Consider the following 230,686-nt stretch of genomic DNA (forward strand, 5'->3'; position numbering starts at 1 on the left):
AAGATCTCCCTCGACTCAATCGGCGAAAACGATCCACCCTCCGGCTCGGATGCTCTGGAGGACGTTTGGAAAACGAATGGGCTGAGCAGTCACGGAATTCAGCGCCACGATTTTGTTGATTCGAAATCCTGTCCGAATGAGATCATTCCTCAGTTCGGACCATCGGTAGAGATGGATTGAAACTCCTGGGATCCCTCGGTAGGTCATCCGACGGTCTCCGGTTCCCGTTCCCAGGATACGGCGTCCCATCTCACGCAGAAGCCAGCCTCGCCCCTGACGATCTCCAAAGTTGAGCCAAAGGTTGTGGGCGTGCAAGACCAGAACCCCTCCTGGACGTAGAACTCTGCGGGCCGAAGCCAGAGCAGTTCGTCTTGCCTGAACTCCATGGATCATTCCGAGAGTGCTATACATGCAGAGTGCCGCATCAAAGGAGGTCTCAGCCAGTCCTTCAAGCCGGCACAGGTTGGCACGAACCCGGTGAATCGAGAGCCCTTCAGCCGCGGCCGATCGTCCAAGGACTTCAAGCATCGACATTGAGAGATCGACCGCAGTGACGTTGAAGTTTCGACGGGCGAAGGCCAGGGAAAGACGCCCTGCCCCACATCCAAGGTCGATCAGACGGCACGGGTCGCGGAAGAACTCGTTGAGGATCGGCTCGTCGACTCGAGTCAATGGATCTTCGGCGAAGTAGTCTGCTTCCTCCCGAGCTAATCGCTCAGAGCTCACGTACTCCCAGAGAGCAGAGTTCACACCGGGAGGAAACCGCCAGGTGGGTGGCCGACTCATCGGTTTCCTCTGTTCACCAGGACGCGCCCGCTTCGCGGACTGAGTTCAAGCCCTCGCAATCGTCCGTGCTCAATGCGCCAGTCACCGGATGCGAGAACATCGTGCAGTTCGACACCATCGAAACACTGATTGGAAAGATCGAGTTCTCGAGAGACACCTACGGCGCCGGTATTCAGGAGGACAATCACCGATTCAGCCTCGAACCTACGTAAATAACCATAGACCGAGCCCTCAGCCAGGATTGTCTCAAACGATCCCCGACGTAATGAGGGATACGAATGCCGAAGGCGAATGTAGGTCTGATAATCATTTCTCAAGTCGTGATCCCAGAGCGAAGCTTCCCAGGGGAAGGCCCCTCGCGATCCAGGCTCGTGCCCGCCAGTCATCCCAATTTCGTCACCGTAATAGACGCAAGGGGCACCAGGATAAGTCATGAGGAACAGCGTTGCGAGCCGAACTGCGGAACGATCTCCCCCAGCCAGAGTCAAGATTCTCGCCGTGTCATGACTCCCAAGCAGGTTAAACAAAGACATTTGAACGTTTTTGTGGTATTTTGATTGAATCTCTGCGATTGCGTCTGCAAATTCCGTTGCATCTGTGGGACGAAGATTATGAAGAGGTTCAGGAGCGAGTTCCGCGCGATCAAGGGATTCGCCAATGAAAAAAGACAAACACGCCTTGGTGAAAAGATAGTTCATTACGCCGTCAAACATGTCTCCCTGAAGCCATCGAGAACCGTCTCCCCAAATTTCGCCCACAATGTAAGCATCGGGATTACCGTCTTTGACCCGATGTCGAAAGGCTTTCCAAAAGTTATCGTCATCGATCTCTTCCGGGACGTCGAGACGCCATCCGTCAATGCCAAAGTCAATCCAATAGCGGGCAACTTGAAGCAAGTAATCACGGACGGCAGGTGTTTCGGTTCGAAATTTTGGCAGATCGGATAATCCCCACCACGCCTTGTAGTTGTTTGGTTTTTCAGGATCATAGGCAAAGAGCGGGAAATTTTCGATGTGAAACCAGTCAATATATGCAGAATCCCGGCCGTTCTCGAGAATGTCATTGAATTGAAAAAATCCCCTGCTGGCATGGTTGAAGACGCCGTCGAGTACTATCCTGATGCCACGATCGTGCGCCCGGTCAAGTAGTTCTCGGAAGGCTGTATTTCCACCTAACATGGGGTCAACAGTAAAGTAATCGTACGTATGGTAACGATGATTCGAGGCTGACTGGAAGATTGGTGTGAAATAGATAGCGTTGATCCCCAGATCAACTAATGTGTCGAGGTTCTCGGCGACTCCGAGAAGATCTCCACCGTGATAGCCATGGGTCGTTGGGGGACTCTCCCAGGGTTTCAGGCCGCTCGGTTTTGGAACCCGATCCGATTTTGCAAAGCGATCGGGGAAGATCTGATAGAAGATGGCATCTCGAACCCAGTCGGGTGTGATTGGCTCAAGTTCTGTCATGGAATTCTTCCTGTTCAACAACGTTCGTCTGAGACCATAGCCGAGACGATTACTCCATGATCAGTTCAATCCTCGTGCATTCGATCGAGCAACAGTCCGACACCAAGGCGATTGGTCATCACGAGAGTTTCGATCAGGATTGCGTTCGTCAATCATGTTCGTCGACGAGTGCCACTGAGCCTGCAATTGACGACGAAGTACAGTCATGTTAGGGTCCGTTTTCCTATCTTCGCGCTGCGTCGGCTTTTGGACCTTCACGGAAGGGGGTTCTTGCATGAATGTTCTCCTTGCGCTCCCACTCCTCCTCGTCGGTGTCGTGAATCCACCGGCTTCCGGGGAGATCCCTGCGGGATTGGTCTCCTTCGATGTTCGCCTGGTCGACTGTGACGCGGTCGGCTGGCGCGAGGAGTACCAGACGAAGCTTCAATTCGGGGGCCATCGCGCAGGATGTTCGGCCTGGGTGACCAAACTCGAAACGCTCTCGGAGATGAGTCGTCAATTCGCCGTTTCGCCACAAGCGAAGGTCGTCATCGCTCCCGAGGTCGTCGCCTTCCTCGGGACTCCTGCCATCATTGGCACAAGCGTGACTCGTCATTTCGTCGTTCATGCGGAACTCACTGAGAGTACTCCCGCGATTCTCGGAGAAGCTGCGGGACCTCGTCCAATTGTTGTTCCGGTCGATGATGGAGCTCACATTCGCCTGGTCGGTCTGCCCCGACCGGTGGGGATGGTATTGCAGGTCGAGGTCATGGATACGCGAATTGCCGCGGTCCATGAAGTTGAAACGTCCGCGTCGATCGGTGAAGGGGATCGGGCGAATGTTCGAGTCCAAATTCCCGAAGTGACGCATCGTGAGATGGGTGGTGAGTGGCTCCTCCCCTCGGCGCATGGGCTCGTGTTGAGCCTTGGAGTGAAGTCCGAACACACGAATGAGGGTCAGCCGCAGATTCGAGAGCGATTGCTCTTGATCTCGATGGAAGCCGCTGATCCCTCACCCGAGGTTCATCTGGCTGATCCTGGGGTTCGTCCGGTAAAGCAAGAACGTATCTCGGTTGCTCCCCCCGCACCGACTCCCGCGTTTACTCAGACCTTTCAGGAACCCCATACCCCGCCCATTGACGCGATCCAGGTGCCCGTCCAACCCGGTCAGATTCCGTCGGCGCTTGCAGCGACTCCCTGGGGATTGCTGCCGATTGTTCCCGTTGAATTTGTCAATCCGAATGCTGTCGAAGTGCTCCGTGCAGGAAATCCTGAGCCGATGCCACTCCCGACGCTACCCAGTCGGACCTTGCCACCTGCGATCGGGACAGATGGTCGATTGGTTGATCCTAGGACCGACAAGGATCGGGAGGCCGAACGGACCGAATTCACTCCGTATGTCGATGGACAGCCGGTTCCTTCTCCTCAAGTCACTCTTCCTCCACCGACTCTCCCAGTTGATGAGAGAGATACGGTTAGGACGGATCTGAAAACGGCAAAGGAAAACCAGCAGACCTCCCAGACACCTTCAATCACTGAGCCCAAACGAGATGTCTCGGCGGTAACGGTTCGGTTCTCACTGAACCTGGCTCGGGGCTTGACGGTCGATGTGGACCTTGAGAAGACTCCCGAGTCCGCTCATCAGACGGCGAATTCTGGAGAACCTCCAGTTCGTCGTTGACTTCAATCGAGGCCGTCATGACGACTTACAGCATCGCGGAATAACCGCCGTCGACGGGAATCGCAATTCCGGTGACGTAATCACTGGCCGGGCTCGCCAACCACACGGCGGTCCCGGCCATGTCGTCAGGGCTTGCCCAGCGTCCTGTCGGAATGCGAGCCAGGACCCGCTCGTGCAATCCCGTGATTTCAACCCGAGCCTTCTTGGTCAATTCCGTGTCAAACCAACCGGGCAGGATTGCATTGCACTGGATGTTCTCCGAGGCCCAGGCCAGTGCCTGGCTCTTGGTGAGTTGGACAATGCCTCCCTTACTGGTCGCATAGGCGGGGGCGAAGCCTGAGCCGAAGATCGAAGTCATGCTTCCGATATTGACGATCTTCCCCCCTCCCGCGGCTTTCATTGCCGGATAGACCGCCTTGGAGAGAAGAAACGCGCTCGTCAGATTGACGTCAATGACCTCTCTCCACTCGTCGAGCGTAAGTTCGTGGGGAGGCTTCCGAATGTTGATCCCGGCATTATTGAACAGAATGTCGATGCGGCCGTACTTCGTGAGCACCTCGCTCGCAATCCTTTCACATTCAGCTTCCTGAGCAACATCGGCAGTGACCGGGAGAATCTGGCCACCCGTTTCCTTGGAGAGCGAATCAGCGGCCGCAGCGGTCTTCTCCATGTTGCGGCCGACCAGGGCGAGTTGAGCACCGGCTTGAGCGAGTCCTCGGGCCATTCCGAGCCCGATGCCGCCATTGCCTCCGGTGACAATCGCCACTTTGCCGGTCAGGTCGAACGGATTGACCGCCATTCATCTTCTCCCGCTTGCGTCGCCCGCGTTGATCTCGAACAATGAAACATTCTGCTTGGCAGGACGTGAGGCCTCACCGCGGCCCCTACCGCGACTCAGCTTAGACAAGCAGGCCCCTGCTCGCAATCCCCCGTCCTTCCTTCGGCCCTCTCCTTCTTGCACAATACCGGAGCCACCCATGCCAGACCCGCGATGGGAAACGCTCGCTGATACCTTGATACGCTACTCAACCCGATTGCAACCGGGCGAATCCCTGCTGGTCGAATGTGTGGATCTCGATGACGACGTCTTGCCCCGCTTGATTGTCCAGAAGGCTGGGCGTCTTGGTGCAATTGCGTTGGTTGACCTGAAACGCTCAAGAATCGTTCGAGAAATGCTCCGGGGTGCCACCGAGCCGCAACTTCAGTGCTGGGCAGCAACCGAGTCTTTTCGCATGGATCGCATGCAAGCTTACATTGGCTTGCGAGGATCCGATAATGTGAGCGAACTCGTCGACGTTCCTCCCGATCGAATGAACCTCTACAACCAGCACTTTATGACGCCCGTGCACTTTGAGCGTCGCATCAAGAACACCCGATGGTGTGTCCTCCGGATGCCAGGCCCCGCAATGGCTCAGCTTGCTGGCATGAGTACCGAAGCATTCGAAGATTTCTATTTTGAAGCCTGTAATGTTGATTATCCCTTGCTGGCAAAAGCACTCAAACCGCTCGTCCAACTAATGGAAGACGCGAGGGAGGTGCGGATCACCGGGCCAGATACCGACCTTCGGTTCTCGATCGAGGGAATTCCTGTCGTACCCTGTGCAGGAGAGATGAATATTCCTGATGGAGAGGTCTTCACCGCTCCGGTGAAGGATTCTGTCGAAGGTTTCATTCGATTCAACGCACCAACCATTTATCAAGGCTCGGCCTTTGACGGGATTCGCCTCGAATTTCGGCAGGGAAGGATTTGCAAGGCGACCTGTGAAGCGGGAGACGAAGAGCGCTTGAACCGCATTCTTCAAGCCGATGACGGGGCGTCGTTTATCGGTGAGTGGTCACTGGGCTGTAATCCGAAGATCCAACGCCCGATGCGGGACATCCTCTTTGATGAAAAGATTGCCGGGAGTTTCCACCTGACGCCAGGGAACGCGTACGACGAGGCTGATAACGGTAACCGCTCGAAAATCCATTGGGATCTCGTGCAGATCCAGACCCCTGAGTTTGGAGGTGGCACCGTGTCGTTCGATGGGAAGCCGATCCGGGTCGACGGACGCTTCGTGGACGATAGCCTTCATGCCCTGGATCCAGACTGACCAATGATTCAGAGATTCCCGCTGATCGCCATCCCCCGAAGTGACCGATGCGCTTCGATGTTCGTCGATTCGAGTCGGACCCGATTCATACGGAATTGGCGAAGGTTCCGCGGACGCTTGACGTTCTGACGCCCTGGCGAATAGTCTGTTGCTCGTGGATTGTCGACTCGGAGAAGAGTTGAGAGATCCGGTCTCTCGAAATACGTTTCTCGATGGCGAAGGACCTGCGCCGGCCATGCTCAAGCGGACCCATTCGTGCGGTGAATTGACGGCCGAACATCTCGGCCAGGAGGTCGTTCTCAACGGCTGGGTGAATGCCTATCGCGACTTCGGTGGGGTGGTGTTCATCGACCTGCGGGATCGTTACGGACTGACTCAGGTCGTCTTCGAACCTGAGACGGGTCAATCGCTCCAAGAGGCTGCCCAGTCGTTGCGTAATGAATGGGTCATCGGTGTTCGAGGAACGGTCCGTCGGCGTTTGCCTGGCAAGGAAAATTCGAAGCTCAAGACCGGCGAGATCGAATTGCAAGCCTCGTCTCTGGAAGTCTTCAACGCAACGCAAACCCCCCCCTTCGAGCTCGGAGGCGAGGCCAACGAAGAACTCCGCCTGAAGTACCGCTTCCTTGACCTACGGCGCCCGGAGATGCACCGCATTGTCGAGATTCGACACCGTCTGGCTCAGACCATGCGACGGGCGATGACCGACATGGGATTCTGGGAAGTGGAAACACCGATGCTCGGTCGAAGTACCCCCGAGGGTGCCCGAGACTTTCTCGTCCCGAGCCGCGTTCACCCTGGTCACTTCTACGCCTTGCCGCAAAGTCCGCAGTTGTACAAGCAATTGCTGATGGTTGCGGGCATGGACAAGTATTTTCAAATCGCTCGGTGCTTTCGGGATGAAGACCTTCGAGCCAACCGACAGCCGGAGTTCAGTCAACTTGACATCGAGATGTCGTTTGTTCAGTTCGAAGACGTGTTGGAATCCATGGAGAGTTTGATCCGCGAGCTTGCCCTCGAATTCACCGGGCAAGCGCTTGCCTCCCCACTGCCCCGACTGGACTACCACGACTCCATGGAGCGGTTCGGAACCGACCGGCCTGACCTTCGGTTCGGCATGGAGATCAACGATCTTGGCGATCTCGCTGCACAAACTGAGTTCAAGGTCTTCCGAGAGACCGTTGAACATGGGCGACGGGTTCGAGGAATCTGTGCTCCTGGTGCGGCCGAATCTCATAGTCGAAAAGATCTTGATGCTCTGACCGCGTTCGCTGGGGAATACGGCGCAAAGGGACTGGTCTGGTTAAAAGTCGAGGCCGAGCAATTTACTGGGCCAACGGCCAAGTTCTTGCCCCCCGAGGTTCAGGCCAGAATGCGAGAGCGTTTCGACGCGAAGCCCGGCGATCTCTTGCTCATCGTCGCCGATACCAAGGAGGTCACCTCGGCAAGCCTGGCGGCGATTCGGCATCGTCTCGGAAGAACTTTGGGGCTTTACGACCCCGGGTCCTTCCACTACTCGTGGGTTGTCCGGTTTCCGCTCTTTTCCTGGGATTCTGAGGATGGTCGCTTCGTGGCCGAGCATCATCCGTTTACGATGCCGTTGCCGGAGGACCTCCACCTTCTCGAATCCGAGCCATTGAAGGTCCGTGCTCAGGCGTACGACCTCGTGATCAACGGTGAAGAAGCGGCTGGAGGCACGATCCGGTGTCACGATCCGGTCATTCAATCGACGATCTTCCGCCACCTGGGCCTTTCTCCCGAGGAGGCTGAGGAGAAGTTCGGGTTCCTCCTGGCAGCACTCCGCTACGGAGCACCTCCGCACGGGGGGATTGCCTTTGGCTTTGATCGGATGGTGATGCTCTACGCGGGGCTCGACAACATCCGTGATGTCATCGCCTTCCCGAAGACGGCGAGAGGGACAGACCTGATGACGGGGGCTCCGGGCTCGGTCGAGGATCAGCAACTCCGTGAATTACATATCCGGACGAGATAAAATGATTCGAGGCTGGGACGTCGAACCATGATCGAGCCCTGGCATGTCGAACGCTCGGTCGTCACCTACCGCGATCGTTGGATCACCCTCAGGAGCGATGATTGTCGGTCACCGTCAGGGTACCCGATCGCCCCGTATCATGTCATTGAGTTGCCGACCTGGTTGAACATTGTCGCCTTGACGCAAGAATGCCAGGTCGTCCTCGTGACCGAGTATCGTCACGGACTGCGCGAGGTCTTGACCAGCTTGCCGAGTGGAACCGTCGACCCCGACGACGCCGACGTGGAGGCCGCCGCCCGTCGGGAATTGCTTGAGGAAACCGGTTACGGGGGCGGAAGGTTCGTCTGCCTCGGTCGCCACCCGGCGAACCCAGCGAATCAAAATAACGAAGTGGTTGGATTCCTGGCGGTCGGAGTCGATCGGCTCTCAGAGCAGAAGCTTGATCCTTCGGAGGAAATTGCGGTTTCTACCGAAGATTTTTCGGAATGGCTCGGGAAGGTCTGCCGGATGGAGGCTCGAATCCAGGTCTCTCACGTCGCGGCAGCGTTGATGGCCGCTCGAGTTGTTGCAGAAGGACACTTTACGGAGCTGAATCAGCTTCAAACACGGCTGATCCGAAAAAGATTGCTCGGTTCCCCTTACGCGTGATCGGCCTCGCAACGCAACGACTCGGGGCCGCTCACGCGGGGGATTCCAAAATGTCACTCCGACATCCGAGCGAAAAGCTTCGACGCTCCGCGCAATTCGGCCGCCCGAATCACTTGCGATCGAGGAATCCTCGACGCTTGAGCCAGGTTTCGCAGAGCCCGGGCCAGACCGAAAAAGCTGGGTCGGGCCCAATCCCTCGATCGGGCAGTCCGCCGCCGAGGCCGAGCCCATGACGGCCCGCCTCGAACAGGTGGAACTCCACGGGAACCCCAGCCTCTCGCAAGGCGAGCACGAACAGCAAACTGTTTTCGGCAGGCACAGGTTCATCCTCATTCGTATGAACGAGGAATGTCGGTGGCGTCTCCGGGGTCACCCTGCGCTCGTTCGAAAGAGATTCGAGGACATCGGTTGGCGGATTCTCGCCAAGCAGATTGCGCCTTGAACCGCCGTGTGCGTAATCGGTGGCCAGTGCGACCACCGGATAGCCAAGGATCATGAGATCCGGCCGGCAACTTTGGCGATCGATCGGATCCTCCGCTTCGGGGTTTCCAAGGTCAAAGTGGGTTCCCAGCGTCGAGGCGAGATGCCCTCCCGCCGAGAAGCCCAACACCCCCACTCGACCGGAATCAATGCCCCAATCATCGGCTCTGGCTCGAACGGTTCGAATGGCGCGTTGAGCGTCGGTTAAGGGGATGGGGTGTCGGTATCGAGGGCCAAGTCGATACTTGAGGATGACACCAGTCACCCCAACTGAGTTGAGCCACTGCGCGACTTGATGGCCCTCGTGGTCGATGGCGAGGGCCCCGTATCCACCTCCCGGACAGATGATCATCGCTGCGCCGGTTGCGATCGAGGGATCGGCCTGATATACGATCATCGTCGGTTGGTCGCTCGGCTCGGAACCGAGCGCACCAGGCGCTCTCTCAGGCCAGAGCAAAATCTCGGTTGGCTCGGCCGCGAGACCTGGGGATGAGGTGATCAGGAGCAAGATTGTGGTGGAGAGGATGCGTTTTCCCATCGATCGGGCCTCAATGGACAGTTTCGGAGCATCAATGCGACGGACGAAGCATCTCGGCCTCAAGTGGTTGGCGTCCAACTCGATCCGAGAGCCATCATCTGAACGGCTCGTCCTCAGGCCGGCAAGCCTCCGCCTCCCGTCGAAATGGCATGGAACCGAAATCGCCTGCCAGATTGGCAGGAGCCCAATCATTGGTGTCATGTTCGTAAAGCAAACTGGAAAAGCGACTTACAAAGAATAATCTCCGTGGTACACGACTTGCCACTTGCCGCGTCGAACACGAAGACCTTCTGTTCGGAAAGTCTGGATCAGAGGTCTTCGGATGATCGCCCCCAACGAACGACAGACGAAGCCCAAGCGACATCGCGTCGGCGCGACCGCGCTGGAGGGAGACGACGACCGTGGCGAAACTGTTGGCTTATGACGAAGAAGCACGCCAGAAACTGGCGAGTGGTGTTACAAAGCTGGCCAAGGCCGTGCGAAGTACACTCGGCCCCCGAGGCCGTAATGCGGTCATCGACAAGGGCTGGGGAAGCCCGACGGTGACCAAGGACGGCGTGACCGTTGCCGAGGAAATCGAGCTGACCGACGCCTATGAGAACATGGGTGCACAGCTCGTCAAGGAAGCCGCCAGCAAGACGTCCGACGCGGCCGGTGATGGAACCACCACCGCAACAGTGCTGGCCGAGGCCATCTTCAAGGAAGGGCTGAAAGCCCTGGCCGCCGGGGCTGACCCGATGGCCCTGAAGCGAGGGATCGATCAGGCCGTCCAGAAGGTTGTCGAAGAGGTCAAGGCTCGCGCCAAGGCCGTCGGCGGCGACAAAAAGCAAATCACTGAGGTTGCCACGATCGCTGCGAACAACGATCGCAGCATCGGCGAGCGATTGGCCGACGCCTTTGAGAAGGTCGGCACCGACGGTGTGATTACTGTCGAGGAGGGCAAGGGTTTCGAGACCGAAGTCGACGTGGTCGAGGGAATGCAGTTCGACCGCGGCTATCTCAGCCCTCACTTCATCACCGACCAGGATCGGATGGAGGTCGTCCTTGAAGACCCTTACATCCTGATCCACGAAGAGAAGATCAGCACGCCCCGAGTGCTCGTGCCCTTGCTGGAGCAGATTGCCCGAGCGAACAAGCCGTTGCTGCTGATTGCCGAGGATGTCGAGAGCGAGGCCTTGGCCACGCTGGTTGTCAATAAACTTCGAGGCATTCTCCAGGTGGCCGCCGTCAAGGCTCCCGGCTATGGGGATCGCCGTAAGGCGATGCTCGAAGACATTGCCACCCTCACTGGCGGCAAGGCGATCTTCAAGGATCTCGGGATCAATCTCGAAAGCGTGCAGTTGACCGATCTCGGTCGGGCTGCCAAGGTGATCCTCAGCGGCGATCACACGACGATCGTCGAAGGCCGCGGCACCGCCGAGGCCATCAAGGGACGCACCGAACTGATCAAGCGCGAAATCAGCACGACCGACTCGGAATACGACCGCGAGAAGCTGCAGGAACGCCTTGCGAAACTCGCTGGTGGCGTGGCCAAGATCAACGTCGGGGCCGCAACCGAGACCGAAATGAAGGAACGCAAGGCCCTCGTTGAGGACGCCTTGCACGCCACCCGCGCTGCCATCGAAGAAGGCGTCGTTCCTGGAGGCGGCACCACCCTGGTCCGCGCCGCCAAGATTCTCGAGGACCTGAAGTCTGGTGGAGACGAGGATCTCGGAATCCAGATCGTCCGCCGAGCCCTGGAGCAGCCTTGCCGATCAATCGCCGAGAACGCAGGTCTCGACGGCTCGGTGGTCGTGAATAAGATCCGACGCTCGAGCGATCCGAACTTTGGATACAACGCCGAGAGTGGTGAATGGGGTGACCTGTTCTCCTTCGGCGTCGTCGATCCGGCCAAGGTCACGCGAACGGCGCTCCAAAATGGCGCCTCGGTCGCTGGGCTCCTGCTCACGACCGAAGCGATCATCATCGAGAAGAAAGAGAAGAAGCCCGCCGGCGGCGACCCCCATCATGATGATCATGGCATGGGCGGCATGGGCGGCATGGGCGGCATGGGCGGCATGGGCATGATGTGAGCCCGACGCACAGCAACTGGGTGGTGACCGATGTCAACGACGTCATCGGTCATCAACCAACCCTCTTGCCTGGATTCTTCGATCAATCGGCTACGGGATCCTTCCCTCACCAACCCTTGAACGACGCACAGGAACCTCACCATGGCGACGACCATTCGCCCCCTTGATGACCGCATTGTGATCAAAGAGATTGAGGCCGAGGAAAAGACCTCCGGCGGAATCGTGCTGCCCGATACGGCTCGGGAAAAGCCGCAGCGAGGGCGGGTCGTGGCGGTTGGCCCCGGCAAGCTCTTGGACAATGGCAATCGAGCCGAGATTGGCCTGAAGGAAGGTGACGAGGTCCTCTTCGGGAAATATGCCGGAACCGAAATCAAGGTCGATGGCGAAGAGATCAAGATCCTTCGCGAGTCCGACGTCCTCGCCAAGATCGTTGGATGAGCCATCTCGCATTCCATGATCTCGTTCGACCCTGAACGAGGTTCGACGCGAGGCAGCTGAAGATCTGCCTCGCGATTGAACTCATCGGGTCTGCAATCGATCCCTCGACAAATCATCTCACACGCAAGACACTTCGAACGACCGAACCAGAACAGGAGCTCTCGCACGTGGCCAAGCAGTTGCTCTTCTCCGATGCGGCACGGCGGAAGATGCTCTCGGGCATCGATACGCTGGCGCACGCTGTCGGCACTACGCTCGGACCGACGGGCCGCAACGTAATCCTTAGCAAGTCCTTCGGCGGACCCGCCGTCACCAAGGACGGTGTGACCGTCGCCAAGGAGATCGAGCTTCCGGACCCCTTCGAGAACATGGGGGCCAAGCTCGTCAACGTCGTTGCCTCAAAGACCTCTGATATCGCTGGCGACGGAACGACAACCGCTACCATCCTTGCCCGAGCCATCTTCCGGGAAGGGCTTCGCACCGTCACCACCGGGGCCAATCCGACTGCCGTTCGACGCGGCATTGAAAAGGCGGTCGACGCCGCAGTTGGCGAGCTGATCGAGAACGTCAGTCGGGAAGTGACCAAGCCGGAAGAGATTGCCCAGGTCGGCACCATCTCGGCGAACAATGATCCGTCGATCGGCTCAATGCTGGCCGAAGCCGTCAGCAAGGTCGGCAACGACGGCGTCATCACCGTCGAGGAAGGGAAGACCTCGTCGACCACACTTGAATTCGTTGAGGGTCTTCAGTTTGACAAGGGTTACCTGAGCCCTTACTTCGTCACCAGCCCAACGACAATGGAGGCCGTCCTCGATGACGCGCTGATCCTCTTGCATGAAAAGAAGATCAGCAGTCTTCGTGAACTGATTCCATTGCTCGAACGCGTGGCTCAGTCTGGTCAGCCGCTCTTGATCATCTCTGAGGACGTTGAGGGAGAGGCGCTGGCGACCCTCGTGGTGAATCGGCTCCGAGGCATCCTCAATATCTGCGCGGTCAAGGCTCCTGGTTTCGGCGATCGTCGCAAGGCGATGCTTCAAGACATGGCCATCCTTACTGGCGGCACTGTCGTCAGTGAAGATCTCGGCCTGAAACTGGAGAACCTGACCCTTCAGCAACTCGGCTCGGCCAAGCAGATCAAGGTGAGCAAAGATAGCACCACGATCATTCAGGGAGCCGGGAAGAAAGAAGATATTCAGAAGCGAATTGATCAACTGCGCAAGCAGATTTCCGAAACCGATTCTGAATACGACCGAGAGAAGTTCCAGGAACGTTTGGCGAAGATCACCGGGGGCGTCGCCGTGATCAGTGTCGGCGCTCCGACCGAAGCCGCCATGAAGGAACTGAAGGCCCGCGTCGAAGATGCCCTTCACGCCACTCGGGCAGCGGCCGAGGAAGGGATTGTTCCCGGTGGTGGGTCGGCGCTCTTGCGTACCGTCCCTGCGGTCAAGGCGCTGCACGCTTCACTCGAAGGTGACGAAAAGGTCGGTGCCGCGATCGTCTTGCGGGCGCTTGAAGAACCGGCCCGTATGATTGCCCAGAACGCCGGGCATGACGGAGCAGTAGTTGCACAGGAAATCTTGGAAAAGGGTGGAAGTGTCGGCTTTAACGCGAACACCGGCGAATTTGTCGACATGTTTGAAGCCGGCATCATCGACCCAACCAAGGTGACGCGAACAGCCCTCCAGAACGCCGCGTCGATCTCTGGGCTGATGCTCACGACCGAGGCAATGATCACCAATCTCAAGGACGAAGACGAAGAGAAGGGCGCCAAGCGTATCGAAGGCTCGATTCGCTGATCCCCTCTCGTTTGACCAATCCCGAAGCGTTTCCTAGAAAATGCACGGTCACGTTCGTTTCTCCGGTCGCCACGGACGACTTTCATTCGTGGCGACCGATTCCCAATTAGCTTCTGGAACAGGTGTTCAAAACCCTTTAGTGGTCTTTGGCAACCTTTGCCGCGAATCGCTCGTCAGTCCTCAATCAATCTCGTGTTCGAACTCCGGAATCATCAAATAAACCGATGTGTTGCGAATAAATGGTTTCGGTTCGATTAATATGTTTTTTTGATGCTGAAGAAAAATCCAGTTCAGTCTTGGATGCTCTTGAGAGAACGTCAGGATTGCCGACCCTCGTTCTCATTGCTCTCGATCTGGTCTGGTGGTAACCGTATCAGCTCTCAATTGATCGGCGACACCAATTGTGTTCTCCCAACGGACTCAAACGCACGCTTTTCCTCCAAATCCCGCCGAGATCGTTGACCCCTCGTGTTGCGGTATTCGTTCTCGTGCCTTGAATGGTAAGATGTTCCATCTCCTCCGTAGAGCTGGTGACAGACTCCGCCGCCAGTGCCACCGATCGAGACACGATGCCGATGGCAACGACCAAGCGTGATTATTACGAGATTCTCGGGCTCCAGCGCGGCGCGACGCCCGACGAAATCAAGGGAGCTTATCGACAGCAGGCCAAGCGGTTCCATCCCGACCGCAACCCTGGCGACCAGGAAGCCGAGCGGAAATTCCGTGAAGCGGCCGAAGCGTACGAGGTCCTCTCCGATCAAAATAAGCGGGCTCGATATGACCGCTATGGTCACGCCGGACTCGAAGGAGCCGGAGTGCACGACTTCCGATCCGCCGAGGAAATCTTCTCCGCATTCGGAGATATCTTCGGTGGCTCCGGTCTCTTCGGTGATTTCTTTGGCCCTCGACGCCGAGGGCCGCGGGCCGGTTCTGACCTGCTCGTTCGGCTCGAAATCGAGCTGGAAGAAGCGGCCCGAGGAGCGACGAGAACAATTGAACTCGACCGACAAGAGTATTGCACCACGTGCAATGGGACCGGAGCTCGTCCTGGGACCGTTGCATCCACGTGCGACTATTGCGGAGGTCGAGGGCAAATCGTCACCGCTCGCGGCTTTTTCCAGATGGCCCAGACCTGTCCCGCCTGTGGAGGAGAAGGGGTTCGAGTCGTAGACCCATGCTCAACTTGTCGGGGATCGGGACGGGAGCTCAAACTTGTCTCGGTTCAGGTTCGCATTCCGGCTGGTGTTGATACCGGAACAATTCTTCAACTCCGGAACCAGGGTGAGCCTGGTGACCCAGGCGCTCCTCGAGGCAATCTTCGCGTCCAGATTCAGGTTCGCCCTCACGCCTTCTTCGTTCGCAAGGGCAATGACCTGATTTGCCAGGTACCCATCAGCTATCCCCAGGCCGCACTCGGTGCTGAAATCGAAGTGCCAACGCTTGACGGCCCCAGCCCACTGACCGTTCCGAGAGGTTCGCAGAGTGGCGATATTCTGAAGCTTCGTGGTCGAGGGATGCCAGACCTCTCTGGCTCTGGTCGAGGGGATGAGATGGTCGAAGTCTTGATCGAAACTCCTCGCCGACTTTCGGCTCGGCAGGAAGAACTTCTCCGCGAACTGGCAGAACTCGATCACCATGACGTCAGCCCGAAGCGCAAGAGTTTCCTCGAAAAACTTCGCGACTTCTTCACCGAACCCGAGGAGGGGGAAACCGAAACTCCCCAATGATTCGAGTCCCGGCGATTTGCTCGATTCTCTGAGCCCCCTCCCGCAACGAACTTGGACCCGACGCCCATGAGCGATTCGAATCCCCAGAACTCCTCCGAAGAGGTTTCGACCGACCCCAAGGCTCGAACCGCTGCCCAAGGGACCGACGCCACAAACGCTGCGATGCGACAGGAACTGGACGAAGTCGTCCGGCAGCGAGACGATTATCTTGAACAACTGCGTCGATCGCAGGCGGACTTCCTCAACTTCCAAAAGCGAAGCCGATCTCAGGCCGAGGCCGATCGCGTATATGCCGCTGCTCCCCTCGCTAATGATCTTCTCGCAGTTATGGATAACTTCGAACGCGCCATCGAAGCAGCCCGACAGTCCGGAGCCGAAGGAATCATTACCGGACTGGACATGGTCCACAAACAACTCCTCGATGCATTGGCGAAGCACGGCGTCGAACCCATCTCAGCGATGGGAGAAGCGTTCGACCCAAACATCCATGAGGCCCTCATGCAGCAACCCTCTGCCGAACATCCTGAAGGGACAGTCGTCGCCGAACTCAGTCGAGGGTATCGCCTGCAGGACCGGGTGTTGCGACCGAGTCGAGTGGCTGTCTCTGTGAAACCATCCTGAGCGGCCTCGGGCTTCAAAATCTCGAATCGATCCAACTCAATTCTCACACTCACCCTCCGGAGACCTCGACCTTCCATGCCGACCTACGACTACATTTGCGATAGTTGCAAGCATGAGTTTGAGGCCTTTGAGTCGATCAAGGCCGACCCTCAAACCATCTGCCCCGCCTGCCAGCAGGAAACCCTCCGCCGCAAGATTGGTGCGGGTGCTGCGATCTTGTTCAAGGGCTCCGGCTTTTACCTGACAGACTACCGGAGTGATTCCTACAAGAAAGCCGCAAAGGCCGATTCAGAATCCTCAAGTTCCACGAGCTCAAGCTCCAAATCAGATTCGAAGCCAGCAGCGTCGAGTGGTTCTACCTCTGACTGATCTGTGACAGACCGACCATGATTCGTGGTAAGTGCCCCTTGTGTGGCCGGGAGTTCGAAGGAACCGACCTCGGCTCCCTCCCACACTTCCCATTTTGTTCAGAACGGTGTCGGATGATTGACCTGGGTCGATGGGTGGAAGGAGCCTATACCATCCCCGGGGCCCCTACCTCAGCGCTCCCTTCTGACGAACTTGATGAAGAAACCGACGAGTAATTCTTCGGAAAACCGACGTTGACTCCATCGCTCGATCGAGTACGATCCCCAATCACAGGCTGGCTGCGTGTTTCAGCAAGAGGATCTCACCGAAATTGCCTGAACCAGCCTGATCGCTGCGTCCTGACCTGATTCGACAGCTCGACGCGAGGCCGCACGGACGGGGCCGCTCACCATTCGACCTCTCCCCCGAACGCCTTGCCCCCCGAGCCCTTCCGCATCGGTTCGGAACCCGTTGCGCGAAGGTCATCGCATGACGTCCACGGATGGGACTCCTCAATGCACCTCCTCGTCACCGGCGGCGCGGGCTATGTCGGTTCGACCCTGGTCCCCGAACTTCTCAATCGCGGCCACCGGGTCCGCGTGCTCGATTCGCTGAAGTTCGGAGGTCATGGGTTACTTCCTTGCTGCCAAAATCGTTTCTTCGAACTCCAAAAAGGGGACGTGTGCGACCCCAAGACCGTTGAAACCGCGCTCGAGGGCGTGGACGCGGTAATCCACCTCGCCGCGATTGTGGGCTATCCGGCTTGTAAGAAAGAGCCGCAACTGGCACAGGCAGTCAACGTCGACTCGACGAAGCTGATTCTGGAGAAGCGAAACAAGGATCAGAAGGTTTTATATGCTTCCACCGGAAGCATTTACGGATCGATCCCCGATTACATCTGCAATGAGAACACGCCACGGGCGCCGATCACCCTCTACGGAGAAACCAAGGCCAAGGCCGAGCAAATGGTGCTCGACGCCGGGAATGGGATTGCCTACCGGTTCGCGACCGCCTTCGGTGTGAGTAACCGAATGCGTCTCGACCTGATGCCGAACGACTTTACCTATCAAGCTGTGAAGAACCGCAACTTGATTGTTTATGAAGGCGGCTTCAAGCGTACGTTCGTGCATGTTCGCGACATGGCCCGTTCGTTCATCTTTGCCCTGGAGCGTTGGGACGAGGTCAAGGATGATGTCTACAATGTTGGCCATGAGAGCATGAACTTCACCAAACAGGATGTTGCCCGCAAAATTTTGGAACATGTCGATTATTACCTCCACTTCGCCGAGGTAGGCACCGACGCCGACCAACGGAACTATGAGGTGAGTTACGAGAAGATTCGGGCCAAGGGCTTTGAGACCACCATCGACCTTGACCGAGGCATCCGAGAACTGGTCCAGGCCGCGAAACTGATCGAGTGGTCGAACCCGTTCAGTAACGTCTGATTCGTCGCAGGCCGGGGGAGACGAAGACCAGTCGGTAGCGTGACTTTCGCGCTACCTTCAGTCTCCCTCAAGTCTGCGATTGAGCGCACCCTGCTTACTCAACGCACTGAGGGGACAGCGAGCGATGAAGGGTTTCTGGTCGGGCAAGCGAGTCACGGTCACCGGCGGAGCCGGGTTTCTTGGAAAGCACATCGTCGCGCGGCTCGAATCGTTCGGGGCCGAGGTCTACGTTCCTCGTAAGAGAGACTATGACCTCACGACCCTCGATGCTTGCCTACGTTGCCTGCTAGAGCATCCCTGCGACACCTTGATTCATGCAGCGGCCTATTACGGTGGCATCGGAATCAATGTGAATGAACCGGGGCAGCTTTATTATCAAAATCTCGTCATGGGTGCGAACCTCATGGAGGCGGCCCGCTTGACGAAGGTCGACAAGGTCGTCAACATCGGCACCGCGTGCAGCTACCCCGGCTATCTGGAAGGGGAACTCAAGGAGCAAGATCTCTGGGCTGGACCCTGTCACGCTAGCGTGGTCAACTACGGCCTGACGAAAAAAATGTTGGCGGTCCAGGGGGTCGCCTACAAGAAGCAATACGGCCTCGACTCGATCCACCTGATCCTGACGAACCTTTATGGGCCGGGCGACTCGTACAATCCAGACCGCTCTCACGTCGTCGCCGCTCTGGTACGGAAGTGGGTTGAGGCCGATTTGAACAAGGCCCACGAAGTTGAGGTCTGGGGCACTGGCAAGCCAATCCGGGAATTCATCTACGTCGAAGATTGTGCCGACGCGATTGTTCTCGCCGCAGAGGTCTACAATGACGAGACCTTGCCCCTGAATATCGGGACCGGCATTGGTACCTCGATCAAGGAACTCGCTGAGACGGTCCACGATCTCTCCGGGTTCAAGGGCACACTTCGGTGGAACGTCGACAAGCCCGACGGCGCAGCCAAAAAGGTCCTCGACGTGACCCGAATGACTCAGGTCCTCGACGGCTGGACGCCGCCGACCGACCTCCGGACTGGACTGGCCAAGACGATCTCCTGGTATCGTGCCAACAAGGATGAGGCCGACGCCAAATGGTGAGCGATATTCCGAAGCCCAGCTCTCCTCCCCGATCTGGCCGTCGCTGGCGAGCCGAACATGATCTTGAGGGAGCGACACGACCTCACACGGGATCGAGAATCGGCCAAGCCCGGCGCAGACCTCGCATCCTCTTTGTCAACCAGTACTACTGGCCCGATCACGCTTCCACCGCCCAGCATTTGACAGACCTGGCCGAGTCCCTCGTTGATCGGGGTTACGAAGTCCATGTCCTGTGTGCTCGGGGCCGATACGAGCCGGGGGTCGAGCCTCCGCCAGGTGAGGAAACTCACAATGGCGTTCAGATTCACCGGGTTCGAGCCACCTCACTCGGTCGGGGAAGCGTTTTCAAACGCATGACCGATTACCTGAGCTTCTATCTTGGGGCGGCCCACAAGGCGTTCACACTGCCGAAATTCGAGGTGGTTGTCACACTCACGACACCACCAATCATCGGCCTCGTAGGGACGATCCTGCGCCGTCTTAAGGGATCGTGTCAGGTGTACTGGAGCATGGACCTTCACCCCGACGCCAGCCTGGCAATCGGGCAAATGTCCAAACGGAATCCCATTGTCGCGGCCCTCACCTGGCTGAGCGACTTTGTCTATCGACAGGCCGACCGCGTGGTCGTGCTCGGACCCTACATGGCCGATCGCATCCGGGACAAGGGAGTCCGCGATGCCCGGATGGTTGAGATCCCGGTCTGGAGCCGCCAGGATGAGATCTTCCCGATCGCTCGTCAGGGTCATCCCATGCGAGCATCGCTCGGGCTTTCTGAGAAATTCGTTGTGATGTACTCCGGCAATCTCGGTCTTGCTCACTCAGCGACCGAGTTCATCGAAGCCGCTCGACGGCTCCGAGATCGGAAAGAGATTGTCTTCTTGTTCGTGGGAGGTGGGCCAAGGCTTCGAGAAGTGAGGGATGCGAAACAGGATGAGGGACTGGAAAACATCCAGCTCCTTGACTATGTTCCTCGCGAACAGTTGCACGAATCGCTCACCGTTGCAGACGCACACCTCGTCTCGATGCGGTCCGAAATGACTGGTATCGTTGTGCCCGGAAAATTGTACGGTGCCATGGCATCGGAGCGTCCGGTACTCTTCGTCGGACCGGATCATAGTGAGACAGCCGACACAATTCGGCAGGCGGGATGTGGGATCACAGTACGTCTGGGCGAGGTCGATTCGCTCGTTGATGCGATCACGTACCTCGCCGATCATCCGTCAGCCGCGACTACGATGGGGCAAAAGGGCAGATCTGCGTTCCTCGCCGAATTCGAGCGCGAAGGATGCTGCGAACAGTGGTCGGCGCTGATGGGGGAACTCGTCGGCGACTTGCGGCCCAGTTCGGTCCCGGATGGTCCAGCAGTGGTCTCGGCCATCCGTTAAGTCGGAAACGTTCATGGGTGTTGAATGATGCATTGAGGGATCGTCGCGTGATCGGGTAATCTTGGTGATTACTCGGGAGGCTGCGTCGATCCCCGCACACATCCCGGGGAATTCTCCCGACGATGGCGACGGGAACGCGGGGCGGCAGCCGTGACGAATGATCCTGACGATCCTCCGTACTATGAAGCCCCATTGACCCACCCAGCGGCGAACCCGCAAACAGAACCGGCGAAGGGAGTTTTCCCGACGACCCGGCGAGGGGCGGTCGCCGGGGCCCTGGTGATGTCGGCGGTGGGAGTGCCAATCGGGGCGATTGTCGCAATCGCCGGTTTGATGCTCAGCGCGATGGCATTCGGTGCGGGGCGAGGTTTCGCCGTTTCGATGTGGACGGTCCGGGGCCTCGGTTTCGCGCTGTCGTTTGCAGTCATCGGTGCCGTGTGGGGCGGGTTGCTGGGCCTGGTCCTTGCCTTGATGCGTAGGGGAAAGCCGCAGGGTTGGTCGTCCCGTTTCGCAAGCCTCCTTGAACGACCGATTGGGAGACGATCGAGCGATCAACCGAACAGGCCATCACGATTCTCTCGCCTGTCGCGGTTCTACTGGCGGGTGCTTCCCTGGGTGATCGGAGTGCCGGGGGTCGTTGCGATCCTCGTCGCATTCGCAGCGGGGTTCCGGATCGGCGCGGGGGTAGATGATCGGTTGGATTCGGCCATCGCCGCCGCCGATCAGAACGATCCATACTGGAGAATCGACGACCTCCTCGCTAACCGCACACCGATTGATCCCGAAGAAAACTCCGCCCTCGTTGTCGAGGATGCACTCGACCTGCTCCCCGATGGCTGGCCCGATCACGAACCACCTGAGATTCCGGGCTGGGTCAATCCTCCTCAGAGTGATCTGATGATCGCCCTCGATCGCCTCTCGGATCTTGACTCGAACGTCCGACTTGACGACTGGACTGAGGCGACACTCCGAGTCGAACGTGAGGAATACGAGGAGGCTCTTGTCCTCGCTCGACGAGTCGCCGATCTTGACCAGGGACGGCACGAGCTACGGATCGGCCCGGCGGTGATCGATACGCTCCTGCCTGAAACACAGGCATCTCGGACCGCTGCTCGATTGTTGAATGTTGATGTCGCAATCCTCGCCCAGGATGGCTTAGTTGACGAGGCCATCGACTCCAGCCGGGCCATCCTCGGCGTCGCCCGGTCAATCGGAGATGAACCGTTCTTGATCTCACAGCTGGTCCGTATCTCCATCGGCAGCGTCGCCATACAGGCTGCCCAGCGGACGCTCGGCCAGGGGGAGGCTTCCGACGAGGCTCTGGAACGACTCCAGGCGGATTCGATAGCCGAGTTCCGGCGCCCTCTCGTACTTCACGGGATGAAGGGGGAGCGAGCCACAATGGTCGAGGTGATTCGCCGGCTCGCCAATGAGGAAATCCCGATCAGATCCCTTAGTGGGACCGGATTCCTTGATTCTGAGGAGACGGTTTCCCCTGTTTCCCCCTGGGGGAAACTCACTTTCGAAAATCAGATGGCCCTTGCGCTGGATTTCATGAACGAAGCCGTGGCGATCGCTGCACTTCCGGCGTACGAGCGAGGCCCACGCTGGTCCGCATGGGAGGTCTGGATCGAGGAGGAGCGAGCGGAATGGCATGCCTACTGGACGAAGACCCTCCCAATCCTGATGACCCCCGCCTGTCAGGCCGGCGACCTTGCCCATCGGCGGTACGAGGCCGTACTTGGGTCGATGGTCGTTCTCCTCGCTGCTGAACGGTACCGCCTTCGTCACGGAGATTGGCCTGCATCGATCGAGGCCATTGACGATGAACTCCTTCCAGGCGTTCCCCTCGACCCTTTTTCGGGTGAGGTCTTCCGTCTCCATCGTCCCGAGGGGCGGTTCGTCGTCGCCTCGATCGGTCCGAACGGCCAGGATGACGGGGGTGAGTACGAGCCGAGGGCGTGGCCTCAGGGAGGGCCGGACGACGTGGGGGCGGTCGCCTGGGACGCGGAACTCCGGGGATCAGCCCCTCTGCCCTTCGACCCAAGGGAGGAGGACGACGACTCAGGGAACCGTTGAGTGTTCGGTCTCCTGGAGAGACGACTCCGAAGCAGAGCGCACATGTCTCTCGGTTTCGACCTCTTCTCAGACTATCGCGGAGGAATCAGGGGCCATTTGCGTCAACGTTGATAACTGGTGTGTGGGTAAAGGACGAATCGCTGAGCGAGGCGGAGGGAAAGATCGTCTCTCCGCTCGATGCGGCTCCAGGGGTCCTTCATTCCGGGAACCGAGTAAGCCACGCCGATAAGCATCAAGGTAACGAAGACCAATTTCCAGGCGTTCCGGCGAAGGCGTTCCAGCCCCGCGGCCGTAAAAAAGAAGACGAGCGGAGTGATCGGCAGGAGGTGCCGGACACCGAACGACTGTCCCGAGTAGTCTGTCCGACGGACGCCGAAGCTGTAATAAGCAAGCAACACAAGGGTGACGACCCCGACGACGACGGCCCCGGAGCGGAGACCTTCCTTGTGAGTGGCGATCGCGATTGCGAAGCCCATCGGGGCGAAGATCAGGACGGGGGTGACGGTCAGCCACCCCTGAGGACCGACGAGCAGCTCGACGAGAAAGAGTGATCGCGGGATCGTCTCACGGTACTGCCCGATCTGAGTCGCCCAGTAGGACCCTTCGTACGCGAGTGCCTCAGGATACATCTCGACCGGAAGCGGTGTTCCCGTCACCAACGATTGCAAGATACTGTGACCAAGCATGGGAACAATGGAGCCGATCACGAACGCAACGCCTGCTCGTTTTGATCGAACCGCCAACCAGAACCAAAGACCGATCCACATGGCTCCACCCGCCGGCAGGTCGATCGTGGCGGCAAGTGCGGCGAGAAACCCAGCAAGGCTCCCTCGTCTCCAATCTGATTGCTCCTCCGAATCTTGAAGCAGGATCAGGGCAAACGCGAAGGTCAACAGTCCCGCGGCAACGCTGTGATTGTTGAACGTCACGCCGTAGGTCAGCAGGAGCGAACCGAATCCGAAACCGATCGTGAGCAAATCAGCGAGGCCCCGGTGAACGTCGATCGTTTGGAACATTCGTCGCAAGGCATACAGGGCCAGTGCCGAGGGAATCGCAACCAGAATCCCCACGAGCGCCCGATTCACCGGCGCAAAGGACTCCACAAAGGCTCTGGGCGAACGCAAGTCAAACATCCGATACCCCGAGGCATACAACGGTCCATAAACGGCCGCTCCCAGTGCCGGAAGTACCGGAGGCTTGTCGGAGTAAAGCCTCTCCCGAAACTTGGCGAGATCGGGGGAACCACTCGGTCCGAGATAGGGAGAGTCATCGACCGAGAGCGTCCCTCGCTCCACAATCGACTCAATCGTCATGTACCGCGACCAGACGTTGCCGCTCATCCTGGGCGGTTCGGCAAGCAGGATCAGGGCTGCCCCAAAGATCACGGCAGGGATCGCCGCGCGAAAATGACCGATCGGCCTGGGCAAGCCAATGGTCCGATTGGCTGCAGAACCTGTGGCCATCGTTGTAGAATCATGAGAAACCATCACGGTCGATCACCGAAGGGATCATGGGGAACCCCCGCCGGAGGGTGGCGAAGGGGGCAATGGATCGTGTTTGGATTCTAACCTCAGGAGGCAGTCGTTGGCCAACTTCGCCACACGATCCGGAACCCCTGGCTGGGCGATTGCAGGGCTCGTTCTCGCGTTGATCTTTGCGGCCTGGTGGCGCGGACATACGTTCGCACCGGCGATGGAAGACTCGCTCGGCCTGGCTCCCTGGCCAGTCGTTGAAGGGGAATCAGAACCGCTCGATTGCGACGAGGCTGCGTATGCCTACATGGCCCGAAGGCTCTTCAAGGGCGACCGACTCTATGCGGACCTGAGCGAAAACAAACCTCCCCTCGGATACTGGATCTATTCCGCGTCGGCGGCAATCGGAGGGGCGAACGAGCTGACCATCCGATTGCTTCCGCTCCCGCTGGTTCTCGTTACGGTCGGTCTGGTCTGGTGGATCGGCTTGCGACTTGGTGGATCAATTGCTGCCGTAATGTCTGCATTCCTCTACGTCTTGCTTAGCACAGACCCCTATGTTTACGGCAATGGAGCACAGCTCGAACAGGCAATCAATTGCTTTGCAGTGGCTGGGTTGGCTGCGGTCCTCAGGGCGGAGCAAGAGCCGCGAAGACGCGGGACGTGGCTGATCGTTGCCGGGGTTTCGGTGGGATTGGCGACCGCGGTCAAACAGGTGGCAGCCCTCCATCTGGTGATTCTTGGAGTGGCCGTGCTGGCATTCCCTCGCCGAGACGACGACGGGGATTCCAGAGTCCTCGATCGGCTGCGATCGCTTGGTGCCCTGATCGTCGGGTTTCTCGGGGTCGCAGTGGTTGTGGTTGCGATCCTCTTTGCTCGAGGTGTTGCGGGAGACGCGTACGATGACATTATCCTGGCCGGGAGAGCCCTGGCGACGGATGTCCCGCCCGAGCTGAACGCCCCATCGCCCCTCATCCGATGGATGACGGGCAATGCCGATCCCAAGGGAGAGTTACCCCCTCCGTTCGGTTCCACGAAGTACCTCGTCTGGTGGGGACAGGGTTCCTGGCCGATCTGGCTAGTCGCGGTTCCGTCGCTCATCGGTCTGGCGATCCGTCGGCCAAGCATTGGCCGATGGGTTCTCGTCGGCTGGACCATTTCGGCGTTGGTTCAGGTCGTGGCCCCACGATTGTACTGGGCTCATTACTACCTGTTGCCGACTCCAGGTCTTGCAATGCTGGTGGGAGTGACGCTTGGGGACCTGGTGACATCAAGTCAGAAAACGTGGCGATCGTGGCTTCTCGTGCTTGGCCTGATCGGGACGATTCTGGTGTTCGGAGCAATTCAGGTTCGAGACTATCTCTTGGTTCCCTCCGAGCAACTGACAATTCGTCACAAAGGAGGAGGCCAGTGGGTCGAACTTCGAAAAATCGGTCGAGACCTTGGCGAACGAACCACCAACTGGGACGATCCGACTCTCCTGGTTTGGGGATGGCAAAGTCCCTTGAATTTTTACTCGAACATGGATGCTCCGTCGCGTCATTTCTTCACGAACAATTTGATGCGAGACTTTGCCGATCGTCCCCATCCGGTCGTTTCGCCAAAAATCGCCGAACTCATGACTGATCTTCAGGAGAACCAGCCCGACCTCGTCCTGGTAGCCTACCCCCCCTTTTCTGCGCTCAGAGAATTCCTTGAGCAAGGATACTTACCAACAAACCTCTACCGGATCCCGATCTCGCCTGATGGCCGGGGACTTTGGGTTCGTAAAGATCGGCTTGCGGAACTCACCCGATCGATGGCAGATCGGAACTGACGGGAGTCACAGCCGGCACAGAATCCTCAATGATCCGAACGTAACGCTCCCGGAGCGTTCCCATGATCTGCTCCCAACTCTGAGATCGCGCATAATCCCGGGCGGTTTCAGAAAGTTGTCGTCGAAGCTGGGCATCCTCTGCGAGCGCAACTAGAGCTTCAGCAAACCTCGATGGCGGGTCATTGGGATTGATCGCCAGACCGGTCCTACCGTGCTGAATGATCTCTGCTGGACCACCGTCTGCAAGGACGACGGCCGGCAGGCCCGAAGCCAACGCTTCAAGTACCACGTTTCCGAATGTTTCGGTGCGGCTGGCGAAGGCGAACACATCGGCTGCGGCGTAGTGGTCAGCCAGGTCTTCGCCCGATCGAAATCCGACGAAGCGCGCCATCGTTCCCAGCCGAGCTTCGATCAATGGTCGGGCAGGTCCATCCCCTACAATCAATAGGCGAATCCGAGCACATTTCTGCGCAGAGCCCGCGAGCGCCTCGGCAAGGTAGTCGATATTTTTCTCAACGGCAACACGCCCGACATAGGAGATTACGACATCCTCAGGGCCAAAACCGAGTGCTTTTCTCACCGCCTCCCGGCCTGGTCGGTCTGGTCGAAACAGCGCCGCATCGACTCCCCTGGGCCAGAGGACGAGGTTCTCAAAGCCCTGACTGTTGAGGTTCGCAATGGTTGATCGTGAAGGAACGTAGGTCTCATGGGTCCGATTGTGGAACCAGCGGAGATAGCGCCAGATCAACCCCCGAGCCCATCCAATGCGATAGTGATCGGAGTACTGATCAAAATTGGTGTGAAAACTAGAGACGACCGGGAGACCTTCCGCTTCGGCGTTTCGAAGGATAGCCAGCCCCAAAGTTGCTTCAGTGGCAATGTGGATCAGGTCAGGTCGAAACCGATGAATCGCCCGACAGACCCCCCGATACGGAGGACGAGGCAGCCGCACATCTGGATAAAACGGAATCCGAAGCGAGGGAACCCGGTGACAGGTCTCCGGCTGGCATGGTGTCCCATAATCCGGGTGGATCAGTTGGACCGCATCACCTGAGTCGTGTAGCACTCGCACAAGTTGGGAAAGTGTCCGAGATACACCGTTGACTTGTGGAAAGTAGGTCTCAGTGACGATCGTGATCCGCATCCCCACGCCTCGCCAAACCCGTCGAGTCGAGCCCGAAACGCCGGTCAACCTCAAGACGGCTTGTTCCTTGTGCTCTTTATCATCGCACGAGGAGAAATGAGAAACCATGTCATCTCTGGGCGTCCCTGGAAATTCTAGGTACGTGGACTGGCACGACCGAATACAAGGAAAACATTGCTTACTTTATAAAGATTATCATTTTTTGATTCTATTGTCGTCGTGCAAGGGCTGGATTTCTCTCGCAGACTGGAATCTGGATCATGGAGTCCCCTGATTTCATGCCGCCGACCGGAAACACTGCTCAGACATCAACCGCTTGCTCGTCGCAAGGCGCCGTGACAGACTGGACTCTCACTTCCCGACCGATTGGCATCTGATCGGGGTCGGGAACCGATCTGATTCTCGATCTCGGAGCAATGATCCGTGAAGCCCAATCCCGTCAAGCGGGCCCTTCGTGAAGGAAAGCCGCAGGTCGGCACCTGGTTATCCCTCGGGAGCACCTTTGCCGCTCGATTTCTCGCCCGCACTGGACTTCCCTGGCTGACCGTTGACCTGGAGCACACGCATACCGACATCCAGACAGCCGCGCTCATGTTTGGTGCCATCGCTGATGCAGGCTGCACCCCACTGGCTCGCGTTTCCTGCTGCCGGCACGACTTGATCAAGTCGGTTCTCGATTGCGGAGCCATGGGCATCGTCGTGCCGATGGTCATGACTCCGGAAGAGGCTCAAGTTGCCGTTTCCGCCTGTAAGTACCCTCCTGTCGGCAATCGGTCGCTCGGTGGATCGTTGCATGCCTTGAACTACGGGACAACGGCTGAGAAATACTACTCAGGAGCCGACGAGGAAATCCTCGTTGTAATCCAAACCGAGCACATCCACGCCGTCGAGCGAGCCGACGAGATTTATGACGTTCCCGGCATCGACGCGATCTTTGTTGGACCAAACGATCTGGCTGCCTCTCTCCGGGAAGCCAAAGGTGTGACACCCACCCCTGAGCGGGTCGAGGAGGTCTTAATCCGGATTCGGGAGGCTGCGGCCCGTCATCGCGTTCCCTGCGGGATCCATGTCAAGGATGCAGACGACGCGCAACGAAGAATCGACGAGGGATGGCAGTTCATCGCTGTTGGGAGCGAACTCGCGATGATGCTCCAATACGCAACCGCACTGGCCGATCGCTTCAATCAGGGAGATGCTGCTCCTGAGCTTGCGAACTACTAATCGCGCGTCGAGCCTGGCCTGCTCCCTTGAACCCCGAGGCAATGGGGACAATACCTCTGGACCGTTCCGAGCCTTTCTCCTCGACGCTCGAACGACAACCACCCCATCCCAGGGGTCGGACCGAAATTGACATGGGAGTTACGTGATGGCGGTCCTCCTGATCGGCACCCTCGACACGAAAGGTCGGGAACTCGAATTTCTCCGTGACCGACTTCGGTCCGAGGGTCTGCGGGTCCTGGTGATCGATGCCGGATCCGGTGATCCCGTGGCAATCGAGGCTGACTACCCACGCGATCGGGTCTTCGAGGCCGCCGGATCGTCACTCGATTCGGTCCATCAGCATCGTGATCGGGGCCGAGCAGTCACGGATGCGGCACGAGGTGTCGCTCGCCTGGTCGAGCAGTTGGTCGTTGAGGACAACGTAGAGGGGATTCTCGCGATCGGGGGTTCGGCGGGAACGACAATTGGCACTTCAGCAATGCGGGCCGCTCCCTTCGGTCTCCCAAAAGTCATGGTCAGCACCTTGGCCAGCGGACAGACCCGGCCGTATGTTGGTGGGAGCGATCTCATGATGCTCCCATCAATCGCAGACCTCGCCGGTCTGAACGGGATCACCCGTCGCGTACTTACTAACGCCGCCGATGCAATGATCGGCATGGTCCAGGGGCAATCGAAACCCGACCTCCACACTAGGGCTTCCGATGGCAAGCTCATCACCGCCACGATGTTTGGTGTGACGACGCCCTGCGTTGATCGGGCTCGCAACCGGCTCGAATCCCAGGGTGCCGAAGTGATCGTCTTTCATGCGACCGGGGTGGGTGGACAGGCCATGGAGCAATTGATCCGGGACGGTCTCGTCGATGGTGTGCTCGACCTCACCACGACCGAACTCGCCGACGAGCTTGTCGGAGGTGTCCTCTCAGCAGGCCCCGATCGCCTCTCAGCCGCAGTCTCCGCGGGCATTCCGCAGGTCGTCAGTGTCGGGGCCCTCGATATGGTCAACTTCGGCCCTCTGGAAACGGTCCCCGAGATTTTCCGGGGCCGGCTTCTCCATCTCCATAATCCAACGGTTACCTTGATGCGGACTCAGGCAGACGAATGTGAAGCCATTGGGCACCGCATGGCTCAGGCCCTCAGAAACGCTCGTGTCGAAACAGTTGTCCTGATCCCGGAACTCGGTGTTTCCGCGCTCGATGCTCCTGGTCAACCCTTTTTTGATCCCGAGGCGGACGCCGCGCTGTTTTCGGCCATCCGAGAAGGACTGAAAGGATCGACGCACACGCGAGTCGAATCGCTTCCCATGCATCTCAATGATCCAGCGTTTGCAGATGTCGCAGTCGAACGACTCCTCGCGGCAAGGAAGGGAATGATCCAGTGACTCGGACGAGTATCTTAGATCAATTCCGACGGAAAATCGCCGAGGGCAAACCCATTATCGGTGGTGGAGCCGGAACCGGCCTGAGTGCCAAGTGCGCCGAGGCGGGGGGAATCGACCTGATCATCATCTACAATTCGGGCCGGTTCCGAATGGCCGGTCGAGGGAGCCTCGCAGGTCTGATGCCCTATGGCGACGCCAACGCGATCGTCATGGAAATGGCTCGCGAGGTCTTACCGGTGGTCAACCACACACCCGTCCTGGCCGGAGTCTGTGGCACTGACCCCTTTCGAGTGATGGATCGATTCCTCGTCGAGGTGCGCGATGCCGGGTTCGCCGGCGTCCAGAATTTCCCGACCGTCGGATTGATTGATGGGCAATTTCGCAGAGGACTTGAAGAAACTGGTATGGGCTACGACAAGGAAGTCGACATGATCGCGCGAGCCCATCGGCTTGGTCTCTTGACCTGCCCCTACGTCCATGATGAACACGAATCCTACGCAATGGCCAGCGCTGGTGCCGATGTCGTGGTCGCTCACGTCGGGCTTACCACCAAGGGAATGATCGGAGCGCAATCCGCCCTTGGGATCGACGAGGCAATCGAACGTGTTCAGGCAATGGCCGACGCCGCTCATTCGGCCCGAGAAGATGTTCTTGTCCTATGCCACGGTGGCCCCATCGCCGAGCCATCCGACGCGGGAGAAGTGCTGGCTCGAACCCGGGGAGTCGTCGGATTTTTTGGGGCAAGCAGTATCGAGCGACTCCCCACCGAGCCGGCCATTACGGGCCAGGTTCAGGCCTTCACATCGTTACGATTGCCCGAATCGTGAATCAGCGATCGCGATCATTTCGAGGAGGTATCGGCCTCGGGATCGACCGACTCGGTGCGACCTCGGACGAGTGTCCGCGTTTGTCCCTCCTGAACCACCTCGCCTCGCTGGTTGACCACTTGACGGTTCCAGGTCACAACACCTCGTCGACCTCGGGCTCGGGGTTCGAGCGCTTCGACCCGGGTGATGACCCGAATGGTGTCGCCGGGAGCGATCGGTTGACGAAATGACCAGGAGAGAATTTCCAGAAACGCGAGCGTCTCGACGCGAGGGGCCGTGGTCCCGAGGCCACTGGCGATTGCCAGACCGAGCAGTCCATGGGCAACCGGTTGCCCAAATGGCCCTTGCCGAGCCGCCTCATGGTCCACATGCAGCGCATTAAAATCACCAGAGAGTCCCGCAAACAGGGAAATCTCCGTCAGTGTAATCGTCCGAGAGACACTCTCCCAAGCCTCTCCGATCACCAAATCCTGGAAGTACAACACCTGGACATTGTAAACCTTCACCGATCTATATTCCTCGCGGTAACCCTCAAGTGAGAAACAGGTTCGGCTTCGTCCCCCGGGTTCAAGGAGATCTCGAGAGCATCGCCTTGAGTCGTCGTCCAAAGACCGATTGAAAGCTCGGATTTGAACCGCTTGCAACGATTCGACTCAAAGAATTCTGTCGATGGTCTCTTTGGCACAAGGATTGTACCGTGGTACGATCCTCTTCTGCAGCCTCGACTCAATTTCGTGACGAGCGACGGCGACCGACGAAGGGAGCTCATCGCATGAAGGTGCTCATCGCCGATGATGATCGGAAGGTGGGGGCTAGCCTCCAACAGATTCTGAGCAGAATGGGATATAGTGTGGCAGCAGTGGCCGAGGATGGCCAGCGCGCAATCGAAATGTGCCGCCGCACACTGCCAGATGTGGCAATCCTCGACATCGAAATGCCCGGTCTCGATGGCCTTTCCGCGGCCCGACAGATCGCCCAGGATCCTGGAACCCCTGTGATTATTTTGACCGCGCACGGTCAGCCCGAACTGGTCGAAGCCGCAATCCAGGAAGGGGCGATCCAGTATCTTCTGAAACCAGTCACTGGTCCAGCACTCAACGCTGCCATTCAGATGGCTGTGGCCAAGGCCAGGGAATTGGATCAATACAAAAAACGGAGCGAGGAACTTGAGGCAACGCTCCGCGATCGAAAAATGATTGAAAAGGCCAAAGGCATTATCATGTCTCGAAAGAATTTGACTGAAGCCGAAGCCTTTCGTTTCCTCCAGCGCGAAAGCCAAGATCGCCGAATCGCGATGGCGAAGCTCGCCGAAACTATTGTTCATGCACACGAGTTGATTTGATTTTTCTGATGATTCTTGTCAATCGTTCCCCAATCGGCTCTCTCCAACCGGTTGACACAATGGCCGGTCGGACTGTAGCCTAAATTTGATTAAGGAGGAAAAATCTCGAATGATGAGTTTGAACTCCTCGTACGATGTCGGCAGTGATTGCTACTCTTGATCCTTTTGCCAGGCACGTGTTTTTTCTCTGAGAGATCGATTCGCCCCTCAGGCAACTGCTATGCATGGATGTGCTGAGTCCGCTCCCACACCGTTCGGGGGAGCCTTTAGGACGGTGCAGGATGTTCCCGAATTACGGGATATTCTTGCGGCGCTCAGCGATCATTTTGAAAAGCCCTTAATTGGCATTCGCGATGCCGTGGAGTCGCTCCTGCTGAACCCGGCCATCCCGCAAGCCGTGCAACCTCACCTAGCAACTGCAGCGACCATGTGTAACGATGTTGCAGTCCTCACACAACGCTATCTCGATTACATCGAGCAGGTTCAGGCATTGCCTTCACCACAATGTCTTGCCGTTCGACCCGATGAGCTACTCGTGGAGATTGACCGACAAGTCATGCCCGAAGCCTTTGGGCGAGGGGTTGCCTGGAACTGTGCGCTTGACGGACCGATTCGTCCGATCTTGACGGATCGAGTCCTCTGCCTTGAGGCCTTGCTGGAGTGGGCGGTGTTGGCGGTCGAATCCGCGAAACCGGGTGATTCGATATCGCTGGTCCTGACGTCCAGCCCGTCAGAGCAAGGTAGAACCAGCCGGCTGTCGATGGTCTCGACTGCGGAAGAATTGATCTCCAACTTCACCAGTCTCCGCGAAGACCCACTGTTCAGTCGTTTTGTTTGCCTCGAGGAAGTGGGAACGGATGCAGGCTCTCGGCTGGCATTAAGCCTCGAACGACTTGAGATGCTTGGGGTTGAGGTTCGATGCTTCGCAGCGGATGGAGAGCTGATTCGCTCTGCCGAGTTCACGTTTCCTGAAGCTCCGCGAAGCGCTCGAGGTGATGCCTTCAGCATGGATTTCAGTGAAACACTCAATGAGTGAGCTGGCCGCGTTATCGTCTCTGCCCACCGTAGGTCATACGAATCAGCGTGCCTTGACCTGGCTTGCTGAGAATCGAGAGAGTCCCTCCATGCCGACGCCAGATACTGTTTGCAAGACAAAGGCCGATCCCCAGTCGACCTGGTTTCGTTGAGAAAAATGGATCGAGTGCTTGTTCCTGGACCATAACATCCATGCCAAGCCCATCGTCCTCGATGATCAAACTCGTCCACTCCAATTCTTCAACCTGCGATCGGATTGAAATTTGTCCACCGTCAGGGCGGAGTGCCTCGATTGCATTGAGAAGCAGATAGCCAAACATCGATCGCAGTTGCGACGGATCACCTTTCAAGGTTGATATTGGCTTACTGTCAACAACCCAGGAAACGTTGGGGTACGCCAACGCCAGTTCGGAAACGACCTCCTGAATGAGACCAAACAGATCAACTGACTGATCGAGCGGTTGTGTCGAGGACCGGGTAAAGTCAATCAGACGACGAGCAACCCCTGAAGCTTTGACCGAAACGTTAACGATCAAGTCCACCGTTTCAGACAGCTCAGGATCCGACTCCGATGGACTCGACAGTTTGAGAATCTCGGCGTTGCTGACAACCGCACTGAATGCGTTGATGAGATGATGGCCCACGCTCGACGCAAGATGCGCGAGTTGCCGTTCCCGATCGGGTCCATAGGTCGTGGGTGTTGGATCTGGCATGAATCGAAGCATAATCGAACGCGAGTTCAGTTGCCAGCGACCGGAGGCTCTGGGTCATTGAACTCGCGGATTAACCGAGCTTCGATCCACGCTGCATAATCGCGAACACCACCACCCCGGCCAAACTCAGTTGCGAGGATCAAAAACTGTCCTCCCGAAACGTCCACATCCACGGCAATAGGGTCAACTCCCGAGGACACGGGAGGCGATGCATATCGCTCTTCCCCATCAACCAGCACCCGAAACACCACATTGCCAAGCGGGCCGGCGAGATCATCCAGTGCAACACAAGCCTGAAAGCGTTGATCCTGAGGCTGCAAACGGTAAGCAACCAAGGAACGACTTTGCGTTCCCAGACCTCGGAGAAATTGACGACCGTTAACGGTAATCGGGTGCCCGAAAACCGTCTTGTTTTTCTGGACAGGACGAGCCGGTCCCACATAAGCAACGGTCACCTCACGGGCCGCCTCAAGTTCCGAAAGATAAACAATCGTCTCGCTCAGAGCGTGTATACTGGCGATCCGATCGACTGGCGATTCAACCTCAACGCCAAAGCGTGTCCGACCTTTCATTCGGCCCTCTCGAACGCTGAGATCGACCAATCGAAGTCGGGTTGCATCGGTGAAGACAAGATCAAATGAGCGTCCCGGAATCTCGGGAATTTGCAGTAAACCCGGATCGAGCCCCACTGCATGCACCATTTCCTTAGGGAGCTTCTGCAGACGATTGGCGTCGAGGTAGGAGACTCCGGACTCGTCGAGCGCCGAAAAGGTCACATCTCGTTCGTCTCCATTGACCAGATAAAGACGGTCAGACTCGCGATCAGCACTTCGAAGGTCGAATAGGGTTCTCTCCTCTGTCTGAGGATTCAGATCGGGCATAATTGAAAAGCCAACGACCACCTCTAGTGGGATGCTCAACGCTCCAAAGATGGAAGACCTGACCGAAATGGTCCGTTCGTTGGCGGCATCGAGTTGCCCCCGAATCTGGTCGCCAAGGGGTAGCACCACGAGCGGAGCGTCTGGGACCTTCTGTGTCACGATCGGGCGATTTCTGAACAACTTGACCAGGTCCTCTCCCCGAAGCACATGATCCATGCCCTGTTCATCAACGAGAGCAATTTCGCCTTCGGGCGACATGGATCGAATTCGACCCGTAATAATCGATCCGTCAATGAAGAGCGCATCGAAGACCGGATCGGACGGGAGCGGATCTGGAGCGTCCTGAGCGGCCGAGCAGAATCCTGCCCCCACCAGCCAGAGCGTCCACACCCATCGCGAAGATCGAGAAGCAATTTTCATGGTTGCAGGAACTTCTCTTGCACTGATCGAGCAACAAAGGCTCGCATCGAGGAGGTCCCCAGGTCGATCCTGGATCAACCCTCGGAAACCGATTATCGCTGAAAGATCGGCAGGCAACTAAAGGGAAGTTGCAGGATGATCAGGGCCATTGCCGTTCCATAAGCCGGTCCAAACCCGTCGGACCAAGAACCATCGGGTTCCTGATCGTTGAGCAGTTCGTCTCGGATGGCGGGATACCACCGATTCCAATCATCACCACCTCGAATCCACATGGCCTGCGCCGCATAATAATGGCCATAAAAGTAATGAGGAAGTCGGCGAAGGAAACGATCATCGGGCCGGTGTTGCTTCAGATATTCGATTCCGTCGTCCACCGCTTGATCGTTATACACGGCAGCACTGTAAAGGGCCACTACCCCTGCAGCCGAGCGCGGGAAGGCACTCGAGCCGCCTCGTAACATGTAGCGGAAGCCCCCGTCAGGGTTCTGAGCCTGATTGACGTATTCGATGCACTCTTCGACCGTCTCCTTCGGCACGAAGAGTCCCGCGTTCCGAGCGGCTCTGAGCGCATTGATCTGACAGATCGTGACAGACAGATCCGCATCGTCCCGGACGGGCTGATAACGCCATCCACCTTCTTCATTTTGTGTGTCGATAATGAGTCGTACAGCTCGCTCTAGGATCGGGCGAAGCTCCGACCGACGGGACATACCATACGCCTCAGCGAGAAACAACGTTGCGAACCCATGCCCATACATCGGGTTGTTGGAAGGGGGAGGACTGGAAACAAAACCCGAGGCATCGGCACACGACATGACATACCCGAGTGCCTCATCGATGTACCTACCGTACGGACCTCGGCCCGGCGACGAGCCATTGCCCATGAAGGCCAGGCCCGCAAGACTTGAAATCGCCGCTCGATACGAACCGCTGCCATACGACCCATCGGGAGCCTGGTTCGCCCCGAGCCACGAAAGTCCATCATCGATGGCCCGGAAAGTCCGATCATCCACCAACTCCGCCGCTCCCTCGGGCACTTCCCCGGTCCGTCCTTCCCGAAATCCCGTATCCTGGCGACCCGAAACAGACGAAAGAGGACCTGCGACCGTTGCTCCGAATCCGGAAAACGCCAGTTGCGTGAACCGACGTCGTGAGAGGCAAGAAGAACGCTTAAACGGGTGTTGCCCCATGGTCGGAACTCCGGAATTATTCGAAAATCAACGGTCCCGTGGCGAAAATTACCGTTCCACGCCCTTCTTGGCCACCGACAGAAAATATCGCTCAATGAGCTCGCGACGTTGATCCAGCGGCATCATGCGGCTGACGTTCCCCATGACCTCTCGGAGCGAATCCTGAAGATGGCCCCACGAATCCTTGGCGTTGACGAGCGCGGGATTCTGTTCGGGAGTTTTGGGGGGAGCGCCGGTTTGTTCGCCGTTGTTCTCGCCGTTCTGATCTTGCCCTTGGTCTTGCGGTTGCTGACCCGCCATCTCGGTCTGCTGTTGTTGCCGTTGCTGTTGTTGTTGCTGCTGTCGGATACGACGGAGGAGTTCGTCGAAGTCGCGGACAATCTGTTCCTGCTGTTCCCGGGTCTGACCCCCGGTATCGAGTTCGGAAAGGCGTTTCTCGACCTCTCGCATCTTCTCCATGGTTTCCGAAAGGGGACCACCTTCTTTGGACGCCTGCTGACGCTGGTCTTCATCCTTTGGCGGATCGATTCGACCGAGGAGTCGTCGAAGATAATCATCGAATGCCTGTTCTTCGCGATCGAGCTCACCTCGGGCCTCATCCCGAAGGCGGTCGGGTCGGTCGGGCATTGCGTCGAGTCCCAGGTCCGACGGAGCCTGGCCGTCGGCGTCGGGTCGATCAGATCGTGGACCGATGAGACCTTCGAGCAGCTTGTCAACATCGGCCTCATCGTCCCCGAGAGGCGTGGGAGTCGATTTCTTGTCCTCGTCACTCGCCCCCTTCACGTCTGACTTGGCCTTTTCAGAGGGTTTCGTGCCTTGCTGAATCTCGTCCAGCAGGCGATCGAGGGCATCATCCTGGGCCGATGCCGTCAGGCCGCCCCCGAGGACCAGGGCCAGCGTCAGAATTAGGAATCGAGTCGCGGGCATGGGTCAATCCTCCAGTCCGTCGGGCCGCCGGGGACGAATAAGGTCACGAAGCAGGTCGGCGATCGTGTGCTGATCTTCTTCCAAACGAACGAACTCCTGTTCCTGAGCCTCCGACAGTGGTTCATCACGTTGCTTGAGTTCGTCCAATTCCAGGGTGCGGAGATTGATGTCTTCCTGCATGGCTTTGAGCATGCGAATCTGAGCCTCCGCAGGAATGCCGTCCCCCTGATTTCCCTGGCCGGGTTGCCCCTGACCGCCGCCTTGTTGCTGCTGTTGGCCGCCCTGCTCTTGATCCTCCTCATTGGGCGGATCAAGCGAGGCAACCAGCCGTTCGAGCCAGCGACTGGCATCTTCCTCGGCTCGTTGCGTCTCAGAACCCGTGTCAATCTCGCCAAGGTTCTCCGCGGCCTCTACCATCCGAGCGATCGCTCGTTCCAGGGAGAGCTTGAAGACCGGGGCACCATCCAGGCGTTCAGCCAGGGAGGCTGTTTCGTCCTTTAAGCCAGCCTGGGCACGACCAAGGTTGCGGACATCGAAGCTGTCGGCCCGGGAGAGTCGTCCGCCGCCCGCCCGTCGACGTGCTTCAAACGCTTCAGTTTCTTCGAGCAATCGCTTCTGACGATCATTGTACGCGCGAAGTTGGTCGCGAATCTTCGCAAATTGCTCCATCAGGAGGCGATCCTGGGCCTCCTGAATTGCCTGATCAGTATCGGCAATCGCCTGTTCGAGGTCTTTGAGCGCGTCTTCCTCATTGCGGATGGCGGCTTCGCCATCACCTTCATCAAGGTTCTGGCCGGCGTTCCCCATGCGAGATGCAGCTCTTGAACCGGCCCGGGCGGCCTGATCGGCTCGAAGTTTCCGAAGCTTTTGCAACTGACGGCGGAGCTCTTGCTCCAGTTGCTCCTGCTCCTTCGCAAGTTCCTGAAGGCGGGCGCGATCCGCCTCACCCCCCTGCTCTCCTCCGGCTTGTTGGCCCCCTTGAGCTTCTTCTCCGCCGGGCTGCTGACCCCCTTGGGGATTGCCCCCCTGCTGGCCTTTTTGCCCCTGAGCTTGGCGGGTCCGTTCGAGGAGATCCTCCTGACGGCGTTGAGCTTGAGCCAGTTCCGATCGGGTTTCTTGAAGTTGTTTGAGCAACCGTTCCAGATCATTTTCACGACGGTTCTTTAGGGCATCGACGAGGTCTTGCATGGCCTCGCGCCCCTTGTCTTGAGCCTGACCTGCTGGCCCCATCTGGTTTCGGCCGATCTGATCAGCCGCCTGGCCGAGTTCGGCCGCAGTGCCTTCGCGTTGAAGCTGTTGAAGGGCCTCCTTCATCGCCTCAGCCGCAAGTGGATCGCTTTCGGCCAATCCCTCGGTCAGCTCATTCATCCGATTGCTGAGATCCTGAAGTTCCCGAGAGACATCGCGTTGACGATCGGACAGATTCTGAAGGTCGGCCTTTTGTTCCGCGTTCAATTGGTCAGGCGTCTTGCCCATCAACGAGGGATCGGTGGCTCGTTGCTCGGTTTCTTTCTTTACGGAATCCTGATCATTAAGGAGCCGCTCGGCCTCGCGAGTCACTCCTCGGAGCGTTTCAAATTCGCTGAGACCCTGAAGCATCCCTTCGAGTTCTTGGGCAATCGCCTGCTGACTTTGCCGAGACTCATCGAGCGATTGGCGTGAATCAGACTCGCCGGGATCGCCTGGGTTGGAGGGTTGCGGCGCTCCCTCCGCGGCGGGAGCAGAAGGTTCGGACGGCTCGATTGGAGCGGTTTCTCCGGCAACCGCGCCATCGGCCTGACCGGCGGGAGCTTGTTCACCTCTCCGAGCATCCGGTTCGGCATCACCGGACTCTGCTCCCGGTTCACCGCCACGTCGCTGGCCTTCGAACTGCGGCTCAAGATCGCGGATTGCCCGAGAGATTCCCTGCTCGGCCGGACGAAGATGCTCGGCTCGAATCCGATCGACAGCCGCTTTCATCTGCTGCATTTGATCGGCGACCTCCGGGTCGGACATCCGGGAGTTTTCCATATCGTCCAGGAAGCGCTGGATGCGGTCACCCAGACCGTTACCCGACTCATCGAGCCGCCCGCCAACCTGTCGCTGCATGACGGACGCTTCTCGGAGCCGATCGCCGGTCTCTTGCTCAATCTGACCGGCAGCATCGAGTTCATTGATTGCCTCGCGGACGGGAGGCATGGCGAGTTTTTGCATCTCAAAGATCCGTTCGATTTCTTCTCGGATCTCTCGCCGACGATCATCCAGTTGTCCTCGATACTCCTCCTCGGAAATCACCCGGATTCGTACCAATCGGCTCCGGGTCAGGTGCGGCCCTTCGTCCTCGGGGCTGCTGTAGAAGTCTCGGGCCTCTCCAGAAACCGAGATGATCGAACCAGGAGTCACGTTCAAGGGCGCAAGCTCAAGTCGATGCTCCACTTCTTGGGAAAGCGAACGGCCTCCGTCGATCGACGCTTCTGCTGTCCAGAGGGGCACAACATGGTCCTCAGCCTCAGCCGATTCAGGCTTGGTGACCGTGTAGAGCAGGCGAACCAGTTGAAGTCCGTAGTCATCCTCTGCCCTGATTCGAAGAGGAACGGTCGCCGTGACCGGAACAGAGACATCAAATTGTGGTTCGACAATCAAGGCAAGCGGTGGTGTATCTGTGATCGTCCGGAGTTCGTAACGCGTCGCCTCGGGGTTGGAGAAGCCGTTCTGATCGCGGAGCGAGAACCAGAAAGATCCAGTTCCTTCTGCATCAATCGAGGCCAGCAATCGAGCGCCATCCTCCTGCATGGAAACCGGGATCTCAGTTGGCTCGTCATGAAGCATCAAGCGAGCGGAGCTTAATGGCTTGTTGGCCCGAGCATTGAACTGAATGACCGAGCCCTCAAGTGCTCGGATCTGGGTTTGGTCGGAGGCAAGCGTTTCCACGGCGGCCTCTCGCTCCGCATCGGTGGCGAATGGCCGGGTGTATGCCGGAGGCACAAGTTGAACCTGAACCTCATCGAGCGAGGGAGGTGGGACCACGGCCACATTCACCCAATCGGTGGTATCGTCTCCCGCAGTGACATAGAACCGAAACGACTGATTGACCGCATCGAGACGACCGTGAAACGTACCTTGCTCATCCGGTCGAAGAGCCGAGTTGATCGTCTCGCCATCTTCGAATCGGTAGATGATCCGCGCCGATCCGGGAGGGCGGCCTCGGAGCGCGCTGTCGAAGAGCTTCAATGGAGGGGCGACATGACTCAATACCTCAAACCATGCCCGAGGAGGCACCACGGGAAGTTCTCGACCGACACCCGCCTGGGCGGTCAGTTCGAACGGCATACCCCGGGCGAGTTTGGTCGGAGTTTCTGCGATTTCCAGTTCGGTTCGCTTGGGCCAGGCAACCTCATCGAGCAAGAAACGTCGGGCAGCAATCGACTGAAATTCTGGTGCGATGAATGTTTCGAGGAGAAGCACAGCCACGGCCCAGCCTGCAAGCGACCCAGCCAACCGCATTGGCCTCGGGTCAAGGATGGCCTGAAAATCAAGACTCTCAATGTCTCCCATCGCCTGAGTGATGGTGAGTTCCCGAAGCGCCTCAGACCCGTAACGACCATCGGCGGCATCAGAAGCGCCTCTGGCCTTGAGAAATTCAATGGTGCTTGAAAGGCGATCGTTGAGATGCGGCCATCGACGTTCAATCAGCAATGCGAGCCGGAGATCATCGAACGGGAACAGCAACGGACGGATGAGTTCTCGCCATGCGACCAGCGCCACGACGACCCCTGCGACGACAAGCGTGACCACCCGAACGTTCCACGTGAGAGGCACAAACCAGTCGATCCAGGTCAGCGTGATGAAGGCCATGACTGCGGCAAAGATCGTCCAGCACAGGCCCCTCAAAATGAGGACCCGTCGGAGGCGACCTCGGAGCCCGGCGATTCGGTGATCGAGCGTTTCCATCATCTCGCCGCTCCTCTCACGTGGAGAACGTTCCGTTCCAGAAGTCCTGAACCGTTTCGTGTGATACTCATATCATTTGTTTACGCTTACGCAAGACCCATTCCGTGGTCAACAGACCCAGAAACAGGGACAGCACACGCCAGTCGTTCCAGAGTGGAATGGGTGGGTCTGTGTCGAGCGGGATCTTGCGTGCCGGTGGAAGGTCATCGAGGAGATTTTCGGCCTCAAGGATTGAACGGTACTCTCCCCCCGAGAGGGACGCGGCCCGAATGAGTTCGGCCTTGTTGAGCTGAACACGATCGCGTTCATCGGCCGGAGGCTCGATTCGGAATTCGGCTGTTGGGATTTCCCCCTCCAGCACTGGCGGAGGGAGCAGTCGAACGCGATAGTCCCCAGGCACCGGATTGGAGAGAATGCCCTCAAACGAGTCGGCCGAGTCCCCCGTCGATCGGAGAACCAGGCGTTCGGGTGGGCGGTCTCCTCGCTCAATCTCGACCGCGACCTCTCCCGATCGAGGGGCAAGGCCGGCGCTCAGGAACCGAGCACGCACGAGAACCGGCTGATCCGATTGATAGATTGATCGATCGGTGGCCAGTTCTGCCGGGCGGTCTCGGCTCAGACGAGAGCGAGCCATGAAGCGGATGGTCTGCACCCAAAATCGTCCGAAGTAGCGGTCTGCGGTTCCGATCCGCCAGCGCCAGGTGTCGTCCAACCCGAAGTATAGTGACTTACCTGCCCCGACAAACTGATAGGCCACCAGCGGCACGGGACCGTCTGCTCCGACCGCCGAGGGATGCTCGGCCAGGACGAAGGCAGCCGGTTGCTTCCGAGGAGACTCCAAGAACCAGTAATGAAGCGGAAGGTTTTCCCAAATTTCCACGCTCACGGCTTCTTCGTCTGCGAGCCGGAAAATGGGACTCGCGCGGCCGTCGGCGGTAAGGTTCATCCGAAACGGTTGAACCGAATCTCCCCCCTGAAAGGGATTTCGAGCTCCTGTCAATTGTACGGGGATCAACGGCTCCAAAGGCGTCCCCTGATACGAAATCGGGTTAAAAAACTCTCCCGATGCGAAAACGAGCCCGCCCCCTTCTTCTGTAACGAAATCCGCGAGCAACTGGAGTTGTGAAGCGCTGAAGTAAAGTGGATCGGCATCCCCTAGAATCACCACGTCGTAGCTAAAGAGGCCATCGTCTCCCTCCGTCGCCGTCGGAAAGTTCGGCAACGCCACAATGTCCTGAGCGCTGTACTCGGGGTCGGCTGTTTGCAGCACCACATGGAGTTCGATCGACTCGGGTCGGCGTTCCAGAAAGGTCTTGAGATATCGATATTCGTATCGTGGCTGTCCATCGACTAGAAGGACCTTGATCTTGTCTTCCCTGACGGCGATCGTGCGTCGAAGGCGATTATTTTCGACCCCGTCTTCTCGAGGCTGTGCCTCGGCAACTACGACATAATCAAACCGTCCGGTTTCCTGTGGCAGATAAACGACCTCGAACGGGACAGCCTGACCATCGGCCGGGGCTTCTACCTGCACTGAGGCCACCTCTCGACCACTGGCAAGAGCATCATCCCCCGAGTCCGGAGGAGTCTCGAACAGCCGAATAGTAATTGGCAAGCCTTCGAATCCTCGGGACGAGAGCTTGGCATCGAACCGGACGGAATCGCCGACAAAGACCACATCATCGACCACGAGATCCGTCACAGCGAGGTCTCGCGGAGGCGTGTCATCCCCCACCCCGATGGTAAAGATGGGAACCCCTTTTCGAGCCGCCAGTGGAGCGACATCCGAAAGCGACTCCCCTCGTGTCGACTGACCATCGGTCAGGACCACGATCGCCGTAGGTGGTGCCCCCCGAAGTTCTGTCAATACCTGGCGAACCCCCGTGCCCAGTAACGATTGCTCGCCGGTCGCCTGGACCCCGTCGACCGCTGCAAGGGCCGCTTTAACATCTTCGGGATGATCAACCTCAGCCAGCTCTCGGGCTGACCCGGCCATCAAATAGAGTCGGACCCGATGCTGATCCTGAAGCGACTCGAGCAGTGCCCCATTCTCCCGGCCGAGCCAGGATCGCACGAGCGAGAATCGGCTGACATCGGCTTGTTCGGTCTCTGCGGCAAGTTGCCCAGCGCGTTCGACGATTTCGGGGTCGGCATACTGGTCTTCACGAGCCATGCTCGCCGAGTCGTCCGCCATGATGACCAGGTAAGGCAGATCCACCCGCTCAACCACCAACACTGCCTCGGCGATCAGAAACATCGTCAGCAGAAGCAAACTGATGCGAAGGCTGGCCAGACCAAGTCGATAGAGGATCGAGCCCCCACGCTCGCTCAGGTAAAGCCGTACGATCAGGAACGTGCCGAGCAGCAGTACCAGGAGCAAAAGGCCCTGCGACCAGGGACGTTCAAAGCGAAGCAATGGCGTCAGTTCCTCTCCGGGAGCGGCCGGAGAGGCACCCATCTGAAGCGCCAGGTTGCGAAGCAGCGATTCCATCGTCCCTTTGCCTTCCTTCGGCACGTTCGGTCACGGTGTGTCCCGTGCGATTCGATCCATTTAACGGCGGCGCCCGAGCCACCAGGCCAGGGTTGATTCTCCCAGGAGCAGCCCGAGAACCGTGATCAAGAGTCCTCGATGCAACTCCCCACGACGGCCAACCGCCGCGGCCTCGGACCGGTCGACCGGCCCACCGTCCCAGCTCGAAAAGGTCCAGCGGGGAAACAGGACCGAGAGGGTCGAGGCATCCACCCGAGACAGGTCACTTTCGACCGGGTCCGGGTTGACTGCGAAGGTCAATTCTTGAGCCACCGGAGGTCCGACCCGAGCCAAGTACACTCCGGATAGGTCTGTTCCTTCGAAAAGGAACCGCGCGCCATCACCCTCATCTGCGAGCCGACCCGGTTCTTCCCGGCCATCGGGACGAAGCACCGAGGCCACCGCGTTGAGCGAATTTGTATCAATTGCCTGATCAAGGCCCTGGCCAACCGCAACGTTACGTTGAGCCATCCGACCCGAGGCCGCGAAGTATGTCATCTGCTCCAGCACTGGCGGATAGCTCGGGTGCAACGGCCAGGTGGTCCAGTCATCGTCAGCCGTGGTGGCAACCTGGACGACGGTCCCGCGATGACGACGCATCGTAAGCATCGCCGGCCGGCCATCCGTAAAATCCATCACCCTGCGGGCTGTTGAGCCCTCGGGCACCAGTAAATCGTGCGATCGCCAGGAACGCACGGCCGTCAGGCCGGAGACCACCTGAGCGGCCGCTCCTTGATAGATCGCGACGATCGGGTGGTCAAAGTCAAGCGGATCGAACTCCGGTGCACCCGCAAGTTGCTCGCTGATCTCATCGCCTGAGGAAACAACGTCCCCAATGCGAGCCGGCAAGAACCCGGGACCTTCGAAGGTTTCCGAGCCCGGAATTCCTGCGAAAAGGTTCGCGTTATACTCGTCCGCCTGGAGCCGATCTCCACCGAAGAGAACCAGGCCGCCTCCTCGACGCAGGAACCGGTCGATCGCTTCAATCTCTCCTCGGCTAAAGCGAGCCACGTTGCAGAGGAAGATCACATCGTAACGCTCCAAGTCGCGGCGGGTCAGTTGCGACTCGGTGACGACCTCGACTCCGATGGGCGAGGGGGTTCGATCGGACCCTTCGGAAGGGCTCAGCGCCTGTGCAAGGTAATCCGTTTCCGACTGGAACGGTTCCGGGTTGTAGTCGCCATTGACGAGCAAGACTTCCAGCGAGTCTCGAACCGGCACGGTCAGTCGCCGAACGTCGTCGACCGCGAGTCGATCTTCGTCGAGCCTGACTTCAACCACATGGTCGCCGGGATCCTCGAATCGATACGAGAAAGCCACGGGAACATCCTGGCCGGGCGGGAGATCAACCCGCCGTTCCGGACCGAGACGGCCATCAATGACCAACTGGGCGCGGACACCCGTTTCAACCTCCGAACCGAAGTTCGCCAGTCGAGCCGTGATGACTACCGGAGGCCCGTCTCGCACGACGATCGGAGCATCGAGCTTCAAGTCGATGACTGCTCGGTTCGATCGGCCAGTGTCTCCCAGGTCAACGACGACACAGTTGGCTCGATCCTCTTCCAATGCGGCCACGTTTCGCTTCAGGGCGTTTTCCCATTCTGGATCGACCTGCCAGGTGGCGGCTTGCAAGTCGCTGAGAAAGAGCACTTCCTTCTGAGGAATATCGGAAGTCGCCAGGACCTCTCGGAGTTTCGTAAATGTGGCGTCGAGATCACCTTTGCCGTGAGTTGGCTGGAGCTGTTTGAGTTCCTCGCGAACCTCCGCATGATTCGGAGAGGGAGCGCCGATGACCACCTTCGGCGGATTCCCGAGCATGAGAACGCTGATGGCGTCACCATTGCGTGCCCCTTGGATGTACGCGTCGGCATACTCCGTGGCTCGGGAGAATCTCGACCGCTCGGCCGAGGTGTGGGTCATGCTCATCGTGCCGTCGAGGACTAGGACACGGTGCGTTCGTTTCCCTGCCAGCAGCGGCACTGCACCAATTGACTCCAGAAACGGCTGGGCCAGCGCCAGAACCACACAGACGACCAGGAGGGTTCGAACGGCAAGTAAGAGCCAGTGTTCCAGACGAATCCGGCGCTGGTTCTTACGGATCGCGGCCAGCAGAAATCGCATGGCCGCCCACGACTCTTCCCGGTATCGCCGACGGTTCAGCAAGTGGAGGAGTAGCGGTACGGCGGCTGCCGCAAGCCCCCAAAGCAAGAAGGGGTTGGCGAACCCAATGGCGAGAAGCGGAAGGCTCGTCACAACGGTCGTCCCGGGTCGAAGTTGGTTCAGCGGAATCGATTACGGATCGGGCAGAAGCATGTGGCTCGAAAGGTTTGAATCAACGCCCTTCACGGTTCATGTCATCCTACGGACCGGGCCAGCCTCCGGACAGGGTAGTCTCGTCGGTCAAACCCGTCGGGGTCCTTTGCGGGTCCGGGCGGATCGAGTGGCCAGATAGCCGGTCAATGCCGTATCGAGTGGCTGATCAGTTCGGAGGGGTACGTAGTCGATATCGGCCAGTCGACACCCTTTACGCACCGCATCGGTAAACGCCGAGAGCTCAGCCAGATAACCGTCTCGCAGGGCTGCGGGATCGGTCAGTAGTTCTTCGGGCACCTCAAGGCCTTTGAACTTCGTTACTTGTCGGAACGGAAACTCAACCTCGGCCGGGTCAAGCACGTGGAAGACGACCACCTCATGACCCCGATGGCGGAAATGCTTCAACCCACCGAGCAGTTCGGGGGCGTCTCCGTCGAGCAGGTCACTGATGAGAACCACGATTCCTCGTCGACCGATCCGCTCGGCCATCTCGTGAAGTACAGGCCCAAGACCGGTCCGTTCCCTGGCCGCCTCGCCGTCCATGACCCGGATCAATTCCTTCAGATGAGACGGCTGCCCCGACGGGCGTACGTAGCGCCGGATGCGGTCATCGAACACAGCCAGACCCACCGAGTCCTGCTGCTGCAAGACCAGGTAGGACAGGGCTGAGGCGATGTACTGCCCATAGCGGAGTTTCGACACATTGCCTTCCGAGGCATACCCCATCGAGGCGCTGGCGTCGATGAGCAGATACGTCAGAAGGTTGGTCTCCTCCTCGTACTGCTTCAGGTAGTACTTGTCGGTCTTCGACCAGACTTTCCAGTCGATGTGGCGCACATCGTCACCGGGAGCGTACTCGCGGTGCTGCGAGAACTCGACCGAGAATCCGTGATAGGGACTCTTGTGCATCCCGGCGACATAGCCTTCGACGATCAGGCGGGCCTGAAGCCCGAGCCCCTCGACGTTAGCTAGCGTCTGCGGATTTAAATAGTTTTGGTACTCGACCACTCTCGGACGCCTCGCTCGGGTCGGCCGAGAGCGACGTGACCAGCCGGGCGATCACGTCGTCCGGTCGGAGTCCTTCCGCCTCGGCATTGAAGTTGGTGACAATGCGGTGCCGCAGCACCGGCCCAGCAACGGCCCGGATGTCCTCGATTGAGACGTAAGGCCGCCCCATCAAGACCGCGCGGGCTTTACCCGCCAAAACGAGATACTGACTGGCCCGAGGGCCCGCTCCCCAGCTCACGAAATCACGGACAAACTGTGGCGAATCGGCCTGGGTCGGACGGGTCAAACGGGCAAGCCTCACCGCGTATCGTCCCACGTGATCGGCCACGGGGACCTTGCGGACAATTTGCTGCATCTCCAGGATGTCGGCTCCCGAAAGCACCTTGTCCACTGACGGGGGCTTGGCTGATGTCGTCACACGGACAACCTCAAGCTCCTCGTCCTCGGTCGGATAATCGACCAAAATGTTGAGCATGAATCGGTCAAGCTGCGCCTCGGGAAGCGGGTAGGTCCCTTCCTGCTCGATTGGGTTTTGCGTGGCCAACACGAAAAACGGATCGGGCAAGCGATGCCGCTCTCCGCCCACGGTCGCTTGACGCTCCTGCATGGCTTCAAGCAAGGCCGCCTGAGTCTTCGGCGGAGTTCGGTTGATCTCGTCCGCCAGAATCAGGTTCGCGAAGATCGGTCCTCGAAGAAATTTGAACTGACGGACACCCGTCGCCTTGTCTTCCTGAATCACCTCGGTCCCGGTAATGTCCGAGGGCATCAGGTCGGGGGTGAACTGAATGCGATTAAAGCTCAGGTTCAGGGCGTCGGCCAGGGTGTGGATCATCAGGGTCTTGGCCAGACCAGGAACCCCAATGAGCAGACAGTGACCCCGGGCGAAGATGGCAATCAAGAGCTCTTCCAGCACATCCTGCTGGCCGACGATGATCTTACCCATCTCCGAGCGGAGCTTTTGGAACGCGTCCGTGAGGCGCTCGACTGCAGCGAGATCCTCGTGCGGCATCGGCTGCGGATTCTCGGAATCAGACACGGGGACCTCCGTCAAGCGGGTCGGGGCAGAACAAGTGAGAAGGTTGCGGGGTTTTCAGGAGCAAGGCCAGCCGACGAACCGAAAGGCCGATCCTAACACAACGCGACCCATCTGGGGGCGAACTTGAAAACAAAGACTGGACTCAAGGTGCAGACAGGTCACGCAAGGTCGCCTGAGGTTCCTGTGGTTTCCATCCCGAAAGTCGTACCATGCCCAAGTCTCCAGCCACACTGATTCCGTCGGAATGGAGTCGAACCGTACGACCCGCTCCGGCTCCATCGACAACCAGCCGCTGAACCCGCTGGCCGGATGCTCGACCCAGGAGGTTGAGCACTACGGGAGTGTTGGAGGTCGTACCCGGCGTGCCGTCGCCGAGACGATAGACAAGCACACAGTCGGCGGTCAATTCAAGGCCCCAAGTCTCGTTCAAGTCACCGGGAAGCGAGACACCCCAGTTGCGTTCGCCATCCCGCAACGACAGCGCAGAAACACTCAGGCCAGGTCCCTTTTGTCCCATCACGTAGACTGCGTCACTCCCAAGGACGATCGACTCGTTCCGACGATCCGATCGAAATCGTCCCAGCTTCGTAGACCAAAGCACTTTGCCGTTCGTCGGATCAAGCCGCTGAAGCGTCTCACCGCGAAGCACGAGCAATCGCTCGAAATCGCCCAGGACCAGGGGATCGCTGGGTGATGGCCGCGGCGAAGAAGGTAAAGGAGACGGCTCCCGGGCCTCCCAGATGGCCTGGCCGCTTTCGAGATCCATCAAGACCACCGAGGACCCATCAGGCACGATCGCCACACGATCCAGGGCCACCGCATGGGGATCACGTCGCCACGGACCGGCCGATTCTTCTTGCGGGAACATTCCGAGCGTCCGGCCGTCCCTCGCATCAAGAACGATCATCGCGTTGGGCATTCGCGACTGGATCACAACTCGTGAAAGCCCCAGGCCAAGGTGTGAATCCATGGAGATTGCCGAGGTGCGATAGGTCCAAAGCGGACGCCCTGCGATCGGGTCGAGGCAAACCAATTCACGGTCGCCTCGGAGAAAATACAGACGATCACCGTGGAGCCGAAACCCTTGGAATCCGGATGAGGACGGAGCTTCCCGACGATTCGCCTCCGCTCGCATTTGAGGCGGGGGAGGACCAAAGGCGAGTTCCCCATCCTGCGAATGAACGTCCCAAAGCGGCTTCCCCGCGATCAGGTCGAAACCAACAATCTGGTCAGAGGTCGCGAGAATCAGGTGTCCCCCGGCAATGCCTGACCACGACGGACGAGCAACCAGTTCCCACTCCCAGACCGACTTCCCTGTCTCAGGATCAATTCCTTGTAACTGACCCTGACCCATCAATACATCCGGCCAATCATCCCCAAAGAGCGGTCGAGTGGTAGGGTCGTCGATCGGCAACGGAGCAAATTCCGAAGGCCAGAAGAACGGATCGAGTGGACCGAGCGGAGGTTCGATCACCTGAGTTCGCATCCTCAGCAGTTCCTCCTTCGACGCCAGTCGATCGTTCACGTACGAATCGATCGAAGAAACCGTGCCCGAGAGCTCGACTTTCAGCGATCCGTAACGCGAATCCGCCAGCAAATATGCCTCCCGAGCCTCGGTGTTCAGATCAATCGCCTCGTAGCAGCGAGCAATCCCAAGGAGACCACGTGCCCGTTGGCTGTCCTCTGAGGCGGAAACAAGAAGCTGATGATAGGCTCGGGCCGCTTCTGACCAGTCCCCGCGCTGTTCGGAGAGTGTTCCAATTGCTTCAAGCGCGTCGGGAACATGCCGGGAGGCCGGATAACGAAGTACGACTTCCTCAAGCTGTCGAAGGTCGTCGTTCGCTCGCCCCTTTCGAAACAACTCGGACGCTTCGGCCTCGAATCGGGCATAACGTTCTGGCCCAGATTCCTGAATGAGCCATCGCAAACGATCGACCAACAGCAGTTCTGCCCGAAGGCTTCGATGTTCATCTGCAGGAAGGTCGATCTGACGAACCTCGGGACGGCTCAATGCGGTTTGCAACACCTCAACCGCGCCGGCCGAATCTCCCATCTCATGCCGGGCATCGGCCAACGCCAGTTCGGCTTCAATCCGAGCCTGATCCCCTGGTGCTGTCGCAATCGCCTGTTCCAACCGCTCGGAAGCCGACCGCGGATCACCCTGACTGAGAGACTCTGTCGCAAGCTTCAGAAAAATCTTGAATCGTTCGGCACGAGTCGCATCGAGGAGCCGACGGCCGTCGATTCGATCTGAGGGACTCGCCAACTCCACCACCCGATCCAGACTATCCAGCGCTTCCTGGTCATGACCGAGTGCCTCTGCGGTGCGAGCCAGGCGATAGTAGAGATCTGGTTTCTTAGGTTCCTCGGCGATTCGTTCCCGATAATATCGGAGCATCCGGGTTGGTTTGCAAAAGACCCTGAGATGATCCCGTTCAGCAATCAGCAGATACCCGTCTCCGGCGACAAGATTGCCTCCCCCACACCCAAATGACTCCCGTAATGCAATCGGCGGCCGATCGGTCGGTCTACCGGTCATCTGATCAAGGATGTAGAGGGTGTCTCGGGTCGGCCAGTAGATTTCGCCCCCCGCCAGCAAACCGCGTCCGTATCCTTGTTCCAGAGTCTGCCCTTCGGGCCATCGCGATCGGATGCTGCCATCTTCAATGTCAATCGTCCAGACATGATTGCCTGTCACGACCAGATTCCCTGACGCGACGCCGAGCAGATGAGTCACACGACCACCCGGATTGCTCTCCCAGACCAGTAGGCCGCTTGAGCGATCAAACGCAAGCACTCGGTCGGTGTCCTCCGGGGCGACGATCACCGTGTTTCCATGCACGATCGCGGGATTATGCGTCACCGGCGTTGCCAGCCCCGTCACGCCGGCCATGCGTCTCGGATACGAGGCGAGCCAGTTGATCCGACCCGATTGGGCGTCGATCGATGCAAGAGCTCCCAGATCGGTCTGATAGTAGATCGTTGAGCCACCGAGCGTCAGAAGCCGATGACCAAGTTCCGGGTTAACAATCATGCCCCGATTCCGAGCCCCAGGAACCCGACTGAAACTGGCCGAGGTTCCTGAGCAAACGTACCGAACCCAACGGGTCTGACCCGAATCGGGATCAAGACAGGCGACCCAGGTGAGCGCCTGGGTTCCTGGCTTCAACAGGGCGACGTAGACCCCGTGTTCATCAACAATGGGGGCACCGCCAAACGCTACCTGACCAGTCAATGCCCCTTGATTCTCCTGGCCGGGACCGGCCATCACCTGATCTGCGGTCTGAATCCAGAGAGGGGAATCGGGTCGGGAACGATCCAGGGCAATGATTGCCGTCGGTGGGGCCGTCGACATGTTTCGCCCCTGAAATGCTGCTCCATAAGGCCCAAGTCTTGCGTAAATCCGACCATCGAAGACTGTCAACGTGTGGCGTTCAATACCAAACGTCGGCTGAGCAGCGGAGGGGGCTGACGGAGGAGGAGCGGCTCGCCAGGACGGAGCGGGCACTGCAATCCCCTCGGGACTCCCTTCCAGGGGGTAACCAAGGACTGAGTGACCGTCCGTAAGAAAGACCTCGTCTCCTTCCAGTACCGGGAAAAAGGACGGAAAATCATCCTCCGGCATGCCGAAATCCTGACCAAAACGTCGAGGACTCGCAGCCAGATTGGCACTGGAGTCGAACGGCGTTCGTAACGGAATCGACCAAACCAGGGCTCCTGGATCGACCGGCTCGGTCAACGCTTTCGACCGTGAGGAAGCACCGGCGAAGGTCGGCCATCGGGAATCGAGCGATGTGGGAAGCCGCAGTTGATCCTGCTCCAGAGCCGAGGTCACGATTTCGGCGTAATTGCCTCGGCGTCCTGCCAGCTCACCGGTCGCATCCGGGTACGATTCCTCAAACGATTGCAGATCTGCGTTGCCCGAACGCTGACCGATCGCTTCGTTGCAGAGAATGAGCTTCGCGGCAACCCTGGCAATGTCGATGTCGGGATCAGGATAAATGGACCCCGTCTGGGCGGCATCACTTGGGGGGATCAGCCGGCGGTAAAGCCCCAACGCCTCATCAAACCGCCCCTCTTGGAACGCCAGATCTGCAAGCAACTCCGTCGCATCGTCACCGAACGAGCTACTGAAGAATGCGTCGACCACGCGTCGCAACGGAATGGGATCGAACTGGTCGCGTCCTTGCTCAAACAGGTGTCGTGCCTGGGCATCAACCCGGTTTCGATACAGTTGCAGCGCTTCGGGCGGAAGCAACGCAATCCGGCGTTGAGCATATTCGCTGACATTGACAAAGACAGCGACCCCCGGCTCTTCCTGATCCGCGCCTCCGTCGAGTGACTCGGCCAGGGTCAGCGCCTCGGGAAACTGCTGAATCGCTCGCTGATAGAGTTCAACCGCCGAGTCCCATTGCTGCTGACGGACGTGGGACGCCGCAGTCTTGAGCAAGGCTTCTGCCGCGCTACTCGTTTCCGGATAAATGGTGGAGGCAAGACGCTGAACTCCCTGAGCAGGGAGAATTCCAATCGAAACGACCGAGAGAATCAGCGTCGCGGGAAATCGAACACGCGAGAGTCGGAAAAGGGCACTGAGGCCTGGCGCATGGGAATACATCGGCGCTCCTTCCGTGATTTGCCGGTCGAGCGTTCCAGCGGTCCCCCCACTAAGGGGTGATCGAAGCGTTCTCCGAGATCTGACCCTGACGCACTCGATCCTGGATGGCTCGAGATCGGAACCGACGTCGCGTGCCTTCTGCTTCAAGTTGCTGACCCTGACCTTGGGTCGTCGCTGACGAGCCTGCATGACTCTGACGAACTTATTGAGGAAGACCCTCCACGCAAGTTACGTGCCTTCTTCCTTCCTTTAGGATATGGGCGTCGGCTAGCAGCCGACAAGCCCACCTTTCCCAATTCTCGCCCTCGAATTTAGCAGGATCGCTGCGCAGATGAGCAATCGAACTCGATTGCCGAAGTCATGAACCGAGCGTCCCGACGTTCCGAAGACAGGAGGTCTAGCCGATCCGACATGGAATCACCTTCCGTCTCAATCGGACCAGACCTCCGATTGCGACCGTCTCACTTAACCTGGCTGGGGGCAATCTTCACCGGACTGAGGGTCGTTTCTTTTCCGGCGGAAATCGTCACTTCCTGGCCTCTGGCTGCGCCTGCGGTCACATAGCCAACCTTCTCGTGCCAGATGACGACGTTCTGCGTCCCCGCGGGGATCCCTTCAATTTCGAAGTTTCCTTGCTCGTCCGTCACAGCAAAAAATGGATGGTCGAACACCATCAAATACCCCTGCATCCAGGGGTGGATATCACACGCAACCGGCATCGGACGCCGTTCCGCATTTAGAGCTCGAGGCAGTTCGCCGTTTGCCGGAAGCATGATATTCAAGTTGTTGTTGAAGCCTGCCAGGCGGACGTTGTGAGCCACGGGATCACTTGATTTGAACAGCATTTGCTGCTTTTCATACATGGCGGCAACATGCGGAACAAAACGACACGACTGCTGGTCGACCACCACCTGAGGTTCAGATTCGAGCAACTGCTTGACCAGTTCCGGATTCGTGCCCTTGGGGCGAGCCAGATACACAAGGCAGTACCGAATTCCCTTGCTGGACGAGTCGACGACCAGGCTATCGTCGGGAATCGGTTCGGCCGCGCACACCTGCGCATCCTTCACGTTTTCCCCCGCCTTGACCTTTGGCTCTAGCTGGGGAATCTGGGGTCCATCCCAGACGACCTGTCCCTTGAGGGTGCCGTATTGGCCCAGGGCGGCCCCGTGAAGTCCAAGCGAAACACAGAGGCCAAGGCCCAGAACAACAAGGCGTCGCGCCGTCAAGAATTCACTTCGCATCAGGAAAGGTCCTCGCGGTAGGAAATCCAGGAGGGAATGGTCTGGCAGGAAACGGACGGCTTCATCCTAGCAGATCATCCGTCCGTGCGCCACCACTGGGGAGGAGAAGGTGCGATCGAAGGTCGACCTCCCGGTCGGAAGAGACGCGTCTCGTCACTCCACGGTTTCAAGTAGTGCGTCGCCTCCTCCAGCGTCTGCAGAAGCCGTCGTGCCCGGTTCGGGAACCACCACCGCACCACCAAGATCCGGCTGAGTCTCCCCACAGCCGACCAGGGGCGTCAGAGCCAGCAACACCACGAACCGCATGGCTCGGGAAAATCCATCGCTTCTCATTTGTCTCATCAACATGCTCCGTAAGGGAACCAGATACCTTGGTGCCACCTGAGCAGATGTCAGGGAAGAGTTTGCCAACCGACCTCGGTTCAGACTCCAGAGGTGCTCTCTCTCCTCCGGGGAGGTTCGGTCACGAATCCTCGTCCCGAGGCCTGACCACTGGGTCAGCAGATGAGTGACCGGATGCTCCTTCCGATGGGATCCGAATGAAACTCTGCGGATTGGTCCACTCACCAAGCTCCTCAAGGAACGTTTGGCTCGGGTCCACAGCGACCTGACCATCCTCGGTCAACACCACTCGAAAACGTGTCATCGCACCATCCCCCTGACCCTCCACCAAAAGCCCCGAGATCGCGTAACGGCTCGCAGTTCGTTCACACTGAAAGGTTTGCATCTCAGGAGACCAGAGTGCGAGACCTCCAGAGCCCGAGCAGGTCCCCTGAAGGGCATAAATCGTGTCGAGTCCATCGTACGCGGTCGACCTGACCACCCAGAATGGCTGGGAAGCTTCGCTCACCTCGACCACCGAATTCAGTTCAAATTCGGTGGGGAGGCCAACCTTGATCATCTCCGAGCCATCACTCAACGCGTTTGAGCCAATTCGAGAAGAGATGAAGGCCCCGATCGTTCCGACCACAAACACCAGGACGGCAACTCCCAGCACCCACCGTGCTCGATTCGACGCCACTAGCCCCCCGAGCAGTTCTCTCCCAACCTGATTGTGTTGCTCGGTTGATCTGCTCTGAGACGAAGCGATCGACGGAGCCCCGTCTGCAGCCCTCTCTGCAGTCGCCGAGGCCCGGTACTCTGACTCGGCTCGATTCGCAACCGACTGCCGGAGTAACTCGGCCAGTTCTCGGGGCTTGGAGACTTCCTCAAGTGGAAGAAGCTCCCGGGCGTTGACCTCTAGATTCCGGTCTGTTGATCTGTCGGCCGTCAAGGATTCCATCTTGGCCTTGGGCAAAGGATTCGCCGGTCCCGACGCTGGCCGTCCTCTGGCTGCGGCCAGTTTCTCCTGAAGGCTCAGAAGTTTGCCTGACGCGACCGGAGGCGACGACTCAGACTCCGAAGCGGGGACAGGGGCCGTTGCCTCTAGAGTACGTTCCGCCTCCCCCGCCCCACTCGATGGATTGGATCCTGCACTCTGTCCGGCCTCTGCCGGGCGATTGCGCGCCGCGGCAAGCTTTTCCTGCAAGGAGAGGCGGCGTGACGCTCCTCGGGAGTCCGGAGAAATCGGAGGCTCAGACCCTTCGGGCGTTGCTGGAGCATTTGGAAAGGGCGAGGCTGGAGCAATTCGGGGCGGCTCCTGATCGATCACGGGCGCGGGTGGTTCGGAGTCCGAATCCTGCTTGGAAGAGCCAGGTCCGGCCGCTCGGACCCTTGCGAGAATTTCCTGGACGTTCGGACGTTTGGACATTCGGAGACGCCCCGTACTTCAAGACATACGCTGCAGGATCGAGGATCAATCGAAGGCACCACGAGTCAAGCGTTCCAGACATCATGGTCTGGTCGTGAGGAACACGTCGCTCGACGTCGTCGTGATTCTGGGCTGTCGGGAGGGAATGACGAGCGGAGCGGATGGTCTCGATGCCCCCTCGGTGATCGAAATCATCGTCTTTGGAGGCAAGGGTATCACTCCTCCGATCACAACGCAATCGAAGCCGACGGGTCCAGATTCGTCTTCTCGGTCGACTCACTCTCTGCCGGACACGCTATCGACCTAGGTAAAGTCAAACAGTTCCAGATCTCTGGAAATTTCGTGAAGTCGGTCAGTCAGATAGCGTCGAATCTGTTCACGTGTTTTGAGCTGTAATACCTGATGAGCAAATCGTTCCGCCTGGGGTGTGGACACTGAGGACAGTAACGCCTTGATCGTTGGAACGAACGCCGGGCTCATACTGAATCTCCTGAGGCCCAGCCCAAGCAGCACGAGGACTGATCGGGGTTGGCCTGCCATTTCACCACAGAGCGTGACAGGCGTTCCGGTACGTCGGCAGGCCTCGAAGATCATGCGAAGCATGCGCAATACGGCGGGACTAAGCGGATCGCAGAGGTGGGCGACCTTCGGATTGTCGCGATCAGCCGCAACGAGATACTGGATCAGGTCATTCGAGCCAATCGAGATGAAATCGGTCTCTTGCAGCAGGGCGTCGATACACATTGCTGCTGCCGGAACTTCGATCATCACCCCGGTCTTCACATCTTCTCCGAAGGGAATGCCAGCCCGTTTCAGATTCCGGCGTGCTTCATCAACCAGGCGGTTGACATGCCGAAGTTCCTCAAGGGTTGTGATCATCGGGAAGAGAATACTGACCTTGCCGTGCAGGGCCGCTCGAAGAATCGCCCTGATCTGAACCTCGAAGAATTTGGGATGTTCAAACGAGAGTCGGATTGATCGCCATCCCATGAACGGATTCGCTTCATGCTGGCGACCGAGATAAGGAACGGTCTTGTCTCCCCCGAGATCTAGTGTTCTGATCGTGGCCGTGCGATCAGGAGCCGCTTCGATCACGCTGCGGTAATTCTCATACTGTTCATCTTCATCCGGCACGTCCGGATGGGTCAGAAAAAGATACTCGGTCCGATATAGTCCGACCCCTGAGGCTCCTACGGCGGAAGCCGTGGTCGCATCGGCAACCGTGTTCACATTGGCCAGCAATTCAATCAGCGTCCCATCAGAAAGGCAGGCCGGCTGATCTCGGTTGATTACGAGCCGATCCTTCAGCTCGAAAAAATCACGCTGCATCTTGCGGTAGGCGGCCAGGGTTTCCGGGTCAGGCCGCAGCACCACGATGCCATCCCGACCATCGACGACAATGGGGTCCCCCGTTTTCGCCTCGGCAATGATCCCGGCCGCACCAGAAACGGCTGGAATCCCCCGGCTTCGAGACAGAATTGCGGCATGGCTCGTGCCACCACCCACTTCGGTCACGATCCCATTGATAGGCATTTCTCCGAGGCTGATCGCCTGGCTCGGCAGAATCTCATGCGTGACCAGGACGATCGGTTCCTCATGCCCGAGCAGGTCAATCGCGGCCGTCGCGCTTGAACTGACGTTCAAGTGCGCTGTGATCCTCGCAAAGACGTCCCGAAGATCCGTCATTCTCTCCTGGAACAGTTCCTGACCGCTCCGGGCGAAGATCGACGCATACTCCTTGAGCACGGACTGCAAGGCCGAGGATGCTGTCAGCTGGGCTCCACAAATCCCTTCATGAACCTTGGCCACCAGTGAGGGATCGCGGACCATCTGGTAGTGCGACCGAAAGATATCGGCCTCGTCGCTTCCGAGCTGCTGGGCAACCTTGGCGACCATGCCTTCCAGCTCTTCCGACGCCCGTTTCAAGGCGTTGTCAAAGCGGGCAAGTTCGTCGGGAATGAAGGATTCGTCAGCCAGTCGCTGCACCTCGGATTGCCCCATCGGGCCTTCCAGGCAGTACGCGACCCCGACCACTACGCCCGGGCTGACTGCAATTCCTTTGTACATCAGATCACCGACAAGCATGCCAGGCAATTCCGATCAGTGGCCTTCCAGTGAGAAAGCTCTCGACCGTCAAGACAACCGATCTACGACGAGCACGTCTGGAATCGCAATGCCTCTATTGTGTCGGAAAAAGGTCGGTGGGGCGAGTCTTACTGCCTCGAATTCTTGATCACACTCGTTTTTGTTGCTTCGGTCGGTTCGAGAGAATCATGGGGGTCTTTCGACTGGGGAGGACGTCCAAAACGGCCAATCACGGCCAGGACCAGTGCGATTCCCGCGTAAGCACTCGCCCAGTGATAGGGAGTCTGCATTCGAGAGGCCTCGTACCGTTCTTGTGACCTCATCGCCTCGATTGCCTGGTTCGGAAGCATGACCTTTTCGGAAACCAGAGGCGAATGGATCACCCCAAACAAGGAGAGGACCCCCGCGATCAGAAACGTCGAGGACGCCGACCGGAGCCGACCGTCAATCAGTCGTGCCAACGCTGTGGCCCACAAGAGGCTGGTTAAGATGAATCCTCCCGCGAGCATGGACACCGTGCCGACCGTTTGCCTGGCAGATTCCTTCAACGCACCGAACCCGACTCCCGCCTCTGCAAGTGCCGGATCGAAGAGCACGTCCTTGAGCAACAGGTTCACCAGATACGCTAGGGCCGGCACCACTGCCAAAGCCAACGCCGGATAATGACGCCTTGGCGTCGCGATGAACGATTGCGCCGTGATCTCCAGTCCGATAAAGATCAGAATCGGGGCCACCACCACTTCCGGAAGAAGCCGGAAAATCCAGACGAAATAGCCGAGCATCCCCGCCGCACCAATGAACAACGCCGTGGCCAGGGTATAGGCCGCCCGGCCTCCCATCGCCTTGTAAGCCGGATGGCCAATGTAGGGCGTCGTCTGGATCACCCCGCCAAACCCCCCAGCCAGCAGAGTCGCAAGCCCTTCGACGAAGATAATCTGCCCGGTCGGATAGTCATCTCCTGCCGCAGCGGCGCTCTCAGTGCAATCAATCCCTCCGACAACCGTGGCCAGCGCGAGGGGCAAGGCAATTGCAAGAAAGCTCATCGCCTCGGCCCAGTTCAACTGGAACCAGGTCCACCAGGCTCCCATCGGAAGCGGCAACCCGGCAGGGATCGCAGGGAAAATCTCGCCCGAACCGCCCACCGGTGTTGGTAGGCCGAGCAGACCTTCAGCCAATCGCATTCCGTAGTAGACGACACAGCCGACCACCACTGCGCCCAGCGCCCCCGGAACGTTCCACGGTAACTGCCATCGAGCCGTCAACGAGACCAGGATCACAGCCAGCGCCACCAATCCCGGAATCGGGTCTCCCAGAATTTTTAACAATGGCAAAAAGCTGATGACCACGAGTGCAATCGCCATCAACGATCCCAGCAGGCCAGCTCTTGGTACGACCCTCCGGATCCAACCACTCATCGGAGCGCAAAGGGTTTTAAAAAGTCCCGAGGCCAGGAGCATGCTGATCCCGATGAACCATGCATGTTCCGCCGCCTGGAAGACCTCCATCCCTCGATCGCGGGCCATAAGAAATGCCGGCCCGACGATCAGGAGACTCGTCCCGAAAATGCTTGGCGTGTCGAGTCCGAGCGGCATTGCTGTGACGTCCGATCGACCCGTTCGACGTGCCAACCGGAAGGCCATCGCGGTGAACACCAGGTCTCCCACCAGCACCCCCAGGGCGGTGCCGGGAATCATCCGGGTCAACACAAATTCAGTCGGGAACCCGAACACCCCCACAAGCAGTGAGGTTGTAATGATCAGCCCACTGACGTTGTCCAGCATCAGGCCGAAGAAGGCGTTGACGTCTCCTCGAGTCGCCCACGCGTAACTTCGGCCTCCTCGACTCGGCGCGGCAGCATCGTCCACAGGGGTCGGTCTCCAATCGGATCAGACGATCGTTGAGTTTTCGCGGACGCATCACTGCCCGTCGGGCATGAATCAAGGCGCCTCTTGCACAGCATCCCCCTCCATGATCCACGCTTCGTTCAACCGGGCATGCACAATCGTCGACCCTTCTGGCCGTCGTCCATGCGTGTAGCTGACGTGGATCGAGCCGTCTTTGGCCTGCAAGACCGTCGGATAGTGAAACGCTTGCATCTGGTCCGGGTCCACGGCGAGATGACGTGTGTAGGACCACGATTTGCCTTCGTCCTCCGACAACGCGATTGCCAGAGAGTGCCTCCCCCTGACCGTGTCGTTATAGACGAGCGCCCATCGTCCGCTTTCGAGTCGGATCGCATCAACACTCGTGCCGGGGTTGGGAATATCCGATCGCTCAACGGGCGACCACGTTTCGCCCTCGTCAACGGATTGGCTCACGCAGACCGACTCACCCGGTCCATTGTTCCTCATAAATGCCACGATTGTCCCATCGTTCCGTCGGACCAGAGCCGGCTGGATGTTGCCGTAGCCGATCATCGGGGTGCTGAATTGCCACGAGGCCCCCTCGTCGTCACTGATCCCAACGATCGAGGCCGAAAACGTATCCGTATACAGCGGCAGCAGCCAACGCCCCGAAGGCAACACCAGCGGCCGAACACGAGGCATCCACCCGAGCCTTTGGTAGAGTTCGTCATTGGCTCGTTGATTCATTTGCGCGACAAGCTCGGGCTTCACCTGAAGCCCCAGCTCATCGACTCGCGCCATCGCGGCCTGATAGGCCTCGCCAAAGCCGGTCGGGGTGACGTGTAGCACACCGCTTCGCGACCACGAAGGCGGTCCTTCTCCTTCACTTCGATCACTCACATGATATTTCAGCAAGGCTCCTTCCCAGTGATGGTCAAGGATCGTCGGGTAGAAGAGCCAGAGAGTGCCATTGGGCGGCACAAACACGATCGGGTTGCAATCCGGGTAATCCGGAGTGTCGGCCATGACGAATCGAGGTGCCCACGACTCGGCTCCGGCAGGCTTCCGGGCACCGAAGATCTGTACGTCGTCGGCGGTTCGCTCTCCCGAACCTCTATACCAGGTCATCAGCAGGCTGCCGTCGGCGCATTCAACGATGCAGGAAGAATGGTTGTGGATCTGCTCCGGAGCAAAAACCTCTTGAGACTCCAGAAACGGTTCCTCAGCAAGAATCGTCGAGGCCATTCCCCCGAACAGTGTCAGCGTCAGCAAGAGTCGTCGATTCATGGCACGTTGCATTTCGCCGTTGGAAGGGTTCGACCGGCGAGCCGTGCCAGAGTTGGCAACGTCACTTTCCGGCCGGTTCGTAGCGCCGATCATTGACGGTTCCGACGTGAATCCGCATCGGATTCGAGACCGCTTCCCCTCGAGCATCGAGGGCCTGGTTGCTCCCGGTCTTTAAGATCAGCTCACCAGAGTCAAATGAGGGGACCTGGCCGACCGTCAAAGCAACCTGATCGCGTGCGGAACCGGGAGCCGCAGCCCCTGTCCATCGAAATGTATTACCCAAGACAGAGCCCGTGAGATAGACCCGACCCCGGTTCGTTTTTTGTTGAGGGCCATGATAAACGGCCATCAATCCACCCAGGGCCGAGTCGGTCACGGTATTCGACTCGACGGTCAGATCAAACTGGGGCGTGTGCGACCACGCATAGTGAAAGGGAGCATTGGTCGCATACGCCGACAGTCGAAACGCATTTCCCCCGCCCAGCAAGGCATTGCCAATCAGCTTCGTTCCATAGTGATTTCCGGTCAAGACGACCGGATGCCCCTCGGAACTCCCTCGACAATCAATCGTGTTGGACTCGATCACCGTCTCGAGGAACCCGAGTGTCACCGAAACGTCGTAATCCCCTAGCGGGAGCGGCCGATCAACGAGCATCACGTTTCGGTCCAGGATCTGCTCGATTACCGCCCATCGTCCGGCGTCCGGTCCCGAGAGCACCGCCACGACCTCACCGACCTCGGGATGTCTCCCCTGCGGCTCTGGAATCGCCACAATCCTGCCGTCGTCCGAGACTCCAGCATGCCGGCCCTCAAAGCGAATCTGGTACGACTCAGTCAGCAAGATCTCCGGGGCGTTGGGATGCGGACGTTCGTCATTGTCCATCGGTCCAACACCGACCACCGTGTTGTGCCGAACTCCGATCTGGTGCCCTCGATCCACGAGCACGACAAACCGATACAGCTTGCCCGAGGATGGTTCCGGACGGACCTCGTTTTCTACAATCTCGATCTCCCGAATCTCCCGACCCGAGAGGAAAGACCCGGCAAACGTCTTTGGTTGCGTTCCCCGGTGCCGGTTCTTCGCCACCCGCCAGGGACCGTTGAAGATCATGATCGGCCCCCCTTTCAGAGTGCAACCTTCGATCACGCCCGAGTCCGTATCAAGGAACCTCAGGCAATTCGGGGCCTCTTCCCAGTCACTTCCAGCGACCGGGGCTTCCAGGTCAAGCTCCCGGATTTCCACATGCACCGGCCCTCCCGGCCGCTTCCCGAGATTGGGAACGCCGATGATCGCCGCTCCCCAGGCTGCCTGACGATGCCAACGGACCGGGCCATCAAACCGCACGCGAAGTCCTGAGATCGTCGTTCGGCCAGGTGCCCGAATCGCAATCGCCTCGGGCCACGGCTCATCACTGGGAGATTGCCGAAATCGCAACTCGGCTCCGGGTTCAGCGATGAACGCAATCGGCTCCAACAAATCGAGAGGTCGGTCCAATTCGTAGATCCCCGCCGAGAGCCGAATCGTCCCTCCTCGTTGTACCAGGGCTGCCAGATCATCTCCCGGTCGTACGCGGGTCTCTTTGACCGAGGGGGGCGCAAACCGCCGAGTCGGATCACACGACTGCCCAGCAAACCGGATCAACGAAGACTGACCGTCCTCATCGATCAGCCTGAGGCTCATTTCAACCCCGTCCAGGTCGCGATAGGGCACAAACGAGAGAAGCATCGAGCCCGGCCGAGAGCCCCTCCGCACGTCCAGCCGTCTGCGGCGATCCCCCACGAAGGGCATCTTCGACGATCCGCCAGCCCCCGACGCCTCGAAGACCCACACTCCCGTAACGCCATCGCTCAGCACGGCCGCCCTCATGGGTCGCGTTGAGGATCGATCAACGGCAATCGTCACAGCTCCCGGACCGAGCGGACCGCGGTCATCCTGCCCAATCCATCGAACGGGGGTCGATTCTGTCGTCATCCTCGGCAACGGAGCCCGTGTCACGGCGCGATCCACGGGAGCGGTTCCCGCCACCAGAACGACCCGATCTCGCGTCCCGTTGTTGTATGAAAGGTCGATCCGAAGTCGTTTCCCTTGCAGATCGGGTGTCGGGCTCAGATACAACGTGCCTCGGGTCCGATCCTCCGACGACCTCATCAACAGCGCGTCGTGCTTCCCCTCCGGATTCGGTCCAAACGCCCACGAGGGGCCGTGTTCGGCCAGGATCGACAGTTCCAGCACCTCAGGGTCCGGCGCAAGTCGGGCCAGTTCGATCTTCGAGTCTTCGAATCCATCAGGTCCGACCGATGGGCCGGGACTCACCCGATCAGTCCCATCGGTTCCCACCCATCGGGCGGCCAGTTGAACCTCGGGCATCCGCGCCAACAGGTTCGCTCGCCCCCCCTGAACGCTCATCGAATACCGCTGGCCTCCTTCAAGCTCGACCTCAATGTCGAACTTGCGTCCGGTTTCCTCCTGGCTCGGCTCGACCGAGATCAAAGCACGCGGCGAACCAGGCTCCCGCTGCAGATCCGCCGACCAGTGTCCTCCGCCTCCGGGATAGCCCCAGATGTCTCGACCATACCCCCGAAGCGTCAGGCTCTTGATCGCCTGAGTGGTGGGAAGGCCGTTGAGTTCGAACACCATGTCCTGAACCCCATTGGGTCCAGGAGTGTTCGAGCGGGAAACACGATCACTTCCCACCTGCCCGAGCCATCGCAACGACGGTTGGGCTTGCTGACCAGACGCTTCTGTCGAAATCATCAGAGCGACGAGGAAGAACCATCCTGGAATTCTTGCGTTCATCGATTGCCTCCTCCCCAATCCTTCGGGCGCAATCTCGAATGCCGACCAGTCTCGGGAGCATCACGAGCGATTGATCGAGGAGCCTACGTCAAGCCTTCCCCTGGCACAAGCGCAAACAATAACGCCGAGTTCGGCATGGTCTTCAGCCAGGCCGCTCGGCGCGTGAAACCTAAACGAGTTGCACCGGTAGGAATCGAACCTACGACCTCCAGGTTATGAGCCTGGCGAGCTAACCGCTGCTCCACGGTGCAAGGATGATCCTATCAGAATCGCTTCGAATTGCAAGGCGCCGACACCGATCCCTGGGAAATCATCCTGGATCCCAGTCAGTCTGCATCCTTCGATCGCGAGGAATCCTGTTTCAGCAGGATCCCAACCACAACGAGTTACCCTGGTTTCTGAAGAAGGACCACGTCCGGGCCACTGATCTCGAGCGTCGCTGACCAGTGTCGGGCCAGCCAGACAAACGTCCGATCGCAAAAAAAGATCACATGCGTGGGATCATCCTTGTAATGCCATGTCAGAAAAGCCTGCAGGTCCCAGACCCTCTTCGTCATGATCCCCAGCCAACCCCCCGGCTTCAGAACACTCCAGATACGTTCGAGGTCCGCGAGCGGAGACTTCAGATGCTCAACGACCTCGCTCGCGGTCACAAAGTCATAGTGCTGCTGCCAAACCCGATTGTCTGGAGCATAAATCGGATCGTAATTCCGGGTCGGAAATCCGGACTCGGTGAACATCACCGCGAGTGTTGGGCCGGGACCACTCCCGAAATCAAGCCCCAAAGACCCAGGTGCGAGCCGATGCAGTAGTGGAACCGATAGCCGGCTCAGGAAGCGCCGGTAACCTGCATCTCCCGGGTCATTCTGATGAAGATCGTAATACGCTTTTTCTTCATCGGCGGAGAGAAACGCCTCGGGTGGGACATGCACCAGTCCGCACAGATCGCATTGAAAATAGTCTCGGACCCGATCCCGATGGAAGAATCCTGATCGTTCCTCACCGCACAGCGGACAAGCTCGATCGTCTTGGGAATGACAAGGGATTCTCGATTGATCGATCATGGATCGATGAGGTGATCGGATACCCTGATTCCATGCTACCTCTACATCGAGGCAAGATTTTCGAGACCAGGGTCCAGATTGAACCTGAAGTAAAAATCGCCAACCCCAAAGGATTGGCGATGGTGAGTGCACAACACGCAAATTCACAAACGAGGTTGAAGTTGCGGCGGTAGGAATCGAACCTACGACCTCCAGGTTATGAGCCTGGCGAGCTAACCGCTGCTCCACGCCGCACTTTGATTGTAACAGAACCGGTTCGGGAGTCAAACCCATCGTATCGAATCGACGCTCGAACCCGGTCTTGCGGCGTTACCGAATGGCCGTATTGGATTGCTCAATGCGGAAGATGTTGGCCCTTAATTGTTCCGACCAATCGGCATGGATCGCGACGATTTCGGAGCATGAGGCGGCTTGACGACGCGTGTTGCAGCCTCCACTCGATCGTCCGCTCGCTGGGCTTCTCGGGTCTCGTATCTCAAGACTAAGGCCGTCCCGAGGTACAATACGACACCAGACCAGAAGAACATTCCGTAGAACAACGCGAGCTTATGTCCGGTTCCGTTGGCAAAGAGGCCTCCCACCTCACTCGACGTCGTGAGCATGAGGAGGGAAGAGAGGGCGAGGCAACCCCCTACGAGAAGTCTCATGCGTCGGGGAAGTGGGTAAGCCCACAGGCGAAAGATCAAATACGTGTAGGGTAACAGTACCGTCACGTAATGATGTTTCCAGCTTCGCTCGGAAACAATTAGCATCGTCAAGACCACCAGACTGAACTCGCCCAGAAATTGGACGTTGTCTCGTCGGGTCGTGTCTGTACGACAAAGCATCGCCAGCAAACCAATCATGCCGATCGAGAGCGCCTTGATGCCGTAGACCACCAGATCCGGATTAAGTGACACGAAGTTCAGGCCCGAATACAGCGGAACGTACCTCCCGTCTCCCGTGGCCTCCTGCTCGGTGAAATACCGCATCAGCACACCAGCCATCGACTGGTTAATTTCGTGGTCACCCACCTCGTGATTAACAACAAAGGGACGTAACATGCGGTGCCACCACATTTGCAGACATTCGCCGTTGAACTCGGGTCCGAGAATCATGCTCGGCACAATCAAGAGGAACAGGCCAAGTCCAAGAAATGTGGCTCCCACCAAACGCCACGATCGTTTGTACAGGAAATAAGGCACGAACAGCGCCGGCGTGACCTTGTAGGCGATCGAAAGGGCCAAGGACAGCCCCGCAAGCACGTCATAACCCTTCCGCCACGCATAAAGCGTTGAAACGATCAGGAAGAGGATCACCAGATTGTTGTTCCCATGATGCAGATCGCTGAGAATCGGCCGGAAACTCAGCAAAATGATCAGGAACAAGGCCCATCCCGGCACTCGTCGCGGGTCATCTTTGGTCCGGGCCAACCTCAAACAAAAGACGACCGAAAGGACCGTCAGCCCTGCCTTGAGGTAATACCAGACCATCGAGGCCGCGAGCGGGTCCATGCTCGTCAGGGGATACAGCGTCAGGGGAAAGATCGGAGGATTTGGGAACATATACTTGTCCCAAATGTTCACTCCGTCTTGTAACTGTTCCACCTGATGCAGCCATCGAATGATGGCGCTCCGCTCCTCGGCCGCTTTCAGAGAATAGATCCCCGAAGCAACCAGAAATGTCACGGCCAGCGCAATCCAGACGACGGACCGAATCTTTCGAGAGGAGTCGGGAAGGGTTACACCCGATGTTGGCTCGGCCGGCACGGCAGACTCCTTCCTTGGAGGGAAGCTCGGGCGTTAAGCGGCCCGATCCGTCGGGCGTCGAACATTCCGGTGGCCCGCGATCAAGGCAGCGCATCCATTTCGATGGTTAGCGCGCCATCAGGTCGAATCACACCGATGAATGGCACGGGATCGCCCGGCTCCTCGACTTCGCGTAGCAACCCCGGAGGATCACTCCGGAGCCCTGGGACGGAGTGATACCGCAGCACGATCATCCCGTCAACGTCAACGGCGACCGGCTCAACCTCGAGCCTTCCGGCCTCGGCCATCACCCGAGCCTCTCCTCGAATGGCGTCTCCCTCAAACCCCCGGACTTTCGCAACCAGCCAGGTTCCCAGATCCGCCACAATCTCGATGAGGTCCGGATTGGAACGGCAGAATTCCTGCGAGGCTGCCGACCAGCACACCATTCCCTTCGGACCATAGAGACGGCTGAATCGTTCGAACTCCTCCCGTCCCCATGTCTCCAGCCCGCACAGTTTGCCCATGCCGAACTGGGTGAAGTTCTCCCGAACCGGCACGTTGAGAAATGGACCACCGATGACCTCAACGCGAGCCAGGGTTGGTAGCAAGCCCCCGTAGCGATGTCCACCGAAGGGATCGGTCAAATCGCCACGTTGTTCTCCCCCTTCTTCGTAGTAGATGCGATCCCCTGGTTCGAAATGCGTTTGCACCTGATCCAGGAGCCAGGTCAGCTCAGGCGTGGGACGACTCGAAAGAAACGGTACTTTTCCCGTCGGTCCAAACCAACGAACACGCGGAAGCTCTCCCGCCTGCCAGACCACTTCCGGAACCGGTTCTCTCCCTGTTCGGTATCCGATCGTTTGGATCATTGAAGGAAGAAAAATCCGAATCGACACCAGGACCATCGCCCCCACGAACCAACGATCGAATCGTAGAGACGTTCGACTCAATTGTCGGCGAAGCGCGGACCATCCCAGACCACTCGCAACCGCAGCGGCCGAGTACACCGCGTAGGTGTTCCGTCCTGGCTGGAGGAAGTTGATCGCGGGAAACCAGCCGGCGAAATATCCCCAGAACAAGCCCGAGGCAAGAAAGAACCCAATCCCCGTCGCCTGCAACGGGCATCGTCTCTTCAGGGCCACCAGGCCCAACATGGCCCCACCCAGGAGGATGATCTGAATCGGAGGCTGAGCAGGCACGTCCAGCCCGAAGACCTGAGCAATCCGACTGAACACCGGCTCCGGATGCGAAAAAAAGTCCGCTCCATCCGGATCCCGAGTCCCCCGCAGAACAATCCCCGGCAACCACCAGAACGCATTGATCGCCAGCACCGCCAGTGGAATCAAGAGCAGTCCCAGATGCCTCCCGATCGGAAATCGTTCTCCCGACCGTCGTTTCAGCAAGATGGCCACGAGATAGGCCGCCAGAATCGCCGGCCCAACCGTCTGCGCTGCCAGCGGGTGCACGAAAATCAGGAGTCCCGATCCGAGGGTCGCAAGCACCCAGCGAACAAATCCTCCCCCTTGAAGAAACCGGACGAGCAGCGCGAGGACCACCAAACCCAGCGGAATCACCAGGAGAAACGCCAGCATGCCGAAGCCGGCATACTCCAGGGGAAAATCAGTCCAAAGGTAGACAAGAAAGGCTAGGGTGCCAGAGAAGACCGCACCAAAATCACCTCCAACGAGGCGAATGGTCGCGGCGATGAGCCAGGGAAGGATTCCCATGATCCCCAGCACCAGCAATTTGTAGGTCCTTGCGGGTCTATCGCGTCCGAAGGCGGCGATGACCACGTCGATCATGGTTCCGGAAGGGTCCGACACAATGCTTTTGGCATACCCGGCCATGAAGTACGGATCGTAGCCGGCCGTCGTTCCGTTCTGAACGAGGAACGACCTGGTCACGAGTGCATTGTGGTAATGCATGGGGTGGTCATGCCACGCCAGAGGCCATCGGCTCGACACCTCTGACCATCCACCCAAACACGCCATACACAACAGCAAATGGGCGGCGAGCATCCCCAGGAACAGGACGAATCGAACAACAAGCCCCCATCGCGTTACCGCTCGGGAGTGATAGGCAGACACGGGATCGGCGTGAGCGGACGACCCGACCAGCGCGTCGTCCTCCGAGCCATCGAGAGCTTCCGGAGGTGATCGATCATCAGCCGGGTGCTCGGCCAGAGGGTATCCATCCATCGCGAGAGTCTTCAGAGGCGATCGATCGTCGAGGGATTGGACGAGCGAGTGAGCGAGTCGTTGTCATCCAATGCGGCCCGCAGGATTCGAACCTGCAACCAAGGGATTCGAGGGCCCCCGCGTTTCCACGGGGCTCGGACTATCTCATCCTCCCTCCAACCGAGTCATGCCGAAGGGAGGCCGGGCGCTCATCGGCGGGGATTATTGTTGGGACTCACCCCGCTAGTCTCTGAACCGTCCTGGCCACCAGTGCCCGACCAGGCTTGGCTGCGGATTACCCTGCCGTCACGAATCATTTCGCGAACTCACGGTTTAGGCTTCCCGCAATTCACCCGGTTCGCAGCCGAAAGTTGCCTTCCGGTGCCACCATTGATTGATGAGTCCCCTGCTCTGCCGTTGAGCTAGGGCCGCGTAAGAACACCCATCATGGCACCGGGCCGGATCACTTTGCAAGGTGATTCGGCCCGAAGCATCTCGGTTCGGTGAGAAACCCATCACTCTCGTGACACGGAGGGGACGACCCAGGGATGAATGACCTGGGTCGAGTGCATGCTCAATCGTGACGCACCGATTACTTGGCGACACCCACCGCAGGCTGCGGCTGAGCTGCATGCGGACGCATCGAACTCGTCTCCTCTGAGGAGACGGTCCCAGTGATAGGGGAAACCGCCGGCTTGACCTTCGCCAGCTTGATCGAGTGAGCCATGCCGAACCACGACATCACCTTGACCGCGATGTAGGTCATATCAATCTCCCACCAGCGAAGACCGTGCCGAGCCGAGGTCTGAAACGCATGGTGGTTGTTGTGCCAGCCTTCGCCGTAGGTCAACAATGCGACCCACCAGAGATTCGTCGACGAATCCCTCGTCTCGTGCGATCGATAGCCCCAGACGTGCGTGGCCGAGTTAACCAGCCAGGTTGTGTGCAGGACCAGAACCGATCGGACGAAGAAGCCCCAGACAAGGTACGGCATCCCACCGACGACGTAAAGCAGCACCGCCAGACCGATCGGGAAAATCAGGTGCCAGCGATCGAGCCAAACGTGAACCGGGTCGCGGATCAGGTCTGGAGCCCATCGGGCGTGATAGGCAGGAGTATGCTCCGACGTAATATCCGGTGTCATCCACCAGAACATGTGGGCCCAGCCGAAGCCCCCATGCAGGGGACTATGCACATCGTGTTCGTCGTCTGAGTGTGCGTGGTGCTTCCGGTGGTCGGCTACCCAGTGAATCGCCCCTCCCTCAGAGGCGGTGCAGCCGATCGCTGTCATCACGTATTCGAGCCATTTCGGACGGACCGCGAAGCTTCGGTGTGTCAGAAGCCGGTGGTACGTCATGCAAATCCCGATGCCACCGGAGAGCCAGTGCAAGAAGATGCAGACCGCAACCGCCTTCCAGCTGAAAAATTGGGGGAAAAACGCCAGCAACGCCCCCACATGCAACCCGGCGATCCAGATCAGGGGGGGCCAGGCGATCTTCGTCGCCCGGGACTTGGGCTGTGCCAAGGTCTCCATCGTCATGAGGTTCCTTTGACTGCCGTTTCGGGGTCGTGGAGGGTCGGCTGCACTCGCTAAGCCGCGATGACTGAGCAACCTGGATCGAGCCCGGGGGCGGGAAACTTACGGAGATTCGGGGAAGGTACCGTCCCAAAGAGAGGACAGCAAGCGCCCAGAGTCTCGCTTCGAAAGAGAAATTTCTGAAGCAAGACCGGGTGAACCGGCCCCATCGCCGGCCAATTCAAGCAATATCCTGTCGAATCCTCAACTCGGAGTATAGAGCAGATTCGAAATCCTGCGCTCTAGAAATTCCTGAACCTCCTTCCCCCAACGCTCTTTGATTCCCCCGAGCCAGGCGCGTACGTCAAGGTTCCGGGACTGAGTCTCTTCCTCGATTCGAAGCCGTTCCTCCGACGAACCGAACAGCAGATCGATCGCGATTGGTGCGTCGATGAACTCGTACGGCTCCGTCCGCCAAGCGAACCGTTCAGGCTCCGCTCGAACAGCGAGAAGCAGCATCAGGACGTACGTGTCCAGCGCCGAAAACACCTCCGGATTCACCACATGGGGCTGGACACCGAAGCAAGTTCTCTCGGAGTGTTTGTGGAAGACCGGCCGGAAGACATTCGGGCGCAACAGGGCACCGGGTTGCGCTCCGAGTTCTTCGACCATCCCATACGAGGATCCCTCAAGCCAGGGGGCTCCCCAGTTCTCAAAGGGTCGAGTCGTGCCCCGCCCTTCCGAAAGATTCGTGCCTTCGATCAGGCAGCCTCCCGGATACACCACCACCGTCTCAAAGGTAGGCATGTTCGGCGAAGGCGGGACCCAGCACAGGCCCGTCTCAGGCCAGAGCATCTCCCGAGTCCACCCTGAACAGGTCAGAATCTCAAGGTCCAGCTCCAGTTGCCGTTCCGACTGAAAAAGACGGGCCAACTCCCCCACCGTCATCCCGTGCCGAATCGGGAGCGGGTAGGCACCGACAAAACTCTCATAGCCCTCCTGGATGGATGGTCCTTCCACCACCACCCCTCCCAACGGGTTCGGTCGATCAAGGACCAGAAAGGAGCATCCCGCGGCAGAGGCCGTCTCCATGGCATAGAACATCGTCGCGGCAAATGTATAGTACCGAGCGCCCACGTCTTGTAGATCGAAGATCAGGCAATCCAATCCCTCAAGATCCTCGACACGAGGTTTGAGTGTGTCTGGAGTGGCTCCGTAGAGACTCACGATCGGCAGCCCGGTCCGGGAATCCGTCCCGGACCCGACCCCCTCCATGTCTTGAACCTCTCCTCGGAGTCCATGCTCCGGTCCGAAGAGGCGGACAAGCTCTAAGCCCGAGGCCCCGTGGAGAAGGTCGATTCCGTGCCGGAGCCGACGATCCACCGTACTTTGATTCGCAATCAGCCCCACCTTCCGACCCTTTAATCGGGCAAAGCCTTCCGAGACCAGGCGGTCGAGACCCGTTGCCACCCGAGGTTCGTTGCCGATCATCGCATTGCCCTCCTCGCCAGGATCACCGCCCCCAGCACCGGCTCCGCCACCATCCCGACCGGCCCAATCCGCGTCCCAAGCATTGCTCTCACCATCGCTTGCAACCGATCGGCGCCCAGTAAAAACCCGCCCGCCATTGCCAGCGGAGGCGGATCAACACCCTCCGCATCGTCCCAGCCAATCCCCGATCGGACCGAGTCGACCATCGAGACCAGTTCCTCAGCCGCTGGTCGGAGAATGAATTCGAGAACGGCTTGATCGGACTCCGAAGCCTCGACAACCCAGCGCGCCAGCCCTGCGATCCGTGCCCGATCCCATTTCGGACCGTAGAGTGCCGTGACGATCTCCCGGGGCGTCGATGCTCCCAGCTCCCGGCAAAGCGACTCGGTCAGTCGATCCTGTTGGGGCTTCTGCGAGCGACCATCAAACCGCCTTGCAACCAGTCGCAGGCCGGCCAGGGCAACGGCGTAAGCACTTCCTTCATCCCCGATCAGCGGTCCCCATCCCCCCGATCGGCTGCTTCGGCCTTCCGGAGTGCGGCCCACCGCAATCGAGCCGGTTCCGGCGATCAGAGCAATTCCAAACCCGTCCTCCGTCCCGGCTGCAAGCACGAGATCGCCGTCGTTGGCAGGCACCAGCCGATTCGCCCAGCCATCCTCAATGCACCAGCTTGCCAGTAAGGCCCGATCGTCCGGGCGATCGAATCCGGCCAGGCCCAGGCATGCGACCTCGATGGGAGCCGCTCCCAAGCCCGCATCGGCTCTCGCCTGGGCAATTGCACCTCCAAGCGCTTCGCGAGCGCGATCCGTCCCGATGGCCTTTGCGTTTGAGGGCCCTGCCGTCCCTCGGCCGAGAATCGCTCCCTCGACTCCTGCCAGCCAGGCGACCGTCGACGTTCCACCTCCATCGACCCCAAGAACCAGAGGAAACGGGCTCATGACGTCTTCCCGTCATGCACGGCCTCGATGGCCCCCCGCACCTGGCCTCCCGCGGCGTCGAGCAACCGCCTGGCGGTCGGGGCATCCACTCCGGAAATGGCCATCACAAGGGCCGACTTGAGATGCCCTCCCGTCTGTTCAAGCAAGGCCGCGGCCTGTTGGTCGTCCACGTCACCGAGTTCCCGAAGGATCCGACGCGTCCGAATCCGCAATTTCTGGTTCGTCGGTTGGAGATCGATCATCCGGTTACCGTACGTCTTGCCGATCAGAACCATCGCCCCGGTCGTGAGCATGTTGAGCACCAACTTCGTTGCGGTCCCCGACTTCAATCGGGTCGATCCGGCAATGATCTCCGGACCCACAATCAACGCAATCTCGACGTCAACCCGATCCCCCAAAACGCTCGGCCGGTTGCAGGCAATTCCGACGGTCGTCGCCCCTCGCTCCTTCGCTCGATCGACCACGCCAATCACATAGGGTGTTCGTCCCGAGGAAGCGATGCCGACCACCACATCCCGCTCCGAGACGCCCAGGGCATCCAGATCCGCCGCCCCTTGCTTCGGATCGTCTTCCGCCCCTTCCACGGCTCGGGTCAGGGCCGTCGGTCCTCCGGCGATGAGCCCGACGACCATCTCTGGCGGCGTGCTAAAGGTCGGCGGGCACTCCGATGCATCAAGCACCCCGAGCCGCCCGGAGGTTCCCGCTCCTGCGTAGATCAGCCGGCCTCCCCGTCGGAACCGATCGGCAACCAGTTCGACGGCCTGAGCGATGGCCTGTTCTTCCGCGCGGACGGCTTCGATGACCTTCGCGTCCTCCGCGTTCATCACTCGAACGATTCCCAAAGCGTCGAGGGTATCGATCCGCTCCGACACCGGGTTTCTTGACTCCGTGAGCAAATGATCTTCGAGGGGCATGATCCGTCCCGATCTTCCTGAGATGTGTCAATCGTCGATGAATTCCAAGGACTGAACGGAACGATCGAACAGACTCATCATGGCCGGCAGGACGGCACGAGAAGCGTGCCATGCGTTGCCCTGCCCCTGCCTCACAAAGGTCGCCAAGCGCTTCTTGGGCTTGGCGATGAAAGGGTCTGTCCGAAGCCGGAATCAGCTCTCTCCCTGTTCTCGAACGTTGAACTCCAGTTTCCAGCGTCCCGGCGATCGTGTTGCTTCGCACCAGAGTTCCAGCGTTCCCACTTCGGTCACGATACTATGAAGGCTCACGGGGACAACCTCCCCCTCCTCCCCTTCCTGATCGCCGAGCGACATCACCAGCGGAGCCAGCTCAACCAGCTCTTCCGACGACCAACGATCCAGCACCGTGCCGATCGTGTCGTTGCGTCGGACCGTCGAGGCCAGAAAGCGAAATTCGGCCGATTCCCCCACCACCAGCCCCAGCTCCGAACCGGGGACGTTCGCCTCGGTCCCTTCTTCCATTCCCATCGGCACAACACAGAGAGCCTTGATCGGGGCCGGAATTCCGGGAACCGCAGGAGCGGACGTCTCGATTCCCACGTAGTACGATCGAGGCACACCCCCTCGAATCCGAATCCCTTTACCCTGGCGCACCATGCCGTAATAGGCCGCGCCTCGGGCAACCGCAAGGTCCGGCTCGTCGGATGAGAGGACTGTGATGGGCTCTCCTCCCCAGTCGGAGAGCGTGTCCGAAACGCGATCGCGCAGGCCCGACGACTGAAAAACCCCTCCGTTGAACAGGACGGCCGAAGGGCGAGCAATGCCCTCCGTCGACGGCACCGCCTGTCCCTGACGGCTCAGAAAACGGGCCAGATGCCGAGTAATGGCCGGGTCGGCCGCATACGGAAGGCCGATCTCGGTTAAGCCGATCCGTCGCCCCCGGGCGGGTTGCTCATTGGCCTCGCACCTCGGAAAGAAGCCGTCGAGCAAGACCGCTTGAAGCGTTGATCGCGTCAAGTCCGCCTTGACGGCCCCGCCGATGACCTTGGAACCCCGGCCAAGCACGGAGACCGTCACAGAGTCCAGATCCGGCTTCGAGAGCAACGTCTCCTTGGCATTTCGGCAGGCATAGGTCAACCCGACTCGTTGGGTCGGATCAAGCGACTCCATGCCCCCGGGCATGGTTGCGGCAACCGCATGAGCCAGCGCGAGGTCCATATTGTCGCCACCGAGAAGGATGTGCTCTCCCACCGCCAAGCGATTGAGAACGAGGTCACCATCCTGTTCCGCCACGCCAATCAACGTGAAGTCAGTCGTCCCCCCGCCGACGTCACAGACGAGAATCAGATCGCCCAGCGTGACGCGCTTCCGCCACTCGTCTCCCAGGCCCGACAACCAGGCATAAAAAGCCGCCTGCGGCTCCTCCAGCAAGGTCACCTGATCTAGTCCGACCCCTTTTGCCGCCTCGACGGTCAGCTCGCGCGCGACCGCGTCGAACGAGGCGGGAACGGTCAGATAAATCTGCTGCTTCTCCAGCCGGTCCTCAGACTTCTTTCCCGCAATCTGGGCATTCCAAACGTCCCTCAGATACCCGAGGTACGCGCTCGACGCCTCGACCGGAGAGACTTTCGGCACATCTTCGGGAGCGTTCCAGGGAAGCAAGGCCGTCTCTCGATCGACCCCCTCATAGCAGAGCCAACTCTTGGCTGAGCCCACCAATCGACCCGGCACCTTCGCCCCGTGTTCTCGGGCCAGAACGCCCACGACCCGTTCCGGCTTTTTCGACCACGGAAGATCCGTCGATCCGGCCGGGAAATCCTTCTCCGAGGGCAGGTACAAAAACGATGGCAAGACAGAACGTTCGGAGACGTCGTTGACTGCCACCAGTTGCGGAATCGCCAACGCACGCACCGGTGCCGGTCGCTCCTCGGTCGCTTCCGAAGAATCGACATACGCCAGCGCGCTATTCGTGGTTCCCAGGTCGATGCCGACAACAAATCGCGACATGGGGATCGTTCCAGGCAGACACGGCTAAGGGGCGGCAGATCGGCCCGATCGCCTCAGGATCAGGTTACGACAGTTCAATCTCGGCCAGGGCCAGCACGGTCGATTCGTCTCGCGTCGCGGGAATGTTCGGCAGCTTTGCCGCCGTCACCCGCCAGCCGTGATGTTTCAGTGTTCCTTGATAAGGACCGGTGCCCGAGACATTCCCCAGCAGTCGAATCGCGGCCGGGTCAAATTCGGCCTCGACCGACACCTTTTCCCCTTCTTCCCGAGCGAGCACCGGCTGAATCTCGAGGTATTCGGCCAACGCTTTGCGGCAACCGCGATGAATATCGCGTACTGCCGCGCCGATTTGCTCGTCCGGGAACCCTTCGAGGTCCTCCTGAAGGAAGTCGATCAGGCGGCCATCACGTTGCAGAAGGGCAAGGATGCGGAGATCCGGACCAGAAGCCTTCGGCGGCTCCAGAGCCAATGCCACCCGTTCGGCCAACTCTCGGTCGGTGAGCACGTCCCAGAAGGCTCGAAGCGAAAGCAAGAAGCGATTCAACCCGCATCCTCCCACAGACTCATCAGGCGAATTCACCCATCAACCCCGGTGATGGCCAGGGTGGGCCGGCATTCCTTCCGCGGTTGTCTCAGTCTAGCGGCCTTGCGTTCTCAAGGGAACGACTCGATGAGGTTGATCGAAACAAGCTCACTCCCGACGAGCCCTCCAGGAAACCAGGCGAACGGGCCACCTCGACCTCCTTGCCATCCCGATTGCTCACCTCGACATCCACCCCGGGTGCCTGGACGCGGAGACCCGGTTCCGGCCGAGGTGCCGAGGCTTTCGGGAACAGAGGCTTCATGGAGTTCTTCTCGAAGAAGCCGGGACGTTTTTGACCCTGAGCACAACCGGTCAGCAACAGCACCAGGCTCAGGATTGGTGCCATCAGCATCGGGATGACCCGCCGTCCAGGGCAGGCACCCGGCCATCCGTTGCTCATTGGACCGACTCCTTCCGGAATCATTGAGAACAAAGAAACAACGTCATTCGTTTGAGAACAGACATCCATCGAAGAATGCCGTGGTGTGACGGGTCCACGCTCATCGCTCTCAAATCATTGAAGTCTATCGCACTTCATGAATCGCTGAGGCTGCCCGAAGCCATTCTTCAACAGACGAAATGGTCATCATCGTCCTCTTCGGTCGAATAGTCGGGATCGGTGGGACCGGCGCCTCAGTCCGATTCGGGATGCTCGGTCCAGGCTGACACTCGACCCTGCTTCGTCGCTCTGGGGGATGAAGTCGGACACAACAGATCGCCGAACCACAGAGCTAGACACCAGGCTCTGCCGCCTCAGGTGCTGCGATCGCGTCGCGGGCCCGAGTGGTTGGATCGAATTGGTGTACCGCGAGGGCGGCCATCGATCGGTGAAGCGGCAGTCAAGGAGGGGTTCTTCCATGAATCGAGATTCGCGGCAGCAGATCAATCGCCCTCGTACCCAGCGGGCCAAAGCGCGCGTCGGGCTCGAATCGCTGGAAACGCGCCAGCTGCTCTCGGGTGGGGGTGGTCAGCTCAACCCAGACTTGATTCCAAGTCTTTTGTTCCAGCGTTCCTCGACGCAATTTCCCGTCGTGGCCCGGCCTCATCCGATCGGAGACAGCCCGGAGCTTCAAACGCTGCTTGATAACGATGGCAAGGTCCTGATCGGACAGTTGCCCAACGGTGACCAGTTCTCCATCACCGTGCATGGCCCCGGCGTCGCCATCGTCACCGATGTCACACCGAACGACGGCCTGCTCAACTCCGAGATTGACACGATCCAACTTGTCGGAACCGATCTGCACCGAACCCGAGTCACTGGACAGGTCAAGAGTTCCGATCGTGTGATCACGGATGGTCTGGTCGGCTTCAATCGATTGATTGCTGCCGATGGGGTTGCCTCGATCGAGCTGAATGGCTTTGTGCTCCGGCAGACCGGCGAAGAACCCACCGGTACGCCTCGCATCGCCTTGCTCGGAGGAGTGAAAACCCTCTCGTTCCACGCGATCCAGGCCGCAGTCAATCCCGAAGCCGACCAGCCGGTTGACGTGATCATTGGGGATCCGAGCACCCCCCTGCGGGTCCGGCCCAATATCCAGATCGCTCATATCTTCAACACGGCCTTCAATCCTGAAGTCGGCCCCATCAATAATGTGCCGCAGACCGAACCCACGGTTCGATTGATCGTCAACGGCAACATCAACAATCTGGAACTCGGCTCGGTCACCTCGAACATCGTTCCGGCCGACATCAGCGCGATCCTTTCTCCGGTCGCGTTCACCGGTCGGACCAACGTCGAGGCCAGAGGGATCGAGGGAATGAAGGTTGTCGGCTCGGCCCGCAATCTCGTCCTCGCTCGCGGCGATCAGCCGTTCACCGACCGCTTCAGTGGCCTCGATCGGGTCGGTCATGCCCACTTCGGTGGCCCTGCCGACGCTGTCGCGATTGATGCCACCGCAGGCCAGATTGGACAGTTGAAGTTCCTCCGAGGGCTTGGGAATCCCGCCAACACCACTCCGTCCTTGCTGGATGCCGGCAATCCGATCGGCAAGCGAGGCTATCCCGCCTCCGGCCTCGCCGGTGGCGTGATCGCCGCCGAGCAAATCGGTTCGAGTACCTTCGGGCCAGCCAACCTCGTTCGTCAGATTCCTCCCGACCCCCAAACGATTCAGTATGGTGGCACGGGCACCATTAACTACGTTACCCGGCCTGGCTTCGCCCAGACCAACGTGACCATGACGGCCAATCGTGCGATCGGCGACACGACGATTGTGGGCGATTCTCTCAACACCCTGGTTGCTTCCGGGTTCGACTACCTCTCCTTCCGACAGGGACTCGACCCGATCCGTCAGCCGAGCCGAATCGGCTTCTACCAGCAGCGTGGCGACCTGGTTGATTCGGTCATCGCCGCATCCTACCGGCCGACCGACGGTGTTTACGGCAATCCCACCGATCAGGCGGGCAATGGCACGATCGTCGGTCACTTCAACGGGAATCTCTATCAGATTACCGGTGACGAGGCATTCGCTCCCCCGACCGGCCCGGCCCGCGTCCAAGGCGCAGGCTTCTTTGCCCGTCGCCTGGTCGGATATCTTCCCTCCATCGGCGGACCTCAGGCCGAAAGCCCGAGACGGATTCACTCGATTCTGACTCGGATGTGATTGTTCTATCCAATCACGCCGTTTTCGGCATGATCTGGAACGAATCGAGGGCCGTGGTGAACGAATTTCGCTCATCACGGCCCTCGTTGTCATTCGTCGGAGACAAGAGCGAAGCCGCCGATCGCTCAGTAACGCATCAACGCCGTTCCCCAGGCCAGCCCCGCACCGAACCCAGACAGAAGTAGGAGATCGCCCTCCTGAATCTGGTTCTCCCGGCGCAGCTCATCAAGTGCGATCGGAATCGAACCGCCCGAGGTGTTCCCGTATTTTTCCAGGTTCTTGAACACGTTCTCTCGGCGGAATCCGAGCACATCGCTGGCGGCGTGAATAATGCGAATATTCGCCTGGTGGGGAATGAACCACCGAACGTCCTCAATCGTCTGGCCCGCGTGTTCCAACACCGCGCTCGACGAATCAGCGAGCATGCGCACCGCCCATTTGAACACGGCTCGCCCATCCATCGTGAGATAGTGCAAGCCTTGAGTCAGCGCTTCGGACGAAGGGGGAAGCCGGCTGCCGCATGCCGGACGGTTCAGCAAATCCCCCCCCGATCCGTCTGAGCCGAGCTGATACGCCAGAAACCCCTGCTCCGGATCCCCCGGTCCCAGCAAGACCGCACCGGCACCATCACCAAAGAGCGGATAACTTTTCTGATCACCCGGATTGATCACCCGGCTGTTGCAATCGGCCCCTATCGCCAGCGCCCGCTTGCTCGTGCCGGCTGCCACGAATTGCGCGGCCGTCAGCATCGCATACATGAAGCCCGCGCAGGCGGCCTGGAGGTCGAAGGCCGGGCACCGCAGCTTCATCCGGTCCTGGATCAAGCATCCGGTCGAAGGAAAGGCCATGTCCGGCGTCATCGTTCCGACGACCAGCAGGTCGACCTCTCCCGGATCGCACCCCGCATCGGCGAGACAACGCTCCGCCGCGGCGATTCCAAGATCACTCGTGGCCTGATGGGGTGGAGCGAATCGGCGTTCATGGATGCCGGTGCGGTTGACGATCCATTCCGGATCGAACCCCAGCATCTCGAACAGGTCGTGGTTGGTGACGACCCGCTCCGGGACATACCGACCGCTCCCCAGGATTTGCACCCCGCGCAGCGAACGGATGGGGGCATCGGTCTGAGATTGGCCTGTGCTCATGGGCGACGGCGTCGATCGGTATGATTCGAAAAGGGGAGATGCGAGACGATGGCAGACGCCTCGCGTTGCGGCTCTATTCTTGTCGTGGGAATGCGTTCCGCTGCGTTCCCCGTCCCACCGACCCGACATGACGCGGCACGACCTGGGCCTGGCGGCGGCGATCGGTTCCAGGGCACGTCGGGAGATCATGAAGCAAGACGAGGGGATTCGAAGCGTACAACCTCCAGACGACCGGGATGTGAGGCGACTATACTCAACCTCGCCCAACCTGACTATACCAAAGCGTGATCTCCCATGCCCGAACACCTGATCCGACTCCGAGGCCCGTGGGAACTCCGGACTTCGACCGATTCCAGCGCCCCATCGGCCCGCGTTGTTCTGCCCACAGAGTCCCTTCCCGTGACCGAGCAACCCATCGTCCTCCTGAGACACTTTGGACGACCGGCTCGGGTGTCTGAATCGCCTTCCTGCCGGCTACGCTGCGAGTCGGTCCCGGGTGTGTTCCGAATTCGACTGAACGGCGAACTGTTGACCGAGCGATCTTCCTCGGACCCTTACTCGACCGATCCGATCGAGGTTCCCATTCCCGGCCCTCTTCGTCTTCGCAACCAGCTTGAGTTGTCCGTCCTGCCCCCCGCGGACCATTTCCCCTCCTCTGCTCAGCCCTGGGGCTCCATTCTCCTGGTGTTCGAGGAGGACACTCAACGCCCCTGTGTTGACGAATCCGCTCGTCTGACGCGATGATGACCTTTTTCCGCCCCGTTCCGTCCCACGGGCCGGACCCTGTATTGATGTAAGCATCATGGACGTCGAGCACCAATCGCTTGCCCCCCGCTACTGGCTGTGTACCGCCGGCTTCTGGATTGCGGGTGCAGCGCTCGGCCTCTTGTGCCTGAGCGCCGCGATCATGTTGTGGATCCTTCTGACCTGGGATCAACGACTCCTCATGGTGATGAGGCAACCTTGGTTCACCTGGACAGTTGAGTTACCAATCACCCTCGGCGCCTTGCTCGGTTCCTATTTGCTTTGGGGACGCTGGACCGATTCCCACTGGCAACGCCGGGCGGGTCTCCTCGTCCTCCTGAACCTGTTCGACTCGATCCACTGGGGCATTTCTCAGGCGGGGATGATGGGCATTCCGGTCGGGGCGATGGGCCACGAGTGGTTGCTTCACAATGCCGTCCTGATTTTTGGTTGGCTTGAGTTTTATCTGTTCGCCAGTCTCTCGGCCGAGGTGGCCTCGCACCTCGGCATGAAGGCCGCACCAGACGCCGGCCGCACTGCTCGCCAATTTTCGATGTTTGGCTTGATCGTCTCTTTGATTTACTTCGTCACCCAGACCCGATGGGGTGGCGGATGGCCCCTGATCGCTGGTCCCAGGCCCAATCTGGCCGAGGCCTTGATGTATCTCGGCGTGACCTTCCTGCGAGTCATCGCTTCGCTTCAGGTGGCAACGCTCTGTCTCATTGCCGGGGTTGCCTGCCGACGTACCGCTCGGGCGTTAGCGGCCGAGGAGCAAGAGCGGATCGAGTCTGCTTCCTCGCACCCGTTCAGTCATGCCGATTTCGATCGCAGTGTCATGCCCGATGATCGGGATGCCTGGTGAGCGATCCCTCCACGAACTCGTCCTCCTCTGGCTTTCGTGCTTGATCGCCTTGTACCTCGGTTTAGGATAGTCTGGAGAGGCGAGAAGTGTGCAAGAGCGCAGAGGGATGGATCGCCCCAGGTGCGATCATTTGAGTTCCCCAGATCTGAGGGGGTTCGAGATGACGACAACGGCGCAAACGCCCCCTCACCTTGCCTATTTTGAACGCCTGGTCCAGCTCGATCGGCCTGGAGCCATGACTCTGGTCGAGCGCTTCCTCCTCGAGCGAGACGGAGACGTGGCGAGCCTCTACGACGAGGTGCTCGTCCCTGCCCTCATTCACACCGGGCAGGAATGGCAAGAAGACCGGATCAGCGTGGCACACGAGCACTACATCAGTGAGGTCACGCGAGACCTGATCCTCCGCCACGGCCCCCGCATTTGGGCAAGCCCCGACGCCATCAGAGGCACCGCAGTGGCATGTTGCGCTCCTCACGAACGCCATGTCCTGGGTCTGATGATGGCCTCCGACATCCTCCGTGCTGCGGGCCTGGAAGTCCACTTGCTGGGCGAGGGAGCTCCTTCCGAATCCATTCGAGACTTTGTGGCCGAGTTTCGGGCTGATGTCCTCGCCCTTTCTGTGTCGCTTCCCGAGCATCTCGACGAGGCCGCCTGGCTCATCGAGCAGAGTCGGTCCGTCCGCCCCTCCTTGCTGGTGCTCGCTGGGGGGCGAGCCCTCTCCCATCTCGACGATCCCGCTTCCCGAGTTGGAGCAGACTTCGTGGCGTGCGATCTCCGAGCATTGCACCGGCAGCTCCCATCCTTGTTGCGCGGTCGGCTCCCATCGCCTTCCTGATCCCTGGCATCGGTAGCATCCTCATCATCAGAACGTGATTGCTCCGTTGCCGAACCGTGTGGGTCCTGCCTCGCGTGCTAGGCTTCGATTGGCTTCTCCCGCCACCGGCCTGGCGTGTTTGGCTCGCTGATGACGACCTCCCGCCGATGGGTCGGGATTGAGTTGCACCTCCGATCCGAGAGACTGCTCCCATGCCCCGAAGCGGCATTCCGGTCGATCAACTTCTTCAGGGCGACTGCGTCGAGGCCATGGCCTCACTGCCCGACTCCTGCGTCTCGCTTGCCTTTGCCGACCCTCCCTTCAATATCGGCTACGAGTACGACATCTACCAGGATGCTCGCAAGGCCGACGAGTACCTCGACTGGTCGCTCCAGTGGGGCCGTCAGGTCGTTCGCCTTCTGAAGCCGACAGGGACCTTCTGGCTGGCAATCGGCGATGAGTTTGCCGCCGAGTTAAAAGTGCTCTTTCACCGAGAGCTGAAGCTCCACCTGCGAAGCTGGGTCATCTGGTACTACACCTTCGGCGTTCACTGCGCCCGGAAGTTCGCCCGAAGCCACGCCCATCTCTTTTACTTCGTGAAAGATCCTCGTCAGTTCACCTTCCATGACGACGCGGTTCGAGTCCCCTCTGCCCGCCAGTTGATCTACGCCGATCGCCGAGCCAATCCCAAGGGGAGGCTTCCCGACGACACCTGGATCCTCCGCCCTCAGGACGTTCCCGAAGGCTTTCAACCCGCCTCCGATACCTGGTACATCCCTCGAGTCTGTGGAACCTTCAAGGAACGCGCTGGGTGGCACGGCTGCCAGATGCCCGAGCAAATCCTCGGTCGGATCATCCGAGCCTGTTCTTCGGAAGGGGATCTGGTGCTCGACCCGTTCGCCGGCAGCGGAACGACCCTTGCCGCGGCTAGAAAGCTCGGTCGCCGCTATCTCGGCTTCGAGCTCTCTCCTCAGTACGCCGACCGCGCCGAGGCTCGGCTCGCCTCGATTCACCCGGGTGATCCGCTGGAGGGCAGCGACGAACCCTTTGTCACCCCCAGGCGCGTTCGGGTCTCTCCCGACGGTCGTTAAGGCTGTCAAATTTGGGCGCATTTACTGATTTTTCTGGATCGTTCCCCCGAATTTGTGACTGCACCCTATCATTCTTTCGATGATTAAAGGTGACGGCGGGATCCAAGTTGCTCGTGTGACCCTCACACGAAACTCGTTCCGTCGGATGGGCGATGCTTCGCCCAGTGACCTGCGATGCCGCAGCGTCAAGCCGACGCGTCCTCCGCCGATCGTTCGCAGCCCTCCGTTCGGCACCTTTCTTGATTGGAACGATCATCATGGCTCGCACTCCAAAACCCCAGCGTGACCCCTCCGACGGCGATCCTCAACCCCGAATCCCACGGACTTCACCTCGGCCGAAGACCGACCTCTCCCTCTTTCTTCAGTATCCGCTCGGCTCGATGAACGATGCCGCCTTCCGAACAATTTGTGATCAGATCCGAGCTCTGCTCGCTCCCCGGACCGATTTGGAACACCGCGGCATCGACATCATTCTCTGGACCTTCGAGCGGGTCCGCAGGGCTTACGCGGCGCTTGATCAGGGCGTTCCCGGAGCAAATCACTACCTGAAAACCATGCTCGCCTCGTTCCGATCCCGTCAGCAAACCTTCGACTTGCTTCGGTCGATCATTGATTCCGACCCGGATCACCCCAGCTTGAAGTCGCTCCCTCTCCCCGTCGCTCCCTCGAAGTCTCCTGCCTCGGTGCCTCCACCGCAGGTCCACGCACCCGACCCCACCCCGACCCCGGAAGACGATGACCACGAGATGGACGAGGTCGACGAGATCGAAGCCGCCGCTCGCGACTGGCGCAGTCGGGTGGCCATGGTCCCGTCGTTCGATCCCCGATGGCCGGTCCTCGATCAGTTCAACCTCCGTGTCGATGACATCCTCTCCATGCGCGACCACGGCGTCCCCGAAGACGAAATTCTCGAACGCCACCCCGGCCTGACCTATACCGACCTCGCTTGCTGCTACTCGTGCGAGGCTGACGGCTACCGAGGCCCTCTCGAACCCCCCTACCCCGACCACATCACGCTGGTCGTGGACGATCCTGAGTCGGACTGACCTCGCCTCCCCCTGAGTTTCTGATCCCCGACATCGACCCGCCGGAGAGATCTTTCTAAGCCAGGCGGCCAACCTTGTCGGTAGACCAGTATTCCGGCTAGAATCAGGCGATTTTCGGGCCGCGGCTCCTCGATCGAGCGGGATCGAAACGAGGAGCCGCGGCCCGACGCGCGCCGCCAGTCCGTTCTCACGCCGCGTCCCTCCCGCAGCGAAGCGAAGCGAGTCACCGCCCGTGCCCAAGCGCAAGGACATCGAGAAGATCCTCATCATCGGCGCCGGCCCGATCGTCATCGGCCAGGCTTGCGAGTTCGACTACTCCGGCTCCCAGGCCTGTAAGGCCCTCCGCGAGGAAGGCTACACGGTCATCCTGGCCAACTCCAACCCGGCCACGATCATGACCGACCCCGGCATGGCCGACCGGACTTACATCGAGCCGATCGTCCCCGAGGTCGTCGAACGCATCATCGCCAAGGAACGGCCCGACGCCGTTCTGCCCACCCTCGGCGGCCAGACCGGCCTGAACGTCGGCCTTGCCCTCGCCGAGTCCGGCGCCCTCGATCGCCTCGGCTGCCGCCTCATCGGCGCCGACGCCGACGCCATCCGCAAGGCCGAAGACCGCGAGCTGTTCAAGCAGTGCATGGACGAGATCGGCCTGGAATCGGCCCGATCCGGCGTTGCCCATAGTCTCGACGAGGCCCGAGCCATCCGAGACGAGGTCGGCCTCCCGTGCGTCCTCCGCCCCAGCTTCACCCTCGGCGGCTCCGGAGGCGGCATCGCCTTCAACAAGGACGAGTTCGACCGCATGGTCACCTATGCCCTCGAACTGAGCCCTGTGCACACCGTCCTGATCGAGGAAAGCATCCTCGGTTGGAAGGAATACGAGATGGAGGTCATGCGAGACTGCGCCGACAACGCCGTCATTGTCTGCTCCATCGAGAACTTCGACCCGATGGGGGTCCACACCGGCGACTCGATCACCGTTGCCCCCGCGCAAACCCTCACTGACAAGGAATACCAGCGGATGCGCGACGCCTCGATCGCCATCCTCCGCAAGATCGGCGTCGAGACCGGCGGCTCAAACGTCCAGTTCGCCATCAATCCCAACGATGGCCGCATGATCGTCATCGAGATGAACCCTCGCGTCAGCCGCTCCAGCGCCCTGGCGTCGAAGGCCACCGGCTTCCCGATTGCCAAGATTGCCGCGAAGCTCGCCGTCGGCTTCCGCCTCGATGAGATCCGCAACGACATCACCCGAGAGACCCCTGCCTGCTTCGAGCCGACGATCGACTACGTCGTCACCAAGATCCCTCGCTGGGCCTTCGAAAAGTTCCCCGACGCCGACCCGGTCCTCACCACGCAGATGAAGTCCGTCGGCGAGGTCATGGCCATTGGCCGGACCTTCAAGGAATCGCTCCAGAAAGCCCTCCGAGGCCTCGAAGTCGGCCGCTTCGGCCTCGGCTGCGACCCGAAAGATCGCTGGTATTCCGGCAATCGTCCCTCCGAGGACGACATCACCGCGAAGCTCGCCACCCCGAACTCCGAGCGCATCTGGTCGATCCGAGACGCCCTGCTTTCCGGGATGTCCATCGAACGCATTCACGGCCTGACTCAGATCGACCCCTGGTTCCTCCAGAACCTCGCCGAACTCGTCGAGATCGAGGGGAAACTCCGGAACGCCGGCTCCCTCGACGCCGCCTCCGATGACCTGATCCGAGAGGCCAAGCGCTCCGGCTTCTCCGACAAACAACTCGGCCACCTCTGGAACGCCTCGGAGGTCGAAGTCCGCCGCGACCGCAAGCATCGCGGGATCAACGCCGTTTTCAAGCTCGTCGACACCTGCGCCGCCGAGTTCGAAGCCTATACCCCCTATTACTACTCGACCTACGAAGACGAGGACGAATCTCGCGTCGGCGAGAAGCCCCGCATCATGATCCTTGGCGGCGGCCCGAACCGGATCGGCCAGGGAATTGAGTTCGACTACTGCTGCTGCCAGGCCGCCTTTGCCCTCCGCGACGACGGCTTCGAGGTCGTCATGGTCAACTCCAACCCCGAGACCGTCAGCACCGACTACGACACCTCCGACCGCCTCTTCTTCGAACCCCTGACGGTCGAGGACGTCCTGAACATCGTCGATCGCGTCCAGCCGACCGGCGTCATCGTCCAGTTCGGCGGCCAGACCCCCTTGAACCTCGCCAAGGCACTCGAGGCCGCTGGCGTGCCGATCATCGGCACCAGCCCCGACCGCATCGACCAGGCCGAAGACCGCGACCGCTTCCGCACCGTCATCGAGCAACTCGGCCTCCGTCAGCCCCCCAACGACACCGCCACCAGCGAGGATCAGGCCCGCCGGATCGCCGCGCAGATCGGCTACCCCGTCGTCGTTCGCCCCAGCTTCGTCCTCGGCGGCCGGGCGATGGAGATCGTCTACGACGAGCCGAGCCTCGACCGCTACATGGCCCACGCCGTCGAGGCCAGCCCCGACCACCCCGTCCTCATCGACAAGTTCCTCGAAGACGCCACCGAGGTCGATGTCGACGCCATCTGCGACGGCGAGCGCACCATCGTCGGCGGCGTAATGGAACACATCGAGGAGGCCGGCATCCACTCCGGTGACTCCGCCTGCGCCATCCCCCCCTACAGCCTCCCCGCCGAGGTCGTCGCCGAACTCAAGCGCCAGACTTACGCCCTCGCCGAGGCCCTCGAAGTCCGTGGCCTTATGAACATCCAATTCGCCGTCAAGGATGGGGAGGTCTACGTCCTTGAGGTCAATCCCCGCGCCAGCCGCACCGTCCCCTTCGTCTCCAAGGCAACCGGCCTGAACCTCGCCCAGGCTGCCGCTCGGGTGATGGTCGGCAAGACGCTGGGCGAGCAGGGCATCACGACCGAGCCCGAACCGACCTTCGTTTCGGTCAAGGAATCCGTCTTCCCCTTCATCAAGTTCCCCGGCGTCGATATCGTTCTCGGGCCCGAGATGCGCTCGACCGGCGAGGTCATGGGGATCGACCACGACTTCCCCTCCGCCTTCGCCAAGAGCCAGCTCGCCGCCTCGACGCGATTGCCTCGCGAAGGGACGATCTTCGTCTCCGTCGCCCAACGCGACCGTCCCGGGGTCGTCCCCATCGCCCGCAAGCTCCTCGACCTGGGCTTCGACCTCATGGCCACCCCCGGCACCGGCGGGTTCCTGGCCGAGAACGGAATTGCCGTCACCACCGTGCGCAAGATTCAGGAAGGCCGACCCAATATCCTCGACCATCTGGCCAACAACGCCATCGCCCTGATCGTCAACACCCCCAGCGGCAAGGGAGCCCGTACCGACGAAGGGCGCATCCGCGCCTCAGCCGTCTCCCACGGCGTCCCCTGCATCACCACCCTCGCCGGCGCCCGCGCCGCCGTGGCCGCCCTGGAACGCCTCCGTGGTGACGAACTGGACGTTTACGCGATCCAGGACTTGCTACAATCTCAGTAATCACGATGCCCTGAGAATGGTCCTCCCACTCCCGATCCGAGACGGAGGCGACGAATGAGCCGGACTTCGCAAGGCGTGCGAGCGACCGTCGACGACCTGTATCAGATTGATGGGAATGCTGAACTGATCGACGGGAGGATCATCCCGCTCATGCCGACAGGCCACCTCCCCAATCAGGTCGCGGGCCGCATCTATCGCCGTCTCGCCGATTTCGTCGATGACCGGGGCACCGGATTCGTCTACACGGACAGTATGGGTTTCACCGTGCCGGAACTGGCTTCCAGGCGTGAATCGTTCTCCCCCGACGTCTCCTTCCTCGATGGTGAAGCCCCCGTCAATCGGATGCGATTCGTCGAAGGCCCCCCCACCTTCGCCGTCGAGGTCCGCAGCGACGTAGATTACGGACCTGCCGCCGACCGCTCCTACGCCGCCAAGCGTGCCGATTACTTCGAGGCCGGCATCCTCGTCGTCTGGGACATTGACCCCGTTGGCGAGGTCATTCGCTCCTACCGCCACGATCGCCCCGAGGCCCCGACTACCTTCACTCAGGGCCAGATTGCCGACGCCGAACCTGCCGTTCCCGGCTGGCGTCTGGAGGTCGATTCCGTCTTCCCTCCTCGGCCCTAGCGAACGCTCGTTCGCGTCGGGAAGGAAGCTCGACCCGTATTCGGGGGTCCCTGATGCCGCCTTCCCTCGCCACCTTTCACGAACAGCGGCATCGCCGCTTCGGCCGATCAAACCCAGAGCGCATGCACCTGGAACTCTGGGAGTGGATCGTCCGCGAGCGGATCGACCCCGCCGAACTCCGTCAGCACTATGGCCTCGATGCTTATCCCGACAACGGTCCCGACTGGTGCCCGGGTGATCTTGGCCAGCCCTGCATCGAATTGCCCGACGGCCGAATCCTTCGCGTCGCTGGCGAACACGAAGATTTCTACGATCCCGATTTCTGCATTTATAACCACGTTCTCGTCCAGACCCCCGACGACAGGATCGAGATCTACGGCTATCCCCGCGAGGTCTTCCCGCCGACCGACTTCCACACCGCCACGCTTGTCGGCGATCGGCTCATCATCATCGGCAACATGGGATACCCCGAGGATCGCCGGCCCGGCACGACCCCTGTCTTCAGCCTCGATCTTCGAACCTACCGCATAGACCCCGTCTCCACTCACGGCGAGGCTCCCGGCTGGATCTCCTCTCATTCGGCAACGCTCGACTCCCAACGATCAGGCATCACCGTCTCCGGCGGTCGGGTCTGGGTCGATCCGGAACCGCAAGGCATGCTCAGGCGTATGGTCGATCGCCTCCGACGTGTTCCGCAGTCGCAAGGCATTCTCAAACGCTCGGTTGATGAGTTCCGTCTCGACCTCACCACCGGCCTTTGGCAGCGCCTGACCGACCGGAGCGACTGGCGCGAATTCGAAATCGAGGTCCCGGAGCGGGTAATTGTCCCTTTCGAAAAAATCCTATTCTCAAACCTCGATCAAACCCTCCTTCCCTCGCGAATGCAGTTGACGCAGATCCCACTCCCAAAGGACGACCATGTCCTGTCGAGACGATTTCTGATCGAGGGGATTGCCGTTCAGACCTCCTGGGAGCTTGACTCAGTTCAGGTCCTGATTGAAGGTTCGCTCCCTCAAAACACGCTCACGCAACTTCTGAACGATCTGCGCCAAAACCTGATCAACACCTCCGAACTCTCCTCCTGGTTGGTGAGGGAAGTCCGTTGACCACTCCCCCTCAAATCGAGCCAAGCCGATGGACCTGATCCTCGCCAGCACGTCCCCGTACCGTCGTGCCCTGCTCGAACGCCTCGGCCTGCCCTTCCGCTGCCGGGCTCCTGGGGTCGATGAGGACGCGCTCAAGAACCAGGGGCTCTCCCCCCGAGAACTGGCCGATCGGCTGGCGATCGCCAAGGCCGACGCCGTTGCTCGGCTCGAACCGAATCCCGCCGCAATTGTGATTGGCTCCGATCAACTCGTCGCCTTCGAAGGGCGGGTCTTGGGTAAGCCGGGTTCGGTTGATCGAGCCGTCGAGCAGCTTCTTTCCCTCTCCGGACGCGATCATGAGTTGATCACGGCGATGGCCGTGATCCAGGGTTCTCACGTCATTCAACACACCGATGTCGCCCGTCTTCACGTCCGTCCCCTCAGTCAATCCGAGATCGAACGCTACGTCCTGGCTGATCAGCCGATCGACTGTGCCGGAGCCTACAAGCTCGAATCGCGAGGCATCGTTCTGTTTGAGCAAATCGACTGCGCCGATCATTCGGCGATCACCGGCCTCCCCTTGATGGCCCTGACGACCATCCTCCGAGATCTCGGCGTTCCCATCCCTTAATACCCGCGCCCTTGCTGCACCTCCTTGCGCTGTACGCCGGGATATTCGATACAAAACTTCCGTTGCACGCTTGTCACCCGAACTGGTGCTCAGTACACTGATGCCGGGTGTTCAGGTCAATCCGGTTTTGCGGGCACTCTATCGCCCAACCTCGCCGAACGACCTAACGGCTGACGTTGAGGGATGCTGCACGGAGGGACAACGATGTCAAGTCTCAGAACTCCTGAGTGGTCGCAGTCAGTGGCCCCGCAGATGGTCCGATCGATCCGCCCATCACTTCGCGAAGTCTGCCTCGTCGGATCGGCACAACCAGACGACTCTCCAGGCGTTGTTCGTCCGTCCGGCGAGGAGATGGTTCCTCATCTCGGCCGCGTCTATCGGGTCGCAGAGGCTCAGGATGCTCGGCCTCGTGACATTCGACAGTACCTCCATTTGGTCCCGCTCGTCCCGGCCCCCCTCCGAACCTGAATTCGACCGCTCGGATCAGTGCTTTTCGATGCGACGAAGCTTGATCGGAACACGAGGTACTCGGACCTCACCCGTTCAGCCGGGTGGTCAGCGGCCGATTGAGACCGAGGAACGAATGGAGCGGTTCGGTCATGCCCTTGCCCGTCCAGCATCCACCTCCTCAGACCGACGACCGGCCCCGCCGGGCCGTAATTCATGCGCCCGCGTTCAAGGCGGTGGAACTCGCCCAGCGAGGCCGGATGATCCTTGACGTGGCCGAGGCCGATCTTGCTGCCTCCGAATCCTTTCTCGGCCCCTTCCACGACACGTCCTGGTTCTTTCGCCGCGCCCTGGCCGATGCCCGCAATTCCTGGGACCGCCTCCGGGCTCGTTACGGACTCGCCGTGCTCGAGGCCGCGCTCGACGAGCCCCCGGCCACTGTTCTGACGCTCGGCCGATCATCCACGCCCGATGCCGTGCTCGTCGTCATCGCTGGCAAAACCTATGCGTTGCACCGTCAGCCCCCCTCGGTCGATGCCCCCCGCATCTGGCAATTGACGCGCATCCCTCTCTCCGACGACGGTCCCTTCCACGCGTGCCGACTCTCCGACGGCTCCACCCAATGCGATTGCGCCCACTGGATTTACGAGATCGCCGACCGATCTGACACGTTTTGCAAGCACCTTGCCGCGCTCGATGCCCTCGGCTGGCTCTGATGGCCGACGGATACGTTGCTCATTCCTTGCGGTTTCTCGCTCACTTGCCTAACCTCATTGGCAGCGAGATTTCCCGACGCGTCGATGTACGACCTCCTGATCGGGAAATTCACTTCCGAGGACACTCACCATGCGTTGGGAAGGCAGAAGACAGAGCGACAACATCGAAGACCGCCGTGGAATCCCCACTCGGGGCCTTGTCGTCGGGGGTGGGCTGGGCACCCTGATCCTGTTTGTGGTGCTGCTGGCACTCGGTGTCGACCCCCAGGCCTTGCTTCAGCAAATGCCTCCAGCGGATCCAGGGGCTGCCGGTGTCGGTGTTGATGCCGGCCCAAGGGCTCCGGTTGACCCTGAACAGGAGCGTCAGGCCGAGTTCGTTTCCGTTGTGCTCGCCGACACGGAGGATGTCTGGACTGAACTCTTTGCGTCCCAGGTTGGTCAACCCTACGAGGTTCCGAAGCTTGTGCTGTTCACCGGCAGTGTCAATACCGACGGATGCGGCTTCGCTGGCGCCGCGGTCGGTCCCTTCTATTGCCCGCTCGACCGCAAAGCGTATCTGGATCTCAGCTTCTTTGATGAATTGAGCAACCGCTTCGGAGCCGATGGTGATTTCGCTCGTGCCTACGTCGTGGCTCACGAAATCGGTCATCACGTCCAGAACCTGCTCGGCATCTCCGACGAGGTCAGGAGCCTTCAGCAATCCTCACGCTCCGAGGAAGAAGCCAATCGCCTCTCGGTTCGGCTCGAACTCCAGGCCGACTTCCTCGCCGGTGTCTGGGCTCACCACGCCGACCGCTTGAATCAGATTCTCGAATCCGGCGACATTGAGGAAGCGCTCCGGGCTGCGAATGCCATTGGCGACGACACCCTCCAGCGTCAAGCCCAGGGCCAAGTCGTCCCCGATTCCTTCACGCACGGCTCTTCCGAACAACGAGTTCGATGGTTCCGTCGCGGCTACCAGACCGGCAACCTCGAACTCATCGACGAGCTCTTTTCTGTTCCCTACAACCAGCTTTAATCGTTCTACTCACCAGCAACTCCCTTCCCAGTCATCCCGAACACGTCAACTCTCCAGAGCGGGTCCCTCAACGCTCGATCTCCGACTCAGTCGATCGCACCGACACCCTCATCACGTCCTGTTCGCCTTTGTAGGATTTTCTCTGAACTTCCTTGTAAATCGTTCGGCGTATCTGGGAACCTTCTCCCGAGATCAGCCCCTCCAGTCCTCACAATCCATCTCACCGTGCGTTGAACCGCTTCTCCAGAACGACTTTTCGTCAATCTGGGCGGTTTGGCGCACGGCTTGCCTTGTTTTCCCAGCATCTCCAAGACACACACCTTGACTGATCGCAAGAGACGGACGAATCGTCCGCCCTTGCACCTCCTGTAGACTCATCACCCGCCAGCCGGTTCCCGGGCCGAGACTGAGACCTCCCCGTACGGGATGACGTTCGCCGTACGCCCTCAGCTTGGCTCACGAACCCGACACGATTGAGAGAGACTTGGAGCAATGATCAAGACGACCTGGACCCTCGCGGCCGCCCTGATCCTGACCCTCGCCCCCGCAATTCCCACCGAGGCACTCGCCACGGAACGATGCGACGCATCCGTTCCACTTCGTGATGATGCCCTTGGATTTGCGGTGCTTGAAATTCTCCCCGACCACACTCCCTGGACCGAACCGGAACCCGAGCCGGAACCCGAGGCATCGCTCCCGGCTGCAGACCAAGGCTACGGCGACCCTTACGGATTCTCCGCCATCATCAATAACTACCGAGCCTCGGCCGGACTGCCCCCGCTCTCCTACGATCCGAACCTCTCCGCCTGGGCCTCTCAAAACAATGCGGCGCAATGCTCAAGGGGCCTCGGGCATCACATCATGGCCAACTTCTTCCAGAACTGCGGCTACAACCAAACCTCTGTCTTCGACATTGCGATTAGCTGGATGAACTCTCCCGGACACGCCCAGAATATGCTCGCCCCCTCAGCCACTCGATTCGGCATCGCTTACGGCCCGGGCCCATACTGGACCATGAACCTGCAATAATCGATCGAGCTTCCTTCCGATCCCCGATCGACCCGGACCGGCGATCCCTCCGCCGTTGGTCCGGGTCGTTTCGCGCGCCGATCGCCCCGAGCCAAGGGCGCTTGAACCCCGGTATCACCGGATGCTAGACTCGCTGCCGATCCGGCCGCTCGGCCGACACGGAACGACTGCGCGCCGACCGGGGAATTGTCTCCCGCTGCCGCTCGATCGATCTCCGATCCCTCCCTCGACTGTTTCCTCTGGTCCTCTTGCTTCTCAGGAGAACGTTTACCATGTCCGTCGCCGCCAGCACCCCGAGCAAACTCGGCGCCACTGTCCTGCTCGGCCGGGGGCTCACGCCCGGCAAGCTTCGGGGTCTGCAACGCATCAGCAACCCGAACGGCACGCTGACGATGGTTGCCTTCGACCAGAACAGCTCCATGATCGACCTCGCCAAGAAGGGCCTCAAGGCCAAGGGCGAGGACCGCGACCCGACCTATGAAGAAATTGTCGAGGCCAAGCTCGACATGGTCCGCCACATGGCCCCGAAGGCCTCCGGCATCCTCATCGACGCCTACTACGGCGCCTGGCCCGCCATCGCCACCGGTGCTGTTCCCCCCGACCGTGGCCTGATCGTCCGCGTCGAGAAGTCCGGCGGTCCCAAAAACAAGCGTGGCGGCCCGCTCGGCTCGATCGAGCCCGGCCTCTCGGTCGAAAAGATCAAGCTCATGGGCGTCGACGTCGTCAAGCTGCTCGCCCCCTTCGAGCCAACCGAGCTCGACAGCGCTCAGCACCAGTACGACTTCATCCAGAAGATCTACGAGGACTGCCGCAAGTTCGACATCCTCATGCTGCTTGAGCCGGTCGCCTTCCCCATGGACGGCGAAAAGAAGACTGACACCAGCTTCCTCAACCGCAAGGCCGAAACCGTCATCGAGTCCGCCCGCCAGCTCTCCCGCTGGTGCGACGTCTACAAGGCCGAGTTCCCCGGGACCCTCGGCCACGAGTCCGAGGAACAGCTCCGCGACAACCTGCTCGCCCTCTCCGAGTGCAGCCAGACCCCCTGGGTCCTCCTCTCGGCAGGCGTCGACTACACCGACTACGTCACCCAGGTCAAAATGGCCATGGACTGCGGCGCCTCGGGCATCCTCGGTGGGCGGGCCTTCTGGAAGGAATACTTCCAGGAAGACGGCGCCGAGGCCCGCTCCCGCTTTGCCGCCGAAGTTGGCGCCAAGCGGGTCGAGGAGGTCGATACCATCGTCCGAGAGAGCGGCTCCCCTTGGTTCGCCAAGTACGGCCTCACTCAGGATGACTTCCTCAACATCCGGGCCGCCGAGGGATGGCACTTCCGTTATGCCCCGGGGGCCGAGTCGGCCGTCGGCAGCTCCGGTCACGTTGTCCGAGCCGGCGAGGTCTACTGACCGGTCCCGGTCTCAATCCACCGTTGCAAACGCAAGCCGGCCCCAGTGCCTCGTCGCACTGGGGCCGGTTCGTGTTTCTTAACAGAGCCCGCGGCTCAGTTCCCCGAGAACCCTTGCCGTTCCATGTCGTTGCGACCTGGCAGGCGGGGCTTCGGTCGCTCCCGTTCCGGTTTCTCCTTCTCCTTCGGTGGCTTGACTGCACCCAGCCGGAAGCCCGAATCCGGACGGAAGAAGATGCCCGACCCCGGATCAAGCAGCTCGCTCTCGTCGGTGTTCGTATTGTAACGCAAGGCGCGGGCGGTCGTCCGACTGGTCGGCTGCCCGAACGACCCCTGGCTGGCAATCGTCACCGGAGCCGAGTCGGTTCCTCTCACGAAGAAATTCGCCGTGTTCGTATCGTAAGTAATGGTGTCACCCAACAGGGTCTTGCCATCAGCCCTGGCCTGTGCCGCTCCAAACGCTTTCAGGAAGTTACGGTCGGGAATCCCCGGCACCGCCGGGTTATGCTCGACGTAAATCGTATCCCCTTCGAGCATCACCGCGTCCGAGGGCGGTCGATCAAACTCGAGGTCGTCCTGATACTGCTTGACTGCAGCCCGGATCACCCGAGCATCACCTCGGAACTCGGCCACTCGATACCCCCCTCCGGCCGTCCCGAGTTGCCCCTCGACCCCCTCGTTGAATTCGATCTTCGTCTTGGTCAGTGTCATCCGCCTTGGCGAACCCGCATCGGCTCCGGCCGGATTCCGCCCGTTCTGAGCAGCGGTCGGAATCAAGCGCCTCGCCGAGTCTCCTGATCCACCAGGCCCCCCTTCAAGCGTCGCCACCGACACACTGCCCGCCCCGTCCATCCAGAACCGATCGGCCTGACGGTCGAACGTGACCGACTCTCCCTTCGATTGCCGAAGCTCCCGGATCAACTCCCGATTCTCGTCATCTCGGACCAGGTTCCAGAGCTCGACCTGTCCCGTGCCGATGATCGACGCCAACTCCAGTTCTCGATCTCCGTCGCGGACCTCTCCATTCGTTTCAGAACCCGGCAAGGCCCGGTCGAACGACACCGGGCGATCGAAGATCACCTCCATCTCCTGGGAGGCCGATCCCGCATCGCCGTTCCTCGCCTTCACGTCCCCGAGGAATAATGCCCGTGCCGGTCCCGGCGAACCGTCAGGCTCGGCGAACTGACCGTGGAAGAACATTGCCTCCTGCCAGGTCACGATCAACGGCTCGCGGTTCTTGGCCGGGGCCTCGTCCTGATTGTCCGAGGCCAGTTCCAGCCTCCCCATGCTCGACCGATCCGACAGGTTCCAGAGCCGTCCCGGCCCCTGGATGAAGGCATAGTCGTGCGACTGGTCCACCCCGACCACCACCTTGCCGTCGGCATTCGGATCGGGGAACCCCTGAATAAACATGTCGTCAGACGCGATCGTGACCGGCCGGGTCTCCCCGTGAGCGAACAGCTTCATGCGGCCCGGCCCCACGTTCTGCAAATCGATCCCGAAATCCGCATCGACGTGAAAACCGGCCTTCTTTCCGGGCGCGGGGTCCTGATGGATCACCACGTTGTTCCGGAAGCGTGCCTCTCGAACCTCTCGAGTTCCTCCTGATCCCCCGGTCAGATCGATCCCCGGACCATTGCCCGTCACCTCAATCCGAGCCCAGACCAGATCCGCCTCGGCCGAGAAAGGCGGAGACGGTGGTTCTTCAATTCCTGATTGTCCTGCGTCAGGTCGACCGGCGACCACCGGATCCGCCGATTCGGACGCCGAGGCCCCAGCCCCAGGAGCCCCTCCCACTTGCGAAGCAAATCTCGCTCTCGGCAACGCCTGCCCCGCCGCTCCAGCCATGACATCCGAGGCCGGCATGACCTCGTTCAGATAGGTAAACACCACGTCCAACTTCTCTCGGGCGTTCAGCTCCCGACGCGGCTTCCGATCTCCGGCGACGACCATCCCGGCCGGTCCTTCCGAGCCTTCAGGAGTGACCAGATGCACGTCACCCACCGCCGAAATCCACTCGATCTGGAACGATCGACCCTTCGGTTCCCCCTCCGATCCCTGCACCGGCACCGGCCCTGCGTCCTGAGGCTTGAGGCTCACCACCACCTTATCCCGACAGGCCAGGGTCAACTGACTCGGGTCGTTCAGGATCGGCCACCCTTGCAGCGTGATGAACGTCCGAGGCGTCTCGTCCGCTGCGTCCGCTGCGGCCAGCGACGTCTCGATCACCATCTCATCCCGAGCGGTGGCCGAACGCTCGACCGGCCCATCCCGCCTCGACCGCATCTCCAGCAAAACCGGCCCCCGAGTGATGACCGTCGATCGCCCCTGTTTTTCCGGGTCGCCGTGCAAGGTCGCATCAGCCGCCAGGACGGTCACATACGAGGTCGGATTTCCCTGCTCATCCACCTCCATCCGCTCGAATTCGATCTGCTGCCCCGGGTCGGCCCGGAAGTACGACACCTCCGGCACGTTGTTCCCCGGCTTCCGGTAAATCAGCTCGTTCCCCCGACACCGGAGCCGTTCCGATTGCGACTCCAGCCAGACAACGTGCCCATCGACCCGCGCTTCGAGCAGTCGCAGGGCCCCAGAGCTTTGATCGCCGCTTGGAGGCAGAGCACCCTCGGTCACCGACGATGGGTCTTCAGCAACAGGCTCGGCCCCAGGAACGAGGATGGCGTACAGATGGTCTCCGGTAATCCGGTCCGGTTGCTCCACCCCCCGCTCGATGACGACGTTCGTCGAGAACTCTGCAATCGTTGGCGCCGGAGGCGCCGGAGGCCCGACTGGGGCCGGCATCCTCGGCTTCGGCAACTGAAGCCGCATGGAGCCGCTGGTCAGCTTCCCTGGCGTCTTCGGGGCCTCGACCCCATCGGCCGACGCCACCTGCTGCTCGGGTAAGGCGTTGCCGGGAACAAATCCAGAGCTCCCGATGTCTTCCGACGTGATCTCCACTCCTTGATTGAGCGTGACCACCTCCGCACCGGGGAAACCGCCCCCCCCGTCACCCGGCCGCAACGAAATCACCAACCCCTTGCCCCGCACCGTCACGTCGCCATCGACCAGTTGCACCTGATCATCACAGCGCAACTGCATCTGCTTCTCGAAGTATTCGGCGTAAGGAACCGTCACCACCATGTCGTCCTGCGGATCGGGAGTTCCCTTGTCGTCGAGAATCAGGACGTGTTCGTCAATCCCTTCGATCTTCGCATGGACGACATTCGGCTTCGGCCCGCCCCCCATGAAGCTGAACGGTTGGTCGAAGTCGATCACCGCCCGGTCGCCCGACATCACTTTGGTGCTGCCGTCCTTATTCGACCCCCAGATCACGGCAAACGGAGCCAGTACGATCCGCTTGCGGTCCTGGTCGTCGGGAAAGTCGAGCGTGCTCCAGTACATCCAGTAGCCGCGATCATTGTTGTAATACTTCGTCACATCACTGACCGTCCCACTGGTCCAGTGATGCTCACCGAAAACCCGAAGGGCCAGTTCCGTCGCCTGCTGGGCGCCGAGCGACGCCGAAGGCCTCAGGTCGAACCGAGCCTTCGCAATGGGAATCGACGGTTGGACCCGAGCGGAGACGATCGAATACCCGTACTCGTAGCCGAAATATCCGGCCAGGAGCAGAGCAAACGTGATCACAGTTCGAACAGTTCGGGTCATGACGTCGGTCCGCATCCGGTCTGCAATGCGCTTCGGCCCCCAGGTGTGCCGACGCGAACCCATGACTCAAGACAAAGGCACCGCAACCACCATTGCGAGCACGTACGGAACCTTCGGCACGGGGACTGGGGCAGCACGGTCGGCTCCGGCATCCGGCGGCCTCACGGTTCGAGGTCGTCGGCCTCCAGGCCGATCAGGTCGGTGATGTCCACCAGTCCCACCAGCCGCCGTTCCGCATCGACGACTGGTAACTCGCTCAGTTTCCGCGACCGTAGCAATTCGACCGCCTCGGCAATCGTCGCATCGACCGATACGACGACCGGATTTGCCGTCATCACCTCGCTGATCGCCCGGTCCAGCCACTGTTCACGCCTCAGCTCAAAGAGCCGGGCGAGATCACTGTCAGTGAAGATGCCAAGCAATTGCCTCTCATCGTTCACCACCAGAACCGCCCCGCTCCGTCGTCGAGCTCCTCCCAGCCTCACGAAAACCTCTCGGACCGACTCGCCCGGTTGTGCCGTCCGCACGTGCGAACCGGTTCGCATCAGGTCTTCGACTCGACTCAGCTTCCGTCCCAGGCTGCCCCCGGGATGGTAGCGAAGGAAGTCTTCGGGCCCGAAGGCCTTCATCCGGCTGACCAGTAACGCAAGAGCGTCTCCCACGGCCATCATCGCGGTCGTGCTCGCCGACGGGGCCAGGCCAAGCGGGCAGGCCTCGGCAATCGACCCAAGCGTGATGCACAAGTCGGCCCCCCGTCCGAGCGTACTGGTCGGGCTTGCGGTCAGGGCGATCAACCCTGCGCCGAGCTGCCGGATGGAGGGAATCAACCGCGTCACTTCCTCCGTTTCGCCACTCTGCGAGAGTGCGAGTACGAGGTCGCCCGATCGAATACGCCCCAGATCGCCGTGAACGGCATCGCCGGGGTGCAAGGGGAAGGCCGTTGTTCCGGTCGAGGCCAGCGTGGCTGCGAGCTTCTGGCCCACGAGTCCCGCCTTCCCCATCCCCGTCACCACGACATTCCCTTGACACCGGAAAATGCAATCGGCCGCCTCGACAAGTGCCTCATCGAGCTGATCGCAAACGCGATCAATCGCCTCGGATTCGAGGCGCAGCACATCCCGAGCGAAGGCCAGGGCATCGCTGGCCGTTGCCAGCGTCGTCGCGTCCAGAACGGTGGCCATCCGGTGCCTCCTTGCACGCCGATGGACCGGAGAGGTGATTGAGGTCCCCGGCTCCGGGCGAACCGAAGGATCATCGGCTCGCCATCGGCCTGTCGGATCGGGATCGGCACCATAGCCCATCACCCTACCCCCGTCAACGCGACTCGGTCAGTCCACCTCCATCCTCGTGTTGCATCGACTCGCGCCCAGGGGCAACTTGCGTCACTTCTGCCAGACGGGCAAAGATTTCCGCTCGGGTTCGACCTGCTTCATCCGACCTGCTTCGATCTGAAGTCCGGCATAGGTTCGGCGCCTTACCGACCCCGACCCACCCACATCGGATTATCCCGGTTCAGCAGGGTTTCGGAGAACGGTACCCAGTTCTCCCCGCCATCCTCGGACACGTGAGACGCCAGCATCAGCCCGCTTCCGGAGGTCGGTTCCAGCACCACCCGGAGCGGTTGGACCTGACCGCTGCGGTAAATCAATTCTCCGTTGAGCACCAAGGCATCTCCTTCCCGCTCACCGCGCAGCCTTTGAATCCGCCCTTGATTGTCGACCCGATCCAGACACCAGAGCCCATCGGTCGGATCGAAATAGAGCATCCCTCGACCGGAGTGGCCGGAGTACTCGCTCCACTGCTCCTGATAGACGTGTCCCCCCTCGACCCGCTGCACACTCACGTGTCCTCGCGGTCTCCCGCTGCTCGGATCCCGAGCGATCCAGTATCCGGTCCAGAAATCAAGCTCCCCCTTCCCTTCGGGTGGTGGACCCATCCGGTTCAGCACCCGCGAAAACCGCTCCGAATCGCGGAGCACTGCAAGATCAGCTTCCTGTTCACACCACGAACGGTCGCGGTAGCCGAACCGGACGGCCTCCTCCAGCGCCTCCAGCGCCTCCTCGATTCGACCGAGACGAGCCAACGCGCACCCAATCTTAAATTGAGACGAGGTACGGTTTTCTTCGAAACCGGCGGCCCGCTCATGCAGGTCCAGCGCCACCTCGTATTGCCCCATTTCATGCGTCGCGTATGCCAAACGTGCCCAGGCCTGGCCATTGCCCGGTTGTTCGTGAACGATGGTGCGATAAAGCGCAGTGGCTCGCTCATAATCACCCTGATAAAACGCTTGTTCGGCCAGCGTTTCCGGGTCTTCGGTGGTGGCGACCGTCGCGGCCTCGGCCCCGGCCAGTTGCTCAATGTTGGAGGAGTCAATCCCGGCCTGAGAACGGAGCAGCCACCAGACTGCGACTCCCCCGACCACCCCGAGTGTGAGTACGATGAACCGCATAGCCGTTCCTTTCCTCAAGGCCGACGATCTTCCGCCACCCGTGGCCTCATTCCCCTCGACACGCTGACAGGTACGCAAGGAGGTCTCGAAGATCTTGCTGACCCAACGCTCCCGCCAGGCCAACGGGCATGATCGAGGTTGAGACCGGGCGAATTTCCTCGATCTCCGAACGGACCAGATCCACTTCCTTTGCATCCGCCCCCACCACGCGAAGGCGATCCGAACCTTCGGCTCGAACCACCCCCACGAACACCCGGCCATCTCGCATCGCGACGGTATACGGGAGATAGTCCGGGGCGATCACTGCGCTGGGCGCCTCGATCTCCCGGTACAGTTCCGCAGTCGAGTACCGCTTTCCAGCGTCGGAAAGCTCCGGCCCGACGTTTCCTCCCCGATCGCCGACCCGGTGGCAGTCTGCGCACTTCCCCTGTTCGCTGAAGAAAACCGATTCTCCCCGGGTCGGATCTCCTCCCGCCAGTTCCTCGGGCAGGTCCGGCAGCTCAGCCGGGGGCTCGATCGGAGCCGGAGCCCAGGGAAGAATCTGCGCCGACCGCGCGATCAGTCTCGGAGCGTCGTCTCCTTCCGACTGAACAAGAACGGTAAGCGACGGAAGTCGGCCGTCCCAGTCTGAGCCGGTCGGCAGGGTCAGGAACAACTCGACCGGCTCCCCGAACGGTTCGACGACCTCCTCAGCGCGATGATTGGCATCAACCTCCAGGGGCACGAACATCAGCTCGGCCTCGAAGGGGCGATCGGCCTGAACCGTCACCGTCGCCTCCCCCTCGGGCATCGCCAGTAAGGTCCGCAAGGTCAGCGATCCCGGCTGCCTCATCATGGTGAACGCCTTCTCGTGCTCGACCGAAGCCGCCAGGCGATTCCGGGACGCCTCAAGATCGAGTTCCGAAAGCCAACCCGACCACGAAGGTCCCGCGCCTGTCTCGTCAGTCCAGACCGCCTCCACCCCGGTCAGGTCGTACGCAATCGTGCCCAGCCCGTTCGGCAAGGCCGCTCGATACGTCGCTTCGGCCGGATGTGGATCCGTTAGTAAGATGAGTGTCCGCCCCTCATCGGATCGCGAAGCCGCGGCAATCCGCACCTGACCAAGCGGATCATCCGTTGCATGCTCCGCGTCCAGTCCGCTTGCGTGATAGGGAATCTGCTGACCTTCAATCGCCGAAAGACTCGACTCGTCAACTGGTTCGGGATACGCAATTCTCACTTCAAGCGGCCCGGCGGGCCAGGCAATCGGTTCCGAACGTGCTGCAAGGGGTGACGGTTCGTCGATTGTCGGCCCGAAGCCCACGCAGCACAACAGAGCGGCAAGCAAACGCATGAAGGATCGTCTCGGTCGGGTCTCGAAGGATCGGTGCCTGGATGTCCAAGATTCCTTTATCATAGCCTCGCGGCAATCGGCCCCACAATCAGGGACTCAACACGCTCCTGACCCCGACCAACCACCCCTGATTGCATTCTTGAAATCGAGATCCTCGCATGGATGACCCTCCCCCCGAGCCGTTCGACATCGCCGAGGTCTTCCGTCGCCTTCGCCGCGCCGTGGCCCCGTTTCCGAAAGCGGCCATGTTTGATCTGCGTGAGCAAGGCTACGACTCCCCCTTCGAGCAACTCGTCGGTGCCTTGATCTCCGTGCGGACGCGAGACGAGACGACCCTCGTCGCCTGCCTCCGACTCTTTGCCAAGGCCCGGACTCCCGAGCAACTGCTCGCCCTCGATCATGCCCGTCTCATCGAATTGCTCAAGGGGGTCGGCTTTCCCGAAGTCAAGGCACGCGACCTGAGCGAGATCGCGCGTCGGATTCTTCAGGAACACGACGGCCAGGTCCCCGACACCCTCGACGGCCTGACCGCCTTCCGCGGCGTTGGCCCGAAGATCGCCGCCCTCACGCTCGCTACCGGCTTCGGCAAGCCGGCCATTTGCGTCGACATCCATGTTCACCGCATCACGAATCGCTGGGGTTATGTGACAACCCGAACCCCTGAGCAGACTGCTGCGGCTCTCACCCAGGTCCTTCCCAAACGCTACTGGATCGAGATCAACGAGCGTCTCGTCCCCTTCGGCAAGTTCGTCTGCACGGCGGGCAGGCCGAAGTGCTCGGCCTGCCCGCTTCGATCCATGTGTCGCCAGGTCGGGGTCGACGCCTCGCGTTGATCCTACATCGCGGCTCAGCTCTGCTGGACCCGTACCCCGGCCTCTTTCAACTGCGATACATGTTCTTCGGGAACTTCGAGTTCCCCAAGATACAGTTCCAGATACGGCGCGAACCGTTTCGATCCTTCCGCATCCGCCTTCGCCCAGCCAATCAACGGTTCGAGATCGCTGATCGGATTCCCCTCAAGGAACAGCATTCTGACATCCGTCTGCGAGGTTAATGGCGACAGATCCTCGATCTGATTGTTCCTCAAATCCAGCGTCGAGATCCGCGTGACCTCTTTCAGCGGCGACAGATCCGCAATCGCGTTGCCATCCAGGTACAACGACGACAGCCTCGTCAGCGCGGCCAGCGCTCCGATCTCCTCAATCTCATTCTCCGAAAGATACAGCGATCTCAGGTTCACCAGGCCCGCCAGCGGCTCGATCGACGCCACCGCATTGTTGCTCAATTCCAGATATTGCAGCTTCTTCAGCTCTTTAAGCGGCTCGACCGAGGTGATCTTATTCTCCGACAGGTCGAGCGATTGCAGATTCGCCAGGCCGCTCAAGGGGCCAATCTCGGTGATCGCGTTGTTCTTCAGATTAATCAGGGCCAGGTTCGGGCAGCGATCCAGGCCGGTCAGGTCGGCGATCTCTCGGCCTGGAGCCTCCAGGATGTAGAGATTCCTCAACGTCTCATCGTCCAGAGACGCGTCCGGCCCCTGTTTCAATGCCTTGCGGACAGCGGCTTCCAGGTTCGCGTCGGGAAATGGCCCCTCGGCATTCGCGTGCTCGGCAACGGCCAGAGACAGGGTCAAGGCGGCCATCAGCGGCGCGAGGACGGTCGCGGCGCATCGGCTCATGGTCATGGTCCTCCGATCGCAAGTGCGGTCCGAATCGTTGCTTCAAGACCTCCGGGGTGGCCGATCATCTCACCCGGATGACCCCGACCCCCCGAATACCCTCTAAGCTGCCGTTGATCCTCTCTCCAATCAAGGGGTCGTCGGCGTGATTCTCACGCACGATCGGGTACACTGAACCCGCTCGAAACCCCTCGATCCGTCTCCTCAACCCCTTAGGAGCCGTGTCATGTCTCGTCCCGCTCCCGAGCCGATCGACCCCCATCGCCTGCCCGAGCTGGCCCTGGCAGTCATGCTCGCCGCGAAGTTTCCCATGCTCGCCACGATCGACGGCGACCAGCCCCGGCTCCGGCCGGTCTCTCCCGTCCGAACCGATGGCTTCACAGTCTACGTCGCCAACCTCCGCGACTATCACAAGACGGCCGAGATCGCCGCCAACCCTCACGTCGAACTCTGCTATCTCGACCCCAAACACGATCAGGTCCGGATCACCGGCAAGGCCGAGGTCCTCGACGACCGCTCCTTGCTCGAACAGATCTGGAACGAAAACCCCCTGCTCCGCAACTACCTCGGCTCCATCGACAACCCGGCGTTGATCATCTATCGCATCCGACCCAGCCGCGTCCGCTTCATGCGCGAGTGGGCCCTCGATTACCATGACATCCCCCTTGACGCCGGTTGAGACGACCCCCACCACGCGATTGAACCCTCATCTCATGGCTCAGCTCGGCCTGATTTCCGACATCCACGGCGACCCGATCGCCCTCGAACTGGCCTGGGCGCACCTGACCCTCATGGGAGCCGACGCCATCATCTGTGCCGGCGACCTCGTCGGCTACGGCCCGTTCCCGGATCGCGTGGTCGCGTTCCTCCAGGAGCGTCAGATTCCTTCCGTCCGAGGCAACCACGACCGCTGGGCCGTCGAGCGGCCCCCGCACGAGCCCGATGAATTCGGCGGCGGCACCGCGTCTCCTGAAACTCGGCTCCTCCTCGATCGCCTGGAACCAAGCCTCGTCTTCGAACGATCAGGGCGCATCATGGTCGTCGTCCACGGCTCCCCTCGCGGCGACATGGACTTCATCACCCCGACCACGCACCCGCCGCGCGTCCTCGACGGCTACCTCGCATCACTCGACGCCGATGTACTCATCCACGGCCATACCCACCGGCCCATGTGGTATCGCTCGGCCCGAGGACTGGTCGTCAATCCCGGATCACTGGTCTCGATGCCCGTGGTCAAGACCTCGCGCACCTTCGCCATGCTCGACCTCAACTCCCTTGAAGTCCGATTCTTCGATGTCGAGTCTGCGCAACCCCTTTCCGTGGATCCCTGGCCAGGGGAGGCCCCATCCATCCCACCCCATTCCTAAATGCAAACCTCGGCTCACCTTGATCGGGACGATCACGGCGCCGAGGTCAGTCTGTCCAGCATCCCAGGCGTCTCAACGCACGACCTTCAAGGCCGACTCCGGTAGCAGTTGCCGCAAGGTCTTCGGCAAGGGGAAGGTCACGTCCTCTTCTCGGATCGTTTCCTCGGTCATCGAAGCCCCGTAGCGATCTTGCAGATAGCTGATGCACTCCTGCACCACGTCCTCCGGAGCACTGGCCCCGGCGGTGATCAGAACGGTCTCGACCCCCTCGAACCATTCGTCCTTTATTTCGGCCGCGCCGTCGATCAGATGGCCGGGCACACCCATCGTCGTGGAAATTTCCGCCAGCCTCAGGCTGTTCGAGCTGTTCTGGCTGCCGAGCACGAGCACCAGATCCGCCTTCGAGGCCAGCTTCCGCACGGCGTCCTGGCGATTCTGGGTCGCGTAGCAGATGTCGTCTTTCGGTGGATTGGCGATCTGGGGGAATTTCTTCCGCAACGCGTCAATAATCACGTTCGCGTCATCGACACTCAGCGTCGTCTGCGTCAGATACGCGATCTTTTCCGGGTTGATGTCGAGTGCTTCAACGTCCTCGACCGACTCGACCAGGATCATCTGCTCTGGGGCTTCCCCCATCGTACCGATGACCTCGTCGTGCCCCTCGTGGCCGATGAGCACAATCGTGTAACCGAGCTTCGCGTATTTCACCGCCTCCAGGTGAACCTTCGTCACCAGGGGACAGGTTGCGTCGATCGCCTTCAGGTTCCTTGCCTTCGATTCCTGGCGAATCTGTGGCGAGACGCCGTGAGCGCTGTACAGCACCGGCGAACCTTCGGGAACCTCGTCCAGCGTCTCCACGAAGACCACGCCACGGTTCTTGAACCGCTCGACCACGTGCTTGTTGTGCACAATTTCGTGATACACATACAAGGGCGCCCCGAACAGGTCCAGGGATCGCTCCAGGCTCTCGATCGCCATGTTCACGCCCGCGCAAAACCCGCGGGGATTGGCCAGGATGATCTTCATCGCGGCGCGTACCTCTTTCGCTCGATTCAGGAAAAGCATCGACCCTTACTCTATGCCGAAACCCCTCTCCTGAAAAGACCGCCGCGACCAACCGCTCTGCCCCCGACTTCCTGCCACGGAAGCTGAGGCCGCGCGATCCCTCCTCAGCCACGTCAATCCATCGCGTCCCACGAGCACCGATTGCTCCAACGATCCCCGATCGACTCTTCTCTGCGACTCTACGCCCAAGCCCTCTCCCTGTCTTCCCAATCGCTCCGAGCCCCATCATCCACCATCCGAGCCTGCCTGCCTTCGCTCCTCTCAATCCTGCTCGACCCGGATCGATCCGTTCCCCGTCCTGATCTCAATGCTCGCCGTCTCGTCCGCGTCCGGTTCATATCCGACCGGAATCACGCCCGTCTCCGGTCGCACTCGACCCATCGGGAAATCCGACGAAACCCGGCCGTTGCCTGAGGTCGCATCAACAACCAGTGATTGATCTTCCGGCAAGCTCAAAGTCACCGAGCCGTTGCTCGTGACCATTCGAGAGACACCCTTCGCCAGTGATCCCTCAAACTCGATGGAGCCGTTCGACGTGGTCGCCAGCACCAGAGAGTCATACGCTTCAACTTCGATTGAGCCATTCTTCGAGTCGAGCACCAGGGGACCGCTCGCCCCCTTCACGTCAATTTTCCCCAGACTCGACCGCGCGGCGATCGACCCACGCACATCCGCCACGCGGACCGAGCCCAGTCCCGTCACCACTCGTACCTGGGCGTCTTCCGGAACCTCCAGGCGAATCGACACACCTCCGGAACTCGGCCGCTGTGACTCCATTCCCCCGATCCGCACCGAGACTCCCTCTCGGGTCGATCGCATGATCGGCTTCAGCACGCCAAGCGATCGCCCCGCCTCTGCCGCTGACGTTCCTCTCCCCTCGGTTTCGACTCGGCAGATCACCACCCCTTCCGATCCTCGACGAACCCGAACCGACCCCTGGATGGCATCAACCTCGATCTTCGGAGCCTCCTCGACCTCGAATCGCTCCTCGAAGACTTCCTGAACCGCGATCTCGTCCTCCTGCGCCATTTTCCAGACAATTCCGCCCGTCACGACGGCAAGAAAGGCCATCAGGCCCACCGGCCATTCTTTCTTCGATCGCTTGCCCCGAGCGGCTTGCGGAGGCCTCGGCGTGACCGGTTCGGGTGTTTCATCCAGAAATCGGATCCCGTCCCTCAGATTCTCCGGCGTTCTGGCCATTGCCCTTCCCCTTCCCCTGCCTCGGGATTCGATTTACGTGCTGCGTCGTCTTCGGTTCACGTCCGCCCGATCGTCGCGGCACTCTTCCTTTTGGCCACAATGAATCGGCTTTCAAGGATCTTCGACCCCGGGCTGTGGTTATTGATCAAGAACCCCCTTCCCGCCTCGATCGAATGTTCTCTCTTCTTCCCTTCGAACACCCCGGCACCACCCTCCCGCACGATGGCAAGGAGGGACGCCTTCGCCGACTCGGCCTGCCCCGGTTGACTGAGGGGCGTGAAGCGATCCGACTCTCCTCGCTGGGACCGCCGCCCCCAACGGTCGTGCCACGCCACCCTCCTCTCTCTCTTCGATATCACCCGCTCGTGGGCCCTTTGCCCGATTTTTGTGACTAAGCCCCCTTAAATCCTCGATGGTATCGATGACGGCGTCACTCGCACCCAATTGGTCCAGCCGACTTCAATCTCCCCCTTGGCCAAACCACCAAACACACGCACCTGGAGCCACCCGCCATGCTCAACGCGTCCGAACTCCGAGCCACCGCAAACCGTCTGAACGCGCTCCACTCGACCGGCCCCATCACTCCCGAAGGCAAGAAACTCTCCCGAAGCAACCGCTTTCGTCACGGCCTGGCCGCCGAGACAATCATCACCGAGGACGAACGCGCCGCGTTGGCCGAATCGCTCGATGCCCTCAACGAACTCTTCACCCCCGACCACCTCGTCGAGGCCGATCTCGTCCGCCGAACCGCCGTCGCCCGCGTTCGCCTCCGACGCTGCGAGGCCGCCCGCGAGTCTCGCCTCGACGGCGATGCTCGAGACGCCCTCCGCTCCTGGGAGGAAAAACGCCGCAAAGCCATCCGACGTCAGGCCCAGCGTCTTCGGATCAACCCTTCCCGGACGCTCGACACCCTGGAGCAATCCGCCTTCGGCTGCGAATGGCTCATCCACCACTGGCGAGGGCTCGATGCCCCCCTTGCTGCCGGTCGTCCCTGGACCTCTGAGCAAACCGCCCGAGCCTTCCTCCTGCTTGGAACCCTTCCCAACACGACCGATTCCTCATCACCCCTCGCAGATCAGCTCCGGACGCTCCTCGATCCCGGTCCCACTAACACGTCCACCGGAGTCCAGGCCGATCGCCCCCCCCTCGATTTGCTCCGCCAGTTCATCTCCGATCGCCTCGATCGCCTCCACGCCCTCCGCGAGGAACTCTGGCAGACCGTTGACGGGCCTGAGCGCGAGGCTGTCCGCCTGGCTGCCCTGGCCGATGCCGGCCAGACTCCTTCTGCCCGCTCCGCTCAGCGCTACGAGCGCGAGGCCGAACTGAGCTACCAACGCAACCTCAACATGATCATGAAGATCCGCGCTGAGAACCGACGCGCCGCCGAGGCAGCCCGCAAGGAACACCAGTCCGGCCCCCGCTTGCGATCGCCCGAGGCAACAGGCTGGTACCGCGACCCGGGAACCATGCCCAATCCCCACACGTCGACCCCTTGGCTCAATCCTTCCCCCACACGGAACGAAGCCACACCGGAGGTTCGGCCCGCCGAGCAGAATTGCCCCAAGTCACCAATTCCAATTGATTTACGAAACGAAGCTGCGTGCTCATCCTCTCCCTCGCGTTCTCCTTTTTCAGCGCACCCAACGGCGCACCTCAGCGCACCCTCGGCTCCTTCCGAGCCGTGTCGAACCCCCCTACCTCCGGATCGGACCGTGTACCCTGACACCCCAATGGCAACGGGCCGTCCTCCGGCAAGCGACTTGCCCGAAGATCGGCCCGAAGCGAACCCGAATTCTACCCGACCGATGACCGGTCACCACACACGGGAGAACGGCCGATCGGCCCCGAACTCAAGGGGTTTCATCGACCTCAGCCGGGGCCTCCTCGACACCCTCCGAAGTCCCCTCCTCGACGACCGGATCGAGGGTGAGCATCTCCGTCTCAACCTCCCCCTCGACGACGGCCGCGGGCTCGGCGTTGGGGTCGATCTCCGGGACCGTCGGCTCGGGGATGAGATACAGCGAGGCGAAGAAGGCCAGCATGGCCAGCGTGACCGCGACAAACGGAATTGACCAGAACTTCCGCCAGTCGGTCTTCCGCACCGGAGGAACATCGGCGATGGCCGGGACCTCCTCCTTCGTGAACCGCTGGTTCAGCCAGCCGGAGATCTCGGTCCCGAGATACATCCCCAGGCCGTAGACGATCACCCCATAGAGCGATTGGGCACTGGCCCGGATCGTCGGTTCCGAAAGCGTCTCGACATGGATGAACCCGGCCGCGAAGAAGAAGTCGAAGCAAAGCCCGTGCAGAGCCACTCCCAGCAAGATCAAGGGGAAGTACCCCCCGGTCGAGGCCGCCGTGAAGCATCCGAAGCGCAACGCCCAGGCCGCCACGCCCATCGCCAGCACCACCGGCATCCCGAGCGACTCGATGAACCAGGGCAGCGAGAGCATGAAGAAAATCTCGACCGCCTGCCCAATCGTCATGATCGGACCGACGTTCTGCGATTTCACCCCCGCCCGCTGCTCGATAAACAGGGCCGCAAAGGCAAAGTAAATCCCCATCGCCATCGCAATGACCAACGTCACACCGAAGAAGACCGCAAACGTCGGCTCGCTGAGCATGCTGATCGCCTTGACGAACGGCAAAGCATCCCCCTCGGCCGTCGGCGGGGTTGCCGGCAGGCTGAAGGAGTAAACCCCGAGAACCAACGACAGTCCCGCCGCCAGGAGAATCGGCCGATTGTTCATCGGCTGGTCCGGCTTGATCAGCACCTTCAGCGACAAGCCCGCCGCGATCCAGCCCAGGGTGCCGAAGACCCGGATATACGGGAAGTGATTCGGGTTGTTCAGGTGCGGGAAGACCACCGCGTTGGCCAGCGACAGGGTCGGCGAGTACACCAACGCATATGCCAGCGCCACCCAGAAAAACGTCTTGGCATTGTTGACCTGAGACATCACCACCAACAACGCCGCACCGATCAGGTGCGACAGGCCGATGACCACTTCCATGTTCAAATACTTATCGGCGACCGTCGCCAGCAGCATCGGCGAGATGATCGCCCCCAGCGGCATCGTGCCATAAATCCGACCGATGCTCGCCCGGGTAAACCCCTTGGCGTTCAGGTAGTTCCCCAGCACCACATACCACGCCCCCCAGATCGCGAACTGAAGGAAGTGGAGCGCCGAGAATGGAAGAAAATTCCCCAGCGAAAAGCCCGAGCTGGCGTCAGCCTGCTGGGCAAACAGGAAAAACGTGCCGTATTCCATAAACTGATTCCGATTCGTTGCGGGCGGCGAATGCGCACCAGGGACCCAGGCCTTCGGGGGCTGAAGGTTCCAAACATCCGACGCGATGCCCGCGATGTCAAGTGGCCAGCCCGGCCGATTGCCGACGCATCCCGGCCGGTTCGGCGAGGTTCGGTCGAAGGGCGTCAAGCAACCGGCCGACCACTCGACGGCACGAGTTGGTCCGGGCCAGTTCCAGCCGCCGCCACTCCCGCCCATCATCAAACTGGAGGAAGCTCAAGGAGGCGATTGCCCCGAGAAAATCATCCGTGTCCGTCGCCACATCGATCACCCCGGCATACAACCGGCACTCGGGCAGGTTGGTCGCCACGATCGGCCGCCCGCTCCCCATGAAGTCCATGATTTTCGTCGGACAGCAGACCTGATTGAAGGGATGATCCACGCGGTACGGGATCAGGCACGCATCGAAGCTCCTCACATACTCCCCAATCCGCTCCTGAGGCCGGAATCCCACGGCATGCACGTTCGGCAAGGCCAGGCAACGGCGCGCCGTTTCGAACCAATCCCCCGACCCATCCCTTGGCTCTTTCCCAATCAGGACAATCGACGCTTCGGGGAACTCCTCCGCCACCCGGGCCAGCAAGGGCCAGTCCATCCGATCTTCCAGCCCGCCGACATACCCCAGCATCGGGCGAGGGAGGTCGTCCAGATCGCTCGGGGCCGGGCCAGCCTTGCCCGTCACCTCATCAGCCAGGAACGCTTCGGGGGTCCCGTGCGGCAGATGCCGAATCCGGGCCGCGGCCTCGGGGACGACGGCCCGCAGGTGCTCGGCCCTTGCCTGAGCAACACAGGCGGTCAGATCCACCTCGGCCACCAGTTGCCGCTCGAGGGCGCGAACCTCGTCGGCCTGACCTGGCCAGTACAGAGCATAGTCATCCAGGTTCAAGTAGACCTGAAGGTCGGGCCGGACCAGATCCCGGAGATAGCGGTAGTGCGGATAAGTCATCACCAGAGCAAGCGGCCCGTCGACTGGCAACGATCGCCGCCATCGGTCGATCGCCTTTTGAATCGGCTTCATCCCGAGCTTCGGGTACCGCTTCATCCACCCCGGCGGCAAGACCAGTTGCTGACTCCACTGCTTCGGACCGATCGGCTCGGGTCGACTGCCCCACCATCGCCAGGGGGGAATCCCCTTGTTCCAGGCGTTCGCCACATCACAGCACTGGAGCAAGAGCGACGAGACGTTCGGCCGGTCGATCGCTCGGAACAGGTTGGCCGTCGTGTGCCAGCCTGCATCGGCCACGACCAGGGCCATCTCTCCCGTCGAGGCCGGTGGATCGGCCATCCAGGATGGTGTTTGACCCGGCAACATTGGTGCACCCTCCATGATGATTCCAGCACTGAGCTGGCGCGTGGTCGGACCCGATCCTCGCTCGGTCGGGTCCGCAACACCGGGTCGTTCGCCCGGCTCAGGTTCAGGGAACGACCGTCGCGAAGGCGGTCAATCGCACGGGTGGCTCGTCAGGATGATCGGTCTCGATCTCAAGGATGGCATGGTACGCCCCGTTCGAGGCCGGTGGTGTCTCGATTGCCACCTTGATCTGGTGCAGCGGGCGGCTCGTGTCGGGCGACGCTCCCGAGACGGCAATCGCCCCCTCGACCGCCTTCGTTTCCATCACCCGGAAAGGGGTCGAGCCTCGGAGCAAGACCGTTCGCTCGACCCGCTGCCCAGCCCTTACCGATCCCAGGTTCAGAACCGCCGGAGACAGGGAGACCTCCGGCGACACCCGGGCCACGACAGACAAAGGGATCGTCTTCCGCTGCTCGTCATTCGTGATCAGGGTGATCTGATCGCGGAAATTGCCGTTCCGAAGCCGATTCGGATCGAGCCGAGCCACCAACCGGTACTCGACGCCATCGTTGCCAGGTCGAGGCACCTCTTGCAACTCGGCCGACAAGGACGAGTTCGCGTGCCGCATGTCGATCACTCGCCAGTTTTTCTGACCGCCTCGGTATCGCAGCGTGACGATCTTCTCGGCCGTCCCCCCGCGCTTCAAATCCCCGAAGTCGAGCACCCCGGGAGTCACCTCGATCTCGTCCTGAATGAACGAGGTCAGCGAGTAGTCAATCGTCCGGGCACTGGGCTGTTCCAGGTAAAGGGTCAAGCCTGTCGCCTTGTAGCCGGAGAACTTGGTGGTGTCGAAGACGACTTCCAAAGTGGTCTGAGCCCCTGGCGGAATTGCCTGGGCCCCGAGGTTCACATCGGTGCAACCGCACATCGGCTTCCAGCCCGAGATGCGGACCTCGCGGTTCGTCCGGTTCGTGATCTTGAAGTTGTGCCGAAGCACCGATCCCTTGGCCACCGTACCGAAGTTGTGGCTCCGCTCGGGAAACACAGCCTCCACCCACTCAGTCGCCGACTGAGCCTGAACCTGGCTCGCCATCGCCGACACCAAGAGCAACCCCAGGATCGCCGGGGCGATCCCGATGACCCCTCGTCGCCCCAAGGCGACGCGACCGCGTGCCCGTTCCATGTGCCCTCCTGGCGATTCAACCCATTCCGTCCTCGATCGCGATCGGAGAGGCTCAGCAAGCCTCTCCAGCGCGGACCTTCCTCCGGAGGATTCGACCAGCCATGATAATGCAACCGATCGTCCTGACCAGTGCAATCGGTCCCCGGCGGCTCGGAGTTGAGCCGAACCGCCGGGGATCATGTCAATTTCCGCCTCGATTCAGGTCACTTCGACGCCTGATTTCCTCGCTCGGTGACTGTCTTCCGGGCCGTTTCGATGACCTCCTGGATCGAGACCGGAGCACCCCCCTGCCCCTTGCTCTCGTCGGCCGCTTCCATGAAGGCGAACAACTCAATCGTCTCCTCGGCCGAAACCGGAGGATCGCCACCGAGGAAGAACTCACAGACCTCAACGAGCATGGTCTCGTAGCCACCCCCAACGGTCATCGATTCGATCGACTCCGGACCGAAGACCACAGCGCCAAAGCCGGCTCGACCGTCACGAATCCCTCGGTAAGTGCCGATCCGACCGTCGTTCCAGGTGCCCGTCACCACGTCGGTCCCTGGGGTCGAGGAGCGGGAGACGTATTCGCAACCGGTCCCCATCAGCGCGTAGAGCATCTCGACGCCGTGGACGCCGTACCAGAACAGGTCGGGGTGGGTTTTCTCCAGCGAGCACGGCCCGTAGGTGATCGCACCCACAATCGGAGACTCCTTCGCCGCATCAAGTTGGGGCTGAAACCTCAGCGAGGAAGAAGAGAACACCGGGACGCCCGCCTCTTCGGCCAGGGAGAAGATCTCGATCACGTCGGCCAGCGAGCCGGCCATCGGCTTGTCAATAAACAGCGGCTTGCCGGCGGCGATCACCGGGCGAGCCTGCTCCAGGTGTGGCCGGCCGTCAACGCTTTCGAGAAATACAACGTCCACCTTCTCAATCAACGCCTCGATCGAATCAACGATCTCCACGCCGTACTCGTCGCGAAGCTGCGTGGTGAAGCCCTCGACACGATCACGACTGGAGGCGATGTCTGGGCTGCCTCCGGGATACCCTGCCACCACCCGAACGCGGGCCAACGGGCCTTCAGAATTCTCGGAGTTCAGGACCCGGGTAAATGCGATGACATGCGAGGTATCCAGGCCAATCAGGCCAGCCCGCAAGACGGGCTCATCGGCTCCGTTCGCCTCCATGCTCGCGATTGCCAAGGCACCCACGAGGACCAGCGAGCTGAGTGCGAGACTTATCTGCTGTGTTCCACTCTTCATCCGAAAAACTCCTCAATAGATGTTCTGCAACGTGGGTCAGGGGTTGGTTTGGATCGGACGTCGCACGTCGTTGGGTCGGAGGTCGTCCGGCACCGCCAGCTCCTCGCGAAGTCGGGCAAGCTCGGCCGTCAAGTCCTCGCGTACGTCGGCGTATTGCGGGTCGTCGTAGCAGCTCCGAAGCTCGTGCGGATCGCGCAGGAGATCGTACATCTCCCACTCGCCGAGACTGTAGAAGTGAATCAGCTTGTATCGATCCGTTCGCACGCCGTAATGCCGCTGGACGGAGTGTTCCGCGGGGTACTCGTAATAATGGTAGTAGAAGCTCGACCGCCAGTCCTCGGGCGGTTCCCCTTCGAGCAGCGGAACGAGACTCCGCCCCTGCATTTCGTCGGGAATTGGGATGCCGGCGACGTCAAGGAACGTCTCGGCGAAGTCAAGGTTCGAGACGAGGCGATTAGACGTCGATCCCGGTTCGACCACCCCTGGCCATCGCACGAGAAATGGTGTGCGGAGCGATTCTTCATACATCCATCGCTTGTCGAACCAACCGTGCTCGCCCAGGTAGAACCCCTGGTCCGACGCATAGATGACTATTGTCTTCTCGGCCAGACCCGACTCGTCGAGATAGTCGAGCAATCGCCCGACGTTCTCATCGACCGAGTCAATACAACGGAGGTAATCCTTGATGTAACGCTGGTACTTCCAGCGCACCAGATCGTCTCCCGACAGACCAAGCCGTTCGAACTCTGCGTTCTCGACCGAGTAGGCGTCGTTCCAGAGCGCGAGTTGATCTTCGCTCAAGTTATTCGGGGTGATGAACTTCAGGTCGTTCGGGGTCAAGGTATCGCGGATCGTCATATCCTGAGTCCGAGCCGGGGTCCCTCGTCCCTGATAGTCATCAAACAATGTTGGCGGCTCGGCGATCGGAGTATCCTTATACGCGTTCAGGAATTTCGGGCCCGGCTGCCAGTTGCGGTGCGGGGCCTTATGCTGAGACATGATCAGGAAGGGACGATCAGGATCGCGGTCATTTTTAAGCCAGTCAAGGGTCAGGTCGGTGATGATGTCGGTGGTATAGCCTTCGTGTCGAACGCGCTCACCGTTGTGGATCATGGGAGGATTGTAGTAGGCCCCCTGCCCCGGCAAGATGTGCCAATTGTCGAAGCCGGTCGGGTCGCTCTCCAGGTGCCACTTGCCGAAGATTGCCGTCTGATAACCGGCCGCTTGCAACAGCTTGGCAACAGTCGTTTGCGAGCCGTCGAAACGATCGCCATTTTGATAGAAACCGTTCAGATGACTGTATTTTCCGGTCAGTATGGTTGCTCGGCTGGGCCCGCAGATTGAGTTCGTGACTAGACAGGCATCGAAACGCATTCCTTCGTTGGCCAGGCGATCGATGTGAGGAGTGCGGTTGATGGTCGATCCATAAGCGCTGACCGCTTGATAGGCGTGGTCATCAGCGAAGATGAAGACGATGTTCGGGCGAACAGACCGATCATGTTCCTTCGCAACGGCCATCGATCCGTCCAGACACGATGCAAGCACAACTAGAATGGCCATCGCAATCCAGAAACGAATCCTTATTATTTGAATGCCCATCATGGTCAGCCGACTCCGGGTGTGTCGTGCAGTGCAGAATCGTCCCAGGGATGAGATACGTCGGGGTGTTTCGGGAGGAAGGATAAACAGACGGGTAGGACTCATCGGAACATGGTTCACGAGACCAAAGACTACGTTGGAAGGCTCCCCCCCGAAGCACTCCAGGCCGTTCGCTTCGGATCGTACGTTACTCGTGGATCGATCCGCTTTCCAGGGCCTGGCTCCGACCCCGACAGACGAGCAAGCCGACTGTGGAACCTGGAAATCCTTCCCGACGCTGCAAACCCTTGCAATCCCGAGAATCCAAGGAATCGGCTGAAGTGCTTCGGTTCTGTCGGTCGATTCCCTGTGGAGGCAGCAGTGTGTCGACCTCGGTTCGCGTTCAGAGCTGAGCAGATCGAGGCCGGATCTCACCGGCCAGAACTTGCCGGATGGGGAGCAAAGCATCGTGTCGATCCCGAAGTTGATTGCGATGATCGGGACGATCGTGATGGGTGCATGGATCGATGGACCTCCATCCTCAGAGGTTTCGGCAGGACCATCCGTCGCGGCGTTCGACGTACCCGTTTCGTCGGGATTCGCCACATTCGAAATTCCAGAGGAATTGTCCGATCACGAGGTATTGCTGATCGTTTCGGCAATGGCCACCGAGGGGAGTTTTGCCTCCCGGTGTTCCATGATTGTCGGTCAGGAGGGGCCCAGGCCACCAAACCTGAGAACCTTGAGCTCCCTGGTTTCCGTCGACATCCTTGATTCCCCGAATCCCATTGCCATCAACTCGGCAGCCATCGGCGAATTGAGTCGACTCGACCGCCCCGCGGCGACGGGGAACCCAGTGCTTCGACGAGGTTTTTCCGTACGCGTCCGTCCGGGAGATCCTCGAGCGCCGAGCAACTACGACCTGGTGGATGCGCGTCTCCGAGCCGTGGGGGAACGCATTCAGGTTTTTGTCGATGACGATGATCTTGCGATTGTGAGTGATGAGGTGCTCCGAACGCTTGTTTCCAGCTTCGACCGGATCATCGAACCCCGCCTCGCCCAACGAATCGGAACCGCGGTTGATGTGGATCGCGACGGGCGATTCACGGTCCTCCTTTCTCGACGGATCAGCTTACCGTTCCCGCATCGATCTCAGGTCGACGGCTACTTTCGGGCGACCGACCTCGACCCCGACCTACCACGACCGTTGAGTAATCGTGCCGACATGATTTACCTGAACGCGGAACTCCAGCCCGGACCGTATCTTGAAACTGTGCTTGCCCACGAATTTGCCCATGCAGTTCTTGAGTCTCGGCGACGAGAATTGGGCGGGCCGTTCCCTGAGGAGTCCTGGCTCGATGAGGCCATGGCGCATCTCTGTGAGGACCTTGTCGGTCAATCGACTTCAAATCTTGATTATCGGGTCAGTGCTTTTCTCTCGGAACCGAATCGCGCATGCGTGATCGTCGAAGATGAACATCGCCCCGGTCGATTTCGAAGCCACGGGAACCGCGGGGCCTCGTACCTCTTCCTTCGTTGGTGTGCCGAGAGGCTTGACGAGGCGTTCCTCCTAAGGCTTTGTACGCAGGGTGAGGTCGGGGTCTCCAATCTGGAGCGTGCGACCGGAATTCTCTTCTCCGATCTGTATCGCCGATGGACGATCACGAACGCCCTGCAAAGCCTTGGAATGACGGTCGGGGGCGAGAATTCATTCCAACTCCTTGGGAGACTCGGCGACTGGCGACTGGGTGGTGTCCGATTCGCGATCGTGGGTCAGGACACCCCCGAGCACTCCTTCACGCTGGAAGGGACGAGTAGCCAGTATCTCCGGCTGTCGCTCGAGGCCGGCAGATCCACACGGGTTTCCGTTCAATGCGACTCCGCAGCCCTTCCCCAGGTCACGGTCCTCCTCGGTTCTCGGAAGCACCCAAACCTTCGATTCGAGGTTCAGATAGAGGAACTTGGGCCGGATGTTGCCACACTCGTGGCTCAGATTGAGGAACGCGCTGGGCTAACCACCACTCTGGAACACCTTTCCTGGGAGCCACGCCTATCCACGACGCCGCTCACTCGGTCGGGCATGAAGGCTCAGGTACTGCATGGTGTCGAACTCCAATCGCTCTTCTCCAAAATGACGATCGCCCCAGGGGACCGCCTGACGTCCGCTCCGTTTCACCTCCCAACCGACCAGCTCCATTCAACTCCGCTGATCTTCCGTCTGGAGACCATGACCGACGACGGGAACCGAAGTGTTTCATGGACAGACCTCTTCCCACCCCCTCCAGCTCCCCCACTTCGCCCGACTTCACTTGAACGCCCGTGAACTGCACCGCTTCTTCCCCGATCCCAGTCGCCCCCTTGACGCGGCGTTCCGGAGACGATAAATTTCAACAACTCAGCCGGAGTGGCGGAATTGGCAGACGCGCTAGCTTGAGGGGCTAGTCCGCTTCATCGCGGGTGCAGGTTCAAGTCCTGTCTCCGGCACTGGTGTTTTTTTTGGGGAGCGATGAATGCTCCATATAATCCTCGTCAGTGGTTTGTTTGATTTTTGTACTTCGAATCGTCCTTGAGGGACGTAATTGACATTCCTTAGTCAACGAGACACCCTCATCATTCGGGTGATGGGCGCTTGTCGACTCGATGCATAGAGACGAAGACTAGTGCCGTCAATCGGGTTTGCGAGACAAGGGGCTGACGAGGTGTTTGGTCACGAGCATGCCCTCAGGTGTGAACTTCGAGTGATTGGTTTGGAGGCTTTGGCACGTTGAACGCAGAGACTGGCGATCTGGACCCAAATCTGGAGCTCACACTCTTTGATTTGTGTGATTTTTAATCCAATCGACCTGTCGTGTTGACGTCGCTTGTTCATTCATGACGACGTGTGGGACGTACCCGACGTCTCTCCATGAAGGGATTGAGAAGGTTGCGTTCTGATCTCAACAGCTTGGGATGAGCGCGGGGAAAGTTCGCAAGTCATTCCTTTCAGCGGCAGCATCGGATGGAGATTTCGTTCGTGACCCGCTCCGGGCGATTGGCTACGATTGGCCAAGCGGGACGATCGATTTCCTTCGGAGGGATGCCATGACACGGATGATTCTCGCGGGGCTGGTGGTCGTGTTCGGACTCGTCGCGTCGGTCAGCGCGGTGGAGTCGGTGGGGCGGTATGCGATCGTTGTTGGGAGCGATGTGGCGGCCGGACCTTGGGGCGAGGTCGTCCGAGCCCTCGAAGGGAAGCACAAAGGGGAAGTCTTCGTCTACGGGCGATCACCCGAGGAAGTCCGCAAGGAGGTCGGAGCGTACCAGCCGCGCTACGTTTGCTTTGTTTGCAAACCAACAGAGAATTTTCCTGAGTTCGCCCTGAAGGCAAACGCGTTTTGCCGATCGCTCGACGACGACCCGTATGTCGACGCGATCTGGGGAATCCTCACCGGGTTCGACGAGCAGCACGCGCTGGAACTCGTGCGCGCAGAGCCGGTGAGAATCCGTCGTGCGTTCACGAAGACCCTCGGCACCTGGTTGGACTGGGTGCCGGAGGGCAATTATGTGACCGAGTGGACTCGGGATCGGGGGGAATTGGGAGAGAAGTCAGCGGGAGAGCCCTTCTCGATCACGTCGGGTGGACCAACCAGCGACGCAGAGGACGCCCGATATGTTCATGGTCTCTTGTCCGATGATTCCTATGATCTGATTATCGGGTCGGGCCATGGGGGGCATCACAACTGGATGCTCATGTATCCCCGAGGCGATGGATACCTGACCGCCAGGGATGGACAGTTCACCATGACCGCCCCGGGTGTCGAAATGCCCTTCTCGGCGACGAGGCCCAAAGTTTACTGGGCGGTTGGCAACTGCCTGACCGGTGTGGTCAATTCGGGAAGGAACAACTACACGGATTCGTATGCTCTGACCTGGATGAAGAACGGGGCGAAGCAGTATCTCGGCGCGGTTCAGTCGACCTGGTACGAGCTCAACTGGAACATGGCCGACTGGTTCTTGAAACAAGGGGGGAGATGGACGTTTTCTGAGTCGCTGTTCCTGCTTCGCCAGTGGTCCACTTATCTGCTTGATGAGGAACTTGTCTCCGGTCGGGACCGGCTCGGGACCGAGTTTACCGATGGGATCTTCGTCCTGTACGGCGATCCGGCCCTGGAAGCCCGGGTGGAGCAAGCCCGCGAACCAGCCCTTACCGAGACACTTGAAGTTCAAGAAGCCGAGGATCAAGATCTTGTGCGGATGACCTATCGGGTGAAGGTCAACTACGTTGGCGAGGGGAACAAACGGACTGCTGAAGCGTATGATGGGTGGCGGATCTTCTGCTACCTGCTGCCCTATCAGGTCACGGATGTGAAGGTTGAGACAACCGATTTCTCGAAGGTGGTTGTCCCGGGCGAGACGATTCTCTGGGACGCGGGCACGGGCCTGAACGTCGGCGATGAGCGGTTCGTCACGTTCACCGCGAGACGGTTGAGGAATTGAAAGAGGATCCGTACGCCGCGTCGAAAATGTCTTGTCCTAGCGGTGAACCGTGGAGGGATTCGAGTCGTTTCTCAGTGAAATCGACTCGCCCTCCTGAAATGACTGCTTCTCATGCCGATACTCGAAGCCGTTCAATCGAATCTCAGCCATCTCCTGCGAATTGAAACTGATCCACGCATGAGGATAGCCAATTCCTATCAAGAGGATTTGCGTCAATGAAGATTGGTGTGTTCGACCTTCTCCGTGATCATCCCTGGGCATCTCGAGGGGTAAGGATCTCGACAACGACAAGTGCAGGTTCTTGACGAAGCCAGGCGTCTCGGAGGACGTTTTCCAGGGTTGATCGATCATCGAGTGAAACCGTCCGAACATTCTCAACGCCGCACGCTGAGGCGATCTGCTCAAGATTTAGGCGCGGCACGGTTTGCCCAAAAGCATCCCGACCCGTACCTGGGTGGGGCTGATCACCCGAAGTGAGGGTTGACCGGTTGTCGAGGACAACCATCAGGATCGGGCTTCGGCGAACGACGGCGTGACAAAGCGCCGGCAACGCGGAATGAAAGAACGCAGAGTCGCCGAAGAGCGCGATGACCTTCTCATCCACTCCTGCCTCGGCCATTCCAGCAGCCACCGCAATCGCCGATCCGATTGCGTATTTCGCGTCGAGCCGATGTGCGACCGTGACCAGACATCCTGGATCGCCAACCAGGATTGGCTGGCTCGGGATCGCTCGACCGACCTCGTCAATAAGGTCGAGCACCTCATCATAGCGGCATCCGCTGCAATATCCTCGCTTGGGTGGTCGTTCGTCCGACTCTCGCTCTGGAACAAAATGCTCCGGCCAGTCGAATCCTGGGAACCACGATGCGAGCGCTCTCGTGATCTGCCAGCGGAACAGCTCTCCTTCGGGTTGAAGGAGACCTGTCAACTTGCCTGAGATTCGCACTCCTGACGCATGATCGTGAGCGATGGCTTTGAGTTGCCGCTCGACGAAGGGTTCCGTTTCTTCGAGGACAAGCACCTCGCTCACGGTGGCCATGAGCTGACCCAGAGCTTCCTCCGGGAGCGGGTGAATCACCCCGAGACTGACGAGGCGAAGGCCGGGAGGAAGGCTCGATCCCAGGACATCCCTCAGCTTCATCAGGGCGGAGCCGGTGGCGATGATCGCTCGATCGCCTTCGCCAATAATCTTCACATAACTGGATTTCTCAGCCCATGAGGCAAACGTGGCAAGCCGCTCATGCAACGCCCGGTGCTTTGCCACCACGTTGCTCGGAACCGGGACAAATCGCCAACGCTCGCGTTCAAACCCCAGGTTGACGGGATCGGAAGGAAGCGGAGGAACCTCGACCAATCCTGAGGATTCGGCGAAACTCCGTGTCTCGCGAACGATGACGGGCAGGCCAAATTGCTCGGATTGCTCGAAAGCGTCGTGAATCATGACGACCGCTTCTGCTGGGGTTGAAGGCTCCAGCATGGGCACCTCTGCCATTGAGGCGATCAGCCGAGTATCCTGGTCGTTCTGCGATCCGTACCCGCCGGGGTCGTCTCCCAGAATGACCACGAGCCCGCCTCGAACTGGGGTGAGATTCAGGGTCATCAGGGGGTCGAGCATCACATTCAAGCCAACGCTCTTGGTGCAGACGAGCGCTCTTCGGCCAGCGATCGAAGCTCCGATGGCCACTTCGAGAGCCACGCGCTCGTTGCTCGCCCAGGAGAGTTGAAGGTGAGAACCGGCGGAGCTGGCGATCAGTGCCTCCATCACCTCCGAGCTGGGTGACCCTGGATAGCTTGACGCGGTATGAATCCCTGATGCCAACGCTCCGAGAGCCAGCGCCTCTCCACCGGTGCATCGTTGTTGAGGCATTTCTATCATCCTGAGCGAAAACGGTGTTGGACTCTCTCGGCCACGTGCCACACGCCGCGATGGGACGAGGGGCAGTGGCCCGATTGGCTTGTAATCGTAGCGTGATGGAGCGGCTTCAGCCATCCCGTCTCATGTTGAGTGATCCGTCGGCGAAGAGCCGAGCGCAAATGGGATGGAGATCCGATTCGATCGATAACCCCTGGATCGGACTCACTGAACCATTCAGAATGGCGGCGCCTTCGCGTCGTGAGGCTTCAACGTCGTGGGAAGCCCTTTCTCTCGCGAGCGAACCACCGCGAGTGTTGAGGATGATTGATGAATCGTCATGATCGATCCACCGTCAGTATCGTCTCGGCAATTACCCTGATCGTGACTGTGGGTGGAGTGGTTTCCGCGAGTGAGATGCTCCACATCGGATCTCCGATGCCTCCTCCGGAGTGGGCTTTGCTTGAGCAGGCCTTGCTCCGCGCGAACGAGGATGCATCCGAACGGTTCTTCGATCGCTACTTCGATGACCAGGGCTTTGCGCTCTGCGTCGAACGGTGGGGGGGTGACGACGGACCTGACGACGCCAGCGAGAGCTTTGGGAACTGGCCGTTGCTTCACGCGCTTGGTGCCTCCGATGCAGTCCTTGAACGTTATAAGAAGGGCTGGGAAGGACATCTTCGCCAGTACACCCTGGCCCGCACCACGGAGGTTCCACTTGCCCGAGAGGGGATGTACTTTCGAGAGTTCCCGACCCAGTTTGACTGGCTCCACCATACGGAGGGGCTCCGGCCGTTTTTTCTTCAGGGGCTTTCGGATCCTGACGATCGGAACCTCCAACGCCGAACCGTACGCTTCGCCAACTTCTACACCGGAGCCGATCCAACCGCCCCGAACTACGACCCCGAGCATAAGGTGATCCGGAGCCTCCTGAACGGCAGCCGGGGACCGTTGCTTCGCAAGGCCACGGCTCTGGATTGGGCCGGCGACCCGATCGAGGTGGAGGGCCGCTTTGCTCTGCGACATGGGGAACGCAGCTTTGAGGAAATGCTTGCTCACTTCAAGGATTACACCAATATTATTGGCGATCACCCCCAGAACCTCGCCAGTACAACCCTGTCGCTCAACGGCTTCATGCTGACAGGGGACGAGGCGTTTCGGGCCTGGGTCCTAGAGTATGTGGATGCGTGGGTCGATCGCATGAAGCAAAACGGCGGGGTCATCCCCTCCAATGTGGGTGTGGATGGTGTCATCGGCAGCGCTGACGGAGGCAAATGGTACGGAGGTGTCTATGGATGGGGGTTCAGCGTCGAGGTCCCGCAGACGGGCGAGCTTGCCCACCGAAACACCCACTCACTCGGGCTGATTGGCTTTGGCAACGCCTTGCTATTGACCGGCAATCAAGGCTATGTGGACGCTTGGCGGGGAATGATTCATGCGGTGAATGCCCAGAAGAGAGTGATTGACGGTCAGGATCGCTACCCGACGATGTTCGGCGAGGAGGGTTGGTACAACTTCTCCCCGTCACCCTACCGAAGCGGAGCCCTTGAGGTGTATTACTGGTCGATGGACCCAGAGGATCGACCATTGGCCGCTGGGTCCGGCTGGATCGAGTATCTTGAGGGGAAGAACCCGGATTATCCGGTGTTTGCACTCAGGCGCGATCTTGAATCGATCCGCCGCCGGATTCGATCGATTGCCGAGGATGAAACGACTCCAGACACTCGACTCTCCGACGATATTCTCGTGCATGATCCTGTGTCGATTGATTCGCTGACGGAACTGATGCTCGGCGGCCTTCCGACCGGCAACAGTCGCCCTGTTCTTCATGCCCGCCTCCGGTACTTCGACCCTGAGCGTCGTCGGGCTGGACTTCCCCCTGACGTTGCAGCACTTGTCGAGGGGATGACCGCCGATTCTGTCACTCTGACACTGGTCAATCTCGACCCGACGACCGATCACCGGGTCGAGATTCAGGGCGGAGCCTTTGGAGAGCACCGACTCCGCTCCGTCCGAGTTGGGGATCGGGTGATCTCGGTCACTGGCGAGACGGTCTCTGTGTTGATTTCAGCGGGATGCGGCCATCAACTCACGATTGAGGTCGAGCGTTACAATCGTCCCCCGAGCCTCCGTTTTCCCTGGGATCGCCCATGAGTCACATCAGTCATTGGCTTGTTTGTGATTGGAATTTGTTGCACAGGTCGCGTAGCGTGGTTCTGCAACGTCTCGACTTGGTACGATGCGAATGGAGATGCCGGTTTCGAGTCACCTCATTCGCCCTTGCATCAAAGGGAACTACAGACTCACCACGCCCTCGTTTCTTTCATTTCTGAGAGGCCTTGAACATGCTGCAGACGTGCGTCATTTCTCTGCTCGTCTTGATTCTTCCCACAGCGACACGCGGTGACGATGGTCCGGGAGTCGAAGCTCCGTTTGGCCTGGACGAACGTCTTCCCTGGAACGATTCACGAGTGATTGGCTCACCTGAGCCGCCACACCCGTACAAAATGGTGAGGGCCTTCCCGAAACTTTACGATCCGTATCCGCTCAGCCTCACTCCCGAACCAGGCACCGATCGGCTGTTCATTCTGTTGCATCTTACTCCTCGGTCGGGACCTGGACGGTTGGTTGCGATCGAGGACGACCAGGCTGCGAGCGAGGCGGAACCCTTGCTCGAAATTGATGGGCTTGCGGTCGGTCTGGCCTTCCATCCGCAATATGAACAAAACGGATACGTCTTTATCGGTTTGAATGGGCCGGAACGGGGTCGAAACAAGACGACCCAGGTCGTGCGATACACGGTGGACCGTACAACGGGCCAGATTGACCCAGGCTCGAAGACGCTGATCATCGAATGGCCCTCGAATGGACACAATGGGGGGGACCTAGCGTTCGGTAATGACGGAACGCTGTTCGTTTCCTCAGGTGACGGGTCAAGTGATTCCGATGCGTATTTGACCGGCCAGCGCATTGATGATTTGCTGGGAGCAATTCTACGGATTGATGTCGATCACCCCGACCCCGGTCGAAACTATTCCATCCCTTCGGATAACCCGTTCCTCGACCGGCCTGATGCCCGGCCCGAGCTTTGGGCCTACGGCCTCCGAAATCCCTGGCGGCTGACCTTTGACAGGCAATCCGGCCAGCTCTGGGCCGGAAACAATGGCCAGGACCTTTGGGAACAGGTTTACCTGATCGAGAAGGGGGCGAATTACGGTTGGAGCATCACCGAGGGGATGCAAATCTTCCACGCGCAGCGCGAGCAAGGGCCCGACCCGATCTCTCCTCCGGCTGCCGATCACCACCACAGCGAGGCCCGATCGCTCACCGGAGGCCAGGTTTATCGAGGGACTCGGCTTCCCGAGCTGGTCGGAGTCTATCTCTACGGAGACTGGTCGACCGGGAAAGTCTGGGGCATCAAGCACGACGGTGATCAGGTCGTCTGGAATCGTGAGCTGGTGGATACTCCGTTCAACATCACCGGATTCGGCACCGATCACGAGGGAGAGATCTATTTAATTGACCAGATGACTGGATTCTATCGCTTTGTGCCCACGACCGAGGCGGATCTCCCGCCGCACCCCTTTCCGACCCTGTTGAGTGAATCGGGCCTGTTTGCGTCGGTTTCCGACCATGTCCCCCATCCCGCCGCCCTGCCCTTCGACGTGGCGGCGCCGCAGTGGGCCGACGGGGCGACGATGGAACGCTTTGCCGCCCTGCCGGGCCTGGATCGTATCGAGCAAAAGCCCCAACTCAACGCGGGAGGTTCCTGGACCTTGCCGAATGGGTCCGTCCTCGTGCAGACCCTGAGCCTTGATGTAATTGACGAGCAGGGCGAGGTCGTCCGAAAGCGCATCGAGACCCGTCTACTCAACCGGCAACTCGGGGAATGGACCGGCTTTTCCTATCGCTGGAATGATGAGCAAACTGATGCCGAACTGGTCAGTTCCGCGGGAGATGTTGAGTTGTTCGAGGTGCCGGACGTGGAAACACCCGGAGCGACTCGTGAGCAAGTTTGGCGTTTCCCCGCCCGAACCGAATGCATGGTTTGTCATTCTCGAGCGGCTGGATTCGTTCTGGGGTTCTCTCCGCTGCAGCTAGATCGAGCGCGAGACTACGGGAATGTCGTGGACAATCAACTTCGGACCCTTGAGCACATTGGAGTGTTCAAAGGCTCGCTTCCGTTGAGGAAGGAGGATCGTCCCCGACTGGTCAACCCCTATGACGCCGCCGCGTCAGTCGAGGCCCGGGTTCGATCGTATCTGCACGTCAACTGCTCGACCTGCCACGTGAAAGAGGGAGGTGGAAACTCCTTGATGGAACTCGGGCTGACCACGCCGGTCGATCGGATGAACGTGATTGACGAGGTTCCGCAGCATACTCAATTTGAGATCCCCGATGCTCGCCTCATCGCTCCCGGCTCTCCTGAGCGATCGGTCCTCTATCATCGCATGAATCGTCGATTGACAGGTCAAATGCCTCCCTTGATGTCGACCGAAATCGACCGCGAGGCCGTGGAATTGATTGCCGAGTGGATCCGATCGATGCCCTCGTCAGGAAAGTAAAGGAGGCTTGGTCGGGAATGAAGACCCCCGCTCCTCGTCTGCATTCGAGGAGCGGGGGACTGAACGTGATCAGAGGATCGGCTGAAGAGTCTCGGCCGGGTATGCCCTTCAAAGACGGGATCATTACTCACCCGATCTCTCGACAAACCGCGCGGTCTGTGTCTCGGTCTGGGGGAAGGACAGCGGTTGAAGGGTCCAGTCGATTGCATTGCGGAGCAATTGGCGGAACTCAGGCTGTTTGAAGTCGTCCCGGTGACCGAGCGATGTGTAGAAGACGCGGGATCCGGTTGGACCGACGTGGGTCCAGGCGACTGGCTCGGGTTCCTGATCGGGGATTGTGCCGATGAGGAGAGGGGTGGTTGCCTTGGCGAGGGGACGGACCTTGTAGAGGGAGCCCTTACCGATGAGCGCCGAAGTCTCAACACCCTCCAGGATGGGGTGACTCTGGCCGGTATCCGCGACCGAGATGGCCGACTCGATGCCGTTGGCGTGATGGTTGGTGTAGCTGCCGCCGAGGACCTCGGCATCGAACTCGGGCCAGGAGGCGACCCCTTCAGGCAGTGTCGGATTGCCCCGAAGGCTGAAAGCGTGACTGGCGGTCCGAATGCCGATGACCGGCTTCCCCCGGGCCACATGATCGCGAATGATGGCCAGTTGCTCCGCTCGGATCGGACGCCGTCGCATGCTGACGAACATGAGGTCAGCATCCTTCAGGACATCCAGACCCTCCAAGGCGTGATGGTCTTCATCGGAGCCAAAGACGAAGCTGACCCGGTAATCGCGACCGAGGGATTCCTCCGCGAAGGGCGGAAGTGTCTGTTCGGTTTCGTATTCATCTTCGGCGATCAGAAAGACTACGTGCGGCCGGCGGTCGTCCTGGAAGCGGAACGGCTTGCCCCCAATGAGCTGGTCACTGGTGATCGTCGAACAAACGAACTTTTCGATATGCTCAACAATTCGGTCTGTGCCCGTATAGTGGCTCACAAAGGGGGAACGGGCGGGGTTGTACATGGTGTCGGTCATGTCTCGCATCAGGACGACATTCTTGCCGTTCTTCGCCATTTGGCGGAGACCGAACGGACGGCCGAGGACGCACATGTTGGTATGAACGCCCAGCAGGATCACGTTGTCGATTGCTCGATCTTCGAGGATGCTCCAGATCTCTTCCCCGCTATCGCTGATGTAGTCACGCTCGGGATCGATCTGAAGCCGATTAGTTTGGGCCTTCCAGGGTGCGCGGGGGTCGCGTCCCATCGAGGAGAGCTTCTCAGCCCAGGCGGCGTGCTCGGCCGGGTCGTCGTCCTCACCGCCGTCCGACTGGTCGATGGGGTACTGGCCTCCCTCCTCGGCGGGGATCTGATTGCACCATTGGCCGATGTCGGGAGGTAAGGCGCTCGATCGAGGCGTCTCCAGGGCGCGATTGCGGGACGGGTGTCCCTCGTAAGCGGCCATGCAACTGCTCGGGGCGTGGATGATGGTGGCCCCTCGGCGGCGGGCTTCCTGGAGGACCTGGTCCATCCTCGGAGCCAGTTCGGCGCCACGTCGGGTGGCGTTCAGGCAGTGGTGGAGGTCCCACATGTCGCAGACGATGACGGCCGTCTTCTCGGGTGCCCAATTCTCCTGACGCTCGATGGTCCGAGAGATCCCCTCTGCGCCTGGCAACGTGACGCGGGATCGGAGCGTCAGCGCCATCGTCGAGGCATCTTCGGACCCAAGCAACTCCGACTTGACCGGAATCGCCGAGAACAGCGAAACCAGTGTGATGGCGAGGGTCGACCAACGGACCATTCGAATCTTGATGAGTGTGATTGTTCGCATGGGGAGCGCTCTCCAGCGTCAGGATGGCTGATGGCGATTGGGTGATCGCCAGTTTGCGGACACCGAACGCGCGGATTCCATGGCGGCCGACGTCCCTCTGAAGCGCAGGATATCGAGCCAACTCTCACGCGGCCAGGAGATCGATTCGAAAAAAGCCTCCTCAGGATCCCCAATCCACCATTGATCTCGGTGAGGAAGGGATCCGGAGGAGGTCGGGGTCAGGACCTGGGGAGCCGTACTCTCCGGGGCTCCAGTCCAGTGTCGTTCACAAGTGTCGATTCGTCGGAATTCCTCGGTTTGAGCTTCTGATTCGGGGGATGTTCCGACTTCGTATCCCTGTGGTCACCAGAGATTGGTGCCGAATTCATCGTCGCCGTCGGTGGTCGCCCAGTTCGAATGGAAGTGGGTGTCGAACATGGCGACCCAGGCCAGATTGAAGAAGGTGATTGCCCCGCCATAACCGTGGCCAACCACAGTACCGAGGCCACCGAACGCGCGGTTTGATTCGAGATCGACATGGGTGAGCAAGAGGTTCGAGCTCGAGACGCTGAGCCCCCCGCCCCAACCGCTCCCTCCGGCGAATCCGCCATCGCCCCCTCGTGCCTCATTGGCTTCGAAGAGGACCTCGTTGATCGTCACGAGAGCGGCAGTGGAGCTGATGCTGAGCCCCCCTCCAACCGCCAGCCCCCCCATCGAAAAGGCCCCGTTGTTCCCGCCGAGGGCCTTGTTCTCGATCAGGTCCACATGGTCCAGGTGGAAGGAGTGGTTATTCTGAATCTTCAAGCCCCCGCCAGACGCCGTGCCGCCACCGCCGAAGGTCGAGAACCCTCCGATCGCGGAGTTCGCTTCGATCAGGCTGTGAGCGATGGTCAGATGAGAGTATTCGCTGTAAGCGCCCCCTCCCCTGGCCTTCCCTCCGTTCATCCCGCCGATCGCCTCATTTCTCAACAAATTCGACGAATCGAATGTGGCTGAGGAATCGGTGAGGAAGACACCACCTCCCGAGGCCGTACCTCCAAGGTCGCCCTCACCTCCGAGAGCCTGGTTGTCACGATAGGAGGTGGAATCAGAGATGAGTTGCACCACTCCGGAGGCGTAGAGCCCGCCTCCCTTGCCATTGCCGGGATCCGCGTTGGGGACGAGGGCCGAGCCGCCCTGTGCGACGTTCTCTTGAAGGACGGAACCTCCCGTCAAGATGACGTTTTCTCCGAAAACGTAGATGCCGCCCCCGAGTCCATCACCGGCCGTCGTGTTCATCTCGATGCTTTGACCACCCTCGACGAGGTTGTTGGTGAACGTCGTATTGGAGACAAAAGTGTCTGACCCGGAGATCATCCCGCCGCCACGAGCCTCGCCACCACGAGAGCCGGCCTGTGAGCCACTGCGACCGCCGTGGGCTTCGTTCATCAGGAATGTGCTGGAGGAAATTAGTGCCGGCGATCCGAGGGAGGTCGGCACATGGAGCCCACCACCATGAGCGTCTCCGCCGTTGCCCTCCTGGGCGTCACCGCCGAGTGCCTGGTTTCCCACGAAAGAGACCGAGTCGGCGAGGAACTCGGACCCGCCCCGAATGGCTCCTCCCACCGCATTACCGCCCCGATGCGGACCGGCGAAATCGAACAGGAAGCCACGGCCACCGCTCGCCAGGTTGTCTTCGAACACGTCGTCGAGAAGTTCCAGAGTCCCGGCTGAATAGATGGCACCGCCCTGGGCCGGACCGCCGCGACCCCCCATGAGATTCTTCGCACCATCACCCCCCAGAGCGCGGTTCGAGGAGTAGGTCGATCCGACCGACGTGGCTTGCGTCAGAGGTTCGAGGAAAATCCCGCCGCCCGAGGCGTATCCGCCCCGTTCGTTTTGATTTTTCCCGAGGCTGTTTCCTCCCTCCGCGCGGTTGGAAGAGACGAGAGAATGGCTCACATGAAGCTGCCCAAGATCAGCGATATAAATGCCGCCTCCCTTCGCATCTCGCCCGAAGCCCCGCGATTCGCGTCCACCCTCACTTCCCTCGGCGGTATTGAAGGTGATCTCGCTGTCGATCACATGGAGAATCGCATCTGGTCCGCCGACGCTCGCCACTCCACCACCACGTGCGACGCCGTCGGGGTTGGTGACCGTGTTTCGGGTCAGGGAAACGTGATCGAGGGTCAACTGAGCATTGTCGCTCAGGATGCCACCACCGAGGTCCTTGGCGAACCCTCCGCTGATCCCAATGGAAGCGATGGTCACGTTGGTCGCGCCATCGATGTGGAAGACACGACTCTGGCCCATCGCGTCGACGGTCAGGAGATTCGAACCAGGCCCGAGAATCTGCAAGTCATCGGTGATTTTCATAGCTGAGCCACCGAGCTTGATGGTTCCGGTGACGCCCGGATCGAAATCGATCACGTCAGCCCCAGGAGCCAGATTGGCTTCCCAGACGGCCCAGGGGAGCGACCCCATGCCCGCGGCATCGGTATTCGTGACGGTAAAGACCGCCATGAGGGCCCGCCCCTCAAGTGATTCGACGAGAGGACGAGAACCGCGAGAGCGACGATGGGGCTTCGCGGACCAAGAGTCTTTCCCTTGTGACGAGGACCGACGTCGGAGCGTCATCATTGCTGGATTCTCCCGGCTTGGTTACAGTTCAATCACGAGGAACGGGTCCCCGACTGAAGAGGGGATCGTTGGAGGACGGGTTTAACCCCGCGCGCTGCCGGGAATTTTTTTTGCGTCCCGATTCGTTTGGTGATCCCCCCGACCTCATGGCCAACCTGTCGGCGCAGCAAACGCGATGACCATTGTCTGATTGATCTCGACGAGACGGACGCTTCAGAGGGCACGTCGATGCAATCGGAGGGATCCATCACCGTCTATCTGCAGAAGCTCCGGAAGGGGGATCGCGACGCGGCCCGCATTCTCTGGGACCGATATTTTCGTCGTCTGGTCGGTCTGGCTCGCGACAGGCTCCGGGGGTTCCCGGATGGACACGATGCTGCGGAAGATGTGGCCCTGAGTGCCTTCGACAGTGTGTATCGACGCGCGGAACTCGGTCAGTACGAACGACTCGATGATCGAGGGAACCTCTGGTCGCTCTTATTCGTTGTCACCGTTCGCAAGGCGATCGACCACGCGCGCCGAGAGATTCGACGACCCGACACGTCAGGTCGTATCCTGGGGCTGACCGATCTTGACGAGAACGACCTGGCTGGAGTTCTCGGGACTGAGCCGACCCCGGAACTGGCCGCCCAGGTGGCCGATGAGTGTCGGAGGCTGCTCGACCTGTTGCGCGATGATTCCCTGCGATCGGTCGCGTTATTGAAAATGGAAGGGTATACGAATCGGGAGATTGCCGGGCAACTCGGGGTGGTCGAGGAAACGGTCGAGCGGAAGTTGAAGCGCATCCGAAAGGCGTGGGCCTCGGAGGTGCAGCCATGAGCGAGGAGTCGTCCAAGATCGATCGAAGCTCTCTGTTGGGTGATGACCGGATCGATGAGTGTTGCGACCGCTTCGAGGCGGCCTGGCTGCGAGGGGATCGGCCAAGGATTGAAGACTATCTGAGCGAGGTTCCCGAATCGGATCGATCGAGCCTCATCCGCGAATTGCTGGTCGTCGAACTGGCCTATCGTCGTCGATCGGGGGAAGCTCCTACGTCTGAAGACTATGTGGACCGCTTTTTCGACGGAGACAGTGATACGCTCCTCGACCTCTTTCGGAACCAGGACGAGCGCGAACTGGCCCCGGATGTCGAAGCCTGGGTGGCCGCATCGGAGCCGCGCTACACGGTCCGTCAGTGGCACAATCGCGGTGGCCTTGGCGTGGTGTATCGGGCGCACGACCACGAGCTCGACCGTGAGGTCGCGCTGAAGCAAATCCGCGATCGATACGCAGACCGGGAAACCAGCCGGAAACGGTTCGAGCGCGAGGCCCGAATCACCGGGAGGTTGCAGCATCCTGGCATTGTCCCGGTCTATAGCCTCGGCCGAGACGAGCTTGGTCGGCCCTACTATGCCATGCGGTTTATCGAGGGCAAGAGCTTGAAGGAGGCGCTTGCTGACGAGTACGAGAAGCCAGGTGGACGAAGGGATCCATCGGACCGCCCGTTACGCTTGCGGGAACTGCTCGGCCGATTTCTCTCCGCCTGCGATGCGATTGCCTACGCCCACAGCCGAGGCGTGATCCATCGGGATCTCAAACCGGCAAACATCATGCTGGGCCCATTCGGTGAGACACTCGTCGTCGATTGGGGACTGGCCAAGCGAATGACCACCGAAGAAGACCTGGAAGACAGCGACGGAACGGTGACGACTCCCCTGGTTGACCAGGCATTCGACGAAACCGAAACCGGCGAGATTCTCGGGACTCCGGCCTATATGAGTCCGGAGCAAGCCACTGGACAGCCGCATCAGATCGTACCAGCCAGTGATATCTATGGGTTAGGAGCGACGCTGTACAGTCTTCTGACGGGCCGCGCGCCGGTCGAGGCTGCCTCGGCGATGGAAGCCATCGAGCGAATCGGCCAGGGACGAATCCCCAGTCCGCGATCGATCGACCCAACGGTCCCGAAAGCCCTCGACGCGATCTGCAGGAAAGCCATGGCTCTGAGGGTCGAGGACCGATACGAATCGGTGGAGGCCCTGACTGACGAACTTAATCGATGGCTGGCTGGTGAACCTGTCTCCGCCTATCGGGAAGCAGCCTGGAGTCGTGCCCACCGTTGGTTGCAACGGCATCGGACGATGGTGACGACCGTCGCGGGAATCACGTTTGCCGTGCTGGTGCTGGGCACAGGAGTTGGCATCTGGCACGCTCGTCAGGCAGCCTCCCAGCGCGTCAGGCTGGACCGTACCCTGCTGGGAGTCCGGGTTCTCTATGATCGAGCCCGAGCGTTTCCGACTGAAATGACCGGATGGGAGACCGCGCTCGCTGTTGCTCGCCGAGCACAAAGTGATGTGAGCGATCTGCCCGACTCGGGACGCGCCCGCCAGATTCGAAACCTGGCTGCGACAATTGAGGCGGCTGCCCTTGAAGCACAGAACGTTCAACGACTCCTGGATGACTTGGCTGACATCCGACTCGCTCGGGAAGCCGAAGGGCTCTCTGAGATCAACGATCGCTATGCGGCCGCCCTTCGTCGATTTGGCGCGGACATCGACTCGATGCCGTTGGAGGACCTTTCTGAACTATTCAAAGGTCGGCCTCAACAAATCACGCTGCAGATCGCTGGATTTCTCGACGACTGGAGCATTATCTGTCATCGTCTCGACTCCGACCCTGATCGGCGAACACGCTTGCTGGAACTGACGATGGCGATCGACCCGAACCCCGATCGCAATCGAATCCGTGATACGCTGAGGATTCCCCGAAAAGAGGATCGACTTGCAGAACTGCGTGAGGTGGTTGACGACACCGGACGCAATCACCTGCCGGTTCCGAGCTCACTGTTGCTGGCCGAAGCGCTGGTGGAAGTCGATGCAGATGACGAGGCCACCGTATTGTTGCGACGAACCGTCGATCGAAACCCATCGGATCTCTGGGCAAACTTTGATCTGGCGAGGCACCTGCAACATCATCATCCCTCGCGATGGGAGGAGGCGATTCGCTATTACTCGGTCGCTCGGGCGATCCGACCGGACTCGGCGCATGCGCTGGCAGACCTCCTCGCAGATCGAGGGCGGGAGGCCGAAGCAATCACCCTGTTTCAGGACCTCATCCGCCTTCGACCTGACGAACCGAGGCATCTCGGCTGCCTGGGCAGAGTGTTCAAGGCTGAGGGCCGGACTGCGGAGGCTCGCAGAACCCTCGATCGTGCGATCTCGGCCTACCGGAAGGCCCTTGATGACGCTCCCAATGATTCGAATTTGCACAATAACCTCGGGCTCGCCCTTCACGACGCTGGCCATCCGGACGAAGCCGTTGCAGCATACCTAACCGCAATGATCATGAACGCCAAGAATGGTACGGCTTCCTATAATCTAGGCCGTGCCCTGGGAACTCTTGGCCGCCATGAGGAAGCGATCCAAGCCCTTCATCAGTCTCTGGCGATCGATTCGCACAACCCAAAGGCGTGGAACCATCTTGGTATCTCTCTGGAATCGCTTGGCCGTCCTGAAGCAGCAGTCGACGCGTATCATCGAGCACTCGAACAGAACCCAGATCTCACTCCCGCTCATGTGAATCTTGGAAATGCGTTGAAATCATTGGGGAGATACGAAGAGGCGCTCGAATCCTACCAAACAGCGATCACGCTTGAACCAAACCTCTTGGCGATCCACTTCAACCAGGGCAACGTGTTGAGAGCGATGGGCCGGCACGAGTCGGCCATCGAGTCCTACGAGAGGGCGTTGACGATTGATCCCAAGTCGACCGTCACACTCGTTGGCCTTGGCAGCAGCTTGTCCCGGCTTGGAAGGACGGACGACGCACTCGAAATTTATCGAGATGCGTTGAAGATCGACCCGGAGTTGGCGGAAGCCCACTGGAACATGGGCCTCATTCTTCGCGATCAGAACGAGTTTGCCGAAGCGATTGAGTTTCTTGAGACAGGGCACCGTCTGGGTTCTATGAAGCCAGGATGGCGCATTGACTCGGCTCGATGGGTTGAGGAATGTCGTCGCTTTCTCGAACTTGACAAACAACTTCCCTCCATCCTTCGTGGGGATTGCGAACCGGAGAGTTCCTGGCTTGACGTGGCCCGGCTGTGTTCCCGGAAGTCCCTTCATGCCGCTTCGGCTCGGAGCTATCGCATCGCCTTCGATCGATCACCAGGAATGGCTGAGAATGTTTTTAATCATCATCGCTATAATGCGGCATGCACTGCTTTGTTGTGTGCAAGCGGGACAAGTAACGACACCCCTCCTCCGACTTCCGAAGAACGTGCCGAGTTGCGTCAATGGGCGATTGACTGGTTACTCGCCGATCTGGAAGCCTGGAGGCAAGGGCTTAGTGACGATCCCGAGACGTACCGAGATCGACTGATGCCCATGCTCAACCACTGGAAGGTGGACCCCGATCTCGCATCCATCCGTGGTGAGGAAGCGTTGTCGTCCCTCTCGCACGACCTCCAGGCCACCTGTCAGAAACTCTGGTTCGAGGTCGACTCCTTGCTTCGCATTACCGCAATCAAGTAGGAAAACGTCAACTTCAAAGCGTGCTGATACACTATTGGTTCAACCGGGTTCCTGGATTTCGTAAGTCGTTCGTTCGCGCGACGAGGGCCTGTGCCGATCCTTGCATGGCGGGGCCAACCGCGTGATCATGAGGGGAATTCATCGGAGACTCGGATGGCGATCGTCTCGCTTGTGTGAGTCGCTTGAGAGGCGTGATCGTCGTCCCGCGTTCGGAGGATTTCGCAGATGAGCCATTGGAGTAGGTGGTTCCTGGTTGCTCTGGTCGCTCAGTTAACGCCAGGATATTCGTTGGTCGCCTCGGATCAGATCGACCCAAGCCACGCGACGGTTCGGCAGGATGATCCGACACTCTGGTACAAGGTTCAGCTCCTCGGCCTCGAGGGCCAGGGATGGACCGAGACCAAGGCGCCGTTCGACCGGCTCCCGGCGCACGCGGAAGGAGTCGTCCGTGACCCGGTCTGGAGCTTGAGCCGTCATGCAGCAGGGCTGTGTGTCCGATTCAAAACGGACGCAGAGACGATCCGGGCCCGCTGGACTCTGACCTCAGATCGACTGGCCATGCCTCACATGCCCGCGACGGGTGTCAGTGGTCTGGACCTCTACGCCAAGCTTGACGACCAGTGGTGTTGGGTTGGTGTCGGTTTTCCCAGTGAGGTGACGAACACGGTCACGCTAGCATCGGGACTGACAGGTGAGGCTCGCGAATATCTGCTTTATTTGCCGCTCTACAACGGAGTGGCGTCAGTGGAAATTGGCTTGCCCGAAGGAGCGACTCTTGCCAAGGCGACACCGAGGGCCGAGGGTCAGGAGAAACCAATCGTTGTCTACGGGACATCGATCACCCAGGGAGGCTGTGCCTCTCGGCCGGGGATGGTTCATACAGCGATTCTCGGACGTCGGTTCAATCGTCCGGTGATCAACCTCGGCTTCTCCGGCAATGGAAAGATGGAAGCGGAACTCGCCGATCTGCTCGCCGAGCTTGATCCGGCGCTTTATGTGCTCGACTGTCTACCGAATATGGTTGCGGAAGAGATCGAAGCCCGCGTTGAGCCGTTTGTCCGGTCCCTTCGCAGTGCGCGACCCGAAACGCCGATCGTCCTGGCCGAAGACCGTACCTACACGAACGCTCGCCTCGTCGCAGGACAGTGGGAACGGAACCGATCCTCACGTGCGGCGCTTCGAGCGGCGTACGATCGCCTAGTCGCTTCAGGGGTGAAGGGGCTGACTTACTTGGCTGGCGATCCACAGCTTGGGGAGGACGGTGAGGCGACGGTCGATGGGTCGCATCCGACGGACCTCGGCTTTCTTCGGATGGCAGACGTCTTCGAGTCGGTCCTTCAGCCCCTCTTGGCGACTCCCGAGCCGGTCGAGACTTGCGAGCGCACCGCAACAGGGCCGGTCGAGGTCCCCAGGACGTTGCAAGACTCCTTTCATCCCCCTATAGCGTTTCTCGGGGACGACGGAACGTATTCCTCTCCCCTTGAATTTTCCGATGGTCGAACCGTGCAAAACGCGACGGATTGGCTGGAGCGGAGACGCGAGATTCTCTCCACCTGGCACGGGATCATGGGACAGTGGCCCGCGTTGCTCGATGAGCCAGCAACGGAAACGCTTGGGACGGAAACCCAAGAAGGCTTCGAGCAACGTCAGGTTCGGATCGAGGTCGCCCCCGAGGGTCGCACACTGGATGGCTATCTGCTGATTCCGGAGGGTGATGGACCATTCCCGGCCATGCTGGTCGTCTTCTACGAACCAGAAACCGCCATCGGCGAGGGAAACCCTGTGCTCGCATTCGCTCGGGACCTCGCGAACTCCGGCTTCGTTGCTCTCTCGCTTGGAATCGACCCGAGTGCGGTGATCCCGGAGGCGGGACGGCTCGGAGTGCAACCCCTTTCGTACCTTGCATTCATGGCCGCGAATGCCTCGAACGCGATGGCAAGGATGCCGGAGATTGACCCGGATCGGATCGGAGTCATGGGACATTCCTACGGCGGGAAGTGGGCCTTGTTTGCATCGTGCCTGCACGAGGCCTTTGCGTGTGGGGTCTGGTCGGACCCCGGGATCGTCTTCGACGAGTCGCGTCCCAACGTCAACTACTGGGAGCCGTGGTATCTGGGGTGGGAAGCCGGTCGGAACCGCTCCCGAGGCGTCATTACCCCAGAGAGTCCTCGGACCGGCGCTTATGAACAACTGGTTCGCAAAGGTCACGATCTGCATGAATTGCACGCTTTGATGGCTCCGCGACCATTCCTCGTTTCCGGAGGTTCGGAAGATCCTCCCGAGCGCTGGCGGGCGTTAAGTCACACGGTTGCGGTGAATCGGCTTCTGGGTTTCGAACACCAGGTGGCCCTGACAAACCGTCCAGGGCATCGTCCGACGGAACAATCAAACGAACAGATCATGGACTTTTTGAAATCTGTATTGAGGCCCTGAGCCACTATGGCCGGATTCATTCGCAGCGTCACGATCTCTCGGGCCACGAGGTGAAGTGTGCATCTTTACGATCCGTCTCGAATCGGGATCACGAAGTCTGGTCGACCGTTCTTCGTCTTGGTGGTTTCAGTCCTCGTGTTGGTGGGAAACGTCGCATCAGGGGCCGAGGAACGGCTGGTGATCGAAGGGCTTGATCAACCGGTTGAGGTCCTCAAGGACCGATGGGGAATCTCGCATATTTACGCCCAAACCGAACACGATCTGTTCTTCGCTCAGGGCTTCAACGCGGCGCGAGATCGGCTCTTTCAGCTCGAACTCTGGCGACGCCAGGCCACCGGCACCGTGGCTGAGATTCAGGGTCCAAAAGCGCTTCAAGGAGACATCGGCGCGCGTCTCTTGAAATTCCGAGGAGACATGACCGCGGAACTGGCCCACTATCACCCCCGAGGGGCCGAGATTATCCTGGCCTTCGTAGAGGGGATCAACGCGTACATCGACCTCACCCTCCGAGAACCATCGCGCCTTCCGCTTCCCTTCCAAATTCTGGGAATCGCTCCAGGCCACTGGACACCCGAGGTGGTTGTCTCTCGGCACAATGGACTATTTCGTAACGCTACGCAGGAGGTGCAATTTACTCAGCTTGTTCACTTGCTAGGTTCGGAGCGGGCCCGAGCATTGGTAAATCTGAAACCGGGTCTCCCTGCCTTGGTCCCAGATGAAACGATCGATACGGCCTTGTTCTCCCGAGACATCTTGCAACGGTATGCTGACTCACGCTCTGGAGTGCGGTTTGAACCCGAGGATGTTAAACCTGAATTCCGGCGGGCCGATGTGCCGGAACACCAGGAGGGACTTCCGACCACCTCATTTCTTCCAGATCTTGAGAACGATCCCGGCCTCCTAGGCAGTAACAACTGGGCTGTTGCCGGGGGCCGTACCCTTTCCGGACATCCGTTGCTGGCGAATGATCCTCACCGCTCGATGCAGATTCCTTCACTCCGGTACTGGGTGCATCTGGTCGGACCAGATTGGGATGTGATTGGAGGTGGAGAGCCTGCATTGCCAGGCATCTCAATCGGGCACAATCGTCGGGGGGCCTGGGGCCTGACCATCTTTCCGATCGATCAGGAGGATCTTTATGTTTACGAGACGAACCCCGACAACCCACTCCTGTACCGCTATCAATCCGGATGGGAGTCGATGCGCGTCCTTTCCGAGACATTCCTCGTCAAAGGGGAGGGTGAGACGACGGTTGACCTGAAATTCACGCGTCATGGTCCTGTTCTTTACGAAGACCATGAGCATCATCGGGCCTATGCGTTGCGGGCGGCCTGGCTCGAAGTTGGTACAGCCCCCTACCTGGCCAGTCTTCGAATGAATCAGGCCTCGACCTGGGAGGAATTTCGAAAGGCGTGCCGGTACTCGCTGACACCCTCGGAAAACATGGTCTGGGCCGATGTCGATGGTCACATCGGGTGGCAGTCGGTCGGATTGGCACCGATCCGGAAAGGCTGGAATGGGCTGCTGCCGGTTCCGGGAGATGGTCGTTTCGAGTGGGAAGGGTTTCTCCCGGCCGATGAGCTCCCGCATCGACTCGACCCCCCCGAAGGTTGGATCGGGTCGGCCAATCAGAACAACCTTCCTCAAGGATATTCTCATGCGCTTGGTTTTGTTTGGGCCGATCCGTTCCGATTTGCGAGAGTGTCGGAGGTGTTGAGTTCGGGCCGACTCCTCGCGCTGGGAGACATGGTTCAATTGCAGCAGGATGAACTCTCCATTCCCGCTCGCCTCCTCGTTCCTCTGCTTCGCGGACTTGAACCCAAGGACGACCGAACACGGGACGTGCTCGATCGACTCATGTCGTGGGACTTCGTCCTCGATCGAGGCTCGATCTCAGCGGCGATCTATGTGACGTGGGAGGCCCACTTGAAAGAGGCCGTCGGGCAACGGCTGATCCCTAAAGAGGTGCGATCGGTTCTCCATCCACGTTCTCTTTCGACAGAGAAACTCGTCCACTGGCTTACATCCCCCGATGGGAGACTCGGGGCTGATCCGGTTGCCGTCCGCGATGCCATTTTGATCGATGCCCTGCACCATGCCCAGGTCGAGCTGACGGAGAGATTGGGAACCCAAATGGACCAATGGCAATATGGACAAGTCGATCTGAAACACATTCAGTTGCACCATGCATTGAGCCGAGCGGTTGATAAGGCGACTCGTGCTCAACTTGATCCTGAGCCCCGTGCCAGAGGTGGAAACGCAAGTACGGTGAATAACACCTCCGATGCCGAAAACCAGGCGTCCGGTGCTTCGTTTCGGATGATTGCCGTGGTGGGCGACTGGGATCGATCGCTGGGCACGAATGCTCCGGGGCAGTCTGGCGACCCGGGAAGCTCACATTACGACGACCTGCTCGAACCGTGGTCGAAGGGACGTGTCTTTCCGGTGATCTCGTCTCGATCCGGAGTCGAGGCTGTGACCGAGGCGACCTTGCAACTTTTCCCGACTCCTGGAACGAAGCAGGCTGAATCACCTTGAACTTCTGGGAAGTTTCGCGAATTCCCGCGACCTTCCGAACGTCAGGAGAGACCCCTTCATGATGAACGCGCTGATCAGCCTTCTCTTGGTCCTTGGACTGATTCCGCTTGACTTCGATCCGACAAAGACTCCGATTCCCATAGGTCACCGTGGGCTATTGCACTATGCGCCGGAAAACTCAATGGCAGGGTTTCAGGCTTGCATCGAATTGCGGATCGGATTCGAACTCGACGTTCGACGAGCCGGAGACGGGACCCTTGTCTGTCTTCACGATGCCACCGTTGATCGTACCACCAACGGTCTCGGATCGATTGACGATCGATCGGTCCAACAACTCAAAACGCTCGATGCGGGCTCGTGGTTCGATCCTGTGTTCTCGGGAGAGACAGTCCCAACCCTTGAAGACGTGCTTTCCCTCCTAAAAGGGGATCGAGGGTCTGGAATCCTGGTCGCCGTTGACCTGAAAGTCGACGATACGTCGATGGCTGATGATGTGGTCGGGCTGGCTAGGCGGGTCGGGGTGCTCGATCGTCTTGTGTTCATTGGCCTGACAATTGAGAACCCCGACTTACGTCGTCGGATTCGTCAGGCCGATTCGAAAGCTCATCCCGCCGTTTTGTCAGAATCCCCCGAGCAATTCGAGGCTGCTTTGGTGGATCCTTGTTCGGACTGGATCTACGTTCGTGCCATTCCCTCGGCGGCTGAGATCGATCGTGCCCATGCACGTTCCAAACGCGTGTTCATTGCAGGTCCAAAGGTGGCGGGATTCGAATCGGTCAACTGGCGCGAGGCTGCTCGTTCGGGTGTAGATGCGGTGCTGACGGACTTCCCTCTCCAGTTTCGGAAGACGTTTCGGACGACTCCATGATGAGCCATCACACCACCTGCGATTGGGTCAGCCAGAAACCCCGAGCCTCGACGAGATCATCCCTGGCTCCGAGACGGAGATCCTCCTCGGTTCGACTGGTTTCAAGCTGACGCGATTCTCCCGACCGTTCCCGACATGAAAGAGGTTGTCGATGGCCGATCACCCTCCACGCATTATGCTCATCGGCGCTCATCCCGATGACGCGGACATCAAAGCTGGCGGCACAGCGGCCATGTGGACTGACCTGGGATTTGTGGTGAGAATGGTGAGCCTCTCCGATGGTCGGGCGGGACACCATGAGATGGCAGGACCGGAGTTGGTGACGCGACGGAAGGCAGAGGCTCAGGCTGCAGCGGCTCTCATTGGGGCATCGTATGAGGTTCTTGACCATCCTGATGGCGAACTCGATGACCGTCTGGAGCTTCGGCATCAGGTGATTCGACTGATTCGGTCGTTTCGTCCCGATCTGATCATCACGCATCGCACCACTGACTACCATCCTGACCATCGCGTTACTGGCTTGCTTGTGCAAGACGCTTCCTATCTCCTTACCGTTCCTGCAATCTGTCCCGACGTGCCTCACCTGAGGCAATCGCCAGTAATCCTCTCATTCTCCGACGCCTTCACCCGACCGTGTCGCTTCGAGCCGCATCTCGTGGTGAACATCGAGGAGAAACTCGATCTGATTGTGGCCATGCTGCATTGTCACCAATCGCAATTCTACGAATGGCTTCCCTACAATGCTGGTCATCCGGAGGAGGTGCCAACCGGGGAGGAGGCTCGGAAGAACTGGCTCGCCGATCGCTTTCGACAGCGCATTGCACCGCTCGCAGATCGTTATCGTGATCTGGTGATCCGTACCTATGGTGACGTCGAGGGGAAACGGGTCCGGTACATTGAGGCATTTGAGGTTTCGGAATTTGGGGCTCTGCTCGACAGAGAGGCACGAGCCAGGCTATTCCCATTTCTGCCCCGCAGTTCCGATCCAGTTGCATCTATTGACCGGAAACGATGGGTCGATCTTCCCGAAGGATCGTGAGGCGGCGTTAAAGGTGCCTTGAAACCACTTCGGCGGGCAAACACTCGTCGCACCATGCAGACTCGGTGAATTCCATGTCACGAACGAATCGGCGAAAATTCTTTGAAGAATCGATGATTGCCGCAGCAGCGGTATCGAGCCTTGCGACGGGACCTCGGGAACCTCGGCTCAGTGCTCAGCAGGCAACACCGACCACTCCCAATGACACCATTCGACATGCGGTGATTGGTTGTCGCATCCGAGGTCGGGTCCATGCCTCTCAGTTCGGGCGGCAGAATGGAGTCGAAATTGCCTATGTGTGCGATCCCGATCGGGTGCTTGCGGAGGAGCTCGCAGAGACTGTCGAGAAGGACCAAGGACGCCGTCCCATGGTAGTTCAGGACCTTCGTGTAATTTTCGACGATTCCCACGTGGACACCGTCTCGATCGCAACACCGAATCACTGGCATGCACTGGCCGCCATTTGGGCCATGCAGTCAGGAAAGCATGTTTATGTTGAAAAGCCGGTCACCCACACGGTTTGCGAGGGCCGGCGCATGGTTCAGGTAGCTCAAAAGACGGGGCGGCTCTGTCAGGCAGGAACTCAAAATCGCTCCAGTGGTGCCCTGGCTGCCGCCGCGGCCTATCTCCGAGACGGCAAACTCGGCGATGTTACGTTCGCCCGAACCATCATTTATGGCCAGCGAAGCAGCATCGGTCCGCGAGGAATTTACGAGGTACCAGAGCAGATAGACTACAACCTGTTCCTGGGTCCTGCGGCCAATGAACCCCTGACTCGCCCGAGATTGCACTACGACTGGCACTGGAACTGGAACACGGGCAACGGTGAACTCGGGAACAACAATATTCACTATATCGACATCTGTCGGTGGATCATGGGTCTCTCTGGCCTGGGAAACCTGGTGCTCAGTGTTGGTGGTAGGCTTGGTTACGAGGATGCTGGAGAAACACCGAACACTCAACTTGTTGTCCATCAGTTTGAAACGAAAACGATCGTTCAGGAAGTCCGGGGGCTGAAGACCGACCCCTTCAGTTCCATTTTCCAGGCCGGATCGATCATCCACGGTACCGAGGGTTTTCTAGCCGGATCGTCCCTATTCGACCCTGATGGAAATCTGGTTCAGACGTTTGAGGGTCCGTCAGAAAATCACTTCGTCAATTTCGTTGAGGCTGTACGCAACGGTCGACGAGAGGAATTGAACGCCGACATTCTGGAAGGCCACCTGTCGAGTGCGCTTTGCCATGTCGGCAATCTCTCGTACCGGCTCGGGACGAATAGGCCTCCTCAAGAGATCGCCGACCAGCTCGAGGATTACGGACTGCATGACGAAGTCGCCCAGACGTTTGATCGAATGGTCAACCACCTTCGAGACAACGAGATCGATCTCGACGCGACCCAACTCACACTGGGGCCGCTCCTGTCGATCGATTCCGATCAAGAGCGGTTTACGGACTCCTCAGAGGCCAACGTCCTTCTTTCTCGGGAGTATCGTACCCCGTTCGTCGTTCCAGAGGCGCATGAGCTGTGACAGCCTGAATCGGCAGTTCCGCTGAGAAACCCTCAGGGGCGATGATTGGAGGTCCTCCACTCAGTCGATCAAACCTGGTTCAAGAGACCAGGCGAACTTAACTGAACCGCGTCCCTCGCACACAGGAGTTCCCATGAACCCTATGATTCGCATTCAGAGAAACGCGTTTCGAATCTCCTTTCATGTTCTGGCAGCGGCCCTCCTGCTGACCTCGCCAGACCCAAGCGTCATTGCTTCGGCGACAACCGAGGAGCGTCCTTCGACACACACGTCATTGATCCGGGTGGCCGCAGCTCAACCACGGAATCGGACGATCGATTTCCTGCTGAGCCCTTTGGAAGCTCTTGATCAGGTTGACCGTTCGATCGAGGAATTGGAGCAACTCGTTCACCTGGCCGGTTCCAAGGGTTGTGATGTCCTGGCGTTTCCCGAAGACACCCTTGGACTTCTCAACTGGGAGGCGGCCAACCCAGAGAAACTCGATCAGGTGCTTCCCACCGCGGTGGCTCGGATGCTCGCAAAACTCGGCGATGCGGCCTCATCGCATCAGATGTATCTGGTGCTCTGTAACGACACGATCGACACGGACGGCAACCTGTACAACATGTCGTTTTTCCTCGGGAGAGACGGCAACGAAATCGGACGCTATCGCAAGGTCAATCTAACCATGGCTGAGCAATCGCGGTCACGAGGTGAGAGTTTCCCGGTGTTTTTGACTCCGGACATGGGCACCGTGGGCATGTTGATCTGTTATGACATGGTCTTCCCCGAGGCGGCGCGTTGTCTTGCCCTCCAGGGAGCCGATCTTGTGTTTCATCTGACGCTCGGCGGTGCGGCCATCGGTGACGAAGACGTGAGCCTTGCTGCGTTTCGCACACGGGCCGTGGAAAACTTCATTTACCTGGTCGTGGCCAACCGCGGTGAGGGAAGTATGATCATTGCTCCCACAGGAACGATCCTCGCCACAGCAGAGGGTCCCGACTCACTTGCGGTTGCCGACATTGACCCTTCCACTGGACGAGAGGCTGGCGATGCCATGAACCTTCAGGCAGATATGCGTGGTCGGCTCTTTCGGGAGCGTGTTCCCGGGGCTTACAAGATCTTGACCGACCCCAGGCCTCCGGTCCTTGAGAAGGTCCAGTCCAATGTGACAACCGAGGAAGCCATCCGAATTATGGCAACCGTGTTGACCACCGGCGAGTCGCGCTTCAACGACGCCGTTGCCCTTGGCCGCACTGAGGAAGCGATCCGCATCTTTGAGCAGCTTTGCATCGAGTGTCGCACGTCCTGGATTGATCGCGCTGCCCAGAAGTATTTAAATGATCTTCGGAAACAATAATCCCCATCCAACCGCTGATACCGAACTAATTAACATAAAAACGCTTTCCAAAAACATGATTTTTTCTAGACCTGATTGATGACACTGGAGCCAATGCATCATCCGATGCCCGAGTCTTATTCGATGGTGTCGGGAAGTATGGGGGGTGCGATCGGCTCGGCGTTCGGGAGTGGAGGAGGAAGGATCCACTCGGTCGGGGTCGCGGGAGAGGGGAGGGATTCGGGCCTCCCCATTGCAAAATAAAGACGAACCTGGGCCCGATTGTAGTCGAGCACGGAATCGAGATACGCTTGCCTGGCTCGAGCAAGGGCCTGGATCGGTTGGAGGACCTCGATTGGGCGGGTCGCTTCGGGAAGCCCAGCTCCTCGGCGGATATTGGCAATATTCAGCTCAAGTGATCGGATGGCGTCGGGCACTGCCCGTTCCGCCTCGGCGATTTGGCGAGATGCTGCACGTCGCATTTTCTCGGCCTGGACCACTTCAGCTGCCACCTGGTCCTGGACCTGGAGGACCCGGAGTTTTGCTTCCCGATTTCGAGCGTCGGCCATCTTCATGTACGCTGCGTCTCCGACACCGAGCCCTCGGAGTTCCCAAAACACATTCACATCGGTATCAAAGCGGCCGTCAAAATTTCCGAAAAAGTCATTTCGGCCGCCACCATAACCTCCCCCGGAAACACGCGTCGCAAGGCTCGGAACGAACGGACGTAATCGAGCCTGTTTCAAGCGAATCAAGGTCGCTTCGACAAATTTCCGTTGTTCGGCAAGTTCAGGACGGTTCAGCAGGGCCGTTGTGATCAAGTCGTCTGGCGAGGTGTCGTCTGGAATGAAGCGGAGGATTGATTCGGGAGGCTCGACCGGCCTTACACGAATTCGTGGGTCGAGTCGAGTCCGTCGAGTCAACTCGGCGGATGCCATTTCGAGTAACCCAACTGCCTCGGCCACCTCTCTGCGTTGCAAATCCCGCTCCACGAGACTCCGACGATAATCCGCTTCGAGGCCGAGGCCCGTCCTGGCGAATGAGCTGGTCAGTTCGACAAGCACCTCGGCGTTCTCGGCTGCCTCCGAGGCGATCGCGAGTTTCCCCGAGGCAGCCTGAAGATCAAAGTATGCCTCTGCAACCCCTTGAATTGCATTGTTGACCGCGACCGAGACACCGGCACGCTCAGCATCAACTACCCGTCGGGCTGCCATTGGGAGAAAGATCGCGTCGGAGAGTCTCAAGATCGTTGAGAAGCCTCCCACGTTCGGCGGCCCGCCCGCAGGAACAGGACCGGAGATTCCGTCACCGAGTGCCGCCATCCCACCGACGAACAGGCTGCTTTTACTGATGGTTTGGACAGGCCCTTCGACAATTTGGGCCTGACCGTCGTGTCTCATCCACTGAGGGCCGTAATAGATGCTTGGGAGCCAGGCAGACCGCGCGAGTTGAAGCTCACCGAGTGCTTCCGCAACGCGTTGCCTGGCAATCTGAACTTCGATATCGCGGGCTCCGGCCAACCGTAAGGCATTACCCAGATCGATCGGAAAAACCGCCTGATCGGGAACGAGGGGCTTCCCCGGATCGTCCTGGACTCGAATTTCGGTCGAGAGAGTCGCCCCACCCGACGGTAAGGGAGAACGATCCTGCGGCTGGACAATCTGAGCGGCTTGGAGAGGAGTTCCTCGGAGTGCGGGAGGCAACATCCCTGACGACTCAATCTGAGATGCCGAGGTGGCAAGAACGCTCGGTTCCTGGGCGGCGATTGAGGATGAGAGACACCCTCCAACAAGGGGAATTCGCATGATGAGGCCGAGCAACATCCGTTGCGGAACGGCTCGGGGTGCGTTCCATCGCACGCATACCATGCGTTTCGACCTCCTTGACCTGTTCCGATCCATCCTGATCGTCGCTTGAACTCGCGATCTCAAGGACGATCATGCCCAGTTGCCCTTTCGTTATCGGTGCTCGATATCGAATATCATGAGCCGGTCCTCCAATTGACGTGTTCAGTACGATCATCACGATCCGTCGATTTTGAGACGCCTCGATCATTTGGGGGCTGACCAAGACGCTTTCTTTACGAGATCAGGTGGACGCTTCGATGACCTCGACGGGCTGGCCGGGTACGAGCGCCGAGGGGTCGGAGTCTACCACAGGTTCGATTTCCTGGAGCCCAGAGCGAATCTCGACGCGAGTCCCATCGTTAAGTCCGAGTTCAACAGCTCGACGCTGAACGCGACCATCGACGATCACCATACAGAAGGCTCCTTCCGTCCCATCAATCACGACCGCAGACGAGGGGAGGCTAAGGACGTCATCCCGCTGGTCAGCAATGATGGAAACGTAGACGTACAAACCAGGCTGGAGCATGCGATCAAGATTCTCCAGGTCGATCTCGGCCCGGAGGGTCCGGGTGGCACGATCGAGCGCCCAGGATGAGCGCGTTACACTTCCCTCAAACGTTCGACCCCCAAGAGCCTGGACACGAATCTCGGCTCGGTCTCCCGTGTTGATCAACGGAGCATCAACCTCGGGCACGCCGACGACCACGCGAACAACATCGGTTCGAGCGATCGAGAGCAATGGGTCTCGGGAACCACTGGGATCGGTCAGATGTCCGGTATCGATGAATCGTTTTGTGATTGTTCCCTCGAAGGGCGCAACAATTTGGGTAAACGACCGCATGGCTTCGGCATGACGAACGTCCGCCTGGGCAACCCTGAGATGGGCCTCGCCGACGAGCACGTCTGCCTGAGCTCGCAACAGTTCGGCCTTCGCTTGAAGGTGGCTGGCCTCGGCCAGTTGGATTTGGGCTACCACTTCGTCCCTGGATGCTCTCGCCGATTCCAGTTTGCTGAGTGTTTCATCGCGAAGCCCCTCGGTAATCGCTCGCTCGCTCACGAGGCGTTCGATCCGGTCAAATTCGGCCTGCCAGCGGGTGACCACGGCCTCGGAGCGTCGCATGGCGGCCTTGGCTTGTTCAATCCCGGCCAAGGCGGTGGCGACAGCCGCTTGAGCGACCTCAACCATTGCCTTGGTCTGATCGAGATCCGCGCGATCTTGCTCCAGATGAGCACGTTTACGGTCGAGTTCCGCGTCTAGTTCCGGGGCATCGAGTTCGGCAAGGAGTTGTCCCACCTCAACATGGTCTCCAAGGTCTACGGCCAAGGTCCGGACATAGCCGGAGACTTTCGCCAGTACGTCAGTGGTCTCGAAGGCCTCGATCTGGCCGGGTTCACTCGTGACGCGGCGAATGGTTCCCCGTTCGGGCATTACGGTAGAAACCCGCGCGATTGGGGGCTCGGATGTGGTCTGTGCTTGAACCGGAACGGCATCGCCAGCCGATCCGCAACCCGACAGAGGGACGAGCCCAGATACCAGCATCGAGATGAACAGCCATTGCGTGCATTGAAATCGGGAACGGATCATGACGTGGCTCCCGTGTCTCCTTTGGTCTCGCTTCGGGGATCGGGAATCGGAGCTTGAGAATTCGGTTTGGCAGTCACATCGCCTTGAGGCGGGAAGGATGGAGACAGCGTCGACTCCCGAACCTCAGGACTCGCCACGCCTTCCTGGAGCGTAGAGCTGAGGTGAGAAGAAGGAATACGGACGAAGTGAGGACTCTCCGGATCATCCGGATCAAGCGACGAGGAGTCCCGTCCCACTCGACCCTGAATCAGGGTGAACACGCTCGGGAGCACAAACAGTGTGGAGAGGGTGGCGAACGAGAGTCCACCAATTACAGCTCGACCGAGTGGGGCCGTCTGATCCCCGCCGTCTCCGATCCCGGAGGCCATGGGTAGCATGCCGACGATCATGGTGCCGCTCGTCATCAGGATGGCTCGTAACCGGCCGCGAGCACCAGCCACGGCGGCGTCTTGCGCGGAGAGGCGATCGACGATCCGGCTCCGCTCCGCGAAGGTGACAAGTAGAATCGCGTTGGAAACCGCCACACCGAAGACCATAATTGTTCCCATAAACGACTGAATGTTGATTGTCGTTGTTGTCATCCTCAAACCCACGACCACGCCGGCAATGACTGCGGGGCCAGCCGCCACTGCAACCAGAGCAAGACGGACCGACTGAAAGTTCGCTGTCAGTACAAGCAGGATCACCAGGACTGACATCCCCAGCCCCACTGCAAGACCGCTCAAGATCTCACGGAGAGGGACCAGTTGCCCTCGAACCGCTACGGTCACTCCCTTTGGCGGTTCGCCAGCTCGTTCGATCGCGCGGTCGACTGCCGCAGATGCCCGGCCAAGATCCATGCCGTCGAGGTTGGCCGTGAGAGTCAGGGTCCGTTTCATGTTGTATCGATCGAACTGTCCGGGAACGGAGGACCGCTCAACGCTGGCCACGTCTCGAAGCAGTAATGGGACGCCGTTTCCTTGAGCCTGACGAATCGGGATTGTTCTGATATCATCAAGCGAGGTCATTTCCTGATAAGGGATTTCGATCTGTACCTGATATCCGATCCCCGACTTTGGATCAGGCCAGTAGTTCGGAACAACAAAACGGCTGGACCATGTCGCTGTAATCAACGATCGAGAAATCTCTTCAGGAGTAATTCCACTGAGACCAGCTTTCTCGCGATCAATGGTGACCTGAACCGCAGGATAATCCAGTGTTTGACCGTAGCGAACATCACTCAGGCCAGGTGTGGCACTTAGTTCGGACCGAATTTTTTCCGCATGCCGACGAACCTCAGCAAAGTCGGGGCCACTGACGGCGACCTCGACCGGGGTAGGGGAGCCGAAACTCATTACATCACTGACAAGATCGGCCGGTTCAAACGAAAAGGCGACCGATGGCATTTCGGCGTTCAGTCGCTCCCGGAGTCTGCGTTTCAACTCCTCAATCGTGACGCCGGATTGTTGGTTCAGAGCCACTCGGAGCATCGCCTCTTCCGGACCCCCTGTCCATTGATAAATGGCGTTAATTGGATAGCTTGAAGGAATCAAGCCTGCGTAACCGACCGAGATCTCAATCTCGTCGCGGCCCACTTCGTCTTCAAGAGTCGCGAGGACGTCTCGGATGATCTGCTCGGTTTTCTCAACGCGGGTGCCAGCGGGCGCCTTCAACCTTAGTTGGAACCGTCCCGCATCAACGCTTGGGAAAATTTCCAGACCGAGTTGACGGCCCAGGCCATAGGCGACCAATCCGGTGCCGACAAGGTAGATGACGACTACGGCGGGGGCAATTCGAGTCAGACTTCGGACCAACTCTGCATAGCGGTTAGCGAAGCGGTCAAACAGGCTTAGACGTGAAGACTGAGAATGGGCCTCTCCTCCGTCTTGTCTTCGGACAATCCAGGTCGTCATCACAGGGACAAACGTGCTGGAGAGAATATACGAAGCGATCATCGCAAAGCCAACCGCCAGCGACATTGGGACAAAGAGCGCCCGAGCCGCCCCTTCCATGAAAAACGATGGAATGAAAACAGCCAGAATACAGAGCATGGCGAGTAACCGAGGCAAGGCCGTTTCCAAGGTTCCACGTTTCACCGCGGTTGCCAGGGAGGGGTCTTTCCTCATCCTGACGTGGATATTCTCAATCGCAACCGTTGATTCATCAACCAGCACCCCGATGGACAGGGCTAGTCCTCCCAGTGTCATCAGATTCATCGTCTGACCAGTCAGCCAGAGCGCGAACAATGCAGCCGCGATGGCGATCGGGATATTCAGGACGATGACCAACGCACTTCTCCAGTCCCTCAGAAAGATCAGGACCATTACCCCGATCAATCCAGCTCCGAGTAAGCCTTCGACCCCGACCGACTCGATCGCATTGGTCACGGTTGGAGACTGATCGAACTCGAAACTCACTCGAATATCGTCGGGCAAAACGGCTTGCATTTCCGGAAGAGCGTTCTTCACATTTCGGACGACAGAGAGAGTGGACGCCTCGGCCCGTTTTGTTACGAGGATGTATACGGCTCGCCTTCCATCAACAAGTGCATAACCGACAGTGAGATCGCTTGCATCCTCAACTGTCCCAACATCGCGGAGGTAGATTGTCGGATCAGCTCCGGGTCGGATAGGAATGGTCAGCAATTCCTTGATATCCTTGACCAGTGAATTAACTGGCACGATGGGCATCTCATCGTCAATCCGGATATTGCCCGAAGGACTGATGACATTGCCAGAAGTGAGTGCGCGGATCACTTCATCGGGAGACATCGAATACGACCGTAGACGTTCAGGATCGAGTCGGATGACCACACTTCGCTGGCTTCCCCCGAATGGAGGAGGAGCTGAGACTCCCGTCAAGGCCGCAAACATGGGCCGAACCCGAAACAATGCCTGGTCCTGAATGTCTCCAATCGTCCGACTTTCACTCGATAGAACCAGGTAGCCCACCGGTACACTTCCGGCGTCGAACCGGGTGATGAAGGGAGAGACGGTCCCAGGAGGCATGAAGGCTCGCGATCGAGTCACATAACCAATCGTTTCTGCCATTGCCTGGGCCATATTCGTCCCAGGATGGAAAAAGAGCTTCATGATGGCCATTCCCTGCACATTCTTGGATTCCACATGGTGAATTCCATTGATGTACAGGAAGTGGTATTCGTAGTAATTCGTGAGCAACCCTTCCATCTGCGCCGGGTCCATGCCTCCATAAGGCTGGCAGACATAAACCACAGGCAAATTCAAATTTGGGAAGATATCGATCGGCATTCGGACCGCCGCGAGCACACTTCCCAGGACCACAGCAACGATCGCTACCATGACCGTAAACGGGCGTTGCATCGAGAAGGCAATCGGGTTCATGAAAGAGTTGCTCGTGCAGGCAGAATCGGCGGGGATCGGGGGAGAACGACGGACGTCGGCGCATGCTCATTCGTCGCGATCCGAAACGCTAGGATCATGAGTCGTGTCATCCGGGAGTTGATCGTGCAACACTTCGGAAACCAGTTCGCGAAGCTTCGCCTTGGTCTCCTCGAGCGCCTGGGCTCCCTCCGAAGTTGCTCGATAATATTTTCGTTGCTTCCCATTGACCGTTTCGACGGAGACGGTCAGGAATCCGGCTTCGAGCATCTGGTGAAGCATCGGGTAGAGCGTTCCTGGACCAACCTGATAGCCATGCCGATTCAATTCCTCAATCATTTCTGCGCCAAAGATTGGTTCCTTCACGGCGTGATAGAGAATGTGCATCCGAACAAAACCACCAAAAAACAGCCTGGTCAGTAATTCGCTCATGGCATCGCACCTCGATATTGACTCCCGATCCTATCCGTACAAGAATCTGAGTCGCAAGGGGCCGTTGCGGTTGGAGATGGAATGACCCCGGTCGAAAACGAACGAATCACACATGGAGGGTGACCGATGCAGAATCCGCGACTCATGCTCGTTATGTGGCTTGGTCTGATCACCCCACTCATGGGAGTGGCCGAGGACAATTCAAACCAGATCGCTCGGCTTCTCAGCTTCGACGAGGTGGAAGCCCGGCTTGATGATTCGGATTTTGTGTTGCTCGATGTAAGATCGCGCGAAGAGTACAGCGCCGGGCACCTGCCCGGGGCCCTGTGGGTTGATGCCCGAGAGGTTGAACGGATGGCGGGAGAGCCAGGAGGATTGCAGGACATCGAACGATGGAAGTCCTGGATCAAGCGACTTGGACTGGCTCCGGACTCCGCCGTCTATATCTACGACGCCAACCGCCAAAAAGATGCCGCACGGTGCTGGTGGCTGCTCGGATACCTGGGTGTCGATGAAGTTGGCCTCATCAACGGCGGCTTCCCGCTCTGGCAATCCGAAGGTCGACCCGTCTCGACCGAATCCGTCAGCGTCGAACCACGAACCTTTCCAATCTCAATCCGAGATGATCGGCATGCCGATCGATCCACAGTCCTCGACGCCGTGAATACCGGCTCGGCACAGGTCATTGATGCCCGGAGCGACGGCGAATTTCTCGGCGAGGTTGCCCGGTCGAAGCGAGGGGGGCACGTGCCAACCGCTTGCCAACTCGAATGGAACACTCTGGTTGACGATGAGGGCCGATTCCTTCCTGAGGAGATAATCCGCCCCCGATTGAAGGCGATCGGGCTCGAACCAGGAAAGCCGGTGATCACCCACTGTCAGGGGGGAGGACGAGCCTCTGTCGACGCCTTTGTGCTTCAACGTCTCGGATACCCAAGTAGGAACTATTATCTTGGCTGGTCCGACTGGGGGAACGCCGAAGAAACCCCCGTTGCGACCGATTTTCGTCCTTGAATCCCCCCTTAGCCCCCTCTTCCACAACCGGGGATTATCGGCAGCGAATTGGGGGGTCGAGCTGAAACCTCGAATCGAGGGAGTGCGTTGAGAAATTCCATCGAGGACGTTATCTCGAACGACGTCGAGGAATCGATCTGTCACTACTCGGGAACCTGCCGAGACGAGAGTAGCTCCGACTCGAACTCGGACCAATCCCGAGTCTCTTCATCAAGGATCACTTCAAGACGACTATCACGGCGATACGTTGATGGTCGAAGGTGTGTTTCGTCTTTCACGCGATTGATTGCCCACCAATCATCCTCGCATCGAAATACTCCTTTGAGACGAAGAATCGGTCCGACTCGGGTGAGGAAATCGAACAGCGCGTCCCGATCGAATCGCTCGTCCGGGTGAAAGATCCACCCGCAGGCATGCTGGAGTCCATCGGAATTCTCGAATCTCCTGGGATGCCCCAGAATGGGAGGGGCGTCGATCAGGACAGTGGATGCTGAATGGCCTGACTGGTGCAACACGTCCGATGCCTGACGCTCCTGGTCATGGGCCTTCTGGAAGCGGGGAAGACGTACTCTCGATCCCTCAAGATCAAGCCAATGGAGGGGGATCTGGCCTTGACTCGTCTCCTGAACGAACAGTTTGGGCGGATCAAACTGTTCAACCCATTCTCGACACCCTCGAACGAGTGCAGGGTCTCGGGTATCGGTCCAATTGATGACGATGATGTCTGCCATCTGAATTTGATCGAAGAACATGGGGCTCGACTGGAGTCGAGGATTGGCGAAGTCCTTCGGATCGATCACGCAGAGGGTTGGGCCGAGTTCGAGAAGATGGCCAAAGTGCTCGCCGCGAAGTTGATCGATCATCGCGGCGGGATGACCAACTCCTGTCGGTTCGATGAGGAGCCGATGCGGTTTGGCAGTTCGAATCAACCGAGCCAGCAAGGGAGGCATCAGGAATGCCGTTGAACAGCACATGCAGCCCCCTCCCAGTTCGGCGATCTCAATCTCAGGATCCTGGCCTTCGTAGAGTACATGATCGACCGACACCATGCCGAATTCATTGACAAACACGGCCCAACGTTCTGCGTCGGGACGCTGTCGAATCAAGGCATTGATCGTCGTGGTCTTGCCAGTGCCAAGGAATCCCGTGATCAGGTTGGTCCGAATCCGTTGCAACTCAGCCATTGTGGTGTTGGTCCGGGTCTTTGGGGCGGACTCAAGCTTTTCAATCATCTTATGAAGATCTCAACATAATGTCATACGTATTGGACAATCAACAGAAGGCGCTGGTCAAGTGATCCGAGGCGATGGTACGGGGGTGGGGCTCGGCAGCTCGACCTGGCAAGGTTGTCAAAATGACGCAGATTGTCTGCGACCTGGGATCGGCCCAGGCAAGCGTTCCTGTTGATCCCGTGTGACCGAAGGTCTGATTGGAGCAGCCTTTTCCCCCAAGACTCGATCCAAGAGCGAAGCCGAGACCGCGAGGAGGATTCTCGTCTGCCCGTTGATTCTGGGTCATTGCACGAGCCGTTTCGGGACGGACCACCTTCCCCTCCTCAAGTAGGAATTCAGCCAGGAACCGTGCTACGTCGGGAGCCGAGGCGTGAGCCCCTCCCCAGGGGGCTCCCAGGCTTCGCCAGTAGACACTGTTCCAGTCCCAGCTGCGCGCTTTCGAATCACCCACGCCAGATTCTGGAGCCGCAAGTTCGGTTTGACACGGCGTCACGGCTTCGATCGGAAAGCGACCAAGCCCCAGGGACGAGTGCTTCATGCCGAGCGGCTGGAAGACGGTTTGATCCAGCAGAGTCGCGGTCTCGATCCCGCTGATGCGTCGAGCGATCTCGGTCGCCAGCAAGATTGCCATGCTCGAGTAGCCGTAACGCGTGCCAGGTTCGAAGAGGAGCGGGGTTCGGAGAGCCCTCTCGACGAACTCTTGTAGCGGGGCATGTCGGGCGCGGACGTCATTGTTTTCTGGAAGTTGATCGGGCAGTCCCGAGACGTGAGTCAGCAGATGGCGGATGGTAATCGTTTCCCGTCCTTGCCCAGAGAACTCCGGAAGGTACGTTCGAGCCGGGTCATCAAGAGAAAACGCCCCCTGGTCAAAGAGCGTCATGACCGCAGCCACCGCGATGGGCTTCGAGATCGAGCCCAGGAGGAACAGATCGTTGACGGACTGGGCCGTCCCGAAGTGACGGAGGAACTGCTCTTCGTGCTGGCAGACACAGAGGGTTGCTGCACTTACCTGCCCACTTGCAGTTGCCTGAGCCAGCACTTCCGCAGCGGCCTCGCGTGGGTCAGTATTCGCCTGGATTGTGGTGAGGAGCGGGAGCCCCCATGCGGCCAGCCCACCGGTCTGGAGAAGCGATCGACGTGTTACCATGGAACTCATCTCGCAGGCATCATGAAAATGATTTTGCTCTTGGTTGGGTCTCGTGTCTGTTCCGAGAAGCACGAGTCAGTCAGAGTCACACAACGGACCAAGACAGAGCCTTGAGCAAATTGAATCAGAAAGTGAATTTTCTAATAGAATCAGACATCTCCGAGTTAAAAAACCCTTTGTTTTTATGAATTTTGCAACCGTTCACCGCATTGATTCAGAATTTGGAAGGCAACCTGATTGGGGTGGTAACCGCCGGGAAGCCGGACCAGAAGTTTCCCGAGTCGATCACAAAGGTTCTTTACTTCGCTGAACGCGTGACTTGACCATCGAATGGCAAAGAGCACCAGAACGACCTCCGGACGTGAGCTCACTGGTTCGAAGGTCGCAACGGACTGGTGCTCTCGTGTTTCGATCCAGACCAATTCGTCGAGACCGAGCCCCGAAACCAGAGCGTTCTGTGCCTCAGGACGCCGATCACCTCCGATCAACACGATCGAACGCCCCGCGAGCAATCGACCGACTTCGGCAATCTCGCCTGTGGGTTTCGGAATGTGATGCGATGGACTGGAATCGTCCACACACGCCGGATAACGGTCGATTTCCCGGAGATCGAGACGGAATCCTGAAGGTAGGTGTGCCTGTTCGGGAAGCTCATCAATGATGGGCACAAGCAACTCGCGAATCGCTCGGTCACTCGGTGGGACTTCGGATTTGACTAGCTCGGTGACGATATTGATCAACACCTGCCACTCCTCCTCCTCACTTCCCTCACAGCGATTGGTTTCCTAAAGATGGCCAAGCTCTGCAAGGTGGGTCTGTTTTCTAAGGGCCATGCCTCCCGAACGTGATCGAGTTGGAATGCGATCAAGTCGTGCCGGCCAATCAAAGGGATCAGCACAGTCGTCAGCTCTCATCTAGTGTTTGAGGAAGACTCGATGCCGGGCGGCAAGCATGCGGAGCAGCTCGAAGATTGCAATCTGATCGGAATCTTCAGGCCTTTGAAGACGAGTCATGGCTTCTCGGAGGGCCGATTGCGCCTCGACAAGGAAGGGTGATGCTTCTTCGAGGCATCCACGATGTTCCCCAGCTTCCTGCACCAGCGCACAGGACGCCGACAATACCTCGTAACACCCTGCGAGTTCCTCAAGCAGAGTGATGCCCTGCAATACGGAGTCTGAAGCCGCATCACTCCAGTAGGAACAATCAATGTGACGATCCTCCCAGGCTTCGAACTCGGAGTCGGAGGGTGGATCGTTCCGTGGCGAATCGGTCAGGGAGTCGGCCTGACGGCGTCGAAGTGCAGCGCGTCGGGCTGCCTCGGCTTTCGCTCGGCAGCGATGCTGGAGCTCGGTCAGGTCGGCATCAGGACTCCTCGGAGCGAACGAAGTCGGCGACCGTTCTGAGGAGGACACACGCCCCCCACCAAAGGTCAACTCATGCAATGAATCGTCCGGCTTGTTTATCCGCGAATCTTGAGGTGGTGTGGCCAAGGCATGGCCTCCTTCCTAAACTGCTCCGCTCGCCTTGCGTTCGAGCATATCGAGGAGTTGACCCCCTGTGCAGCCTCCTCTCAAGTCTCCCAGGCGAACAACCTGCGGCGATTGCGAGAAATCGCTAACGTGATTGACAGATCTGCTGCTTCCTGAACGTCAGTCAGTTCACCACCGATCTGATTTCCCGGAAAGCATTGAGTGGTCGCATCAGAGCCCTCCTCACGACAATGAGGATACCCTGCTCTCTCCAAGAAATGGGACGTTCTCCCGAACTGACGTCCCTTGGTAGTGTGCTCAACGACAAGGACGTTCATTTCTTGGTGTCGAGCCGTCAAGACGATCATTCAGAACGCCCTACTCAAGAGTTGCATCGAGCTCAACTTGTTTCTTGGGATTCGTCGGCACGGCGAGTACTCAGGATGCAGGACGAATGCATGACTGGAGACTTCCGCTGAGCAATACCGCACTCCCACCCACGCAAGCGCCTGCTCTCTCTCTGGAGTTCGCTTCCAAGGAATTGTCTTCGACAGAATTACGTTTCCGTAAGGAATGTGTTCGTTGCAGCACAGGTTTACTCTGGCAAGACCGAGACGCAGGTTTCCTGGATTCGGGAGGGGCGTCGACTGTTGGCGACTCAGTTGTTCTTGAGCTGTTCCTCGATTTCGAACGAGTGGAGACAGGGGACGTTGCTCAGGCACCATGCGCTTCGTTCAGAGCTTAGGACCACCTCGTCAAGATCTCGATGATGGACAAACGGGTTCAGTGGTCCTGAGAGGGAGAGTTGCAGAGCGAGTTGACCGCGATCCTCGTCAATGACGCCGCAGAGGTGGACCGCAGAGAAACCCGCAGGCCTCCCTTGTCGGACCAAGTCGCCAGAATACAATCGCTTGCATGATCGGAACTCCTTCTAAGAACTTGGTTTTGAGCAATGTATGTTTCGAGTCCAGCGCAACGTCTGCGACTGGAAATCGCGCCGTCCGCCCCTCTGCCCCGAGTGGTTCGCATGATGATTGAGTCTTCAGCGAACCGTCGGTTCGTTGTCTGCCGAGGAGGGAGTCCATGGACCCGGATCAGGAATTGAGGGGATTCGAGGGCGTTTGCCGGCTCTTTCCGTTGCCGGAAGTCGTCTTGTTCCCGCATTGCGTTCTCCCGTTGCACATTTTTGAACCACGATATCGTGAGATGACCGAGGATGCTTTGGCAGGCGACCGACTGATTGCCATGGTAAAGCTCCAAGATGGTGTCGATTGGAATGTCGAAGAAGATCCTCCCATCGAATCGGTCGCGTGTCTGGGGAAGATTTTCGATCATCGCCGGCTTGCCGACGGGCGTTACAATCTGTTACTGGTCGGCATGAAACGTGTTCGACTTCTTCACGAACTCCCCAAAGATCGATTGTTCCGTCGCGCCCAGGCAGAGCTTCTTGATGATGAGTATCCTGACGAGCCGCTCGATTCGCTCCGAGACGAACTGGTCGATCAGTTTCGGAACCTTTGCTCCCGGGAAGGCCGAGTGGAGCCTGAGATTGCCAGGCTTCTGGATAAGCCCATCCCCCTCGGTGTTCTCGTCGATTTGCTCGGTCATTACCTGGGCCTGCCCGGATCGGTGAAGCAGGCGTTCTTGAATGAATCGCGAGTCGAGGATCGGGTGCAGTCGCTGATCGGAATCTTGCGAGTCCATCTCAGCGCGACCAACGAGGATCGCGATGAGAGCGATTCAGGGTTTCCTCCACCATTTAGCCTTAATTAATGGAAGATTTCCGTCTCCTGCTCCTCCGCAATCGGGGATCGAGTCTTCGATTGGTCTCTCTGGTCCTCGGGTCATCTTCCGGGTTGAGCAACCCTCGAGTTAGGACCCCCCTGTCCGAGTTGTTGAGACGACGTCATGAATGAGTTCCTTTCCGATCTCTCCGACGATCGGGAGCCGAGTTCGACTGATACGTTCGAGGTCGATCTTGAACGGATTCGGAGGGCGGTCCGTGAAATTCTGATCGCGGTGGGTGAAGACCCGGATCGGGAGGGACTGCTCGAAACTCCCGATCGCGTTGCTCGCATGTATGCGGAGGTCTTCCGAGGACTTCATCAGGATCCTCGCGTCCACCTCACGAAGCGGTTTACTCAGAAATACGATGAGATGGTCACCGTCCGTGACATCACGTACTCCAGCTTCTGCGAGCATCATCTCTTGCCGTTCTCTGGCAAGGCGCACGTGGCCTATTTGCCCTCGGGCAAGGTCGTCGGTCTCTCCAAGATTCCGAGAATCGTCGATGTGCTTTCGAGGCGTCCCCAGGTTCAGGAAAAGTTAACGGAACAAATAGCGGACATTCTCATGGAAGAACTGGATGTCCTTGGTGTCGCAGTCGTTATGGAAGGAACCCACAGCTGCATGACCGTCCGAGGCGTGCAGAAGCCTGGAAGCACTTACATTACCAGCGCCATGCGGGGAGCGTTCCGAGAGAATGTTGCAACGCGCATGGAGGTTCTCTCATTGATCCACGGTGGGAGTCGAGGGATTTAAGCCGATCCACATTCTCGACCACTACGTTTCTCGACGCAGTACGGTATGATGGATTGGTCGTCTGAGTTGCACTCTGGGAGTCCTCATCGAATCCCGCCGCGACCCCGATCCGCGCAGCCTTCGTTTCTCCGAGAGGGATGAGGGGGCTTCGTGGTCCTGCTCGATGGTGTCGCGATCGAGTGCATCGTTCCTCCTCCGTCCGGAGAGTTGTCACGCTTGTGGATGAAATCAGGGCTCGGGTTTATGACGATCTTCGGGGGCTGATCTCCGGATCGCTCTTTTTCGATCCGGTGTCCCGATCCCCTTATCGCAGAGACGGGAGCCTGTTTGAGGTTGATCCTCTTGGCGTGGTTGCTCCCAGCTCACACGATGACGTTGTAGCACTGGTCCGTTATGCCGCTTCTGAAGGCATTCCGATTCATGCGCGAGGCGCCGGTACAAATCTCTTCGGAGCGGCGATCGGTCCAGGACTGATTGTCGACTTCAGTTGCGAGCTACGTCGGATCGTCTCGATTGGCGAATCGAGCGTGACTGTCCAGCCCGGCGTTATTCTCGATGAAATCAACGCGCAGTTGACACCCCTGGGACGACGCCTTTGGCCTGATCCTTCAGGGGCTTGGAGCCGGACCCTTGGTGGTCTGATCGCGGTTGGTGGTCGAGGACCCCGGTCCCTTCGCTATGGTTCGCTCTCCAGGTCGCTCGTCCGAGCTCGAGTCGTCTTCTCCAATGGCGAGTCGGGTGAACTTGCCTCGGAGCCGATCCTGGAGGCCGACCCCAGTGCAATGGACGAGCCTTTCGATCGGACGCTTCGGCGGCGGATGGCAACCCTCCTGAATTGGCAGTCATCGACTTCGTCTCGTGGACTACTGTCCGCGAATGACCCGTTCCAGGCCATCCGTGGCCAAGGCAGATTGCACCTTCAGCGCGTCCTGGATCGATCATTTGGTGCGCTGGGCTTGATGACCGAGTTGACACTGCAAACCAGCACGATCCCAGCTGGCCAACGGGTCCTGATCCTTCCCTTCTCTCGCCTTTCCGAAGCTGCGGCAGCCATACCCGACTGCCTTCGAGAAGGCCCCTCACGATGTGAGCTCTTCGACTGGCGAATGCTCCGACTTGCTCGAGAACACGACCCGTTCTGGGAGGGAGCCGTACCGGCGACGGCCGAGGCCGCCTTGATCGTCGAGTTTCTTGGTGACGATCCTTCGGTTCCCGCCAGTCAAGCCCGGGCATTGGTCCACCGGTTGGCTCGTAACCCCTCTCGACTGAATCCGGTCATCGAGATGGCCAAGGGCTCCGACTGTGAGCGGGCCTTGAACTTGCGACAGGCCGTCGAACCGCGACTGATGACGATGAAAGGACGGGCTCGTCCCACCGCTCTCGTCCCAGCTCTGGATATTCCGCCTGAATCCTGGCGTGACCTTGTTCAGCAGCTCCAGCATGTTTTTCGATCGCTCGATTTCAACTGGACACTTCACGGGTGTGTCGGTTCTGGAGAGGTCCGCGTTCGGCCTTTCCTGGATCTCAGTGACCCTTACTGTCGGGGCCGGATGCAACCGTTGGTGGACGCGATCATTGAGGCGGCGGAGAGCGTCGGAGGACGAGCGACTCGTCCAAGCGGCTGGGGATTCGCTTCTCCCCGAGGACCCAGCCGAAGCGACCAGGTGGCCGCTGGGTTTCGGTCCTTGAAATCCCTGCTCGATCCGATCGACTGCCTCAATCCCGGCATCCTGGAAGATGATTCCCCTCGGGTCGAACAACGACCGATCCGAGCGTCGATACCGACAGCAGCCAGCAGCTCCGGTAGCCTTCCAATTATTGAACCTCGGTTGCAATGGCAGGATCGAGGACCTCTCGAACACGCAATGGATTGCAACGGCTGTGGTGGGTGCCGGTCGTTCGACCCAATGCTCCGTATTTGTCCCAGCTTTCGGGCCTCTCGACGTGAAGCGGAGAGCCCCCGAGCCATGGTCGGCCTGATCCGTGATCTCGCAGCGGGTCGGCTCGATCCCTCGATCTGGGGAAGCGAGGCAGCCCGGAAAGCTGCGGAGCATTGTGTTCATTGCCGTCTTTGCGAGCAGGAATGCCCCTCGGGGATTGATGTGTCATCGATGATGCTCGAAGTCAAGGCTGCTTATGCCGAGATTCACGGACTCAATCCCTCGGAATGGTTTCTCTCCCGAATCGAGCTTTGGTCTCGGCTCGCCAGCCGGGTGCCGGCGTTCTATAACCGGATGATCGGGAGCCGATCAGCCCGCTGGTTGCTTGACCGGATGGTCGGTCTCTCGAAGGATCGATGCCTCCCGAAAGCGAGCCGAACCTCTTTTGTCCGAAAAGCCGAGAAAGTGGGCCTCGGAGAACCGGTGGGAAACCGCTCAGGTCCACGAGTCGTCTACTTTCTCGATATCGTGGCGAATTACTACGATCATGCCATTGCCGAAGGCGTCATTGCAGTGCTTCGCCATTGCGGTGTTCAGGTTTACGTTCCAAAGCGGCAACTCGGCTGTGGCATGCCCGCAATGGTCGCGGGTGATCTCGATGCCGCCCGAGAAGCAGCTCTGGCGAATCTTCGAACGCTCGGCAGCGCCGTTCGAGAAGGACACACCGTCGTCTGTTCCGAACCGACTGCGACCCTGATGCTTCGTCGGGAATACCTGAAACTGACCGACGATCTGGACGCCAAACTCGTTGCTGCCAACACGATGGACGTGGGTCACTACCTGCACGGGCTTCGATCACGCGGCCTGTTGCCCCGTCCGCACGTGCCGATTCATGCCAAGGTTGGCTATCATCTGCCGTGCCACCTTCGAACCCTGAACATTGGTATGCCTTCGTTTGATCTGCTTCGACAAATTCCTGAGCTGGACGTCGAGCACCTTGATCGGGGATGTTCCGGAATGGCAGGCACTTATGGCATGGCCCGCACCCATTTTCGATCATCCTTGCGCTCGGGGCGTGGCCTCCGTCATCGACTCCGAGACCCCGACCTCGAACTGGCCAGTGCCGAATGTTCGACCTGTCGGATGCAAATGGAACAGGGCAATCGGAAGCGATCGTTTCACCCGATTACCCTGCTCGCGATGAGCTATGGGTTGCTTCCCGGTCAGATGCGGACGCTTAGAGAACCTCGTGACCGTCGCTTTGCCCTGGGATAAGCGAAGGGATGCAGTTGCACCATGGCTTGGTCGAGGTTTGACAGCCGCTTCCCCAAGGCTTCACCTTGACGTGATGAGCGTGGACCGATATTGTCCGACCGATCTTCACGTCTCGCATCCTCTCGAGGTCTGCTCTTCCCGTCTGACGACCTCTTCGACGCGACTCCTCTTCGATGTGCCGGGCCGAGCGATCTCCAAAGGATCGAGGCGACCAATGCCGGCTCGGAGGGTCTGGCCGGGTGTTGTGATGCTTCGCCGAGGGATTGGCGAGGGGTCCGCTCGGAAGTCCTGACTGAGCCCGGTTCTCGGGTCGAGAGAGGAGTGTAGCCGTGCAGGGTCGCCACCAGAGCTGCGATCGGCGCCGGATCGGCGTATGGGCCCTGATTGTGCCCCTCGCCGTCATGGCCTGCGATCGAGTCCGGGCTCAGGATGACCCAGGTGCTATTCCGATTGCCAATCGCGAACCGATTGTTCTGGCCGCTGATCGGATCGTGACGTGGGACGAGGAATCAACGCGATGGGTCCGCCTCATCGGTCGAGCCGCCGTCTTCCAGGGGGCCAGCGGGCATCGGGCGAACGATGCCGTGATCCGCATCGAATCGCTCCCTGACCCAATCGGTGAGCGCTACCGTGTTCATGTCTATGCTCAGGGAAAACCTGATCTGAGTCCTTCGGGTACCGCCTCTCCCCCGTCTCCGCACCGGTCGGTGCTGGAAACGCGAACCGTCCAGATCCGCGAGCCGTTCACCGGGGTCCCGATTGTCTCGATCCGTCAGATTCCACCCGCGGACGCATTCTTCCTCCACGCTCGATCGGTGCTGGCTCCGAATCCGGAGCCGACTCAGACAGGCGTTCTTGCGACCCGTTTTGAGGAGCTTGAAGTTCCGGAAATCGGAACGCCCCCCCTCCCGGTTCCTCCCTCGGAACCGGATGAGCAGGTGCAACCCGTTTCCCTATTTCAGATCCGACCCGACACCGTCCCGAACGATCCGTCGCCAGCTCCCCGTCGTTCTCCATCGGTTGTTGAGGTCCCTCCCCCTCCCCCAGGACCCGCGGTGAATTCTCCGTTCCGTAATCCCGCGGCCACCCAGTTTCGCCAAGGGGATGATGCGGAACCCGAGTTTCCGGAAGCGACCCTGCCCGAGATCCCGCTCTTACCCGAGATTGATCTCGATATGGGAGGATCGGCAGACATTCCCGAGATTCTGCCTCTCCCGGACAAGGAATGGGAAGACGAGGTCCGCGGTGGTCAGACCAATGGCGATCCAATTTCCATCATGCCGCTCGCACCAGGATCGCAACGTGTTGTCAATATTTATCCCTTGAACCCAACGCTGACCAAATTTCGTCGTCTGGCTCGTACGAGCGACGGCACAGAGACCTACATCGCAACGGGTGGTGTCCAGATTGTCGTCGATGATCCTGAGATGGGACTTGTCGACATCACAGCAAAGGAAGCTGTGATCTGGACCCGTAGCAGCATGGGGCGTGGTCTTGATCTGGGAACCTCAACCCAGTCCGTTGAAGATCCCCTGGAAGTCTATCTCGAAGGAGACGTCGAGCTTCGGCGTGACGAGCGTGAATTCGCGGGAGAGGATGATCAGGTCCGCTACCAAGCCAAACGGTTCTATGCCGACCTGAAGACCGAACGGTTTCTAGCCCTCGATGCTGAGCTAGAGCAATATGCCCCCGGCTTTCTGACCCCCTTACGAACGATGGCCGATTCGATCGCCCAGTTTCGGGAGGTGGGCCGAGGCCCCGATGGTCAGCCGGTTCTCGGCTTGCCAACCATTCAGGCTCGGAATGCCGTGACCACCGGCAGTCCGTTTGCCAATCCCGGGTATCGATTCACGAGCAGTGTCGTTGACATGTTCAAACTTGCACCCGACGAGCGACGGGGGCCATTCCGCAGACGCCTGCTCAACCCGGTCGATTCACCCACCGACTCCGACGTGTTCTTGATCGACGCGCGAAACAATACTTTTTTCCTTGGGCCAGTGCCGTTCTTCTACTGGCCCCGATTTCTGTCGACGACCGAGGATATTAACCCCCCGCTCCAGCAGATCTCTTTCCGTGCCAACAACTTGTTCGGACAAATGGTCTTAACCGATTGGGACGGCTTCCGATTGCTGGGACTCAGACAGCCGAAATGGGTGGATAACTGGAATCTCGACATCGACTACCTCAGCGACCGAGGACCCGCGCTCGGAAGTGAGTTCGGTTACTTCGGCGATGATCTCTCAACAGAACTGTTCGGGACCGATCTCTTTCCCAATATCGATACCAACTACTTTGGCTATCTCGACCTCTGGGGGATCTACGATCGGGGGATCGACAACCTCGGTGGTGGGCCAGCCATCGTGACCAACGGTCCTCCTCTGTTTGTTGCCTTCCGCAACGGAGTGCCCCCGTTTCAGGATTTCCGTGGACGGGTTCTCTACCGCCACATGCAATCATTTCTGGCCAAGGATGCCGATCCGCTTGATGACTTTCGCGTTCAGCTTGAAGCAGCATACATCTCGGACCGCCACTTTCTTGAACAATACTTCAAAAGACTTTTTGACTCAGGTCTGGATCAGCGTACCCGCGTCTACGGAATTCGCCAGTGGCGTAATCAGGCCATTACCGCGACGGCGGAGGCGATGCCTCTCGACTGGTTCACTCAGTCACAATGGTACCCCAAGGTTGAGTACTTTCGTCTTGGTGACGCACCACTCGGACTGGGTCGGTTCTTCACCTACTACCAGCGAACCGGGGTCAGCTACGCGAACACCCACACTGCCGCCGAGGTGAACAATCCGGGGATCTTCTTCGGGTTTCTGCCCTTCGACCCAACAACCTCGACGAGTGGTCCCTTCCGGACCGGGCGACTGTACACCAATCATCAAATCGACTTACCTCTCCAGTTCCAGGCTATCCGGGTCACACCGTATGTTCAGGGGCAGTTGATCGGGTGGGACAATCAATACACGAATCCACTGCCAGCGCTTGGATATGATCCTTCACTGGCAGTCCAGGATTATATCCGAGGTCCCCAGGGCTCGATGATTGGCCGAGCCTGGGGTGCTTATGGCGCACGGGCTGATCTCTCGTTTTATCGCGTTTTCTCGGACGTCGAAAACGACCTGTTCAACCTCCACGGCTTGATGCACAAGGTCGTCCTGTATGCAGACTACCGCAACGCATACTCCACCTTGGGGCTCAATCGCATCGGGGTTCAGGAAGAGTTGGACGACAATACCTACGAACTCGTTCGGCGGTACTTCGCGTTGAACGAGTACGGCACAGGTGTTCTCCCTGCTCAATACAATCCCTTGTTACTGTCACTTCGTCGCACATCTTCACCGATTACAGGGTCGGTCGATGTCCAGGACACCATTCAAACCGTTCGACTGGGCACCTTACAGCGTCTTCAAACAAAACGAGGTCCGATTGATGATCGCAGAATCATCGATTTCATGACGCTCGACCTGTCGACCTTCTATTATCCAGAGGCACAGCGAGACAATTTTGGGGTCCCGTTTGGTCAAACTCAGTACCAGTATGAATGGTTCCTGGGCGATCGAACGAGCATCGTGTCTTCCGGGTGGTTCGATTACTTCGACATCGTTGGTGACCCACGGTCCCCGAACAACAATACCGATGGCATCAGTGTATTCACTGCAGGGGTGAACATTAGCCGTCCACCCCGAGGGACCATGTTCCTGGCCTACTCCATTCTCAACACTGGTCCGATCAGAACCTCCGCGCTCAATACAAGCTTCGGATACTGGATGAGTCCCAAATGGTACGGAACCTTCGGTGGACTCTACGATTTTGGGGAAGGGATGCTCCTCTCGACCACCTTCTCCCTCACGCGAATTGGCGCAGACTTTCTCACCACAGTGGGCTTCAACTACACGCCGCTGCAAGACAATTACTCTTTCGTGTTTGAAATGGTGCCTCGGTTCAGCCCGAGAACTCGAATCGGCTCGGCCGCTGGGGTACCGTTCCGACCCGACCTTCGGTTCGCACCAATCCAATGAGCAAACCGCATCTATTCCTGACCGGAAACCCACATGATGACGGGGCGATGGAATCCGAGCCGCGCGAGCAAAACATGGAGCAGGATTTTTCTGGCTCAGCCAGCGATCCTCAGATCCTGACCGAACCAAGGCATGCGACCACTCGCTTGAAGTTCGATGAAGGAGCCCGTGGAATTAAGCTGGCAATCAGGTCTGAATCCGGCTTTTTTGCCCATGCGTACCGAGGACTTCTCATCGCCATCTGTGCAGTCATTCTGGGCGTTTCGTCTACCGGATGGTGTTTTCTGATTGTCTCAGCAGCGTTGGTGCTTGTGGCCGAAACGTTCCGATGTGCCATTCTCGCGACACTTGACCTCCTTGTCGAACCAGGAGATCCCCGAGTACGAAATGCTCGGGAAATCGCTTCGGGAGGCTTGCTCTTTGCTTCGATCACCTCCGGATGTCTCACGGTGATGGTGCTTTCGGCAAAGCTGAGCGAGATGCTTGGTTGGTAACTGAGAGAGGACGAGCAATATCATGCCCATGATCAATCCTGAGCCGCTGTTCCAGGTCTGAAGGAGGTCCGACGCGACTCACAATTCTCCGGAATTTCCCGGTCTTCGGATCAGGACCAAGCCGATCGACCACCTCGGTTCTGATCGAGACAATGTCTCGGAAACGATACATCTCCAGTTGCCGGTGCAACACACGCTGAAGATGGGGCTCGTCAAGCGAGGCGCCTGGAAGCACTTCAATTCGTACGAGAAACCGGTTCCGATCCTCCTGGGTGACTTGCCACTCTCGAACCTCACGAGCATAATCAAACGCGTTTTTGAACACACTTGAAATCAATTGACGATAATGCGCTCCGTCTTGAATCCAGAAGGTGTCGGCTGTTCGTCCGTCGATGCGCTCGACCCGAGGGAGGCGGCTCCCACACCGACAAGGCTCGGTCGCCATCGTGACTACATCCCCGACCTCGTAGCGAAGAAAGGGAAGCGTGCGATTGGCTAGATTGGTAATAAACACCTTGGACCCTGGTGTTCCCGCAGGGACTGGGCGATTCTCAGCGTCAACGACTTCGAGAATCGCCCAATCACTGTTTACATGAGCTCCAGAGTCGGTGGAACAGCCATTGCTGAGAAATGTACACTCTCCGGTTGCATAGTTGTTCATGACATGGCAACCGAACGCTGATTCGATCCGCAACCTGGCCCGATCGGTCAGCACTTCACTGTTGTTCACAACCTGCTGAAGTTCGGGGGCGAGCCGAAGTTGCCCGCCCTCGGCCTTGAGCGAAAGTTCCTCCAGAACACCGGCATAGCCGGTCAGGATACTGGGACGGAACGTGTTGAGCCGATCAATCACGTCAGGATCGGTCTGTGAAAGCCAAAGGACCTTCATAAAGATTCGAGCAGCCGGGGGGATCGACTCGAAAACGGTCGCCGAGGGATAAAAGCCTCGCTTCAAGGTCACGATGGCAAGCCGAGCCGGAGAGATCAATCGTCGAGCAGCCTCGATCGGAGTCGCTTTTCGAGCGTTTCCTCGGGTCATTTGCAGCCCGAACATCAACTCGGCGAGTCTTCGGTCCTGCAAGATCAGCATCGGCTGACCCTGGCTCCCCGAGGTGTGGCTCGCGATATAGCGCCCAAGGAAGGGCGACCCCTCGTTGGCCGGGTTATCCAGAAAACGTTCAAGATCGGCCCGGCGAATGTTCGGGTCCGTCACTACCTGATCAAAGTGTGCCATCAGCTCCGATTTACTCGTCGGCTCAAGGGTCTCCAGACGAACATTCCTCGGATCGATTCCCTGATACTTCCTACGATAGAACGCGGAATGCTTCATCGCGTAAGAGACAATCGATTGAAGGCGGCGCCGCTGAAGTTCGATCACCTGATTCTCGGGGAGCCTGGGAATGCGGTTCAGCATGAGTGATCGTACAGTGAATCGAATCATGGCCTTTCCCTCACCATTTCCGTTCCCAGTTTCCGAATCCAGGACTCCCCCTGACCGCCTCCATCGAATCGAAGCACCTCCCTCTGACTTCGGACGATGGTCGTTTACGCAGTCATCTCGTCCGGAGTGGAAATGCTTCCGCTGAGACGACGGGTTAAGAACACCAATCGTTCCTTCAATCATCGGCACAATGGCGAAGAAACTCGATGAGGCGATCGTTGATCCCAATTCCTGCCAGTATCTTCGGAAATCGCAGTGAGGAGAGGATATGCCGCCGAATCGCCCTTGGCCGGAAGCTCGGCAGTGAGTACGCTATCGAGCACCTGCCCCCGAAGAGAACGCAAGGGATTGGTCCCTGCTCTTGAATGGACGACGGCGACAATGCACATCATCGATATCCTGGACCAGCACCAGACCACCTTTAGTTTCGAGTTCTTTCCTCCGAAAACCACCAAGGCCTCGGAAGAACTCTTTCAGACCATCAGTCAGCTCCAAGAGTTGCAACCCTCGTTTGTTTCGGTCACCTATGGGGCCGGTGGCACAACTCGGGATCGGACACATGAGCTGATCGTTCGCATCCAGAATGAGACGAACCTGACCGCCGTGTCTCATCTCACCTCCGTCTGCCACACCCGAGACGAATTGAGGGCGATCCTCGACCGTTACGCTGTCTCTGGCATCGAAAACATTCTGGCCCTTCGCGGCGATCCTCCCCGCGATCAATCAGGCTATGATCGCTCGAACGACGCTTTCCAATATGCCGAGGAACTTGTTCGATTTATAGCCAGTCACCCGAACCCGCCCAACCCTCGCGGATTCGGAATCGGGGTCGCTGGGTTTCCGGAAGGTCACCCTTGCACTCCGAATCGCCTTCACGAACTTGATTACTTGAAGCGAAAAGTCGACGGAGGCGCTCAGTACATCTGCACGCAACTCTTCTTCGACAATCGTGATTTTTTTGATTTTCGAGAACGTTGCGAGATGGCAGGCATCAGCGTGCCAATCATCGCGGGAATCATGCCGATCACGTCCCGACAGGGAATGGTTCGGATGGCCGACCTGGCTCTCGGTGCGAGGTTTCCTGCTCGCTTAATCCGAGCAATCGAGCGATGTGCGCCCGATTACACAAATGAGCAAGTCTCCAAGGTCGGGATTCACTGGGCAACGGAACAGTGCCGCGACCTGCTCGATGCTCACGTTCGAGGGATCCACTTTTACACACTGAACAAAAGCGACGCGACGCGACAGATCTACCAAAATCTTGGAGTGAAAGACTCGATTGCCCTCCGCAGTTCCGTGACCTGATCAATTTCGACCCTCTCTGACTCCTTGATCAGGCAACCCCCATTCTGCTCCTCTGCCTCAACGCCCCTTGAATGCCACTGCTTCGGATTGCCTCCAGCGAAATCCTTTCGTAAGCGAGAATCATCTCTTCGAACCGACGAGTTCGGGTCGTCGCTCCCTGCCCACGTCTCAGGTCCGTGGAGTCGAGGACCGACTCGATGCGAAGCCGCAAGGTTTCTGGGTGGGTCGCATCAAACAGCAGGATGGTTGGATCAGACCGCACGTACTCGTCAGTTCCGATCACGTCAGTCTGGACCAAGGGCTTTTGAAGATCGTGTTTGAGTGAATATATCTCTGGATTCAGGTCTCGTCTTGCCACGTTCACCAGGAGATCAGTTACCGCCAGCGCTTCACTCACGTCTCTCTCATCGTTCATGGAAACGAATCGAACGCGATGGTCCAACGTGCGAACTAGATCATTCCGATCGAGCCATTGACCCAGTTCGGGATCGCCAAGAACTTGAGCAACCACATCCCGACCTGAGTGAACCAGAATCGCGAATTGGTCGAGGAAGATGCCAATATCATCCTCAATGGCATTGTGCAGACAGCTCAACACCACGGTCGAGGAGGCTAGCCCCAGTCGATCTCGTACGCCTTGTGGCTCCGGATATCCTGAACAAGGTTGTCCAGACTCAAGCACAACGTCAAAATTCCAAGTTGACTCGATGGGGGCGAACCAATTGCGCACCTGTTGAGCAGGGAACACCACACGAGAGGCTTCAGAAAAGGCGAGAATCGTTGCGCGTGCTGCATCTTCATCTCGCGAATGGAATGCATCTCGAAAATCGACCGCCTCACGAATACTCCAGATCGAGGGAATGCCTGCAAGACTCGCCGCGCGAAGGCTTGAGACGCAATTGAGCCCGACCACATGAATCAAATCGTACTCGCGACTCAAGAAACGGTCGGCGATGATCCGGACATGTTCCGCCATGTCTCCGCTGTCGTGACGCGGTAATGTTGAAACGGGTATGCCTGACTCCCGAAGGAGTGTCCCCATCGCTCCCTCGAATCGGCAGCTGACTTCCGGAACGATGTTCCCTCGCTCTCGGTACCCTTCAATGAGGTTCTTCACAAACCGCGAGGCACCACGTCCGTCGAGTCTCTCGAGATCCACAAGAACGCGAATCGGATGATCTCTCATGGGTAATGGTGCTCCCGGAGAGCGTGTGCTGATTCCTGGACGATGATCATCCCGCATCAGTGCCGGATGATGATAAGGGTCGGCCCGATGTCCCCATCGTTCCAGATACCGCTCCTGTTCCTTGAGGTCCAACGCGAAACCTCGCGACGCTCCTTCAAAATGAAGAAGTTCTGCTCTCGGCGCAAATACGCATCGCAGCCCCATCTCCCCAAGCCTCAAGCATAGATCAACGTCGTTGAACCCAACAGCAAACCGGTTTTCATCGAATCCACCAACATCCAGATACGCCTTTCTTCTCACAAGAAGGCACGCTGCCGTGACGGCGCTCACGTTTCGTACCACGCGGTCAAGACACTGCAAATCGAGATACCACCAGGGTAGCCCTTTGAAGAGGTGACCGGGACCGCCGTCGAACAGGTCCGTCACGATCCCCGCATGCTGAATTCGACCATCGGGATAGAGCAAACGTCCTCCCACTGCGCCGACTCCAGACATCTGGCCATATCCGACCAGTTGACTGAGCCATTCGGAACGCACGACTTCCGTGTCGTTATTAAGAAGCACAAGAAATTCAACGGAATCGTTTAACTGTTGAATCGCCTGATTATGAATGCGAGCATAACTGAACCCATGTTCGTCATTCTCGACTCGGATCACCCGACATCGCGGTTCAATATTCGCGAAGTATGCGAGTGTTTCGTCCTCCTGACTCCCGTTATCGATGACGACGATCTCGTAATCCCGATAGCTCGTCCGACTCAGGATGGAATGCACACACCTTTGGAGCAGGTCCACCCGGTCGCGAGTCGGGATCAAGATTGCAACCTTCGGGCCTCGATCGGGAAAATCCAGTTCAAAGGCTGGGAATCGTGATTGAGACGCCCATAAGGGTTGCGCGACTCGAGCGTCGATTCTCCGACGTTCGATCGCCTTGGTGAGGGCCAGGGCAGATGCTCGAATGGTCTCAGTTGAGCAGGAGTCAACCGGATCGTCGTTCGCTCGATCGGCAGGAACGGAAACCAGAACCCGAGGCACCCTCATAATGTGGTCTGTTTGTTCCGCAATGCGAAGGACCAGATCATAGGGCCAGGCCCGTCCGAACTCTGGTCGTATTCCGCCGACCGTTTCAAACATCGATCGGCGAACTGCGAAGGTACGACCGATCGCGTGATACGCGAGCATCAGCTCAGGAGACCAGCAGGGCCTGAACCGTGGATCGAAGCGCTCGCCGTTCCGATCGATTCGGTCTTCATCCGCATAAATCAGGTCGGGAGGCTTTGGAGTCGCGGCAACGGCTCGAGCAAACTCCAGAAGCGCCTCCTCCGCCAGACGAGCATCATCGTTGAGAAAGACAATGTAATCCCCCGAGCATTGTTCCGAGGCCGCTCGGAGGGCTTCGAGTCCTTGTTGAGATTCCAGAATTCTGCTCGTTCGACCACCAGTGATCTTTTCGGTCGCCTCGGAGCCTCCAACCAGTAGGATATCCCGATCTGGATAGATTTGGTGACGAAGCGAGGCAACCGTTTCTCGGGAGCGACGGAGATCAGCGTGATCCTGTGCGACAATGACTGAAAATCTGGGCCGAGTTTCAAGTTGGTGCAACAGGGCAAGCTGTTCTACTGTGTTTGTGGTGTGATTCCGAAGCCATTGGTCGTACGGGTCGCGCCGCGGAGGAATCCATCGGAGAAGATCATTGCGATCGCGCATCAACGCGGGGCGTCCAGCCACTTCCCCTGGAGTACCCTCCCCCGTCGACAGGGGGGCTGATCCCTCCTGGTCAGTCATTACCGCAATCGATGAGTCGCCCGTGGTCAACTCGTCCGCAGCAGGAGTGCCAGGCAATCCAATTCGTTGTCGCAGTCTGTTCGACAACTTCCCAGTTAATCTTAGGCGCTTTTGAAATGCCCGAACCGCTCGTCCAATGCACCGTCTGCCCCTCATCACGGCATCTTGAATCGATGCTTTCCGAAGGGAGGCCAACTCGGCCTCGACCCTCTGCAAGTTCTCCGATGCTCCTTTGGCCATTTCAGCCAATTCGTTGATACGTTGATTGCGTGATTCTACTTCGGACTCGAGCCAGATCGCATACAACCGGCGCTCGATCAGACGGCCTCGGAGCATTCGAATGAGTCGATCACGTTCGACTTTGCGGGCTTCTGCGGTCACACCTCGAGAACGCAGTTCCACGAGTCGTGTTTCCAAAGCCTGGCTCAGCTGAGTTTCGATCTGATCGATCCCCAGTTCAGAAACGTTCTGTTCTCGATCAGGATGTTGTTCAAGACCCGGCAATCGCGGGACATCGTTGGACATCGCGAGCCTAGTTCGTCGTTGCGCCTGTTCGAACATGACCGGCGACTCCGTTCGGAGGGTCGTGTCAGATGTTGGAAGCAAGCGATCCTCGGAGACCGCCAGGTCGATCCCTGCTGGCTTACCGAGAATAATGAACGCGGTCAATCCGAACCGACGCCCGAGAGCCGGGCCATCCTTCTTGTGGAGTCACCTCGTGATCACCCCCGCTGCCGTCTTTGGTTTTCTTGGCTTACTGGCCCCTCTACCGTTCGGCTCTGGGATCTCTGACCAGGAAAGCTCGTCCTGCATCCCATCTGATGGAAACCGGGTCGTTGTCATTGGCGATAGCATCACACAGGCCGGAGATTACGTTGTCTATGTCGAGGCTTACCTCCTCACTCGATTTCCCGATCGTCAAATTACGGTGATCAACCACGGCCTGAGCAGCGAAACGGCTGCGGGAACCAGTGAACCCGACCACCCATTTCCCCGCCCCTGGATTCACGATCGATTCGACCGCGATGTGACGAAATGGAATCCCGATAGGGTCGTCGCCTGTTATGGGATGAATGATGGGATTTATCATCCGTTCGCACCCGAGCGATTCGAAGCGTATCAACGCGGTATTCTTCTGCTCATCGATCGGACTCGAACCGATACAACGGCACGCATCGACCTGCTCACCCCCCCACCCTACGACCCTTACCGCCGACAGGTGGGCGACCCGGACGCCAGGGAATTCGGCTATCGGTTTCCGGTCGTGAATTATGATGAGGTCCTGGCCCGTTATGCCGCCTGGCTGCGATCGTTGGCCGACGAGAATCAACTCGTTGGCGACGCGAACTCCGCACTGACCGAGCACGTTGAGGCACGTCGGGTCGATCGAGTGAGTTATTCCATCATGCCCGACGGGATTCATCCCAACCCGACCGGGCACTGGCTGATAGCCCAGACCTTGCTCAAGGCCTGGAATGCCCCCGCAACAGTGGCAGAGGTCTTCCTCGACGCAAGCACTCTCAACACCTCATCAAATCAGATTCAACAGATTGAGCGCAGCGAGGGCATTGTCGCTTTCCACTGGAAATCCCCCTTGCCGATGCCCATTGATCCCCGTTGCGACCCGGAATCGATCCGTCTCGAACAGGTCGCCGATCTGCTCAATCGATATCGCCTAACCGTGACAGGTTTGGAGGAAGGCCGCTATCGGCTCCTTGCTGCCGAGTCGGGAACCGGCCAGCCGGCACCGATGACCGTCGTGACCGCTGCAGAGCTGGCCGAGGGGATCGACCTGACCACGCTTCCCGACTTTCCCACGGTCCTCGCTGCTCAAGAGGTACTTCAAGCACTTGCCTTTCATCGATCCGCTCAGGCTCGGGCCTGGAGAGAATCAATCAAGGACGGAGGTCCTCCGGACATCCCTCCTCCCGGCGAAGATGACGATCTCATGCAGCCGATCCGCGAACTATGCCAGCCGCGCGAACTGCTCATTCGAATTGAGCCGGTCGCCGACCAGGCCCCGTGAACCGGTCTCGTTCACCACGCTTGCTTTGCTCGATCATTTCTCCACGACCCTGACCGTGACCGGGTCGTCGAAGTCGACATCAAGCGCCGAGGCCCGGTCGAGGGTCAGCTCCCCGGTTTGTAACCAGAGCCGGTAGCGAACCTCCAGCGGCCGATCCTCGGTCAGCTTGTATTCGAAATACGACCCAAAACGCCCGTAATCACGCTCACTGTACCGAGCCTCTTTCGGATTCTCGGGATGGTCGAGGTACGCGACCGTGTAGCGATCGCCATCGATCTTGAAGCTCATCGCGTTCCAGGGAAGATTGACAGGACCCTCACCGGTTTTTGGTTCCCAATTTCGCGTTTCGCCAGGCTTCCCAGGACCATCGGGACGAAGGTAATACGTCTCGTCCTTCGAGACATCGGCCACATGATTGTCGGCTCGAAAGTGCACCCCGGCATGTTGTGGGTCACCGTCAAGCATGACAGGTCCCGCCTTGGTTTCGACCCGGGCGGCGAAGTCGATGGAATATCCCTCTTCAGCTGCGAAGACCGTCACTTCCCGAGTTTCGATTGCGAAGATCTCTCCTTCCTGTCCATGCCACCCGACGCTGACACGATGGCGTCCCAGGACCGGGCCGGCCTCCTCAGAAAGGGTCTCCTGATGCGACTGGTAAGCCTTCCCTCGGGCATGCCAGACATCAGCTTGCTTGCCGTCACCGTAGCTCACCCGATTGAACCCGAAGAAAAGGCCTCGATGGTGAGTGAACAGGCCGCCTGGCCCCTTGCTGACCCGCCGACCATCGGGCGCGAACAGGTGGTGAAAGGGCTTGAAGGTCAGCTCTCGGGCCTCGGGGCTCGACTCGTCCAGGGTCGGTCGAACGTAACGCAGGATCGGTTCCTTCCCCCGAACGAGGAAATCACCCTCATCCGAACGCTCCCAGGAAAACGACGGAATGGTGCTCAGGTCGGCACCTGATTCCGACACATCAAAGCGGGCGATTTCTCCCTTCGCCAGTTCGGGCAGAAGAAAGTGAAGCTCTCGGACAACGCCCTCAGCGCTTCCAGCGTGAATGTTCGGGGTGCTCAGCAGCGACGGATTTGTCAACTGTCCCAGCAAGGTCTGCCCGTCGATCGACTTCAGGATCACCACATCACCCTGGGCAAACGCTTCTGGAAGCGTCATCACAGCGGAGACTGGCGTCCGAATTCGGTCATATGCACCGGCGTCGACCTCGATTGCGATCGACTGCGCCTGACATGGTAAGGCTGAGAACAGCATCAACGTTAGGCAAAGTGAAGTCACGGTGATGAGGCGACGCATAGCGATGTTCTCCTGAATCCCGAAGCCGAAGAAACCGTCATCGTAGCCCATCACCGGGGCCGAGTCGCCCATCCGATCTGGAAAATCTTCTTTCAATCGCTAGGGGACATGGCATTCTGGGTATGCCTTGGGGCGAACAGGCCGCCCCGGCTTTCGACCACGGGGAGAGACCGCATCATGGCTCGCACGACGCGTCGGACATTTCTTTCGGGCTCGGTGGCGGCCATCGGCGCCGGGTTCGCAATCGGGGGAACCAAGGCTTCCGGCCGAATTCTTGGTGCCAACGACACCATCAACGTCGCCGTTGCCGGACTCAACGGTCGCGGCGGCTCGCACGTCGGTGAATTCGCCGGGCTGCCCGGCGTTCGACTCAGTCACCTGGTCGATCCCGATGTCCGGACGTTTGACAAGCGCGTCAAGCAAGCCGTTGAACGTGGCGGATCGACTCCGAAGACGGTTCAGGACATCCGCGAGGTGCTCGACAACCCCGACGTCCACGCCGTCTCGATTGCGACCCCAAATCACTGGCACGCCTTGATGTCGATCTGGGCGTGTCAGGCGGGCAAGGATGTCTACGTCGAGAAACCGTGCAGCCACAATATCCACGAAGGTCGGATCGCCGTCGAGGCGGCTCGAAAATACGATCGGATCGTCCAGCACGGCACGCAGGGCCGTTCCAGTCGATCCTGGGCTGAGCTCCTCGAAATCACCCGATCCGGCCGATACGGCAAGCTGCTCGTCTCTCGAGGTCTCTGTTACAAACCTCGCAACAGCATCGGCTTCAAGCCGGTTCAGACTCCGCCGTCAGAAGTCGATTTCTCACTCTGGCTCGGACCCGCGCAGGAAACCCCGTTCCACGAGAACCTCGTCCATTACAACTGGCACTGGTTCTGGGACTTCGGCAACGGCGACATCGGCAACCAGGGGGTCCACCAGATGGACGTCGCCCGGTGGATGATTCCCGACGCCACCCATCCGACGAGTGTTGTCAGCCTGGGCGGACGATTTGGCTATGAAGATCAAGGGGAAACCGCCAACACCCAGGTTTCGGTCATGGACTTCGACGGCACGATGCTCATTTTCGAGGTTCGAGGGCTCCCAACTGACGACTACAAGGGCCAAAAAGTCGGCAACGTCCTGCACTACGAGGAGGGGGTCGTTGCTGGTGGTCGTTTCTATCCGAAAGGCCAGGGAGACGGTGAGCCGCTTCCCAGGGTTGATACCTCTCGAGGTCCCGGAGAAGGGCACTTCGCCAACTTCATCGAGGCCATCCGAAGCCGGAAGGTCGACGACCTGAACGCCGACATTCTGGAAGGCCATTACTCCAGCGCCGCCTGCCACCTGGCAAACGTCTCCTATCAACTTGGCGCTCCCGAATCGTTCAACTCGATCGACCAGGCCATCGGCTCCGACGAAGCCGTGCAAGAGACGGTCGAACGAATGGTGGAGCATCTCAAGGACGACAATGGCCTGGCGGTTGAAGGCATGCAATATCGCCTTGGCCGTCGGCTCCGCTTTAACCCCGAGACCGAGCGATTCCTTGACGACGATGCCGCCAACGCCCTGCTGACCCGGTCGTATCGGGCGCCGTTTGTGGTGCCGGAATCGCTTGCCTAACTCGCGAAGTATTCTCCGACTCCGAGCCCGCTCGGCATCTCCCGGAAGGCTCGGAGTCAAGTCAGTCGTCACTGTCCTGGATGCTTCCCAGCACGTTCCCGAAGCGAATTCCATGCGTGGCGGCTTCGTAGAGCTCGCTGGCGGAATCGAGGAATTCGATCCCGAAGGCCCCATTTCGATCGATCCGAACCACCCTGGCGGCGAGCCAGGGGGTTTGTTCGGGGTGATCCAGTCTCAGCCAAAGCGACTCACGTTTCGGAAGCTTGGCACCGGCCGAAACCAATGCTCCCGATCGGCTGATGTTGAGAATCCGACCGGGAGTCCTCCACCGAGCCCTCGGCTCCCAGACCTCGAGACTCATCAGGTGGTGCTCCAGGGTGGAGGCTCGCGAGAATCGGCGACGCTCGACAGCGTGAATCACTGGAGTTGCTCAGTTCGAAACCTTGGTTCGAGGATAACGACCCCGCACTCTACGACCAGCGAGGATGCCTCTCCTGAGACTTTAGAACGACGCGTCCTCCCTGTGAACTGGTTTCGTATCTCTCCGATTCCGATCGAGAATCGCTCAAGCCGCTGACGAATTCAGCGAAGAACATGAGAGGAGACCCCATCATCGACTCGTTGCGTCTCAGTGCTCGGAGAGGATTGCAGTCCCATGTCCAAACGATGCCCCTACTGCGATGAGGAAATTCAGGACGCAGCAATAAAATGCAAGCATTGCCTCACCTGGCTTGACTCACCCCGAAACGCCCCCTCTTCTCCCTATGCCTGGGAGGTCGGACCGGGCAAAGGTGGCTGGACCTTCGGCGCGCTTCGACGCCCCAGGCAGGACCGGATGATCGCCGGGGTTTGTGCGGCGTTCGGACGCTTTCTTGGGATCGATCCCACCATCATTCGCATCACCTACGCGGTGGTCACAGCCTTCACGGCTGGCATTCCGGGAGTCGTTCTGTATATCATCTTGGCGCTGGTCATTCCGCTCGAAGATGATCCGGACCGCTGGACCGTTTGACGACCTGGAGACTGCCGATTGATGGCCATGACGACCTCCCGGATCGGACTCGTGCTTCGCTTGATCGGTCCGGTCCTGGAAATCGTCTGCATTGGGCTGTTGCTAGGCAATTTTGGGCGAAATCGTTCGCTGTTCGGACAGCCCGCTGAGCCACTCCTGTATTTTGGGGTCGCCCTCGGCCTGGCAATGGTCGCCCTTGGCCTTGGCCTCAGTACCCCTCGTCCCGGTCGGCGGCCGAGGCAATCGAGCCAGTCGTCCCGTACAGAATGATCCGCAACCTCCTCTGCCTCGCTTCTTCCGCCCTATTGACCGGCCCAAGCCCGTCACCTTGCGATCGATCGGGAATCCCACGGCGGGGCTCCCGGACTGACTGCCCCCACTCGGACGGACCCCATTCATGGAGTCAGTGAATGATCCCGCGCCCGCCCGGCACGAGCCGATGTCGGGCCCGAATGCGTCCCCTTACACGACCGCTCGACTCATGCCCAAGGGCTACGGTCGAGTGTACCGCTATTACGACCTGATCATGGCCGCCTTCGTGACGGTCTTGCTCTGCACGAACCTGATTTCTGCCCCGAAGCGGGTCGAGATCGGTGGATTCGTCTTCGGCGCAGGTGTTCTGTTCTTTCCGATCAGCTATCTGTTCAACGACATCCTGACCGAGGTCTACGGCTACAAACGCTCTCGCAAGGTCGTCTGGGCCGGATTTGGGGCCCTGGCCTTTGCAGCATTGGTCAGTCAGGTTGTGATCACACTCCCAGCGGCCTCGAACTGGCCAAACCAAGAGATCTGGGAAACCGTCTTCGGCGGCACCTGGCGCATCATCCTTGCTTCCATGGCCGGTTTCTTCGCAGGAGAATTTATCAATTCGTATACGCTGGCCAAGATGAAACTCTGGACCGAGGGGCGTTTTCTCTGGACCCGCACCATCGGCTCAACCCTTACGGGAGAAGCGGCCGACTCGATGCTCTTTTACCCAATCGCCTTTCTTGGGCGTCCCGGATGGACCTGGGACGACGTGCTCACAGTTATGATTGCAAACTACTTCTTGAAAGTCATGTGGGAAGTGGTTGCAACCCCAATGACATACGCCGTGGTCGGCTTCCTGAAGCGTGCTGAGCATGAGGATTACTACGACCGCGACACGAACTTCACCCCCTTTTCCCTGGAAACCTGACCGACTGGCACGGATGATGGGCCTCCTCAAACCCGTCAGCCACGCGATTGCGGTGACCTCCCGAGTGTGGGCCGTGCCTTGCGTGCTGCCACTCAGCGATCCAATTTCGCTACCGAATCCATTCCATCACGATCATCATCGGCGACGGCTTCGGGTTCAGGGCGAGACTCGAAGCCGTTGGCTTCGACCACGGTTGCCACAACCCGATCCACGGCGGGGCTCATCCAGCCGATCAGAGTTTGCGGAAAGATTCCGAGCCAGACCGTCAAGACCACCAGTGGAATGGCGATCAAACGCTCTCGAAGGGACAGGTCCGGTAGGCCACGGTTTGCGTCGTTGCGTCCGAGAAGAACCCGTTGAAGGGTCCAGAGAATATATCCAGCCGTCAGCACCACGGACGCCGCGGCAAGAAGTGCAAGCACATAACTATAATTGAATGCCGAGAGCAACACGAACACCTCGGCCACGAACCCGCACAGCCCCGGCAACCCCATCGATCCAAAGAAGATCAGGAGCGTCACTCCGCCATAGACAGGCATCACATTCATGAGCCCCCCCATGCGGTCAAGTTCTCTCGTATGCAAGCGCTCGTAAACGACTCCCACGAGGAAGAACATCCCCGCCGATGTAATGCCGTGGGCGATCATCATGAACATCGCCCCATTGACCCCGTAGGCATAGTACTGCGGCGCAAAGAGATTCATCACCGATAGTCCAAGCAGGACATATCCCATGTGGCTGACCGAGCTGTACGCTACCAATCGCTTGAAGTCTGACTGCGCCATCGCCGCCAACGCGCCATAAAGGATGCTGGCCACCCCCAGCACCGCCACAAACCAAGACAGTTCGTACGCTCCGACCGGTGCGAGCGGCCAGGCCATCCGGATCAAGCCATAACCGCCGATCTTCAGCAACACTCCAGCGAGGATCATGCTGATCGGCGTCGGCGCCTGGACGTGTGCATCAGGCAGCCAGGTGTGGAAAGGGACGGACGGAAGTTTGATGAGAAACCCGATGAGGAACAGGACAAAGATCACCGATTGCACGCCGAATCCGAAGATGGTCCCAGAGAAGTGTTCCGAGGCCCCCATCAAGCGGATCGCGTCAAAGGTATACAGTGCCTCTGCCCCTTCCGGAGCATAGAAGTAGAGAATGAGGATCGCCACTAAAATGAATACCGACCCAAAAAGCGTGTAGAGCAAGAATTTGATCGCTGCATACTCTCGATTCTCTCCTCCCCACACACCAATGAGGAAATACATCGGCAAAAGCATAAATTCAAAGAATACGAAGAACAGAAAGAGATCAAGCGCCAGGAACACCCCCATCATGCTTCCCAGCAAGAGCAGGAACAGCGAGAAATAACCCTTGATTCCTGTTTCGATTCCCCAGGAAGCCAGGCAGGCTAGCAGACTGATCAACGCCGTGAGCAAGACCAAGCTTACGCTGATCCCATCAAGGCCCAGAAAATACTGAATATTGAAGTAGGGAATCCAGGGGCCTCGATACACGAGGTCGCCAGCGGCGTCGAGCGCCATCGGGAAACCGGTTTGCTCATCTGCGGTCAGCGTATTTCGTTCTGCACGTGCGGAGAGTGAAGCATCGGGGCCTGCTTCCCCGAGCGAGAGAAAGGCCCCGAACGCCACGATTGAAAGGACGAAGGTCAACGTTGTGATGCCAACCGCCGTTGTCTTGATCACCAGATCGTTTCGACCCGGCAAGCACAGGACGAGCACGCTGCCAACGACCGGGACAGCCCAGAGAAGACTCAGCAGCAGATTATCGCTCATGATCGATCTCGAAGCAGGTTCGGTCGAAAGGGATGTGCCACCAAAACTTAGCGGCTGATCCAGATAAAAATTCCAACCGATATCACTACGAAGGTGAATGAAAGCAGCATCAGATATCCCCGGAGCTTTCCGGTCTGAACCTGACGCAAGACGCTGCCAAAGAAGTAAAGAACCTGTGCCACCAGCATCACGAACCGATCGACGACCGCACGATCAATCGTCCGATTCCATCGGCTCAGGGCCACCACCGCCGAGGCAAGGCCATTGACGATCCTGTCGATTACAACCTGATCGAAGCGGGCCAGACCGCGAGCGATGCTCAGAACTGGGTTGACGACCAGAGCCCCGTAAATCTCGTCAACATACCACTTGTTGACGAAGAGAGTGTAAAGCCCACCAAAATGACGAGCCATCCGGGCCGGATCAATCCGCCGGATCGTCTTGCTCGGATGGTACGCCAAAAACGCCAGACCGACCCCAACGACCAGTACGAGCAAGGACGTAGACGCGGCCCACACTTCTGCCGAGCCCAGCGGCTGTGCCGGTAATGGTTCTCCGTAAGCGAGCCAGTTCTCGAGAACCGGATGAAACGGGAGACCAACCATCGCCAGCGGCAAGATCGTCAACGGCCAGCCGATCACCACCGTGGGGACCGCCAGGATGCGGAGCGGCCAGGTGATCAACGGGCCGCTCTCATGGGCATGAGCGACAGGATCGCGCTCGGCACCCGCTCCTTCCGACTCGCTTCGTGGCTCACCGGTGAAGATGAGAAACCACATCCGGAACATGTAAAACGCGGTCATTGCTGCTCCCACCGCGGGGAGAATCAACAGCAGCAGGTGTTTCGGTTCCGCTCGAACGAAGTGAATTGCCGAGGCCAGTATGGCATCCTTGGAGTAGAACCCGCTGAACAGAGGGACTCCCGAGATCGCGAGCGTAGCCAGAAGCATCGTCGTCGCAGTGATCGGCATCTTTCGACGCAGGCCGCCCAGCGGTCGCAGGTCATACGTATGGACCGCGTGATGAACGCTCCCCGCGCCAAGAAAAAGCAACGCCTTGAAAAACGCGTGGGTCACCAGATGGAACAACCCGGCCGCCCATCCCCCGACCCCAAGCGCCAGCATCATAAACCCCAGTTGGCTGACGGTTGAATAGGCCAGCACCTTCTTGTAATCGACCTGAACCAGGGCAATCGTTGCAGCAATGAAGAGCGTGACCCCGCCGGTATAGGCAATGATCAGCAGGACCTCTGTCGTAAACAAAGGGAAGAACCGCCCGACGAGATAGACACCCGCCGCCACCATTGTTGCCGCATGGATCAAGGCCGAAACGGGGGTGGGCCCCGCCATTGCATCCGGCAACCAGACGTGGAGCGGGAACTGAGCGCTCTTGCCCACGCAACCGGCGAACACGCCGAGGCCCGCCAGCACCAGAACCCAGTAGGGGACCAGGCGCTCGACTCCTCCCACCGAAACCGGCACAACCTCACCCGGATCGCGGGTCGTGATCCGTCCCAGCCCATCCAGCTGCCTGGATTCGACGCTCGCGAGGCCTGCGTTTATCTCCGCGATGTTGAACGTGCCAAACTGCGTCCAGAGCAAGCCAAGACCGAGAAGCATTCCTACATCGCCGATCCGGTTGGTGATGAAGGCCTTGTTCGCTGCGTTGCTGTTCGTCTTCTCCTCGTACCAGAATCCAATCAGCAAGTACGAGCAAATCCCGACCAGTTCCCAGAAGATGAACACCATGAACGCATTGGAGGCTGCCACAAGCCCGAGCATCGAGAAGCAAAACAGGGACAGATACGCGAAAAACCTGGGATACCGCGGGTCACCTGCCATGTAGGCCATCGAGTAGAAGTGGATCAGCAGTGCGATCAACGTCACCATCATGAACATGATCACTGTCAGTTGATCGACGTAAACCCCCATCGGGACCGTCAGCGGCCGGCCCTCTGCCGACAGTCGATCACCCAGTGCGATCCAGGTCCACTCTCCTGTCCATGCGAGCTTCTGGTCGTGACTTCCACCGTTGACCTTGGCCGAATTCGACCCGCCTTCCCCTTCCGCCCTAAGGGCGATGGGAATCAATCGCGCGTCGGATGCCTCGACCTGAGCATGGTCAACATCACCCCCGTCTCCCTCATCCTCCGAGGGGCCGTGATGATGCGGCGCGAGCATCCCCCCCGTCTCAGCGAAATACGACACAAACCCGATCGCTGAGAACAGGAACGATGCCGCAATTGCCCCTGAGGCAACCCAGGCATTCCACCGCCGCAATCCCCGGCTTGCCACAATCTGGATGGCAAATGCAACCAGGGGGATCAAGACGGAAGCGACGTAGAGCCATCCCTGCCACTGGTTCATGATGGCCTCGCTCCGAGGGGACCGGGCAGCCTCCCCTCGTACCGCGACCGACGGGGGGCCTCGCCCCATCGTCCAACGAGCCCGGGAACGGAGCGAGGAAGCGAAAATAATGGCACAATTCAGCCCTGAGTTGCAAGTCCTTGCCGTATCTTCCCAGATGCTCGAAGCGTCCCGATCAGCCGTGACGGATCGAGAATCGGGCCACAATCATCGCGACGTTATCGGGCGCTCCGGCATCGAGTGCACGTTGCAGCAACGATCGACAGGCCTCGCCTGGGTGGTCGTGCTCAGCAAGCTCCTGTGCGATGACCGCCTCGGGCACCGGCTCGGTGAGCCCGTCGGTACAAAGGATCAATCCATCACCATCCTGAATCTGGAGCTTGTGGATCTCGACATAGACCCCTTTGCTCGGCCCCCCCACGACATTTGTCACGACATTTCGAAGCCCTGACTGCTGAGCGTCTTCTTCCGTGATCGCCCCCGAATCAACAAGCATTTGCACGTACGTGTGGTCCCGAGTGACTCGGGAGAGCTTCCCCTCACGCAGCAGATACGCGCGAGAATCGCCCGCATGCGCAATATAGAGCGTATCGCAGACCAAGTACGCCATCGTCAAGGTTGTGCCCATTCCGCTCAACCCACGATGAGCTCGGGCTTTGCGATACACCTCCCGGTCGGCGTGTTCCAGGGCCTCTCGAAGTTCCGTGACCAGTTCGTCTCGTTCACCAGGCTCAAAGTGAAGGAACCATTTGAAGCAATTCAGGACGAAGTCCTCGACAGTGGCGATCGAAAGTGCGCTGGCCTGTTCACCCGCGGCCTCGCCACCCAGTCCATCGGCCACGACGAGCAAATGGGCCATCTCTTCGGCAGCCCGACCATCGTCGCGATGCGGGATACTGCTCCGACAGACATCGAGCCGCTTGGTCAGGCGCGCAATTAGAAAGTTATCTTCATTATTCGATCGTTTCAAACCACAGTCGGTCAGCCCGTCGCATCGCACTCGGAGACAAAGTTTCCCTCGCTCAGACGTCGCGGGGAACTCTACGGTTGAGTCCTCGATCAATGGGTTGCATTCTTCGGGTGTCGTGGTGGACATCACAAGAGTTCCCAGGGTGAGGTGGTCAGCTTCAAGTCCCATCAAGCCAGGCCCGACCATCCATCTCGCCTCAGACCAAGCGGCATGTCAACGACGATCCGACGCCGGGCCAGACATCGCTGCAACTTCACCCGAGTCTTCAGAAGGCTCAACGCCCGCGGGAGTCTCGTCTCGAAGTCGACCGTCATCATGGACCGAAAAGCGAATGCCGATCCGCCGTGTGAAGTTCGTCCACATGTCAAGGTAGACATAGAAGACCGGCGTGACCACCAATGCCAGCACCAGCGAGAGCATCTGGCCTCCAATGATCACCTTCGCCATGCTGGCCCGAGACCCTGCCCCCGGCCCCTGCCCCAGCGCGATCGGGATCATCGCCGCCACGAGCATGACCGTGGTCATCAAGATCGGCCTGAGCCTCAAATGGTTCGCCCCAATCACCGCGTCATGCCTGGGCCACCCTTCGTTCCTGAGGTCGTTCGTCGCATTGACCTGCAAAATGCCGTTCTTCTTGACAATCCCGACCAGCATGAACAGCCCGAACATGGCATAGAGGTCCATCGGCGTGTCCCAAAGCAGCATCGACAACAACCCGAAGGGAACTGTCACCGGCAACGCCATCAAGATTGCGATCGGCTGCAGCCAGCTCTCAAACTGAGCAGCCAGGATCATGTACATAAATACGGTCGAGAGGATGAACGCGACTGTGAAATAGACGAACGTTTCCTCGAGGGTTTTTGCCTGCCCCGACACAACAGCCCGGTAGCCGGGCTCCATTCCGATCTCATCAAGGATTTCATTCGAAAGCGAAACGATCTGACCAAGCGGCATGGTGTCGGTCGGATTGCCCAGCACGGTGACAATCCGCTCGCGGTCGAGCCGTTCGATCTCGGTCGGCCCCAGGTCCGACTCCAGTCGAGCGAGGCTTGTCAACTTCACGAGCCCCGCTGTGGGGGAGGCGAGGTTCAAATTTTCGAGTGCTTCGGGGGAGTTCCGGTCCTGGGGCTGGGCACGAAGCCAGACATCATATTGTTCCCCTCCGTCGCGAAACGTGGTGATGGGCAAACCACCGACCAGAACGCGAAGGCTATCACCGATCGTTGCCACGGGAATCTGCAGATCCGCGGCCCGTTCCCGGTCAATCGCAACCCGGACCTCAGGCTTGCTCAGCGACAGGGTTGTATCTAGGTCGGTGATGCCTCCGTGGGCCTCCAACCGATCCAGCAATTGCTGTGCGTAATCCGCCAGTTTATCCAGATCCGGTCCCGCCAGGTTCATCTGAAAAATCTGAGCCCGACGCCCTCCCTGAAAGGCCGAAACGTCGTTGACACTGATCCTCAAATCGGGATACGACTGAAGCAACTCCCGGGCCTGATCTTGAACCTCGAACTGACTGACGTCGCGTTCGGAAAGCTCCGGCATTCTTACATAGACCGATGCCTGAGTCACATCCCCCTGCCCCTTGACTTGCTGCCCCGTTGAGAGCGATCCGATCGTCGTGAACAGATTCTTCGAGCCCGGCAATAACCGAATCCGTTGCTCCAGCTCGCGCATCACTTGATCGGTCTGATCGAGGGTGTAACCCTCGGGGGTCGTCACAACCACCTCATACTCACTCTGATCGTCTCTCGGAATGAGCGAAAACCCAGTCGCCATCCCGATGGGATACGTGGCCGCGATCGTCACGATGGCCAGGGCCACGATAGCTCCCTTGTGTCGTAACGACCATCCGAGAATCCAACCGTAGCTCCGATCGACCAACCGATAGAACAGGCCCGCTTTCGATTTCGCCGGCCCCGAATGTCGGACCTCTTCGAGCTTCAAAAACCGGCTGCATAGCATGGGCGTCAGGGTGAACGAGACGAACAAACTCATCGCCACGGCAAACGCGACGACAAACCCAAAGCTCGCGAAAAACCTCCCAACGATTCCACCGATAAAGGCGATTGGAAGAAAAATCACGATCAAGGACAAACTCGTCGCGAACACCGGCAAGGCAATTTCTCTCGTGCCCAGCCGCGACGCCGTCATCCCGTCCATTCCGTCTTCTTCCATGTGTCGGAAGATGTTCTCGTGAACGACCACCGCGTCATCGATCACAATCCCAATAGCCAGAATCAACCCGAGCATGGTGATGTTGTTCAAGGTGAACCCCATCACGTCCATGAACAGGAAGGTGGGGATGATCGAGGTCGGAATCGCCAGGGTGGCGATGACCGTGGTCCTCCAGTCTCGAATGAACATTAAAATAGTTCCCGAGACAAGAATTCCCGCCAGCACGAGGTGAAACTTCACCTCCTCAATGGATTGTTCGATAAATCGAGACTGGTCTCGGATGATTACCGTCTCGATATCAGGCGGCAAGGCTTCCCTGAGTTCGCTCAGCCGCTCCTTGATCTCATGAGCCACCTGAACGGTATTGGTTCCCGACTGCTTCTGTACCACCAGGCTCACCGCATTCTGACCGTCGAGCCTCGCCAGCGATCGTGGCTCCTCGATCGAGTCCTCTGCGCGGCCGATGTCTCGGATGCGGATCGGATACCCACCTCGGGTCGCAACGATCAGGTCGTTGAATTCTTGCTCCGTCTCCAGACGGCCCAGCACCCTCAATATTTCCTCGCGGCTGCCGCGATCGACACGCCCCCCGGGCACCTCCAGGCTCTGCCGAAGCAACGCCGAACGCACATCCTCAATCGACAAATTCAGTGCTGCAAGTGCATCTGTATCGACAATCACATTCATCGCCCGGGTGCGACCACCCAGGAGCGAGATGGCCCCTACCCCGCTGACCGTCTCCAGCCGTTCCTTGATCTGACGACGCGCGATTTCCGTCACCTCTCGGAAGTCGCGCCGGCCGGACACCGCGATCGTCAGAATCGGAATCGAGTCCGTTTCGAACTTCGAAACCACCGGAGATTCAATCCCCTCGGGTAAGATCGGGAGAACCGCGTTGACCTTATCTCGAACCTCCTGTACGCCGACATCGGCATCCTTCGAAAGCTCAAACTGGACCGTAAGAACCGAAATCCCTTCATAGGTCACAGATCGAAGTTCCTCGATACCCGAGATGGTGTTCAATATATCCTCGATCGGTTTCGTGACCGAGGTTTCCATCTCCTCAACGCTGGCGTTCGGCAAGACGACCGTCACCGAGGCCACCGGGAACTCGACATCGGGGAACAGGTCCACCCCGAGTCGATTGTAGCTGACCACCCCGAGCACCACTGGGATCAACACGAGGACCCAGGTGAATACCGGTCTGTTGATGCAAACATCCGAGACGGTCATGACAGTTCCGGCCTCGAAAGAGGGAAAAAGTTCACGGCCCGACTATCCCATCGCATCGTGAGGTGATGACTACCCTTGTTCCAGCAGCCAAGAATCATCTCATCGGTTCTCGTTCGATCGGATCGAGTGTTGGTCCATCGGTGGTGTTCAGGGCAAACGTCTACCAGTTCATCCGTTCGATGGGTCGTCAGCTCCAGGGTCGATCGCTAGCGTGTGTCCTGGGATTCAGGAAGGGCGGTTTCCCCTTCCTCAGTCCCCTCGGAATTCAGGTCTTCACGAGGCACCACCGCGCTGCCGTCTGCAAGCCGGGTCTGGCCGCTGGTAATCACAACGGCCCCCTCAGGCAATCCACCGAGAATCTCGATCATCTCTCCGGACTGAACCCCGGTTCGCACCTGAACTTCATTCACGCGCTCCCCTTCACTCTCCGGATCCAGGACGAACAGCTTCACGACTCCGGCAAAACGGACGACCGCTTCAATCGGGACGAGCGTCGCGTCATCCTCTCTCTGGGTCACGATCCGGGCCTTCGCAAAGCTTCCTGGACGGAGAATCAACTCCTCGTTCGCAACCTCGGCCTCGACTTCGAAGGTTCGACTGACCGGGTCAATCCTCGGATTGATCCGGGAGATGGTGCCACGGAAGGTCGTGTCCGGATAGGACGCGACACGCAACTCTACCGCCTGACCCTCGGACACTCGGGCACCGAATCGCTCCGGGACATTCGCCCGAAGTCGTAAGGGATGCTCCAGGACGAGGTCGTACACCGGATCCCCTGGTCGGAGGAACTGACCCTCCGCCACATACCGCTGGCTAATCGCGTATTGAAGCGCTTCGATCGTCTCCACCCCGGGAGGTAAGACCGAGGGCCTCGGCGCTTCGATCGTCATTTCCCGAAGCACTTCGGTGGCTTGTTCCATCGCCACATAGGTCGACAGCGCGTTGGCGATCACCGTCCGGGCTGTCAGGATTGCGTTGTCCAGCGCAGCTTCGGCAACCCGCACTTCACTCTCGGCATCCTGCAATTCCTGAACGGTCCCCGCGCTTCGTGAGGCAAGTTGCCGTTGGCGGTTGAGCCGGATCTCAGCCAATTCCAGCGTGGCCTGGGCTTGCTTGACTGGAGGGGTGTTCCGGATGATCTGGATCACTTCGTCATTTTCGAGAATCGCTTCCGAGATTCCATACTGCGAGGTGAATCGGTCCGCAACATCCGAGCTAATGCCGAGCTTTACCAACTCTCCAAGGAGCCTTGACCGCGACTCCTCCACCGCAAACCGAGCGTCGACCGGATCCAGCTCGACCAGGGGATCACCCGGATTCACCCGATCTCCCACATCATGCTTCACGGCGATCACTCGACCGGTCTGTTTCGACCCGATCGTCACCTCCTCCCACCCGAGAAGGGTTCCTACCACCTCGATCGACCGCTCGACCGACTGCCGAACGGCCGGCGCTGTCGTGACCACAATCGGCGCGACCTCGGCGGTCGCACCCTCAAGTGACTGATCTCCAACCTCTCCACAACCCGAACCGAGGAACCCCATGATTCCCAGCAACGACGCGACTTGAGCCGAAATTCCCCGTCCGCGCCGAGATACGATCGCGATCATGAATTCCTCAATCAATGAAGGCCTGTCACTCGTTCCCCGTCCCGATGTCGGCTCGACCCGAAGCAAACCCGAACAACAATTCCTCAACCAGGCGACGCGCCAATCCTGCCTCAAGGTTCGCGCCTTGATAGAGATACTCTGCGGTGTAGATGGTAATCAGCCCCTGAACCGCTGCCGCGCATTGCCGGGAACGTTCCTCCGAAATCACTCCGGCTCGCCCGAGTCGGTGAGTGGCTTCATTCAAGAGTTCCGTCATCTGTCTACCAAAGAGAGCCACCTGCGACGACAGACCAGGCGTGTTCGGCCCAAAAAACAACGCATAAAGAAACCTCGCCCGATCCGGCTCCTCCCGACAGAAGGCAAGATGCGCCTCTACCTGATCGACGAGCGCTTCGACCGGATCGCCCGTCCGGTGAACAATGGAGCGCAACTCTTCGAGAAGACTTTGCATCGGTCGCGAAAGGAGTGCCTGGGCCAGTCCTTCCTTGCTTCCAAAGTGGTAGTAGAGCGTCGGCTTGGTCACCCCCGCTGCCTCGACAATCGCTCGGACCGAAGTCGCGTCGAACCCGCGATCCGCAAAGAGGCAAGCCGCGACGCGAAGAATCTCGCGACTCGTATCCCGTTTCTGATCGTCCTCAGCCAATGGACACGAGGGTTCAGACACCACGGCACCTCCACTCCTATACCGAACGGTAAGTAGAGTAATCCAGACTCCAAGACTCGTCAAGAGTGGCCTGATTCCTCTTCAATGCCCTCCTCAGGGTGGCAATGACGGGATCGGCTCGGGTACGCTCATCATTTATTGAGTCAAACCAGCCCTCGTCCCCTGGGTGTTCTCGGGTCAGGGCGATCAACGCACCGTAAGCCCGGACAATTTCATGCATCGACTCGCGATCCGGCCTTATCTGGAAATTGCCGGCCAGCCGAGCCACGAAGATTTGGTCGCGATCAGGGATGAAGGGTTCACCGCTGTCGTCAATCTTCGACGCCCTGACGAGCCTGACCAACCGATCGATCCCTCGACCGAGGGATCCCAGGTCCATGCGCTCGGCATGGATTACCTGAGTGTGCCAATCGGCGGAGAACCCCTCGGCGAGTCGCAGGTCAAAGCCGTTTGTGCGTTCCTCGATCAGCACACCGGTGGCAAGGTTCTGCTCCATTGCAAGCAAGGGGGAAGGGCCGCGGCGATCGCCCTGATCCATCTTGCGCAGGCTGAGCAATGGCCGGAGGACGAGGTGATTGATCGAGCCGCTGCCATCGGCGTGCCTCTTCCTCCGCCGCTTCGAGCAATGATCGAGTCCTACTTCGCCCGATGAATTTTTTCGGAGTTCCAAGATGCCTGTTGTCCGTCGTGTCCTTCCCCTCACCTCGCTCTTCGTGCTCTTGGCGGCACTCACCTCAATTGCCCAGGAACCAACGCCGACTCCCGTTCCGTCTGAGGAATTGCTCAGCGAGCTCGCTTCGGCCCCGCTCGATAATCCCGACCGTGTTCTCCGGCTCAAGGAACTGTTTGCGCAGGCCGGAGCCCCCCCCGAGGCAATCACGCTTCAGGATGTTCCCGGACGCGAACCCGAACAGCCCGTCCTTCAGAATGTCATTGCGACCAAGCCGGGAGAAACCGACAAGGTCATCGTTGTTGGAGGCCACCTCGACAAGGTCCCGGCTGGTCACGGAATCATCGACGACTGGTCCGGCGCCTGCATGACCACCAATTTGTACCAGGCCATCAAGGATCTCCCGACCCGTCACACCTTCGTCTTCATGGGCTTTGCGCACGAGGAGCTTGGCTTGCTCGGTTCCCGGCTCTATGTCCAGGAACTCGGTGACGAAGGGGTTGCCTCCATTCGGGCGATGGTCAATCTCGAGTGCCTTGGCGCCGGCGGGCCGTTCGTCTGGTCCAACGGCTCGAACGATGCCCTGGAAGCCATTGCTCATCAGGTTGCCAGGGACAACGAGCTCCCACTCGAAAGTCACATCATCCGGGGGGTCGGGGCCGATTCCATCCCCTTCGATCAGGTCGGCATCCCCACCATTACCTTCGACGGCCTGCCGCTCGATCGATTCGAGTTGATCCACTCTGACAAGGATCGCTTCGAAAACGTTGACACCAAGGTCTACGAAACCACCTACTCGCTCGTCCTCAACTACCTCCTGGAACTTGACCAATCCGAAGACATCCCGGAAAACAGTCGATAGTCCCTGGCGAACCCTTTTCCTTTCCTTATCCGATTCAGGAGTGAGCCGATGCACGATCATCCCGCACCCGATGGACTCTGCCTCCCCCGCCGAGGCTTCCTGACTGGCGTGGCGGCTCTCTCGGCGCTGGGCGCTCTGAGAGCCTCGGCCCAGGAACCAGGGGCCGCGGTCGATCCTGCCGTCCTTGACGGGCCGCTCGGGATTCCGGGACCCTACCCCGGCCGGGTCATCGAGGTCCGCAAACCCGGCATGATCACCTCCGGCGTTCGAGATCGCGCTGCCATCAAGACCGCGCTCAACCGCGGCATGGCCGAGCTGACCGGCGCAGACGATGCCGTCTCGGCCTGGCGATCCTTCTTCGAACCCGGCGATGTCGTCGCCATCAAGATGAATCCCGTCGGCCGACCGCTGGCCAACAGCTCAACCGAGCTGATGCTCGAAGTTGTCGAAGGGCTCAAGTCCGCCGGCGTCAAGACGCGCGATATGTTCGTCTTCGAGCGCTACCGATCGGAACTCATCGATGCCGGGATGCACGAAGGGGTTCCCGATGGCATCGCCTGGGGAGGCTTGACTTATGGCAACGACCCCTCGCAGCTTGAAATTGCCTGGCCCGATGGGGACGCCGTTTCCGGCTACGATCCTGACGAATATGTCTCGATGAACCTGATCCACCGGGATCATGATCCCAAGGACGACCGTGCCTTCCGATCACACCTGGGCACCCTCATCACGCGAAAGGTGAACAAGGTCGTGCTCCTGCCGGTCCTCAAGGACCACGGCTCCGCCGGCATTACCGGAGCGCTCAAAAACATGAGCCACGGTCTGGTCAACAACGTTGCCCGGTCGCACAGCTCGGCCGAGGCGAACGTCTGTAACCAGTTCATCCCAGAGGTCGTCAACCACCCCATCATTCGTAAGAAGTGCGTCTTGCAGATCATGGATGGCATCGTCGGCGTCTACCAGGGGGGGCCGTTCGCCCGGGCCGAGAATCCCCACTGGACCTGGGAAAACAACGCCCTTCTGCTCGCCACCGACCCGGTCGCCATGGACCGGATCGAGTGGGACATGATAGACGCCAAGCGTCGACAAATGGGTCTCGCTCCCGTTGGCGCCGTCGGAAAGCTTGGCATTGATGCCGAACGCGAAGGATTCGACATGCGGCAACCGCAGCATGTCATCCTCTGCGGCTACCTTGGGCTGGGCGAATATCGCCCTGAGAAGATCGAGCACCGCATCGTCAACGCTTGATCCGACCGCATCGCTTTGCATCAAGAACGGCCCTGGCGAGTTCATCTCGCCAGGGCCGTTCTTCGTCTCCGAGTCAAACTTGGAAATCAGCACTTATGGGCATGTCAAACACGAGGGCGCAGCCACAGGAACCATTGAGGTCACTGTCACCGGAACCGGACGCGCTACCACTCGGGGAACACATCGCTGGACGGTGACGGGGACCTGTTCTTCCACCAGAAACGGAACCTGACGCTCCGCAGTTTCGGTCACATAACGGACCTGACGGACCGGAACACGCTCGACTCGCTCCTCGGTGACGTAGCGGCAGGTGGTCACCGGAATGCGTTCTACACGCTCCTCGGCCACCATCCGGGTCATTTGCACCTGATACGGCTCGACTCGCTCCTCGGTGACGTAGCGGCAGGTGGTCACCGGAACGCGTTCTACACGCTCCTCGGCCACCATCCGGGTCGTTTGCACCGGAACCTGTCGCACACGAGTCTCGGCCACGTAAGACGTTTCCGAAACCGTGCGAACAACCGGCCGGGACACGAACACCCGTCGCGAGACCGTTCGAGGAGGACATTGAACCGCCACTGTCGCATAAGCTCTCTTCTTGTGGTGCAAAAATCCGAGCAACCCACGAGGCTGAGAGCACGGATCCACCGGAACCGGAACGCGACGCTGGACGATCGGTCCGGGGACCACCTCCATTTGCGTCTCGAACGCACCGCACTCCTGCACCACTTGACGTTGTGTGACCACCGGACGCATCACCCGGTAGGTCTGCTCAACCATCGACGTTTCCACGACCGGACGCATCACCGTGTATCGACGTTCGTGCTCGGCCGTCTCCATCACCGGTCGCATCACCTGATAGCGACGCTCTCGCTGCTGGGTCTCGACCACCGGACGCATGACGGTAAACCGCCGTTCACGTTCGGCCGTCTCGATGACCGGTCGCATCACCTGATAGCGACGCTCTCGCTGCTGGGTCTCGACCACCGGACGCATGACGGTAAACCGCCGCTCGTGTTCCGCCGTCTCGTAAACCGGACGCGTCACCTGATAGCGACGCTCCTGCTCGACGGTTTCCACGACCGGCCGCATCACCTGGTACTGCTCGGTCCGGTAGGCCGTGCGGAACCGGGTCTGCATCACCGTGGTCGGTTGGACTTCGTAGACCGTCTCGTAAACGGTCTGCATCACGGTTTCATAGCGCGGGGCCATCGCCACGACGTCAATCGTCTGAACCACGGGCGCGGCAAAAATGCGATATGAAGCGGCACCGCAATACGTGGCCCCTGCAGGAGCCGTCGTCCCCAGAACGAGCAGGGCCAGCGCGGCGAGCCGCGTCAATCCCTGACTCTGTGACATGATCGTTACCTCCGAGCCGCCGGGCGGCTCTCCTCGCTGGTGCATGACTCAGTTGGCAAGACTCTGGTGCGATCGGAGAAAGGAACCATCCCTGGAGGATGTCTCCGCTCGCTCGCGATCGTCGATCCCCCGAATTCCTTCGGGACAATGCGATGATCGTGTCGAACTCTCCAAGCCAATATAACATGGGCAACTTGGATCGTCGGGAGAAAACACCCTGCCTCAACTGCCCAAAACCCTCACAGCCCGCACATTTTTCCTATTCTTCGGATTGGCGCGGTGATGCTCAGAAGGTTGGGCCGCGAATCGAGGCAACGCCGACCGGGACTCAAGCCGTTCCGACCAGACGATTCCCGGCTCTCGAATGCCAGACGCAATTGGGATGCCTTCCGCAATCGAGCACTCACTCGATTCCCTGAACTTCCTGCTGTAGAACAGGTTCGGCCAATTCCATCGTCCTTCGTTGTATCAAGAATCGAGCGCACTTGCGTTCAATTCGTGTCATTTTTGCTCGATGGAGCCCGAAGCCTCTCCGACCAAATCCACCCGCCGCTCCCCTGTCCTGGGAAGAACCCAACTGTGTTTCTCCTCAAGGATCAAGTCAAAGGGGCACCCCGTCCCAATCTGGCATCGAGCCCGCTGGCCATAAAATTACCTCCCAATCTGCCAAACCACTGATAACATGAAACGAATCTTCCCGTTGTGGCGTTAATTTCTCAAAAAATTTTTGAAACACGTCTTCCAAAGCAAGTGCTTCTGCCTTATGCTGCGGGATAGCGACAATGCCCGGAATCAATCACTCTACTCCGATCTCTCCGATGGTGGAGAGCAACTTCGTGAGGGGGCGCTGCGATGTCGCACGATCGGTCCACGGTTCTTTCAGTGCGTTTCGAATCGATCGAGCTTCCCTCGAATGCCTCCTTGACAGAGTCATTCGGATGCTGGGAATGCGACAGTCCTTTACATTTTTCTCAGCCCGATCCGGAGGATCCCAATCGCCTCATTGGGGCTTGCGGAGACTGCGGGCACTGGTATCTCATCGAACGGCCGGAAATCGAATCCAGGCTGCTGATGCTTGAGCTTCCCCATCTCACGATCCCAGACATGAACGTGCTAGCACACCTGCCTCGCTCCCAGTCGGGAACGGACCGATCATTGCAGGCCGGAGCCTGAAGTATCGCTCAGGAACCTCGTTTCCGACGCCCTTTTTTTCCGGGTCGAGGCGACCGACCTCCCGGTCCCTTGGCTGGAAGCGTTCCCCGTCGTAGCGATCGTCGCGCCGGGCGTCGTGATTCCGGCAGTGACGACTCTTCAGGAACCTCCTCACTCAGGACGAGATCCAATTCTCGTCGGTCGATATCAACCCGCCAGACCCGAACTTCGACCTTATCTCCCAGGCGGAACCGCTGACCACCGCGGCGCCCTACCAGTGTATGAGTCTGTCGATCCAGATCGTAGTAGTCACTATGTAAGCTTGTCAGATGGACCAGGCCTTCGACCGGCAACTCGACAAGTTGACAGAAGAACCCAAAATCCTCGACTGCAATGATCACGGCGTGGAAAGTCTGACCGATCCGAGTGCTCAGATACGTGAGCAGCTTGATCCGGATGAGTTCTTGCTCGGCCGCCTCGGCTCTTCTCTCGGTTCGGCTGCAATGCTCGGCCAGTGCCACGAGTTCATCCGCCGTTTCTTTCGGCCGTTTTCCTCCAAGCTTCGCAAGCAGGGCGCGGTGGACCTGAAGATCCGGGTACCGACGGATCGGTGAAGTGAAGTGACAATAATCGTCGAGTGCAAGGGCGTAATGCCCTGCCCGCTCTGCGGTGTAGTGTGCCCGCTTGAGGCTTCGCAGTAGACCAAAATGCACGGCATAACGTTCCGGCTGATCGGCCGAAGCATCAAGCACACGTTGCAACTCGAAGCGGCTTTGAGGACTGTCGATCGAGTAACCCAGACTCCGGGCGAACTCGGCAAAGTCTCGAAGTTTCTCCGGCTGAGGATCGTCGTGTCCTCGGCGCAGAAAATCGATCGTCCGCTCGTTGAGGAACTCGGCTACGGCTTCGTTGGCCGCAAGCATGAACTCCTCAATCACCTGGTGGCTTTCGTCGTCTTTCGTCAGGTGAGCCCCAACCACTTCCCCCTCATTGCCGAGTTCAACCTCGACCTCGGGCATATTCAGTTCAAGTGCTCCTTTCGCAAACCGGCGTTTGCGCAAGATCATGGCCAGGCTAAGCATCTGACAAAGCTGCCTATGGACCTGAGTGGAGACCCCTTCAATCTCCCGGTCCGGATTCATCATAGCCTCGTACGCGTGTTCATAGCTAAAGCGTTGATCAACCCGGATCGCGGATCGGACGAACCGGGCGTTTGTGCGAACTCCGTCTTCATTGAATTCGAGTAACGCACTGACGGTATAGCGAGTCTTCCCCTGCTGGAGGCTGGCCAGGCTGTTGGAGAGAATTTCGGGAAGCATTGGAACAACGCGATCGGGCAAATACACGCTATTTCCGCGTTGCTTCGCCACCCGGTCCAGATCCGAATTCGGGGGTACAAAGTGCGAGACGTCCGCAATGTGGACCCCCAGTTCCCAGTATCCCCGATCGTCCCGTTTCAAGGTGATCGCATCATCAAAGTCTCGGGCGGTGGCCGGATCAATGGTGACGGTCAGTTCATCTCGTAAATCGAATCGCCCCTCGACATTCTCCTCATCGAAGTCTCGGGCCTTCGCACGCGCCTCAAGAAGCACATCCTCGTCAAACTCATCCGGGATGTTATAGGCCCGAAGCACCATCAACGTATCGACACCCGGCTGGCCTCGGGGACCAAGAACTTCCGTGATTACCCCTTCCCCTTCCATTTCGGCAGAAGGGAAGCGGACCATCTCGATGACCACCTTATCGCCCGGTCGAGCCCCCTTGGCTCCCGGATCTCCCACGAAAATCGGTTCCTGAAAGGTGGTCTTGTCCACCCGGACCACGCCGAATCCGTCGCGTTCCTCGTACGTCCCGACAAAGACCCCCGAGGCCCGTTCTATCACTTGCAGAATTTTGCCCTCATGATTCATCCCCGGGGTCCGGGCTTTCCGGGTGATCTTGACCGCAACCTCGTCGCCAGTCGAAGCGTCGGCCGAGTTCTTGATCGGAATGAAAATATGATCCGAGCGATCCGTCGCCCCGAGGGGTCGGACGAAGCCAAACCCCTTCGAGGTACGCCGAAAGGTTCCGATGATGGCACCTTTCGCTCCCTTCGTGACCGCGACGGAGGATTTCTCCAGTGTCTTATCTTTGGCGAGGACAAGCGTCCCCTGTCTCACCAAACGTTTGGCAGCCTTGCGAAACTCGGTGTATTCATCAGGCGGGAGTTTGAACGACCGAAAGAGCGCCTTGACCGTCATCGGTTGGTAGTCGGGACGAGAGACGGCACCGATCACCCTCGACTCATAATCCGGGATCGACATGAGCTCGCCCTCAGGGTCGCAGGATGGTCCGAAGCCCCTCAATGCTCGTTCCGAGCAGCCGGCTTGGCGATGAGTCAGAACGAATCCTCACCATTCGATTCCTCCTCTCGGGAGGGCGATCCTTTGTACACGCGATGCCCGACGCTCGGATCAAACGAGGTCCAGGTCGATCCGGCCGCAGGGTCGTCTCGGATCTGTCGGCAGTAGGCGAAGACCTTGGCGTCAAAATTGTCGAGATAGTGCAACGCAATCGCCTCGGGAGTCATCGGTGGTTTCGGACTCCCGAATTCCGGCGGCCCGTGATGGCTAACAATCATGTGCTTCAGTCGCATCACGAGTTCGTCAGGAAAGGCCTCTCCGGTCAGATCAACCGTCTGCCGAACCTTCTCGTCGAGCAAACCGACCCCCAGCACCAGATGGCCAATCAATTGACCTTGATCCGTGTAGCCAAACGCTCGTTCGTAATCGAGTTCGAGAACCTTCCCCAGGTCGTGCAGAAAGATCCCCAGAATGAGCAAGTCCCGATTCAATGCCGGATACAGGTTGGCGATCCGATCTGCCACCTCCATCATCGTCAGGACATGTTCCAGGAGACCGCCCTGGTATGCATGGTGAACTCTGACTCCGGCCGGAGCACTGGTGAAGCGCCCAAGGAATTGCTCGTCAATCAAGAAACACTCGGCCAGGGCCCTCAAATGAGGATCGGAAACGCCCATCAGCAACTGTCGGAGCCTGGCCGTCATTTCGGCAACGCTTCGAGTGCCTTGAGGCAAGAATTCCCCCAGGTCGAGCGGCTCAGACGGGGTCGGTTCCAGTTGCCAGAGAATCAGCTGGACCGACCCTTGAAAGAGTTGAACCTTTCCTTTGGCCTTTACATAGTCGCCCGTTTCGAAACTTCGGGCCTGCTCCTCGGAGGCATTCCAGAGCCGGGCGCTGATCGTTCCTGAACGATCTCGAAGATCGAGTTGCAGATAGAGTTGGCCCTGGCGATTCGATCGAAGTTGTTTCTCGGCGACGAGGAAAATTTCATCGACCGACTCACCGTTGGTGAGCTGTTTGACGTAGCGGCGCGTCATGGTGCGGGCAGTCGGTTGGGGCAGTGCGGCGGCGGGTTGCGACGGGACGTTCGGTCCCCGGTCGCGAAGCCCCTCAACAAAGGTCGGGTTTGGGTCCACGCGATCGAGAAGGCTGATTCTAGGCCCCCTTCAACCAACGGGTCAAGCCGACCAGACCCGCCCCCAGGGGTGCTCGTCCGGGGGCGGGGTGGGACGTTCGGGATTATCGACGCCCGAGCGAATCGCGTAACGCCTGTCGAGCGGCCAGCCGAGCTTGCAGATCAACCGGTTGGGGACGAGCCACCCCGATCGGCGAATGCGCTTCTCGGTTCGGGAATCGGTTGACCGGCCGTTCGAAGTTCGGCGTCCGGCGCAACGCCTGGCGAAGCTCAATCGGACCGGGTTCCCCGTCCGTCGGGAAGGGAGTCGGAGTACCGGTCGGCGTGTCAAACGGAGGGTAGGGGAACGGGCGATCCGGAGGTGAAGGGAGACCAATCACTCCGGCTGGCGGCAGTCCGAGCCCTGAGTCGCTCACCATCCGGGCCAGTTGCAAGTTCATCCCATTGCCGTGATGCGAAGCCTGGGCAACCTCCATTGTCACCTGGTCGATTACCACTCCCACGTAATAGGGAGCTCCGCCCGCAGGCAAGGCCACCGGCAGGACAGCGTCGAGGAAGACGACGTTTGGTGGATCCACCAGGTTCACATCACCCGGGACAAAGTTTTTCGTGGGAGCTTGCGACAACGGCAAAATGTTGTCGACCGTAAAGGTCCCCAGCACCGTGTCGTCTGGACTGAACGTCGTGTCTTGCGACGCCACGACCTGCACGATCACCGGCCCTTGCACGTTCGACGGTGCCCCGCCGTAGTTGGCGACCTTCACCTGAGGAACAATCGTATCCCCCGGATTCATCACCGGGGGCAAGCCCAGCGCAATAGCCTGCAAACGCGGCTGGTTCGGCACAATCTGGAAGGACTCGGCCTGACGCAGTACATTATTGGTGCGATCGAGGTCACGAACCTCTCGGTTCGGATCGAGTTCTAGCGTAATGAAGCCGGTCTGGCCCACCGTGGGGAACCCAGGCGGGGGCATGTCGGGAAGGGTGAAGGTTCCCGTCACCTGGGCCAGCCGATTCTGGGGAATCGCTGGAACATCGATGGTTCCCAGCAAAACGCGATTCCGAGACGGACCATGCCCTCGGCTGTTGAGGTAAACGAAAATTTCCGAGGGGCCGGCATCGGCCGTGCTCGTTGAACCCGGAAACTGCGCGAGTGGTTCGGGAATCGAACTCTGACCGAGGTTTGACACCTCGACCGTCACTGAGATCGGTCCACCGTAAGCCCCGACCGGCCCGGTGTACGAATCAGCGATTGCTAAATCAGGAATCGAAAAGCCCAGGGGCGTATAGGCCAGCAACTGCCGGCCTTCGAGGGTCTCCAGCGCGACCGGGGCCGATCGCCGTCGGGTTTTCCGCTCGCTGCCCCGCCGCGGGTGTCGCTCGGTCATTGCAACCACCTCTCACTTCCCGGCGGCCGGGGGCAACACGCCCCCGTCCCTCCAAGTCGCTCGAATCTCAATGGGGTGTCAGCCCGGACGGCGAACCGACCTGCCAAAACCTGACATGGTCGTACTTCGAGACCCGGAACCGACGAACATTTCGCTGCTCGTCTGTTGCTTCGTCCGATCGAGCCTGCCGACTTGGATCGAATTCCAAAACGTCAGCGACCGAAGTTCGTTTCCTGACAACAGGTTGCGAGACACCGTCAGCACCGAATGCCCCGATCAACCCGATTACGACGCCACCATCGATTCTACCGACACTCCACTCCCATTCCTTTTCCCGATCACCCCCGATGCCTCGATACGCACCACGATCGAACCCTCGGTGTGCGATCGATCCCGATCGACACACCCGAGGGCTTTCGAAGAACTTCAACGTGACTCAGGTCCCGCAATCGAGAACCCTTATCGCCGGTCGTGACGAACTTCTTCCTCGATCAGCTTGAAGAAATCGTCATCTTCGAGAGGGGCAGAACTCGGCCCCTGAGCCTCCGTCTGCTCCTCCACGGGGTCGACAGGATCAGGCTCAGGGAAGGCCTCACGGTCAGCAGGAGCGAACGAGTCGGATTTGACGCGAGGAGGTTCCTGTTTTGCCTTCGGTCGCTTCGATTCCGAGAACCCAGCCAGTTCCATCAAGGACGTGGGCTTGTGTGTGTCTCCCTCCTTGATCGCCTCTTCCTCTTCGAGAAAATGCTGACTATCCATCAGTGGAGCTGCCGGCTCATACTCAATGTGGAAGAGGTGATTGGCGATGGCCAGTTCATCGTCGGGCATGATCCCCTGAACTCGGTTCAGCTTCTGCCCGTTGATCTTGGTGCCGTTGGTACTTCCGAGATCGCGAACGTGCCACGTCCCGTTGATAAAGGACAAAACGCAATGACGACCCGAAATGTTCTCGAAATCCAGTCGGATATCGCTTGAAGGACGACGCCCCACCGTCATCTCTTTCTTCTTCAGCGGAATCGGGTCGCCACCGCCAAGGGGCTTCATCAGTCCCAGAAGTTTCTCTTCATGCATCATCTGGCTCCCGATGTCGCAGAGACTCCCAACAGCTCTGTCGATCGACGCCGTAGCGCCCTCAATGTCCCAGGCTAGCCATCTTCCGCCAGGACTCGCAACCCTCAGGCTCCCCTTCTTGAGGACGAGCTTGAGGGTTGGATCGACAGACGATGGTCAGTACGATTTGTTACGACGAATTCGAACGATCGGGACACTCTTTTTTTTTCGATGAGCTTGCGACCGATCATCCCTCAATTTCCCTCACGATCGAGGAACCTGGTGTGCTTCCGCGAGTGCTTGAACCCGAGGTGATGGATACCCCCGAGGAGGCCCACGACTACGACGCCATGGACCACGCCGAGGTCAACGCCCGCTTCGTGAGCGATCTGATCACCTATCATGGCCGTTCGCCCTCGGGAGAATGGCTCGACGTGGGGACCGGGACCGCCTTGATCCCGATTACTCTGTGTCAACGCGTTGAGTCATGCCGGATTGTCGGGACTGACCTTGCCGAACAAATGATCCTGCTCGGCCTGCAGAACGTGATCGCTGCGGGCCTCAGTCATCGCATCCGGCTCGATCGGGTCGACGCCAAGGCCATGCCCTACCCCGACCAGTCCTTCGAGGCAGTCCTCAGCAACTCCATCGTCCACCATATTCCCGATCCGCTGGCCGTCCTGGCTGAAATGGCTCGACTCGTCGCTCCCGGCGGCACGCTCTTCGTGCGCGATCTCACCCGACCGAACAGTCAGAACGAGCTCGATCGCTTCGTCCAGCTCTACGTCGGGCAGGAACCCGAACACGCTCAGGCCATGTTTCGAGACTCCCTCCACGCCTCTCTCACACTCGTCGAAGTCCAACACATGGTTGCGTCGCTCGGCTTGCCTCAAGACGGGGTTCAGATGACCTCCGATCGCCACTGGACATGGACCTGGCGGCGGCCGACTCGACCATTGACCTGAGGCGCCAGGAGTCGCTCCGCGATGGCTTCGATCCCTATCCCTCTCTTCCCGACCCCCGCCGACCTGACTATCCCCTGCCCCGGTGGTCCAAATCTCAAGGCCTGGCACTGGCGAAGCCCTCAACCTCAGGGCGTCCTCTTGCTCTCGCATGGCCTGGGAGAGCATGCGGGCCTTTATCGCACGTTGGCCGAGTACCTCGTAACCACGCTCGAACTCGATGTTCTAGGCGTCGACTTTCTGGGGCATGGCCGGAGCCCGGGTCGTCGCGGCCATCTCGCCCATTACGAGCAATTGATCGACAACCTTGATTCGGCGATCCAGTGGGCGAAGCAAGAACGCCCTGGGCTTCCCCGATTCCTCCTCGGCCACTCCAACGGCGGCGTCGTGGCCGCTCAGACCGTGTTGCGTTTTCCTGATGCGGTCGATGGGCTGATCCTCTCGAACCCGGCCTTTCGATTGAAGTACCGCCCCCCCTGGCACAAGCTCGCCATCGGCCACACCCTGCGAGTCATCGCCCCCTGGATCACCATCAGCGGGGCCTTACCCATCGAAGACCTCTCGCGAGATCCACTCCAGCAGGTCCAGCTCGCATCCGATCGACTCATCCATACCCGAGTGGGCGCTCCTCTGTTCTTTGGAATGCTCAATGCAGGGGAAGACGCGCTGGCCAAGGCTTCGCAGTTCCAACTCCCGTTGCTGCTGATTGTCGGGCCAGACGATCCAGTCATCGATCCCGACACCGGTCTGGCCTTTTTCGACCGCTACGGTGGATCGGAAAAGACCTTGCTCGCCCCTCCTGGATTCCGTCACGATCCTTTGTTCGAGAAGGATCGAGGACGAATCTATCACGGACTCGCCAACTGGCTCCTGTCGAGACGATGATCCCAACGACTTCTCGTTTCGGATAGATGCGTCAGCGACTCCCGACCTCGCGGGCCGCTCGACCCTTACTTCAATCGGTCGGATCGTGCGATCCGAGGCACAATGAATCGGTGCGGCCCCTTCACCGTGACATTCGGAAACTGATAGTAGTTCGCCTCATCGGTCTCTGATTGGAGCAAGAACCCCGGCTCTTCTCGAACGACGATTCGCCCCCGACGTTCAGGCCCGTTCTCCGCGTGGTCAATCGTCCATGCTCGTGCGACATCCCCTCCATGAGAGATGATCAACGTCCTCCCGGCCAATCGCTCCGGATCGGCAATCAGGCCCTCGGTTTCAAACCAACCGAGTCCTCCCGAGCCGGGCGCTCGCACAACCTTGCGGATTCTCCCCTCAACCCGTTCTTGTTCGACCCGAATCCCTTCGTACGATACGAAGGTGCCGCCGACCAGGGTTATCCCTTCGGATCGAACTCGGACGAGTAATCCGTCGGTATTCAGGACCGTGCCGTCCGTGAATCGAACCGATTGAGGCGTACCCGGACTTGTGTTGAACAGAAGGAACTCGGTTCCGGTCACCGTCTCCAGCACAATCAAGATCGTTCCTTCCGGAGACTCCACACGCCCCACTCGCCGGATACCCGAACGATCCGGAGGTTCGTAAAGGGTCACAAACGTCGACTTCAGTGCTTCCGGTTCATGAGACGACTTCCGAAGGATCAGGACCCCCCGATCCTCTTCCGAAAGATCGGGAGCATGCCCCGTATACAGGGTCGCCTCGCCGCGATTGAGCAAATGCAACCGGATCAAGGGGCCCGACGGTCCGTGTAACTCAGCGAAGGTTGGACCCTCGATCTGGCCGTTCTGAAGCTCCGAAAACGCGCCGAATGCCTGAAGAAACCAACGACCATCCTCTACCCTGGCGTTGGGGACGTAGACGATCGAACTCGGCAACAAGGTTTGGGGCCCCGGTTCGAGCGGTTGGATGGTCCTCCAGTACGCCGAGGAGTTCGGCGGCGCATGATAGAGCGCATCATGCTGATGCCCACCATGCACCTCGAACACACCAACCGCGAACCGAACCTGTGCGTCGTGCACCACCGCCAACGTATGCCGATAGCGAGTACTGCTCGCCGGATAGGCTCGCGGGTCACTCATGGTGACCACTTGCAGATCTGATTCCGCGGCAAAGAACAGGATATTGCTTCCGGGGGCTGGCCTTCGTGCTTCGGCCGGAGATTCGCGCTGGTTCAGTCCGTTGAGGATCACCAGATTGTGGGCAGCCGACGACCGCTCCCAACCGCTCGTGGTGGGGCCGTAGTCGTCCAGATCGCCGAGAACCGTCCGCCCTCCAAAGGCCAGTCGCATGCCAAGCCGATCGTATCGTGCCTCGCCGTAATCGGAAAAACCCCGTAGCTCCAGATCGATGGCCGAGTCCCCCTCTCCGGTCGAAAGCCTCGCCAGTCCGGCACCTCCCAGAAGAGTCGGCGCACGAGTCGGCTCTCGGATCGACATGGCCGGCCAGGAAACCTGCTGAACCTGTTCGACAGCCGGGTCCACAATCGCCGCGTCTCCAGCCTTTCGAGCCAGTGGGATCAAGGCCGCCAGTGATGCCCCCGGTCGGTCGACCTCTGGCGATTCCGCCAGAGCGATTGGATCAGAACCGGTGACCACGGTGGGAGCCCTTGCAGTCAATCCTCCCCCGACCGTGTCCAGTTCCGGCACGAATCCTTGAAACCAGCCATCAATTAACCCGAGAACACGCCGATGTGCTTCCGGATCAACCGATTTCCAGTGCCCATCGTGATAAAAACCTCGACGAGCCAGGGCATCGAGCGTTCGCAGGCCCGCGGATCTGAGTTTCGGATCATCCAGCAAGTGACCCACCGCGAGTAATCCCCTTGCTGCGTAGAGGGACTGCTCGTCATGCGGGTCGGGATGCCCGAGAAGAAACTGCGCCGAGGCTCTGAAAAATTCCTCCTCGATCACACGGCGCGGCTCTGGCTCGCCCAGCAGTGTCCCCGCCTCGCCAATCGCCGGGTCATCGCGGAGGATCGCATAAGCGATCACGAGATTCATCGGGACGTTCAACGCCCCGGATCGGTCCCATTTTGCCGATCGGAACTCTTCTCGGTAGGGTGGCTTGAGGTTTGCCGGCTGAAAGAATTTCGGCTGGCTTGGATGATCAAAATGAACCGCGTACTCCGGATAGACCTGAGCAAACCGGAGCAAGATTACCGCGGCCAGGGTCGCCACCTTCGGATCGCGGTCTTCAGGGATTGCGTCCCGATGGCGGATGGCCGCATAGAGTGCGAACCGCGCGAGAAACGTCCGAGCAAGATCGTCTCGCTTCGCATCCAGGTATATCCGTTCCTGGGGATATCGGGCCCGATTCCCTTCGACAAGGTGGTACGGGTATTGGTGCGTGACACCTTTCAGCACCTCAACCGCCTGCGACGGAATCGCGTTGTTCACTTTCGTGGGGATCGTATCGTTCGGAAAGCTCGCTTCACAGTTCCGGCAGGTCAGGAGTTCCGGCGATCGGACCGACCAGGAGAAGGTCTCTCCCGTCTCTTGAGCTTCGCACGCGGGACATCTCACGAAGTAAAAGCCCGCTTGACTGGGCACCAGATCGGCCACCGCCTGGGGTTCGAGCGCAAGCAGCGCCTCGACATCCGGATCAGACCAGAACTCGTCTTGCCAGGGAGCCGGCAGCGAGAATAAGGCGAAGGGATCAGCATCGGGAAGATCGGCAACCGATTGTGCCTGGCTGATCGCCGCAACGCCAAGACCAGCCAGAACGATCAAGACCCGGACCGCCTTCGGGGCGATCGGATTGAGACGAGGATTCTGAGGATGGTGGAAGGTCATGGGGCGGGATCCTTCCCGATTCGAAAGGGGGGCGAACCGTCCGAATCAGGCGACACCTCGAAGCATCGCGGGACGGTGTCCGGGCAGTCCGTCCTGAACTGCCCGGCAATTCAACTGAGTGAGCAGTGATTATGCCGATCAGGCCACAGGGATCAATTCCGTATCGAGACGGCCCTCGATTAATTCATAAAGCTGCATGGTGCCGACCTTCTCCCCCGCTCCGAGTTTGACCCTGGCCTGACGATCTCTGGCCCGTTCCAGCTGGCCCTCGGAATGGAAGCAACAGTAGACTCCGTAATTTCTGAGCTCCTTTTGAGTTCCGTCAGTCCAGGGTGCGGCCACTTTGTGGATCGCGGGCCGATCACAGCCCTCGACATCACAAACAGGCGTATAGTGATAGAACAGGCTCGGATGGCTCATCGGTCGATTCCTCTTTCGGACGAGCCGCTTGCCGCAATGCGTGTCGGTCCTCCGATTGGGCCGAGATCCACGCGGCGACGGGGAGATCAATGACGTGGTAAGAACCGCAGAACCCCGTCATCATGAATTGTAGGACGTGGCGACGAATCTCCCAAGGACAACTGACCGCGAATCGGGTGCCGGGAATCGTTTTTTCAGGAGCTGACTTCATGGAAGGCCTGTGGTTGACCCCGTTGCTTTGGTGTCTGGGGCTGATCGCTCCGACTCAGTTGGGCCAACTCAATCCTCCAGCAGCGATCACGACGGAGGGGGTGCCCCCGATCTCCAGGACCCTCGAACGCGCGTTGGCCCCCTACCGGACGGTACCCGGTTTTGGCTTTGAGGGCTGGCTGGGAGACCGTCGGGAGTTGCTCATTCGGGCCGGTGCCGCCCCCTCCGGTCAGGTCTTCAGTGTCGTCACACCAGGTGCACCCCCTCAGCAGCTTTCACGGCTCTCGGCCCGCCTGCTCGGGGTCGAGCCTCGGCCCGGCCGCAACCAGTTTGTGGTGCTTTATGACACCGAAGGAAATGAATCCGTTCAACTTGCGTTGATTGACACCCGGGTGGGCCTGATCGGCCGCCTAACCGATGGCCACTCCCGCCACAGCGAGCCCCGATGGAGTCGAGATGGTCGAAGCCTCGCTCTGACCGGCGACGCTCGCAACGGCCGGGACTTCGATGTGTACCTCATCCGACCCGACGATCCCGAACCCACTCCCATTCTTCTGGCCGAAGCCGAGGGCCTGACCACGGTGGAAGATTGGTCGCCCGATGACCGTTCGGTGGTCACGGTCGAGGTCAATGCCGGACATGACGTTCGCGTGCGGACGATCGACGTGGAATCGGGAGCTTCGACCGTGATCCTTCCAGGTCCCGGCACTTCGGGCGTTCATAGCCCCGCCTCTCCTCGGTGGTCTGCCAATGGCGAGTCGATCTTCCTCACCGTCTATGACGGCGGAGAATATCGGCGCCTTGCCCGACTCGACCTCGCTTCCGGAGACCTCCAGATCCTCTCAGACTCGATTGAGACAGATGTCGAATCCTTCGCGGTCGCCGACGACGGCAAGACCCTCGCGGTCACGGTCCACGACGATGGCTACTCATCGCTTCGGATTCTCGACGCCGAAACCGGTAAGGAACTGGCTCGTCCTGACGTTCCTGACGGTCAGATCGACAGCCTCTCGTTCCGCCCGGGTTCCAACGAGGTCGCCTTCAATCTCGAAACTCCCCGGGAGCCGTCACAGGCCTACTCCGTCATCGTTTCCACGGGTGTGGTCGTTCGATGGACGCGAAGCCTCCCCGGCAGTACAGGGGTTCGCATTCCTAACTCTCCGGAACGTTTGCGGTATCCGTCCTTCGATGGTCGAGAGATTCCCGTCTTCATCTTCCGTCCTGATCCCCGCCGATTTCCCGGCCCTCGCCCTGTGCTGATCGACCTGCATGGTGGACCTCAGGCCCAGGCTCGCCCTTCGTTCCTGGGACCCGACGCCTACATCGTCTCCGAACTGGGGATCGCCCTGGTCGTTCCCAACGTACGAGGCTCCAGCGGGTATGGACTCTCCTACCTTCAGCTCGACGATCGTGAACATCGCGAAGATGCCGTCCGAGATATCGGGGCGCTCCTCGACTGGATCGCCCACCAGCCTGAGTACGACCCGAATCGGCTCGTCATCCGAGGAGGGTCCTATGGCGGTTATCTCGTGCTTGCCTCAATGGCTCGATTCGGCGACCGCATCACCGCGGGCATCAACCTCGCGGGCATTTCGGACTTCGAAACCTTCATGGCCGATCAACCACCGTTACGGCTCGACCTCCTTCGTCTCGAATTCGGCGACGAACGCGACCCGAACACTCAGGACTTCTTCCGGACCATCTCCCCGCTCCGACGCGCCGACCAGATCACCAGCCCTTTGCTCGTCGTCCAGGGGCGAAACGATCCCCGCGTCCCGGTCGCCGAGGCCCGCCAAATCGTCGATGCCGTCCGAGAGAATGGTGTTCCGGTCTGGTACGTTCTCGCCGAAAACGAGGGACACGGCTATTCTCGGGCCGAGAATCTCGAATTCCTTCGAGCCGTCGAGGCGACCTTCCTGGTCGAGCATCTTCGGAAGACCCGATTGCCCGTCGATTCCGAGCCTTCATCCCCCTGAGCGTTGGGCCAGGCGATCATCATCCTGCAAAGGCACATACTCGAACACGAGGAATCGCTCTTCCCTACCCATCCCGTCGTCAACAATGCCGCCGTTGACCGTGTAGGAGCGGACGTCTCGAAGCTCGAAGCAAAGGCCGATGACATCCAGCCAGGCCGCCAGGCCCAGATTGAAGCGGGGATCGTCGTTGTAGATGACAATCCGAAGCGGGTGCTCCTTCGACACCCGATCGAGTCGCGGCCGAGCAGGGTCCTGATCGATCGGCAAGGCGATCGCACGGTTGGAAAGGTACAACTCCAGCCGACCGAGCCGCCAGTAGGTCCCCTCGAATGTTGTCCCTCTCATGGCTCGACTACAACCCACCTCGGCCCCTCGGGCCACCTCGGGCCAGAACCATCGGGCGAAATCGCGAGTTCGCTGATCTTCTCGTGTGCGATATGGGTGGACCAGATCCGTCGTCAGCAGTCCCAACCCGATCACGGCCAGACCCACCAAGACCTGCGTCAACCGTCGCGCTCGATCCCCTTCCATCACGAACCGATCCAGCAGCCTGGCCGCTCCGACGCCGATCATCACGCAGAGACTCGGCGCGATGTGCTGCATCGTGCGAGCCGACCCTCCATACGGGTACTGCCCCAGCATTGAGGCGAGGAAGGTCATCCCGATCGGTGCCAGCAGGATCGCCACGAGCCCCCGACTCCCCGTCTTCCAGAGCGCAATCAGACCAAGAATTGCCAACACCGTTGAGACAAGGCTCGCCCCTTGCTCGCCTCCAATCGGATAGCCGAACGCCTCCCCCACATGGGTCAGCAGCAACCACTGCGGCATCCGAAGCGGCTTGTCCATCGGTGGAAATGCCGCGGACCAGTAACCATCGCGATAAGTCGACGAAACTGCGTCGCTCTGATCGCCCGTGCTGAGTGCATAGACTCCCAGAAAGGTCAGACCGACCACCCCCAAGTACACGGTTCCAATTCTCCGGAGCTTGAGATCAGGCAGTTCCACGGATCGGGACCAGAGGATCGGCACCATCGCCACGCCGACCCCTCCTGCGACAAACGTTGCCGGATGCGAGCAGATCATCGCCACTGGAGCCACCAGCAGCATAAGCCGGAGGGCTCCCGTCCGTTCCGGCGATTTCAGCCAGACGATGGCCGGCAGCATCACGACCACTGCTGCCAGCAGATCGAACGCATACGGCTTGACCTCTACCGCATGTCGAATCGGCGCGTAGGACACCGCAAACACCGCCACCGCCAGCAGTGCTGCCAACGGGTTGATCGCCTTCCTTGCCATCCAGGCAAAGACGGGGACCGCGACCATCCCGCAAACCGCCGGAGCCAGCCGAAGCGCCCCCTCAGAAGGCCCAAGCACCACCACGATCAGGCGCTCGACCCACAAAAAACCGATTGGTGCAACCTGAGCGAAGGCCAGGGGTTCGATCAACTCCCCGAATCCCCTTCCCAGAAGATTCACCGCGACCATCGCCTCATCGCCCCAGAGCGGGCGATCCGACAAATAGCGAACCAATCGGATCAGAACCCCGAAGGCCACAAACCCGATCAGCCATCGGTGGATGACCTGGGATCGATCGGGTTGCTCAACCACTTCGGACCGCGACCGCTCGACGGCCCCGAACATTCGGCTAGGCTGGAACCGTCGGGTCCTCTCGACTCCTTCTGCAGAGGTCTCCACCGTGATGCCTCCGGTCGCCAGAAGTTCACTCCCCGATTCCATTTCCGGGAGTTCGACTGCTCGCCAAACGGTTCTTTACCCGATCGTCGCCAATCTCGCACCCCGAATTGCCGTCTCTCGGACCGTTCGACGATCACTCTGGTCGGACCCACACAAAATGCCCCACCAGTAACCCCGCCAGGAATGCCAGGAAGAGCGCGATAAGGACAAACATCGACCACGAGAGCACCGCCAGCCGAGGAATGACCACATCACGACTCACCCGAGGCCGCACGATCGCCTCGTTCGGTGTGCTCGATTCCAACGGATCGGGCCGCACTCCTCGCCCCGTGGGATTCTCGTGAAACCTCAAGCCAATCGACTCCGGAACCGGCGGCTCAACCTCTTCGGAACGTCGATCTTCCGCAACTCGAACCCGAGATTCGGGTTGACCTCCCGATCGACGAACCTGCTCGACCTCCGGAAGTTGGCCAGGTTCCGCACGATCCTCGTCCGTGTCTTCGGGGAACATGGTTCGAAGCTCGTCCGAGCTAAGCTCGATGGCGTCAAAAAAACCCGACGCCTGCTGGTTCGCCTCGCCGGGTTCGGGGGGAACACCCGATGATTCCTCGGGAAACTCCGGAGCATGGGTTCCCAGGCCAGCAGCGGTCGAACCGGAGTTCGGTTCCGGGACGACCAGGCTCGTCCCGCATTTCGGACAGTTCACGGCTCGACCCACCCGCGAGGGAGCGACCCCAAGCAGTTGACCGCACCGATCACATCGAAATTTCAATGGCTCGGGGGGCATACCGAAGGTTCCTCTGGGCAAGTCGTCACGAAATAATCCCCTGCATTGCGTCGTCCTTCAGAGTACGACCCCAGACCTTGGTCCGCCAGCGGACCGCCTCGGCTTCCTCCCGATGCTTGACCCTGCCCGACGGGACGACAGAATGGAGCCAGATGACGGGCCCATCGAACCGAAAATCAACGAAATGGTTCCATCGCCGCCCCAGATCGTCGCTCAAGGTGTCGTGTCCGAGAGCCTGAGAGTACCGGTTCGGGGCAAGGGCATCATCGTCTGAAGGGATTCACAGCTTCGCTTCATCCTGGGGCGAGCGGTTCCAGCCTTGATGAAACGGTCGTTTGACCTCGCGACTCGCCTTCGAAGGACGATGTGAGGACGAACGAGGACCCACAGGGAGGCCCCATGATGATTGGTATCCGCCATCGGCACCGGCGGTTCCTCGACCTCGCCATCCTTTGCTCGTCGATGGCCGCCCTGGGATGGTGGACCATGGCGGAGGAGGCCAGGGCCGATCAGGTTGTCCTCAAGAATGGGGGGATGATCCGGGGGATCGTTGAGCGCGACAACGCGATTGTCACGGTCTACGACGGTCTGAAGCGCACCGTGATCCGCCAGACGAAGATCGAGCAGGTCTCTCCCGAACCGCCGACCGCCCGGCAGGAGCTCGAACGCTTCTCGCTCGTCCAGCCGATCGAGGTCCACGGCGGTGAAATGCCCTCCCACGCCCTCAGGATCCGAACTGCCCCCTGGGACGAATTCGGCCAGCGACTATTCGAATATTCCCGGTACTCCGGCCGATCGCTTCGTGCCGAACGGATGAAACAGGCGATCAACGAGATCGGCCCCGACATCGTCAAGTTTCGAGGCATCGACGGCTTCTGGCTCGGCCAGCTCGCCACCAACGAGGTGCCCCGAGACGTCATCCTCGGTCTGCTCGACCGGGTCGATCCGACCAATAAAAATGAACGTTTACGCGTGGCCCGCTTCCTCATTCAGGCCCAGTGGTACGACGAGGCCCTGGCCGAGCTCGATCGCCTCGAATCCTCCTTTCCCGAACTCTCCTCCACCATCGCCAACGTCCGCCTCACGGTCCGCGACCTTCAGACCCAGCGGGCGCTCGACGAGGCCGATCGGCTCGTCAACGTCGGCCAGCCTCGCGCGGCCGAAGCCTTGCTCACGGCCTTCAACTCCGAAGGAGCCTCGATCACCCTCCAGGACAAGGTGGTTCAGAAGCTTAAAGAACTTCAAACCACCCGAGAAGCACACCGCGCCTTCGCCTCCGAGCTGAGATCGCTCCTCGACAACGCCCCTGAGTCGATCCGTCTCGACCTCCGTGCCGAAACCTTCGAGATTCTTCAAGCACTCGCAGACGTCCCCGATGCGGTCGCTCCTCGCCTTGCTCCCGGTCGAAACCGGAACGAGGCTGATGGCTCCCCCATCCCCTCCGAAGTCCGCCTCAGCCGCGCCCTCTCTTCCTGGGTGGTCGGTACCGAGCACGCCATTGATGATCCCGCCGCTGTCCGAGAACTCTGGGAGACGCGTAACCGAATCGTCTCCTACCTTTCCTCAACCGACGCCGCCGATCGCGAACAACTCCTTTCCGAACTCCAAAGCGGTTCGACCGACGACGCAGAGAACGTCCCCGAACCCGCCGACCTGGAACGGATCTCACGGATCATCCGGCATCTGCCCCCTCCGTTTGCCAGTGACGAGGTCCCCGCCGGAGGTGTTCCCCTGATCCGCCGTGTCATCGACGACGTCAACCCAACCCCAACCGAATACGCCATCCTTCTCCCCCCCGAGTATCACCCCCTTCGCTCGTATCCGGCCCTCGTTGCTTTGCACGATGGTCGAGGAGCGCGATCGGCACTCGACTGGTGGGGGCCCGAGGCCGCCCGGAACGGCTTCATCGTCATCGCCCCGGAATACATGGCCCCGGCTGAGTCACCCGACTACCGCTACTCCACCGATGAGCACGCCGCCGTCCTTCTCTCGCTTCGAGACGCACGCAAGCGTTTTTCGATCGATCCCGATCGCATCTTCCTCGGCGGCTCGATGCTCGGCGGCAATGCCGCCTGGGACATTGGCCTGGCCCATCCCGACGTCTTTGCCGGGGTCGCCACCCTGTCGGGAATTCCCGCCAAGCACGTCGCCAAAACCCGAGCCCACGGCGCCTATGTTCCCATGCTCATCGTCATCGGTGATCTGGCGACCGCCTCGACCGAGAGCCTCGTCTTCGACCTGGCCAAGTCCATGATCAGTAAAACATGGGATGTCACCTATGTGGAATACCTCAAGCGCGGCCTCGAACCCCTGCCTGAGGAACTCCCCGCGGTCTTTGACTGGATGAAACATCGGACCCGAGAAACCCACCGCAAGGACTTTGAGGTCGTCGCCTCCCGATCGAGCGACGACCGCTACTATGGCCTTGTGATCCGAGACTTCCTTCCTGGCCGCACCCCGGCCCCGGAAGCGGTCGATCCCCTTGGCTCAAAGCTCGACCCGGCCACCATCACTTGCAAAACCAGTACGCTCAGCAACCTGATGGCTCTGACCGTCAGCGGCATCAATGCCATCGACATCTGGCTCGCTCCCGAGTACTTCGATTTCAACGAGCGCATTCAGATCCGCATCAACGGCAAACGCCTTTTCCACGATCGCGTGAAGCCCGACCTCCGCGCCTTGCTCGAAGACGTTCGGATTCGGGGCGACCGCACCCAACTTTACTGGGCGAAACTCCCCCTCGGCGGGAAACGCCCCGGGTAATGGCTCCTTCGTCACCGCTTGGTGACGAGAATCCGCGCAAGGCACTCCTGACACTCCTTTCGGAATTCGGTCCCTCCCCGGCCCTGCCAGCCTCCAGGCTGATCCTCCATCCGTTCCGATCCATTGCTCCCTCCCTGGCAGGGGACTTCGCGATCGGTACAATGGGTGCCATCGGCTCTCAATCCCGCCACGATTTCGTCCCGGATGATCCGGAGCAATCCATGCCCTCGGCCAATGAACTGTACGATAAGGCTGTCGATTTACGAGACGCTGGAGATAAGGAAGCCGCCATCGCGACGCTGAAGGAAGCGGTCGAGGCGGAACCCGACCATACCCTATCCCATGGACTTCTCGCCCGTCTTTGCGTTGATCTTGGCCAGTTCGACGACGCGATCAAGCACGCCCAACGGGTCGTTGAACTCGAACCCGAAGACACCTTCAGCTACACCGCAATGTCGGTCATCTACCAGCGATGCGGCCGCATCCCCGAGGCTGAGGAGGCGATGGCCAAGGCCCGAATGAAACAGATGGGGCTCGATTGACCCCCGACCTGCTGAGGTGCTCGCATCTCACCGCACGGAATGACCGGGCCAAACCGAGACGTGTCGTCCCCATCCATCTGATCGCTCCACCTCATTCGTTCTCGCACCCCGGAGCCCCACCGATGATCGCGCCGCTTGTGGTGTTGCTGGCCTCGCTCCCCGTGCCGATCTCCCCTCTTTCGGGAGCCGATCCCACCTGGATCGAGACCAATCTTGACGGTCTGATCGACCTCTACCAGCATCTCCACCAGCACCCCGAGCTCTCCAACTTCGAGGAACAAACCGCGGCTCGAATCGCCCGAGAGCTCCACGAGGTGGGCGTTGATGAGGTCTCCCCCGGCATCGGTGGGCACGGCGTCGTCGCCTTGATCCGCAACGGCGACGGTCCGACCGTCCTCGTCCGGACCGACCTCGACGCCCTTCCCGTTGTCGAGGACACGGGCTTACCCTTTGCCAGCACCGTCACCACCACCGACGAATCTGGCGAGACCGTCGGTGTCATGCATGCCTGCGGACACGACGTGCACATGACCTGCTTCGTCGGCACGGCCCGGTGGCTCTCGGAGCATCGAGACGCCTGGTCCGGCACCGTCCTGCTCGTCGCCCAGCCGGCCGAAGAACGCGTGAGCGGTGCCCGAGCCATGCTCAACGACGGCCTCTACGAACGCTTCCCCCGCCCTGATTTCGCCCTCGCGCTGCACGTCGCCTCCGACGCTCCCGTCGGCCACGTCGCCTATTGCGCTGGCCCGGCTCTGGCAAGCGTCTCCAGCGTCGACATTACGGTGAAGGGGAAAGGGGGCCACGGAGCCTACCCCCACCGAACGGTCGATCCGATCGTCCTGGCCGCCTCGCTCGTCATGGAGTTGCAAACGATCGTCAGCCGAGAGGTCGCCCCGACCGATCCGGCCGTCGTCACCGTCGGCTCGATTCAGGGCGGCTCGAAGCACAATATCATCCCCCCCGAGGTCACGCTTCAGCTCACCCTCCGCTCCTACAAGACCGAGGTCATGGATCAGCTCCTCGATGGCATTCAGCGCCGCGCCCAGGGGCTCGCCCACGCCCATAACGCCCCCGACCCTATCATCACCATCGGCGACAACACCCCACCGACGGTCAATGACCCTGATCTCGTCGCCCGCATCGTCCCCGCCCTCGAAACGGCTCTCGGACCCGACCGCGTCATCCCGACCACTCCAGTCATGGGTGCCGAGGATTTCGGCCTTTATAGCCTCGACGGCGCGATCCCCGGCTTCATGTTCTGGCTCGGCACTGTCCCCGCCGATCGCTTCGCCGACGCCCAGAATGGCGGAGAGCCGCTTCCGTCGCTCCACTCCCCATTGTTCGCCCCCGATGCCCGACCGGCCGTTGCAACCGGCATCCGCGCGATGACCGCGGCCGTTGCTGAACTCCTGCCTGCCTCAGGGGTAAAGGATCGCTGATCGTCTTCAACGCAGGGGCACCCCTTTCGATGAGCGTTTCGTACGACGAGGCCTGGAACCTGTTGCACGACTGGACCGCCTCACCCTCGCTGCTCCTCCACGCGAAGACGGTTGAAGCGGTCATGCTCCGCGCCGCCCACCAGTACGGTCGTGGTGCCGCGGATGAGCAGCGTTGGGCAATCACCGGGCTGCTCCACGATGCCGATTACGACCGCTGGCCCGACGAACACCCTCGCCACATTGTTTCCTGGCTGGAAGAACGCGGCGAACCTGAGATCGCCCATGCGATTTCGAGTCATTTCACTCGATGGGGAGTCCCCGCCGAGACTCCCCTCGATCGCGCCCTGCTCGCCTGCGACGAGTTAACAGGCTTTATCGTGGCCTGCTGCCTTGTCCGGCCCGATGGAATCTCGACCCTCAGCGCATCGAGCGTCAAGAAGAAGCTCAAGGACCGCTCCTTCGCTGCCAAGGTTGACCGCGACGAGGTCCGCCTTGGGGTCGAACACCTTGGGGTCTCCCTCGACGATCACATCCGCTTCATCATCGACGCGGTCTCCCCTCACGCGAACGACTTCGGCCTCGGACCCCGTCCTGCCCGAGGTTCGTGACGAGTTCGTCTCCCAGAACGCTTCGCCGATCCCGCCAGTCGGTAGCCCCGTCTGATGATGCCCATTAAAATCACCCTCCTCGGGGCGACGATTGCTCGGCCGATTCGTCGCAGCACCACGACTCTCCCTCGACGCTCAACCGGAGCCGATCGCAATGTTCCCAAGCCTGACCGTCCGCACACTCGCCGCCCTCGGCCTGCTCGCCGGAGGCGCGTTTGCCCTGGAGGCCGCGATGTCGTCGCAGCAAGATGCACCGAAGCTCGGCTACGACGATACCCCGTTCCTCCCTGGTGGCACCTACCGCGTCCACGATGGTACCCGGCCGCAACCCCCCGTGATCGAGCCCGGCACCTCTAGCACCCAGGACGAGCCCGGCAAACCTCCCTCAGATGCGGTCGTCCTTTTTGACGGAACCGACCTGTCCGCCTGGGCCTTACCAAACGGTCAGGAGGCCCCCTGGCTTGTCGAAGACGGAACCATCCGCGTCGCCCCTCGAACCGGATCAATCCAAACGAAGCAGGAATTCGGCGACTGCCAACTCCACCTCGAATTCGCCAGCCCTGAACCCGCCAGCGGGAGCGGCCAGGGACGCGGCAACAGCGGCATCATGTTCTTCGGCCGCTACGAAATTCAGGTGCTCGACTGCTTCGAGAACCAGACCTACCCCGATGGACAAACCGGCGCGATCTACGGCCAGTACCCACCCCTGGTCAACGCCTCTCGCCCTCCCGGCCAGTGGCAGACCTTCGACATCATCTTCAAAGCGCCGAAGTTCAACGACGACGGTTCGGTCGCTGAACCGGCCTACGCCACCGTGTTCCATAACGGCGTCTTACTCCACCATCACACGCCGCTTATCGGCGCCGTTGCCTTCCGAGAGGTCGCCCGTTACCAGCCTCACGGTCCGAAAGGTCCCTTGATGCTCCAGGATCACGGCGATCCCGTCCGATTCCGGAACATCTGGATTCGCGAGCTGAAGGGCTACGACGAGGGTTAAACCAGCCGACGCTCCCGGTTCCAAACCTGAAACAAACAGGGACGGCTATCAGCGATCGCTGACAGCCGTCCCCATGCTTGTTCGCCTTTTTGAAATTGATTGATTGAAACATCCTGACTGTTGCAGGATCAACAATCCTTACGAGTTCGGGATTGGGAACAGTTGCAAGTTCTGAATCCGCCAGACTCCGCCTTCTTCTCGAACGCGGACCTGCACGAATTGTAAAATGAGTGAACCCCCAATATCAGGCTCGAAGGTCCCACCGATCACGAGCAAGTCTGGCCCGACAAAGCGCGCGTATTCGACCACGTTTCGTGACGTGATCTGAGCCGAATCCTTGAACAGATCCGCGTAGAGTTTTTGGATGCGTTCTTTTCCACGGTAGTGCTGCGTTTGCATGCTACTATCCGTGGTCGAATACAGGGTGATGGCCGCATCATCCGTGTAGTTCGCTGCCATGCCGGCAGCATCTTTTGAATTGAAGGTCGCCGCCCCGGCTTCGAGCAACCGGGTCGCGGTGGCCGCGGCATCCTGGGCTGGAGCAGTCGTCCATACCAGAAGCAAGACGCTCAGTGTCAACGATGCCATGAGAGGAACCCTCCGTTCGTTCGGGAGGAGAATGGTGTGAATTTCATCATACGCCATTGCCGCAAGGATTCCAAAACTCTTCCGACCTTTCCCCGGAATCAGGTTCCCCAATGCTGCTGGGTCAACGACTCGTTTCCAACGCATCCGGCTCGCTATCGGAGATTTGCAAGACCCGATCCAGCCGCGTGATCGCGAAGAATTCTCTGAGATGCGGATTCAAGCCACACAACTTCAGCCGCCCACCCGTCGGCCGGAGCTGACGATCGAGCCGGATCAAGGCCCCAAGCCCCAGGCTCGACAGAAATTCCACCTGGGAACAATCGAGCACCAGGCACGACCAGCGCCGAACCATCGCTTCGTCAATCAAGGCCGCGCCCAGCTCCTCCGGCAGCTTCGGCGTCAGCAATTCGATCTCCACGAACCCGTCGCGCTCAATCACGCGATAGGTCCCCTCGACGCTTCCCGCTGGTGCCGCGTTCATGATGATCCATCCTCGTAAGACGCTCGAAGGCCCTGTGTGATCGGCCATCGGTTCCCCGCACCGATCCCAGACCCCCTCGCCGGGTCAATCCGAGCGAATCCCTCAACACTCTGCAAGCAGCGTGATCGAGTCAGGAAACCGCTGCAGGTCCACTGTCTCGGATCACGCTCCTTCCATCATGGAAAAGGTGGAAAATGCCTGATCCGATTCCGGAGTTCGATCGCCGAGCACCAGCGCGGCCACCGACTCACCCACGGCCGGGCCATGCTTGAAGCCATGCCCCGAGCCCCCTGTCACGATCCACGCGTTGGTTGACCCCTGCAATCGATCGGCCAGGAAACGACCGTCGATCGCTTCGGTATACTGACAAACCGACGCGGCGATCAAGGGTGCATCCGCCATTCCGGGAAACCGTTTCGCCAATAACGACCGAGCGTTTTCCAGTCCCTGGGCCGATGGCGTTCGGTCTCCTGTCGTCGGGTCGAACTGCGAACCACGGGTATCATCCGCGATCTTGAACCCCCCCACATCGCCATCTCCTGGGACGCCGTACCAAAATTCCGCTCCGTGAAAGGCCCAAACCGGTAACCGCGAAGGCCCAAACCGGACATCCCCCGGAGGTGTTCCAAAGACAAACACTTCTTGCCGAGTGACCGGCATCGACCACTCGTGAAATCGTTTGAGAAACGACCCTTGCCAGGGGCCCACGGCGAAGACGAACACATCGGCCCTCTCTCGTGAGCCATCGGCAAGCACAAGTTCCTCCATCCGCCCCGATCGAATCGCCCCCGGCTCGACCCATGACTCCCGATACGTTCCCCCCTCTGCAACCAACGCATCTCGCACCGCAAGGCATGCCTCCCTCGCCCGGAGCACTCCAGCTCCGGGCTCGACGATCGCTCCTTCCAGATCATCAGTCCGGATCTGGGGATAGGCCCTCGCCGCTTGATCGGCCTCGAGCCACTCGTGCGGAACCCCCGCAGTGTTCAAATTGGTCAGCACGGCCTGCTCCACTTCCGAGCGCTCCTGCGCTAACCAAATCATCCCGATCGGGTCGAACAACCGACGCCCCGACCGCTCCTGTTCCTCCACCCACAGCTCCCGAGCCCGGCCGGCGAGCCGAACCATTTCCGGATTCACGTACGACTGCCGGAAAACCCTCGTCGCCCCCCCCGAACTTGACCGCGCATGCCCCGGTCCCCAGGCGTCGATCAGAACAACCTCGCACCCCCTTCGACGCAGTGACAACGCCGTCCAGCCACCAAAGGCTCCCGCTCCCACGACTGCAATCCGCGCTTGCGTCGTCATGCCGACTCCTCCCGCGTATGAACGGCAGAATTGCTCCCGCTTCGTTCTGCCTTCACCCTGTTTCTCAAGAACATGACTCCATCCCTGTCACGTCCAAATCGCTTCCGGTTCGACTCGGTCCACTTCTCTAGGAGTTGCGCGACCCCAGACAATCCGGAAGACTCATCTTTACCAGTGAAGCATCAAGAGCTCCCCCTCCCAGAATCGAATCTCCAATCGGGCGGAAATGTCACTATTTTTTTTTCGAAGCTTGGCTATAATCATCCTGGCTGGTTGGATGATCGAGCAAGCGATGCAGGTTCTCTCAGAGCTCGCCTCGGCTTTCCCGTTCCCACCTTTCCTGCCGATCGGGCGACTGCAGCCCCGTCCCACTCGACCCGGGACCTTCCACTGGGGGTCGTTGAATGCTCAATGCCCAGGAGATCATTGGTGGGCAAGAAGTTATACGTCGGTAACCTGACCTTCAAGGTCGACAGCTCCGAGCTCGAGCAGCTGTTTTCGCAATATGGCACCGTCCAGAGTGCTCAGGTCATCCAGGACCGCGACACCGGCCGCAGCAAGGGCTTCGGCTTCGTCGAAATGGACACTGATGAACAGGCTCAGGCCGCCATCGACGGCTTGCACGACTACGATTACGGTGGTCGTCGTCTGACCGTCAACGAAGCCCGTCCTCGAGAGGACCGTGGCGGCGGTGGTGGTCGGGGCGGCTACGGTGGCGGCGGCGGCGGTGGCGGCCGCGGCGGCTACGGTGGTGGTGGCGGCGGCGGTCGTGGCGGCTACGGCGGCGGCGGCGGCGGCGGTTTCAGCGGCGGTCGTTACGGCGGCGGCGGTGGTGGTGGTCGATACTAAGCTAACCTCGTGACCGATACGACTCTGAGCACGCAAGGGTATCTCGATCACCTTCCGTGCTCTGTCGTTCGATCCTTCATCGTAGGGTCCATCTTCGGTTGACCCTCGCGATATTGAGACGCCGGAGTGTTCGCAATCCCAATGCGACACTCCGGCGTTTTTCATTTGGACGGATGGGAGCACTCCGCGCAATCAATATCGATCGATCCTCGACGCTCCCGCAGCCCGCCAGTCCGCCTCAATGTCACGGGCGTCAGCTTCCGAGCCACATTGGACCCCCAGTACGATCCCACCTTCTGCCAATCCAGCCTCATACTCCCTCGCATCCTCCTCGGGAATCCCCCAACCCACGAGTGCCCCAACCAAACCACCTGTCAGCCCTCCCGCTCCCGCTCCGGCAAGCCCCACCGCCAGCGGACCGGCGACCACCAAACCAATCCCCGGCAGAACCAGATTGGTTCCAATCGCCGCAATCGCTCCGATCAATCCACCAGTGATCGTACCGATGGCTCCACCAACCCCTGAACCCTCCAGCGCCTTGTTCCCTTCGTCCGCGCCCACCGTCACTTCGGAATAATGACGCTTTCGAGTCTCCTCCGACATGACCGTACTGATCTGATCGTGCCCATAGCCACGATCCAGAATCGCCTGATACGCCTTGTCCGCGCTGTACCGATCCTTGAACAAGCCGCTGACCATGATTAGTGTCGTGGTGCTCATCCTGTTGCTCCTCCGTTGCTCATCACAAGACAATCGGGCCGGCTGCCACTCCACTGAATGAAGGCACCCTGACCCGAAACATCGGGGCTTGAAAACCCATCTGTGAATATCAGCAACTTCCGCACCAAGACACCAATTCTTCTTCCTCCCATTGTCGAGACCCCAAACGCCAATCCCAATCGATTTCAATCAATTACGGTTTCAACAACTATTTTTACTCATTGACTTCTTTGGACCTTTGCCCCTTCGCCTCCCCCTCCTACCTTGAGGCATCGTTACCATTGCACGACGAATCCGTTTAATCAAAATTCGTGAATTCGAAAAAAAGTCTCTTCCCACGACATGGGTTCCCTGGTACGATCTCCTTTGGCTGGTTGAATGATTGAGCAAGCGTATCCGTTCGCAACACGCACGCTTCTCGCTTCCCTCTCTCGTCTCTCCTGCCTCTCGGGCTCCGATCGCTGAGAGCCCCGTCCCCCTCGACCCGGGACGTGTCCTGCGGGGTCGTTTCCCCCTCCTTTCTGGGGTGGTCTGTTGTCAAAGAAGCTCTACGTCGGCAACCTGAACTATCAGGTTGACGATTCTTCGCTCGAAACGCTTTTCGCTCATTTCGGCTCTGTCCAGAGCGCCCAGGTGATCCAGGACCGCGACACTGGCCGTAGCAAGGGCTTCGGCTTCGTCGAAATGGACACCGATAACGAAGCGCAAGCCGCCATCGAAGGCCTGCACGATTACGAATACGGTGGGCGACGTCTCACCGTCAATGAAGCCCGTCCTCGAGAACCCCGCACGGGTGGCGGTGGACGTGGTGGCTACGGCGGTGGCGGTGGCTACGGTGGTGGCGGTCGCCGCTACTGAGCCGATCCCCTCCGATCGGGTGGCTGCTTGACTCGATTGCGTTTCGAGTCGAGGTGCAAACCTGACTGAATCTCACAACCTGGCCCCGGTCACTCTTGCTTCGCAATTCGGGTGACTGGGGCTTTGTTTCATTCCAGCCCAGCCCGCCCGTCCCGATTCTTACGACCCGATCCGATGGCGGCTCCCCTCGGAATCGGAGTCGCAATCGCTCCCCTTCCGAAACGATTCGAGCCGGGACATGCCTCGCACGTCCCGGCTCGATCGCGTCTTCTCATCCGATTTCCGAACGCACTCCCAGCTCAGACCGTGGGCTGCCAGCCTTCGGCGTACTCGCGCTTCCAGTAGCTCATCGCCTCGTCATCGCTCTGGATGGTTCCGTTCGTCGGATCGCACTTCAGCGATCGGCCGACCCGATGCGCGATATTTCCCAGGTGGCAGAGCAAGGTGCTCTTGACCCCCTGCTCGATCTCCGCGTTGAGCGCCAGCGGCGTGTCGTTGCGAATCGCCTCGACAAAGTTCGACAGGTGCTCAGGCTCTCCCAGAACTCCTCGCACCGACTTCACTTCCTTCCCCGCGTTGTCCTTGATCGTGTACGACCCGTTTCCGAACATCTCCAGGGCACCGTCGGTCCCGTAGAAGATCACAAAGGGTGCCGGGGCATTGCCGTTGCAGCTTAGGCCCTGCCAGTCGGCAGAAATCCGACCCGGAAACTCAAACGAAACTGTGTGAGTGTCCGGCGTCTCCTGCTCATCTTCAAAAACATAACGCCCGCCCGTGCTCACGACCGAGGTCGGCAAATCCACGCCGAGCCCCCATCGCACGAGGTCGAGCCCATGCACCCCGTTGTTGCCCAGTTCGCCGTTGCCCCAGTGCCAGAACCAGTGCCAGTTGTAGTGCACCACGTTGCTCTTGAACGGCTTCCGAGGCGCAGGCCCTTGCCAGAGCTCGTAGTCAATCTGGCTCGGTGCTTCCGAAGGGTCGGCGTAGCCAATCGAACCGCGTCGGCTGTTGTAGAACGACCTTGCATGATAGAGCCGGCCAATCACCCCGTCCTTGATGGCCTCGACCGCTTCGATTAATTGCGGGCTACTCCGCCGTTGCGAGCCCATCTGCACGGCCTTGTTGTACTTGCGGGCCGCCTCGACCATCATCTCCCCTTCCCAGGGATTATGACAGGCAGGCTTCTCGACATAGACATGCTTGTCAGCCTTGCAACCAAGAATCGTCGCCGGCCCGTGCCAGTGGTTCGGCGCCGCACAGACCAACGCATCTACGTCCGGATCATCCAGAATGCGTCGGAAGTCCTGGATCGCTTCCGGGCTCTGGTCGCTGACCGTCTTTCGAACCGCGTCGGCCCCCGCGTCCGCGCGATCCTGATCCACGTCGCAGCAGTATTTGACCATCACCCCCGGGGTCTGGGCAAATCCGGTCGCCAACGCCCTGCCTCGGCTCAGGCCCATCACCCCGACCGTCAACCGATCATTCGGCGCGTTGCCGCTCGCCCAACCCTTGGCCGCAGTGAACGCCAGGGTGCCCACGGCCGCCCCCGAGCCTCCCAGAAACCCCCGACGATTGATCGAACCCGTCATGGTCGCTGCCCTCTTTGCTCGCGTTGATTCGGTGCGCGGGACGGACGAATCGCATTCAATGCGCGAAACCCCGACATCAAGGTGTCAGGCTACGCGGTCAAGCGCGCAAAGTCCAGCAATAACGCGATCGAGTGATCGAGGCTCTCCGCAACGCACAATACCCACTAATTAAGAAAAATGCTCGTCCCGGAGCTCTCGCAATTCTCTTTCAATTAAGCCGACACCGTGATGCAAGCTCCCAAAGCCTTGACCCGAAGCCGATCGCGGCATCCTGCCGGAGATCGGCCCCGGATCGGGCTTTCCGAACGCGCCACGAACCATTGAAGCGAAGAATCATTCCTCGCTTCGGCGCATTCACGGAACAGACCTCGAACAGCGCTTCCATGCAGTCCGAGAGCGTTCCGTTCTTTTTTTTCGTGCAATCAGGGTATCGTTCGGACCCGCGCAGCTTCAGCAAGAGTTCTGAGCAGATCACATGAACGCCATCGTCAATCCGGGACCGCTTGATCTGAGGTACCAATCATGGCACGTCTCATTGGGATTCATCCCCGAATGACAGTTGCCAAAGTACGACGTGCCCGAAAAACCGTCAAGTCTTTTGTAACATTTTTTCAGGATCCTGCTTTACTGAGCAATTGGACTCGATCGGACCATCTCCCCACCTCCAATCGGGCCTTTCAGACAGGGGTGAGGCGAATCGTTCCCACAACGAATCCCAGCAGGTACCCGTCTTGCTCCATCTGACTCGAATCGTCAAGGTGGACCTCCTGTCCCGGAAGCAAGGAGTCGATCCCATGCGCATCGGACTGGATTGCTACACCGTGATCCATCGGAGCTTCTCCCCGAACGAGTCGCTTGCGTTTGCCGAGTCGCTCCAACTCGAGGGGGTTCAGTTCCTCGAACCTTGCTCAGTCGTTCCCGACCTCGCCCCGGACCGCCTGGCCGAACTCCGTCGAGATGCCGACGCCCGCTGCCTTTACCTCGAAATCGGCCTACCCAGCCCCAACCCCTTTGGACAGCTTAGTCCCACCCACGCACCAATCGACCCGCTCGAACGCGCAACCTGGTTTCGTCCTCACCTCGAAGCCGTGGCGGCTCTCGGATTATCCCATGCGCGAATCTTCATCGGAAATCGTCATGACCGGTTCCGAACCGATCCCCCCTGGCCAGAGCAGTGCGAAGCCGCCTCGCGAACCCTGCGAGCCATGCGGGCCGATCTGATCGCCCTCGGCCTTCGACTCGGGGTCGAAACCCATGCCGACCTCACCTGCGATGAGCTACTGACGCTGATTGATACCGTCGGGGATGACGTGCTCGGCGTCACACTCGACACCGGCAATCTACCCATGCGGCTTGATGATCCCCTTCGAGCAGCCGAGCGGCTCGCTCCGCTCGTCGTGATGACACACCTCAAGGACGCCGCGCTTGCCTTCACCGATCGCGGCCTCTGCTGGCAAGCTCGCCCCGTCGGCGAGGGATGCATCCCGATCGCCGCCATCCTCAACCTGCTCCACCAACACAATCCCGCGCTCAACCTCTCGATCGAGCTGCACCCGAGAACTTACGATCTGCCCATCTTCGACCCAACCTGGCTCGCCTGCTTCCCATCCCTGGAACCGGCTTCGCTCGCCGCCGTGGTTCGCCTCGCCGTCCTCTGCGAACGACGGTACACCAACGGCAGCATGCCCCACCCCGACGCGGTCGAGGCCCTCCCCTGGCCCGATCGTGCCGACACCTGGATCAAACGCTCTGCAAGCGTACTTCGCTCGATCCTGCCGACCTCGTGAAGCCCCCACCTCAAAACCTACTCACCCTCGATCGGCTGCTGAAGGTAAAGTTTCAAGTAGCTTTCATAGCGGCAATCGAAAATCTGGTCTCGCGAAAGAGCATCCTTCACTGCGCAGTCTGATTCATGAATATGCGAGCAGTCCGGAAACTTACAATGGGGAATGTACGCCCGGAACTCGATGAAGTACTGCTCCAGTTCCCAGGGCTCAACATCCCAAAGCTCAAACTGCCGAAGCCCCGGCGTATCGACCACGTACCCTCCCTGCTCCAACCGCAAGAGTTCCGCATAGGTCGTTGTGTGTTTCCCTTTGCGTGTCCAGGACGACACCTCACCAACCTTCAGGTTCAATCCCGGCTGCACGACATTGAGCAACGAGCTTTTACCGACGCCGCTTTGACCCGACAGTGCCGTCGTTCCCTGTCCCAGCACTTCCCGCAGACGATCAATCCCCAGTCCGCTGCTGGCCGAACAGGGAATGACTTCGTAACCCAGCTGTGCGTACAGACCAAACACCCACTGATACGCCGCCAGATCGACAAGGTCCGCCTTATTCAGGACGATGATCGGCTGAACTTCTCCCTTCTCGGCCGAGATGAGATAGCGATCGATCAAGGGAAGCTTGAGTTCCGGTTCGGCAAAGGCCGAGACAATCAGCAATTGATCGACGTTGGCAACAATCACGTGTTCCCGGTGCCGATAGCCGCGTGTGACCGACCCGAACCGAGGTTCCACCTTTTCGATCACACCCTGGTCTTCGCCACTCGGTCGAAACCAGATCCGATCGCCAACGGCTACCACGTTTCTCCCGTCGATCGCCAGGTTCTTCAAGACCCGACGGACCCCGCACCGGTATCTCCTACCGTCCTCAGCCTGCACGACCGATTCCAGGCCGTGCACGCGGAGCACCCGGCCCGACAGACATTCCGAAAGATCCACCGCCATCGAGGCCATCGGATCATCGGCCGACCCGGACTCAGTCGATTGATCATCGACCTCCTGCATCACGGTTCGATGCCGCGACAACGCCCCTTTCGCGCGCACACGTTCCGCCGAAACCGGATCGGCCCCTCGAACCTCCCCTCCCTCGAAGCGGCGGGTCAAATCATTGGATCGAGTGCGGGTCTGGCGGTTCTTGCGAAACGCGACGCGGACCTTTTTCTTTTTCGACACGGTTCGGGAGAACTCCCCGTTTCGTTGGGCCTTATGAGCGATTGCGCACCTTCTTGATGAGGAAGGGTATGGGGCAGGCCAAGCCGGTGTCAATCGCTCAGGACCACTCTTCTGGCAGCTTCCTGCAATCTCCGAACTGATCTGCCTCAACAGCCTGCTCGCCCCTGCTACGAGGAGACCCGGCCGCCCCAAAAGGTTCGGCGGTTCAACCCCTCTTGGGATCGCTGGTCCCACGTTGCCCTTTGGGATCGTGACTCGGCCGGATGTTGGCGCGGCCGCTCCCACACGGATACGATCAAGGCAATCTGATCACATCAAGCGAGCCGGAGCGGACAACCTCCTTCGGCCCGATTGCTGCCACTGGAGTCGATCAAGACGAAAGGACGGTCCCGTGCGCGTCGACCCGAGCCGAGCCTCTGCCCTCGCCCTTTGGTTCGTCGCGATGCTCGCGATCGCGGGCTCGCCCCACGGTGCCCATGCTCAGGCTCCCCCCAACCGGGGAGGGGGCTTCGAGCGAGGCGCCCCTCCCGCAGCCGGTGCCGGCGGTCCTGCTGGTGGCCAGGCGGCCGGACAGGGTGGAGCCGTGGGTGGCTACGGACCGCCCGGGGGCTATGGCCAACCCGGTCAATCCGGTCCTGCGTCGGAAAGCGCTGCTCCCGCCTCACGCCAGGCGCCGGTCGATCTCGACGCCGTCCCCATCGACACCACACCCCTGGCGCGTTTTATCCCCGAAGATGCCTACGGCGCCTTCCTTGAATTCAACGGTCTGAACGCCGCTCCCAACGTCTGGCAAGGCTCCTCCGCCTACGCCATGCTGAACGACACGAGCCTCGGCGAGATGCTTCAAGAGGTCATTGCCCAGTTCATCGAGGCCGCTCCCAACGCCCCTGCGGGGGTCATGACCGGCCCAGAAGTCGTGGCCGTTCTGGAACACCTGGCCCGGCACGGCATGGTCCTCGCCTCTCCCATGAACGCACAGGGATCAGCCTCCGAGGCAATTCTTGTGCTCCGCGGGGCGGCCCACCGCGAGGTCCGTCCCCTGTTTGGCAAGCTCATCGGAACCATCGCTGCCGAAGGGGCCAAACCTCAGGTCGTGAGCAAGCCCGGAAACCGCCAGATCGTTGTCATGGACACCCCCCCCTTCGGCCTTGAAGGAGTAACCGAATGGGCCTGGTGGATCGAAGGTGACGACCTCGTCTTCGTCTTCAACTCGATTGAGGCTGCCGATCGCGTCATGGCGGTCCTCGACGAACAAGCGCCCAACGCCGTGAACAACCCCATCCGACAGCAATTGATGGCCGTCGAGAACGGGTTCCAGCCGCTCGCGGTCGGCTCCCTTCAGCTCGATCGTCCTGGCGCCGGTGAGGCCGAGCGCTCGATGATCGAGGAAAATGGCTTGAATCGTCTCGATCTACGCTGGGGCTTCGACGGAGAGGATTCCCTGACAGTGGTCAATCTGGATGCTCCGGCTCCTCGGCAGGGCTTCATGACCGCCTTCGATCAGCCAGCCATTCCGATGAGCGACCTCCCCCCGATTCCTCGCGAGGTCGATAATCTGACCATCCTCTCCGTCAATCCCGCCGGAATCTATGACGCCTTAAGCGCGATCGCCGACCAGTCAGCTCCTCCACTGGCAACTCAGTTGCAATCCTTCGAAGAATCGGTCCGCTCGCGAGCCAGGCTCGACTTCCGAGACGACGTCCTCGCTTCCCTCGGACCCAAGATCACGGCTTACACCTTGCCCAGGCCCGTATCCCGTCCTGCGTCGGGCAACCCCCTGGCTGGCATCATGAACGCGCTCGGAGGGCTCGGCCTTCCTCAGTTCGTCGTGGCGATCGAACTCCAGAACGGCTCGGAGTTCACCAGCAAGCTCGACGGAATGATTCTGGCCATCAATGAACAGCTCGCCAGCTTGCTTCCGCCTCCTCCCGAGCCTCCCCCGGCCGACGGTGCTGGTGCCTTCCCTCCTGCTGGCGCTCAGCAAGGCCGACAGGGCGGTGGCTTGCCCGGTCAGGCCGGTCGCGACGAGGCCCCCGAGCCTCCGGAACCGCCAAAGTTCTCGATGACCCTGGCCACCCCCCGAACCTACTTGCTCCGGCTTCCCGAAGGACTCTACGGTCTGACCGGATATCAGCCCACGATCACAATGGGCCAGAACTACCTGATCTTCGCCTCCAACCCGGTTGCCGCCCGTCAATGCCGAGAGCTGGAACAGGCCGACGCCGATGATCGCTGGTCGCCTCCCGCCAATCTCGCCGGTCGGCTGCCCGGAAACCTGACCATGCTCGTCGTGAACGACCCAAGCCAGTCCCTCCCCTCGGCCATCGCCGGCCTTCCTGCGGCCCTCAACGCTGCCATGGCGTCTGCCGCCTCGGCCCTCGAGCCCGGTGCGGCAGGCGGTGGGCCTGCCGGTGGTGCTCCGGGTGCCATGGCTTCCGGCCCCGGTGCCAGTGGATTTTCCCCAACGCCGAATGAATTTAGCGATGGGGATCCCCGAAGCTTTGCCGGAGGCGCTGCCGGTTCCGCTC

At 59.6% G+C, this 230,686-nt stretch carries 160 protein-coding genes and 3 tRNA genes (1 of these 163 cut by a window edge); 77 read left to right on the forward strand and 86 right to left on the reverse strand.

The features are described 5' to 3' along the window. Positions 1-15: 15 nt before the first annotated feature. The gene (locus tag HG800_RS10665) at positions 16-786 is read right to left on the reverse strand and encodes a class I SAM-dependent methyltransferase (protein ID WP_169976611.1); all 771 of its coding nucleotides are present in this window, start codon (positions 784-786) and stop codon (positions 16-18) included. Continuing rightward, complete coding sequence (locus HG800_RS10670; RefSeq protein ID WP_169976612.1) at positions 783-2,252, reverse strand: glycoside hydrolase family 13 protein; 1,470 nt, start codon at positions 2,250-2,252, stop codon at positions 783-785. The genes HG800_RS10665 and HG800_RS10670 overlap by 4 nt, the downstream gene beginning before the upstream one ends. 274 nt (positions 2,253-2,526) lie before the next feature. Between HG800_RS10670 and HG800_RS10675 the strand changes: the two genes are divergently transcribed. Continuing rightward, positions 2,527-3,912, forward strand: a complete 1,386-nt coding sequence (locus HG800_RS10675; protein WP_169976613.1) for a hypothetical protein — start codon at positions 2,527-2,529, stop codon at positions 3,910-3,912. A gap of 25 nt (positions 3,913-3,937) precedes the next feature. Here HG800_RS10675 and HG800_RS10680 read toward each other — a convergent pair whose 3' ends face one another. Beyond that, positions 3,938-4,711, reverse strand: coding sequence for an SDR family NAD(P)-dependent oxidoreductase (locus HG800_RS10680; protein WP_169976614.1), 774 nt, complete (start codon positions 4,709-4,711; stop codon positions 3,938-3,940). 178 nt (positions 4,712-4,889) lie between these two features. On the opposite strand from HG800_RS10680, the gene HG800_RS10685 reads away from it, so the two are divergent. The 3 genes from HG800_RS10685 (at position 4,890) to HG800_RS10695 (ending at position 8,643) form a co-directional block, all read left to right on the forward strand. Continuing rightward, positions 4,890-6,005: an aminopeptidase gene (locus HG800_RS10685; RefSeq protein WP_169976615.1), complete on the forward strand. Its 1,116-nt coding sequence runs from the start codon at positions 4,890-4,892 to the stop codon at positions 6,003-6,005. 235 nt (positions 6,006-6,240) lie between these two features. Then, entirely contained in the window at positions 6,241-7,995 is a 1,755-nt protein-coding gene (gene aspS, locus HG800_RS10690) for an aspartate--tRNA ligase (protein ID WP_169976616.1), read from the forward strand. Positions 7,996-8,022: 27 nt separating this feature from the next. After that, the gene (locus HG800_RS10695) at positions 8,023-8,643 is read left to right on the forward strand and encodes an NUDIX hydrolase (protein ID WP_169976617.1); all 621 of its coding nucleotides are present in this window, start codon (positions 8,023-8,025) and stop codon (positions 8,641-8,643) included. A 109-nt stretch (positions 8,644-8,752) separates the two neighbouring features. Here HG800_RS10695 and HG800_RS10700 read toward each other — a convergent pair whose 3' ends face one another. After that, positions 8,753-9,661, reverse strand: coding sequence for an alpha/beta hydrolase (locus tag HG800_RS10700; RefSeq protein WP_169976618.1), 909 nt, complete (start codon positions 9,659-9,661; stop codon positions 8,753-8,755). A gap of 401 nt (positions 9,662-10,062) precedes the next feature. On the opposite strand from HG800_RS10700, the gene groL (HG800_RS10705) reads away from it, so the two are divergent. From groL (HG800_RS10705) to HG800_RS10755, 11 genes are all read left to right on the forward strand, one after another. Beyond that, the gene (groL, locus tag HG800_RS10705; protein WP_169976619.1) at positions 10,063-11,733 is read left to right on the forward strand and encodes a chaperonin GroEL; all 1,671 of its coding nucleotides are present in this window, start codon (positions 10,063-10,065) and stop codon (positions 11,731-11,733) included. A 141-nt stretch (positions 11,734-11,874) separates the two neighbouring features. Next, on the forward strand, positions 11,875-12,171 hold the full coding sequence (gene groES / locus HG800_RS10710) for a co-chaperone GroES (protein ID WP_169976620.1): 297 nt from the start codon (positions 11,875-11,877) through the stop codon (positions 12,169-12,171). Between the two features lie 167 nt (positions 12,172-12,338). Beyond that, entirely contained in the window at positions 12,339-13,967 is a 1,629-nt protein-coding gene (gene groL / locus HG800_RS10715) for a chaperonin GroEL (protein WP_169976621.1), read from the forward strand. A 575-nt stretch (positions 13,968-14,542) separates the two neighbouring features. Then, the gene (gene dnaJ / locus HG800_RS10720; RefSeq protein ID WP_235963587.1) at positions 14,543-15,694 is read left to right on the forward strand and encodes a molecular chaperone DnaJ; all 1,152 of its coding nucleotides are present in this window, start codon (positions 14,543-14,545) and stop codon (positions 15,692-15,694) included. A 66-nt stretch (positions 15,695-15,760) separates the two neighbouring features. After that, on the forward strand, positions 15,761-16,315 hold the full coding sequence (gene grpE, locus HG800_RS10725; protein WP_169976623.1) for a nucleotide exchange factor GrpE: 555 nt from the start codon (positions 15,761-15,763) through the stop codon (positions 16,313-16,315). 75 nt (positions 16,316-16,390) lie between these two features. Beyond that, complete coding sequence (locus tag HG800_RS10730) at positions 16,391-16,684, forward strand: FmdB family zinc ribbon protein (protein WP_169976624.1); 294 nt, start codon at positions 16,391-16,393, stop codon at positions 16,682-16,684. A 17-nt stretch (positions 16,685-16,701) separates the two neighbouring features. Further along, entirely contained in the window at positions 16,702-16,899 is a 198-nt protein-coding gene (locus tag HG800_RS10735) for a DNA gyrase inhibitor YacG (RefSeq protein WP_169976625.1), read from the forward strand. A 279-nt stretch (positions 16,900-17,178) separates the two neighbouring features. Then, entirely contained in the window at positions 17,179-18,108 is a 930-nt protein-coding gene (locus HG800_RS10740; RefSeq protein WP_169976626.1) for an NAD-dependent epimerase/dehydratase family protein, read from the forward strand. Positions 18,109-18,232: 124 nt separating this feature from the next. Further along, positions 18,233-19,195, forward strand: a complete 963-nt coding sequence (locus tag HG800_RS10745) for an NAD-dependent epimerase/dehydratase family protein (RefSeq protein ID WP_169976627.1) — start codon at positions 18,233-18,235, stop codon at positions 19,193-19,195. Continuing rightward, complete coding sequence (locus HG800_RS10750; RefSeq protein ID WP_169976628.1) at positions 19,189-20,580, forward strand: glycosyltransferase family 4 protein; 1,392 nt, start codon at positions 19,189-19,191, stop codon at positions 20,578-20,580. Before HG800_RS10745 ends, HG800_RS10750 begins: the two co-directional genes overlap by 7 nt. Positions 20,581-20,730: 150 nt before the next feature. Further along, positions 20,731-22,659: a hypothetical protein gene (locus tag HG800_RS10755; RefSeq protein ID WP_169976629.1), complete on the forward strand. Its 1,929-nt coding sequence runs from the start codon at positions 20,731-20,733 to the stop codon at positions 22,657-22,659. Positions 22,660-22,760: 101 nt separating this feature from the next. Here HG800_RS10755 and HG800_RS10760 read toward each other — a convergent pair whose 3' ends face one another. Continuing rightward, positions 22,761-24,122: a hypothetical protein gene (locus HG800_RS10760; RefSeq protein ID WP_169976630.1), complete on the reverse strand. Its 1,362-nt coding sequence runs from the start codon at positions 24,120-24,122 to the stop codon at positions 22,761-22,763. 121 nt (positions 24,123-24,243) lie between these two features. On the opposite strand from HG800_RS10760, the gene HG800_RS10765 reads away from it, so the two are divergent. Next, positions 24,244-25,947 carry an ArnT family glycosyltransferase gene (locus HG800_RS10765; RefSeq protein WP_169976631.1) on the forward strand — a complete coding sequence of 568 codons (1,704 nt, stop codon included), beginning with the start codon at positions 24,244-24,246 and terminating at the stop codon, positions 25,945-25,947. Here the strand turns inward: HG800_RS10765 and HG800_RS10770 are convergent. After that, positions 25,919-27,091: a glycosyltransferase family 4 protein gene (locus HG800_RS10770; RefSeq protein ID WP_169976632.1), complete on the reverse strand. Its 1,173-nt coding sequence runs from the start codon at positions 27,089-27,091 to the stop codon at positions 25,919-25,921. The two genes, HG800_RS10765 and HG800_RS10770, sit on opposite strands and share 29 nt — an antisense overlap. 423 nt (positions 27,092-27,514) lie before the next feature. On the opposite strand from HG800_RS10770, the gene HG800_RS10775 reads away from it, so the two are divergent. The 3 genes from HG800_RS10775 (at position 27,515) to HG800_RS10785 (ending at position 30,517) form a co-directional block, all read left to right on the forward strand. Next, positions 27,515-28,312, forward strand: a complete 798-nt coding sequence (locus tag HG800_RS10775; RefSeq protein ID WP_169976633.1) for an HpcH/HpaI aldolase family protein — start codon at positions 27,515-27,517, stop codon at positions 28,310-28,312. A 145-nt stretch (positions 28,313-28,457) separates the two neighbouring features. Beyond that, entirely contained in the window at positions 28,458-29,690 is a 1,233-nt protein-coding gene (locus HG800_RS10780; protein WP_169976634.1) for a Tm-1-like ATP-binding domain-containing protein, read from the forward strand. Continuing rightward, a complete protein-coding gene (locus HG800_RS10785; protein WP_169976635.1) occupies positions 29,687-30,517 on the forward strand; it encodes a phosphoenolpyruvate hydrolase family protein in 831 nt (276 codons plus the stop codon). The genes HG800_RS10780 and HG800_RS10785 overlap by 4 nt, the downstream gene beginning before the upstream one ends. A gap of 14 nt (positions 30,518-30,531) precedes the next feature. Here HG800_RS10785 and HG800_RS10790 read toward each other — a convergent pair whose 3' ends face one another. Continuing rightward, complete coding sequence (locus tag HG800_RS10790; protein WP_169976636.1) at positions 30,532-31,023, reverse strand: MaoC family dehydratase; 492 nt, start codon at positions 31,021-31,023, stop codon at positions 30,532-30,534. A gap of 266 nt (positions 31,024-31,289) precedes the next feature. On the opposite strand from HG800_RS10790, the gene HG800_RS10795 reads away from it, so the two are divergent. Together HG800_RS10795 and HG800_RS10800 are read left to right on the forward strand one after the other, a co-directional pair. Further along, entirely contained in the window at positions 31,290-31,859 is a 570-nt protein-coding gene (locus tag HG800_RS10795) for an ANTAR domain-containing response regulator (protein ID WP_152050158.1), read from the forward strand. Between the two features lie 274 nt (positions 31,860-32,133). Then, positions 32,134-32,895, forward strand: a complete 762-nt coding sequence (locus tag HG800_RS10800) for a hypothetical protein (RefSeq protein WP_169976637.1) — start codon at positions 32,134-32,136, stop codon at positions 32,893-32,895. 10 nt (positions 32,896-32,905) lie between these two features. Here HG800_RS10800 and HG800_RS10805 read toward each other — a convergent pair whose 3' ends face one another. From HG800_RS10805 to HG800_RS10940, 28 genes are all read right to left on the reverse strand, one after another. Then, positions 32,906-33,607: a sensor histidine kinase gene (locus tag HG800_RS10805; protein WP_169976638.1), complete on the reverse strand. Its 702-nt coding sequence runs from the start codon at positions 33,605-33,607 to the stop codon at positions 32,906-32,908. Positions 33,608-33,633: 26 nt separating this feature from the next. After that, positions 33,634-34,908: an NPCBM/NEW2 domain-containing protein gene (locus HG800_RS10810; RefSeq protein WP_169976639.1), complete on the reverse strand. Its 1,275-nt coding sequence runs from the start codon at positions 34,906-34,908 to the stop codon at positions 33,634-33,636. A 92-nt stretch (positions 34,909-35,000) separates the two neighbouring features. Further along, complete coding sequence (locus tag HG800_RS10815) at positions 35,001-35,921, reverse strand: prenyltransferase/squalene oxidase repeat-containing protein (protein ID WP_206352211.1); 921 nt, start codon at positions 35,919-35,921, stop codon at positions 35,001-35,003. Positions 35,922-36,146: 225 nt separating this feature from the next. Then, positions 36,147-37,025 (reverse strand): hypothetical protein, encoded by an 879-nt coding sequence (locus HG800_RS10820; RefSeq protein ID WP_169976641.1) that lies wholly within the window; start codon positions 37,023-37,025, stop codon positions 36,147-36,149. A gap of 3 nt (positions 37,026-37,028) precedes the next feature. Beyond that, on the reverse strand, positions 37,029-40,958 hold the full coding sequence (locus tag HG800_RS10825; RefSeq protein WP_169976642.1) for a DUF4175 family protein: 3,930 nt from the start codon (positions 40,956-40,958) through the stop codon (positions 37,029-37,031). 64 nt (positions 40,959-41,022) lie between these two features. After that, positions 41,023-43,446 (reverse strand): VWA domain-containing protein, encoded by a 2,424-nt coding sequence (locus tag HG800_RS10830; protein ID WP_169976643.1) that lies wholly within the window; start codon positions 43,444-43,446, stop codon positions 41,023-41,025. A gap of 60 nt (positions 43,447-43,506) precedes the next feature. Then, a complete protein-coding gene (locus tag HG800_RS10835; protein WP_315852015.1) occupies positions 43,507-45,738 on the reverse strand; it encodes a BatA domain-containing protein in 2,232 nt (743 codons plus the stop codon). A gap of 147 nt (positions 45,739-45,885) precedes the next feature. Next, complete coding sequence (locus tag HG800_RS10840; RefSeq protein ID WP_315852016.1) at positions 45,886-46,806, reverse strand: DUF58 domain-containing protein; 921 nt, start codon at positions 46,804-46,806, stop codon at positions 45,886-45,888. Beyond that, entirely contained in the window at positions 46,763-47,815 is a 1,053-nt protein-coding gene (locus HG800_RS10845) for an AAA family ATPase (protein ID WP_169976826.1), read from the reverse strand. The genes HG800_RS10840 and HG800_RS10845 overlap by 44 nt, the downstream gene beginning before the upstream one ends. Before the next feature lie 169 nt (positions 47,816-47,984). Beyond that, entirely contained in the window at positions 47,985-52,457 is a 4,473-nt protein-coding gene (locus HG800_RS10850) for an outer membrane protein assembly factor BamB family protein (RefSeq protein WP_169976644.1), read from the reverse strand. A 461-nt stretch (positions 52,458-52,918) separates the two neighbouring features. Then, a complete protein-coding gene (locus HG800_RS10855; protein ID WP_169976645.1) occupies positions 52,919-53,527 on the reverse strand; it encodes a hypothetical protein in 609 nt (202 codons plus the stop codon). A 327-nt stretch (positions 53,528-53,854) separates the two neighbouring features. After that, on the reverse strand, positions 53,855-54,043 hold the full coding sequence (locus HG800_RS10860; RefSeq protein WP_169976646.1) for a hypothetical protein: 189 nt from the start codon (positions 54,041-54,043) through the stop codon (positions 53,855-53,857). Between the two features lie 1,711 nt (positions 54,044-55,754). Next, positions 55,755-57,536: a phosphoenolpyruvate--protein phosphotransferase gene (gene ptsP / locus HG800_RS10865; RefSeq protein ID WP_235963589.1), complete on the reverse strand. Its 1,782-nt coding sequence runs from the start codon at positions 57,534-57,536 to the stop codon at positions 55,755-55,757. Between the two features lie 128 nt (positions 57,537-57,664). Then, positions 57,665-59,401, reverse strand: a complete 1,737-nt coding sequence (locus HG800_RS10870; protein WP_182830362.1) for a permease — start codon at positions 59,399-59,401, stop codon at positions 57,665-57,667. Between the two features lie 72 nt (positions 59,402-59,473). Then, positions 59,474-60,667 (reverse strand): sialidase family protein, encoded by a 1,194-nt coding sequence (locus HG800_RS10875; protein WP_169976647.1) that lies wholly within the window; start codon positions 60,665-60,667, stop codon positions 59,474-59,476. A gap of 61 nt (positions 60,668-60,728) precedes the next feature. Beyond that, on the reverse strand, positions 60,729-63,464 hold the full coding sequence (locus HG800_RS10880) for a hypothetical protein (RefSeq protein ID WP_169976648.1): 2,736 nt from the start codon (positions 63,462-63,464) through the stop codon (positions 60,729-60,731). 178 nt (positions 63,465-63,642) lie between these two features. Next, positions 63,643-63,715, reverse strand: a tRNA-Met gene (locus HG800_RS10885). Positions 63,716-63,850: 135 nt separating this feature from the next. Continuing rightward, positions 63,851-64,396 (reverse strand): class I SAM-dependent methyltransferase, encoded by a 546-nt coding sequence (locus tag HG800_RS10890; RefSeq protein WP_315852017.1) that lies wholly within the window; start codon positions 64,394-64,396, stop codon positions 63,851-63,853. A 293-nt stretch (positions 64,397-64,689) separates the two neighbouring features. Continuing rightward, a tRNA-Met gene (locus tag HG800_RS10895) sits at positions 64,690-64,762 on the reverse strand. Between the two features lie 122 nt (positions 64,763-64,884). Next, positions 64,885-66,276, reverse strand: coding sequence for a glycosyltransferase family 87 protein (locus tag HG800_RS10900; RefSeq protein WP_169976650.1), 1,392 nt, complete (start codon positions 66,274-66,276; stop codon positions 64,885-64,887). An 80-nt stretch (positions 66,277-66,356) separates the two neighbouring features. After that, entirely contained in the window at positions 66,357-68,456 is a 2,100-nt protein-coding gene (locus HG800_RS10905) for a hypothetical protein (protein ID WP_169976651.1), read from the reverse strand. 571 nt (positions 68,457-69,027) lie between these two features. Beyond that, positions 69,028-69,975 carry an acyl-CoA desaturase gene (locus tag HG800_RS10910; protein WP_169976652.1) on the reverse strand — a complete coding sequence of 316 codons (948 nt, stop codon included), beginning with the start codon at positions 69,973-69,975 and terminating at the stop codon, positions 69,028-69,030. A 240-nt stretch (positions 69,976-70,215) separates the two neighbouring features. Then, positions 70,216-71,442 (reverse strand): exo-beta-N-acetylmuramidase NamZ family protein, encoded by a 1,227-nt coding sequence (locus HG800_RS10915; RefSeq protein ID WP_169976653.1) that lies wholly within the window; start codon positions 71,440-71,442, stop codon positions 70,216-70,218. Further along, on the reverse strand, positions 71,439-72,380 hold the full coding sequence (locus HG800_RS10920; RefSeq protein WP_169976654.1) for an N-acetylglucosamine kinase: 942 nt from the start codon (positions 72,378-72,380) through the stop codon (positions 71,439-71,441). Before HG800_RS10920 ends, HG800_RS10915 begins: the two co-directional genes overlap by 4 nt. Next, on the reverse strand, positions 72,377-73,294 hold the full coding sequence (gene murQ / locus HG800_RS10925) for an N-acetylmuramic acid 6-phosphate etherase (RefSeq protein WP_169976655.1): 918 nt from the start codon (positions 73,292-73,294) through the stop codon (positions 72,377-72,379). Before murQ ends, HG800_RS10920 begins: the two co-directional genes overlap by 4 nt. A 192-nt stretch (positions 73,295-73,486) precedes the next feature. Continuing rightward, positions 73,487-75,301 carry an Hsp70 family protein gene (locus HG800_RS10930; protein ID WP_169976656.1) on the reverse strand — a complete coding sequence of 605 codons (1,815 nt, stop codon included), beginning with the start codon at positions 75,299-75,301 and terminating at the stop codon, positions 73,487-73,489. Between the two features lie 64 nt (positions 75,302-75,365). Further along, the gene (locus HG800_RS10935) at positions 75,366-75,845 is read right to left on the reverse strand and encodes a DUF2760 domain-containing protein (RefSeq protein ID WP_169976657.1); all 480 of its coding nucleotides are present in this window, start codon (positions 75,843-75,845) and stop codon (positions 75,366-75,368) included. A gap of 88 nt (positions 75,846-75,933) precedes the next feature. Beyond that, entirely contained in the window at positions 75,934-76,284 is a 351-nt protein-coding gene (locus HG800_RS10940; RefSeq protein ID WP_169976658.1) for a hypothetical protein, read from the reverse strand. A gap of 457 nt (positions 76,285-76,741) precedes the next feature. On the opposite strand from HG800_RS10940, the gene HG800_RS10945 reads away from it, so the two are divergent. Further along, positions 76,742-78,484, forward strand: a complete 1,743-nt coding sequence (locus HG800_RS10945) for a hypothetical protein (RefSeq protein WP_169976659.1) — start codon at positions 76,742-76,744, stop codon at positions 78,482-78,484. A 125-nt stretch (positions 78,485-78,609) separates the two neighbouring features. Here the strand turns inward: HG800_RS10945 and HG800_RS10950 are convergent, their stop codons facing one another. After that, on the reverse strand, positions 78,610-79,629 hold the full coding sequence (locus HG800_RS10950) for a beta-ketoacyl-ACP synthase III (protein ID WP_169976660.1): 1,020 nt from the start codon (positions 79,627-79,629) through the stop codon (positions 78,610-78,612). Positions 79,630-80,431: 802 nt separating this feature from the next. On the opposite strand from HG800_RS10950, the gene HG800_RS10955 reads away from it, so the two are divergent. The 8 genes from HG800_RS10955 (at position 80,432) to HG800_RS10990 (ending at position 89,995) form a co-directional block, all read left to right on the forward strand. Further along, a complete protein-coding gene (locus tag HG800_RS10955) occupies positions 80,432-81,235 on the forward strand; it encodes a hypothetical protein (protein WP_169976661.1) in 804 nt (267 codons plus the stop codon). Positions 81,236-81,395: 160 nt separating this feature from the next. Further along, complete coding sequence (locus HG800_RS10960) at positions 81,396-82,070, forward strand: cobalamin B12-binding domain-containing protein (protein ID WP_169976662.1); 675 nt, start codon at positions 81,396-81,398, stop codon at positions 82,068-82,070. A gap of 191 nt (positions 82,071-82,261) precedes the next feature. Continuing rightward, a complete protein-coding gene (locus tag HG800_RS10965) occupies positions 82,262-83,140 on the forward strand; it encodes a DNA-methyltransferase (RefSeq protein WP_169976663.1) in 879 nt (292 codons plus the stop codon). Positions 83,141-83,397: 257 nt separating this feature from the next. Next, positions 83,398-84,186: a DUF433 domain-containing protein gene (locus HG800_RS10970; protein WP_169976664.1), complete on the forward strand. Its 789-nt coding sequence runs from the start codon at positions 83,398-83,400 to the stop codon at positions 84,184-84,186. 232 nt (positions 84,187-84,418) lie between these two features. Continuing rightward, complete coding sequence (gene carB, locus HG800_RS10975) at positions 84,419-87,652, forward strand: carbamoyl-phosphate synthase large subunit (RefSeq protein ID WP_169976665.1); 3,234 nt, start codon at positions 84,419-84,421, stop codon at positions 87,650-87,652. 54 nt (positions 87,653-87,706) lie between these two features. Then, a complete protein-coding gene (locus tag HG800_RS10980) occupies positions 87,707-88,279 on the forward strand; it encodes a Uma2 family endonuclease (protein WP_169976666.1) in 573 nt (190 codons plus the stop codon). Positions 88,280-88,332: 53 nt separating this feature from the next. Continuing rightward, the gene (locus tag HG800_RS10985) at positions 88,333-89,385 is read left to right on the forward strand and encodes a hypothetical protein (RefSeq protein WP_169976667.1); all 1,053 of its coding nucleotides are present in this window, start codon (positions 88,333-88,335) and stop codon (positions 89,383-89,385) included. Positions 89,386-89,413: 28 nt separating this feature from the next. Beyond that, positions 89,414-89,995 (forward strand): Maf family protein, encoded by a 582-nt coding sequence (locus HG800_RS10990; RefSeq protein WP_169976668.1) that lies wholly within the window; start codon positions 89,414-89,416, stop codon positions 89,993-89,995. A gap of 273 nt (positions 89,996-90,268) precedes the next feature. Here HG800_RS10990 and HG800_RS10995 read toward each other — a convergent pair whose 3' ends face one another. After that, a complete protein-coding gene (locus tag HG800_RS10995) occupies positions 90,269-90,427 on the reverse strand; it encodes a hypothetical protein (RefSeq protein ID WP_169976669.1) in 159 nt (52 codons plus the stop codon). A 167-nt stretch (positions 90,428-90,594) separates the two neighbouring features. Here HG800_RS10995 and HG800_RS11000 point away from each other — a divergent pair, with 167 nt between their 5' ends. From HG800_RS11000 to HG800_RS11015, 4 genes are all read left to right on the forward strand, one after another. Beyond that, entirely contained in the window at positions 90,595-91,158 is a 564-nt protein-coding gene (locus tag HG800_RS11000; protein WP_206352213.1) for a hypothetical protein, read from the forward strand. A 130-nt stretch (positions 91,159-91,288) separates the two neighbouring features. Then, positions 91,289-92,176: a KPN_02809 family neutral zinc metallopeptidase gene (gene ypfJ / locus HG800_RS11005; protein WP_169976670.1), complete on the forward strand. Its 888-nt coding sequence runs from the start codon at positions 91,289-91,291 to the stop codon at positions 92,174-92,176. A gap of 492 nt (positions 92,177-92,668) precedes the next feature. Further along, entirely contained in the window at positions 92,669-93,205 is a 537-nt protein-coding gene (locus HG800_RS11010) for a CAP domain-containing protein (RefSeq protein WP_169976671.1), read from the forward strand. 272 nt (positions 93,206-93,477) lie between these two features. Further along, positions 93,478-94,605, forward strand: coding sequence for a tagatose 1,6-diphosphate aldolase (locus tag HG800_RS11015; protein WP_169976672.1), 1,128 nt, complete (start codon positions 93,478-93,480; stop codon positions 94,603-94,605). Positions 94,606-94,700: 95 nt separating this feature from the next. Here the strand turns inward: HG800_RS11015 and HG800_RS11020 are convergent, their stop codons facing one another. The 4 genes from HG800_RS11020 to HG800_RS11035 form a co-directional block, all read right to left on the reverse strand. Next, the gene (locus HG800_RS11020) at positions 94,701-98,267 is read right to left on the reverse strand and encodes a hypothetical protein (RefSeq protein ID WP_169976673.1); all 3,567 of its coding nucleotides are present in this window, start codon (positions 98,265-98,267) and stop codon (positions 94,701-94,703) included. 161 nt (positions 98,268-98,428) lie between these two features. Next, positions 98,429-99,448, reverse strand: coding sequence for a KpsF/GutQ family sugar-phosphate isomerase (locus HG800_RS11025; protein ID WP_169976674.1), 1,020 nt, complete (start codon positions 99,446-99,448; stop codon positions 98,429-98,431). Positions 99,449-99,741: 293 nt separating this feature from the next. Then, a complete protein-coding gene (locus tag HG800_RS11030; protein ID WP_169976675.1) occupies positions 99,742-100,716 on the reverse strand; it encodes a tetratricopeptide repeat protein in 975 nt (324 codons plus the stop codon). 46 nt (positions 100,717-100,762) lie between these two features. Then, the gene (locus HG800_RS11035; RefSeq protein ID WP_169976676.1) at positions 100,763-102,049 is read right to left on the reverse strand and encodes a c-type cytochrome; all 1,287 of its coding nucleotides are present in this window, start codon (positions 102,047-102,049) and stop codon (positions 100,763-100,765) included. Between the two features lie 158 nt (positions 102,050-102,207). Here HG800_RS11035 and HG800_RS11040 point away from each other — a divergent pair, with 158 nt between their 5' ends. Continuing rightward, positions 102,208-102,882 (forward strand): endonuclease III domain-containing protein, encoded by a 675-nt coding sequence (locus HG800_RS11040; protein WP_169976677.1) that lies wholly within the window; start codon positions 102,208-102,210, stop codon positions 102,880-102,882. Between the two features lie 14 nt (positions 102,883-102,896). Here HG800_RS11040 and HG800_RS11045 read toward each other — a convergent pair whose 3' ends face one another. Then, positions 102,897-103,727, reverse strand: a complete 831-nt coding sequence (locus HG800_RS11045; protein ID WP_169976678.1) for a leucine-rich repeat domain-containing protein — start codon at positions 103,725-103,727, stop codon at positions 102,897-102,899. A 226-nt stretch (positions 103,728-103,953) separates the two neighbouring features. Between HG800_RS11045 and HG800_RS11050 the strand changes: the two genes are divergently transcribed. Continuing rightward, on the forward strand, positions 103,954-104,406 hold the full coding sequence (locus tag HG800_RS11050) for a pyridoxamine 5'-phosphate oxidase family protein (protein WP_169976679.1): 453 nt from the start codon (positions 103,954-103,956) through the stop codon (positions 104,404-104,406). Further along, complete coding sequence (locus HG800_RS11055; protein WP_235963591.1) at positions 104,381-105,094, forward strand: metallophosphoesterase family protein; 714 nt, start codon at positions 104,381-104,383, stop codon at positions 105,092-105,094. Before HG800_RS11050 ends, HG800_RS11055 begins: the two co-directional genes overlap by 26 nt. A 72-nt stretch (positions 105,095-105,166) precedes the next feature. On the opposite strand, the gene ispH is transcribed toward HG800_RS11055, so the two are convergent. From ispH to HG800_RS11090, 7 genes are all read right to left on the reverse strand, one after another. Continuing rightward, the gene (gene ispH / locus HG800_RS11060; protein ID WP_169976831.1) at positions 105,167-106,120 is read right to left on the reverse strand and encodes a 4-hydroxy-3-methylbut-2-enyl diphosphate reductase; all 954 of its coding nucleotides are present in this window, start codon (positions 106,118-106,120) and stop codon (positions 105,167-105,169) included. A 300-nt stretch (positions 106,121-106,420) separates the two neighbouring features. After that, the gene (locus tag HG800_RS11065) at positions 106,421-107,359 is read right to left on the reverse strand and encodes a DUF4097 family beta strand repeat-containing protein (protein WP_169976680.1); all 939 of its coding nucleotides are present in this window, start codon (positions 107,357-107,359) and stop codon (positions 106,421-106,423) included. A 1,850-nt stretch (positions 107,360-109,209) separates the two neighbouring features. Next, positions 109,210-110,628 carry an MFS transporter gene (locus tag HG800_RS11070; protein ID WP_169976681.1) on the reverse strand — a complete coding sequence of 473 codons (1,419 nt, stop codon included), beginning with the start codon at positions 110,626-110,628 and terminating at the stop codon, positions 109,210-109,212. Between the two features lie 97 nt (positions 110,629-110,725). Then, complete coding sequence (locus HG800_RS11075; protein WP_235963595.1) at positions 110,726-111,979, reverse strand: glycosyltransferase; 1,254 nt, start codon at positions 111,977-111,979, stop codon at positions 110,726-110,728. 103 nt (positions 111,980-112,082) lie between these two features. Beyond that, entirely contained in the window at positions 112,083-113,141 is a 1,059-nt protein-coding gene (locus HG800_RS11080; RefSeq protein ID WP_169976682.1) for a DUF1573 domain-containing protein, read from the reverse strand. Between the two features lie 203 nt (positions 113,142-113,344). Beyond that, positions 113,345-114,382: a Gfo/Idh/MocA family protein gene (locus HG800_RS11085; RefSeq protein WP_169976683.1), complete on the reverse strand. Its 1,038-nt coding sequence runs from the start codon at positions 114,380-114,382 to the stop codon at positions 113,345-113,347. 36 nt (positions 114,383-114,418) lie between these two features. After that, positions 114,419-115,984, reverse strand: a complete 1,566-nt coding sequence (locus HG800_RS11090; RefSeq protein WP_235963596.1) for a sulfatase family protein — start codon at positions 115,982-115,984, stop codon at positions 114,419-114,421. Positions 115,985-116,429: 445 nt separating this feature from the next. Here HG800_RS11090 and HG800_RS11095 point away from each other — a divergent pair, with 445 nt between their 5' ends. The 3 genes from HG800_RS11095 (at position 116,430) to HG800_RS11105 (ending at position 120,436) form a co-directional block, all read left to right on the forward strand. After that, complete coding sequence (locus HG800_RS11095) at positions 116,430-118,283, forward strand: hypothetical protein (RefSeq protein WP_169976684.1); 1,854 nt, start codon at positions 116,430-116,432, stop codon at positions 118,281-118,283. A 75-nt stretch (positions 118,284-118,358) separates the two neighbouring features. Further along, positions 118,359-118,444, forward strand: a tRNA-Leu gene (locus HG800_RS11100). A 597-nt stretch (positions 118,445-119,041) separates the two neighbouring features. Continuing rightward, the gene (locus tag HG800_RS11105; RefSeq protein ID WP_169976685.1) at positions 119,042-120,436 is read left to right on the forward strand and encodes a hypothetical protein; all 1,395 of its coding nucleotides are present in this window, start codon (positions 119,042-119,044) and stop codon (positions 120,434-120,436) included. Positions 120,437-120,683: 247 nt separating this feature from the next. On the opposite strand, the gene HG800_RS11110 is transcribed toward HG800_RS11105, so the two are convergent. Beyond that, positions 120,684-122,303, reverse strand: a complete 1,620-nt coding sequence (locus tag HG800_RS11110; RefSeq protein WP_169976686.1) for a thiamine pyrophosphate-dependent enzyme — start codon at positions 122,301-122,303, stop codon at positions 120,684-120,686. A gap of 315 nt (positions 122,304-122,618) precedes the next feature. Between HG800_RS11110 and HG800_RS11115 the strand changes: the two genes are divergently transcribed. Both HG800_RS11115 and HG800_RS11120 read left to right on the forward strand, forming a co-directional pair. After that, positions 122,619-124,442: a hypothetical protein gene (locus HG800_RS11115; protein ID WP_206352214.1), complete on the forward strand. Its 1,824-nt coding sequence runs from the start codon at positions 122,619-122,621 to the stop codon at positions 124,440-124,442. A 191-nt stretch (positions 124,443-124,633) separates the two neighbouring features. Beyond that, a complete protein-coding gene (locus HG800_RS11120) occupies positions 124,634-126,853 on the forward strand; it encodes a PQQ-dependent sugar dehydrogenase (protein ID WP_169976687.1) in 2,220 nt (739 codons plus the stop codon). Positions 126,854-126,976: 123 nt separating this feature from the next. Here HG800_RS11120 and HG800_RS11125 read toward each other — a convergent pair whose 3' ends face one another. Together HG800_RS11125 and HG800_RS11130 are read right to left on the reverse strand one after the other, a co-directional pair. Next, positions 126,977-128,671, reverse strand: a complete 1,695-nt coding sequence (locus HG800_RS11125; RefSeq protein WP_235963598.1) for a ThuA domain-containing protein — start codon at positions 128,669-128,671, stop codon at positions 126,977-126,979. A gap of 342 nt (positions 128,672-129,013) precedes the next feature. Continuing rightward, the gene (locus HG800_RS11130; protein ID WP_169976688.1) at positions 129,014-131,152 is read right to left on the reverse strand and encodes a hypothetical protein; all 2,139 of its coding nucleotides are present in this window, start codon (positions 131,150-131,152) and stop codon (positions 129,014-129,016) included. A gap of 345 nt (positions 131,153-131,497) precedes the next feature. On the opposite strand from HG800_RS11130, the gene HG800_RS11135 reads away from it, so the two are divergent. The 8 genes from HG800_RS11135 to HG800_RS11170 all read left to right on the forward strand — a co-directional run bounded on the left by HG800_RS11135 (position 131,498) and on the right by HG800_RS11170 (position 145,526). Then, a complete protein-coding gene (locus tag HG800_RS11135) occupies positions 131,498-132,088 on the forward strand; it encodes a sigma-70 family RNA polymerase sigma factor (RefSeq protein WP_169976689.1) in 591 nt (196 codons plus the stop codon). Then, entirely contained in the window at positions 132,085-135,780 is a 3,696-nt protein-coding gene (locus HG800_RS11140; protein ID WP_169976690.1) for a tetratricopeptide repeat protein, read from the forward strand. Before HG800_RS11135 ends, HG800_RS11140 begins: the two co-directional genes overlap by 4 nt. Positions 135,781-136,005: 225 nt before the next feature. After that, a complete protein-coding gene (locus HG800_RS11145; RefSeq protein WP_169976691.1) occupies positions 136,006-138,213 on the forward strand; it encodes an SGNH/GDSL hydrolase family protein in 2,208 nt (735 codons plus the stop codon). Between the two features lie 57 nt (positions 138,214-138,270). After that, positions 138,271-140,751, forward strand: coding sequence for a penicillin acylase family protein (locus tag HG800_RS11150; RefSeq protein ID WP_206352215.1), 2,481 nt, complete (start codon positions 138,271-138,273; stop codon positions 140,749-140,751). A gap of 58 nt (positions 140,752-140,809) precedes the next feature. Next, positions 140,810-141,619, forward strand: a complete 810-nt coding sequence (locus HG800_RS11155) for a glycerophosphodiester phosphodiesterase (RefSeq protein WP_169976692.1) — start codon at positions 140,810-140,812, stop codon at positions 141,617-141,619. Between the two features lie 151 nt (positions 141,620-141,770). Beyond that, positions 141,771-142,658: a PIG-L deacetylase family protein gene (locus tag HG800_RS11160; RefSeq protein WP_169976693.1), complete on the forward strand. Its 888-nt coding sequence runs from the start codon at positions 141,771-141,773 to the stop codon at positions 142,656-142,658. Positions 142,659-142,771: 113 nt separating this feature from the next. After that, a complete protein-coding gene (locus HG800_RS11165) occupies positions 142,772-144,187 on the forward strand; it encodes a Gfo/Idh/MocA family protein (protein ID WP_169976694.1) in 1,416 nt (471 codons plus the stop codon). A gap of 133 nt (positions 144,188-144,320) precedes the next feature. After that, positions 144,321-145,526, forward strand: coding sequence for a carbon-nitrogen hydrolase family protein (locus tag HG800_RS11170; protein ID WP_169976695.1), 1,206 nt, complete (start codon positions 144,321-144,323; stop codon positions 145,524-145,526). A gap of 116 nt (positions 145,527-145,642) precedes the next feature. On the opposite strand, the gene HG800_RS11175 is transcribed toward HG800_RS11170, so the two are convergent. The 4 genes from HG800_RS11175 to HG800_RS11190 form a co-directional block, all read right to left on the reverse strand. Next, the gene (locus tag HG800_RS11175; protein ID WP_169976696.1) at positions 145,643-147,211 is read right to left on the reverse strand and encodes a TolC family protein; all 1,569 of its coding nucleotides are present in this window, start codon (positions 147,209-147,211) and stop codon (positions 145,643-145,645) included. A gap of 382 nt (positions 147,212-147,593) precedes the next feature. Next, a complete protein-coding gene (locus HG800_RS11180) occupies positions 147,594-148,781 on the reverse strand; it encodes an efflux RND transporter periplasmic adaptor subunit (protein WP_169976697.1) in 1,188 nt (395 codons plus the stop codon). 152 nt (positions 148,782-148,933) lie between these two features. Then, entirely contained in the window at positions 148,934-152,278 is a 3,345-nt protein-coding gene (locus tag HG800_RS11185) for an efflux RND transporter permease subunit (protein ID WP_169976698.1), read from the reverse strand. 66 nt (positions 152,279-152,344) lie between these two features. After that, positions 152,345-152,707: a PadR family transcriptional regulator gene (locus tag HG800_RS11190; protein ID WP_169976699.1), complete on the reverse strand. Its 363-nt coding sequence runs from the start codon at positions 152,705-152,707 to the stop codon at positions 152,345-152,347. A gap of 126 nt (positions 152,708-152,833) precedes the next feature. On the opposite strand from HG800_RS11190, the gene HG800_RS11195 reads away from it, so the two are divergent. Beyond that, the gene (locus tag HG800_RS11195) at positions 152,834-153,721 is read left to right on the forward strand and encodes a sulfurtransferase (RefSeq protein WP_235963600.1); all 888 of its coding nucleotides are present in this window, start codon (positions 152,834-152,836) and stop codon (positions 153,719-153,721) included. A 143-nt stretch (positions 153,722-153,864) separates the two neighbouring features. Here HG800_RS11195 and HG800_RS11200 read toward each other — a convergent pair whose 3' ends face one another. The 4 genes from HG800_RS11200 to HG800_RS11215 form a co-directional block, all read right to left on the reverse strand. Further along, positions 153,865-154,953 (reverse strand): CobW family GTP-binding protein, encoded by a 1,089-nt coding sequence (locus HG800_RS11200; RefSeq protein WP_206352216.1) that lies wholly within the window; start codon positions 154,951-154,953, stop codon positions 153,865-153,867. A gap of 40 nt (positions 154,954-154,993) precedes the next feature. Beyond that, entirely contained in the window at positions 154,994-156,100 is a 1,107-nt protein-coding gene (locus tag HG800_RS11205) for a serine hydrolase domain-containing protein (RefSeq protein WP_169976700.1), read from the reverse strand. A gap of 182 nt (positions 156,101-156,282) precedes the next feature. Next, on the reverse strand, positions 156,283-156,843 hold the full coding sequence (locus HG800_RS11210; RefSeq protein ID WP_169976701.1) for a hypothetical protein: 561 nt from the start codon (positions 156,841-156,843) through the stop codon (positions 156,283-156,285). A 171-nt stretch (positions 156,844-157,014) separates the two neighbouring features. After that, positions 157,015-157,590, reverse strand: coding sequence for a hypothetical protein (locus HG800_RS11215; protein ID WP_169976702.1), 576 nt, complete (start codon positions 157,588-157,590; stop codon positions 157,015-157,017). A gap of 1,062 nt (positions 157,591-158,652) precedes the next feature. Here HG800_RS11215 and HG800_RS11220 point away from each other — a divergent pair. From HG800_RS11220 to HG800_RS11240, 5 genes are all read left to right on the forward strand, one after another. Further along, positions 158,653-159,342 (forward strand): LON peptidase substrate-binding domain-containing protein, encoded by a 690-nt coding sequence (locus tag HG800_RS11220; protein ID WP_169976703.1) that lies wholly within the window; start codon positions 158,653-158,655, stop codon positions 159,340-159,342. 135 nt (positions 159,343-159,477) lie between these two features. Beyond that, complete coding sequence (folE, locus tag HG800_RS11225; protein ID WP_169976704.1) at positions 159,478-160,110, forward strand: GTP cyclohydrolase I FolE; 633 nt, start codon at positions 159,478-159,480, stop codon at positions 160,108-160,110. A 218-nt stretch (positions 160,111-160,328) separates the two neighbouring features. After that, entirely contained in the window at positions 160,329-163,265 is a 2,937-nt protein-coding gene (locus HG800_RS11230; RefSeq protein ID WP_169976705.1) for an FAD-binding and (Fe-S)-binding domain-containing protein, read from the forward strand. 329 nt (positions 163,266-163,594) lie between these two features. Then, positions 163,595-167,290: a hypothetical protein gene (locus HG800_RS11235; protein ID WP_169976706.1), complete on the forward strand. Its 3,696-nt coding sequence runs from the start codon at positions 163,595-163,597 to the stop codon at positions 167,288-167,290. A gap of 47 nt (positions 167,291-167,337) precedes the next feature. Then, positions 167,338-167,784, forward strand: coding sequence for a diacylglycerol kinase family protein (locus tag HG800_RS11240; protein WP_169976707.1), 447 nt, complete (start codon positions 167,338-167,340; stop codon positions 167,782-167,784). Here HG800_RS11240 and HG800_RS11245 read toward each other — a convergent pair. Then, entirely contained in the window at positions 167,735-169,225 is a 1,491-nt protein-coding gene (locus tag HG800_RS11245) for a phenylacetate--CoA ligase family protein (RefSeq protein ID WP_169976708.1), read from the reverse strand. The two genes, HG800_RS11240 and HG800_RS11245, sit on opposite strands and share 50 nt — an antisense overlap. 381 nt (positions 169,226-169,606) lie before the next feature. Here HG800_RS11245 and metF point away from each other — a divergent pair, with 381 nt between their 5' ends. Next, a complete protein-coding gene (gene metF, locus HG800_RS11250) occupies positions 169,607-170,530 on the forward strand; it encodes a methylenetetrahydrofolate reductase [NAD(P)H] (RefSeq protein ID WP_169976709.1) in 924 nt (307 codons plus the stop codon). A 28-nt stretch (positions 170,531-170,558) separates the two neighbouring features. Here the strand turns inward: metF and HG800_RS28210 are convergent, their stop codons facing one another. Beyond that, positions 170,559-174,062 (reverse strand): glycosyltransferase, encoded by a 3,504-nt coding sequence (locus tag HG800_RS28210; protein ID WP_315852018.1) that lies wholly within the window; start codon positions 174,060-174,062, stop codon positions 170,559-170,561. A 157-nt stretch (positions 174,063-174,219) separates the two neighbouring features. Between HG800_RS28210 and HG800_RS11260 the strand changes: the two genes are divergently transcribed. Next, complete coding sequence (locus tag HG800_RS11260) at positions 174,220-175,527, forward strand: SGNH/GDSL hydrolase family protein (protein ID WP_169976711.1); 1,308 nt, start codon at positions 174,220-174,222, stop codon at positions 175,525-175,527. Positions 175,528-175,560: 33 nt separating this feature from the next. Here the strand turns inward: HG800_RS11260 and HG800_RS11265 are convergent, their stop codons facing one another. Continuing rightward, entirely contained in the window at positions 175,561-176,904 is a 1,344-nt protein-coding gene (locus tag HG800_RS11265; RefSeq protein WP_169976712.1) for a DUF6807 family protein, read from the reverse strand. A gap of 105 nt (positions 176,905-177,009) precedes the next feature. Between HG800_RS11265 and HG800_RS11270 the strand changes: the two genes are divergently transcribed. Then, entirely contained in the window at positions 177,010-178,449 is a 1,440-nt protein-coding gene (locus HG800_RS11270; RefSeq protein ID WP_169976713.1) for a Gfo/Idh/MocA family protein, read from the forward strand. A 61-nt stretch (positions 178,450-178,510) separates the two neighbouring features. Here the strand turns inward: HG800_RS11270 and HG800_RS11275 are convergent, their stop codons facing one another. Further along, complete coding sequence (locus HG800_RS11275) at positions 178,511-178,870, reverse strand: PilZ domain-containing protein (RefSeq protein WP_169976714.1); 360 nt, start codon at positions 178,868-178,870, stop codon at positions 178,511-178,513. A 234-nt stretch (positions 178,871-179,104) separates the two neighbouring features. Here HG800_RS11275 and HG800_RS26920 point away from each other — a divergent pair, with 234 nt between their 5' ends. From HG800_RS26920 to HG800_RS11290, 3 genes are all read left to right on the forward strand, one after another. Beyond that, a complete protein-coding gene (locus HG800_RS26920) occupies positions 179,105-179,461 on the forward strand; it encodes a PspC domain-containing protein (RefSeq protein ID WP_182830363.1) in 357 nt (118 codons plus the stop codon). Between the two features lie 21 nt (positions 179,462-179,482). Beyond that, the gene (locus HG800_RS11285; protein WP_169976715.1) at positions 179,483-179,731 is read left to right on the forward strand and encodes a hypothetical protein; all 249 of its coding nucleotides are present in this window, start codon (positions 179,483-179,485) and stop codon (positions 179,729-179,731) included. 169 nt (positions 179,732-179,900) lie between these two features. Continuing rightward, a complete protein-coding gene (locus tag HG800_RS11290) occupies positions 179,901-180,638 on the forward strand; it encodes a queuosine precursor transporter (RefSeq protein ID WP_169976840.1) in 738 nt (245 codons plus the stop codon). 92 nt (positions 180,639-180,730) lie between these two features. On the opposite strand, the gene HG800_RS11295 is transcribed toward HG800_RS11290, so the two are convergent. The 6 genes from HG800_RS11295 to HG800_RS11320 form a co-directional block, all read right to left on the reverse strand. Continuing rightward, the gene (locus HG800_RS11295; RefSeq protein WP_169976716.1) at positions 180,731-182,428 is read right to left on the reverse strand and encodes a complex I subunit 4 family protein; all 1,698 of its coding nucleotides are present in this window, start codon (positions 182,426-182,428) and stop codon (positions 180,731-180,733) included. Between the two features lie 47 nt (positions 182,429-182,475). Then, positions 182,476-184,794, reverse strand: coding sequence for an NADH-quinone oxidoreductase subunit L (nuoL, locus tag HG800_RS11300; protein ID WP_169976717.1), 2,319 nt, complete (start codon positions 184,792-184,794; stop codon positions 182,476-182,478). A 175-nt stretch (positions 184,795-184,969) separates the two neighbouring features. Continuing rightward, entirely contained in the window at positions 184,970-185,890 is a 921-nt protein-coding gene (locus HG800_RS11305; RefSeq protein WP_169976718.1) for a PP2C family protein-serine/threonine phosphatase, read from the reverse strand. Positions 185,891-185,977: 87 nt separating this feature from the next. Continuing rightward, complete coding sequence (locus HG800_RS11310; protein WP_169976719.1) at positions 185,978-189,175, reverse strand: efflux RND transporter permease subunit; 3,198 nt, start codon at positions 189,173-189,175, stop codon at positions 185,978-185,980. Positions 189,176-189,381: 206 nt separating this feature from the next. Beyond that, complete coding sequence (locus tag HG800_RS11315) at positions 189,382-190,785, reverse strand: efflux RND transporter periplasmic adaptor subunit (protein WP_169976720.1); 1,404 nt, start codon at positions 190,783-190,785, stop codon at positions 189,382-189,384. A gap of 25 nt (positions 190,786-190,810) precedes the next feature. Further along, entirely contained in the window at positions 190,811-191,449 is a 639-nt protein-coding gene (locus HG800_RS11320) for a TetR/AcrR family transcriptional regulator (RefSeq protein WP_315852019.1), read from the reverse strand. 214 nt (positions 191,450-191,663) lie between these two features. On the opposite strand from HG800_RS11320, the gene HG800_RS11325 reads away from it, so the two are divergent. The 3 genes from HG800_RS11325 to HG800_RS11335 are packed head-to-tail and all read left to right on the forward strand — an operon-like array spanning position 191,664 to position 194,229. Beyond that, positions 191,664-192,101, forward strand: coding sequence for a beta-lactamase hydrolase domain-containing protein (locus HG800_RS11325; RefSeq protein WP_169976721.1), 438 nt, complete (start codon positions 191,664-191,666; stop codon positions 192,099-192,101). A gap of 19 nt (positions 192,102-192,120) precedes the next feature. After that, positions 192,121-192,981, forward strand: coding sequence for a M28 family metallopeptidase (locus HG800_RS11330; RefSeq protein ID WP_169976722.1), 861 nt, complete (start codon positions 192,121-192,123; stop codon positions 192,979-192,981). 48 nt (positions 192,982-193,029) lie between these two features. Next, complete coding sequence (locus tag HG800_RS11335; RefSeq protein ID WP_169976723.1) at positions 193,030-194,229, forward strand: DUF362 domain-containing protein; 1,200 nt, start codon at positions 193,030-193,032, stop codon at positions 194,227-194,229. Between the two features lie 93 nt (positions 194,230-194,322). On the opposite strand, the gene HG800_RS11340 is transcribed toward HG800_RS11335, so the two are convergent. The 6 genes from HG800_RS11340 to HG800_RS11365 form a co-directional block, all read right to left on the reverse strand. Continuing rightward, positions 194,323-195,588 (reverse strand): hypothetical protein, encoded by a 1,266-nt coding sequence (locus tag HG800_RS11340; protein ID WP_169976724.1) that lies wholly within the window; start codon positions 195,586-195,588, stop codon positions 194,323-194,325. Between the two features lie 601 nt (positions 195,589-196,189). Then, the gene (locus HG800_RS11345) at positions 196,190-196,384 is read right to left on the reverse strand and encodes a hypothetical protein (protein ID WP_169976725.1); all 195 of its coding nucleotides are present in this window, start codon (positions 196,382-196,384) and stop codon (positions 196,190-196,192) included. Between the two features lie 385 nt (positions 196,385-196,769). Then, positions 196,770-199,043, reverse strand: coding sequence for a ribonuclease R (rnr, locus tag HG800_RS11350; RefSeq protein WP_169976726.1), 2,274 nt, complete (start codon positions 199,041-199,043; stop codon positions 196,770-196,772). 74 nt (positions 199,044-199,117) lie between these two features. Beyond that, positions 199,118-200,119, reverse strand: a complete 1,002-nt coding sequence (locus HG800_RS11355) for a 3'-5' exoribonuclease YhaM family protein (RefSeq protein ID WP_169976727.1) — start codon at positions 200,117-200,119, stop codon at positions 199,118-199,120. 202 nt (positions 200,120-200,321) lie between these two features. Then, positions 200,322-201,605 carry a hypothetical protein gene (locus tag HG800_RS11360; protein ID WP_169976728.1) on the reverse strand — a complete coding sequence of 428 codons (1,284 nt, stop codon included), beginning with the start codon at positions 201,603-201,605 and terminating at the stop codon, positions 200,322-200,324. Between the two features lie 459 nt (positions 201,606-202,064). Beyond that, positions 202,065-202,679 (reverse strand): FHA domain-containing protein, encoded by a 615-nt coding sequence (locus tag HG800_RS11365; protein ID WP_169976729.1) that lies wholly within the window; start codon positions 202,677-202,679, stop codon positions 202,065-202,067. A 149-nt stretch (positions 202,680-202,828) separates the two neighbouring features. Between HG800_RS11365 and HG800_RS11370 the strand changes: the two genes are divergently transcribed. Next, positions 202,829-203,620 carry a class I SAM-dependent methyltransferase gene (locus HG800_RS11370; RefSeq protein WP_169976730.1) on the forward strand — a complete coding sequence of 264 codons (792 nt, stop codon included), beginning with the start codon at positions 202,829-202,831 and terminating at the stop codon, positions 203,618-203,620. A 21-nt stretch (positions 203,621-203,641) separates the two neighbouring features. Continuing rightward, the gene (locus tag HG800_RS11375) at positions 203,642-204,502 is read left to right on the forward strand and encodes an alpha/beta hydrolase (RefSeq protein WP_169976731.1); all 861 of its coding nucleotides are present in this window, start codon (positions 203,642-203,644) and stop codon (positions 204,500-204,502) included. Positions 204,503-204,567: 65 nt separating this feature from the next. On the opposite strand, the gene HG800_RS11380 is transcribed toward HG800_RS11375, so the two are convergent. After that, positions 204,568-207,369, reverse strand: a complete 2,802-nt coding sequence (locus tag HG800_RS11380; protein WP_169976732.1) for a heparinase II/III family protein — start codon at positions 207,367-207,369, stop codon at positions 204,568-204,570. Between the two features lie 138 nt (positions 207,370-207,507). After that, positions 207,508-207,789 carry a hypothetical protein gene (locus HG800_RS11385; protein WP_169976733.1) on the reverse strand — a complete coding sequence of 94 codons (282 nt, stop codon included), beginning with the start codon at positions 207,787-207,789 and terminating at the stop codon, positions 207,508-207,510. 209 nt (positions 207,790-207,998) lie between these two features. On the opposite strand from HG800_RS11385, the gene HG800_RS11390 reads away from it, so the two are divergent. Further along, positions 207,999-209,975: a S9 family peptidase gene (locus HG800_RS11390; RefSeq protein ID WP_169976734.1), complete on the forward strand. Its 1,977-nt coding sequence runs from the start codon at positions 207,999-208,001 to the stop codon at positions 209,973-209,975. Here the strand turns inward: HG800_RS11390 and HG800_RS11395 are convergent. Together HG800_RS11395 and HG800_RS11400 are read right to left on the reverse strand one after the other, a co-directional pair. Continuing rightward, positions 209,964-211,670 (reverse strand): glycosyltransferase family 39 protein, encoded by a 1,707-nt coding sequence (locus HG800_RS11395; protein ID WP_169976735.1) that lies wholly within the window; start codon positions 211,668-211,670, stop codon positions 209,964-209,966. The genes HG800_RS11390 and HG800_RS11395 overlap by 12 nt on opposite strands. A gap of 133 nt (positions 211,671-211,803) precedes the next feature. Beyond that, positions 211,804-212,376 carry a hypothetical protein gene (locus HG800_RS11400; RefSeq protein ID WP_169976736.1) on the reverse strand — a complete coding sequence of 191 codons (573 nt, stop codon included), beginning with the start codon at positions 212,374-212,376 and terminating at the stop codon, positions 211,804-211,806. 480 nt (positions 212,377-212,856) lie between these two features. Here HG800_RS11400 and HG800_RS11405 point away from each other — a divergent pair, with 480 nt between their 5' ends. The 5 genes from HG800_RS11405 (at position 212,857) to HG800_RS11425 (ending at position 218,806) form a co-directional block, all read left to right on the forward strand. Continuing rightward, positions 212,857-215,220, forward strand: coding sequence for a carboxylesterase family protein (locus HG800_RS11405; protein WP_169976737.1), 2,364 nt, complete (start codon positions 212,857-212,859; stop codon positions 215,218-215,220). A gap of 221 nt (positions 215,221-215,441) precedes the next feature. Beyond that, positions 215,442-215,762 (forward strand): tetratricopeptide repeat protein, encoded by a 321-nt coding sequence (locus HG800_RS11410; RefSeq protein ID WP_169976738.1) that lies wholly within the window; start codon positions 215,442-215,444, stop codon positions 215,760-215,762. A gap of 122 nt (positions 215,763-215,884) precedes the next feature. Next, positions 215,885-217,201, forward strand: coding sequence for a M20 metallopeptidase family protein (locus HG800_RS11415; RefSeq protein ID WP_169976739.1), 1,317 nt, complete (start codon positions 215,885-215,887; stop codon positions 217,199-217,201). Positions 217,202-217,230: 29 nt separating this feature from the next. After that, positions 217,231-217,809: an HD domain-containing protein gene (locus HG800_RS11420; RefSeq protein ID WP_169976740.1), complete on the forward strand. Its 579-nt coding sequence runs from the start codon at positions 217,231-217,233 to the stop codon at positions 217,807-217,809. 154 nt (positions 217,810-217,963) lie between these two features. Then, the gene (locus tag HG800_RS11425; RefSeq protein WP_169976741.1) at positions 217,964-218,806 is read left to right on the forward strand and encodes a 3-keto-disaccharide hydrolase; all 843 of its coding nucleotides are present in this window, start codon (positions 217,964-217,966) and stop codon (positions 218,804-218,806) included. Between the two features lie 138 nt (positions 218,807-218,944). Here HG800_RS11425 and HG800_RS11430 read toward each other — a convergent pair whose 3' ends face one another. From HG800_RS11430 to HG800_RS11440, 3 genes are all read right to left on the reverse strand, one after another. Continuing rightward, positions 218,945-219,394: a YybH family protein gene (locus HG800_RS11430; RefSeq protein WP_169976742.1), complete on the reverse strand. Its 450-nt coding sequence runs from the start codon at positions 219,392-219,394 to the stop codon at positions 218,945-218,947. 121 nt (positions 219,395-219,515) lie between these two features. Continuing rightward, entirely contained in the window at positions 219,516-219,875 is a 360-nt protein-coding gene (locus tag HG800_RS11435; RefSeq protein ID WP_169976743.1) for an STAS domain-containing protein, read from the reverse strand. Between the two features lie 162 nt (positions 219,876-220,037). Then, the gene (locus HG800_RS11440) at positions 220,038-221,183 is read right to left on the reverse strand and encodes an NAD(P)/FAD-dependent oxidoreductase (protein WP_169976744.1); all 1,146 of its coding nucleotides are present in this window, start codon (positions 221,181-221,183) and stop codon (positions 220,038-220,040) included. 429 nt (positions 221,184-221,612) lie between these two features. On the opposite strand from HG800_RS11440, the gene HG800_RS11445 reads away from it, so the two are divergent. Further along, positions 221,613-222,032: an RNA recognition motif domain-containing protein gene (locus HG800_RS11445; RefSeq protein WP_169976745.1), complete on the forward strand. Its 420-nt coding sequence runs from the start codon at positions 221,613-221,615 to the stop codon at positions 222,030-222,032. A gap of 192 nt (positions 222,033-222,224) precedes the next feature. Here HG800_RS11445 and HG800_RS11450 read toward each other — a convergent pair whose 3' ends face one another. Next, positions 222,225-222,752, reverse strand: coding sequence for a hypothetical protein (locus HG800_RS11450; protein WP_169976746.1), 528 nt, complete (start codon positions 222,750-222,752; stop codon positions 222,225-222,227). Between the two features lie 534 nt (positions 222,753-223,286). On the opposite strand from HG800_RS11450, the gene HG800_RS11455 reads away from it, so the two are divergent. Beyond that, on the forward strand, positions 223,287-223,610 hold the full coding sequence (locus tag HG800_RS11455) for an RNA recognition motif domain-containing protein (RefSeq protein WP_169976747.1): 324 nt from the start codon (positions 223,287-223,289) through the stop codon (positions 223,608-223,610). 299 nt (positions 223,611-223,909) lie between these two features. Here HG800_RS11455 and HG800_RS11460 read toward each other — a convergent pair whose 3' ends face one another. Beyond that, the gene (locus HG800_RS11460; RefSeq protein WP_169976748.1) at positions 223,910-225,199 is read right to left on the reverse strand and encodes a Gfo/Idh/MocA family protein; all 1,290 of its coding nucleotides are present in this window, start codon (positions 225,197-225,199) and stop codon (positions 223,910-223,912) included. A 794-nt stretch (positions 225,200-225,993) separates the two neighbouring features. On the opposite strand from HG800_RS11460, the gene HG800_RS11465 reads away from it, so the two are divergent. Then, a complete protein-coding gene (locus HG800_RS11465; RefSeq protein ID WP_169976749.1) occupies positions 225,994-226,986 on the forward strand; it encodes a sugar phosphate isomerase/epimerase family protein in 993 nt (330 codons plus the stop codon). A 17-nt stretch (positions 226,987-227,003) separates the two neighbouring features. On the opposite strand, the gene rsgA is transcribed toward HG800_RS11465, so the two are convergent. Then, the gene (gene rsgA / locus HG800_RS11470; protein ID WP_169976750.1) at positions 227,004-228,158 is read right to left on the reverse strand and encodes a ribosome small subunit-dependent GTPase A; all 1,155 of its coding nucleotides are present in this window, start codon (positions 228,156-228,158) and stop codon (positions 227,004-227,006) included. A gap of 391 nt (positions 228,159-228,549) precedes the next feature. On the opposite strand from rsgA, the gene HG800_RS11475 reads away from it, so the two are divergent. After that, a protein-coding gene (locus tag HG800_RS11475) for a collagen-like triple helix repeat-containing protein (RefSeq protein ID WP_169976751.1) crosses the window boundary here: on the forward strand, positions 228,550-230,686 show its 5' portion. It continues 416 nt past the right edge of the window; the window shows 2,137 of its 2,553 coding nt (coding positions 1-2,137); the start codon lies at positions 228,550-228,552; its stop codon lies off the right edge, out of view.

The sequence above is a fragment of the Tautonia rosea genome, from assembly GCF_012958305.1.
Taxonomy (GTDB): Bacteria; Planctomycetota; Planctomycetia; order Isosphaerales; family Isosphaeraceae; genus Tautonia; species Tautonia rosea.

Bases quoted from the DNA above. Each gene is read 5' to 3' on its own strand.
- HG800_RS11090 (WP_235963596.1), bottom strand. From the start codon at position 115,984: ATGATGGGCATTCAAATAATAAGGATTCGTTTCTGGATTGCGATGGCC.
- HG800_RS11240 (WP_169976707.1), top strand. From the start codon at position 167,338: ATGGAATCCGAGCCGCGCGAGCAAAACATGGAGCAGGATTTTTCTGGC.
- HG800_RS10810 (WP_169976639.1), bottom strand. From the start codon at position 34,908: ATGAAAATTGCTTCTCGATCTTCGCGATGGGTGTGGACGCTCTGGCTG.
- HG800_RS11220 (WP_169976703.1), top strand. From the start codon at position 158,653: ATGGACCCGGATCAGGAATTGAGGGGATTCGAGGGCGTTTGCCGGCTC.
- HG800_RS11180 (WP_169976697.1), bottom strand. From the start codon at position 148,781: ATGCCCGAACGGGGAACCATTCGCCGCGTCACGAGTGAACCCGGCCAG.
- HG800_RS11070 (WP_169976681.1), bottom strand. From the start codon at position 110,628: ATGGAATACGGCACGTTTTTCCTGTTTGCCCAGCAGGCTGACGCCAGC.
- HG800_RS11460 (WP_169976748.1), bottom strand. From the start codon at position 225,199: ATGACGGGTTCGATCAATCGTCGGGGGTTTCTGGGAGGCTCGGGGGCG.
- nuoL (WP_169976717.1), bottom strand. From the start codon at position 184,794: ATGAACCAGTGGCAGGGATGGCTCTACGTCGCTTCCGTCTTGATCCCC.
- HG800_RS11080 (WP_169976682.1), bottom strand. From the start codon at position 113,141: ATGGAACGGGCACGCGGTCGCGTCGCCTTGGGGCGACGAGGGGTCATC.
- HG800_RS10910 (WP_169976652.1), bottom strand. From the start codon at position 69,975: ATGACGATGGAGACCTTGGCACAGCCCAAGTCCCGGGCGACGAAGATC.
- metF (WP_169976709.1), top strand. From the start codon at position 169,607: ATGCACATCATCGATATCCTGGACCAGCACCAGACCACCTTTAGTTTC.
- grpE (WP_169976623.1), top strand. From the start codon at position 15,761: ATGAGCGATTCGAATCCCCAGAACTCCTCCGAAGAGGTTTCGACCGAC.
- HG800_RS10970 (WP_169976664.1), top strand. From the start codon at position 83,398: ATGGCTCGCACTCCAAAACCCCAGCGTGACCCCTCCGACGGCGATCCT.
- HG800_RS10760 (WP_169976630.1), bottom strand. From the start codon at position 24,122: ATGGCCACAGGTTCTGCAGCCAATCGGACCATTGGCTTGCCCAGGCCG.
- HG800_RS10950 (WP_169976660.1), bottom strand. From the start codon at position 79,629: ATGAGCACAGGCCAATCTCAGACCGATGCCCCCATCCGTTCGCTGCGC.
- HG800_RS10955 (WP_169976661.1), top strand. From the start codon at position 80,432: ATGGACGTCGAGCACCAATCGCTTGCCCCCCGCTACTGGCTGTGTACC.
- HG800_RS10770 (WP_169976632.1), bottom strand. From the start codon at position 27,091: ATGCGGATCACGATCGTCACTGAGACCTACTTTCCACAAGTCAACGGT.
- HG800_RS10665 (WP_169976611.1), bottom strand. From the start codon at position 786: ATGAGTCGGCCACCCACCTGGCGGTTTCCTCCCGGTGTGAACTCTGCT.
- murQ (WP_169976655.1), bottom strand. From the start codon at position 73,294: ATGCCCCTCGAAGATCATTTGCTCACGGAGTCAAGAAACCCGGTGTCG.
- HG800_RS10730 (WP_169976624.1), top strand. From the start codon at position 16,391: ATGCCGACCTACGACTACATTTGCGATAGTTGCAAGCATGAGTTTGAG.
- HG800_RS11110 (WP_169976686.1), bottom strand. From the start codon at position 122,303: ATGCCTCAACAACGATGCACCGGTGGAGAGGCGCTGGCTCTCGGAGCG.
- HG800_RS11020 (WP_169976673.1), bottom strand. From the start codon at position 98,267: ATGACCCGAACTGTTCGAACTGTGATCACGTTTGCTCTGCTCCTGGCC.
- HG800_RS10735 (WP_169976625.1), top strand. From the start codon at position 16,702: ATGATTCGTGGTAAGTGCCCCTTGTGTGGCCGGGAGTTCGAAGGAACC.
- ispH (WP_169976831.1), bottom strand. From the start codon at position 106,120: ATGAAGATCATCCTGGCCAATCCCCGCGGGTTTTGCGCGGGCGTGAAC.
- HG800_RS11380 (WP_169976732.1), bottom strand. From the start codon at position 207,369: ATGACCTTCCACCATCCTCAGAATCCTCGTCTCAATCCGATCGCCCCG.
- HG800_RS10820 (WP_169976641.1), bottom strand. From the start codon at position 37,025: ATGCCCGCGACTCGATTCCTAATTCTGACGCTGGCCCTGGTCCTCGGG.
- HG800_RS10805 (WP_169976638.1), bottom strand. From the start codon at position 33,607: ATGCCAGATCCAACACCCACGACCTATGGACCCGATCGGGAACGGCAA.
- HG800_RS11125 (WP_235963598.1), bottom strand. From the start codon at position 128,671: ATGCGAACAATCACACTCATCAAGATTCGAATGGTCCGTTGGTCGACC.
- HG800_RS10940 (WP_169976658.1), bottom strand. From the start codon at position 76,284: ATGAGCAACGGATGGCCGGGTGCCTGCCCTGGACGGCGGGTCATCCCG.
- HG800_RS10670 (WP_169976612.1), bottom strand. From the start codon at position 2,252: ATGACAGAACTTGAGCCAATCACACCCGACTGGGTTCGAGATGCCATC.
- HG800_RS11405 (WP_169976737.1), top strand. From the start codon at position 212,857: ATGATGATTGGTATCCGCCATCGGCACCGGCGGTTCCTCGACCTCGCC.
- HG800_RS11315 (WP_169976720.1), bottom strand. From the start codon at position 190,785: ATGATCGCGATCGTATCTCGGCGCGGACGGGGAATTTCGGCTCAAGTC.
- HG800_RS11325 (WP_169976721.1), top strand. From the start codon at position 191,664: ATGCATCGACTCGCGATCCGGCCTTATCTGGAAATTGCCGGCCAGCCG.
- HG800_RS11375 (WP_169976731.1), top strand. From the start codon at position 203,642: ATGGCTTCGATCCCTATCCCTCTCTTCCCGACCCCCGCCGACCTGACT.
- HG800_RS11265 (WP_169976712.1), bottom strand. From the start codon at position 176,904: ATGGGCGACTCGGCCCCGGTGATGGGCTACGATGACGGTTTCTTCGGC.
- HG800_RS10930 (WP_169976656.1), bottom strand. From the start codon at position 75,301: ATGTCGCGATTTGTTGTCGGCATCGACCTGGGAACCACGAATAGCGCG.
- folE (WP_169976704.1), top strand. From the start codon at position 159,478: ATGAATGAGTTCCTTTCCGATCTCTCCGACGATCGGGAGCCGAGTTCG.
- HG800_RS11330 (WP_169976722.1), top strand. From the start codon at position 192,121: ATGCCTGTTGTCCGTCGTGTCCTTCCCCTCACCTCGCTCTTCGTGCTC.
- HG800_RS10875 (WP_169976647.1), bottom strand. From the start codon at position 60,667: ATGAATCGACGACTCTTGCTGACGCTGACACTGTTCGGGGGAATGGCC.
- HG800_RS11025 (WP_169976674.1), bottom strand. From the start codon at position 99,448: ATGGCCACCGTTCTGGACGCGACGACGCTGGCAACGGCCAGCGATGCC.
- HG800_RS10905 (WP_169976651.1), bottom strand. From the start codon at position 68,456: ATGGATGGATACCCTCTGGCCGAGCACCCGGCTGATGATCGATCACCT.
- HG800_RS11170 (WP_169976695.1), top strand. From the start codon at position 144,321: ATGAACCCTATGATTCGCATTCAGAGAAACGCGTTTCGAATCTCCTTT.
- HG800_RS11010 (WP_169976671.1), top strand. From the start codon at position 92,669: ATGATCAAGACGACCTGGACCCTCGCGGCCGCCCTGATCCTGACCCTC.
- HG800_RS10780 (WP_169976634.1), top strand. From the start codon at position 28,458: ATGGCGGTCCTCCTGATCGGCACCCTCGACACGAAAGGTCGGGAACTC.
- HG800_RS11200 (WP_206352216.1), bottom strand. From the start codon at position 154,953: ATGATTGAAAAGCTTGAGTCCGCCCCAAAGACCCGGACCAACACCACA.
- HG800_RS11440 (WP_169976744.1), bottom strand. From the start codon at position 221,183: ATGACGACGCAAGCGCGGATTGCAGTCGTGGGAGCGGGAGCCTTTGGT.
- HG800_RS11015 (WP_169976672.1), top strand. From the start codon at position 93,478: ATGTCCGTCGCCGCCAGCACCCCGAGCAAACTCGGCGCCACTGTCCTG.
- aspS (WP_169976616.1), top strand. From the start codon at position 6,241: ATGCTCAAGCGGACCCATTCGTGCGGTGAATTGACGGCCGAACATCTC.
- HG800_RS11310 (WP_169976719.1), bottom strand. From the start codon at position 189,175: ATGACCGTCTCGGATGTTTGCATCAACAGACCGGTATTCACCTGGGTC.
- HG800_RS11390 (WP_169976734.1), top strand. From the start codon at position 207,999: ATGGAAGGCCTGTGGTTGACCCCGTTGCTTTGGTGTCTGGGGCTGATC.
- HG800_RS11410 (WP_169976738.1), top strand. From the start codon at position 215,442: ATGCCCTCGGCCAATGAACTGTACGATAAGGCTGTCGATTTACGAGAC.
- HG800_RS11045 (WP_169976678.1), bottom strand. From the start codon at position 103,727: ATGAGCCGATGCGCCGCGACCGTCCTCGCGCCGCTGATGGCCGCCTTG.
- HG800_RS11430 (WP_169976742.1), bottom strand. From the start codon at position 219,394: ATGGCATCGTTGACACTGAGCGTCTTGCTTCTGGTATGGACGACTGCT.
- HG800_RS10920 (WP_169976654.1), bottom strand. From the start codon at position 72,380: ATGAGCCCGTTTCCTCTGGTTCTTGGGGTCGATGGAGGTGGAACGTCG.
- dnaJ (WP_235963587.1), top strand. From the start codon at position 14,543: ATGGCAACGACCAAGCGTGATTATTACGAGATTCTCGGGCTCCAGCGC.
- HG800_RS10845 (WP_169976826.1), bottom strand. From the start codon at position 47,815: ATGCCGCACGAGGATCTCGCTGCAGTCGAGCGCCTCACGGACGCGTTC.
- HG800_RS11050 (WP_169976679.1), top strand. From the start codon at position 103,954: ATGTCTCGTCCCGCTCCCGAGCCGATCGACCCCCATCGCCTGCCCGAG.
- HG800_RS10825 (WP_169976642.1), bottom strand. From the start codon at position 40,958: ATGATGGAAACGCTCGATCACCGAATCGCCGGGCTCCGAGGTCGCCTC.
- HG800_RS11450 (WP_169976746.1), bottom strand. From the start codon at position 222,752: ATGAGCACCACGACACTAATCATGGTCAGCGGCTTGTTCAAGGATCGG.
- HG800_RS11035 (WP_169976676.1), bottom strand. From the start codon at position 102,049: ATGCGTTTGCTTGCCGCTCTGTTGTGCTGCGTGGGCTTCGGGCCGACA.
- HG800_RS10965 (WP_169976663.1), top strand. From the start codon at position 82,262: ATGCCCCGAAGCGGCATTCCGGTCGATCAACTTCTTCAGGGCGACTGC.
- HG800_RS11360 (WP_169976728.1), bottom strand. From the start codon at position 201,605: ATGACCGAGCGACACCCGCGGCGGGGCAGCGAGCGGAAAACCCGACGG.
- HG800_RS10915 (WP_169976653.1), bottom strand. From the start codon at position 71,442: ATGATCGGCAACGAACCTCGGGTGGCAACGGGTCTCGACCGCCTGGTC.
- ypfJ (WP_169976670.1), top strand. From the start codon at position 91,289: ATGCGTTGGGAAGGCAGAAGACAGAGCGACAACATCGAAGACCGCCGT.
- HG800_RS11335 (WP_169976723.1), top strand. From the start codon at position 193,030: ATGCACGATCATCCCGCACCCGATGGACTCTGCCTCCCCCGCCGAGGC.
- HG800_RS11165 (WP_169976694.1), top strand. From the start codon at position 142,772: ATGATTGCCGCAGCAGCGGTATCGAGCCTTGCGACGGGACCTCGGGAA.
- HG800_RS11040 (WP_169976677.1), top strand. From the start codon at position 102,208: ATGGATGACCCTCCCCCCGAGCCGTTCGACATCGCCGAGGTCTTCCGT.
- HG800_RS10685 (WP_169976615.1), top strand. From the start codon at position 4,890: ATGCCAGACCCGCGATGGGAAACGCTCGCTGATACCTTGATACGCTAC.
- HG800_RS10960 (WP_169976662.1), top strand. From the start codon at position 81,396: ATGACGACAACGGCGCAAACGCCCCCTCACCTTGCCTATTTTGAACGC.
- HG800_RS11285 (WP_169976715.1), top strand. From the start codon at position 179,483: ATGGCCATGACGACCTCCCGGATCGGACTCGTGCTTCGCTTGATCGGT.
- HG800_RS11340 (WP_169976724.1), bottom strand. From the start codon at position 195,588: ATGTCACAGAGTCAGGGATTGACGCGGCTCGCCGCGCTGGCCCTGCTC.
- HG800_RS10985 (WP_169976667.1), top strand. From the start codon at position 88,333: ATGCCGCCTTCCCTCGCCACCTTTCACGAACAGCGGCATCGCCGCTTC.
- HG800_RS10880 (WP_169976648.1), bottom strand. From the start codon at position 63,464: ATGAACGCAAGAATTCCAGGATGGTTCTTCCTCGTCGCTCTGATGATT.
- HG800_RS26920 (WP_182830363.1), top strand. From the start codon at position 179,105: ATGTCCAAACGATGCCCCTACTGCGATGAGGAAATTCAGGACGCAGCA.
- HG800_RS11465 (WP_169976749.1), top strand. From the start codon at position 225,994: ATGCGCATCGGACTGGATTGCTACACCGTGATCCATCGGAGCTTCTCC.
- HG800_RS11435 (WP_169976743.1), bottom strand. From the start codon at position 219,875: ATGAACGCGGCACCAGCGGGAAGCGTCGAGGGGACCTATCGCGTGATT.
- HG800_RS11115 (WP_206352214.1), top strand. From the start codon at position 122,619: ATGAATCGTCATGATCGATCCACCGTCAGTATCGTCTCGGCAATTACC.
- HG800_RS10740 (WP_169976626.1), top strand. From the start codon at position 17,179: ATGCACCTCCTCGTCACCGGCGGCGCGGGCTATGTCGGTTCGACCCTG.
- HG800_RS11160 (WP_169976693.1), top strand. From the start codon at position 141,771: ATGGCCGATCACCCTCCACGCATTATGCTCATCGGCGCTCATCCCGAT.
- HG800_RS10675 (WP_169976613.1), top strand. From the start codon at position 2,527: ATGAATGTTCTCCTTGCGCTCCCACTCCTCCTCGTCGGTGTCGTGAAT.
- HG800_RS11140 (WP_169976690.1), top strand. From the start codon at position 132,085: ATGAGCGAGGAGTCGTCCAAGATCGATCGAAGCTCTCTGTTGGGTGAT.
- HG800_RS10850 (WP_169976644.1), bottom strand. From the start codon at position 52,457: ATGTATTCCCATGCGCCAGGCCTCAGTGCCCTTTTCCGACTCTCGCGT.
- HG800_RS11065 (WP_169976680.1), bottom strand. From the start codon at position 107,359: ATGGCCAGAACGCCGGAGAATCTGAGGGACGGGATCCGATTTCTGGAT.
- HG800_RS10795 (WP_152050158.1), top strand. From the start codon at position 31,290: ATGAAGGTGCTCATCGCCGATGATGATCGGAAGGTGGGGGCTAGCCTC.
- HG800_RS10945 (WP_169976659.1), top strand. From the start codon at position 76,742: ATGAATCGAGATTCGCGGCAGCAGATCAATCGCCCTCGTACCCAGCGG.
- HG800_RS11295 (WP_169976716.1), bottom strand. From the start codon at position 182,428: ATGAGCGATAATCTGCTGCTGAGTCTTCTCTGGGCTGTCCCGGTCGTT.
- HG800_RS11130 (WP_169976688.1), bottom strand. From the start codon at position 131,152: ATGGCGGTCTTTACCGTCACGAATACCGATGCCGCGGGCATGGGGTCG.
- HG800_RS11195 (WP_235963600.1), top strand. From the start codon at position 152,834: ATGCAGAATCCGCGACTCATGCTCGTTATGTGGCTTGGTCTGATCACC.
- HG800_RS11075 (WP_235963595.1), bottom strand. From the start codon at position 111,979: ATGTTGCCGGGTCAAACACCATCCTGGATGGCCGATCCACCGGCCTCG.
- HG800_RS11055 (WP_235963591.1), top strand. From the start codon at position 104,381: ATGACATCCCCCTTGACGCCGGTTGAGACGACCCCCACCACGCGATTG.
- HG800_RS11145 (WP_169976691.1), top strand. From the start codon at position 136,006: ATGAGCCATTGGAGTAGGTGGTTCCTGGTTGCTCTGGTCGCTCAGTTA.
- HG800_RS10700 (WP_169976618.1), bottom strand. From the start codon at position 9,661: ATGGGAAAACGCATCCTCTCCACCACAATCTTGCTCCTGATCACCTCA.
- HG800_RS11085 (WP_169976683.1), bottom strand. From the start codon at position 114,382: ATGAAGAGTGGAACACAGCAGATAAGTCTCGCACTCAGCTCGCTGGTC.
- HG800_RS10695 (WP_169976617.1), top strand. From the start codon at position 8,023: ATGATCGAGCCCTGGCATGTCGAACGCTCGGTCGTCACCTACCGCGAT.
- HG800_RS11175 (WP_169976696.1), bottom strand. From the start codon at position 147,211: ATGTTGCCTCCCGCACTCCGAGGAACTCCTCTCCAAGCCGCTCAGATT.
- HG800_RS11355 (WP_169976727.1), bottom strand. From the start codon at position 200,119: ATGACGCGCCGCTACGTCAAACAGCTCACCAACGGTGAGTCGGTCGAT.
- HG800_RS11245 (WP_169976708.1), bottom strand. From the start codon at position 169,225: ATGATTCGATTCACTGTACGATCACTCATGCTGAACCGCATTCCCAGG.
- HG800_RS10680 (WP_169976614.1), bottom strand. From the start codon at position 4,711: ATGGCGGTCAATCCGTTCGACCTGACCGGCAAAGTGGCGATTGTCACC.
- HG800_RS11425 (WP_169976741.1), top strand. From the start codon at position 217,964: ATGTTCCCAAGCCTGACCGTCCGCACACTCGCCGCCCTCGGCCTGCTC.
- HG800_RS11420 (WP_169976740.1), top strand. From the start codon at position 217,231: ATGAGCGTTTCGTACGACGAGGCCTGGAACCTGTTGCACGACTGGACC.
- groES (WP_169976620.1), top strand. From the start codon at position 11,875: ATGGCGACGACCATTCGCCCCCTTGATGACCGCATTGTGATCAAAGAG.
- HG800_RS11155 (WP_169976692.1), top strand. From the start codon at position 140,810: ATGATGAACGCGCTGATCAGCCTTCTCTTGGTCCTTGGACTGATTCCG.
- HG800_RS10860 (WP_169976646.1), bottom strand. From the start codon at position 54,043: ATGAGACAAATGAGAAGCGATGGATTTTCCCGAGCCATGCGGTTCGTG.
- HG800_RS11305 (WP_169976718.1), bottom strand. From the start codon at position 185,890: ATGTCCACCACGACACCCGAAGAATGCAACCCATTGATCGAGGACTCA.
- HG800_RS11370 (WP_169976730.1), top strand. From the start codon at position 202,829: ATGGTCAGTACGATTTGTTACGACGAATTCGAACGATCGGGACACTCT.
- HG800_RS11105 (WP_169976685.1), top strand. From the start codon at position 119,042: ATGACACGGATGATTCTCGCGGGGCTGGTGGTCGTGTTCGGACTCGTC.
- HG800_RS10995 (WP_169976669.1), bottom strand. From the start codon at position 90,427: ATGGAGGTACTGTCGAATGTCACGAGGCCGAGCATCCTGAGCCTCTGC.
- HG800_RS10750 (WP_169976628.1), top strand. From the start codon at position 19,189: ATGGTGAGCGATATTCCGAAGCCCAGCTCTCCTCCCCGATCTGGCCGT.
- HG800_RS10990 (WP_169976668.1), top strand. From the start codon at position 89,414: ATGGACCTGATCCTCGCCAGCACGTCCCCGTACCGTCGTGCCCTGCTC.
- HG800_RS10980 (WP_169976666.1), top strand. From the start codon at position 87,707: ATGAGCCGGACTTCGCAAGGCGTGCGAGCGACCGTCGACGACCTGTAT.
- HG800_RS11365 (WP_169976729.1), bottom strand. From the start codon at position 202,679: ATGATGCATGAAGAGAAACTTCTGGGACTGATGAAGCCCCTTGGCGGT.
- rnr (WP_169976726.1), bottom strand. From the start codon at position 199,043: ATGTCGATCCCGGATTATGAGTCGAGGGTGATCGGTGCCGTCTCTCGT.
- HG800_RS11190 (WP_169976699.1), bottom strand. From the start codon at position 152,707: ATGAGCGAATTACTGACCAGGCTGTTTTTTGGTGGTTTTGTTCGGATG.
- HG800_RS11205 (WP_169976700.1), bottom strand. From the start codon at position 156,100: ATGGTAACACGTCGATCGCTTCTCCAGACCGGTGGGCTGGCCGCATGG.
- HG800_RS28210 (WP_315852018.1), bottom strand. From the start codon at position 174,062: ATGTTCGAACAGGCGCAACGACGAACTAGGCTCGCGATGTCCAACGAT.
- HG800_RS11270 (WP_169976713.1), top strand. From the start codon at position 177,010: ATGGCTCGCACGACGCGTCGGACATTTCTTTCGGGCTCGGTGGCGGCC.
- HG800_RS11030 (WP_169976675.1), bottom strand. From the start codon at position 100,716: ATGCGGTTCATCGTACTCACACTCGGGGTGGTCGGGGGAGTCGCAGTC.
- HG800_RS11385 (WP_169976733.1), bottom strand. From the start codon at position 207,789: ATGAGCCATCCGAGCCTGTTCTATCACTATACGCCTGTTTGTGATGTC.
- HG800_RS10745 (WP_169976627.1), top strand. From the start codon at position 18,233: ATGAAGGGTTTCTGGTCGGGCAAGCGAGTCACGGTCACCGGCGGAGCC.
- HG800_RS11185 (WP_169976698.1), bottom strand. From the start codon at position 152,278: ATGAACCCGATTGCCTTCTCGATGCAACGCCCGTTTACGGTCATGGTA.
- HG800_RS11000 (WP_206352213.1), top strand. From the start codon at position 90,595: ATGCCCTTGCCCGTCCAGCATCCACCTCCTCAGACCGACGACCGGCCC.
- ptsP (WP_235963589.1), bottom strand. From the start codon at position 57,536: ATGCTTGTCGGTGATCTGATGTACAAAGGAATTGCAGTCAGCCCGGGC.
- HG800_RS11135 (WP_169976689.1), top strand. From the start codon at position 131,498: ATGCAATCGGAGGGATCCATCACCGTCTATCTGCAGAAGCTCCGGAAG.
- HG800_RS11290 (WP_169976840.1), top strand. From the start codon at position 179,901: ATGTCGGGCCCGAATGCGTCCCCTTACACGACCGCTCGACTCATGCCC.
- HG800_RS11415 (WP_169976739.1), top strand. From the start codon at position 215,885: ATGATCGCGCCGCTTGTGGTGTTGCTGGCCTCGCTCCCCGTGCCGATC.
- HG800_RS11120 (WP_169976687.1), top strand. From the start codon at position 124,634: ATGCTGCAGACGTGCGTCATTTCTCTGCTCGTCTTGATTCTTCCCACA.
- HG800_RS10830 (WP_169976643.1), bottom strand. From the start codon at position 43,446: ATGGAATCGCTGCTTCGCAACCTGGCGCTTCAGATGGGTGCCTCTCCG.